The following is a 218,556-nucleotide window of genomic DNA, read 5'->3' on the forward strand; positions in this document are numbered from 1 at the left end:
CCGCGAATGCCACCGCCTTCGCAAGCACCTCCGCGAGCTGAAGGAGGAGATCGACCGCGGCCCCCGCGTGCTAAAGGCCCAACAAACCCGCCTCGCCGCCGAGGAGCAGGAACACAAGGCGTCCTACGACACGATCAAGAAGCTCAAGCTGAAGCAAAAGGAAGACGAGGGCGCACTCAAGCAGGTGGAGCAGCAGCTCGACAAGCTCGGCACGAAGGCGATGACGGTGACGACGATGAAGGAGATGGAGGCCGTCAAGCACGAAACGGAGATGGCGACCGCGAAGAAGGGCGAACTGGAAGACGCGATCCTGAGTGCGATGACGGAGATCGAGGAGCGGACGGCGAACATCCCCGCCGTGGAAGCGAAGTGGAAGCAGGCTCAGGCCGACTTCGCCCAGTACCAGGTGGACGCGAAGGAGCGGCTGGAGCGGATGATCGAGGACCAGAAGCTGTCGGAGGCGGACTTGGCGAAGCGGGAGGCGGAGCTGCCGCCGGACGTGAAGGACCAGTACGCCCGCCTCATCAAGAGTTACGGCCCGGAGGGGCTGGCCGGGGTGAAGAACGGGGCGTGCCAGCAGTGCCGCTCGATGATCGGCGAGACGCGGGTGTTCGACCTGGAGGCCGGAAAGTTCGTCTGCTGCGCCGTCTGTAACCGCGGCCTGTACCTCGCGCGGGAGTGACCCATGCCGCTGTTGAACCACTTCGTCCCGCCGCTGTCGCAGACCCGCCCGTGGGAGGGGTTCCACAGCGCGTGGGCGACGATGCTCGCCCAGCAACTCAACCGCATCCTGCCGGACGGCTACGTCGCCATCCCGCAAGCCTCCCGCGGCCCGCTGGTGGAGATCGACGTGGCCGCGCTCGCCACGGCCGCGGGCGGGGCGTCGGCGTGGTCGCCGGGCGAACCGGCGTGGAGCGGGGCGGTCAACCTGCCGGACCGCGACCTGTTCGAGGTCCGGGTGACGCTGACCGGCGACATTCCGCGGCTGGTCGGGGCGATCGAACTCGTCAGCCCGGCGAACAAGGACCGCCCCGCCGCCCGGCAGGCGTTCGCCGGGAAGTGCGCCGGCTACCTCCGCACCCAGGTCGGCCTCGTCGTGGTGGACGTGGTGACGACCCGCCGCCACGACCTGCACCGCGAGCTGTTGGAACTGCTGGAACTCGACGCCCCGCTGGAAGCCTGGGGCATGCCCGACCCGGCCCTGTACGCCGTCTCGTACCGGACGGTCGTGGCCGAGCAACCGCGGCTGGACCTGTGGCCGCACCGCCTCGACCTCGGGGCGGCGTTGCCGACGCTCCCGTTCTGGCTGTCGCGGGACTTCGCCGTGCCGGTCGATCTGGAGGCGAGTTACGCGGCGACGTGCGACCTGTTGCGGATGAGGTGAACCGATGCCGCTCCTCGACCACTTCCACCCGCCGCTGAGCACGACCCGCCACTGGGAGGCGTTCCACGCGCAGTGGGCCGCGGCCATCGCCTCAGCGTTGAACGAGTCGCTGCCCGAGAACTATTTCGCGGAAGCCCAGGTCCACGCCGGGCCGCAGGTCGAGATCGACGTGGCGACGTTTGAAGCAACCTCGCCCGCCGCCGGGGTGGTGACGCTGCCGCGGACGCAGCCGGCCCTGGCCGCCCCGGACCTCGTGCTGCCCGCCGAGTTCCCGCCGACGTTCGGCGTCCACGTCTTCGAGACTTCCGGCGGCCCGTCGCTTGTCGCGGCCCTCGAACTCGTCTCGCCGGGCAACAAGGACCGGGACGAAACCCGCCGGGCGTTCGCGGCCAAATGCACGAGCTACCTGCAAGCCGGGTGCGGGCTGATCGTCGTTGACGTAGTGACGGACCGCCTGAGCCGCCCGCTGGACGAGTTATTGCGGCAGTTCTACCCGGCCGTCCCGCGGCCGACGACCGGCCCGCTCACGGCCGTCTCGTACCGCCCGCTCCGCGCGGACGGCGGCGACGCCATCGAGCTACGGATTCGCACGCTCGCGGTCGCCGGCGAGCTGCCGGAGCTGCCACTGGCGTTGCGGGCGGACGAATGGGTGAGCGTCGATCTGGAGGCGACGTACCAGCAAGCCCGCGGGCAATCGCGGCTATAATGAGGTGATTCGGAGGAGACACATCATGGAAATTCCCGTACTGGTCGAACCGCGCGACTCGGGTTTCGTGGCGAGTACGCAGACGCCCGTTCCCCTCTCGGCGACCGGCACGACGGAGGACGCCGCCGTGGACGCGCTGCGGTCGCTCATCGCCGAGAAGCTGAAGGCCGGGGGCAAGCTCCGCACGATCAAGTTCATGGACGTGGAAGGGATCATCGCCGCGGGGAACGCGCTGGCCAGCAACCCGTTCCACGCCGAGTGGCTGAAGGGTGTTGAAGAGTACCGCCGGGAACACAACACCGTCCCGGACGCGGACTGATGGCCCTTTTCCTTCTCGACACCACCACCCTCACGCACGTCCAGTACAACCATCCCGTCGTGACGGCCAACATCGCGGCCCACGCCAGCGACACCATCGGGGTATCATCGGTCAACGTCGAGGAAGTGAGGGGGGGTTGGCTTGCCGCCCTTCGGCAAGCCCGCACGCCGCACGCGGAAGCCCAGGCTTCTCGCCACTTGGTGGATTCCGTTGTGTTCCTTGCCAAGTACAGCATGTTCTCCACGACGGACGTTGCGATCATCCGGTATCAGCAGTTGGTGAAGATGAAGTTCAACGTGGGCCGGAACGACCTCCGACTCGCGGCGTTGGCGCTGGAATTCGGCGCGACAGTGGTGACGAACAACGCCCGCGACTTCGGCCGCGTGCCGGGGCTGTCGTGGGTGGACTGGACTAAGTAAACGGACCTATTCCTGGCTGGACGTGTCATCATTTGTTGTTGCGAACCCATCACGAGCTTTAAGCAACCACTGAGCGAGTTCTCGTTCAGTCTGTATTTGCTTCTGAAACATTTCCTGTTGATGTTTCTTCAACAATGGATATTCATCCCAAGCTGGATTCGCTATGAACTTTTCAGTCGGCGGGCTATTCAAAGTAGAAGTCCCGTTGGCGACATCGTTCAAGACACTCCAGAATCGGGAGTAATTCTCTTCCGTAAAGTCCTTGTCTAAGCCTTCAGAAACGACTTTGAGTGCGAACATGAAGGCTTGTTGCTGTTTCATTGCTAGTTCGGCTTGCTTTTTGGTCGCATCGTGAAGCATAAAACGGCTCACAAAGAAGTGAAGTAGCGAACGAAAAGCTCATCCACGAGAAAGAAACACAATGTTCAAAGAAGCACGGTAAACATTTGAAAAGTCTACCGTGCTATGCAGTTGCACAATCTCTCAACTACACCCGCTCGTCTCCCCGCAGGTGTCGCACTTCGCGCACGCGCCGCTGCGCACCAGCGTGAGCTGGCCGCAGTTCGAGCACGGGTCGCCCTCGTACCCCTTCTGCTTCGCGATGCGGATCCGCTCCGCCTTCGTCTCCCCGGCCGGGACGGTCACCGTCACCGCCGGGGCCGCGGCCGGGACCCGCGTGAACGCCGGGGCGACCGTCGGCGTCGCGTGCGTTTCCGCCGGGCCGTTGTTCAACTTCAGGTGCGCCGACCGCGGGGCCAGCGACGGCCGCGGGGCCTCCGCCTGCGCCGGGTCGAACGTCCGCGACGACACCACCTCCTCGCTCTCGAAGTCGTCGTCCCGGTCGTGCAGCGCGTCCCCCCGCAGGTCCTCCGGCTGCACGTGCGCCAGGTCGTTGCGGCCCAGGTACGTGACCGCCAGCTCCCGGAAGATGTAGTCGATGATCGACGTGCTCATCTTGATGTACGGGTTCCCCTGCACCACCCCGTTCGGCTCGAACCGGGTGAACAGGAACGCGTCCACGTACTCCTCCAGCGGGACGCCGTGCTGCAGCCCGAGGCTGACGGCGATGGCGAAGCAGTTCGTCATGCTCCGGAACGCCGCCCCCTCCTTGTGCATGTCGATGAAGATCTCGCCGAGCGTGCCGTCCTCGTACTCGCCGGTGCGGATGTAGACTTTGTGGTTGCCGATGCGGGACTTCTGCGTGTACCCGGCCCGGCGGTCCGGCAGCCGCCGCCGCTTCGCCAGGTAGCGGTGGATGATCCGCTCCGTGATCCGCTCGGCCACCAGTTGCGGCTCGTGTCGGACTTCGACCGGCCGCGGCTCCTCGTCCGGGACGACGGCCGCCAGCATCGCCGCCTCCGGCGAGTCGGCCACGCTGTTCAGCGGCTGGCTGAGCTTCGACCCGTCCCGGTACAGGGCGTTCGCCTTCGTCATGAGCTGCCAGGACAGCCAGTACGCCTTCTTCACGTCCTCGACGGTCGCGTCGTAGGGCATGTTGATCGTCTTCGAGATCGCCCCGCTGATGAACGGCTGGGCGGCCGCCATCATGCGGATGTGGGCCTCCGCGGACAGGTACCGCTTGCCGTTCTTGCCGCACTTGTTGGCGCAGTCGAACACCGGCAGGTGCTCGGCCTTCAGGTGCGGCGCGCCCTCGATGGTCATCGTGCCGCAGACGTAGGTGCTGGCCTCGGCGACCTGCTCCTTCGAGAACCCGAGGTACGCGAGCAGGTCGAAGCCGGGGGCGTTGAGCGTCTCCGCCGCGACCTTGAGCGTGTCGCGGAGGAAGTCCTCGCCGATCGTCCACTTGTTGAAGACGAACGGCAGCTCGAACGCGCCGGCCAGCGACGCCTCGATACGGGCGAGGATTTCGTCCGTGAAGCCCTTCGCCTTGAGGCTGGCGACGTTGACGTGCGGGCAACCGGCGAGCGTCGCGGCCCCGCGGCTGTACCGGACGATGTCCTCGATCTGCCACGGGGCGTACCCGAGCTTCGCGAGGGCCGGCGGCACGGACTGGTTGATGATCTTGAAGTACCCGCCGCCGGCGAGCTTCTTGAACTTCACGAGCGCGAAGTCCGGCTCGATGCCGGTCGTGTCGCAGTCCATCACCAAGCCGATGGTATTGTGGCTGACGAACCCGTTCGCCGTGTACGTGACGTTCGCGGGAACGGAAATGTCGTAGGTCAGTTGCTCGCCGCCGTCCTCGTTCACTTCGACGGCGTCGTAGAAGTAGCCGAGGGCGTGCGTCACGTTCGGGTCTTGGAGCGTCTCGTTGATCTGCGTCAGGCTCCGCCGGGTGATGCTGCCGTGCCGCTTCACGGCCATTGCCACGGCGTTCGCGTTCACGCCGCACGCCTGAACGCGCTCCATCACACCTTCCGGCAGGTGAATGTAGTCGTGGCGACCCGCCTGGGCATCGGGTTTGACGACGATGGCGGCGTGCTTGCGGACGCCGATGAACCCGATCTCGTCGCGGAACGACTCGTTGTAGGACGAGTTCCGCAACCGCAGCACGTACAGCGTGGACTGGCCCCAGCCGGACGTGTCGTGCTTGGTCGAGGTCGGGTAGCCGAGGGCGAGTAGGAGCGACTTCACGGCCTTGAAGAAGTCCGGGGTCGCCGTCGTCCACGACGCGGCCCCGGCGATGACCGTGCCGTCGGCCTCGAACAGCCCGCGCAGGAACGCGGCGTAGCACCGGCGGTCGTTGGTGTACAACAAGGCAAGTGGGATGCGCGGGGCGTACCCCTTCCCGGTGTGCCCGGCGTGCGGGGGCAGCTTCGTGAACCCGCACGCCTCCCACCAGAGGGTGAGCGCGACGGAGTTGACGGTGACTTCGACGTACCCCTGCTTCTCCTCGACCGCGCATTCGAGGTTGAACAAGTCCTTGACGAGCCGTTGCAGCCGGCCCGCCACGTCCGGGTCTTCCTTCGACACGCAGAACCGCAACCCCTTCGCGTGCAGCGAGCCGTCGCCCATGAAGTAGCCGACGAGTTCGGCCAGCGCGGGCGTCATGACCGTCGGCACGCGGGTTTCGTAGTCGCTGGTCCAGTACAACTCGCCGAGCGGCGGCAGTTGCACGACCTTCGGCTCGCCGACCATCTGGTTCAGCGCGAGCGGGACCACGTCGCCGGACTGCACCTCCGCGAACCGCTTCCAGACCCACTCGCCCGTCCCGGCATCGACGACCTTGATCCGGTGCTTGAGGGTGCCTTGAATCTCGTACCCCGCGGCCGTGCGGATTGTTCGGGTCGCCTCGACGCCGTTGACGTAGAACTTCGTGGCCGCCTGCGGGCCGTCCGGCGTCACCACCCGGAACGAAACGTCCTGCCACTTCTTCCCCTCGACGTTGCCGAGGGTCTTCAAGGGGACTAGTCCGCGGTCCGTGGCGATGAGGCTCCCCCCGACCAGGCAACCGGTCGGCGCGATCACCGTGACCTGCGCGTTGCGGTAGCCGTGCTTCTCGCCGAGTTCCAGCGCCCGATCCGACTCGCTCCTTGCGGCGGCGAGCAGGTCCGGCGGGCAAACGCGGGCGTCGATGCCGACGGGGTAGACGGTCAGCCCCTCGTAATCGGAGGGGGCGGCGTTGTACGCGGCCCGCCGGTGGTTGCGGACGACGCGGAGCATGTGGTGCTTGTTCGGCTCGTACCGCGGGAACGGCCCGACCTCGGCGGCAATCTCGGCGCTGGCCGCGTAGCTGCCGGCGTGCATGATCGCGGTGAGGGCGGCGCACTGCGCCCGGCCTTCCGCCGAGTCGTAGGGAATGCCCTGCACCATGAGCAACGCCCCGAGGTTGGCGTACCCCAGGCCGAGGGTGCGGAAGTCGTAGGACTTCTGCGCCACCGGCACGCTCGGGAACTGCGCCATGTAGACGCTGATCTCGAGGATGAGCGTCCAGACGCGGATGCCGTGCTTGTACGCGTCGATGTCGAACTTCCCGGCCTCGGTGCTGTAGAAGGTCATCAGGTTCAGCGACGCGAGGTTGCAGGCCGTGTCGTCGAGGAAGGCGTACTCGCTGCAGTTATGGACGACGACGCCGTTCGCGACGAAGTGGTGCGTCGTCGGCTCCGTCAGGTCGTACACCGGCTCGACGCCGACGTACTCCAACGACTCGATGGGGTCTTCGAGCCGGTCCGCGTAGGTCGTCACCTCGCGGTTGAGCTTCGCGAGCTGCCCGCACTTCGGGCTGCCGGGGACGAACCCGATCTCTCGCTCGAACACGACCCGCGAGCTGCGGCTGACGCGGAGGCTGTGGACCTGCTGGACCGCGTACTCCTTGACGCCCCCCTTGCCGTCCGGCAGTAGGGCCGTGCTGCTCCCGGCGACGCGGCGGTTGCGGTACAACTTCGCCTTGATGCCGAAGGAGAGCAGCAGCAACTGAACCTGCTTCAGTAACTCTTCGGACGTGCTATCGAGCGAAACGTACTGTGACTTCTCGCCATAGTGGGCGACCGTCCCGTCGGCCGTGAACAGCCCGCGGAGGACGCCCGCGAGCGACTTCTTGTCGAGCGTGTAGATCGCGTCGTGGAACTTCTTGTTCGCGCTGCCGCCGTTCAACGCCGCGTACCGCTTCAGTTCTTCGACGACGCACCGGGACGCCGTCGAGAGCCGGATCGTCGCTTGCGGGCTGGTGACGGAACACTCCCGCGCCCCGCGGCCGTCGAACGCGAACTCGGCCTTGTAGGACATGACATCATCGCGGACGCGGGCGGCGACGGCCGCCTCCTCCGGCGAGAGCGTGACGATTGCGGCTTCCTGTTCCCCCATCAGGCAACCGTCCCCGACGAGCAGGCCGAGGAACTCGGTCAGCCGGGAATCGAGTTCGGCCATCCCGGTCGAACCGGCGTTTCGGCCGTCGGCGAACAGCCTGCCGCCGAGTAGGACTACGTCATCTTTGAGCAACTCGTGGGCGGGCACGTCGCCGCGGTTCGCGGTCAGGACGCGGTGGTCGGCGGTGAGCTTCAGTTCGTACCCCGCGCGGGTTCGCAGCCGGTAGACGGGCTTCTCCCCGGTCTTGAATGCGGGCTTGATCTCGTGCAACTCGCCGTCGCTTCCCACGACTGCGAACGGCTGGTCGAGCAACCGGTCGATCCGCGCCCAGCCGTCGGCGGTGGCGACGAGCGTGTCGCCCGTGACGCACGGGTTCGTCGCGTTGATGCGGCCGTCCACCGGGCAGGTGTGCCACTCGTTGAACGTCGTGTCGAACTGCACGCCGGGGTCGGCGCAGCTCCACGCCGCGAACGAAATCTGGTCCCACAGGTCGCGGGCCTTCAACGTCTTCATCGGCTTCGGCCCACGATTCTGCTTCTCGGCGCGTTCCTTCTCCGTCCGCCAGTAGAGGTGCCACGGGCCGTCGCTCTCGACGGCCTTCATGAACTCGTTCGTGATGCGGACCGAGTTGTTGCTGTTCTGCCCGGACACGGTGTAGTACGCCTTTGAGGTCCAATCCGTGTCGTACTCCTCGACCTCGATGTGCGTGTACCCCTGCCGGCAGAGTTGCAGCACGCGGGCGACGTAGTTCTCCGGGATGAGCGCCTCGCGGGCGGCGAGGACGGCCTTGCGGAGCTTCGCGTTGTGCTTCGGCTCGTACTTCTCGGCCGCGACCGGGTGCGTGATGACGCTCTGCATGATCGCGTTCAGGTGCTTGTTCATCAGCCGCGACCCGCCGACCAGGGCCGCCACCTTCTGCTCCTCCGTCACCTTCCAGTTCACGTACTCCTCAATGTCCGGGTGGTCGAGGTCGAGGACGACCATCTTGGCGGCGCGACGCGTGGTCCCACCACTTTTAATTGCCCCCGCGGCCCGGTCGCCGATCTTGAGGAAGCTCATGAGGCCGGACGACTTGCCGCCGCCGGACAGCGGCTCGCCGTCGCCGCGGACGTTCGAGAAGTTCGACCCGGTCCCGGACCCGTACTTGAAGATGCGGGCCTCGCGGACCCACAGGTCCATGATCCCGCCCTCGTTCACGAGGTCGTCGCTGACCGACTGGATGAAACACGCGTGCGGGGCCGGCCGCTCGTAAGCCGACGTGCTACGGGTCACACTCACCGACTTCGGGTCCACGTAGTAGTGACCCTGCGGCGGCCCCTCGATGCCGTAGGCCCAGTGCAGGCCGGTGTTGAACCACTGCGGGCTGTTCGGCGCGCTCATCTGCGCCGCCAGCATGAAGCACGTCTCGTCGAAGAACGCCCGCGCGTCCCCCTCGGACGAGAAGTACCCGCCCTTCCAGCCCCAGTACGCCCAGCACCCGGCGAGGCGGGCGAAGACTTGCCGCGAGTCCTGCTCGCCGACGATCGGCTCGTCCGCCGTCGCCGGGACGCTCCGCTGCAGCCACGCGGGGACGCCGTCCTCAGCCACCCGCACCGTCTTCGCCGGGACGCCGGCCTTGCGGAAGTATTTTTGCGCCAGGATGTCCACCGCGACCTGCGACCACGCCTCCGGGACGGCGATGTCCTTCATCTCGAACACGACCGACCCGTTCGGATTGACGATCCGCGACGTGCGGGGGGCGAACGGGATGGATCCAAACGGGTCCTGGCCTTCAACGGTGAAGCGGCGGTCGATGCGCATGGGGGTTTACGTCCACAGGTTGTCTGAATGGGTCCCGCGATCCTTCCCGCGGGCCGGGGTCGGGTGACACCGGGCTGTCAGTGACGGTTGTACGACTTGTGACGCGGTGTACAAGTGGTCCCTAAACGGCGCGGGATCGGCAAGCGAAATTATGGGTCGGGGGCCGGTCGCACTCCAGCTTTGAAGGTCCGGTGAAGGCGGAACCGCGGGTCGCGTGCCCTGACTAATCGCCAAGCGCGCCAAAATCCGCAATGTCGGTAGATTCCGACCCGCCGGCACGGCCGGGCTATTCCGTGCCGCTTACGAAGGGCAGGGTCAGCCCTTTCTGATCCTGGTACTTTCCCTTCTTGTCGGCATACGACACCTTGCACACCTGCTCGCCGCGGAAGAACAGCATCTGCGCGATCCCCTCCCCGGCGTAAATCTTCGCCGGCAGCGGCGTCGTGTTGCTGATCTCGATGGTCACCCGCCCGCGCCACTCCGGCTCCAAAGGCGTTACGTTCACGATAATCCCGCAATTGTGAACGAAGACCCCGGCCTCCAGCGCGAAGTTACCCGCCTCCGGCACGCTCAGGCAATACACGTCGTGCTCGCCGGGCAACTCGCGGACGGCCGCGACCTTGTGGTTGCGCACCTTCCGCCCGGCGAATGCGTGAACGACCTCCGGGAACCGCCGGAATAGCGACCGGTCGCAGTTCAACAGCCGGGCCGCGCCGCGGATCGGGCCGGTTTGATCCAGGGCCGCACGAACGGCGTCGGCCGTGATCTCGGACCGTAGGTTCAGCTCGCGGACGACCTCGGCCTGTCGCGCCCGGCGGTCGTCGTCTCCGGCCCACGCCTTTCGCATCAACTCGGACTGCCGGGCGCGCTCGGCCGGGTCCGCATACCGCCGCAGCGACGCCTGCCGCATCGCCTCGCGGGTGTCGGCCGACATGTTGTTCCGGGCTTCCAGCAGTCGCGCCCGCGTCTCGGCGTACTGCGGGTCGTTCCAGAACTCGGCCGCCCGCTCGGCCTGGAGCTGCGAGAACCGCTCGACCCAATCCGGGTCGGTCCGCAACCGCTCGAACGCCGCCTTGATCGCGGCGCTGTGTTCTGCCGGGTCGAAGTCTTCGCCGAAATTCTCGGCGTTGTGGTGGCGGATGTGGTCCGCGGCGGGCATCCGCTCGATGTTCCACGGCCGGTTGTTTCGGCGGTCGTGGTCCTTGTGGTGGCGGTGCGTGCCGGGCGCGTCCGGGTACAGGCCGGCCCGCAGGTTCCACTCGTCGGCGAGTCGGTGCGTCGGGTAGAGATGGCCGTTCACCGGCTGATAAATCATCTCGTACCCGCGGTGAACGTCGCGGTACAGCGGCATGAGTGACGTGCCCGGGTGCAGCAGCCCGGCCTCCAACGAGCGTCCGTCGCGGAGGACGAACAGGTGGTCGGGCGTCGCCTCGATGGTCGCGCCGTCGTCGAGGGTGATTTCCAACAACCGGTCCCGGCCGATGAGCCGCGGGGCGACCAGCTCGGTCACGACAATTCGCCCGTGCGAACTCAGGCTGTAGCCCCAGAACAGTTCACCGCCCGCGGCCCGGTTCGCCATCTCTTCGAGCGTCGGCGACGAGCCGTCCACGAGCGCCACGCGGGTGCGGCCGCTGAAACAGCGGGCGTAGGTACTCTTCCCCACGCACACCACCAGGATGTCCCGTGGGATTTCGAGGTACTCGATCGTCTCCGCCAACGCGAAGCTGTTCGGCGGGATGATGCAGTAGTCGCCGACCACGTCCACGAACGACTTCGGGTCGAAGTTCTTCGGATCGACCGTGCTGCCCCAGACGTTCGTGAACACCTTGAAGTGTCTGTCCACCCGCACGTCGTACCCGTAGCTCGTCACGCCGTAGGAGATCACCCCCGGCCGGTGCTGCTGCGGGGCGAACGGGTCGATCTTCACGTCCCGCTCGATCAGCCAATCCGGCAGAATGCCCATGATCGAACCCCTTGAAACGGGAAGAACCGGTACAGCCCACCCAGTTTCCGTCCGGGCCGGGAGGCAGACCCGTTTGTTATCGGTCCCGTGCCCATTTCTTCACGGGTCGTTCCATTGTTCGCCCCCGGCGGCGGCCGGGGGCGAGTTTCCCGTTCCGCTACGACCCGCCTTGCCGATACAATCTGCAGGACCGCGACGGAGTCGCTTGGCATTCGAGGCGTGGGCGTTCATGCTGCCGACCATTACCGCGACCGTGTTTTTGCCGTTCCTTCAGGTCATGGAGTTGCCGACCGAGGTGGTGCAAGTCGCCCCGCACGTCCGGCCTGAAGCCGACGGCAAACCGACTGAACTGAAAAAGACGAAGGATAAAGCCGCGTTCCTGGTCCACGGGCTGATGCTGCACCCGATCCGGCCGGTGAAGGCGACGCTCCCGGACCCGCACGAGTGGCAGCAGCCGCGGTCGAACCTCGTGAAGAACCTCGCGGACGACTTCGACATCTTCTCGTTCGGGTACGCCCAGACGACGCCGCTGGACGCGGTCGCGTCCACGCCGGGGATGCGGAACGGCGTGGCCCGCCTGAAGGAGGCCGGGTACAAGGAGATCGTGCTGATCGGCCACTCGGCCGGCGGCCTCATCATCCGGCAGTTCGTCGAGCGGTTCCCGGACGCGGGCGTGACGAAGGTGGTGCAGGTGGCCGCCCCGAACTACGGGTCGGACCTGGCGACGATCAACGTCGGGCTGCCGAAGCCGCAGGTGTCGTTCATCAAGTCGCTCGCCCCGACGCCGCGGACGCTCGTGGCCGACGCGAGCGAGAAGATTCCCGAGAAGATCGACTTCTGCGTCGTCGTGTGCAAGCTCTGGGGCGTGCAGACGGACTCGCTGGTCGTGCTCGATAGCCAGTGGTCGAAGGACTTGCAGAAGCAGGGCGTCCCGGCCGTGCTGGTGGCGATCAACCACTTCGACGCGATGAAGGCCCCGCACGCCGTCAGTACGATCGGCGAGCTGGCCCGCGAGAAGCTGGTGCGGTGGAACCCGGAGCAGGTCGAGAGCTGCCGGACGATCCTGTTCGGCAAGGACGCGGACGACGCGGCGGTGAAGAACCCGCGGGCGAAGGACCGACCGCTGCTCCGCACCATCGGGAAGAAGATTCTGGACCGATAATTTCAGGAGTCACGGATGGCGACCTGGCTGTTCAAATCGGAGCCGGACGAGTTCGGCTATCACCACCTCGAGGCGGCGGGCACGGCCACCTGGGACGGCGTGTCGAACCCGGTCGCGCTCAAGCACCTCCGGAGCATTTCCGTCGGCGACAAGGTGTTCTTCTACCACACGGGCAAGGAGAAGGCCGTCGTCGGCGTCGCCGAGGTGACCGTCGGCCCGCGGCCGGACCCGAACGATGCGAAGTCCGTCGTCGTGGACGTGAAGCCGGTCCGCCGGCTGGCGAACCCGGTGACGCTGGCCGCGATCAAGGCCGACGAGGCGTTCGCCGCGTGGGAACTGGTCCGGCAGGCCCGGTTGTCCGTGATGCCGGTCCCGGCGGCGCTGTGGAAGAAGATCGAAGCGATGGCGAAAACGTCTTAACGCCGCATTGTACGAATTTACATTATAACTGTCGCGTCAACCCAGGTGGCGATTCCGCCACGGGGGCCACCCCGTGGCGGTGGCGGCGGTGGCGGCGGCGCTGCCCAACCCGGCCGGCGGCGTTCGAATCGGCCTTCCCACGTTCCCCGGTCCGATGCTATCCTCCTACCCTTTCCATTCCGTGTCAGGGAGGACGCCGGCATGAGCGAAGAGAAAAAACCGTCTCGCATCAAAAGCATGTTCAAGGTGATCTTCGGCAGCTTCGTCGGCCTCTGCACCGGGGCGCTGATGATGTACGCGAACGTCATCTTCGACAAGGTCGTGAAGCCGGCGAAGCCGGTCGCCAACTTCGCCGTGAACGGCACGGACGGGCTGAACGTGACGCTCCAGGTGATGGCCAGCGGGGAGTCCGGGTGGTGGGACTTCGGCGACGGGTCGCCGCTGGAGCCGTTCGTCCCGGAGCAGCCGCAGGTGACGCACGCCTACCCGAAGCCGGGCGTGTACAAGGTCGGGCTGACGGTGCGGAACTTCCTGATGGAGGAGAACGACCGGAGCGTGACCGTGGACGTGTCCGCCCCGGCCGCCAGCCCGAGCGTGCTGCCGCCGGCGGTGAAGGGGTTCAAGGTCGAGGCGCTGACCGGGACGCAGGCCCCGGCCACGTTCAAGATCACCGGCGAGTTGGAGAACGCCGACGAGGTCATCTGGCGGCTCGGCAACAAGACGGAGCACCTGACGGCCCAGAGCGGCCCGATCGAGAAGTTCGTGCAGCTCGACCAGCCGGGCACGCAGCACATCGTCCTGACGGCGTTCTCGAAGGCCCGCAAGGAGCCGCAGGTGATGGTCCAGACGGTGGACATCCAGGCCCAGAAGCAGGCGGTGTACACGGCCACGCTGACCGTCACCGACTCGGTCGAGAAGGTGGACAAGCACACGATGCGGGAGGTCGTGCCGTTGGCGGTGCGGGACAAGACCGGGGCCGCGACGAAGGGGTTCAGCAAGGTCATCCCGGCGTCGCCGAACGCGACGATCCGGTCGGTGGAACTGGACAAGTCGGCGAAGGCCGTCATCCGCCGGGACAAGCTGAAGGTCGAGATCGCCGCGGACAAGATGAGCGCCACCGTCAGCGGCGAGTGGACGACGACCGGCGACGCCCTGTTCCGCGAGGCCGGCGGCGGCGACGTGCCGCTCCCGCTGATCGTGACGGAGGAGCGGGTGACGCGGCTGTCGCCGAAGGTCAGCCAGTCGTCCGGCGTGCTGGACAACAAGCAGCAGATCGTCATCCGCGTGCCCCCGGCCCCGCTCCCCGGCGCGAACGTGAAGCGGACGATGGCGATGGACTTCGGCCTGCTGATGCCGGACGGCAAGCGGACGCCGGTAACAAGCGGCACAATGGACGCGAACGGCAACTGGGCCGGCAAGGCGAAACTCGGCGGCAAGGAGTACACGGTCCAGGCGAAGACCGCGAACGGGCAGACGGTCGTGACGTTCCAGTGATTCGGCGCGATAAGTAAAGGGAACAGCCCGGCGATGCCGGGCTGTTTTCGTTAACGCGAACCGGTCTTCTATAATCAATCCACGTACCCGTTTGTGGAACCCGGAGCGGAAGCGATGGGGTGTTGCGCAACACCCCATCGCTTCCGCTCCGGGTTCCACCAGGATTGCGAGATGCTCCGATGACGACCGGCGGCGACCCGCTGACCCCGCTCTCCCTCCGCCGCGAGGGGGACGGCCTCCGCATCGACTGGGCCGACGGCGTCAGCACGCTCGCGTCGTGGCGGACGCTCCGCAAGAACTGCCCGTGCGCCACCTGCAACGACGAGCGGGAGAAGCCGGCCGACCCGTTCCGCGTGCTGTCGGCGCAGGAGGCGGCCGCCGGCCCGCCGTCGCCGACGGCGATGAAACCGCTCGGCCACTACGCCTACCAGATCACCTGGAACGACGGCCACGACACCGGCATCTACCCGCTCGACCTGCTCCGCCAGCTCGGCGAAACCAAGTAATCACACCCCCGGAGAGACCCCATGAACGGCCCGATGCCCGGCCAGAAGATCAGCCTGCCCGGCGTGAAGCACGTCCTCGCCGTGGCCAGCGGCAAGGGCGGCGTCGGCAAGTCCACCGTCGCCGCCAACCTCGCCCTCGCCCTGCACATGCACGGCCAACGGGTCGGCCTGATGGACGCCGACATCTACGGCCCGAGCGTCCCGCTCATGTTCGGCCTCGGCGTCGTGGACCAAACGAAGGTCCCCTTCCCCATCGAGCAATACGGCCTGAAACTCATGAGCATGGGCTTCCTGCTCGACCCGAACCAGGCCGTCATCTGGCGCGGCCCGAAGGTCGCGCAGGCCGTCGGCACGTTCCTCGCGCAGGTCCCGTGGGGCGACCTCGACTTCCTCGTCATCGACCTGCCGCCCGGCACGGGCGACGCGCAGCTGACGCTCTCGCAGCAGGCCCCGCTGACCGGCGCGATCGTCGTGACGCAGCCGGCGGAAGTCAGCCTCATCGACGCGCGGAAGGGCGTGCGGATGTTCGAGGAGGTCCGCGTCCCGATCCTCGGCATCGTCGAGAACATGAGCTACCTGGAAACGCCGGACGGCGGCCGCCTCGCCCCGTTCGGCAGCGGCGGCGGGGCGAAGCTCGCGAACGAGATCGGCGCCCCGCTGTTGGGCGAAATCCCCATCGACCCGCAGGTGTCCGCGTGCGGCGACACCGGCGAGCCGATCGTGCGGAAGCTCCCGGACCACCCCGTCTCCAAGAGCTACGTGCAACTGGCGAACACGGTCTTGAACGTGATGGCGAAGCTGCCCGCCACGGGCGGGCTGCCGCAGGTCCAACTGTGACGTGATTGGGGATAGGACTGCCCACGGACGTTCGTCCGTGGGCTTTGCCCGACATCTACTTCTTCAACTGTGCCTTCGCCGCTTCCAGCACCTTCTCGATCGTGAACCCGAAGTGCTTCGCGAGGTCCTTCAACGGGGCCGACGCGCCGAACGACCGCATCGCGATCATCGCCCCGCCGTTGCCGACGTACCGCTCCCAGCCGAACGTCGAGGCCATCTCGATCCCGACGCGGGCCGTCACCGCCGGCGGCAGCACGCCGTCGCGGTACTCCTTCGGCTGCTGCTCGAACAGCTCCCACGACGGCAGGCTGACGACGCGGGCCTTCACGCCCTCGGCCGTCAGCTTCTCGTAAGCCTCGACCGCCAGCGGCAGCTCCGTGCCGGTCGCGATCAGGATCAGGTCCGGCTTGCCGCCGGCCGCGTCCGCGAACACGTACCCGCCCTTCGCCACGCCACTCGCCGGGGCGTACTTCGTCCGGTCGTACGTCGGCACCGCCTGCCGGCTGAGCGCCAGGATGACGGGGTGGTGCTTCGACTCCAGCGCCACGCGGTACGCCTCCGACACCTCGTTCGCGTCGCCGGGGCGGAGCACGATCAACCCCGGAATCGCCCGCAGGCTAGCGAGTTGCTCGATCGGCTGGTGCGTCGGGCCGTCTTCTCCGACGCCGATGCTGTCGTGCGTGAACACGTAGATGACCGGCTTCTCGATGATCGACCCGAGGCGGATGGCCGCCCGGCCGTAGTCGCTGAAGATCATGAACCCGGCGGCGAATGACCGCAGCCCGGCGAGGGCCATGCCGTTGACGACCGACCCCATGCCGTGCTCGCGGACGCCGAAGTGGACGTTCCGGCCGCCATAGGACCCGGCCTGGAAGTCGCCGGCCCCGTCGAACGTCAGCCGGCTCTTGTTCGACTTCGCCAGGTCGGCCGACCCGCCGACCATCCACGGCACGGCCTTCGCCACGGCGTTCAGCACCTTCCCGGACGAGTCGCGGGTCGCCATCCCCTTGGGGTCCGCCGGGAAGACGGGCAAGCTCTTCTCCCAACCCTCCGGCAGCTTCTTCGCCTGGATGTGCTCGACCTGGCTCGCGAGGTCGGCGTGCTTCGCCTTGTACTCGGCGAACTTCTTGTCCCACGCCGCGTGGGCGTCCGCCCCGCGCTTGCCGATGTTCTCCTTGAACCGGTCGTACACGCCGTCCGGCACGTAGAAGCTCTTGTCCTCCGGCCAGCCGTAGTTCTTCTTCGCCCCCTTGATCTCGTCCTCGCCGAGCGGCTCGCCGTGGGCGTGCTCGCTGTCCTGCTTGTGCGGCGCGCCGTACCCGATCTTCCCCTTCACGACGATGATCGTCGGCTTCCCCTTCGTCGCGGCCGCCTCGTTGAGCGCCTTCGCCAGGGCCGGCATGTCGTTGGCGTCCGCCACTTGCAGCACGTTCCACCCGTAGGCGGCGAACCGGCCGGACACGTTCTCGGTGAACGCCAGCGTCGTCCGGCCGTCGATCGTGATCTGATTGTCGTCGTAGAGCAGGCAGAGGTTGTCGAGCTTCAAGTGCCCGGCGAGGGACGACGCCTCGCTCGCCACGCCTTCCATGAGGCAGCCGTCGCCGCAGATGACGTAGACGCGGTGGTCGAACAGGTCCTCGAAGCCGGGCTTGCCGTAGTTCGCGGCGATCCACTTCTGCGCGACGGCCATGCCGACGGCGTTGCCGATCCCCTGGCCGAGCGGCCCGGTCGTCGTCTCGACGCCGGCCGTCAGGTGGTACTCCGGGTGGCCGGGGGTCACGCTGTTGAGCTGGCGGAACTGCTTGATCTCGTCCATCGTCACCGGCTTCTTGCCGTCCACGGACTGGACGCCGGCGAGGTGCAGCATCGAGTAGAGCAGCATCGAGGCGTGGCCGTTGGACAGGACGAACCGGTCGCGGTTGAACCACGTCGGGGCGGCCGGGTCGTACCGCATGAACCGGTTCCAGACGGTGTAAGCGACCGGGGCCAAGCCCATCGGCGCGCCGGGGTGGCCGGAGTTCGCCTTCTGGACGGCGTCCATCGACAGGGTTCGGATCGTGTTGACGCAGAGTTGGTCCAGGGCGTCGAAGTCGGTCTTGGCCGGGGTCGCGGTCGCGCTCATCGGGGCCTCGGGTCGATGGGAATTGTGGGCGATTGGTTCGCAGAGAGGATACAAGAACCCCCAGCGTTTCCATCGGTCCGACCGGTGGGGCTATTTCCCAATTGGCCAATAGACTCCGGGCTTGTTGTAAACTTCCCCCACGGAACTGGCCGAAGCGCAGGATCGACGGAATGTGGGAAAAAGCCGGGGAAAATCGGGAAAAATTGCAAAAAAGGCGGGAATTCGTTGGAAACGCGGGGGAGAATGCGTAACCTCTTGCACGGAACCCTATTTTTCAAGGGTTGAACGACCGCTTCCTGTTCCCTCACGGAGTTAACCAACATGGCGAAGAAGAAGGTGCTGACCAAGTCCGCCCTCTACGCGGAACTGGCCGAGAAGACGGGGCTGAAGAAAACGGAAGTCGCGAAGGTCGTGGAAGAGATGGTCGAGATCGCCAAGCACCAACTCGGGCCGAAGGGCGCGGGCGTGTTCACGCTGCCGGGCATCGCCCGGTTCAAGGTCCGCAAGCAGAAGGCGGTCAAGGGCGGCGAAAAGAAGATCAACCCGCTGAACGGGAAGGAATACGTCACGAAGGACCGCCCGGCGTACAACAAGGTCCGGGCCACGCCGATCAAGGTCTTCGCCGAGGCGCTGAAGTAACGCGGCCGCGATGACACGGAAAACCACGACGGCCGCCGTCGTGGTTTTTTCACGCCCGCCCCCACCCGGAGCCGACATGCGAACGCTCGCGACCCTCGCCTTGCTGTTGGCCGCCCCCGTCCTCCGCGCGGGCGGCACGTACCACGAGGCGACCTACCCGGCGTCCGACAAGCCGGGCGAACTGCACCTCGGCGTCACGTACACGGTCTGGATCCCGGACGGGGTGACGACGCTCCGCGGCGTCATCGTCCACCAGCACGGGTGCGGCAGCGGCGCGTGCAAGGGCGGGGCGACCGCCGCCCACGACCTGCACTGGCAGGCGCTGGCGAAGAAGTGGGACTGCGCCCTCTTGGGGCCGAGCTACCACCAGGACGACAAGCAGAACTGCCGGCTCTGGTGCGACCCGCGGAACGGGTCGGACGCGACCTTCCGCCGCTGCTTGAAGGAGTTCGCCGCCAAGTCGAAACACCCGGAATTGGAAACCGTGCCGTGGTGCCTGTGGGGCCACTCCGGCGGCGGGTTCTGGGCGAGCCTGATGCAGACGCTGCACCCGGAACGGATCGTCGCCATCTGGTTCCGGTCCGGGACGGCGTTCGCGGCGTGGGAGAAGGGCGAAATCGCCAAGCCGACGATCCCGGACGCGGCCTACGGCATCCCGGTGATGCTGAATCCGGGGGCGAAGGAAAAAGGCGACGTGCGGTTCAACGGCGCGTGGACCGGCTCGATGGCGATGTTCGCGGCCTACCGCGCGAAGGGCGCGCCGGTCGGCTTTGCTCCCGACCCGCGGACCTCGCACGAGTGCGGCGACTCGCGCTACCTGGCGATCCCGTTCTTCGACGCGTGCCTGGCGACGCGGCTGCCGGAAAAGGGCGCGACGGACCAGAAGTTGAAGCCGGTCGATCTGAAGGCGGGATGGGCGGCCGCCGTCCTCGGCCAACGGGCGGAGCCGGTCGCGAAGTACGCGGGCAAGCCGGAAGAGATGAGCTGGCTGCCGACGGAGGCCGTCGCGAAGGCGTGGGCGGGCTACGTGACGACCGGCGCGACGGAGGACGCAACACCGCCGCCGTCGCCGACGAACGTGAAGGCCGCGGCGACCGACGCCGGCACGTCCGTTACGTGGGACGCCGACGCGGACTTCGAGAGCGGGCTACGCGGGTTCGTAATCCTGCGCGACGGCAAGGAGATCGCGACCGTCCCGGAGAAGCCGGTCGGCCGGTTCGGGCGGCCGCTGTTTCAGACGATGTCGTACCACGACACGCCGGAGAAGCCACTCCCGGAGATGAAGTTCGTGGACAAGGCGGCGAAGCCGGGCGAGAAGCACGAATACCGCGTGATCGCGGTCAACGGCGTCGGGCTGAAGTCGGGGCCGTCGAAACGCTGAGTCGCTCCGAAACCCATTCCTCCGGCGGCGAGGGAAATGATTCCGGACGGGATGGCACTCCGCAACCGGTTCCGGGAGAACCTGTTACGTCACGCGGGAAAATGATTCCGGACTTTTGCGAATGATTCCGGCCGGGGGTGGGGTGGTTTCCGTGGAATCATTTTCTCTGCCGGTGGCGGTCTGTCACCCCTGGCGCGTCGGCAGCTTCTGGGCGCTGTTCGCGGTCGCGTCGTACTTCTTCTGCTCGGCCGGGTCGGTTACCTCTTCCAAGACGCCCTCGAAGTCGGCGATGTCGTACCACGCGCCGTCGGCGAAGTCGATGACGACCCGGCCGCCGTAGTTCACCGTCACGACGCGGCCGACCCGCCCCTCGAAGCGTTTCAACTCCGGCCGCGCGTCCGGCCGCACGTGGACGAACTTGTCCGTCCACTTCTTCTTCAGGGCGTCCACTTCTTCCTTCTCGGGGAACGGCATGGTCAACCTCGGAACGCCTGGCGGGCGTGGGACGGCGGGTCGAAGTCCAGCCGCTTGACGAACTGGCACGCCTCGGCGACGCCGAACTCGCGGTCCATCCCGGCGTCGTGCCAATCGACCGCCAGCGGGCCGTCGTACCCGATCTCGTTCAGGGTGCGGATGACGGCCTCCCAGTCGATCCCGCCGCGGCCCGGCGAGCGGAACTGGAACCCCCGCCGCGGGTCGCCGCTCGGCCAGTACCCGGTCAGAATCCCGGCCCGGCCGTTGAGCGACAGCACCGCGTCCTTGATGTGGACGTGGTAGATGCGGTCCGCGAACCGCCGCAGGAACTCGACCGGGTCCACGCCCTGCCAGTGCAGGTGGCTGGGGTCGAACGTCAGCCCGAACTCCTCGCGGTTGCCGAGAACGTCCAGTACGACCTCGGTGGAGTGCAGGTCGAACGCGATCTGACCGGGGTGGACCTCGAACGCGAACCGCACGCCGGAGTCACGGGCGGCGTCGAGGATCGGGTTCCACTGCTTCGCGAACTGCTTGAGCGCGTCCGCGATCAGCTCCGGCCGCGGGGCGGGGTACCCGGCGACGTAGGACCAGATCGGCGACCCGGTGAACCCGCTGACGACGCTGGCCCCCAGCTTCTCGGCGACCTTGAAGGTCGCCATCATTTCCTCGGCCGCCCGCTGGTGGACGCCGGCCGCCTTACCGTCGCCCCACACGTAGTCCGGCACGAGGCCCTGATGCCGCTTGTCGATCACGTCCGAGACGCACTGCCCGACCTTGTGGTTCGCGATGACCGGCAGTTGCAGGTCGTGCCGGGCGAGCACGTCGAGTTTCGCCGGACCGTACCCGTCGTCGCTCGCGGCCCGTTGGACTTCGAGGTGGTCGCCCCAGCAGCAGAGTTCGACGCCGTGGTAGCCCCACTCGTTGGCCTTCATGGCGAGCGTGTCGAACGGCAGGTCGGCCCACGGCCCGGTGAACAACAGCACTTGTCGCGGCATGGGGTGCGTCCGAGCGAATAAGAAAGCAAGGTGATCTTCGGACAACGACCGGACCCGGACAAGATGCCATCCCCGCCCGCGATCCTCGGCGGCCCGCCCGTTTTCCCGACCGGCCCGCCGCCGTGGCCTCCCGCGTCGCCCGACGTGGCGGAAGCGCTGGCCGGCGCGGCACGCGACGGCAGTTGGGGCCAGTACCACGGGCCGCACGTCGCCGCGCTGGAGGAACACCTCGCGAAGCATTTCGGCGTTCCGCACGTCCTCACCTGCGCGAGCGGCACGCTCGCCGTGGAGGCGGCGCTGCGGGCCGTCGGCGTCACGCCGGGCGATGAAGTCATCCTGTCCGCTTACGAGTACGAATCGAACTTCCTGACCGTCCACGCCCTCGGCGCGAAGCCGGTCCTCGTCGATGTTTCCCCAGCGAATTGGAATCTCGACCCCGATCAACTCGAACGGGCGGTGAGCGAGAAGACGAAGGCGGTTCTCGTCTCGCACCTCCACGGCGGCCTCGTGCCGATGGAGAAAGTCACGGCGTTCGCCGCCGCGTACAAGCTCCCGGTCGTGGAAGACGCGGCCCAGTGCCCCGGCGCGACGGTCGGCCTGCGGATGTGCGGGAGCCTCGGCGATGTCGGCGTGCTGAGCTTCGGCGGCTCGAAGCTGCTGTCCGCGGGCCGCGGCGGGGCGTTGCTGTTCCACGACGGGCGGCGCTACCAGCGGGCGAAGGTGTGGCTGTCCCGCGGCGTCCAGCAGTGGGCGGCGCTCAGCGAACTGCAAGCGGCCGTCCTTCGCCCGCAACTCGCACGGCTGGAAGCCGACACGCGAACCCGGTTCGAGAGCGTTCAGTTCATTCGCCGAGAACTTCTCGCCCACGGCGTCCGCGGGTTGGAACCGTTCGCGAACGATGTCGGCGAACACCGGCCGGCGTTCTACAAGGTCGGGTTCCGGTTCGACCCCGACCCGTTCGGCCTGCCGCGGGAACTGTTCGTGCGGGCGATGCGGGCCGAGGGCGTAGCGTTCGACGCCGGGTTCAAGGCGCTGCACGTCGGCCGGTCGGCCTCGCGGTTCCGCGCCGTCGGCGACCTCGCGGAAGCGACCCGCGCGGGCGAGAGCTGCGTGAAGTTGCACCACCCGGTCCTGCTCCTCGGTAACGAACCGGCCGCGCTTGTTGCCCGCGCGGTCGAAACCGTCTACCGTAACGCGGAGCGGATTCGTGCCGCGTTCCCACCGTCCTGAAAGGACTTCGCATGTCCCGGCTTGCCGTCCTCGTCGCCGCGCTCGTAGCGTTCCCCAGCCCCGTCGCTGCGGCCGACCCGCCGGCGGGGTCGTGGAAGCTCACCCTCCGCGTCAACAACCGGCCCGTGATGATGTTGCTCGCGTTCTCGCAGGCCGAGGGGAAGTGGGTTGGCGACATCGTGGACTCGACCGCCCAGTTCAACGCGGACCCGAAGTTCGACAGCGTCACCGTCGCCGGCGACACGCTCAAGTTTTCCATGAGCGTCGAGAAGCAGCCGTTCGCCAGCTTCGACGGGCTGATCGCGAAGGACGGCAAGAAGATCAGCGGCTCCCTCAGCTTCGCCGGCGGGCCGCTCGAACTGACGGACCTGAAGCCGAGCGCGCTCAAGAAGTTCACCGACCCGTTCGAGGTCATGCGGGAAACGATGGACCAGTCCGAGGACGCCCAGACGGTGTACGACGCGGCCCTCGTGGTCCTCGGCCAGGCCGCGGCGAAGAAGCTCAAGCCGGAGGACGCCCGCGGCATCGTGGACCGCGCCACGAAGTTGGCCGCCGGGTACGGCCCGCGGTGGGAGCGGACGGCGTCCCTGAAGTTCGCGAACGTGCTGGCCGACCAGACGGGATTTGAAGACGTGGCCCTCGCCCAGGCCCGGAAGGCCGAGCGGCTGCTCGCGGACGACGACGACGCGACCGTGCGGCTGGAAGTGCTCGAATCGCTCGTCCGGACGCTGACGAGGGCCAAGAAGCCGGACGACGCGAAGAAGTACGAGGTTCAGGTGCAGCGGCTCGAAGCCCGCGACTACCAGGAGTACACGAAGACCGTCCCGCCGTTCAAGGTCGAGGAGTACAAGGGCCGCAAGGCAAAGAGCGACCGCGTCGCGCTCGTCGAGATCGTCACGACGACGGAGCTGACGCAGACGACGGCGTTCGACTACGCCCGCGACGCGCTGTTGAAGGCGTACAAGCCGACGGAGGTGATCGTGCTGACGTACCAGCTCGGCATCCCGGACGCGCCGAACGTGCTGACGAACCGGGCCGTGCAGGAGCGGTTGCAGTTCTACCAGACGGCCATCGGCCGGAACGTCTTCTCGTTCGTGAACGGCAAGCGGGCCGTGCAGCTTCAGAAGGACACGACGGCGGCCGCGGCGAAGGCGATCTTCGACGCGCTGAAGGAGAAGGTTAACGAGGAGTTGGAGAAGCCGAGCGAGGCGAAGTTGAAGCTGGTCGTGACGCCCGGCGAGAAGGGGTTCACCGGCAAGGCCAGCGTCACCGACCTGGAGAAGGCGGGGGAGCAGACGTTCCTGCGGTTCGCGGTCGTGGAGGAAAAGATTCGCTACACGGCGGGCAACGGCGTGAAGTATCACCACAACGTGGTGCGGGCCACGCCCGGCGGCAAGGGGATCGTCCTCAAGCAGAAGGCGGCCGACCACACGGTCACGGTCAACCCGGACGAACTGCGGGAGACGCTCTCGAAGTCGCTCGACGACCTGGCGAAGGAAGCCGAGCTGCCGCGCGGCGAGCGGCCGCTTGCTCTGAAGAACTTGAAACTGGTCGCGTTCGTCCAGAACGACTCGACGGGCGACGTTCTCGCCGCGGCGCAAGCCGACCTCGCGGCGGCGAAGTAGTTTCAGAAGGCCCGACTTCCGAAGTCCGGCTTCGACTTCGGAAGTCGATCCCGCGCAGGAGCGTTCATACTGTCCGGCAAACGCCACTTCTTCCCCCCGACTTCCGAAGTCGAAGCCGGACTTCGGAAGTCGGGGGGAACTCAACCCGTCTTGACACCACTTCTGCCCCGTCGCTATTGCCCTCCCACTTTGACACCGTACCGGACCGAGGGCAGCACCATGCGCATTTCCCGCCGTCACGCCATCGCGAGTCTCCTGGCCGTCGTCGCGGGGCACGCCCCGGCGACCGCCGCCGACGCGGTGAGGCTCCAGGAGAACACGAAGCCCGGCGACGCCGTGCAGTGCGAGGTCCAATTGACCCTCGCCGGGAAGCTCAAGATCGACCGCGACGGCAAGCCCGACACCCTACCGCTGGAAGCGCGGGCGAAGCACACGTTCCTCGAGCGGATCGAATCTGCCCAGGCCGTCCGGCACTACCGCGAGGCGTCGTCCGAGAGCATCGTCGGCGGCGACCGCAGCAAGCGCGTTCTCCCCGAAGACCGCCGCGGCATCCTCATCCAGCGGACGACCGCCGGGCCGTTCCACTTCAGCCCGACCGGCCCGCTCACCCGCGACGAACTCGAACTCGTCGGCGAGCACTTCGACACGCTCGCCGTCCCCGGCCTGCTGCCCGGCAAGGACGTGAACGTCGGTGACACCTGGGCAATCGCGAATGAGACGGTTCAGGCCGCGTGCCTGTTCGACGGCCTCATCAAGCACGACCTCGTCGGCAAACTCGTCGGCGTCAAGGACGGTGTCGCGACGGTCTCCGTCACGGGCAAGGCCGAGGGGATCGAGCACGGCGCGATCGTGAGGCTGTCCGTGGCCGCGGAATGCTCCTTCGACACTGCAAAACAAGTCATTTCTAGCGTCCGGTGGGAACAGACCGACGACCGCGAGCAGGGGCCGATCAGCCCGGCGATGGAGGCGAAGGCCACCGTCACCGTGACCCGCACGCCAGCGGTCGAGTCGAAGGACGTAACGGACCTGCGGGCGAAGCTGCCGGCCGACGGCAAGGTGCCGGACGTGCTGGCCCAGCTCCGGCACGCCGACGGGACCGGGTACGAGTTGGTCTACCCGCGGGACTGGCACGTCGTCGTCAAGAACGACAAGCACCTCGTCCTGCGGCTGCTCGACCGCGGCGAGTTCGTGGCGCAAGCGACCATCGCCGTGTGGAAGCCGGCCCCGACGAACACGGACCCGAAGGACATCCTCGCGGAGTTCGTCGAGGCGACGAAGAAGCAGCCCGGCTGGGACCCGGAGAAGGTGCTGGAAAACGGCATGCTCCAGGCCGGGGCCGGGCGGCAGCTCTACCGCCTGTCCGCGAGCGGCAAGCAGGACGGGCTGGCCGTCGTGCAGTCGTTCCACCTACTCAGCGGCGAGAAAGGACAACACGTCGCCGTCGCGTGCGTGTCGAACGCGGCGACCGCCGCGAAAGTCGGCACGCGGGACGTGGCCCTCGTGTCCGCCATCGACTTCCCGGCGAAGAAGTGACGCCCGATCTTCCGCGCTCCCCATGCCCGGCGGGGTTTGGTATCGTAAATTCTAAGAAAGACGTTCGGCGACTCCCGCTGCGGTGAGGGCTCCATGCGGATCGGTGTCATTAGCGACACACACGACCGGCACGAGGTGGTCGCCGACGCCGTTCGCCTCCTCGGGGAGCAGAAGGTCGAACTCGTCCTGCACTGCGGGGACATCGAGACGCCCGACACCATTGCCCTGTTCCGCCCGCTCCCCACGCACTTCGTCTTCGGCAACTGGGACAAGGACAAGTCGAAGCTCGTCGGCGCGATCCGCGACATCGGCGGCCAGTCGCACGACTCGTTCGGGGCCATCGAACTCGCCGGCAAGCGGATCGCCTGGGTCCACTCGCACGACCGCCACCAGTTCTACGAACTCGAGCACTGCAACTACTTCGACTACCTCTTCTACGGGCACACGCACGTCCGGGAGCAGCACCGGACCGGGAAGACGCTCGTGGCCAACCCCGGCGCGTTGTTCCGGGCGAACCCGAAGACGTGCATCGTGCTGGACGTGAGCACCGGGGAGGTGAAGCCGATCATCATCCCCACGACGGCGAAGCCCGGCGAGTCGGTCCACGCGATGCCGGGGCTGGCGAACCGCTCGATGCCGCAACTCCCCGGCCTCCCGCCGGACGAACTCCCCCCCAATTAGCCGGCAATTCCCTCTCATTTTCCGATTTTGCCACGGCCGTAGATCGGGTTGACGCCCCCGGACCGTGCCGGCATACACCCCCGCCTTGGCTGAGCGTCGGCCGGGGACGTGCCCCTCCGACCCGGCTTGACTCGACTTCTCAGGAAGTGTTAGGAGTTAGGCCGCCTTGTGTTTCCGCCCGGAGGAATGGAAGAATGAATCGACTTACGCGCACGATCTTGGTCGCCGGCGTTGCCCTCGTGGGGGCGTTCTCCGGCTCGTCGGCCCGAGCGGGCCTCCTTCCGGTGAACGTGAGTGTTAACGCGGAAGGGGACAACTACCGGTGGACGTACAACATCGTGTTGCCCACCGACTCGCAGCTCCAGTCCGGTGACTACTTCACCATCTACGACTTCGGCGGCCTGGTCGCCGGCAGCAACGCCCAGCCGGACGGCTGGATGTACGAGCAGACGAACCTCGGCCCGACGCCGCCGGGCGTGGACCCGGAGGACAACGCGGCGCTGCCGAACCTGACGTGGAAGTACACCGGCCCGACGATCAACACCGGCCAGACCGGCCTGGGGAACTTCTGGGCCGTCTCGACGCAGCAGAGCGCGACGGACTCGTTCTTCACGGCCAGCACGCACCGGACGAGCGACGGCCGGGTGGACCAGAACATCACGGACACGACCGTGCCCGTCCCGACGGCCGGGCCGGAGGAACCGAACCTCGTTCCGGAGCCGGCGACCCTGGTCCTCGCGGGCCTCGGGCTGCCGCTGCTCGGGCTGCGGCGGTGGGTCCGTCGGTCGGCGGGATAGTCAAACTTTAGCGAATCCGGAACTGCGGTTGACAGTATCGGGGGGCGTGCTTATTTTGCCGCCCGCCTAAACGCCCGAGCCTAGCAACTCGGGCAGAAATGACCACTCGCTCACTCAGGAGGTTTCCCCCCAATGCAAGGCCGAACGATGATCTCGCGGTTGATTCTGGCCGCCCTCGCGGCGGTGCTCGCCGGCTCGACGGCGTCCGCCGGGCTGCTCCCGGTGTCCGTCACGGTCCTCCCGGAGGCCGACACGTTCCGGTGGACGTACTCGATCGTCCTCCCGACCGACAGCACCCTCCAGTCCGGGAACTACTTCACGATCTACGACTTCCACGGGTACGTGCCCGGCCAGGAGTTCGGCCCGGACGGGTGGGCGTTCGAGGCCACGAACGCCGGCCCGACGCCCGCCCTGCTGAAGCCGAACGACAACCCGGACGTGGTGAACCTGACGTGGAAGTACACCGGCCCGACGATCCCGAGCGGGCAGATCGGCCTGGGGAACTTCTGGGCGTTCTCGACGATCGGGGAGATCCAAACCGACTCGTTCACGGCGATCACGAACCGGACCTCGGACGGGCTGGTGGACAGCAACATCACGGAGACGGACGTGCCGATGGCCCCGACCGGCGGCCCGACGGACCCGAACCTGGTCCCGGAACCGACGACGCTGGTGCTGGCCGGCCTCGGCCTGCCGCTGATCGGTCTCGCCCGCTTCCGCCGCAAGACCGCGGCGTAAGGGGAACGAACCGTTGAATCGAAACGAGCCGACCGGAATGGTCGGCTCGTGTCATTTCCCGGCGTGGAGAAGTTCGAGAACGAACTGCGACCAGGTTTCAAATTGCTCGCGCTCGGCCCGCAGCTGATCGAGCGGAACGAACCCGCCCTCGGCGAGCGCGTCCTCGTTCGAGCGGACGGCCGGGGCTTCCAGGCCCCAGAGATGGACGACGCCCAGGTGGACGCGGCCGACCGGGGTGCGGTCGTCGTTGATGAAACCGAGGAGTTGCTCGGAATACTGACACCCGATTGTCACCTCTTCCGTCACCTCGCGGCGCATCCCGTTCGCGTACCAATCGCCCGGCCCGGCCGCGTCCTGCTCGGAGATGTGCCCGCCGATGCCGACGGACCGCAGGGCGCGCAGCCGCTTCTCCGTGCCGCTCGCCCCGCGGCGGTACTGGAACAGCCGGTCGCCGTGCCGGAGGACGACGTAGGGGATGAGTTGCTTGAACGCGGGGTCGGTTTCGACCTCGGACCGCGGGCGGAACGAGAACAGTCGGGCGTCGAGGAGCGCGGCCCGATAGTTCGCGTCCGACGGGCGGAGGCCGTGGAAGTACCCGACCGCCTCAAAGTGGGCGGTCGGAATCACCAGCACTCGTTCGTCGGTCGGCATCGCGTCCCTCACACGAACTTGACGATCACGGCCACGATCACGGCGAAGACGACCATACCGACGGCGAGCCGCAGCACCTCCACCGACGGCTTCCGGGCGAGCAACCGGTCGAGTTCGGCCTGATCGCTCGACTCGATCGCGACCTGGAGCGCCGACTCGTACCGCCCCTCCGGGTAGTCCTTCGCCTGCTCCTCGGAGAGACTCCCCTTCACGGGCGACGCGACCACGGCGAAGTGGAAGTTGAGGTCGCCGGCGAACGCGAACGTCGCGGGCCACAGGTCGCAGCGGATGCGGTCCGGCAGTAGTTGCCACACGTTGCGGGCCAACTCCGGGTCGGGGGCCGGACGGACGACGGCGACGTGCGCCCCGTCGAGCAGCGCCTGCGTCGTGCCGAGGAGGAACGGGCCGTCGCCGGCCTTCAGGATGGCGTGAAGGTCGCCCACCTTCCGCGGCGGGAGCGGCTCCTCCGGCCACGCCAATTCCGGCAGCGACCCACGGGCGTCGAAGTTCGGCGGGTAGCGGTCCGCAATGGCGAACGGGTCGCCGAGGTGCGAGTACAGTTCTCGCGAGAAGATCAGGAAGCGGAACGCGAGCGGCGGGTCGGCCGAGCCGTCGGCCCGGTCCGCGGCTTGCACGATCACGATTCGCTTCGCGTCGATCTCGTGGGCGAACACCGCCGCGGGGCACGCAACGTTCACCGGCCGCGGGCCGAACTTCACGGCCGCCCGCAGGGCGAACTCTTCGACGACGAAATCGACGCCGGCCGACTTCGCGACGACCTTCGGCGTCATGGCGATGCGGACGACGACGAGCTGCTGGACGGTGAAATCGAGCGAGGGCATCAGCGGTCTCGGAGGATTTCGCGGGCCGCGTTCATCCCGGCCGCGCCCATGACGCCGCCGCCGGGGTGGGCCGCCGCGCCGCACAGGTACAGGCCGCGGACCGGCGTGCGGTAGTCCGCGTACCCGGCCGCCGGGCGAAGGCTGAACATGTTCGACAGCGACATCGCCCCCTGCATGATGTTGCCGCCGGTGATCCCCCACTCCCGCTCCATGTCCGGCGGCGCGAACACCCGGCGGTCGATGACGCTCCGCTTGAAGTTCGGGGCGTACTCGTTCAGGATGTCGAAGCACCGGTCGGCGAACCGGTCCCGCTCCACGTCCCACGTCGTCCCCTTCAGCGTGTAGGGGGCGTACTGCACGAACATGCTGAGGATGTGCTTTCCCGGCGGCGCGAGGGTCGGGTCGAGGGCCGTCGCCATCGTGCATTCGAGGATCGGGTCCGCCGCCGGGCGGCCGTACTTCGCGTCGTCGTAGGCCCGCTCGATGTAGTCCATGTCCGGGCAGACGTGCATCGTCCCGTGGTGCTGCGGGCCGACGCCGGCGGTCGGCAGGCACGCGAACTGCGGCGGCTCGCTCAGCGCGACGTTGATCTTCACCGTCGCCGAGGAGTAGTCGATCTTCTTCACCTGCTCCGTAAACTCGGTCGGCAGGTCGCGGTCGTCGAGCAGTTTCAGGAACGTGACGTTCGCGTCGGCGCAGGACGCGACGACCGGCGCGAGGAACTCCGTCCCGTCTTGCAGTGCAACGCCGACGGCGCGGCCGTCCTTCACGAGAATCCGGCCGACGGCCGCGTTCGTGCGGACCTCCGCCCCGTGCTTTTTCGCGCTGGCGGCGATGCTGGTGGCGATCGTGCCCATGCCGCCGCGGACGTAGCCCCAGACGCCGCGGACGCCGTCGCACTCGCCCATGACGTGGTGGAACAACACGTAGGCCGTCCCCGGATGCGACGGCGGGGCGAACGCGCCGATCACGGCGTCCGTCGCGATGGTCGCCTTCAACTGCGGCGACTCGAACCACCGGTCGAGGATCGGGGTGGCCGCGCCGGTCAGGATTTCGATCGCGTCGCTCGCCGCCTGCCGGCCGAGGCCGCGGAACTGGTAGCCGAGCTTGCCGAGCCGCCAGAGGTTGCCGAGGCCGGCGAACGGGTCCGGCGGCGTCTGCACCAATAGCGGTTCGAGGAAGTCCGCGACGCGGGTGAGCATCGCTTCGTACTTCGGGTACTGCTCCGCGTCCCGAGCCGAGAACTTTGCGATCTCGCGGCGGGTCAGCTCCTTGTCCGGCCCCATCATCAGGTAGCGGCCGTCCGGGAACGGCGTGAACGACGACGGCGACCGCGGGATCATCTCGAACCCGTACTTCTTCAGCTCCAGGTCGCGGATGATCTCCGGCCGTAGCAGGCTGTTCACGTAAGCCGCGCTCGACACCTTGAAGCCGGGCCAGACCTCTTCCGTGATGCAGCACCCGCCGAGGATGTCGCGGCGCTCGAGGACGAGTACCCGGCGGCCGGCCTTCGCGAGGTACGCGGCCGTGACGAGGCCGTTGTGGCCCGCGCCGATGACGATGGCGTCGTAGGATTGCGGCATGTGGGTTGAGATAGCGTCGCGCACGAAAAAACCCACCCTCGCGGGTGGGTCATAGTAGTAGGCACACTCCGTGTGCCGTCTCCTCGGCGGGTCGGCGAGTTCGTCCGGGCCGCTGCCGCTGGTTGCGGACGGTACGGGAACCTTTCGGCGAGTTCGTCCGAGCCGCTGCAACGCTCAGCAGACGGCACACAGAGTGTGCCTACTACTATTTCTTCGTCTTGATCGTCACCTCGCGGGGCTTCGGGGCGAGCGGCCGTGGCGGCTCGACGGACGGCTCGTTCGGCCGCGGCTTCTCCGGTTCCGGCCGCGGCTTGTTCCGACTCGGCGACGGCGGGTCCGGTCGCGTGTCGGGAACTTGCGGCTTCGGTTTCTCGTCCCGCTTCGGCGGCTCCGGCTCCTTCTCCGGCGGTTTCGGGTCGGGCTTCGGTTCCGGCTTCTGCGGCTCGGCCGGCTGTTCCTCCTCCTCCTCGCGGGGCGGCGGCTTCACGACCGTCTCGCCCTGCATCATGTCCACCGAGACGGTCGTGCCGGCGGTCAGCTCGACCAACTTCCGCTTCGTGACTTCCTCGCCGAACCAGGTGAACGTGGCCTCGAATTGGTAGCGGTACTTCGGGCCGACCGGCAGCTCCGGGGTGACGAACTGCCGCACGCCGGTCATCTGGTGCGTGGGGCGGCCGTTGATCGTGAGGGTCGCGCCGACCGGGACGGTCACGGTGACGAGCGTGGTCCTTCCGGCCGCGAGGGCCGCCCCGCCGAACGCGGCCACCAGCACCGCCGCGAGCGCGGCGGGGGCTAACGTCTTCATGTGTCGGTCCCGGTAATCTGCGGCAACTCTGCCACTGTATTGAGATGATTATCCCCCGCTCCGGAAGGCCGGGCGAGGGAATCCCGGAAACGGCCGCCGGGGGAGAAGTTGCCCATTCCCCCGAACCGCTATCGCCGCCCGAACCGATACCCGATCAGGGCGAGGACGGTGCCGAGCATCGCCCCGACGTGGAAGTCGCGGATCGGATCGACGTTCGGGATGTGCGCCAGCTTGTGGGCGAAGACGGTGACGGCGGCCCCGAGGATGGCCAGCACCGACATCCAGTGGCCGCGGTAGAACACGGACGTGACCAGCAGGATGCCCGCCCAGCCGACGGTCGCGTTGTCGATCCACGCGGTCAGCTCGAACGGCACGCCGTCGAAGACGAGCGGGAGGTTCCCCCCGGTCGCGCCGGCGAGGACGTGGTTCTGGACCGCCCAGGCGGCGCAGCCGGAAAGGAAGATGATCGCGAACGTCAGCCGGACGTGCGGCCCGCAGAGCAGCCAGACGGCCCACTCCATGATGTCGATCCGCTCGCGGGTCGGGGCGGCGGGCTGGCCGTTGATGAGCCGCCGCATGACCTCGACCGTGCCGGACGCGCCGGTCGGCTCGCCGTAGGCCCCCTTCGCCCGGCGGACGGTCTCCGCGTCGCGGATGGCGCTGACGTTGCGGAGCATCTCGTCGGCCGCGTCCTCGGCCAACCGGCGGGCGCGGCGGTTCGCGACCCCCTTCGCCAGCAGCCGGTCGGTTTCGATCTGCACGAACAGCTTCCGCTCCCGCTCCCGCTGCCGCGACTGTTCGATGCGGTTGATGACGTGAAGAATCGGCTCCCGCCACCCGGCGTGGCACTCGCGGTAGCCGGCGCACTCGCCGCGGAGGTGCGTCCGGGCGGTCAGCTTCGCCTCGAAGCCGAACAGCTCCTCGAACAGCTCCTCCCAGTTCCGCCCGGCGTACTTCGCCACGAACAGCCGGACCTGGTCCTCGTCGAGGCCGTCCGCCCGCATGCGGCGGAGGAGCCGCTCGCACGCCGTCACGACGCCGCCGCGCTCTTGCTCGACGCTGCGGTCCAGCCCGTACCGCAGGGCGAACGCCAGCGCCGTCCCGATAAGGCCGAACCCGGTCCAAATCCAGAACAGCTTGAGCATCCAGAGCAGGATGGCGAACAGCACGACGCACCCGCCGAAGACGAGCCAGTCGCCGACGGTGAACCCGGCGACGAGGTGGCGGACGCGCACGAACAGGTAGGTTCGCCGGGCGAGGCCGTTCACCACGAAGTAGACGGCCGCGGCCTGCAACACCATCCCGGCGAGGCCGAACGCCCACCCGAGCCGGCCGAGGAACGTCAGCACGACCGCGGCCAACAGACACGAGGTAAGGAAGCCCGTGAGGACGCGGGTGCGGAGCAGGATCGACGGCGAGTAATTGAACTGATCGACGGCCTGTTCCAGCGTCGCGATCTGCTCCTCGCGGGCCGTCACCGGCGTCGTCGTGTGGATGCCGAGCCAGTGCTCCAGCGTACGGACGAGTTCGCCCATCGTTTGGAACCGCTCGCCGGCCTGCTTCGCCATCATCTTCTGGATGACCGACGACAGTTCCTTCGGGACGCGGGCCGCGATCTCTTCCGGCGGGATCAGCGGCTTGTAGGCGTGGGCCGTCATCAACTCGACGGCCGTGTCCCCCTCGAACGGCTGGCGGCCGGTGACCATCACGTAGAGCGTGCAGCCGAGCGAGTAGATGTCGGCCCGGTGATCGACGTTCGCCGCGTCCCGGCACTGCTCCGGCGACATGTACGCGGGCGTGCCGAGGGCCATCCGCGTGCCGGTCATGTCCGGCGGGATCGTGTACAGCCCGCTGTTGGAACTCGAGTCGGAATCGACCTTGTCCGCGTCCTGCGTCAGGTCCGGCGTCTTCACGAGGCCGAGGTCCGCGACCTTCACGAGGCCGTTCCCGTCCACCAGCAGGTTGTCCGGCTTGATGTCCCGGTGGATCATGCCGCGGTCGTGCGCCAGTTTCAGCCCGCGGGCCGCTTGGAGGATGTACCCGACGGCCTTCTCCGGCTCGACCTTGCCTTCCGCCCGGATGAGGTCCGAGATCGACCGCCCGGCGACGTACTCCATGCTGAAGAACTTCGTCCCCTCGACCTCGCCGATGTCGTACACCTGGACGAGGTTCGGGTGGTTCAGCTGTGCGGCGGCGTAAGCCTCCCGCGTGAACCGGGCGACGAACACCGGGTCGTCCGCCCACCGGCGGCTCATGACCTTCAGTGCGACCGGCCGGTCGAGCGAGAGCTGGCGGGCGAGGTAGACGGTCCCCATGCCGCCGCGGCCGAGGACGCGGTCGATCTGGAAGCCCGGCACGACCGGGCGGACGCTCGGCCCCGGCGTGAGCATCGGCTGGGCGTAATCGTCGGCCGTGTCCTTCGCGTTCGCGACGTGCTTCCCGTAGGTGATCGGCGTTCGGGTCGAGGGGTCTGCGGCGACGGCGACGTGCGAGGACGACACCGCGAACCGGGAGTCCCGCGAGTTCGCGGCATCGACCTTCGTGATCTTCTCGCGGCTGGCCGACGGGAAGAACCGGTTGCACGTCGGGCAGCGGTGGAAGGGTAGCCCGTGGGTGGACAGTTGCCCGGTGTGCTGAGCCTGACAGTGTGGGCAATCAATCGACACTACGGCGTCCCCGGCAGTGGCCGACAATTGATCCGGCAACCCGTCGCCGCCCTTGACGGCAGGGTGCGACGGCGATCAACCCTAGAGCGCCACCGAGGGGTTGCGACGATTTTCCGCGAAGTGCCGACCGTTCCGGTTGTCCCGATGTCTGAATTCCCAACCGCCGCGCGAGCCGAAACGGGCGGCATTCAACCTGGAACGATTGGAGAAGCGGCTCGAGGCGTTCGAGAAGTTAACACCGTTCGCCGGCGGCCTGAACTCTCAGGCCACGCGACGAAGGAACTTCGGCTTTCGCCGATTTCCCGCTTTTGCTACAAGTCCCGTGTCGTCGCACTCCGCCGCGCACGGGCCAGCCCATGTACAAGTTCTTGCTCTGCTTCAAGTACCTCCGGACGCGGTACCTGGCGTTCGTCTGCATCGTCAGCATCATGCTCGGCGTCGCGACGCTCATCGTCGTCAACAGCGTGATGAGCGGGTTCTCGAACAAGCTCAAGGACCGGCTCCGCGGCGTGTTGGCGGACGTGATCGTCGAGACGGACAACTTCGCCGGCTTCCAGATGCACCCGGAGTTGCTGGAGGACCGCATCCGCCGGTCGCCGGCCGGGAAGTACGTGGAGACGGTCGCCCCGACGGTCGAGGTCGTCGGCACGGTGCAGTTCAACTTCCGCGGCATGAACGTCGTGAAGCCGATCAAGCTGATGGGCGTCGATCCGGCGCGGCAAACGAAGGTCGGCGGGTTCGGCCAGTACCTGACGCGGCAAAAGGGGGCGGCCGTGCCGTCGTTCGACCTGACGCCGGAGGCGCAAGAACTGTTCAACAAGAACATCGCGCTCGAAGCGATGATGAACGACCCGCCGGTCCCCGACCCGATGGGGGCGAACGGCGACTTCCTCGGCAAGGGGCCGGACATCAAGGGTGACGGGAACGCGATCCCACTCCCGCCGGTCCCGATGCCGGAGCTGCCGAAGGTCGAGCCGGCGAAGCCGATCGGAATCATCGTCGGCCACTCACTCGCCCACTTCCGGTACAAGAACCCGGAGACGGGGCACGTCGAGGAAGTCCCCGGCCTCCGGCCCGGCGACCACGTCATGATCGCCACGCTCGCGGCCAACGAGATGCGGCCGGTGTGGGGCACCTACGTCGTGGTGGACTACTTCAAGTCCGAGATGAGCGAGTACGACAGCCAGTTCATCTACATGAACCTGCCCGACATCCAGCGGCTGCGGCGGATGGACGAGCGGGTGACGCACCTCCAGGTCAAGCTGAAGGACGACGCCCCGAAAGGCTACATGTTCGTGAAGCCGAACGTGTCGGACGAGATTCAGAAGCTGTTCGGGAAGTACGAGGCCCGCGCGGCGACGTGGGAGGACCACCAGGGGCCGCTGCTCGCCGCCATCGACATCGAGCGGGGCATCCTGAACCTGCTGCTTTTCATGATCGTCGGCGTGGCCGGGTTCAGCATCCTGGCCATCTTCACGATGATCGTGTCCGAGAAGATCCGCGACATCGGCATCCTGAAATCGCTCGGCGCGTCGAACCGCGGCGTCATGGGCATCTTCGTCTGGTACGCGATCCTCCTTGGCGTCGTCGGCTGCGCGGCCGGGACGGTCCTCGGCCTGGGGATCACGGAAAACATCAACGAGATCGAGACGTTCATCAATGAGAAGACCGGGCAGCAGCTGTTCGACCGGTCGGTCTACTACTTCGACAAGATTCCGACGAACGTGGAAAGCGCGACGGTCGTGCTGGTGAACGCCGGGGCGATGTTCGTGGCCGTGTTCTCCAGCCTGCTGCCGGCGTTCCGGGCGGCCCGCCTGCGGCCGATCCAGGCGCTTCGATTCGAGTAACGGACGTGGAACCCGGAGCGGCAGCGACGGGGTGATGACGACCGCACCCCGTCGCTGCCGCTCCGGGTTCCACCGCTTCAGGGGCTTCCGATGCTGACCGCAGAAAACTTAACGAAGACGTACCGCCGCAACGCCGACGTGGTGAACGTCCTCGGCGGCGTCTCGCTGACCGTGCGGGACGGCGAGTTCCTGAGCATCGTCGGGGCGTCCGGGTCCGGCAAGAGCACGCTCCTGCACGTCCTCGGCACGCTCGACGTGCCCGATTCCGGCACGATCAGCCTCGACGGCAAGCGGATCGACCACCTGCCGAACCGGGACCGCGATGCGATCCGCAACCGGACGTTCGGGTACGTGTTCCAGTTCTACCACCTGCTGCCGGAACTCACCGCCCTCGACAACGCGCTGATGCCGGCGTACATCTTGCAGTCGTTGCTCGGGTGGATGCAGTCCCGCAAGCAGTGGCGGAAGCGGGCCGAGGAGCTGTTCGAGCGGGTCGGGCTGTCCCACCGCAAGACGCACAAGCCCCGCGAGTTGTCCGGCGGGGAGATGCAACGGTGCGCCATCGCGCGGGCGCTGCTGCAACGGCCGCGAGTGCTTCTCGCCGACGAGCCGACCGGCAATCTGGACGTGCAGAAGGGGAACGAGATCATCGACCTACTACACGACCTCAGCCGCAACGACCGGGTGACGATCGTGATGGTGACGCACAACCTGGAAATCGCCGGCACGACCGACCGGGTCGTCCGGCTGTGCGGCGGCCGCGTGGTCGAGGAGCGCGGGCCGACGTTTCGCCCCCGGCTGATGACGGCGGCGGTGTGAGGGGCGAATTCCCGCGAACCGTTCCGCCGGTCAGCTATCCTGGACAGTGGAGGTTCTGCCATGTCCCGCACGCTCCCGATGGTGGCCGCACTGCCGAAGCTGGCCGAAATCGTCGAGGGCATGTCCGCCGGCGATGAACTGGTACTTACTGCCGACGGCGTGCCGGTCGCCACATTGACCCGCGCCCCGCGGACGAGTTGGCCCTGCCAGCCGGGGTCGGCGAAGGACCGGTCCTTCTGGATGGCCCCGGACTTCGACGCGCCGTTAGAGGACTTCGCGGAGTACATGGAATGAGGCTGCTCCTGGACACACACACGGTCCTCTGGTTCTGGTGGAACGACCCGCAGCTCAGCAGTAACGCCCTTCAACTCATCTGCGACCCGGCCAACCGAAAGCTCGTGAGCGTCGCGACGCCATGGGAGGTGGCCATTAAGGTGAGCCTCAAGAAGCTCACCATTGGCGGCCCGTACCAGGGCTTTTTCCCCCAGCACATGTTGCGGAACAACTTCGAGTGGCTGGACTCGAAGGACGGTCACTTCGCCACGCTGACGGCGCTCTCCTTCCATCACAAGGATCCGTTCGACCGGCTGCTGATCGCCCAGGCCCAGTCCGAGCAAATCCCCATCGTCAGCGCCGACCCCGCATTCGACGCCTACTCCGTTTCGCGCCTCTGGTAGCCGTGTTGTCCGGTTCCGCCGGGGCGAACGACGCCATACAATCCACATACCCGACCACCGTTCCCGGAGCCTTCGGATGTCCACCCGCGTTTGGATCAACGGGCAGCTCTTCGACAAGTACGACGCGAAGATCAGCGTCTACGATCACGGCCTCCTCTACGGCGACGGCGTGTTCGAGGGCATCCGCGTCTACGCCGGGAAGGTGTTCAAGCACAAGGAACACATCGACCGGCTGTTCGAGTCCGCCAAGGCCATCGCCCTCACCATCCCGCTGACGCCGGAACAAGTGACGAAGGCCGTCGAGGACACGGTCGCGGCGAACAACAAGGTCGAAGGGTACATCCGGCTCATCGTCACCCGCGGCCCCGGCAGCCTCGGGTTGGACCCGCGGAAGTGCGAGCCGAACGTCATCGTCATCGTGGACGACATCAGCCTTTACCCGAAGGAACTCTACGAGAACGGGCTGGAGATCATCACGTCGTCGTACACCCGCAACCACCCGAACGCGGTCAACCCGCGGGTCAAGTCGCTCAACTACCTGAACAACATCCTCGCCAAGATCGAGGCCATCCGGGCGAATTGCCTGGAGGCGATCATGCTCAACCACAAGGGCGAGGTCGCCGAGTGTACCGGCGACAACCTGTTCATCGTCAAGAACGGCGTCCTCAAGACGCCGCCGAACGACGCCGGGATTCTGGAAGGCATCACCCGCAACTTTGTCATCGACCTGGCGAAGCAGGCGAACGTCCCGTTCGCGGAATCGGTGCTGACCCGGCACGACGTGTACGTCGCCGACGAGTTGTTCCTGACCGGCACGGCAGCGGAGGTCATCGCCGTCACGAAGGTGGACGGCCGCACCATCGGCGGCGGGAAGCAGGGGCCGGTGACGAAGCAGCTCCGCGAGCTGTTCACCGCCGCCGTGCGGAAGTGACCCTGCCAAACTGACATGCTCCGCCGCCACCGCCGCCACCGCCGCCACCGCCACGGGGTGGCCCCCGTGGCGGAATCGCCACCTGGGTTGACGCGACACCTATAATGTCTTTTTGTTCACATGACACCCGAACTGCAAGAACACCGTGACCGCCTGCTCGTCGCCCTCGGCGGGATGGGCCGGGCCGCGGTCGCGTTTAGCGGCGGCGTGGACAGCACCGTCGTCGCGAAGGCGGCCGCCCTCGCCCTCGGCGATAACGCCGTCGCCGTCACCGCCGACTCCGCGAGTGTCGCCCGGTCCGAGTTGGAAGAAGCGAAGGAACTCGCCAAGCAAATCGGCATCCGGCACGTCGTCGTCCGCACGGCCGAGTTCGACTCCCCGGCCTACGCCGCCAACGACGGCACGCGGTGCTACCACTGCAAGAGCGAACTTTACTCGCGGATCGAATCGCTGCTGCCGGAGTTGGGCGTGAACGCCATCTGCTCCGGGGCGAACCTCGACGACGCCGGGGACTACCGGCCGGGGTTGACGGCCGCCGCCGAGCATCACGTTCGCCATCCCCTTCAAGAAGCGGGGTTCACGAAGCAGGACGTGCGCGACCTCGCGCGGCACTGGCAGTTGCCGGTGTGGGACAAGCCGGCGTCGCCGTGCCTGTCGAGCCGCCTCGTGCCGGGGCTGGCCGTCACGCCGGAGCGGACCGGGCGGGTCGAACGCGCGGAAGCGTTCCTCCGCACCCTCGGCCTACGGACCTGCCGCGTGCGGTATCACGAGGGCGACCTCGCGCGGATCGAAGTGCCGCCGGACGCCGTCGCGATGCTGGCCGAGGACGGCGTGCGGGACCGGGTCGTGCGGCAGCTGCTCGATTCGGGCTTTCGGTTCGTGACGCTCGACCTGCAAGGGTTCCGGTCGGGTAGTATGAATGAACTCATCTCGTTGGACGTGAAGACGCGGTTCGCCCGCGCGACCTAGGGACCAGCCATGACACCCCTGCCGGCGGCGCAAGCCCTCGACCAATTCTTCCTCGAAGCCCGGTGCAAGCTGCTCGACCTGGCGGCCATCCTGGACCGGATCGACCGCGGGGAGAACGCCGCCGCAGCGGCGACTGACCCCCGCGTCGGGCGGATTCGGGAAGCCTTGACGATTCTGCTGAACAAGCCGGCGGCCCGCGCGGAACAGATCCAACAAGTCTTCTCGCAAAGTTACGACCCGAGCTGGAAACGCCCCGACCCGCGGTGAGGCGTGTGCTAGGAAGACGTTGGCCCGCCGCGACTTGGGGATCGTTCACGGTCGCGGATTGTTGGTATAACGAGCGTGTCCGTAGTCCGTCCGCGACCCCTCGCCCCCACCGAGGTCAACTTCACCATGCCGATTAAAGTGACCTGCAACCAGTGCGGCGGTATCCTCCACGCCCCGGACGACTCGGCCGGCAAGCGGGGCCGCTGCCCGACGTGCGGGACGGTGCTGACCATCGCCGGCGAGTCGGTCGGGCCGGCCCCGAGCCAGTTCGGCGCGCCGCCGCTGCCGCGGCCGGCCACCCCGCAACCGCAGGCGGCCCCGGTGTCGAACCCGTGGGGGAGCCTGCCGAGCGTGCCGGACGACAAGCCGCTCGGCGGCCCGGCCGGGCCGCCGAAATCGACCTACGACATCGCCCGCGACCCGCCCGCGCCGGCCCGCCAACCGGAGCCGGCCCCGTCCCCGCGGGGCAGCCGCGTCCCGCCGGACCCCCGGAGGAACGCCGTCTCCGACCCGTTCGCCAAGCCCGGCAAGCCGCCGGCCGACGACCGCGCCGTCACCAACCGCGGGTGGCTGAAAGTTCGCCGCGGGTTGGGCTGGATTCGCACGGCCGTGTTCTTCGCGCTGCTCGGGGTGCTGGCGTACGCCGCCGTCCCGATCCTCCAGACGTTCGACGTGAAGTTGCCGGACCAGACGCCGGGGTTCTTGAAGATCGACGGCTACTCCCAGGTCGAGGAAATCCGGTTGCTCGGGGCGGTCGGGCCGCTCGCCCTGGCCATGCTGTGCGGGCTGATCGGGCGGTTCGGCGTGTCCGCCGCCCCGACCGCGTCCGGCGCGAAGGGCACGGCCGTCTTCTCGTCGCTGGCGACGCTCGTGGCCGTCGGCGGGTTCGGGGCGTTCGCCGCGATGACCGGGCTGGCGATGAAGGACAGCGGCCTGATCCCGCAACTCACGCCGGGGACCGGCCGCGCGGCGGCGGGGGCGACGGTCTACGACCAGATCGAGGGGTACGTGAAGGGCGTCTTCATGACGCCGGAGGAGACGCCGGGCAAGATTCAGGGCCTCGGCTTCGTGGCGTTCCTCGCCTTCGGCCTGCTGGCGGAGGTCTGGTTCGTGGCGACGCTCGGCCGGATGGGGGCGGCGCTGCAAAGCCCGCGGGCCGCCGGGCGGACGAACCGGTTCGTGATCCTCGTCGGGTTGCTGTTCGCGGTGAAAGTCTTCTTGCTTTTGGCAGCCCGCGTGTTCTTCAAGGACGAGTTGCACGAGCACGTCTGGTCGAAGTGGGCGGCGGTGGAGGAGAAGTGGAAGGTCGTCGGCGTGTACGGCGGCATCGCGTTCGCCGGGCTGGTGTTGGCGTTCTGCTACTGGCGGATGATCGGCGGCGTCCGCCACGCGATCCGCGAGAACGTCGATCCGGCGGGGTGATTTGTAGGGCGGGTCAAGGCTTTGCGCCGACCCGCCGTCGCGTCTCCGGCCGGTTCATCGGTTCTCCAGATGGTTGCGGTCCCGCGGCGGGTCGGCGCAAAGCCTTGACCCGCCCTACAGAACCTACTTCCCCTTGTACGTCACCTCCAGGTACTCCGGCCCCCACACCTTCTCCTTCAGCATCACCCGCGGCTTCAGCGTCGCGTTGCCGCGGGGTAGTTCCAGCGTCACCGACCGCGACCGCTGAACCGCCGGCCCGCCGAACCCCGCCGCCTGCTCCCCGACGGCTAACCCGCCGCCGGTGAAGTCCGACTTCGACCGCAACGTGAACTCGTAGGCCCCGGCCCGCTCGACGAACACCTCCCACTGCCCGACGCTGTCGGGCGTCCACCCGGCCTTCTCGCCCCGCCAGTCCTGCCGCGTCAGCCGCACGAACGGAGCCTTCTCGCTTCCGATATAACTCCTCACCGGGTCGAACCCCTTCTTCGTCACGTCGGCGAACCACGCCTCGTACTCGGCTTTCAGCTTCGCCACCTCGTCCGGCAGCTTCGCCGCGAGGTCGGTCTGCTCGAACGGGTCGGCCGGGATGTCGAACAGTTCGTACTTCGGCTGCCACTTGTCGCCCGGCTGCACGCCCGCGGCCTGGACCAGCTTGTACCGCGGCCCGCGGGCCGAGAACGCCCGGTACTTCTCCGGCGCGTCCCCGCGGTGCCACTGCGAGAAGATCGTCCGGCCCGGCCACTCGGCCTTCTCGTCCCGCAACAGCGGCGACAGGTCGCGGCCGTCCACCGGGCCGACCGGCTTCGCCTCGGCAAGCGCCAGCAGCGTCGGCGTCACGTCGATGTGCGCCGTCGGCACGTCCACGGCGTGGCCCGCCGGGAAGTTCTTCGGCCACCGCACGTAGCACGGCACGCGGAGGCCGCCCTCGTAGACCGTGCCCTTGCGGTTCCGCAACCCGGAATTGAACCGCGTCCCGCCGGGGCCGTTGTCCGTCAGGAAGATGACGACCGTGTTCTCGGCCAGCTTCTTCTCGTCGAGTGCCTTCAAGAGCCGGCCGAAGTTCGCGTCGAGGTTCGCGATCATCCCGTAGGCTGCCGCAATGTCCTGCGTGTTCGTCTTCGGCCCGGTCCACGGCTGGCCGACCTTCGGGAACGCGGCCGCGGACAGGTCGAGCTTGCGGTACGGGGCGGCGTCCGCGTCCGGGACCTGGAACGGGCCGTGCGGCGCGTTGTACGCGACGTAGGCGAAGAACGGCTTCGACGGATCGGCCGTCAGGAACTCGACGGCCGCGTCCGTGAACACGTCCGTGCAGTACCCCTTCGTCTTCACCTCCTTGCCGTTCCTCGTCAGGATCGGGTCGAAGTACGCCGTCTTCGGGTCCAGGTCCGGGTGGTCGGACGGCTGGGCCAGGCCGCCGCCGTGACTCCAGAGCGTCGTCCCGAACCCGCGGTCCTCCGGCCGGAGCGGGTAGTTGTCGCCGAGGTGCCACTTCCCGAAGAGGCCGGTCCGGTAGCCGGCCGTCGCGAGCTGCTCCGGCAGCGTCGGCACGTCCGGCCGCATGAGCGACCGGCCGATGAACGTGTCCACCACGCCGGTCCGGTAGTTGTACTGCCCGGTCAGCAGGGCCGACCGCGTCGGCGAGCAGACCGGCGAGACGGTGAAGTTCTTCAGCCACACCGACTCTTTCGCGAAGGCGTCGAGGGTCGGCGTCTTCAACACGGGGTTACCGTGGACGCCGAGGTCGCCGAACCCCTGGTCGTCGGTGATGACGACGAGGACGTTCGGCCGCTCGGCGTGGGCCGACGACGCGAACACGAGCGTCAACAGTGCGAACAGGCGGCGCATGGCTTTCCCTCCGGGTTGAAGCCGGATTATGCGTGAACCGCGGGCCGAAGTCGAGGGGGCCGTTACTTTATCCCCATGCGCCTGAGCCTCCGCCACCGCCTGTTGATCCCGCCGGCCGTGCTGCTCGTCGGCACGGCCGCCGCGACGTGGTGGGCGGCGACCCACGCGGCCGCCGCCGTCGAGCGGCAGATCGCGGACAAGATTTCCGCCGTCGGGCGGAGCGTCGTCGGCCCGCCGACGTTCCGACTGACCGACCCGATCCTGCGGCAGATGCGCGAACTCACGGGCGTCGAGTTGGTGCTCGTGCAGCCGGCCCGCGAGGCCGTCTCGACGCTCGACCCGCCGCCCCCCGACCTGACCGCGGACGTGGTTCGCGCGAACGGTCGGGAATTCCGCCTCTCGAAGATTCCGATCCGCCCGCCGCACCCGAACGAGGGCGGCACGCTGTACGCGCTCTACCCCGAAGCCCAGCGCCGCGCGGCCGTCCGCGAGGCGGTTCAACCCGCCCTCTGGCTCGGCGTCGTCGGCGGGCTGGTGACGTTCGCGCTACTGTTCGTCACGTCCCGGCGGCTGGTCGCGCGGATTCGCGCGGTCGAATCCCGGACCCGCGACATCGCCGACGGCCGGCTCGAACCGATCCCGCTGCCGGCCGCCGACGACGAGGTCCGCGACCTCGTCGTGTCCGTCAACGAGATGTCCCGCAAGCTCGCGGAGTACCAGACGGCGCTGCGGCAGACGGAACGGCTCCGCGTCCTCGGCCAGTTCTCCGGCGGGCTGGCGCACCAACTCCGCAACGCCGCCGGCGGGGCGCGGCTGGCCGTGCAGCTCTACCTCAACGAGTCGCCGCCGGGGGACGTGGAGCCGCTGAACGTCGCCCTCCGGCAACTCGCCCGCATGGAGACGAACCTCCGGCAGTTCCTCGACCTCGGCCGGCCGGACGACCACACCCTCGAACCGCTCGACCTCGTCGCCGTCCTCGACCAGGCGGTCGAATCGCTGACGCCCCAGGCCCGGCACACCGGCACGAAGCTCGTGTGGGCGAAACCGGCCCACGCCGTCCCGATGACCGGGAACGCGGTCCAACTCGGCCACGTTTTCACGAACCTGCTCAGCAACGCCGTCGAAGCCGCCGGGCCGGGCGGGGCAGTCGAGCTGAAGGTCGATATCTCGCCGGCCGGTGTCCGAATCACCTTCAGCGACACCGGCCCCGGCCCGCCGCCGGCCATCGCCGCACGGCTGTTCGACACGTTCGTGACCGGTAAGGAACACGGCGTCGGCCTCGGGTTGGCGGTTGCGAAGCAAGCCGTGGACTTACACCGGGGCCGAATTTTTTGGGAGCGGATAGAAGACCGCACACATTTTGTTGTGGAGTTGAAACAAATCGCGGAAGCCGGGTGAACGACGCAAGGTGAGGGTCTATCATAGGGTATCATCTGGTGGCGAGTTCGTTCGACGTTTAATTCTCCTGTCCGTCATTGAAGTCATTTTCGCCCGTATCGCTCACGGTCGAAGTTTTTACCCAAGCTGTAACGCCGAACCAGTTTCCCAGGTTCTTTTTCCGTTTTTTCCGTGCATCCGAGGTTTGCTGACCTAGCGTTGAGCATTGTTGCTACGCGTCCCCAGACCCGCGTGGAAGATAGCCATGATCGGCCTTACCCTTCTCGCCACGACCGCGTTCACCTTGGCCGCCCTCGCGATCTTGTGCGCCGTCGCCACCCGCGACTCCGCCCTGATGCCGGCGACCGTGAACCCGTTCGTCCCGACCCGCTTGAGCGACCCGGCGGCCGACACCCTCCCGACCGACTGCCACGCGGCCGCGACCCTCGCCGGCGACTGGCAGAGCCAGGAGTTCAAGACGCTCTGCGAAGTCGAAGACATGCTCGACTGGCTGGAGAACCACGACGTTCGCCAGACGGAGCTGCAAACCCTCGACGGCACGTTCGTCGTCCGCTGGCGGTGAGCCGGTAAATCCAACACGATTCGCGCGACGGCCGGGTTCTCCCGGCCGTTTTTCGTTGCCACGTCTCCGGCCGCTCCTTACATTCGTGAACTATCCCCATCGGTTCACCCCGGAGCCACCCCGCCATGACCGCCGACCCCGCGGCCGCGCCCGCCGGCCTCAAGTTCAAGCTCGCCCTGATGATGTTCCTGCAGTTCTTCATCTGGGGCGCGTGGTTCGAGCTGGGCTTCGACTACATCCCGAAGCTCGGGTTTAACGGCGACTGGCAGCTCCCGCTCATCTTCGGCGCGTTCAACGTCGGGGCCGTGGTCGCGTTGTTCTTCAGCACGCAGTTCGCCGACCGGAAGTTCGCGGCCGAGAAGTTCGTCGCGTTCAGCCACCTGATCGGCGGGCTGGCCATCGGCGGGCTGTATTTCGTTCGCCCGGACCCGGCCGACAAGGCGGCCGTGGACGCCGCGTTCTGGCCGTTCTTCGGGCTGATGCTGTTGCACTCCGTCTTCTACGTGCCGACGATCTCGATTACGAACTCGATCGCGTTCGCGAACCTCCGCAACCCGTCACAGGAGTTCGGCCCGGTCCGCGTGTGGGGGACCATCGGCTGGATCGCGGCGAGTTGGCCGTTCATCTTCCTGCTGGCCGACTGGACGAAAGTGCAAGCCGTGGGCGAGGCCGGGGTCGGGAACTGGCTCGGCCAGGTGTTCGGCAACTCGCTGGACGGCGCGGCGGCGATGAACATGAAGGCGTACATCTTCGCCCTGGCCGGCGGGGCGTCGCTGTTGCTCGCGGTGTTCAGCCTGTCGCTGCCGCACACCCCGCCGAAGCCGGCGACCGGCGAGGACTCGCTCGCCTGGCTGAAGGCCATGAAGCTGCTCAAGCACCCGTTCGTGCTGGTCCTGTTCCTGGTCACGTTCATCGACGCGGCCGTCCACCAGAGCTTCTTCTTCTGGACGTTCACGTTCCTCGGGCCGGTGAAGGACGGCGGCGTGGTGGACATCCCCGCGAACTGGGTCGGTGCGGTGATGAAGATCGGTCAAATCGCGGAAATCCTGACGATGCTCGTCCTCGGCTACGTGCTGAAAGGCCTCGGCTGGCGGACGACCATGACCATCGGCGTCCTCGGCCACGCGGCCCGGTTCGCGGTCTTCGCCTTCTACCCGGAGAAGGAGGCGGCGATCCTCATCAACATCGTCCACGGCATCTGTTACGCCTTCTTCTTCGCGACCGTCTACATCTTCGTGGACGAGTACTTCCCGAAGGACGTGCGGAGTAGCGCCCAGGGGTTGTTCAACGTCTTGATCCTCGGCGTCGGACCGTTCGTCGCGAACTTCGTCTGCGGCCGGCTGAAGGAGAGCAACACGATCGACGGGAAGATCCAATACCCGGCCGTGTTCCAGGTGTCGATGATCGCGGCGCTGGTCGGGGCGGTAATGTTGGTGCTGTTCTTCCACCCGCCGAAGAAGGAGGAGGCGGTGAGCGAACTGGCGGCGACGGAGTGACCGGTTTTCACCCCGAAGGGGTGGGAGCGTTCAGCCCAGGGCAAGGGCCGCAGGCCCGCCGCCCTGGGTAGGAGAGCCACGGAGGTGCAGGCTGAAGGCCTGCGAGCGGCAACCTCCCGCGCGCCGGCCGGCTCCCGCGGCCAGGGCGTTGCCCTGGGCTGGGCGCTCCCAGGCTTTCAGCCTGAAAACCTTGTTGCGGCACGCCGGCCAACCTCCGCGACGGGGAGGCGATTACTCCGGCTGGACGCCCTTCGTCTTGATCCCCTTCATGTCCGCCTTGATGAGCGGCAGGTACTCTGTCGAGCCGGGGATTTGCACGAACTGGAGCTGGCCCGTCACCTCGACCCACTGGTGATCGACGACCGCGGCCATCGCCGTGTCCGTGACGATCCGGGCCTTGAGCGGGATCGTGTCGGCGGCACAGCACGTCATCTTCAGCCGGTAGAGCGTCGCCTCCTTGTCGCTCAGCTTCCGAATCTGCCCCTTCACCGTGGCCGTCTTGCCCTCCTCGGACTCCCGCTTGTCGGCGTTGTTCGCGAACGCATTCAGCTCGTCGAAGCTGAACTTCCGCCCGCCCTCCTTCGCCTTGACGTTCTTCAACTCGCCGACCGCGCCCTGGTCGTTGAGCTTGCCCTCGACCCAATCCTTGCTGAACCCCTGATTCGGCTGGCCCCACACGAACAGCACGATCGGGAACAGCAGCACGACGGCCCGCCAGTACACGCCGCCGTGGCTGTGGTCGTGATCGTGCCCGTGGTGGTCGTGCCCGCAATCCTTGCCGTGGTTACAGTCCTCGCCGTGCGCGTGGTCGTGATGATGGTGGTGCTGCCCGGCTTCCTTCCACAGCGTCAGCACGCGGATCAGCGTCATGAACAGCAGCGCGATCCCGGCGACGAGCACGAACGCGTGGAAGTCCGGGCTGAGAATGATCGTCAGGATCGACGGGTTGGCCGGGTCCGTGTTCCGGAGCGCCGGGACCGCCAGCGCGACGGCGACCGTGCCGAACGCCCCGCAGACGCCGACGGTGAAGAGGTTTTCGAGGTTCTCGTCGCCGTGGTCGTGGTGGTGGTGATGCCCGTGGCCGTGGCCGTGGTCGTGCCCGTGCGAATGGGCGTGGTCGTGGGTATGCGCGTGTGCGTCGGCCATGATCGTCCTCCGAATCGCCTGTGAGGTCGCCCGTCAGTCCTTCACCGTTTCCGTGACCGCCTGCGAGCCGATGGCGGTCGGCGTCGGGGCCCCCGCGGGCGCGAACCAGTGGCCGGTCATCGGCTTGTACGCGTAGTGGACCACCATGCACCACGCGAACACCTGAATGATAACACAGGTGACGATGGTGAGGATCAGCCGCAGGCGGAAGACGCGGGTGTACATGAGCAAGAGCTTCAGGTCGAGCATCGGGCCGAGGACGAGGAACCCGAGCTTCGCCGAGACGTGCATCTTCGTGAAGCTGGCCGCCACGAACGCGTCGGCCTCGCTACACAAGCACATCAGCACGGCCACGCCCATCATCAGCGGGATCGCGACGAACGGCTGCTCCTGCGAAATTTTCTCGATCACGTCCCCTTGCAGGTACATCTTCGCCACGGCCGCGAGGATCGCGCCGAGGATTAGGAAGACGGTGATGTCCATGAAGTCGTGCAGGGCCGTGGACGAGATGTTCGACAGCCGTTTCAACAGTGACTTCGACTTCGCCGGCCCGGCGGCCTCCTCGACCATCGGCAAACTCGACGGGGCGGCGGACTTCGTCACCAGCGCGGCCACGCCGGTCCGCTTCGACAGGCCGTAGACGACGAGGCCGGTCGTCGTCGCGATGAGGAAGCCGAGCAGGCCGCGGAGGATGACCATGTCGTACCCGATCTTCACCCCGTCGATCTCGTGCGTTTTGAACGCGTAGTAGGTACTCAACAGCACGACGACGTTCAGGATCGGCCCGGCGAGCATGTACGCGATGCAGCAGGACAGCGGCAGCCCCTTCTTCAAGAGCCGCCGCATGACGACGACGATGCCGCACTCGCACATCGGGAAGATGAGGCCGAGGACGCCGCCGACGGCCGCCGACGCGAGCGGGTTGGCCGGCATGAACTTCGTGATCCACTGCTGCGGGAGCAGCTCTTCGAGAATCCCCGCGACGACCGCCCCGAGGACGATGAACGGCATGGCTTCCCAGAGGATCGAACTGAACGTCAGCAGGAAGTCGCGGATCTGATCGACCACGGCTCACATCCGGGGTTGGGGTCGGCGGCGTGCTAACCGGGTGTACGCGGGGGGCGGCTAGCGGGTTCGGTCATTGTCGGAAGCGAGCGCGGGGAGAACAAGGCGACCCATAGTAGTAGGCACACTCCGTGTGCCGTTTCCTTCCCGCCGCGGAGACACGCAGGAACGCACCGCGGCGTACAGCAGACGGCACACGGAGTGTGCCTACTACTTTAACAATCGCAGTTCACGCCATGCACGGCCCGGCCGCGGAGGCGGGCGATGAACGCCGTCGCGAAGAAGCAGAACACCGTCAGTACGATGATCGTCCCGCCGGTCCGGAACTCGAACACGCGGCCGGCCCCGAGGTTCAGCACCCACGACCGGCTGATGAAGTACCCGGCCCACCCGCAGCCGAGCGTGATGAGCAGGCTCGTCACGAACAGTTGCCGCATGTTCCTCGCGGAGTTCGCCGCCGCCGCCGCCGGGACGACGAGCAATGCGTTGATGAGGAGCACGCCGACCGCCTTGATCGACAGGTTCACGACCAGCGACAGCAGCAGCACGAAGAGGTAGTGGTTCAACCGCACCTCGACCCGCCGGGACCGCGCCAGGCTGGGGCTGAAGCTCGCGAACACGACGGAGTTGAACCGGAACAGCACGAACCCGACGACCAGCACGGCGAGCGCGATCAGGAGGAGTTGATCCTCGGCCTGCGCGAACATCGGGCTGCCGAACAGGAACGCCTCCGGGTCGAACCGCTGGCCCCGCTTGTTGACTTCGGGGATCAGCATCGCCCCGAACCCGATGGCCAGCGCGAAGAACACGCCGATGACGGAGTCGGCGGCGAGGTTCGACCGCTCGCGGAAGAACGCGATGCCGACGCCGACGAGCGCCCCGAACCCGACCATCACGACCGGCACCAGCCACCGGTACGGCGAGTCGTCGATGCGGCGGTTCAGCGGGTCGATGACGAGGACGGACAACAGCCCGAGGGCGACGCCGGCGAACGCGCAGTGGGCCATCGCGTCCGAGAAGAACGACATCCGGTTGCCGATGACGAGCGACCCGACGGACCCGCACACGATCCCGACGAGGGTGATCGCGAGGAGGGCGTTGACCTCGTGCAGCTCGACGCCGAGCGAGGTCGAGAGCTGAACGAGGAAGGATTCAAACTGCTGGATCATCGGGGCCGGCCGCACGAGGAAGTACCTTCATCCTACGGCCGGCCGCGTGGAATGGGTCGGTCACTTTCCGGCCGGCCTCGGCTTCCCGGCTTCCAGGAGTGTCATCGCGAGCGCCTGTTCCATCTCGCCGGCCCGGAACCCGAACGGCCCGCGGCCGCTCTTGTACGTCACCTTCCCCTGCGGGTCGATCACGTACAGCCGGCCGGGCATCCCGCTGTAGGCGTTGCCGACCTTGTCGTCCACGCCGTCCACGACGACCGGGATCGTCGGCTTCAGCTTCGCCCGGAACTGGTCGCACACCTTCGCCCGCTCCGCGTTCGTCGTCGGCTGCGCGATGGCGACGCCGGCCTTCGCGTTCGAGTCCATCACCCACCCGTCCGTCGGGTGCGCCTCGCGGACGTAGACCATGACGAACTCCGCCCGATCGCGGTAGCGGCCGACGACGTTCTCGATCTCCGCGTACAGCCCGCGGAACGGGCCGCAGGTGAAGTTGCCGAGGATCAGGACGAGAGGCTTCTTGCCGATGTGGTCCTTGAGGCGGACCGTCTTCGTCCCGTCCGGCGTCGGCAGCTCGAAGTCCGGGGCCGCGTCGCCGACGGCCGGCCCCTCGTGGATGGAACCGATCTCGCCGGTGTAGAGGCCCTTCAGCAGCACGTCGATCTTCGGCTCGTCGCCGGGGTTGAACGTGCCGACGCTGCCGACGCCGGCGAGTAGCTGGTCCTTCAGGTCGTCGTTATTCACGTGGCCCTTGCCCTTCGAGACTTTCTCGAAGAACTTTTCCATCTCCTCCTTCGTGAGTCGGCCGTCGCCGGTCGCGTTCATTTGGCGGAAGAAGCGGTTGACCACGAACGACTGCTGCACCCACGGGTTTCCGCTGGACCAGTCGAGGTCGGCCTCCGTGATCGTGCCGTCCTTGTTGCGGTCGAGGCGGGCGAAGCCGAGGTCGTCGCCGGGGAAGGCAGAACGCTTGATGCCCTTCTTCGCGTCGGCCTTGCAGAACTCGGCGAGCCACTTGTACGAGTGCCGGGCCGTCGCCGGGCCGAACCAGCCGTCGGTCCCGTTCAGCTGCGACCCGCGGAGGATGGCCACGAGCATCTTGATCGCCTCCGGCCGCTTCTTCGCCGGGTACGCTTCTTCCAGGTCCATCGCCGCGGCCGCGGCCTTCTTCGGGTCCTTCATCTCGTCGAAGTCGAGCTTCGGCAACGTCGGCGGCGGGGCCGCAGAGAGTGCCGCGCAGGAAACGAGAACGCTCGCCGCGAAGAGGAACCGGGTCATGAGTCATCTCCGAGAGAAGTTAGTTCGCTCGCTCGACCGCTTCGAGCCACGCCCGCGCCGCGGCGTCGCTCGGCATCCGCCAGTCGCCGCGGGGCGACACGCTCACGGAGCCGACCTTCGGGCCGTCCGGCAGGCAGGACCGCTTGAACTGGTTCGCGAAGAACCGCCGGAAGAACACGGCCAGCCACCGCCGCACGTCGGCCGGGGAGTAGTACCGGTCGAACTTCGCCTGCTTTGCAAGGTAGTACAGCTTCTCCGGCGTCGCCCCCCACCGCAGGAAGTGGTAGAGGAAGAAGTCGTGCAGCTCGTAGGGGCCGATCGTCCCCTCCGTGGACTGCGCGATCGACCCGTCGGCCGCGGTCGGCAGCAGCTCCGGCGAAATCTCCGTCGCCACCACGTCGAGGAGCGTGGCCCGCACGTCGCCGTCGAACTCGTTCTCGGCCGCCCACCGGACGAGGAACTTCACGAGCGTCTTCGGGATCGACACGTTCGGGTTGTACATGCTCATGTGGTCGGCGTTGTACGTACACCACCCGAGCGCGAGTTCCGACAGGTCGCCGGTCCCGATGACGAACGCCGTGTTCATGAGCAGGCTGGTTCGCACGCGGGCCTGGACGTTCTCGAACACCAGGTCGTTGCGGCCCTCCGGCGGCAGCTGCCGGAGCTTCTCCGTCAGCGTCTCGACCGTCTCCCGGTCGAGCGGGATGCCGAACGGGGCGTGGCCGAGCGCCTTCATCTGGTCGAAGCAGATCGTGCGGATGTCCACTTCCTTCGGGGTCAGCCGCAGCGCTTTCATCAGCGTGTGGGCGTTACCCTTCGTCCGGCTCGTCGTGCCGAAGCCGGGCATCGTCAGCGCCTGCACCTTTTCGCGAGGAATTTCCAGCAGGTCGAACGTCTTGCACAGAACTAGGAGAGCGAGCGTCGAGTCGAGGCCGCCGGACACGCCGATGGCGACCTTCGGCCTGCCGACGTGGTCGAGCCGCTTCGCGAGGCCGGCCACCTGTGTGTGGAAGATTTCCTCGCAGCGGTCGCGCAACGTGAACGGGTCGGACGGCACGAACGGGTGCGGGTCGATGAACCGCTCCAACTTCTCCGCACCCGCCTCCGTAGGAAGGTCGAACGTCACACGGCGGTAGGTCCGCTTCAGGTCCGGGTCGGCGTGCAAGTCGTTGAAGCTGTTGCCGAACATCCGGTCGTGCTCGATCCGTTGCAGGTCGAGGTCCGCGACGGTCAGCGACCCGGCCCGCTGGAACCGCGTGGACTCGGCCAGGATGGTGCCGTTCTCGCCGACCATGGCGTGGCCGCCGAACACGAGGTCAGTCGTGGACTCGCCGACGCCGCAGGACGAGTAGACGTACCCGGCCAGACACTTGCTCGACTGCCCGGCGACGAGCTGCCGCCGGTACGCGGCCTTGCCGATCGTCTCGTTGCTCGCCGACAGGTTCGCCAGCACCGTCGCGCCGTTCACCGCCTGGAGCGAACTCGGGGCGACGGTCATCCACATGTCCTCGCAAATCTCGACGCCGAGGACGAACCGCGGGTCGGCGTCACAGAGGAACAGGATGTCCGTGCCGAACGGGACGGTCTGACCGGCGAGGCGGATGCTGTTCGACACGGCGTTGCGGGCCGGGGCGAAGTACCGGGCGTCGTAGAACTCCTTGTAGTTCGGCAGGTAGCTCTTCGGCACGACGCCGAGCAGCTTCCCGCCGCGGAAGGCGGCGGCGCAGTTGAACACCATGCCGTCGAGGACGACCGGCAGCCCGACGACGACGACGCCGCTGAAGCAGAGGTCGGCGGCGGACAGGAGCGTTTCGAGCGCCGCCTCCGCGGAGTTCAGGAGCGTCGGTTGGTGGAACAGGTCGCCGCAGGTGTACCCGGTCAGCCCGCACTCCGGGAAGACGGCCAGCCGCACGCCGCGGTCCTCGGCCTGGCGGAGCAGGTCGAGCGTCCGCTCGGCGTTGAACCGGCAGTCGGCGACCCGCAGGTCCGGGACCGCCGCCGCGACGCGCAAGAACCCGTGTGCCATCAGTCCACCCCCGCAAGCGCCTTGACCCGTTTCGTGCTGACCGACACTTCCCGATCCCGCATCTCGCGGAACGTCCGCATGTACTCGCCGACGACCGGCGACAGCTCCGTCCGCGTGAACCGGCCCCACGTCCGATCGGCCCGCGCCGCCTGCTCCTCGAAGGTTTCACGATACACGATCCGCCCCTGGTCCACCAACTTTACGAACAGCGGCTCGCCGTCGATCGCCTCGGACGCGTCCGCGACGACCAGCGTGTCGCCGACGCCGTAGGCCCGCAGGTAGCCGGCGAGGCTCTCCTTGCCCGGCGAGTTGCTGAACTTCGTGTTCGGCCGGCCCCCGGTCGCCGTCCGCTTGAACGCGGCGGACACGGTGTCGCGGTGGACGAGCTTCCACCAGTACCCGCCCGCGCCGGGGAACAGCATCGTCGGCTCCTCGCCGGTGCGGGCACGGAACACGTCGTACACCCGCCGCACGGCCTCCGGCGTCACCTCGTCCTCGAACACGATCAGCCGCGGCGGGATGCCGGCCTCCTTCATCTTCTGGAAGTAGAGCACGCACTGGGCCGGGATGTCGCCGCTGTCCACCCGGATGCCGACCCGCTGCGACTCCGGGTGGTTGCGGATCACGCGGAGCGCGTTCTCCAGCCCGACCGTCTCCGCGTCCACGAGGTCGCACAGCAGCGACGCCGTGCCCATCTTCGCGACGAACCGCTCCATCATCTCGTGCTCGGCGTCGGCCAGCGTGCGGTCGAACGACTGCGCGGCGCACATCATCTCGTGGCCGATCGTGCCGATGGACTGGAAGTATTCCGGGTACATGAATTCCGCGGTGTCGTTGGACGTGAGTCGCCCGCCGCCGCCGACGAATCGCGCGAGTAAGAGGATCAGGTTGCACACCTCGACCGGGGCGGACCGCAGCCCGAACTCCGCGTCGCGGGGCGTGGCGAGCTTCATCAGCCGGGCCTTCGTCGCCTGAATGACGGGGGCGAAGTACCGGCACATCGCCGGCTCCAGGTACGAGATGAACCCGCCCGGCCCCTCGAACGCGAGGCACGGCACGCCGGCGCGGAACGTCTGCCCGCCGGGGAAGCCCCAGATATCTACCGGGAGTGTGATCTCGTCGCCAGATTGTTCGCGGAGCAAGAAGTCCCACAGCTCGTCCGGAAACGCCTTGATGTTCGAGTGCCGCGAGTACCATCGGCGGGCCAGCTCGATGTCGGCGCGGCGGAGCGGGCGGCGGAACCACTGGGCGAGCATCGCCTCGTGCCCGGCCATGACGAGCTGCCCGTCCGCCCCCGGTTCGGGGAGCGGCTTGCGGAACGTCAGCGAGTAGCTGCCGCGGGCGAGGGCCACGTCCGGCACGGCCGTCCACATCGTCCGCTTGTATGCGTCCGTCCCGCCGACCCACCCGCCCAGGAGGAAGAGCTTGTCGAAGAACTCGTCCCGCATCTGCTGCCGCTTCGCCGCGAACGGGTCGTCGGGCATGGCATTCCTCCTTGTAGGGCGGGTCAAGGCGTTGCGCCGACCCGCCGACGCGCGGCCGACACCTTTGCGTCTCTTCCAACTGGTTGCGGTCCCCCCGGCGTGGCGGCCCTACGCCTTGACCCGCCCTACAAGACGCGAACGGACCGACGATCCTCACTCGTCGGAGAACTGCATGGAGGCGCACATCGCCTCTAGGACTTGTTCGTTCTTCGCCCGGTCGTATTCGCTGAATTGCACCATGACCAGCACCGGGCCGTCGGCAATGTCGAACGCGCGGGTGCGGCAGGTGATCGCCGTGTCCACGGTCAGGAAGTCGATGTCGTGCCCGATCGCCGGTCGGCCGTTGAACGCCTCGACCACGGGGTCGGCTTCCAACTCCTTGTACTCCTCCTTCAGCGCCGCCAGCGCGTCGTCGGCCAGCTCGGCCGGCGCGGTCGCGTCCGGCCGGAGGCTGACGAGCAGGAACGCCAACTCGTTACTCTGAACGGTCGCGGTCCAGGCGTCGCCGTCCTCGTCCACGTCGAGGGACCAGTTGGAGGGGTAATGGAAGCGGATGCCGGAGCGGTCGAACGTCGCGATCATACGGTTGGTGTAGCCGCGGGCGGGCCGAAAACTACTGGCCGACCACGAACGTCGGGACCATCGCCCCGCCGCCGGTCGTGACGTTCACCAGCGGCTCGGTCGAGAGGCGGGTGAGGCAGCCGAACACGGCGTCGTCCGGGCCGAGGAACGGGCAGGTGTCTACCCACCGCGGGGCGAACGCCAGCGCGCCGCTTTCAATCAGTGGGTAGTCCTCGGTCGGGAGGTCGATCCGCTCTTGCACCACATACGGCTCGCCGAGGGCCGTCGCGACCGCGGCTTCCCAGGACTCGGCCGTCGCCGTCCAGCCGAGCACGACGGCCCGGCCGCCGTAGGCGTCGTTCGGCTTGAGGACGAGCCGGTCCTTGTTCTTCAGGACGAACGGGATGAGGTCGATGGCGTGCCCGGCGATGCTCGTCTTGCGGTCCTCGACGAACCGCGTCCACGGGACGTTGTCCCGGATGGCGGCCCGCTGGAGGGGCGTGAACCAGTCGCCGTTCTCCTCGTCGCTCAGGAACGCGAAGCTCGCCTTCTTCCCGATGACGCGGGACGCGAGCGGGTTCACGACGCACACGGCCCCGGCCCTTGCCGCCTCGACGAGCGGGTGGGTTAAGCCGCACCGGTCGTAGAGTTCCACCATCAGGACGCGGCGGTAGACGAGGGTGATGACTTCGCCGTCGGCGGTCAGCTTCTCGCCGTCGAACGCGAGGTCGAGCGGCGACACGACCCGCGTGGGCAGCCCCTCCTTCCGGAAGTGCTCCTGGAGCAGCAGGAAGTCCGGCCGCGTGGGCACGTCGCTCCAATCGACGATGGCCAGCTCCGGGACGGCCGCCGCGTCGCCGCTCCAGTCCTGGAACGCGGCCCGGAGCGCGGCCAGCGTGCCGCCGCGGGTAGAGGGGATCGAGAGGGGGACTTCCTTCGCGAACTCGGCCATCACCGGCAGCTCGCGGAAGGCGGCCGCGAGCGCGTCGTTGAACCCGGCCCCGGCGGGGGACTGGGCGTTAATCTCGGTGAACCGCAGCCGGCCGTCGGCGGTAAAGAACCCGTCGAACCGGCTGATCGGGCACGGGTGGGTGAGCCGCGACGGGATGTCGAGGACGGCTTCCTCCCACCCCATCAGCCCGAACCGCTTGCGGATCGCCGGGTCGGCCAGGACGACTTCCTGCATCCGCCGGAGGGCGGTCGCGAGGATGCCGGCGCGGGACCGGAGGAGGCGGTCCTGCTCGGCCGACAGGAACCGCGGCCGGAGGACGTTGCACAGCGGCCGCGGCCCGAAGAACAGGCCGCGGCGGGCGAGTTGGTCGGACAGGCAAGCCCAGGAGTCGGCCGCGAGCGGCCCGCGGCCGAGGAGGTCGTGGTAGCGGCCGATGAGTTCGTCGGGTGCGGTCATCCGGGTACGTCGCGCGGGGCACAATCGGAGAGGACTTCGGATCGGGACGGCCCGGTGTTCAACTTACGGCGAGCCGCCCGATCACACAGTTCCCCGGCGACTATTGCCCCCGCTCGAACTGCGCCAGCACCGGCCGGTCGAGCGGGTGGACGGCCTTCGCGTCCAGGCCGCGCTTCTTCGCCTCCTGGTACGTCGATTTCCCCTTCCCAGGCTCCTGCCCCCGCTGGGCGAGCGCGAGGTGGAAGTACCGCAGCGGCGTCTTGTCCTGCTTGAGCGCCTCGGCGGCGTCGCGCTCGGCGAGGGCGTATTTCTCCGCGGCGATGTGGATGCGGGCGCGGGTGTCGAGCAGCTCGGCCGTCAGCCCGGACTCCTTCGCGGCCCGGTCGAGCAGCGTCTTCGCGCGGTCCGCCGCGTCGGCCCGCGGGGCGAGAATCCACGCGAGGTTGTTGAGCGCGACGAGGTTCCGCGGGTCCTGCTTCAGCACCGCCTCGTAGGCCCGCTCGGCGGCCGGCAGGTCGTTCACGAGCGTCAGGTACTCGGCCTCCGCGAGCCGCAGTTGGACGGACGCCGGCTCCTTCGCGACGGCCGCGTCGAGCCACGTCCGGACGTTCGGCTTCTGCGCATCGAGGACGCCGCCGGCGCGGAACGCGGCCACGCCGGCGAGCGCCACGAACCGGATCGGGACCACCTTGTCGTGCTTGTCGATGGCCGCGAACGCCTGCGGCAGCCGCCCGTCGGCCGCGAGGGCGGCGGCGACGGCCGTGAGTTGTTCCGGCCGGGCGTGCAGGATCGACTCGTACTTAGCCACGGCAACATCGACGAGCTTCGCGGCGTTCGGCGTCTTCGCGACGCCGGGCAGCCGGGCGAGCTGGTCGAGCAGTTCCGCGGCCCGCATCGTCTTGTAGTTCTGGTCGCCGACGGTCGGGTCGGCCGTCCGCTCGTACCGCTCGGCCAGTTGGACGGCCCGGTCCGCGTCGCCGCCCTCGCACGCGTACCGGGCGACGGCGGCGAGCGACCGGTAGTCGGTCGGGGCGACGGCGAGCAGCCGGTCCGCGAACGGCTTTGCCGCGTCCCGCTTGTTCGAGTCGGCCAGGATCGTCAGGGCGGCGAGAAGGAACTCGACGTTGTCTGGGTTCTCGTTCAGCAGCTTCTGAACGACCTGCACGGCGTCCGCGGTGCGGCCGGCCGCCTGGTAAAGTTGGCCGAGGGCGAGCGAATCGCGGGGGTTCTTCGCCGCGGTCGCGGTCAGGTCTTCGAGCAGGTCGGTCGCCTTCGTCACCACGGCGGCGCGGTCCGGGCCGTCGAGGAAGCGGTACAGCGACGCGAGGACGGCCGCCGTCGTCCGCTTCTCGTCCGCCGTGTCGCCGGCGTCCTCGGCGAGCAGCTCGAACGCCCGCTTGCGGTCGGCCGGCTCGCCCCGCACGGTGAGCAGCATCGCGAGCTTCCGCCGGCCCCAGGTCGTGTCGGCCTTCGCGTCAGCCTTTTCTTTCAGGAACGCTTCTAGCATCCGCACGGCTTTCTCGCGGTCGAGTTGGGCGAGCAGGATCGACAGCCGGGCGTCGGCGAACGCGCGGGGGGCGACCGAGATGACCGCCCCCTGGCCGACGCGGGACTCGGTGAACGCGACCGCGAGGGCGGCGAACGCCGGCGGCGAGAGCCGCGGCTTCGCGGCCATCACGACGGTGACGCCGGCGTCGCGGCCGCCCGCCTCCGCCTTGCGGAGGGCGTACCGCAGCCAGTCGTCGGCCGTCGCCGTCGGCGTCGCGACGACCCGTTCGCACAGCGCGAGCGCCTCGCGGGTGCGGCCGAGGGACGTGTACAGGTCCGCGAGCCAGCCGGTGCCGCCGGGCAGTCGCTCGACGTGCCGCCGGCACGCGGCGAGCAGCCGGTCCGCGTCCTTCACGGCCAGCGTCGCGCCGCGGACGGCCCGCAGGAACGGCTCGCCGGCCCACCGCGGGTCGGTCGCCAGTTGCACGACGTACCGCTGGAGGTCCGCGTCGGTCCCGCGGGTGGCTAGGTGCGCGAGGTAGGCCTTCGCCGGTTCGTACTCGAGGTAGCCGAGCCGCACGGCCCGACCGAAGAGTTCCCCCGCCCGGTCGGGCTGCTTGTCGCGGTCGAACTGCCGGGCCAGCACGACGCAGGCGTCGGCGCGGGTCGGCTTGTCGCCGAACGTGGCCTTCGCGGCCTCGCCTTTCGCGCCGCCGGCCAGTTCCTGCCAGGCCGCGCAGAGGGCGGCGGCCTCGGCCGGCTTCGCGTCGAGGTTCGCGAGCATCGCGGCGGCTTCCTTCGCCGTCGCGGCGTCGCCGGCGGCCCAGCCGCGGTCGCAAAGCGTCAGCCACACCGCCGCGTCCCGCGGCCGGCGGGCGGCTACCTTCTTGTAGAGGTGAATGACCGCCGCCGCGTCGCCGACGCGGTCGTTCAGGTCGATGAGGCCGTAGAGCAGCCGCGTTTGTTCGTCCTCGGACCAGGCGTCGGTTTGCGTTTCGAGGTTCGTCAGCGGCCGCAGCCGGGCCGGGTCGCGGGCGTACAGTTCCGCACGGGCCAGCCGCAAGTCGGCGGTGTCGCCGAGCAGCCCTTGCGCCTCGTCGAGCACCCGCAGCCCGGCCGCGACGCCGTTCGTGTCCGCGACGACCTCGGCGAACTTCACCCACGCCCGCCCGTCGTTCGGGTGGCGGGTGACGGTCTTCTGCAGTACGTCGAGCGCGACCTTCGGCTTCCCGGCCGTGCGGGCGAAGTCGCCGACGAGCAGCCCGCCGTCGGCCGTCTTCGGGCCGAGCCGGTTCGCTAGGTCGAGGACCGTCTTCTCCAGTTCCCGCCACGCCTCGTCGGAGGCGTTCGCGGCCGCGAGCCGTAGCGCCTTCAACTGCACGAACGCGTCCATCACCCGCGGCGTGGCGGCCGGGTTTGCGGCGGCCTGCTCGTACTCCTTCGCCGCCTCCGCGGACTGCCCGGCGGCGAGGTGCGCCTGCGCGAGCGCGACGCGGGCGGTCAGGTTCCCCGGCTCCTTCATCGTCACGAGCTGGTAGCACTCGATCGCCTTCGCCAGGTCGCCGAGCTGCTCGTGGCAGCCCGCGAGCAAGAGGTTCGCCTGCGTCTCGAGCGCCGGCAACTCGACCGCCTCGGCCCGCAATGCCGTGAACACGGCGACCGCGTCCGACCATTTCTGCCGGTGCATCGCGAGCCGGCCGCGGAGGTAGTCGGCGCGGGCCTTCACGTTCTTCCCGCGGCGGCGTTCGAGCTTCGTGATGATCTCGTCCGTCCGCGACCCGTCGCCGGATTGCAGCAGCAGGTCCGCGAGCGGCACAATGATGTTCATCCCGTCCTTCGCCTTTTCGACCGCGTCTTCGAGGACCTGAATCGCCCCCGGCAGGTTGCCGCGATGCACCTCCAGCCACGCGAGGCTGCGGAGCAGGTTCTCGTCGTCCGGGTGGTGCTTCAACCCGTCGAGGAACGCCCCGCGGGCCGCGATCGCGTCGCGGTGGCGTTGCAGCCGCTCGCCCTTCAACACGGCCGCCTCCGCGTTCTCCGGGGCGAGGGTGAGAGCGGTGCTCAAGTCCGCGAGCGCCGGGTCGTCCTTCGCGGCCGGGATGGCGGCGGCCGCCTCGGCGGACCGGATGAGGAACTTCGCCCGCGCCAGGTACGCCTCCGCGTTCGTCGGCAGGGCGGCGACCATCCGGTCGTACACGGGCTTCGCGTCCGCGGCTTTTTCCAGGTCGAGCCAGAGGAACTCGCCGAGCAGCTGGTAGCCCGCCAGTTCGGTCGGCGCGACTTCGATGGCCTTCTCGAAGCTCTTCCGCGCCTCCGGGAACTGCCGCTGGCCGACCTGCGCCCGCGCGAGGTAGCGCCACACCGTCGCGTCGGTCGGGGCGTCCTTCAGGTACGCCTCCGCGTGCGTCGCCGCGTCCGTGTTCCGCCGGAGTTGCAGGCACGCGACGACCGCCTCCCGCCGCACGGCCTGCCGCGCCGGGTCGCTGCGGAGGATTTTGTCGTACAGGAACACCAGCTCGGACCGGGCCGTGTCGCCGGAGCGTGCCCGCAGCAGCGTCGCGAGCTTCTCCTGCACGTCCACGTCGTTCGGGCGGAATTCGAGGTACTGCCGCAGGTAGCGGACGGCGGCGTCCGGCTTGTTCGCGTCCGCCGCCCGCTCGGCCTGCCGCTTCAGCGCGTCCGGGATGCGGCCGGCCTGGATCGTGTGGACCCCGGCGATGACCCCCGCCACCACCGCGAGGACGAGGACGAGCTGGAAGAGGAAGCGTTTGTTGATCGTCGGCATCGGTGAGCATCCTTGCATCGGGCCGGGAGAGGACGATGGTAGAACGCCCGCCGCCGGCCGGTCAACCCGACTTCCGAAGTCCGGCTTCGACTTCGGAAGTCGAGGGATCGGGGGGGCGGTTGCGGACCCGGCGAAGGCGACCGCGGCGTTCGACTTCCGAAGTCGAAACCGGACTTCGGAAGTCGGGCGCTTCGACCTTGTACATACCTCCGGTCGTGATTTACTCTCCCAACACTCGCGGAGTCCGTCGTGCGTCGCTTCCTCTCGGCCGAAGTGTTGTTCTTCCTCTTCGCGTGGGTCGCGAACGCGGTCGTATTCCGCGCCCGCGGCCTGGCCGACCCCGGCACGCTCTGGCACGTCCGGGTCGGCGAGCTGATCTTCCGCGACGGCATCATGCGGACCGACCCGTTCACGTTCACGTTCGCCGGGCAAACGTGGATTCCCCAACAGTGGGGCGGCGAGTGCCTCATGGCCCTGGCGCACGGCATCGGCGGGTTCGACACGCTCCTGCTGGGTTTCGCCGTGATGACCGCCCTGCTCTTCACGGGCGTCTTCCGATTTTTGCGGGCGAACGGCATGGGGTGGCCGCTGGCGGCGGCCGTCGCCGGGTTCGCGATGGTCGCGGCCGGGTTCCACTTCTACGTCCGGCCGCACCTCGTCACGATTTTGCTCATGGCCGTTGTCGCCGCGGTCCTCGTGGCGTTCGACCGCGGGCGAATCGGCCTGCGGCGGCTCGCGTGGCTGATCCCGTTGCACGTCGTTTGGACCAACATCCACGGCGGGATGCTCGGCGGCGTGTTCACGCTCGGCCTCGCCGCGGCCGGCTGGGTCGCGCTGTTCCTTCTGAAGAAGGAGTCGCCGGTCCAATCGTGGAAGTCGGCCGGTTCGCTGGCGGTCGTCGTCGTTCTCACCGCCGCGACGATGTTCGTGAACCCGATCGGCTCGGAACTCCAGCGGACGTGGTTCCGCATCGTCGGGTCGCCGACGATGTCGCGGTACGTCTCGGAACACAGCCCGCTCGACTGGTCCCGCGAAGGGGATCGCGCGGTCCTCGCGTTCGCAGCCTTCTACTTCACGATGCTGCTCTCCGCGAGCTGGCGGCAATGGCGGTTGACGTGGCTGCTGCCGGCGGTCTGGCTCGCGCTTTCATTGAAGGGAATCCGCCACGGGCCGCTGTTCGTCGTCGTCGGGGCCGTCGTCATCGCCGACATCTGGCCGCACACGGCGTGGTTCCGCTTCCTGAGTAAGACCGGCGATTCCCTGACGCGCGACCCGGCCGTGCCGCTCCCGCGGCTGGCGTGGCGGGACGCGACGATTCCGGGGCTGCTTGTGACCGTCGCGCTGGTCCTGCAAGCCAACCGCGTGGCCGTGCCCGTCGTCGGCCGCGGGTGGGCGAAACTCGACTCGCCGGCGATGCCGATGGACATGGTGGGACCGCTGCAAGCCTACGCCCAGAGCGTGCCGCCTGGGACGCCGATCTACAACGACGTGAACTTCGGCGGGTTCGTCATCTACTTCGCCCCGACGCTCAAGAACTTCGGCGACGACCGGTTTGAACTCTGCGGCGACGACTGGCTGGCGAACTACGTCGAGACGATCACGGAACACCCCGAGCGGTTCGACGACTGGCAGCGGCGGTACGGGTTCACACGCGCACTGATCGCGAGCGGCGGCCCAAACCCACTGGAGGAACACCTCCGGGCGTCCGGCCGGTGGGCCGAGGTGGCCCGCGGAAAAACCGCCGCGCTGTACGCCGTTCGGCCATAATGACCGTGGAGACCCCTCGCATGGCGACCCGGCCCGTCATCGGCATCGTGACGCAGACGCAACCCGCGATCCCCGGCGAGCGGCCGGCGTCCTGGCTCATGAGCCAGCGGTACGTTGAGGTGTTGCGGTCGTTCGGCGCGATCCCGTGGCTCATCCCGCTGTTGGCCCATGACGCCGACACGCTGGACGAAATCTTCGCCCGGCTCGACGGCCTGTTCCTCGCCGGCGGCGCGGACCTCTCGCCCGGTCGGTACGGGGAACCCGCCCGCCCGGAGTGCGGCGTCACCGACCCGGACCGGGACGCCGTCGAGATCGCGCTCACGCAGAGGGCGGTGGCGGAGAAGCTGCCCGTGTTCGGCATCTGCCGCGGGCTGCAAAGCCTCAACGTCGCGTGCGGGGGCACGCTCTACCAGGACATCGCCGCGCAGGTCCCGGCCACGATCAAGCACGACTACACGATTGCCCAGAACTACCTCGACCGGACGTTCTCGCCGCACGACGTGACCGTGAAGGCCGGGACGCGGCTGGCCGACATCCTCGGCTCCGCCGTCGTGCCGGTGAACAGCATCCATCACCAGGCCGTGAAAGACCTCGGCGCGGGCCTCACGGCGACGGCGTTCGCCCCGGACGGCATCGTCGAGGCGATCGAGGGGCCGCCCGGCGCGTTCGTCCTCGGCGTGCAGTGGCATCCGGAAGAGCTGGTCGAGACGCAGCCGGTGATGCGGCGGTTGTTCGAGGCGTTCCTGTCGGCCGCGGCATGTCCGGCACGATGATTACACGTGTCAACCCCGGTTCGTTCGGACGAAAATGTCGGAATTGAAAGCCCTTCCCACTTCCCCTAAACTACGGCCGTGCAGCTCTCCCCTGTGTTCCGCAGTGCACCGCGACTCCACGGGCCGCGGTGTCGCCGTTTTCTATGCGATGTGAGGGAAATTCATGCCCGTCCGCTCGATCCGCACGTACACCGTCCTGCCGAGCATCCCGGACCGCCTGAAGCCGCTGCAAACGCTCGCGACTAACCTCTGGTGGTGCTGGAACGCCGACGCCGTCAGCCTGTTCCGACGGATCAACCCGGACCTGTTCGAAGCCCTCGACCACAGCCCGATCCGGCTGCTCACCACGCTCGAACAGAAGCGGTTCGAGGAACTCGCCGAGGACGACGGGTTCCTGGCCCACCTCGACCGCGTGACGGAGGCGCTCGACCACTACATGAAGGCCCCGACGTGGTTCGGCCAGACGTTCAAGAACGAGGCTGATGCCAAGATCGCGTACTTCTCCGCGGAGTTCGGCATCCACGAGAGCGTGCCCGTCTACTCCGGCGGCCTCGGCGTCCTCGCCGGCGACCACTTGAAGAGCGCTAGCGACCTCGGCCTGCCGCTCGTCGGCGTGACGCTGATGTACCGCGAGGGGTACTTCCGGCAGTACCTGAACGTGGACGGCTGGCAGCAAGAGCGCTACCCGGAGAACGACTTCTTCACCCTGCCGCTGATCCCCGAGGTCGGCGCGGACGGCCAGCCGATCATCGTGTCGGCCCCGCTGCCGGGCCGGGACGTGCATCTCCGCATCTGGAAGGTCCAGGTCGGCCGCGTGCCGCTGTACCTGCTGGACGCGAACATCCCGCAGAACCGGCCGGAAGACCGGGCGATCACCGCACAGCTCTACGGCGGCGACACGCACACCCGGATTCAGCAGGAGATCATCCTCGGCATCGGCGGCATCCGCGCGCTGACGGCCATCGGCCAGAAGCCGACGATCTGCCACATGAACGAGGGGCACGCCGCGTTCGTGAGCCTCGAGCGCATCCGCGTGCTGATGGAGGAGCACAAGCTCAACTTCGCCGTCGCCGCCGAGGCGGTGAAGGCCGGGACGTGCTTCACCACGCACACCCCGGTCCCGGCCGGGAACGACGCCTTCCCGCCGGAGATGATCGACCAGTACTTCGGCGGCTACGTCCAGAAGCTCGGGATCGACCGCAACCAGTTCTTCGCCCTCGGCCGGATCGAGCCGCACAACCAGGGCGAGCCGTTCAGCATGACGGTGCTGGCGATCAAGCTCGCGAACACGTCGAACGGCGTCAGCGCCCTGCACGGCGTTGTCTCCCGCAAGATGTGGAACGGCATCTGGCCGACGCTTCCCGTGGGGGAAGTTCCGATCACGTCGATCACCAACGGCGTCCACACACAGAGCTGGCTCGCCCCGGAACTGGCCCAACTGTTCGACCGGTACATCGGCGTCCATTGGGAGGAGGAGCCGACGAACTTCGCCATCTGGAAGCGGGTCGAGTCGATCCCGGACGCGGAACTCTGGCGGACGCACGAGCGGTGCCGCGAGCGGCTGATCGCGCTCACCCGCGCCCGGCTGAAGGCGCAGCTGAAGCGCCGCGGCGCGCCGCAGGCGGAGATCGACCGGGCCGACGAGGTGCTGGACCCCGAGGCGCTGACCATCGGGTTCGCCCGGCGGTTCGCCACGTACAAGCGGGGCGACCTGATCTTCCGCGACATCGACCGGATGCTGGAGTTGATCAACAACACCCAGCGGCCGATCCAGTTCATCTACTCCGGCAAGGCCCACCCGAAGGACAACGGCGGGAAGGAACTCATCTCCCGCGTCGTCCAGTACGCGAAGCGGGACGAGTTCCGCCGCCGGGTCGTGTTCATCGAGGACTACGAGATGAACGTCGCCCGCCACCTGGTGCAGGGCGTGGACGTGTGGCTGAACAACCCGCGGCGGCCGCTGGAGGCGAGCGGCACGAGCGGGATGAAGGTGTGCGTCAACGGCGGGCTGAACCTGAGCATCCTCGACGGGTGGTGGTGCGAGGGGTACGACGGCGAGAACGGGTGGGCCATCGGGTCCGGCGAGGAGTACGCGGACAACACGCACTACCAGGACGAGGTGGAGAGCCGGGCGCTGTACGAGCTGCTGGAGAAGGAAGTGCTGCCGATGTTCTACACCCGCGGGGCGGACGGGCTGCCGCGGCAGTGGATCAAGCGAATGAAGAAGTCGATCTCCACGCTCGTGCCGGTGTTCAACACGAACCGGATGGTGGAGGAGTACACGGAGAAGGCGTACATCCCGAGCCACCGGCGGTTCGCGACGCTGTCGGCGGACCACCTCCGGAGCGCGAAGGAGTTGGCCGACTGGCGGCGGCAGCTCGGCGACGGGTGGCGGGACATCCGCGTCGAGGCGGTGGAGGCCCCGAACGGCGACCTGCTCCGCGTCGGGTCGAGCTTCCCGGTGAAGGTGAAAGTCCACCTCGGCAACGTCCCGCCGAAGGACGTGGAGGTGCAACTCTGCTACGGCCTCATCGACGCGATGGGCGAGGTGCAGGAGCCGCGGCCGTTCGTGCTGTCGCCGAACGGCAGCCACGAACACGGCCGGGTGACGTTCGCCGGCGTCGTCCCGTGCGCCGCGAGCGGGCAGTTCGGGTTCAGCGTCCGCGTACTGCCGAAGCACCCGAACCTGAACCACTCGTTCGAGCCGGGCCTGGTGACGTGGGGGTAATCGGGCCGGACCGCGTCCGGTTTCGTTTTCACCCCGAAGGGGTGGGAGAACCTAGCCCAGGGCAAGGGGGCAAAGCCCCCGCCGCCCTGGGTGGGGACCGCAACCACCCCGCAGGCTGAAAGCCTGCGAGCGCTTAGCCCTGGGCAACGCCCTGGGCGCGCTCAGGTGGTTGCAGACACGCCCGACCCCGCGCCCAGGGCGTTGCCCTGGGCTATGTACTCGCACCCCTTCGGGGTGAAAACCTCAAATCCGTCGGAATTGTCGGTCCAAGTCCTGACGGCTGAATAGCAGCGAGGTCGGCCGCCCGTGCGGGCAGTGGTGCGAGTCTTCCGCCATCGCCCTCAGCTTTAACAGGTACGCGATCTCGTCCGCCGTCAGCGGGTCGCCCGCCTTCACCGCCGCCTTGCACGCCATCGTCGCGAGCAGGTGGTCGAGCATCACTTCCTTCGGCGGCAGCGTCTCCTTCGTCACCAGGTAGTCGATCACGCCACGCAGAATCTCGTGCGGGGGCCGCCGCGAAAGCAGCGTCGGGTAGCTCGACAGGATGACCGTGTTCCCGCCGAACTCGCCCACGTCCAGGCCCAGTTCCGCGAGCGCGTCCTTCGCTTCCAACACCGCTACCACCTGATTCGCGGGTAGGTCGATCGGCTCCGGGATGAGCAGCCGTTGCACCTCCAGCTTGCCGTCGCGGACGCGCTGCCGGAGTTGCTCGAACAGGATGCGCTCGTGCAGCGCGTGCTGGTCGATGACGAGCATCCCGTCCGGCGTCTCCAGCACGATGTAAGCGTTGTGGAGCTGCAACGCCGTGCCGTTCGCCGTCAACGGGAACCCCTGGAGCGGGGCCACCGGCGGCCGCACGACCGCGGGCGGAGCTTCGGGGCGGGCCGCGACCTCCGGCGGGTTGGTGAGCGCCGACGGCGGCAGGCTGAACAGCGCGTCGAGCGGCGCGGACGCCTTGACCGGCAAGTCCGACGGGGGCAGGGCCTCCCACGGGGCAACTGTGCGTTCCGCCAGTTCGCGTCGCGGCGAGAACAGGTCCGGCGCGGGCGTGGCGGGTGGCGGCGGTTGTTCGGTGACCTCCAACCGGGGCACGAGGTTTTCCTTCAGCAACCGGTTCTTGACCGTCGCCCGGATGAGCGAGAACAGCAGCGAGTTCTCGCGGAACCGGACCTCGGCCTTCGTCGGGTGGGCGTTCACGTCCACCTGGTCCGGCGGCACGGTCAGGAATAGGAACGCGACCGGGTAGCGGCCGGTCATGAGCAGGCCGCGGTAGCCCTCCTGGACCGCGTAGGCGAGGCTGCGGTCGCGGAACCACCGGCCGTTCACGAACAGGAACTGCAGCTTCGCGTTGCCGCGGTCGATGGCCGGGTCGCCGATCCACCCGGCCAGCCGCAGGCCGTCGCGGTCGGCCGGGCCGGAGTCGAGTTCGTACAGCCCGTCGCGGACCTCCTTGCCGAAGAACAACCCGACGCGGTCGGTGAAACTCGCGGACGCCGGGATGTCGTAGACGAGCTTGCCGTTGTGCCGCAGGGTGATGTGCAGGCCGGGGTGCGAGAGCGCCAGCCACTCGACGATGTCGGTCGTGCGGCCGAGTTCCGTCGCCACGCTCTTGAGGAACTTCCGCCGGGCCGGGACGCTATGGAACAGGTGTCGGACCTCGACCCGCGTGCCCGGCGACCCGCCCCACGGCCGCACGTCGCCGAGGACGCCGCCGTCGCACCGGACCTCCGCCCCGTGCGGCTCATCGGGCCGCCGGGACTGGAGAAGGACCTTCGCTACGCCGCCGACGGAGGCGAGCGCCTCGCCGCGGAAGCCTTTCGTGAGCACACGGAACAGGTCGTCGGCCGTGCGGAGCTTGCTCGTCGCGTGGGCGGCGAACGCGAGCGGCAGGTCGGCGGCATGGATGCCGTGGCCGTTGTCCACGACGCGAATGAGTTCCGTGCCGCCCTGCTCCAGCTCGATGTCGATGCGGGTCGCGCCGGCGTCGATGCTGTTCTCGACGAGTTCCTTGACCGCGCTCGCCGGCCGCTCGATCACCTCGCCGGCGGCGATCTTCGTCACCACGTCGGGCGGCAACAGTTGGATGCGAGACATCAGAGGCTCAAAAGGGGTGTCGGCGGCAAACATAGTAGTAGGCACACTCCGTGTGCCGTCTGTTGAGCGCCGCGGGGAGTTCGCCCGAGTCGCTGCGGCCGATAGGAGACGGCACACGGAGTGTGCCTACTACTATTCGTCGCTCTTCCACTTCTGGAGGTTGCGGTACAGCGTCCGCTCGCCGATCTGCAGAATCCGGGACGCCTCCTCGCGGTTGCCGCCGGTCATCTCCAGCACCTTCTCCGTGTAGTACCGCTCGATCTCGTGCAACGGCCGGCCGAGCAGCGCGTCCGGCCCGCCGCCGGCCGGCGGGGCGCTCGCCGCGAAACCCGCCTCGTCCGGCAGGTCGTCCGTGTTCAGCACGCCGTCCGAGTCGAGCAGCAACATGCTCTCCAGCGTGTTTCGCAGCTCCCGGACGTTGCCCGGCCACGGGGCCGCGGCGAACGCCCGCCGCACGCCCTCGGCCACCTTCGGCACGGGGACGTTGTGCTTCGCCGCCAGTTCCTTCAGGAAGTGTTCGAGCAACAGCGGCAGGTCTTCCTTCCGGTCCCGCAGCGGGGGCAGTCGGACGACCGCAACCTTCAGCCGGTGCAGCAGGTCGAGCCGGAACTTGCCGTCCTTCACCATCACGTCCAAATCTTTGTTCGTCGCCGCGACGAGCCGCACGTCCACCTTGATCGAGGCGTTTGCCCCGATCCGCGTGACCTCGCCGTTCTCCAGCGTGCGGAGCAGCTTCGCCTGGAGGTTCAGCGGCATGTCGCCGATCTCGTCCAGGAACAGCGTGCCGCCGTTCGCGTACTCGAACCGGCCCTTGCGTTCGCCCTTCGCGTCCGTGAACGCGCCGGGGACGTGACCGAACATCTCGTCGTCCAACAGGTTCTCGTTCAGGGCGGCGCAGTTCATCGCCACGAACGGCTTGTTCTTCCGTGGGCTGTTCGTGTGCAGCGCCTTCGCAACGAGTTCCTTGCCCGTGCCGTTCTCGCCGAGCACGAGGACGGTCGCGGACGACGGGGCGAACGCCTTCAGCTTCCGCAGCACGTCCTGCATCGCCCGGCCGTTGCCGATCAATCCTTCAAAGCCGAACTTCTCGTCGAGTTGCCGCCGCAGGTCGCGGTTGGCGACGGCCAGCCGGACCCGCTCGGCCGACTTCTCGACGATGGCCCGAATCTCGTCGAGGATGATCTTGTCCTTGATGAGGTAGTGTTCCGCCCCGAGTTTCATCGCCTCCACCGCGGTCTTCACGTCCCCCTGCCCGGTGATGACGTACACCTGCGCGTCCGGCAGCTTCTCGCGGACGAGCTTGACGATGCTCAGGCCGTCCACGTCGGCCATCTTGAGGTCTGTGAGGATAACCTCGAAGTCGCCGCCCTCGACCTTCTGGCTGCCGGCCGCCCCGCTGTTCGCGACGGTGACGGCGTGCCCCTTGCGGGTCAGGCTCTCGGCGATCGTCTGGGCAAAGTTCTTGTCGTCGTCGATGACGAGGACGCGAATCGGGTCGGTGGCCATTACGCGAATCCAGAAGACGAGCGGTTCACCCTTCAAGTCTAGCAGTTCCGCCGCGGCGCGGGGCGTACCGCCAGACGAGCGCCGCCAGCAACAGCGCCCCGCCGGCGACGGTCCACCCCGTCGGCACGTCGCGGTCCGGGGCGATCAGGTACGCCCACAGCGGGTTCAGCACCGGCTCCAACAGCGTAATGATGCACGCCTCGTTCGGGCTGACCGCCCGCAGGCTCCGCGCGAAAAGCACATAGGGGGCCGCCAACTGCACCGCGCCGAAGACGAACAGGAACGCCAACTGCTTCGCCGTCGGGGCGGCGGCCCACGCGCAGAACCCGCTCACGCCGAGCGTGCAGGAGAAGTAGACCGCGATCATCGCGGCCGTGCCGAGCAGATTCATCACCATCAACCACGCGGACGACTCGTGCCGCAACACCCGCAGCGACAGCACGACGCCGGCGTAGGTCAGCCCGCTGCCGAGGCCCATGAGCAACACGCCGACTTGCTCCCCCGCGTCGTCCCCGCCCTTCGGCCAGTTGCCGACGACGATCACCAGCGCCCCGATCAGGCCGATCAGGATGGCGAGAAACGACCGCCGGTCGGCCCGCTCGCCGAGCAGCCAGTACCCGAGGAAGAACACCCACACCGGCGACGTGTTCTGGAGCAGGATCGCGTTCGCCGCCGAGCCGAGGGCCATCGCCGACATGTACAGCGCGTTCATCGTCGCGAACGTCGCCACCATGAACACCATCGCCGGTCGGAACCGACATTCGGCACTCCGGAGGAGTGGGAGAAGGCACAGCCCGGCGAACAAGGCGCGGTAGAACGCGATTTGAATCGAGGTGAGTTTCGGCTCGTCGAGGCCGAGGGCGGTCGGGACTTGCAGCAGCCGCATGAACAGGCTGCCGAGACTCCAGAGGACGGCCGCGAGGACGAGGATCGAGCGGGCCTGCGTCGGCGACGGGGCGGACATCAGAGGCACTGACCGCGGCGGTCCTGGAACGTCTTCAGCAGCGGCTTCGGCTGCCCGGCCTTCGTGAGGAGGCCGAACGCCTCGTCCGTCTCCGGGGCGTCCGCCCACGCGCCCCAGGTGAACGACCGGATGTGGGCGTAGCTCAGGCACAGCGCGGACACCCAGTCGCCCCAGTCCTGTTGGGCCGCCACCGTCTCGGCCGCCCGCCAGCACTTGCTGAGCGTCGCGAGGTTCGAGGTCGCCTCCGCCCCGTCGCGGGCCGGGTGGCGGGCGACGACGTCGATCGGGATGCCGAGCAGGCCGAAGAGGTCGAGCAGCCGCACGGTGTCGAGGCCGTCGCGGAGGAGGCTGGCGCGGTCGTCGTTGCCGGCGTACAGCTCCAGCTCGAACCCGCTGATGGGCAGGCCGCTGCGGAGGAGCGTGTCCGCGAACACGAGCGGCGAGTACGTGTGATCGTCCCCGCCGAGGTAGTCGCCCCACGGCTGCGCGAGGCCGATCACCCACCGGCCGTCCGGATCGACGGTGCGGGCGAGTTCCAGCATCCGGCCGACGAGCCGCAGCCGGTCGTCCTCGACCACGCCGTACCGGTTCCAGTGGTTGAACCCGGAACACAGAATCCAGTTCTTCACCCGGTCGCGGTAACGGTGGACGGCCGACTCGATGAAGTCGCAGAAGAACGCGGCCAGGCTCGGCAGCTCCCCCTCCCAGCCGTCGAGCCAGCCGGGCAGCGGCTCGCCGAAGTCGATCAGCGGCCCGATCGTCGGCTGGAAGTTGTTCGCCTCGGCCCACGCGACCATCGCGTCGAGTTTCTCCCAGTCGAACCGGGTGGAGGCCGTCTCGATCTCCGACCAGTTCGGCACGAGGACGACGCCGGTGAACGCGGCCGCGTACAGCGGCGTCTCCTCGGCGGTCGGCGGGGCGGTGATCCGGCAGCCCCAGCGGGTCTGGATGCGCCGCCCCTGGTGGGAGCGGAGGCCGATGGCGGTGGCCGTGAACTGCCGCATGAGGGCGTCGGCCGCCATGTAGCTGCACGTGATGGCGTCGGTCGCGTCGGCGTCGGCCTCGGCCGTCCGCTGGTTGAGCGCCGCCTTCGCGAAGGCGTGCGTCGCCTCGCGGGACGCCTTCGCGACCGCCGGGGCGACGGTCAGCCCTTGAGCCTCCAGTTCCGCGACGGCGTTCCGCAACTGGTTCAGCTTCCCGCGGGCCAGTTCGACGAGCAGTTGGTACGGCTCCGGCTTCTCCCGGAGCGTGGCCGTGGACGTGACGACGAACCCCTGGTTCAACACCGGCCACGGGACGGTGACGGAGCAGCTCTCGTTCTGCGCCTTGGTGACCACGAGTTGGGTGCGGGAGAACTCCCCCTGCGTCGGGAACGGCGTCCGATCGTACCCACCGGCGAACTGCACCCGCTCGACGGCGGCTCGCCCGCCGGGCGGCAGGGTGCTGGGCAGGAGGAAAGTCATCGAACCCATGGAAACTCGAAAAACTTAGGGAGTTTCGGCTTGAGGGGCATCATACACCGGCCGCCGCCGAAGTGCGAGTGGCGACCGGAACTTCCCGCCGGATTGGCCGCTACCGCGCCGGCACGGCCGGCGCTTCCACGGCCGCGATGGCGATGCCGTACCGGTTGGCGAGCGCGACCGTCTGGTCCTGGTCCAGCAGGATCGTCCGCCCGGCCTCGACCGCCAGGACCGTGGCCCCGGCCGCCCGCATCGTCTCGATGGTCGTCACGCCGACGGTCGGCACGTCGAACCGCATGTCCTGCTTCGGCTTCGCCACCTTCACGACGACGAACTCGTTCTTGCCGCACAGCTCCCCGGCCCGGCGGATCGCGAGGTCGGTCCCCTCGATGGCCTCCACCGCCAGCACCGCCCGCTCGCGGACCATCACGCTCTGGCCCACGTCCAGGTCGCCCATCCGCTTGGCGAGGTCCCAGCCGAACCGGATGTCCCGCTCCTCGGCGGCGGTCGGGCGGCGGGTCGTGAGCGGGCCGTGTTTCACGAGCAACTCCGGGCAGAGGTCCAGGGCGGACACGCACTCCAAGCCGTCCTTCCGTAGCTCGGCGATGAATCCGAGGAGGATGGAATCGTCCTTGTTGTCCGACCGGGTCCGCGAGTACCAGAACTTGAGCATCCGCCAGTCGGGCAGAAGCTGTAAGAGCCGCCACGGGCGGAAGAGGTTGACCTTGTGGAACTTCCCGGCCATCGCCCACCGGGTAACGCCGCCGCGGACGAACGACCGGCTGATCTTGTTCATCGACATCCGGCGGAGCCAGTGGAACTCCGTGCAGAGGTCTTTGAGAACCGGGTCGGCCATGCCGGCGACGCCGACGCAGACGACGGGGATGCCGCACTCGCGGGCCTTCTCGGCGATCACGATGGGGAACCGGCCCGCGCACGCGAGCAGGCCCACGGGCGCGGCCGTCATTCCTTCGTCTCCAGGCCGAGCGCCTGCTTGATCTTCCGCAGGTCCTTCCGCAACTCCGGCAGCTTCTCGAGGCTCATCATGATCCGCATCTGCTCGCGGTCCGGCGTCGCCGGCGCGCCGAGCATCCGCGAGTCGGGGGGCACGTCCTTGTGGACGCCGGCCTTCGCCCCGAGGATGGCGCGGTCGCCGACGTGCAGGTGGTCCGCGATGCCGACCTGCCCGGCCATGACGACGTAGTCACCCGTGGTCGTGGACCCGGCGATCCCGACCTGGCTGACGAGCAGGTTGTGCCGGCCGATCTGGCAGTTGTGGGCAATCATCACGAGGTTGTCGATCTTCGTCCCCTCGCCGATCCGGGTGGGGCCGAACGTGCCGCGGTCGATGGTCGTGCAGGCCCCGATCTCCACGTCGTCCGCGACCTCGACGTACCCGAGTTGCGGAACCTTGACGTGCCGCCCGCCCTGGGTGCGGTAGCCGAACCCGTCGGCCCCGAGGACGGCGTTCGCGTGAACCTGGACGCGGTGGCCGAGGACGGTACCGTCGTACAAGACGACGTGCGGGTGTAGCGTCACGTCGTCCCCGAGGCGGCAGTTCTTGCCGACGGAGACGCCGTTCGCGAGGGTCGCACGATGGCCGATGACGGCCCCGGCCCCGACCACGCAGAACGCGCCGATCTGGGCCTCCGGGCCGACGGTCGCGGTCGGGTCGATCTGGGCCGTCGGGTGGATGCTCGTGGCCCGCTTCTCGTCGTCGCCCCGCAGGTGCTGGACGATGGACACGAACGCCATGAGCGGGTCGCGGACGCGGATGAGCGGGCGTCCGTTCACCGGGACGTGCGGCCGGACGACGGCGGCGGACGCCGGGGAGTGGTGCCAGGCGTCGAGGTGGCGGTCGTCCTCCACGAACGTGATGTCCCCGAGCCGGGCGTCCGTGAGCGGCCGGGCGGCGAAGATTTCGGCCTCGCCGTCGCCGACGACCTCGCCGGACACCCATTCCGCCACTTGACGGACGGTCAATCTCACGGCACACCCCCCACGGAATCCAAACTGCCCGCACCCTCTGGGAAGGACGGGAGAGGAACGTACCCGGTCCCCGGAATCCCGGCAAGCCCAACAAGCGGGCCGGCCGCGGGAGAGTGGGTCGTCAGCGGTTATCGGGAAAACCGGTCGGATTCGCCCACTTCAAATGACTGGTGAAGGTGCGGCCCCGCCGCGGCGTGTCCGGTCGGGGGAAGTGTGTCGGGAATGTGCAGGGTGTCAGGTGGGGTTGTGCCGGTTGGTCGCTAAAGACCGACGCGGGCGGCGAACGCGGCGGGCGATTCGACGGTCGTGCCTTCGACGATCTGACCATCGACGCCGGATGCGAGGGCGTGGCAGAGGCGGTCCCACGACCGGCGGAGGGCGTCGTCGGACGCGCCCCAGGTGACGCACGCGAACCCGGTCGGCGTGCGGCGGACGGTCACCATGCCGCCGGACAGGCCGAGCCGCAACTCGTTCCAGGTCGCGTCCGGGACTTCGTCCGGGAACGCGGGCAGGCCGTCGATCATGCGGAGTACGGGCGTCTCGCCGTGGGCGTTCAGCCGCTCGACCAGGTCGAGCCAGGAGAGGCGGTCCGGCGTGGAGGTGCGGACGGTGCGTTCGATCCCCAACGTGCGACTCCAACAAGACAGACTTCCGAAGTCCGGCTTCGACTTCGGAAGTCGAGAGTGCGGGCGGGCGTTTGCCGACACCCAGTGCCCCTGCTAGGTTCGACTTCCGAAGTCGAAGCCGGACTTCGGAAGTCTGGGCTTACTTGTCCGTCCCCGCGGCCTTCTTGAGGATGTCCTCCAGCCGCTTCTTCTGCTCGGCCGTCAGCACGTCGAGTTGCTCCTTCTTCTTCTGTTCCTTCAACTCCTTGATTTTTGCGGTCAGCTTGTCGATCTCCTCGTCGATCTTCGCGTCGATCGCGTACACCTTCGACTTCTGGTCGTCCGTTAGCCCCAGCTTCGACCAGTTCTGAGGGAGTTGCGACCCCTTCGCCTTCGCGGCCGGCTTGGACTCCTTTTCTTTCTTGGCTTCCTGCCCCGTGATCGCGCCGCCGAGGAACATCAACCCGGCGACGAACAGCAGACAACGGAGCTTCGTCATCGAATAGTCTCACTTTTTGGCCGTCCACCGCGGTGGTGCGAGCGACGACGTGTCGTCCGTCCGCGGATGGTGGACATATGGGAACCGATCCGGGAAGAGTTGGCAATAAAAAAACGCTCACGCGAGAAGGAATCACTTCAACAACGAGTGGACGCCGGCGATTATTGTGTCCTCGACCGACTCGTGCCACTTGCCGGGCATGCCGTAGTAGATCATCGACGAGTCGGCCTCGTACCCGCCCTCGGCGAGCATCCGCTTCGCCGGGATGTAGCCCATCACGTCGTTGCAGTAGGCGGCGACCCACACGGCCTTCTCCTTCGGAAACTCCTTGCGGAGCCGGATCGCGTAGTCGAGGACGACCTCGCCGCCGAGGCCGACCCAGACGATCTCGTTACCGAGCCGCCACGCCTGCACCGGGTAGCGGGGGTAGCTTTCGGGCAGCTTGCCGTGGTCGGCGAGGTGCTTCAGTAGCAACGTGGCGCGGTTCTTGATCGCGACGGTCTTGCTCAACGATTCCGCTTGCAACTTCTCCTTCGTCATCGAGCCGTCGAGTTTAATCTCGATCTCCTTGTAAGCCGCGACGAACTTCCCGGTGACCGGCTTCATGTCGCCGGCCAGTGCCTTCGCCACGCCGGCGGCGAGTTCCTTGCCGTGCTGCACGCACAGTTCTTCCGTGCCGCGGGGCTGTGGGTTTACGTCGCCGCCGCAGCCGATCCAGAACATCGCGACCGCGCCGGGGTTCGCCTTCTCGATTTCGATTTGCGCGAAGCCGGCGTAGTCGCCGCACCACTTGTAGTAGGACTGCGTCGTATTGTGGCAGGCGTAGCCGAAGATGATCGCCCGCGTCGTGCCGTCGGCGGCCGTCACCTTCAAGACGGGCACGGTGTGATCCACCGGGCCATCGCGGTTCTTGCCGTTGATGACGCCCTTGTCCGTCTTCTCGCGGCGGTTCATCGCGAACAGGGCTTCGCCCTGACCGTAGCCGAGCGTCGCCGGCTTCAGGTCCGAGACGGCGGCGAGGATGATGTCCTGCAGGTTCTTCTTCAGCTCGGCGGTGTAGTCCTTGATCTGCTTCACCTGGGCCGGCGTCAGGTCGAACATGATCGTGAGATTGTCGCGGATGACCGGCCCGCAGTGCGTGTGCGACGAGTTCAGGAGCAACTGTGCGCGGTCGAGTTTTGCCTCCTTCGCGACGGCGGCGAACACCTCGTCGCTGACCTCTTTCGACAGCCCGATCAGGTCCGTCGTCACCAGGACGAGCCGGTTGCCGTCGCCGTCCTCCAGGGCGAGGGCCTTCGCGAACAGGTCGTGCGCCTTCCCCTCGGCCGGCTTGGTCCGCGAGCCGTAGCCGGACATCCACATGTATTCCTTCGGCGTGATGTTCGCCGTCGCGACGCCGACCTTGAACGGCGGGTCGGCGGCCGCGAGCGGCGCGGCGAACAGCGCGAATAACATCAGCGTGCGCATGAAAGACTCCGTCACGACTTGGGTTTCAGCAGCTTGTCGATGGCCTTGAGCAGGATGCCTTCCGTGTCCGGCGACGAGAGCGTGACCGTCGGCTCGTACCCGCCTTCGAGGTACGCCGCGGCCGGCGGGATGTACCCGCAGCCGTCGTCGCCGTACCCGGCGACGCACACCGGCACGTCGCCGGCCGCTTTGTTCGCGGCTAACTGGAACTCGATGAACGGCTCGCCGGGCAGGTGCAGCGTTCGGAGCTTCCCGCCGAAGTCGAGCGAGGTGACCTCGATCGGCACGTCGATCCGCTTCAGCCACGCCAGTTGCAGGGCCGCGTTGTTACGGCGGGCCGCCTTCAGCTTCTCGTCCTTCATGTCCCGCGTGCTGACCTCCGCGCCGAAGGTCGGCTCCTTCCGCGGGAGCAGCTTCACCGGCTCGACCTTCCACGTCCAGCCGGTCGCGGGCTGCTTTGTCGTCGCCTTCCAGGCGTCCACCATGCCGGCGTGCATGCGGTCGCGGAGGATGGCGCGGTTCGCCTTCTCGCCGTCGTTGTACTTGCCGGCCGTCACGTTCCCGGAGCAGCCGGTGAAGTAAATCTGGTGTACGTCTTTCTGCTCGTTCTGCCGCTTCTGGCGGGCGAGGCCGCAGAAGTCTGCGCTCACCCGGCCGTCGCCGTAGTAGCTCATCGGGTGCGTCGCGTAGAAGTGCAACGCCGCGAGCGGCGAGTCGCCGTTCCAAAACGACAGCGTCCGCAGGAACGGGTCGATCAGCCCCTCCGGTGCGTCGCGGGCCTCCTTCGACTTCGTGGCGCTCGTGCGGGTGAACTTCACCTTGCCGTCCTCGCCGAGGACGCGGCGGTTGGACGCGACCTGCTTCACCTCCGCCTTGCCGAAGCCGACGTGCGTGAACTCGCGGGCCTTAACCAGCGATGTCTTGAGCGCGTCCGCGGACGCCTTCACCGCCTTTGCGAAGAAGTCGAGGTCCAATAGTGGCGGACCGTTCACGGCGGCGAGGAGTTTCTGCGCCTCCACGTCCGCGAACGGCGTGTTGTGCGGGTGGACGCAGTGGATCGCGACCTGTTCCGGCGTGGTGTGGGCCGCGTCCGCGAGGGCCGCCCGCCACCGGCGGTACGCCTCGTTCCGCAGCCCGGTCCAGTCGAGGGCCGCCAGCACGACCGGCTTCCCGTCGCCGAGCAGCACGACGCCGAGGCACTTGAGCGGGTCGTCCACGCCGCGGGCCGGCTCGATCCACCCGCCGCAGAGCGGGTGGCCGAGCGGTGGCGTCGCGTCGGACTCAAACGTGGCAACGTGGTAGCGCGGCATGACGGGTTCCGGCAGGCGGGATTGTTAATGTGACAGACGGAGTGACGGAAAGCAACTGACTTCCGAAGTCCGGCTTCGACTTCGGAAGTCGATCCCGCGCGGGCGCGTCCGCAGGTCCGGCAACCGCCCCTCCGCCCGTTCGACTTCCGAAGTCGAAGCCGGACTTCGGAAGTCAGGTCCTTCCCGCTCCCTATTCTTTACGGGTATGCTGTTCCGCCTCCTCCTGAAGCTCGGCGTGCTCGCCGTCTGCCTCGTGGTGCTGCCGCTCGGCCCGCCGGTCCGCACGTCGGCCCCGGCAACCCCCGCGCCGGCCCTCGCGAAGTGCGGCGACCTGCCGACGCCGGAGCGGTTCGTCGAGCTGGCGAAGACCGACCCGCTCGCCATGCTCAACGCCTCGATGAGCCGCTACCGGTGCGAGGTGAAGGGGTACGTCTGTACGATGCACAAGCAGGAGCGCGTCAAGGGCACGCTCGGCCCGGTGGAGATCATTCGCATTGCGTTCCGCGACGACCCGTTCGCCGTGCTGATGACGTGGCAGGAAGGCGCGGGCCTCGCCACGGCCACGCTGTACGCGAAGGGGGAGAACAAGGGCAACCTCAAGGCCAAGACGCCGCTCGGCGTGTCGGACAGCGACCCGAACGGGTTCTTCGCCCGGAACTCGTCGCGGTTCTCGATCCAGGACTTCGGCATCTACCGCGGCACGCTCCGCACGTACACCGTCTGGAAGCGGGCCGCCGACGCCGGGCGGCTGAAGACCGAGTACCTCGGCACGAAGCCCGTCCCGGAGCTGAGCGGCCGCGTCTGCCACATGATCCGCCGCACGGTCGATCCGCCCGAGGTGGACAATTTCTCAATGGCCGACACGGACCTCCGCACGCCGGAGAAGTTCCCGAAGGAGGCGATCGGGCAAGTGACGATCATGATCGACGCCGAGACGTGGCTGCACGTCGGCTCGGACATCCGCCACCCGGACGGGTCGTTGATCGCGGCGTACTACTTCCGTGACCTGGAGATGAACCCGACGTTCGACCGCGGCCAGTTCCTGCCGGACGTTCTGAAGAAGTGAACGGCCGAAAATGATTCCACGGAATACACCCCACCCTTCGCTGGAATCATTTCGTAAGTCCGGAATCATTTAGCAGTTACGGCCCAAGACCATTCCGGATAATAACTTGCGCCGATTCGATGCGTCCGGAATCATTTCCCTCCCGCCCGGAATCATCCGGGAACCTGCCGCAAGGTCGCGAACCGCCGGCGTCCGGGTCGTGTCCCTTCTGGCACAACAACCCGGTGTAGCTCAGCAGGTAGCAGCGTACCGCTGAAAACGGTGAGGTCGTCGGTTCAACTCCGACCGCCGGGACTCGTTCGGGGCGTGGGCCAGGTGGAGTGGCCGCGTGTTTCGGGAACACGAGAACGCAGGTTCGACTCCTGTCGCCCCGACTGTTTCATTCCCGCCAACTCCCGCGGAACATCGTCCGCCGCTCCCCGTTCGGGAAGTCGTCCCCGAAGATCAACTCGTGCGGGTCGGCCGCGCCGCGGTCCGGCAGCGGGAGGGCCACGAGGTCGGCCGACTTGCCGACTTCGAGGCTGCCCGTCTCGTCGGCCCAGCCGAGGGCTTCCGCGCCGGTCAGCGTTGCCATCCGCAGCAGTTCCTCGCGCGGAACTTCCGGCCGAATCGCGTGAACGAACCGGGCCTCCGCGAGCAGGTCGAGGTCGGGGTTCGACGCGAGGCTGTCCGTGCCGAGCGCGACGCGGACGCCGCGTGCCTGAAACTCGGGGAACGGGTGCCGCGGGTGGCGGAACGCGGCGTGCGTGCGGGGGCAGTAGATGCAGGAACTATTGCGTTGAATCCGCGCGGTCGGCGCAACGTGGTTCATGTGGATGAAGAGTTTCGGTTGGCGGAAGTCGCAAGACTTCATGATCGAAGTGAAATCGTCGGCGAGACCCTCAGCGTGCCACGCCCCGACTTCCGTGAGGAATTGTCGGAACGGCCCTGCCTTTCGGTGAAGGAGGTCAATTTCATGGCGACTCTCGCCGAGATGAATCGCCGTCGGCCACTTCTGAACTCGACAGAGTTGCCCTGCGGCCGGAAAGAGGCTTCGATTCACGCTGTACGGGGCATGAGGACTCAATCCGGGACGAACCGAACCGAGTTGTGTCCTGGTCATTAACCAGCTTTCGGCCGAGGCCAGTGTCTCGGCTGCACGTGATTCGGACAAGCCGATCATCTCGTAGAAAACGACCCCCCGCACGTCCGCCGCCGCGACCGCGTCCCAACTCGCCCCGCCCGCGGTGATGTCGCCGAGGAGCGTCGTGCCGAACTGCAGGCACTCGGCCAGCCCGGCACGGACGTCGGCCTGCACGTCCGCCGGCGACCGCGACCGGCGGTACGCGATCACGCCGCGGAGCCAGTCGGTGAAGTGATCCGGGTCGGTCGGCGGAATTTTGCCGCGTGCCCCGCTCAGGTCGAGGTGCGTGTGGCAGTTCACCAGGCCGGGGATGATCGCGACGTTGCCGAGGTCCACGTCCGGGGTCCGCGTGCCGCGCGGCTCGACGGCCGTGATGGTGGTTCCTTCGACGGTGATCGTGCCCCGCTCCAGCGGCGGCGACGCGACGGGGACGACCCAGCGGGCGGTGCAGGTGCGCGGTTCGGCCATAGAATCATCGTATGCCGACCACCGCCGACCTCGTCCGCCGCGTCGCGGACGCCCCGACCGTGCCGTGCCCGTGCGGGGCCAGCACCCGCGTGCTGACCGCCGCCGACGGGTCGCCGTGCTCGTTCCACGTCACGACGATCCGCGACTCCGTGCGGCACTACCACCGCGCCACGACCGAGGTGTACTACGTCCTGGAAGGGACCGGCCGAATCGAACTCGACGGCGAGTGGCAGCGGATCGAGCCGGGGACGATGGTGTGGATTCCGAACGGCGTGCGCCACCGGTTGGTAGCGGACGACGTGGTGAAGACAATTGTTTTTGGAGTGCCGGCGTTCAACGCGGACGACGAGTTTTTTGATTGAAGTGGGCGAAAGCCCAGGCACGGCCGTGCCTGGGCTTTCGCCACCAACTTACATCCGCCCGCGCTCGAACTTCTTGCGGTCGTTCTCCTTCAGGTACAGCTTCCGCATCCGCAGGCTCGTCGGCGTGATCTCGACCAGCTCGTCGTCGTCGATGTACTCGAGCGCCATCTCCATCGAGAACCGCAGCGGCGGCTTGATGGACGCCTTCGCGTCGCTCCCGGACGCCCGCATGTTGGTCAGCGGCTTCGGGTCGGTCACGTTCACCGTCAGGTCCTTGTCCCGGCCGTGTTCGCCCACCACCTGGCCCTCGTACACCTCCTCGCCGGGGGCGACGAACAGCGTGCCGGAGAGGCCGTCCACCGAGTACGCCGTCACCTTCGCCGTGTTCTTCGAGATGTACACGCCGTTCGCCCGCCCCGGCAGCGTGCCCCGCGCCACGCGGTACTCGTGGAAGTTGTGGTGCATGATCGCCGTGCCCTGCGTGGCCGTCAGCATCCGCGTCCGCAGGCCGATGAGGCCGCGGGCCGGGATGTGGAACTCCATGTGCGTGCTGTTCCCCTGCCCGCCCTCCATCTTGATGCACTCGCCCTGCCGCTCCAGCACCAGCTTCATGACCGACGACGAGTGCTCGTTCGGGGCCTCGACGACCAGGTACTCGACCGGCTCCATCGTCTTGCCGTCCACCTCTTTCGTGATGACTCTCGGCTTGCCGACGGCGATCTCGCCGCCCTCGCGGCGGATCGTTTCCAGGAGCACGCCGAGGTGCAACAGGCCGCGGCCGCTGACGATGAACTCGCTCTCCCGCTCGCCCGCCTTCACCCGGAGGGCGACGTTGTGCTGGAGCTCCGAATCCAGCCGCGACCGCAGCTCGCGGCTGGTCAGCGGCTTGCCGTCCTGCGACGCGAACGGCGAGTCGTTCACCTTGAACAGCATGTCGAGCGTCGGCTCGTCGATCGACAGCGGCGGCAGCGGCAGCGGCTTGTCGAAGTCGCAGATCGTGTCGCCGATGTCCGCCTCGTCGAGGCCGACGACGGCGCACACGTCCCCGGCCGAGATCGTCTCCACTTCCTTCTTGGCCAGCTTGTCGAACTCCAGCACCTGCACGATGGTGTCGTTGAACGTGCCGCCGTCCTTCTGCTTCACCACCGTGACCTTCTGGTTCTTCTTGATCTTCCCGGCGATCACCCGACCGATGGCGATCTTGCCCAGGAACTCCGAGTATTGCAGGGCCGTCACCTGCATCTGGAGCGGCGCGTCGCCGTCCACCTCGGGGGCGGGGATTTTGTTCAGGATTGCGTCGAACAGCGGCTTCAGGTCCTTCGGCTCGACGGCCATGTCGGTCGTCGCGATCCCGGCCCGGCCGCTGGCGTAGATGACCGGGAAGTCGGCCGTGTCGTCGTCGGCCCCCAGCTCGATGAACAGCTCGAACATCATGTTGTGGATCTCTTGGATCCGCGCGTCCGGCCGGTCGATCTTGTTGATGATGACGATCGGCTTCAGCCCGCAGGCGAACGCCTTCTTCAGGACGAACCGCGTCTGCGGCAGCGGCCCTTCCGCCGCATCGACCAGGACGAACGCGCCGTCGGCCATCTTGAGGATGCGCTCGACCTCGCCGCCGAAGTCGGCGTGCCCCGGCGTGTCGATCAAGTTCACTTTCACGTCGCCGATGCGGATGCCGCAGTTCTTCGCCAGGATGGTGATGCCCCGCTCCCGCTCCTGGTCGTTGGAGTCCATGATGAGGCCGTGCTGCCCGCCGACGAGCTTGTCCAGTTCCTCGTTGCGGAACTGCCCGGACTGGCGGAGCATCTGATCGACGAGCGTGGTCTTGCCGTGGTCGACGTGCGCGATGACGGCGACGTTTCGGATGTCGGTTCGCTTGGCCTTCATGTTCGCCGGAGCCTGCAAAAGTACACCGGCCGCGGCGTTAACGGGGCCGCGGCCGTCGGGTGGTCGTTCGGAGTGTTCCCCCTTAATGTAGGAGTTTCCCGGCCGGTCCGAAAGGGGCGGCGGCGTGTGGAATTGGTGAAGCGGAGGGGCGGATGCGACTTCTTCTGGTGCGGCACGCGGAGGCCGTCCCGTTGGCGGCGGACGGCATCTCGTCGGACTTCCACCGGCCGCTGACGGACCACGGCAAGGTGCAGGCGGCGGCGCTGGCCGAGGCGCTGAAGGCCCGCGGCGTCGGGCCGACGGTGATCGTGACCAGCCCGCTGGTGCGGGCGGTCGAGACGGCGGAGCCGCTGGTCGCGGCCCTGACGCCGGGGAAGGAGTTCGTCATCACCGAGCGGCTGGCGTGCGGCGAGCTGAAGCCGAAGAAGCTGTCGAAGCTGGCGTTCGAGCTGGGCGGGCTGCCCGTGCTGGTCGGGCACATGCCGGACCTGGGCGAGTACGCCGGGTGGCTGCTCGGCGGCGCGGCCGTGGACTTCGACAAGGCGGCGGTGGCGTGCGTCAACTGCCGGCACGAGATCGCGAAGGGGGCCGGCGTGCTGGAGTGGCTCGTCCCGCCGGCGTGGTTCGTGCCGCTAACTCTTATTCCCTCCCCCCTTGGGGGGGAGGGAACAAAGCCAAGACCCGCGGACAACGAAGTAGTGGCGTCACTTCTGCTTCGAAGTCCAGTACCGCCAACTCGGCTCGACCGCGTCCATCTTCAGCTCGACCGCGTCGAACGCGCCTTCCACGCTCGGCATCGGCCGGTTGTCGTCCGGCTTGAACGCCGTCACGAACCCGAAGAACTTGTCCCCCTCCACGCCGTACAGCAGGTACTCGACCAGGCTCGCGGCCACCACGTCCGCGTCCTTCGACGGCGTGCCGCCCCACAGGTCGGCCATCCGGATCGTCGGCGGCTTCGACTTCGTGCCGACGACCAGCTGCTTCGCCTTCGCCCGGTAATCGGTCCACGCCGACCCGCCGGCACTCTTTGCCGTCATCAGCCGGCCGAAGCCGAGTTGCAGCCACTCGGGGAGGGAACCCGTCGTCGGCCCGGTCCCGGCCTTCTTGTTCAAGAGCGCCGCCGCGACGACGGCCGTGACCAGCGCCTGCGCCTCCGGGTCCTTCGGCTTCTCGTTGTTCGGGACGAGCACCGCCGCCGTCGGGGCGTCGCCGCGGACGTTGACCGTGAACCAGTCCTTCGACTCCGGCCGCTGCTGCGTCACCACCCGGACGTAGGACGAGAATTCCCGGTTGTCGCCGAGGACGACGACCGTGAGCTTGCCCGGCCAGAGCGCGTCCTTCGCGTCGAACTTGAGGGCGGTCTTGGCGGCCGCGAACGCCTTCTGGGCCGCGTCCGCGAACGCCTTCGCCTTCGCCTCCGGGAGCGACGACAGCACGAGCAGGTCGGCCGTCTCCGCCGTGGCGAGCTTCTTGAGGCCGGCCTTGTTCAGGTTCGCGGCCGCGGCCGCCTTCTGGGCGTCGAGCTTCTTGCCGTCGTCGGCCGCGAGGGCCGGGCCGCACCCGATCAGCACGGCGAGGAACAAGTAAGAGGGTCGCGGGAGCATCGGCGGATTCCTCGGAAGGGTGGACGCGGCGGGACGGCTTCAGAATACTTTAGAGCATACCGCACCCGTGCGCCGAATGCGACCCGCGAGCCACCCCCCATGTCGTCACCCGGTCCGCCCGTCAGAACGCCCGAGGAGGTGGTCCGGTGGGTGCTGGCGGCGGCCGACCGCCGGACGCAGTTCGAGCGGCTCGGCGAGGCGGCCCGAATCTTCCACACGTCGGCCGCGGTACTGACCGTGTTCAACCGGCTGGCCACCGCGAAGGACGGCCGCCGGCTGGCGCTGACGTTCACCGCCCGGATGCCGACGCCGATGCCGGCCGGGCTGATCCTCCTTTCCGCCCCCCTGTTGCAATCGCGGGACGTGGGCATCCACCTGCGGGTGAACGTCGCCGGCCGGCTGATCGACGCGATGCCGGACCGGATCGAGTCGATCGGCCCGATCGTCCGCGCCCTCACGGCCGGGCTGGGCCGGGTCCGCACGCTGGAGCGGCTGGTCCAACTGCAATCGCGGGTCGAGAAGTCGGAAGTCATCGACACCCTCGTCGCCGACGCGGAGCGGACGACGAAGCTGAAGTGCCCGAAGTGTTCGGCGAAGTTGACCCGGCCGGCGCTCATCAAGCACCTGTGGAAGAAGCACCGGCTCGTGTACGAGCACGGCGGGGCGCGGGAGCCGGGGCCGGTGGTCGAGCGGGCCGTCGAGGAGTTCGCGAGGGACCGGGAGCCGGAGCAGATCGATCGCGTCTACGCCGTGACGGAGCAGCTCTACGCCGAGGCGGAGCCGCGGCAGATTCACCAGGCGATCCTCTCGCGGCTCGGCGGCCAGCACGACGACGCGGAGTTACTCCGCAAGGAAGCGGCGGAGGCCGAGGCCGGGTTGTGCCCGTCGTGCTACTCGATGGTCCCGCCGTCCGTGCCGCCGCTGCTTCCGCCGCTGGCTTTGGCGAGCGGCCGGTTGCTCGGCGAGGGGTACGCCGTCGAGGCGCAGCGGCGGCGGGTGGCGATCACGTACCCGGACGGGTCGGTGGACCGCGTGCCGGACCCGAACGACCGGTCCGGCACGCGGGAGTTCGCCGCGAAGGTCGGGGCCGGGGTCGCGGCGGCGGCGCTCGTGTTCGCGGCGGCGATGCCGCGGGACGCGGTGAAGCCGCTGCTCCCCACGGTGGCGCTGTCGCTCCTGAGCATCGGCGCATACACCGGCCTGCTCTACCGCGAGCGGAAGGTTCCGAAGCCGGACGCGCGGGCGCTCGACGCCGCGTGGGCGGAACTCGCCCCGGGCATCGGCCGGTCGCCGCGGGCGATCCGCTTCTTGACGCGGCTCTGCCGGAGCAGCCTCGGCGTCGGCACGGTCGAGGAGCGGTCGAAGGCCGTGTGGGAACTCGTCGAACACGCGGCCGTCCTCGCCGAGAAGGGGCCGCCGCAGACACAGCTCCTCGCGGCCGTGCGGCTGTTGCAGGCCCACGACTCGGCCCGCATCGGCAAGGAGTGGGTGAACCAGCTCCTCGCCGCGTGGGAGCCGTTCCTTCGCGGCGAGGTGACGCCGGTGTACGCGGAGGCGGTCGCCGAGATGCTGCTCGACTCGCCGCTCTTCTCGGACCGCGACGCCGCCCGGCTGCGGGTACAACTGCCGGTCGCGGCGTTCGACGCGGGCCTCTCCCCCGCCGGGCTGAACGCGCTCGCCGAGCGCTGCCCGAACTTCGGCCGCGTGCTGGCCGGCAACTCCGACTGGTTCGACCTGCTCTACGAGTTGTGGCGGATGAAATCGACGCGGCCGTGGGAGACTGTTGCGGGCGCGGCGCAGAGCGTCCTCGACCTGACGAAGAAGGGGGGCGGGATCAAGGCGTTGCTCGCCTACCCGGACACGCTGCTCGTCGGCGAGTTCGACCCGCCGTTCGACAAGGAACTGGGCGACATCCTCATCGGCCGCCGCGGGGTGACGCTCGGCGACTTCACGACGGCGGACGCGGACGCCGAGGTGACGACGGAGACGACGCGGAAGGGGACGAACGTGCTCGTCTTTGGCCAACACCGCATCGCGACGGAGCGGAAAATACCGGACAAGGTGGTTCGCGTCCTGAAGGGCTGGCTGAAGTTCCGGGCCGAGCGGCTGATGCCGGCCGCGGGCCGGTCGGCGGCGGCCGCGGTCCCGGAGCGAGTGCAGCAGTTGTTGGCCCCGCTCGCCGTGGAGTGCCCGATGTGCCGGACGCGGGCGTTCGTGACGGTCGGGCAGATCGGGACGGTGGTTCAGTAGGTCGGCCGAGCCGAGGCCGACCACCTCCCCGCCTCCGCGACATTAACGCATTTCAACGGCGAGCGTCGCGGCGTGAGCGCGACGTGGCAATACATTACCCAGCCACCATCGCGGAATCGACGGCTGCCGACACGCTTTACCCCGTCGCGCGCACACCGCGACGCTCGCCGTTGCGTTGTCCCGAAGGTCCCCGCGGCGGGCAGGTGGTCGGCCTCGGCTCGGCCGACCTACTTTTTCTTCCCCATCCACCCCTTGAACAACTTCAGCGCCAGCGCCCGTTGCGAGTCGGTCAGCGGGTCGTCGAGCGGCACCGCGTTCCGCTCTCCGGCCGGGCGGGTCGTTTGCTGTTCGTGCCAGTCCCGGAGCTTCCTCGACAGGTCGCCGGTCATCGGAACCTCGAACCCCGCGTCCGGCCGCACGCCCCAGTCGTCGAGCGGGCCAAGGTTCTCGTGCCGGTGGCGGTTCTTGCCGGACGGCAGGTCGATCCGCCCGGACGTGACGCGATACCGCAGCCCGACCACGCTCGTGCCCACCGACGTGTAAAACAGCCCGCGGCCCGGCGTCCGCTGGCCGATCACCAGGCCCCGCTTGTGGTCCTTCACCGCCGCGGCCAGCGCCTCCCCGCCGCCGAACGTCTCGCCGTTCACGAGTACCGCCAGCGGCAGCCGCCGCCACAGGTCATCGACGCTGTGGGCCGGCAGCCGCGGCAACTGCTCGGCGGACCGCTTCGGGTCCGCCCACGTCACCTTCGCGATGGGTTGGTCGTCGCGGAAGAACACGCCCGCCGTCCGCCCGCCGGACTGCAGCGACCCCCCCGGCGTCCACCGCAGATCGACGAGCAGCCCGGCCGGGTTGTCCTTCGCGATCTCGTTCAGTGCGCGGACCAGTGCCTGCGGCGTCTCGTCGTCGAAGACGCTCAGCCGCAGGTACGCTACGCGGTCGGCCTTATTCGGGAAGTAGTCCCACGTCCCGTTCGGCCGCCGCTTGTAGCCGAAGACGGATTCGCGCGGCAACTCCTCGACGAGGGCCTTCGGAATCTCCAGAGCGACGGTCAGTTCCCTCCCCTCGCGGCGGACGCCGAGTCGGAGTTTCTGGCCGAGGGCCTTACCCACGTCCGGCTGGTTCTGCCCGGTCAACGGCACGAGCAGCGGGGGAAGCAGGTACGAGGTCGTGCGGGGCGTGACGGCGACGCCGTCGATGCTGACGATCTCGTCCCCGGCCCGGAGGTCGGCCTGCGCCGCCGCGAGGCCGGGCGTGAGCCGCTTCACCTTCCACGGCAGCGGGACCGGCGGCGGGACCGTCCACCCGGACGTGGGGCCCGTTTCCACCCGGTACTCCATCCAGTCGATCGGCTTGATGTCGTCCAGCTCGATCCCGCCGAGCAGTTCCTGGTCACTCATCGAGAACGGGCCGTTGTGCGCCAGCGACAGGACGCACGACGGGTCGAGGGCTTTCGCCAGGCCGTTGGTGCTGTGGATGTACGCGCGGATGCCGTCCAGTTCCGGGTCCGCCCCGGCGAGTTGGCGGGCGAGTTTGAACGCCGCGTAAGTGTCGAGTACGTCATCGCTCAAGTTTTGGAGTTGCGCCGGCGGCGTGCGGTTGACGGCGCGGAACAGGCCGTCAATGGCGGCCTCGACGAGGGCGCGGCGGCCGACCTTCTTTAGGGACCGCTCGATGACCCCCGGCAGGATCGCGGCCATGCGGTCGGCGTACTGCCCGGCGGCCGCGTCCGTGACGGGGGCAACCTTCGGGGCTTGCTTCGGCGGCGCGGTCGGGGCGGCGAGGGCGAGCAGCAACAGTGTGGCGGACATGGGAATCCTTCGTCGCCGTGGGGCGGACCCGGCCCGTATTCTAACCGCTCGACCGTAATGCGAGCCACAGACAACCGGACACGACTTGTGGAACCCGGAGCGGAAGCGATGGGGTGTCGGTCGCACACCCCATCGCTTCCGCTCCGGGTTCCAAAGAATGCAACCTCGGAGCCGACCCCGATGACCAACACCCGCGTGTGGCTGACCCGCCACGCCGAGTCCGCCGACCCGACCGTGTTCCACGGCGCGGAGTCCGACATCCTGCTGAGTGAACACGGCGAGCGGCAGGCGGAGGCCGCGGCCGCGTGGTTCCGCGAATTCCGGCCGACGGTCGTGGTCTCGTCCGCGATGCGGCGGGCCGTCGCGACGGCGAAGCCCGTCGCGGAGTTGGCCGGCGTGCCACACGTCATTGTGCCGGCGTTCCACGAGCGGCGGATCGGCGCGATGTGCGGGGCGGCGTTCTCCCTGACCGAGGGGCCGTGGGCGGAGACGCTGGCCGAGTGGACGCGGGGGAACACGCGGTTCACGACCGCCGGCGCGGAGTCGTTCGACGACCTCGCCGAGCGGCTGGTGACGGCCTGGGACCGCACGATCCGGGAACACGCGGGTGGGCGGATCGTGCTGGTCACGCACGGCGTCGTGTGCAAGGTGCTGTTGTTGTCGGTCCTGGAAGGCTGGTGGGCGACGCGGTGGAACGAACTGGGGCGGGTCGAGAACCTCGCGACCTCGGAGTTGGTCCACGACGGCCGGGCGTGGCGGGCCGAGCGGACGTTGATCGTGCCGGACCCGGTTCGCGCCCTTCGCCAGGTTCCCGCCGCCGGGCCGAAGTCGGAGGCGTGATTCGCTCAAGTCGGCCGCGGACTTGCCCCCCGATGTGCAATTCGTGAAAGGGATGAAGAGGTCTCGCCCGCGCAACCGATACGGTTTACCAGCGACCTGCTTCGGACCTCGGGGAACCACTTCATGACGAGCCAAGAAGTCTTGAATCCGACGACCGAGATGGACGCATTACGGCAGCAGCTGCTCCAGGCCCAGCGGCTGAGCAGCGTCGGCGAGCTGACCTCCAGCGTGGCCCACGAGTTCAACAACATCCTGACGACGATCCTGAACTACGCGAAGATGGGCCTCCGCGGCCAGGACCCGGCCGCCCAGACGCAGGCGTTCGAGCGCATCCTCCGCGGCGGCCAGCGGGCGGCCACCATCGTCAACAGCATGTTGGGGTTCGCCCGGAACAACGCCACCCAACGCGACACGACCGACCTGGTGAAGCTGGTGGAAGACGTGCTCGTGCTGACCGAGAAGGACCTGAGCAAGCACCGGATTCAGATCGAGAAGCGGTTCCACGGGCGGCCGACGGCGATGGCGGTGGCGGGGCAAATTGAGCAGATTCTGGTGAACCTCGTCATCAACGCAAGGCAGGCGATGCCGAACGGCGGGCGGCTGCGGATCGAGGTCCGCGACCTGCCGGACGGCGAGACGGCCGAGATCAAACTGGCGGACACCGGCGTCGGCATCCCGCCGGAGAACCTGCGGCAAATCTTCGAGCCGTTCTTCACGACGAAGCAGCCGGACGAGTACGGCCGCGGCGGGACCGGGCTGGGCCTGAGCGTTTGCCGGCAGATCATCGAACAGCACCACGGCCGCATCCGCGTCGAGAGTGTGGTCGGCAAGGGGTCGGCGTTCACGATCAAGCTGCCGAAGCGAGCGGAAGAGTTGTAGGGGCGATCTATCCTGGGACCGCGGGCGTCCCGCCCGCCCACCTGCACGGTCGCGGAAACCTGTCTTCCGCGGCTGGGGCCGTGGCGGGCGGGACGCCCGCGGTCCCAGGGAGGGGCGAAAACCCAAGCCTCACTTCCGGCACGCGCTGCATTCCTGGATGCGGCGCAGAATCACCTGCTCGAATGCGTAGTCGCGGCCGGCGGGAATCCACTGGCGGTCGGCCGACGATTCCGTGCCGATCACCTCGTTCCGCCGGTCCACCGTCGCCGTCTCCTGGAACACCGCCGCCCCGCCGACCGCCCGGCTCGGCCGCTCCTGGTCGAGCAGCTCCCGCCACACCTCGACGTACACCTTGTACCCGCCGCGGTCCCCGGCGGACACCGTCACCTTCGCCGTGTTCCGCACCGTCTGCAGCGTCGCGATCAGCCGCTCCCGCTTGTCCGGGGAGCCGTGCTTCCACGGCTGCTCGAACCCCGGCGTGACCCGCGGCAGCGTCTCCACGTACCCGGCGTACCGGGACGGGGCCTTCAGCTCGAAGTAGTCGTCGAGCACGTCGATCACCCGCTCCCACACCTCGGCGTAGCTCTCCGCGTCCGGCGTGCCGGGGGCCACGATCGTCGGGTTCTCCTGCACCGGCCGGACGTTCAGCGGGTTGTCCAGCGGCGGCACGGACGCGCACCCGGCGGACACGACGGCCAACACCCCCAGGCGTGCGATGCGTAACATGCGACCCCCCGCCGCGAGAACTTCCGCGAACCGGGGGGCTATGACAGGTTCGTAACAACCTGTCAACCTCGGACAAGTGCCTTCCGCCGGATGGGGAAGCCGAATAGACTGGGGGAGAAGTGTCCCCCGGAGTTCCCCCATGCTCGCGTCGCGATTCGCGTTGGCCGGCCTGCTCGTCGCCGTCACCCTGACCGCCAGCCCCGCGCAACTCAAGATCGCGGTCGCGGCCCCCACGGCCAAGAAAAAAGAAGCCCCGCCGGACGACAAGAAGGCGCTCGAGAGCATGAGCCTCTCGGCCGACAAGCCGGACGACATCCTCAAGTACTTCAAGCAGCGGACGCTCAGCGACGCCGACCTGCAGAGCCTGAACGCCGTCATCGCCCGGCTCGGCGACGAGGACTTCGAGAAGCGGCTCGTCGCCAGCGCCGAGTTGGAGAAATTCGGCCCCGGCGCGATCGGGATTCTCCGGAACACGTCGCAGGCGAACCCGGACTTCGAGATCGCGTACCGGGCCGGGGAGGTGCTGAAGAAGATCGAGAAGACGCCGCACGCCGTCGTCGCGTCCGCCGCCGCCCGCGCTCTCGCGTCCTCGAAGCCGGCCGACGCCGCGGCCGTGCTGATCGGCTTCATCCCGATGAGCGACACGAAGCTCGTCGAGCAGGACATCCGACTCGCGCTGGAACAACTCGCCGTCCGCGACGGGAAGCTGAACCCGGCGCTCGTGGCCGCGCTCGCGGACAAGACGCCGCTCCGCCGCAGCGCCGCGGTCACGGCCCTGCTCAAGGGCACGGCCGAGGACAAGGCCCTGTCCGCGGACGCGGCGAAGGCCGTGAAGGCGATGCTGTCCACCGAATCCGACGTTGGAACGCGGTTCGACGGGACGTTCCTTCTGACGACGAAGCTGCGGGACGCGGACGCCGTGCCGCGGATGATCGACCTGCTGCCGGACGTGACCCGCGGCCGCCTCTGGCAGATCGAGGACTACCTCCTGCAACTCGCCGGGAAGGACGCGCCGAAGCCGAAGATGGGGCCGGCGAAGGCCGACCTGGAGAAGGCCCGCGACGAGTGGAAGAAGTGGTGGGACGCCGCGAAGGGAACCCGCGACCTCGCGAAGTTCGAGTACAAGCCGACGACGACCGGCAGCATCCTGCTCCTCAGCGCCGACCAACAGGGGTACGGCAACGGGATTGTCAGCGAGCTGGACGCCGACCTGCAATGGAAGTGGCGGTTCGGCGGCGTCTACTGCCCGGCCGACATCGCCGACCTGCCGAACGGCAACATCCTCGTCCTGGAGCAGAACTACCAGCGGATCATGGAGCGGGACACGCGGGGCAACCAGGTGTTCAACTTCCAGTCGAACAACTACGGCCAGCCGTTCGGGTTCTACCGGGGCGAGGACGGGACCACGCTCGTCACGTTCCAGCGGACGCTCGTGGAGTACGACAAGGAGTGGAAGGAGACGGGCAAGAAGTACACGTCCACGAACTACGACCTCGTCGGCGTCGGGCGGCACGGCAAGGGGCCGGTGTTCGTCCTCGGCCGCGACCAGAACCGGCAGGCCGGCCGCGTCATCAAGCTGGACGAGAACTGGAAGGAAGCCCCGAACCCGGTCACGACCACGTCCCTGGGGTACTACCAGGCGCGGATGGAGGTGCTGCCGGACGAGCGGGTGCTGGTCGTCGAGCAGAACCGCGTCGCGGAATACGACTTCAAGGCCGGGAAGAAGGAGCCGGCGTGGACGGTGAGCGGGAACAACCCGTCGTCCGCCGAGCGGCTGCCGAACGGGAACACGCTGATCGTCGAGCAGGGGAACCGGACGCTCCGCGAGGTGACGCCGAAGGGCGAGACCGTGTGGACGCACACGCCGGCCGACACCCGCATCCCGGTCCGGGCGATCCGGAAGTGAGTCACGGTGCGGCCCGCCGCGGAACCCAATCGGCCGTCACGCGGTAGATACGGACCCGCTGCCGCGGGTGAAACCGGCTGTTGATCGGCGTCCGCCCGCCGTACAGGTTCGGGATCGTCTGGGCGTGAAGAAAATCGTCCCAGACGATCTCCAACTCCTGGACCAGCACGTCCTCCTTCAACTCGACGTTCGCGTCGCCGTGGTGCGGCCGGTAGAAGCCGAACTCGTCCGGATAGACCGGTAACACCAGCCAGTCCCCCGCCCGCAACCGCGACGCGCCGGGTTCGACGAGCTGCATCCCCGCGCGGTCGGCGTAGTATTGGAATCCCCAGTGCCCGACGAAGTACGCCTGCCCCGCCCAGCCGCGGTCCCGCGCGAACGCGGCCGCCTGTTGTGGAATCGCGCGCTCCGGCTGCGCGTCCCAGCAGTCCACGGCCGTCGCCACGCCGCCGAGCGCTAGCCCCGCCGCCAGCGGCCAGGCGATGGCCCGTTCCTTCAGCCGTACCCAAATGCGCAGCGTGACGAGCGCCAGGACGAAGGTTACGCCGATCACCCGCCGCCCGGCCGGGAACGGCGTGAGCGTGAAGTACGCCGACAGTTCGAGCATAAGCCAGCCGAGGAGGAACCACGACGCCAGGCTTCGCCGAACGGCGAACCCCTTCCGCACGACGCCGACGACGGCGAACGCGATTCCGGTCGCGAGGGCTAGCCCGCCGAGGATGGGGAACAGCACCGCGGCGACCGTCAGCGGGTTGCCGCCGGGCTTCGAGTTCGGCGCGATCACGTTCCACCGGCCCGGCGCGAACAGCACCCAAAGTAAAAGGACGCCGACAACCGCCGCGAAGATCGCCGCCACCCGCGGGGAGTGCCGCCGGGCGAGGGCGAGCAGCCCGATCCAACTCGCCGTCAGCCCCAGGTGGGACAGCAGCGGCAAGACGAGCGCGACCTTCTCGGTCAGCCCCGCCCCGGCGGCCTTCCGCGTGGCGTGGAAGACGAAGTGCGACTGCCCGTACTTCCACCACATCGCTACTTCCCACGTCGCGAACAGGCCGACGCCGACCGCGACCGCGGCGGCCGCCGGCAACCAGGCCCGCCGCTGCCACCCGACCATGAGCAGCACGACCGGCAGCCCGAGGACGGAGTATTTCGTCTGTACGGCCAAGCCCAGGCACACCCCGGCGAGGACGAACGCCCGCCACCCGCGGCCGCAGGCGACCAGCGCGACGGCGGCCAGCTGGAGCGCGAGCGCCGGCACGTCGAGCATGAAGTTGAAGAACGGCAGCACCCCCGGCCCGACGACGAGCACGGCGAGCGCGGCCGGGTGGTCCCGGGACACGAACCGCCGGACGAGCGACCGGGCCGCGTAGGCCAGGACCGCGGCGAACGGGAACAGCCACAACTTGAGGAGGAACAGGTGTTCGCCGAACAGGGCGATGCCGGCGGCCAGCCAACACGGGACGACCGGTGGCAGCAGGATCGTCATCGCGGGTTCCGGCCTCTCCCACCAGAACAGGGCGAACCCGTAGGGGTCGAGCGGGTGCTGGCTGACGTGGCGGGCGAACAGGAGGTAGGCAGTGTCGTCGATGACGACCGGCTTGCCGGCGTTCGCGAGCGTGAGGACGAGGGCCAGGGCCAGCGGGTGCGACAGCCGCTCGCAGAACGTCGGGGCGGGCATGGGGGGAACCTTGACTTCCGAAGTCCGGTTTCGACTTCCGAAGTCGAAGCGGCAACAACCCCCGGTTCTCGCGAAAGCTTCCCGCGCGGGATCGACTTCCGAAGTCGAAGCCGGACTTCGGAAGTCGGGTCGCTCGCCTCCGTCGGGATGGTAAAATAGGACCGTCATCCACCAACGTCCCATTCGTAGGAGCCGACGTGCCCGGAAGCGGCGAGAACGCAGTCGATCACCGCGCGGCCGACCCGGCCCTGCGGGTCCACTTCCTGGGGCCGTTGCCCTACGACTCGTTCCTCGCGCTCCAGCGGCGGCTCGCCTATGAAATCGGCGGCGATCCGAGTCTCGCCTCGCTAATCGTTTGCGAACACCCGCCGGGGATCACCGTCGGCCGCGAGGGGAGTCGGCTGCACGTCCGCCCGACGCCGGACGAACTCGCGGCCCGCGAGTGGCGGCTGCGGTGGGTCGCCCGCGGCGGCGGCGTAATGCTCCACCTGCCGGGCCAGGTTTGCGCCTACCCGATCCTGCCGCTGCAAACTTTGAAAAAATCGCCCGCGGAGTACCTCGCCGAGCTGCACCAGTGCGTCGCCGACGTGGTTCGCAAGCACGGCCTGGAACCGCGGATCGAAGCGGCCCGCCCCGGCGTGTGGGTTGGCGACCGGCGGGTTGCGCACGTCGGCGTCGCCGTCCGCGGCGGCGTCACCGCGTTCGGCGCGGTCCTCAACGTCTGCCCGGACCTCGAACTGTTCGACGGCATCGCCTGCGACGGCGACCCGCGGCCGATGACCTCTCTCGAACGCGAGTGCCCGACCCGGGTTCGCCTGTCGAGCGTCCGGCTCGACCTCGCGGAGGCGGTCGCCGCCCGGTTCGGCTACCCTCGACAATCCGTCTTCCACACGCACAACATACTTCATGCGAACGCTCACCCTCGTTGACCGCCCGCCCGCCCGCCGCCTGCCGGAGTGGCTGAAGCGGCCGCTGCCGGTCGGGAACGAGAACTTCTACACCGAGTCGCTGCTCCGCGACCTGAAGCTCGAAACCGTCTGCGAGAACGCCCGCTGCCCGAACCGGCCGGAGTGCTACTCCCGCCGCACGGCCACGTTCATGATCTTGGGGAACGTCTGCACCCGGCCGTGCGGGTTCTGCTCCGTGCCCCGCGGCGAGACGCAGCCGCTGGAGGACGACGAGCCGGCCCGCGTCGCGGAGGCGGCCGAGCGGCTGGGGCTGCGGCACGTCGTCATCACGTCCGTGACGCGGGACGACCTGCCGGACGGCGGGGCGGAACACTTCTACCAGTGTGTCGTTGCCGTGCGGGAACGGACCGGGGCGGCGGTCGAGGTGCTGACCCCCGACTTCCTCGGTGACACGACGGCCATCGACCGCGTGCTGGATTCGCGGCCGGACGTATTCAACCACAACCTCGAAACCGTCCCCCGCCTATACAAGCGGGTCCGCGGGCGGGCCGAGTACCGCCGCAGCCTCGACCTGCTCGAACACGTGAAGAAGCAAGCCCCGGAGATCGTGACGAAGGCGGGCCTGATGCTCGGCCTCGGCGAGACGACGGAGGAACTGTTCGACGTGCTCGCCGACCTGCGGGCCGTCCGGTGCGACGTGCTGACGCTCGGCCAGTACCTCGCGCCGACGCTGAAGCACATCCCGGTCGCGCGGTTCGTGCCGCCGGCGGAGTTCGACGCGCTCGCGGCCCGCGCCCGGCTCCTGGGCTTCCAACAAGTGGTGGCCGGGCCGTTCGTGCGGTCGAGCTACCACGCCGACGAGATGGTGCCGCATTGACCGGGGTTCCGATCGTGCTGCCGGACGTGGGCACGACCGCCTGCCGCCTCGGCCTGTGGCTCGTGCGGCCGGGCGAAGCCGTGAGCGAGGGCGACCGCGTGGCCGAGGTGCTGATCCCCGGCGCGGTCATCGACGTGGCGGCCCCGGCGGACGGCGTGTTCCGCGACAAGTTCGCCCGGCCCGGCGACGCGCTCTCGGCCGGGCAAGCGCTCGGGATCATCGAACCGACGGAGCCGTGATGCCGGACGCGACGTTGCTTTCCCTCGACGGCATCGACGGCACGGGCAAGTCCACCCAGGTGCGGATGCTCGTCGATTGGCTGACGCACCAGCACATCCCGGTGACCGCGTGCGTGGACCCCGGCGGCACGGAACTGGGGGCGAAGCTCCGCGAGATTCTGCTCCACGGCCGAACGACGGCGATGGCCGCGCGGACCGAGGCGCTGCTGTTCATGGCGAGCCGCGCGGAGTTGGTAGCGAGCGTGATCCGCCCCGCCCTGGCCCGCGGCGACGTGGTCGTCTCGGACCGTTACGTGCTGGCGAACGTCGTGTACCAGGGGCACGCCGGCGGCCTCGACCCGGCCGAACTCTGGCGGATCGGCCAGTTCTCGACCGGCGGCCTCCTTCCCGATTTGACGCTCGTTCTCGACCTGCCGCCGGACGCAGCGCGGCAGCGGCGCGGCCGGCCGTCGGACCGGATGGAGAGCCGCGGCGCGGAGTACGACGAGAAGGTCCGCAACGGATTCCTGACGGAAGCACGGGCGAAGCCGGACGCGATCCACGTCATCGACGCATCGCCGGACGCGGACGCCGTTCACGCCGAGGTTCGCAAGCAAGTTGATCGGGTGCTGCTCGCGAAGGGCTACCTGCTGCCCGGAGGGTGACCGATGGCGTGGGACCGCATCCACGGGCACGACGCCGTTCGCGACCAGTTCCGCGCCGCGTACCAGCGCGGCCGCCTGGCCCATGCGTTCCTGTTCACCGGGCCGGCCGGCGTCGGCAAGAAACTGTTCGCCACCGAACTCGCGAAGGCCCTGCTGTGCGAGACGCCGCCCGCAGCGCTGACGGCGTGCGACCGGTGCAGTTCCTGCGCGCTCGTGACGGCCGGGACGCACCCGGACGTGAACGTGTCTCGAAAGTTGGACGACAGACTGGAATACACCGTCGAGGTCATCGCAGAAGTTTGCAAGTTCCTTCAAATGACTCCAACGCGCGGTTCGCGGAAGGTTTGCATCCTGGAAGACGGGGACGACGTCAATGAACAGTCCGCGAACAAGTTCCTGAAGAACCTGGAAGAGCCGGTTCTTGGAACGACTATCATCATTCTCTCCACGTCGGCCGAGTCGCAACTGTCCACCATCCGCTCGCGGTGTCAGGTCGTGCCGTTCGCGCCGCTGTCGTCGCAATCGCTCGCGAAGGTGCTGGCCGACTACGGCGTAACCGACAGGACGAAGGCCGAACGGTTGATCCGCCTCGCCGGCGGCAGCGCCGGGCAAGCCCTGGCGCTCAACGATGATGCCGTGTGGGAGCTGAGGGCCGCGTTCGTGGACGCCCTCGGTACGGCCCGCATCGCGTCCGGGCCGCTGGTCGAGAAGTGGTCGCAGTTCGTTGAGAACGCGGGCAAGGAGTCGGCCGCGCAGCGGACGCGGGCGTCCGTCGTCCTGCGGCTGTTGACCGACCTACTTGCGACGGCGCTACACCTCGCGACCGGCTGCGCGGTCGCCGATGTCGATTCGCCGGAGGCGGAGAAGCTACGGCGGTACGCCGACCGGGTCGGCGTGGACGGGTTGGCGGACGTGCTGGAGAAGTGCGTGGAGGCCGATTACTACGTGGACCGCCGCGTGCAGTTGGCACTGGTGACGGAGTTAGTCGTGGAGAGGGTGTGCCGGGCGGCCGCGTGAAAGTGCCCACGGATGTTCATCCGTGGGCTTTCGCCCACGTCAATCGTCCTGGATCAGTTCGCCGCCGTTGATCGTGATGTACGCCTTGAGCTTCGCCGCCGGCATCTTCGCGTCCATGACGCGGACGCTGCCGTCGCACAGCGCGACGCCGAACCGGTCCTTCGCGAAGTGCCCGCCGAGCTTCGGGAGCGGGCCGTCCGGGTCGAACGGCAAGTCGTCCGGTTTCGTCCAGACGCACGACTCGGCCGCCTCGACGCAAAGGATGGTACTCACCGTGCCGTCCACGATGCCGACGATACTCGGCCCCTTCGACTCGCCCTCCGCCATGAGCGCCCGCTGGGCCGCCCCCTTCCGGTTGATGAACGCCCGGTAGAAGGTGTGACCCGCCTCCTTCGTCTTTACTCCGGGCAAGGCGAATGTCTTCGGCATTTTTTCGATCAACATCTTGTTGTGCTCGCTGTCCCACGGCTCGTCGAGCTTAAATTTACGATAGAGATCCCCCTGTTCGATGTACTGTAGGAGGTGGACCCGCCAGCTCAGGAGCGGCTTGCCGGCCTTGTCATGGACGTTCGACGGCATGAACCCGTTCGCGTCGTGAAACACATGGAACGCTAGCCCGATCTGCTTCAAGTTGTTTTGGCTCGTCAGGACGGCCGCGGCCTCCGTCGTCGCGGCGGGCAGGGCCGCCAGCAGTTTCTGCGTTTCCGGGCCGAGGTCGAGCGCCCCGGCCAGCGTGACCGTGTTCCCCTTGCGCGTCACGGCCGCCTTCTCGATCATGCCGGCGAACGCGGCCGCGAACTTCCCGAACACGGACCCGTCCCCTTCCCGCTTGAACGCCCGCTTCGCGTCGTCCTTCAACTCGAACACGGCCAGTTCCTTCAGCCCTTTCGCCGCCTCCTCGCCGTCGGCGGACCACTTCATCCCGGCGAATTCGACGCCGAACCGGAACTCGGCGGCGTTCTTGTTTATCGTCGCGTAGCCGACAGCCTTGTCGGCCTTCAACAGCGGCAGGATGGGCGGCGGCGGGGCGTCCAGCTCCGCGAGTTGGCGGAGTTGGGACATGTTCAGTGCCACGGCCACCGGGTGCTTTGCGGCCAGGGCGATCCCCTCGGCCAGCGGCGTGACGTCGTCCTTCGGCTTGAGCCGATCCAACGGGCTGGGCGGCAACTGCGTCGCCCTCTCCACGTCCGCGACGCCGATGACCAACGTGCGGTCACCCGCGAATGCCAGGGACATACGGGCTTTGTTGTAATAGAGGGACGCATCTGCCTTCCCACTCGGTGGCGGTACTTTTTCGCCGGTCTGCCGGTTCGTCACAATCGACTTGATTTCATCGGCCGTATAGAACGTCCCCGCCTTGATAACGGCTGCCTTGTCGATCGGTCGCTTCGTCGTCAGCACGAAGATCGGCTCGGGTTCCGGGACGCGGCCGTTGCCGAGGAACTTCGTCGGGAACGGCATCACGAGTATCGCCCGCGTCAGGTCTTGCAGCTTCAGCCCCGTCGCGGCGGTGAACTCGTCCGCCGCCCGCGACTTCACCAACCCGTCAAGCAACCCCTTGAACGCCGGGTTCTCGCCGAGGGCCGCGACGTTCGCGGAGGCGAACACCATCGCGTCCGGCGGGACGAGGGCCAGCTCCTTCGGCAGCGCCGGGTCGGCCGCGCTGGCGGGGAACGTGACGAGCAACGCCAACAGCAAGCCGAGTGCGGTCCGCGACATGATTCGCTCCGAGGGTGGTGGCCCGGTGTCCGCCGGTCAGTGTAATGTCTCGGCCAGCACGTCACCAGCCGCCGGGGGAGAATCATGCCGACCGTCGCCGAAGTTTGCGGCCACCTGGAGCGGTTCGCCCCGCCGCGGACGGCCGCGGAGTGGGACAACGTTGGCCTCCTCCTCGGCGACGCCGATGGCCCGGCAGATCGCGTGATGACGTGCCTGACCGTCACGCCGGACGTGGTCGGGGAGGCGGTCCCGGACGGCGTGCAACTGATCGTGTCGCACCACCCGGTCCTGTTCCGCGCGGCGAAGAAGCTGTCGAGCCATACGCCGGACGGCCGGCTGCTGCTACCGCTGATGCGGGCCGGCATCGCGGTCTACTCGCCGCACACGGCGTTCGACAACTGCGCCGGCGGCATCAACGACGGCCTCTGCCGGCGGCTCGGGCTGACGAACGTGACCGCCCTGCGGCCGACGACCGAGAAGAAGTTCAAACTCGTGGTGTTCGTGCCGGACGCGGACCTGGCGAAAGTGTCCGACGCCGTGTTCGCGGCGGGGGCCGGGCGCATCGGTCAGTACGAGCAGTGCAGCTACCGGCTGAACGGGACCGGCACGTTCTTCGGCACGGACGCGACGAACCCGACCGTCGGGCAGAAGGGGCGGCGCGAGGAGGTGGCCGAGTGGCGGCTCGAAGTCGTCGTGTCGGAGGCGAACCTCGGCGCGGTCTTGTCCGCGATGCGGGCGGCACACAGCTACGAGGAACCGGCGTTCGACGTGTACCCGCTGCACGCGGCGAAGGCCGCGTCGCCGCACGGCGAGGGGCGGGTCGGCGACATCGCGCCGACGACCTTGGGGGAACTGGCGAGGGTCGTGAAGGAAAGTCTGAACGCGGCCGTCGTGCAGGTCTGCGGGGACCACGGGAAGGCGGTGAAGCGCGTCGCGGTGGCGTGCGGTGCGGCGGGCGAGTTTCTCTCAGACGCGATCCGCGCGAAAGCCGATGTCTTCTTGACCGGCGAGGTCCGGTTCCACGACGCGCTCGCGGCGGAAGCGGCGGGCGTCGGCCTCCTCCTCCCCGGCCACTACGCGACCGAGCGGCCCGCCGTCGAAGACCTGGCGGGGCAGCTCGCCGCGGCCTTCCCGGCCGCGGCCGTGTGGCCCAGCCGCCGCGAGCGGGATCCGCTCGGAATCGTGGCCTGATCGCCCTTTACACGCCCCCCCGCACACGGTATCACGCACCCCACGGCCAGGGAGGGCCGCTCGCAATGTCTCGCATCAAACTCGCGGTCGCGTTGTTTCTTTTCATTGGAACAGTCGCGTGGATGGTCACGCGGACGGGCAAGACGGCCGGGGCCGCGGAAGCGGAGCCGGCGGTCCAAGTCTACGGCGAGAACACGGAAGACGTGGCCCAGCACCGGTGGCAGCACAACGCCCCGCGGCACTGGCGGACGTTGATGGTGAAGCGCTAGGAGTATACCTCCACGTTCACGCAGGTCGGCAGCCGCTCGCCTTTCACGCCCGCGAGCAGGTTCTTCGCGCACATCGTCGCCATTGCGTTCCGCGTGTCCACCGTCGCGCTCGCGACGTGCGGCGCGATCACGCAGTTCGGCAACGCATACAACTCGTGGTCCGACGGCAGCGGTTCCGGGTCGGTCACGTCCAGCCCGGCGGCGAAGATCGTGCCCGCCCGCAGCGCCCTCGCGAGCGCCGCCTGATCGACGTGCGGCCCGCGGGCCGTGTTCACGAACACGGCCGAACGCTTCATCTTCGCGAACTCCTTGTCGCCGAACATGCCCTTCGTCGTCGGATTCAGGTCCGCGTGGACGGACACGAAGTCCGACTCCGCCAGCAGCGTGTCGAGATCGACGTGCCGGGCCTTCAACTCCCGCTCCGACTCCGGTTTCGCGTTTCTCGCCGTGTACAGCACGTTCATGCCCCAGCCGTGGTGCAGCCGCTTCGCCGTCGCGTACCCGATGCGGCCCATGCCGACGACGCCGAGCGTCCGGCCGACGAGGTCGCACCCCAGCCAGCCGAGCGGTTCCCACGTCAGCCACCGGCCGGCCTTCGCGTCGGCGGCGCTCTCGCCGAGCCGGCGGGCGGCCGCGAGGAGCAGCGTCACCGCGATGTCGGCCGTCGCCTCCGTCAGCACGCCGGGCGTGTTCCCCACGGGAATCCTGCGGGCCGTCGCGGCGGCGAGGTCGATGTTGTTCACGCCGACGGCGAAATTCGACACGACCTTCAGCCGCGGGGCCGCTTCGAGCAACGGCGCGTCGATCTTGTCCGTGAGCAGCGACACGAGGCCGTCGCAGTCCTTCACCTTCTGCCGCAGCACGTCCGGCGGCGGCGGTAGGCGGTCCGGCCACACGTCGGCGTCGCACGCGGCGGTGATGAGGCTCAACCCGGCCTCCGGGATGCGGCGGGCGACGAACACGCGCGGTCGGGCCATGTCCAACTCCTGATGCGAGGGGCGTCATTCTAGGTAGGGACGGAAACTCGCGCAGACAGGCGGGCGAGGGCTGGGTATTTTCCCCGCCGATCCTCGGAACCCCCAGCCGCACGGAGGCGGACCCATGACCCTGACCCGGTGGAAACTGCTCGCGGGCGTCCTCGGCATCTCGATCGTCGGCGTCGTCGCGATGGCCAACCCGCAGTGCCCGAACACGAAGAAGGACCAGGCCCGCGAGGCCGCGCCGCCCGTTCGCACGGCCGCCGCGGAGCCGAAGCCGGCGACGGTCGTGTCGCTGCCGGTGTTTGAAACACACGCGACGCCACTGCCCACCGTCTCACTGCCTGCCGTTGCGCCAGCGAACGTGGTGGCGGCCACCCCCATCCTCCCGCCAACGGTGGGAGCGATCGAACTGCCGCAAATCGCAAGCTCACCACCGGCCCCGAAACTGCCCGCGATCACGGCGTCGCCCGCCCCACTGCCCAGCATCGACTTGTCCCCGGCGGTGGTCGCCGCGCCGAAACTCGAGTTGCCCGCGACCACGTCGCCAGCAGTGCTCGACCGCGTCGTCGAGTTGCCGCTACCCGGCGTGAAGGTCGAGAAGCCGACCGCGCCGGTCGTCGAGTTGAAGCTCGACCTGCCGGCCGTGAAGCCGGCCGAGGTCGCGGAACCGCCGCTGCCCCGCGTGGTCCCGACGGCCGACCCGCTCGTCGCGAAGGCGACCGAGGCCCCGAAGAAGGCCGAACCGGCGAAAGTCGAGGAGCCGGCCGTCCGCGTGCTCATCCACCTCGGGACCGGGCAGCCGAAGTTCGACGTGATGGCCGGCGACGACGTGCTGCTGAAGGCCGTGTGCGACAACGTGGACATCCGGTCGCCGTCCGCGAACGGGGCCGGCGTGACGCCGCTGAAGGCCGGCGGCAAGGTGCGGTTCTCCGCCCCCGGCTGCGAGGGCACGTGCGACAACCTGACCGTGCTGCCGAGCACCGGGGAGGTGGAGCTGGCCGGGAACGTGAAGGTCCACTGCCGGATGGGGAAGGGCGAGACGGAAATTAACGCCGCCACCATGAAGTTCAAACTCGGGTCGGCCCCGGCGTACTCGGTTTCCGAACCGACCGGCGGGGCCGTGAAGGCCGCGTCCGCCCGCGTGCCGTGACGGTAAGACGGCCGTACTAGAGTCGCCGCCGGCCGATCCTCACGGGTCGGCCGGCGGCGTTTTCACCGCGCGGGAAAAATTCGTGTGCTAGGCTCCCGTGTGCGGGTTACGTAACGATTCGCGCGCACCGCGGCCCCAGCCAAACTGCCATGTTCGCCACGTCCATCCTTGGATTCGATTGGTCCCCGTACCGGCAATACCTGCCCTACGTCGTCGGGTGCGGCGTCGCCACGGCCGTGTTCGCGCTTTACATGGGGCGGCGGATGCTGGCCGGGAGGGCCGACCAGGACCACTACCCGGACCGGCCGCTCGGCGTCTCCACCGTGGAAGACGAGAAGGCGTTCGGCGACCGCCGCACGGCCGTCCGGCGGGAGGGGCAGCCGGTCGAGGTTCACATCTCCTCGCCCGCGTTCCACGGCGAAACCCGCAGCGGGTGGGTGATGGACCGCTCGACCGGCGGGCTGCGGATCACGACGTCCGCCGCCGTCGCGCCGGGGACGGCGATGCAAATCCTGGCGGACAACGCCCCGGACACGACGCCGTGGGTGACGGTCATCGTCCGGAGTTGCAAGCCGAACGGGAAGAATTACGAACTCGGGTGCGAATTCGAGACGACGCCGCCGTGGAACGTGCTGCTGCTCTTCGGGTGATTCGCGGTGGGCCTCGAAGACTCGGCCCACCCTACAAGCTCACTTCTTCTCGTTGTCCTGCACGCCGAGGGTGACGCCGATCTGTCCGAACGGGGCGATCACGTTCCGCGGCCAGTTCTTCGCGTAGGCGTTCGCCAGGCCCTTGTCGTTCGTGCGGATGCCGTTGTGCCGGGCGAGGTGGTAGCGGCCCCAGGCGTGGCCGAGCTTCAGCTTCTTCACGTCGATCTCGGCCGGCAGTTCCGCGTCCTCGTCCTTCGGCTGCTGGCCGCGGTCGGCGGCGAGCTTGTGCCGGAGAATCTCGGCCTTCACGAACGGCTTCATGTGTTCGTCGAAGATCGGCTTCACAAACTCCTCGGCCTTGTCCGCCGCGCCGGCGCGGGCGCTCATCTGCGCCAGCCGCAACAGGATACCGGGCGAGAGCACGACGTTCGGGTCGCGCTTGCGGACCTCGTCCTTCACGGCGGCCTCGGCCGAGTCGAGGAACTCGCCGGGCTTGTCGGACCACTCCGCGGCCAGGGCCAATGCCCGAATCTTCGCCTCCGTCTTCCCGGCCCGGTTCGCGATGCTGCGGGCCTCGCTCGGGTTGTTCTTTAACACGTTGACGGCCGTGTACGCCCACCGGGTCGCGTCGGGTATGTCCGCCGCGCTCGGCGCGGGCACGAGCGTGGGGACGCCCTTGGTGTCGAGCAGAATCCAGAGCGCCTGCACGGACGCGATGGGCGGGTCAGCCTTCGGCGGTTGGGCGGCAGTGAAGGCCGCCCTCATCTTGTTCGCGACCTCGTCCGCCCGGTCCTTTTGGCCCGCGCGGAAGCATTCGAGGGCGATCTGGCCCTCGGCCTCCCACTGCTCGTCGGCGTCGAACAGGGCCGGGAGGGTGGACCGCACGACTTCGAGCTGGTTGACCTTCAGCAGTTCCCGCGTCAGCCGCCGGAGGACGGCGGCCCGGACATGGAAGTCGGCCCGCGTCTCCTTCAGGCCGTTCAGCACGCGGCGGAGTTGGCCCTGCACGCCCTCGAGTTCCGCCGGGTTCGGCTTCACCTTCGCCCCGGCCGCGGCCGTCTGTTGCGGCGGCAGCCAGCTCAGCTTCCGCTTGTCCGTCACGTCCTGCCCCTCGCCGCCGAGGTGGAGCAGCGCGAGCGCGAGTTCGCCGTACAGGTGCTCGCGGTCCGGCGTCCGCGGGGCCGACCCGAGGTTCGCGAGCGCCCCCGAGAAATACTCGACGGCCTTGCTCCGCTGCTCCGGGTCGTTCTTCCGGGCCTCGTACTCGCCCAGCGCGATCCGCAGCGCGGCCTGGTACAGCGGCAGCGCCTTCATGTCGTCGGATTCGAGGACCTTGTCGTACTCGGCGACGACCTGCTCCTCGTGCCGGTCCGTCCGGGATTTCATCCAGTAGAACCCCGCGCCGACCAGCAACAGGAACGGGATGCCGATGATCGCGGCCCACTTCACGTAGATCGAGGTCGGCAGCGGTTCGTAGTCGATCTTGACCGCCCCGGTCTCGAGGAGCGTGCTGCCGGACACCATCGAGTTGTCGCGGGCGCTCATCACGTCGTCGAGCTTGTCCCGCTTCACCCCTTCCGGCTCGTTCCGCTCCCGCCACCCGCCCTTCTTGCCCTTCTCCTGGACGGGAACCTTCTGCCGGTGCTTGCAGTCCGGGCAGAGGACGTTCTTGCCCTGCATCGCCCACGCGACCGGCCACTTGTGCTCGCAGATGCTGCACGTCATCGCAATCGTCTTCTGCTCTTCCGGGACTTCGTCCGGGTCGTCGTTCAGCGCGGCGGCGGCCAGTTCCTCGGCGTCCACCGGCGGGCGGGCGGGGGCCGGCTTCGGCGGCGCGGCCGGCTTCGGCGGGTGCGTGCCGTTCGCGGACGGGGCGACGGTGAACACCTTCCGGCAGTCCTGGTTGGCGCACGTCACCTTCTTGCCGACGAGGTCGTCCTTCAGCCGGTAGCCCTTCTCGCAGAACGGGCACTTGGCGTCGATCGGCATGTCGAGTTACCTGCCAGATGGGAGGGCGGAACGCGAGTACCACCATTATCGCCCCGCCGTCCGGGGCTGACAATCAGGCTTTTTGCTTCAGCATCGCCAGCCGCGCGCCGCCGGCCGTGCCGATGAACCCGGCGTCCGACCCGAGCTTCGCGAACGCGACCTTCACCTTCTTGACCGGGTGCGGCAGCCCGAACCGGACGACGTACTCGTGAATCTTCGCCCGGAACGACTCGGCCACGGCCATGCCGCCGCCGAACACGATCATCTCCGGGTCCACCGCCGCGATGGCCGCGCAGGCCCCGAGCGCCAGGTAGTACGCCGTGTCGTCCACGACCTTCTTCGCCAACTCGTCGCCCTGGTCGGCGAGGTCGAAGATGACCTTCGCCGTCAACTCGTCGTCGTTGCAGGTGTAGTACGCCTTCAGCTTCGACGGCCCGCGGTACGCGGCCAGTTCGTCCCGCGTCCGGGCGACCACGGACGTGGCGCTACCGTACGCTTCGAGGCAGCCCCGCGCCCCGCACCCGCACCGGCGGCCGTGGGCCGGGGACTCGATCCGCATGTGGCCGAGTTCCCCGCCGTGGCTGTGCTCGCCTTCGAGGATGTAGTCACCGAGGATGATGCCGCCGCCGACGCCGGTTCCCAGGGTGAACAGCACCATGCTGGCGGCGTCGGCCCCCGCCCCAACCCAGAACTCGCCGTAGGCCGCGGCGTTGGCGTCGTTCTGGTAAATCGTCGGCAGCTTGAACACGTTCTGAATCCGGTCCCGCACCGGCACGTTCTTCCACGGCTTCAGGTTCGGCGGGTCGAGGATGAGGCCGGCCTTGATGTCCATGAGGCCGGGGGTCGCGACGCCGATGGCGGTGATGTCGGCCATCGTCAGCTTCGCCGCCGCGACCGCGCGGCGGATCGTCTCGCACATCGTCTCCAGGCCCGCCTCCTGGCCGCGCTCCGGTTCGGTCCGCATGACCTCCGGCTTGCTGAGCGGCTGGCCGTCGTCGCCGACGACGGCCGCCTTCATGGTCGTGCCGCCGACATCGAGGCCGACGAACAGGGGAGCTTTCGACATGACCGTGCCCGATGGGTGCGAAGGTTGGACCTGTGATCGAAGTTGTAACGGGTCCGCGGGGCGGAGGAAGGGGGCACGGCCCGATTTTGCCCGGAAGCTGCCAGAACGGCAGCACATCGCCAGCATCGCCAACTTCAGACACACACGTCTTGGCGATGTGCCCTTGACGGAGCGGGTAGAATTAAAGATTGGTCCCGACGGTGCAACCGAGCTTGAACCGCCGCTCGCGGGCGGTCATCGTGGGTCGCGTGGACGCTGAGACCAGTCGGTTATAGCCGCTGGCTTGCCGGCGGGGTTTCGCGACGCCCCAACCCCGCCGGCAAGCCGGCGGCTATATGAAGACGACCCGACTCGCGAGAACCGCCCGTGGACTTCACCCAGGACGACCTCTTCGACGCCATCGACCGGGCCGTCCGCGAGGCGCTCGACCAGGCCCGCGTCACCGAACTGCCGGTCGATGCCGTCGCGCTCGCGCAGGACCAGTTCGGCCTCCGCGTCGAGTACGTCGAAGAGGAAGACGAACCTCGCGAGTACGGCGCGCCCCCAAAGAGACGATTCGGCCGCGACACCATCGTGCTGAAATCCGAACAGTCCGAAGAAGCGCATCAGGTTCTCGCGGCCCGCGGCGTGGCGATGCGGCTGCTGCCCCGCGTGTTCGACATCCTCGGGTTCGTCCCCGGCGCGGAGAACAGGGCGGCCGAGAAGCAACTCATCGGCCTGATCGTGCCGCGGCTGTTGCTGCCGACCCGGTGGTTCGCCCGCGAGGCCCGGCAGGCCGGGTTCGACCTGTTCGCGCTGAAGGAGAAGTTCCCGACCCACGGCCACGACCTGATGGCCTGGCGCTTTCTCGACATCGACGACGAGGCGAGCGTCGTCACCGTGGTCGATGACGGAAATGTTGTCGCCCGGCGGGGCAACCGGTTCGCGGTGACGAAGAAGTTGACCGACGCCGAGCAGGCGTGCCTGGAGGCCGTTATCGGCACCGACGAGCCGGCCCGCGTCCGACGGGACGACTGGACGGCGTGGGGCTGGCCCACGAAAGGCATCCCGTTCCGAAGGATCATTTTGCGTGCGGTCCCGGATGGGATATAATCAAAGCCACTGAACCCGGCGGCCCGGCACCGATGCCCGGCCGCCGGGGTTTTTCCGTGACGCGACTAACGGCCGGGGGTCGGACGCCCCCGGCCTTCGTGCCGAAATGACGGCCGGAGTGCAGCCATGACCGACGACCGCATCCCGATGACCCGCGAAGGGTACGACAAGCTCCGCGCCGAGTTGGACCGGCTCCGCGGCCCGATGATGATCGAGATCACGCAACGGGTGGCCACGGCCCGCGAGATGGGCGACCTGTCCGAGAACGCGGAGTACCACGCCGCCCGCGAGGACCAGGGGCAGCTCCAGGCCCGGATCAACGAGCTGGCCGACCGGCTCGCCCGCGCCACCATCGTGGACCCGTCCTCGCTCCCGAAGGACACGGTCGTGTTCGGCAGCAAGGTGAAGGTGAAGGACCTGGAGTTCAACGAGGACGAGACCTACGAACTCGTCGGCCCCGGCCAGGAGAACCCGGACACCGGCCGCATCCTCACGACCAGCCCGATCGGCCAGGGGCTGCTCGGCAAGAAGAAGGGCGAGGTCGCCGAGATCGAGGTCCCCAGCGGCACGGTCCGGTTCAAGGTGATGGAGATTTCGGCCGCGAGGATCGACTGAAACGGTTCGAGCACGTCCCGACCCGCCCGCGGGGAAACCCGCGGGCGGGGCTATTTTTCTTGGCACATTCGCTCCAACAATTCCGATCAATTTGTTAGCCAGATCGTGAAAATCCGTGCCGCGGGCGAGATTGTTGTGGATAAATAACGTGGATCGGGTATTGACGACTGGGTAAAGAGAGCGAACGCTGGAGTATCGACCCACGCGTCCGCCCACGGGGTTGGGCATGAGCGAACAACACTTACAAAGCGTTCACCTGACGGACAACCCGCGGCGGGACCTGTTCCGGCAGGCCCGCCTCCAGCTCGAAGGGGCGTGCGGGCTGCCGACGCTGCTCGGCGCGCCGCCGACGCCGTCGGCCGAGGTCGCGCTGGACGCCGTGACGCGGACCATCGCGCCGATGACGCCGGGCGGCCCGTGCCACTTCCACATCAAGGACGGCGACCAGCTCCACCCGCTGACCGTCGGCGTGAACACCGTCGGCCGGCTGCCGGACAACAACGTCATCATCAAGGACGAGCACGTGAGCCGGCGACACTGCGCGGTCGTGATTCACACGAACGGCCAGGCCGAGGTCCACGACATCGCGTCGAAGAACGGCACGCTGTTGAACGGGAAGAAGATTTCCGGCCCCACCCGGCTGCGACCCGGCGACCAGATCACGCTCTGCACGAAGAAGCTGCTGTTCGTGATGGAGCCGCTCGACGGCCCGGCGAAGGCGAGTTGATCACTTCTTCAGGATGTAGAGTTTCATTCCCGCTTTGAAGTTGCTCATGTTCGGCCCGAGGGCGGTCGCGTTCGTGTCGTAGATCACCGTCCAAAGCGATTCCTGGCCGAACAATTCCTTCGCGATTTGCTTGAGCGTCTCGCCCTGCTTCACCGTCCGCTCGACGACGATCCTGTTCCAGGCGTCGAAGTCCCAGATCATGAGCCGGCCGTGGTCGTTCTTGAAGACCTCCCTCGACCCCTCATAAATCCACTTTCCGGACGAAGCTTCGAGAACATGGCTCTTTTCCGCGACGATCTCGCCGACGTAATTCTCGTGGGTCGGATCACTGCTGTTAAACCCCCACGGGTTGTACGTGTTGCCCTGGACAATTTTCACCACCGACGAGCTGGCCGAAACCACGACTTGCACGTGACCGACGGGATCGTAGAGGAGAATGAGGTCCCCCTTCGTCGCCTGGCGAAGGCTGGTCGCGTCCGACTTGGCCGTACCGGCGACCATGACCGCCGTGCCGTAGTTGGACAGGTCGCGCGCCCCGGTCGAGGTCAGGACCTTGTTCACGAACTCGGTCACGTTCTTGTGGGTGAGCGGGGAAAGGCCCGCGGGGTAGGCCCCGTTCGCGAACATCACCGGCAGCCCGTTGGCGGACGCGTACTCGGTGACGAGGCGGATCGAGAGGTCCTCACAAGTGCAGCGGGCGACGCCGCTCTTCCGCACCCCCTCGGCGGCCGCGTAGTCGCGGTACTCGCCGATTTCCTTCGCCGACCAGAGCTTCTTGATTTCCCACGCGGGCATGGCCGCACTCCCCTACGTCAAGTGACGAGAGGGGTACGGCGACGGCGGCGGTGCGGATTCGTGCGGGCGTCATTTCTTCCGGTTCGCCATCACCCGCGCGACCTCGGCGCAGTCCTTGTCCCCGCGGCCGCTGAAGCACAGCACGACCACGTCGTCCTTCGGCCGCTTCGCCGCGATTCGCATCGTCTCGACGACGGCGTGTGCGGTTTCCAATGCGGGAAGGATTCCCTCCAGCCGGCTGCACAGGTGGAACGCGTCGAGCGCCTCGTCGTCGGAGACGCTGCAGTACCGCACCCGCTTCGCGTCCTTCCAGTACGAGTGCTCCGGCCCGACGCCGGGGTAGTCCAACCCGGCCGAGACGCTGTGAACGTCCGCCGTCTGGCCGTCGTCGTCTTGCAGCACGTAGGTGAACGTGCCGTGCAGCACGCCGGGCTGCCCGTAGCTGAGCGTGGCGGCGTGCGTGCCGAGGCCCTTCGCGTGGCCGCCGGCCTCGACGCCGACGATCTCGACCGACTCCTCGTCCACGAACGGGTGGAACGCCCCGGCCGCGTTCGACCCGCCGCCGACGCACGCCACCACCACGTCCGGCAGCCGGCCGATCTGCTCCAGCGACTGCTCGCGAATCTCCTGCCCGATCATGCTTTGGAAGTCGCGGACGATCATCGGGAACGGGTGCGGCCCGATCACGCTGCCGATGATGTAGTGCGTCCCCTCGACGGTACTCATCCACTCCCGCATCGCCTCGTTCACCGCGTCGCGGAGCGTCCGGCTGCCGGTCGTGACGGGGAATACTTCCGTACCCATCGCCTTCATGCGGAAGACGTTCAACTCCTGGCGGCGGATGTCCTCCTCGCCCATGTACACCCGGCACGGCAGGCCGAACAGCGCCGCGGCCGTGGCGCTCGCGACGCCGTGCATCCCGGCCCCGGTCTCGGCGATGATCCGCGTCTTGCCCATCCGCTTCGTCAGCAGCGCCTGGCCGATGGCGTTGTTGATCTTGTGCGCGCCGGTGTGGTTCATGTCCTCGCGCTTGAGGAAGATGCGCGCCCCGCCCGCCTCCTTCGTCAGCCGCTCGGCGAAGTAGAGGCGGCTCGGCCGGCCGACGTAGTCCGCGAGGATGCGGCGGAACTCGGTCTGGAACGCCGGGTCGTGCCGGGCCGACTCGTAAGCGTCGGCGAGCTGTTCCAGGGCGAACATGAGCGTTTCCGGCACGAACCGGCCGCCGAACTTCCCGAACCGCCCACGCGCGTCCGGCACGGCCGAGACGGGGGTTTCCAAAGCTGGCATGAGAGGTCTCCGAGTTTTGAGCCTAGAATTCTATGCTAGTCATGACGCGAGATTGACCTACCTCATTCTGCCAGGCATCTACCATGCCCGAACTGCCGGAGGTCGAAACCGTCGTCCGCGACCTGCGGCCGCTGCTCGTCGGCAAGGCGATCCGCGGCGTCGCGGTCGGCGCGCGGAAGCTCCGGCAGGCGTGGCTACCGGCCTGGGACGCGAAAGTTCAAAACCAGAAGGTCACCGCCATCCGCCGCCGCGGGAAGTGGATTCTCATTGACCTGAAGTCCGGCGCGACCCTGCTCGTCCACCTCGGCATGACGGGCCAGCTCCGCGTCCACCCGATGAAGGAGGAAGTCGAGGACCACACGCACGTCCGCTTCCCGCTCGGCGACGGCAAACAGGAACTGCGATTCCGCGACATCCGCCGGTTCGGGTCGGTCGCCCTGTTCGAGTCGCAGCCGGAACTCGACGCCTTCCTGGACGCCCGCCTCGGCCCAGAGCCGTTCGGCCTCGACCCGGCCCTGTTCCGCGAATTAATCACGGCCACCACGCGGACGCTGAAGGCCGTGCTACTCGACCAGACGGTCATCGCCGGGGTCGGCAACATCTACGCGGACGAGGCGTGTTTCCTCACCGGCGTCCACCCCGGCCGCCGGGCGAACACGCTCACGGCCGAGCAGGTCGAGAAGCTCCGCGTCGCCGTCGAGCGGGTGCTGACGAGCGCCATCGCCGGCCGCGGCTCGACGATCCGCAACTACGTCGGCGGGTCGGGGTTGAAGGGGACGTACCAGGCGCGGTTCAATGTGTACGGCCGGACCGGGGAGCCGTGCCCGACGTGCGCCGCCGCCGTCCGCGTCGTGACCATCGCCGGGCGGTCGTCGCACTTCTGCGCGGCGTGCCAGCCGGAAGCGAAGAAGAAATCGAAGCCCCGATAGCGGAACCCTTTTGTCATGTCGTACCGCGGGTTCAAGCGGCTGCTCGGCGAAACCGGCCTCGAACGGAAGTGCCGCTACCTGCTCGGCGCGGGCGTCATCCTGCTTATGTCGATTAGCTTCGTCGTGTACGCCCGGCAGACGGAGGAGCTGGCCTACGACCAGTTGCAGAACACCGGGCAAACGCTCGTCCCGGCCGCCGTCGCCCGCGTCCACGCGAAGGCCGACCAGCGGCAGGCCCAGGAGCAGTACCAGAAGTGGGCGGAGGAGGACGTGCCGGCCCCGTTCAAGAGCTACAAGTACAACCTCTACTCGGCGCTGCCGAACGGGAACGCCGACTACCAGCCGCGGGCCGACGAGCTGCCCGTGCTGCAAGCCTTCCAGCAAGACCCGACCCGGACGAACTACGCGGTCACGGTCCCGGCCGTGCGGGAGTACGTCTACTACGCCCCGGTCCGGGCCAGCCGGTCGTGCGTGCCGTGCCACCAGAGCGAGAAGGACGTGCCGAACCCGGTGAAGGACCTGAAGGACGGCGACCTCATGGGCATGGTGTCCGTCCGGATGTCCACGGAACTGATCGAGACGGGGTTCCACCAGAACCGGGCGCTCTTGATCGCGTTCGCGTTCGGCACGACCGTCCTCATCCTCGCCGGCAGCTACCTCATCATTCGGTACGTGATCGTGAAGCCGGTGAAGCACCTGAAGGACGTGAGCGAGGCCATCGCGGCCGGCGAGCTGAACGTGCGGAGCGAAATCCAAACCGGGGACGAGTTCGAGGACCTGTCGGTCGCGTTCAACCGGATGCTGCGAAACCTGACGAGCATGCAGGACCGCAACCGCGGCCTCATTACCGACCTGGACCGGAAGGTGGACGAGCTGGCCCGCGTGAACATGGCGCTGTACGAGTCGAACCGGCTCAAGGGCGACTTCCTCTCGACGATGAGCCATGAGCTGCGGACGCCGCTGAACAGCATCATCGGGTTCAGCGAGGTGCTGCTGAACGCGGAGAACCTGAGCGAGAAGCAACACCGGTACGCCGGGAACATCATGACGAGCGGCCAGCAGTTGCTCGCGCTCATCAACGACGTGCTCGACCTGGCGAAGGCCGAGTCCGGCAAGATGCGGTTCCACCCGGAGCCGGTGAACGTCGCGGAGCTGTGCGAGCAAACCCTGGCGCTGCACCGGCAGGCGGCGGAGAAGAAGAACGTCGAGCTGCGGCTCAGCCTGCCGCCGGAGTTGCCGCCGGTGAAGCAGGACGCCGGGAAGCTGCGGCAGGTGCTGGCGAACCTGATCTCGAACGCCATCAAGTTCACGCCGGAGGGCGGCCGCGTGACGCTGAGCGCGAACGTCGTCGAGCCGGACCTGTTCTTCACCGTCGAGGACACCGGCGTCGGCATCGCCGTCGAGGAGCAGGAGAGCATCTTCGACAAGTTCCGCCAGAGCGCCAACCCGCTGACCCGCGAGCAAGGCGGCACGGGGCTGGGCCTCTCAATCGTGAAGGAGTTGACGAAGCTGCTCGGCGGCGAGGTGACGCTGAAGAGCGAGTTGGGCCGCGGCAGCACGTTCATCGTGCGGGTGGCGGCGCAGTTGAAGGAGGAACCGCTCCTCGCGTTCGACCTGCCGGGGGAGAAGTTGTAAAAAATGTAGGGCGGGTCAAGGCTTTGCGCCGACCCGCCGCATGGGTGCAACCACCACCGAGAGCCGTCGAACGGACTGGAACCGCCCCGGCGGGTCGGCGCAAAGCCTTGACCCGCCCTACAAATCTTGTCGCCGGTAGACGTACCCCACGTCGATCTGCTCGAACCCCAGTGACGTGCACAACCCGACCGCGGCCGGGTCGTCGGATCGGACCTGCAACTCCACGATGCCGAAGAACTGGTCCTGCAGGAACTTCAAGATGTGGAACACCAGCATCTTGCCGATGCCCTGCTTCCGCAGGTCCGGCCGCACTTGCACGTCGATGATCCCGGCCGACGGCGCGTTCCACCGCCACCCGAACCCCTCCAGCTCCCACGCGATCGCGCGGGCCGCCGGCATCCCGGTCAGCTTGTCGATGACGCGGAACTCGGCCGGTTCCAGCGTGTTCCACAGGCACTCCTGCCACCACGACGCGATGGCCGCCGCCTTCAAGAGTTGCACGTCGTACCGCCGGCGGATCAGCGGGATGCGGGTGTCCACCAGCGAGATCGGCTGGTCGAGCGCCCGCTGGAACACGATCACCGACTCGGCCGGCTCGTAGCCGAACTTCGCGAGAAAAGGCTTCGCGTCCGCGTCGCTGTCCAGCACGCCGGGCGAGTTACTGCCGCCGTAAAGCCCGAACAGGTGCGGGTTCAACGGCCACTGCGACCCGAACACGACCCGCCCCGCCCCGCGCTCGCGGAGGTACGCCTCGGCCCGGCTCAGCAGCTCCCGGCCGACGCCTTGCTTGCGATGAGTGGGGCGAACGAGGGTGCAACAGACGATGCCGTAGGAGGTGTCGAGTTGCGTCTGCTCGTCGTTCGGGGCGAAGGCGGCGAGCGCGAACCCGACGATCTTCTTATCCCCGTCATCGGCCACGTCCTCGGCCACGACGAGGGACGCGGCCTCGAAGTACGGCTTGCTGAACACCCACCGCTCGAGCAGCGCGGGGTTGCGGATCGGGATGGCCCCGCGGTTGACCGCCGCCTCGTTCCAAACGTCTGCCAGCCCCGGCGGGTCGGTGTTGCGGTACGGTCGGTAGACGATCACGGGCGGCCTCGGGGAAGCGCGGGGTGCTACTACTATATCTGAACTGAACCCGTGACGGCAGCCATAGACCCGGAGGGAATCGTGATCCGCGCGTACAAGCCCCGCAGGTTCCGCGGGGCGCCCGTTCTGCTCGCCCTCGCCCCCTTCCTGCTCGCCGCCGACTGGCCGCAAATCCTGGGGCCGAACCGCGACGGGCGGTCGGCGGACACGAAGCTGAACTGGGACTGGGCGGCGAAGCCGCCGGCCGTCGCGTGGGCGAAGGACGTGGGCCGCGGGTGGGCCGGCGTGGTCGTCGCGAGCGGCACGGCGTTCCTTTTCCACCGGGTGGACGACGACGAGACGCTCGCGGCGCTCGACCCGGCGACCGGCAACGAGAAGTGGGCGTTCAAGTACCGGACGAAGTACAAGGACGATTTCAACTTCGACGACGGCCCGCGGGCGACGCCGACGGTCGCGGACGGCGTCGTTTACTTTCTCGGCGCGAACGGCGACCTACACGCGGTCGATGCGGCGAAGGGCGGCAAGAAGTGGCATCGGAACATCCTGGCCGACTATGCGCCGGCGAAGGGGTACTTCGGAGTCGCCTGTTCGCCACTGGTGGCGGGCGGCAAGGTGGTCGTGAACGTCGGTGGAAAGGGGGCGGGCGTCGTCGCGTTCGACGCGGCCACCGGGAACGAGGTCTGGAAGGCGAGCGACGACGGGGCGAGCTACTCGTCGCCGGTCGTCGCCGAGTTCGGTGGGAAGCAGGTCGTGGTCGCGTTCACCCGCCGCGGGCTGCTCGGCTTGGAGTTGGACACCGGCAAGCAACTGTTCGAGCTGCACTGGCGGGCGAGCATCGACGCCTCGGTGAACGCCGCGACGCCGCTGATACTCGACGGGCACATCTTCCTCACGTCGTCCTACAACACCGGCGCGATCCTGCTCAAGTGCGACGGGGCGAAGGTCGAGGAGGTGTGGTCGAACGACAAGTCGCTGTCGTGCCAGTACGCGACGCCGGTGCGGATCGGCGACCACCTGTTCGGCACGGACGGCCGGGCCGACTTCAACACCGGCCGCCTGCGGTGCGTGGCGTGGAAGACCGGCGCGGTGACGTGGGGCGTGGACAAGTTCGGCTGCGCCGGCGTCATCGCGGCGGACGGCAAGTTGCTCGCGGTGACGGAGGCGGGCGAGGCCGTGGCGTTCGAGGCGAACGCCGAGAAGTTCGTCGAGTTGGGGCGGAAGAAGATTCTGGACGGCAAGGTGCGGGCGATCCCGTCGCTGGCCGACGGGCGGCTGTTCGCACGCGACGAGACGAAGTTGGTGTGCGTGGCGGTGAAATGAAGAACCCACCCGTCGAAGCGACGGGTGGGTTCGGATTCTGCTTGAGTGTTACTTCTTCTCCGGCTTCGGCTCGTCCTTCTTCTCAAAGGCGTCCGCCGTGGACGGGCGGATCATCTCGAAGTACTTCCGCACCGTCTGCCGGTGGCCGAGCGGGATCGGCTCACTCTCCAGCACCGCCTGCGACTCCTTCTTGCCCTTCTGGAACTTCTCCTGGTACTCCTTGCTCGCCCGCTGGCGGGCCTCCGGCGTCGTTGTCGTCTCCGTGTCCGACTCGCCCTCGTCGCCCGGCGTTCCCGTCACCTGCACCTCGTTCCGCTTGCTGTTGAGCTTCGTCCGCTCGCCTTCGTTGCCGCTGATGCCGCGGCCCCAGTCGCTGCTCGGGTTCATGCTCTTCTGCGGGTTCTTCGTGCGGGCCCCGCCGTTCATGCCGAGGTTCCCCTTCGCCTCGTTCGCGTCGGCGTCCTCGGCGTCGAGCAGGTTCGCCGCCCGCCGCTTGCGGATCGCGGAGTTCACCTTCTTCGCCAGGTTCTTCGCCGCGTTGCCGACGTTCGCCTTGCCGCCGCCCTTGACGGCGTCCGCGAACTCGCCGATCGCCTCGCCCAGCGACCCCTGCCCGGCGTCCCCGGCCTTCTTCTGCTGCTCGCGGAGCTTCTGCTCCAGGTCCTTCGCCTCCTTCGGCGTGAGCGACACCTCCTGAATCTTGTCCAGCTCCTTCGCCGCCTTGTCGAGGTCGCCCTTCTGGAGGGCCTTGCCTGCCCCCTCGAACGCCTGAGTCGCGGCCAGCGTGGTGCCGAGCGCCCCAAGCTGCCCGTCCAGGGCGGCGATGTTCAGGATGTCGGCCATCGCCCGGTTGTTCGCCATCATCTCGGACAGCTTCGCCAGCGCCTCGTTCTCGCTCGTCGGCTCCTGGGCCATCTGCTCGGCCAGCTTGTCGTTCTTCTTGATGAGTTCGTTGAGCGCCTGCTTCTCCTCCGGCGTGGCGTCGTCCGTGTCGTGGATCATCTCGGTCAGTTCCTTCTTACGCTCCTCCCACGCCGCCTTCCGCGCGTCGGCCATCTCCTGGACGTGGCCGGGCGTCGTGGCCGGCCCCGCTTCCGCCTCCCGCGGCGACAGCGGCCACAGCAACAGCGTCAAGGCCGCGGCCGTGCCGATGACGGCGTAGGGCCACGTCCGCGGGGCGGTCAGCGGCACGACGGCCTTCGGCTCGACGGTTTGCAGGTGGGTCATCGCGTCCGTGTACTGGAGTTCCTTCAGGTCGTCCGCGGCCCCCTGGCTGGCGAACGCGAGGGCAGTGACGGTCCGGTCCTTGAGGCCGTAGTGCCCGTCGATGGCGGCGGCCGCCCCGTGGTCGTCGCGGCGGAACGTCAGGCCGATGAGCAGGCCGACGACCGGGCCGACCGCGAGGACGGCGGCGGACACCGCCCACGGCAGGTCGAGGTCGAACGCCAGCCGGGCGACGCCGCCGGCCAGCCCGCCGACCGCGGCGACCAGTAGGCCGGCCACGATGCAGTGGATGGTGAAGACCGATTGCTGTCGGGCCTTCACGGGTTTGATCGCGCCGAGCAGTGCTTCTTTCATACGCCGTCCCTCCCCGTCGGGTGGAAACTTGGAAGCTAGTTTAGCTTCAAATCAGGTTGAGAACAATCGGAATAGTAGTAGGCACACTCCGTGTGCCGTTTGCTGTCCGTCGCAGTCACTCCGTCCAGGTCGCCGCGGCACCATAGTAGTAGGCACACTCCGTGTGCCGTCTGCTGTCGGTCGCAGCGACTCGGGCGAACTCGCCGACAGGCCGAGGAGACGGCACACGGAGTGTGCCTACTACTTTCTGCCCATCACCATCTTCATCGGCGGCTTCTGCCGCCCCAGCACCAGGTCGAAGTCGATCCGCCGCAGGGCCACGTCCGCCAGGAACACGAACATCGCCGCGATCAACAAGTACGGCCACAGCGGCAGCGGCCGGGTCGCCGACCGCTCGTCCGGGGCGAACACCGCCTCCGGGTCCGGCTTGAACGTGCCGCCGCTCACCTGGGCGAGGTCCTGGAGCAGCTTCTCGTCCGTCGGCCGGATGCGGAGTTCGTCGTCGTAGTTCACCACCAGCCCGCGGGACTGCTGCGTGGCCTGCTGGCCCTTCGCGTCCTGGTTCATCTGGACGTGGTACGTCCCGGTCTTGTCGATCGGGAACTCGCCGACGTAACGGCCGGGGGCCGTCTGCGTCATCGTCAACTTTTTCTCGCCGCCTTGTGGTTCGAGGACCGTCAGCGATGTGGTCGCCTCGTTCAGGTAGTTGCCGTCCACCTTCACGGCGTCGAGGGTGACGGTCGCCTTGCCGTCCTTTTGCGCCATCTGGACGAACACGCCCTTCGCGTCGGACTTCCGCATGCTGTGCCGGACGACCTGCGCCCAGAACTTGCCGAACAGCGGCTGCGACACCCACTCGGCGGCCCACCGGCCCTTCGCGTCCGACGTGAACGCGACCGAGAACCCGAGGCCGTACCGCCACCACGCCAAGAGCGGGTCGCCCTTGTCCGTGATGAGGATGATCTCGCTCGTCGGCTTCGGCCGCGTCGTCACGTACCCGAACAGCGGGGCGGCGTTCTCGATGTTCAAGTCGGACAGCACGGCCGACGACCGCAGGATCGTCGGCGTGAACGGGATTTCGTTGATCGCCGACTTGCTCGCGGTCACGGTCTCCTTCGCGAAAATCTGCGGGATGTTGGCCGGGTCCTCCGAGTGGTAGTACCGGCCGTTGCCGATCTTCGCGATGCTTTCGAGCAGCTTGAAGTCGCAGTCGTCGCCGACGGCGACGGTGCTGCAGGTAATCTTCGCCTGGACCATGTTCTGGGCGATCCCCTCGAAGTCGGCCGGCTCGGAGATGCCGTCGGTCAGGACGATGGCGTGCTTGAGCTTCGCCTGGATGCCCTGCAGGGCCTCGTAGGCGGCCTCCATCGGCGGCCCCATGACCGTGCCGCCGCCGGCCTCGATGGTGCTGATCCTGTCGATGATCTGGGCCTTGTTCGACGCCGGCTGGATGTCCGCGATCCAGAACAGGTCGCCGTCGAACGCGCACACGCCGACCTTGTCCCGCGGGCCGAGCAGCTCGACGGCCGCCTTCGCCGCGTCCTTCGCCATCTCCATCTTCTGCCCGCCCATCGACCCGGACTTGTCGATGACCAGCACCATCGCGATGCTCGGCTTCTCCTTCTCCTTCTCGAAGTCGGACCGCACGGGGAGGATTTCCTCGACGGTGGACTTGTAATACCCGCCGAGGCCGAACGACTGGTCGCCGCCGATCATGAGCAGGCCGCCGCCGAGTTCCTGCACGTAGGTGCGGATGAGGTTCATCTGCCGGGTGCTCATGGCCGTGGCCGGGACGTTCGACAGGGCGATGAGTTCGTAGTTCTGCAGGTCCGACAGCGAGTCCGGGATGCCCTGCGTCGGCCGCACGTCCACCTTGATGCCCTCTTGCTCGAGGGCGTATGCCAGGTCCTTCGCCTGCTTCGTGTCGGTGTCCACGAGCAGGATGCGGGGCTTACCGTTCGTGTACACGAGCGCCTTCGCCGTGTTGTTGTCCAGCAACTTGTCGTTGAACCCCTTGACCCGGACCGTGTACTCGGTGTTCCGCTCGCCGACGATCTGCAGCGGCGAGATGGCGAACTTGTTCTCGCCCTTCTTGATCTTCCGCTTTTCGGACGCGACCTTGTACGCCCCGCGGTAGACCTCGACCTCGCCCTCGTCGTCGTGGTTCGAGTCGATGGTGATCTCCATCTTGAACGGCTCCCCCTCCCGGACCTGGGCGGGGACGTTCACGTTGGAAACTTGAACTTCCGGCTCGGTGCGGGTGGCGAGCGGGACGGTGCTGACCGGCACGCCGCCGCGGAGGGCGGCCCGGATCGCGTCCCCGGCCGTCTGGTTGCCGTCCGACAAGACGACGATCTTCGGCACGTGGCTCGGCGGAATCCCGGCCGTCGAGACCTCCAGCGCGGCCGCGATGTTCGTCCCCTTCTGGTTCACAGCCGCGCCGAGCGCGCGGTCGGTGACGAGGGCCCCCGGCTCCGCCCCGAACCGGACGAACGCGTACTTGTTCGACCCGGCCGCGGCCGTCGCCTTACCGATGAAGTCGTCCACCGCGGCCTTATTCTCCTCGCCGACGCTCATGCTCTCGTCGATGGCGAAGACGACGTACTGCTCCTTCCCCGGCTGCAGGAACGTGAGACCGCACAGCGCGAGGACGAGCAGCCCGACGACGAGACCGCGGGACGCGAGCGAAAGGATTCGCTGCCACCGGGCGAAGTCGGTGAGGCCGCGGAAGTAATACCAGACGAGCACCGGCAGGGCCAATATGCCGAGCAAGTACCAGGGTTGTGTGAGTTCCAACGGCATCGGCAATCCTCAGCTGATCCAGCGTCGTTGGTAGAGGTACCACTCCAGGGCCGCGAGCAGGAACGCGGCGATCGTCAGATACCACCAGACCGGCCGCCCGCCGAACCCGCCGACCAGCCCGGCGGCTTCCGCGGTCCCGCTCGTCTCCGGCCCGTCCTGCGGCCGCAGGTCGCTCTCGGCCCGGCTCATCAGGTTCACCGCGAACTCCTCGACCGGCGCGCCCGCCGTCGTCGGCACGACGGCCCACACGCCGACCTGGTCGAACGGCCCGACGGTCGTTTTCGTCGGCCCGACCGGGAGTTTCTTGGCGGTCCCGTCCGGGGCCTTCAACTGGAACTCGCCGGCCGGCAGCGTCACGTCGGCCGTGCCGCCGGTGGCGACCGCCTCGCGGAGTTCCCCCGCCGCCCCCGCGAACACGCCGAGCGTGTTCATCACGAGAATCGGGAACGCCGTGCGGAACGGCAGCTCGCTCTTGTCCAGGTCGGCCGTCAGCACCAGCACCGGGCCTTCCGGCCGCTGGATCAGCGACACGAGCGGCTCGTTGTTGAGCGAACTCGCCAGCACCTGCGGCTTCCCGGCGGGCGGCAGGAACGTCATGTTCCGCGCGTCCGGCAGGATGACGTTGTCGAGCCGGACGTGCGCCATGTACGGCGAGTCCTTCTCCTGCTTCGTGACGATGGCCGCGGGCAGCTTCTCGCCGAGCTTGTAGAGGTCCGTGTCGTTCTGCGGGTCCACCACCAGCACGCTGCCCGGCGGGAGCTTCGTCGGCGTCTCGCGGTGGAAGACTTTGATCGCCTTCGCGTCGAAGTCCTTCGGCAACTCCTTCCGCGTCTGCGTCAGTTGCACGAGCGAGTTCGCTTCCAGCACCTTGTGCAAGAAGAGGTTCCCGCTCGCGGTGTGGAACTGCACGTTCATCTTCTCCCGCTTCGGCAGCAGCGCGACGGCCGTGTTGTCGGCGGGCAGCTTGTCCGCGAACGGCTCGCTCTGCTTCTCGCCCTTCACGGTCAGTTTCGCGGTGAGGACGCCGCCCTCGGCGGTCGTGTACTGGCTCGTCTTCGTCCACACCTCGCCGGGCTTGAGGTTCAGCGGGACCACGTCGCTCACGCGGTCGCCGAGCGTGATTTCCAACCGGAAGTCGCCGCTCGGCTCGTCGGACTGGTTTGTGATTTCGACGAGCGTTTCGTACCCGATCGGGTCGATCGTGCTGCGGCGGACCTGGAAACGGGTGATGCCGACGTTCGGCGTCTTCTCCCCGATCCGAATCACGCTGAGCTTGATCCGCTCGGCTTCCGGCTTCTTCTCCTCCTCGGCCAGCGCCTTCGCCAGCTCGTCACCGCTGCCGTCGGTAATGATGACGACGCGGCTCTCGGCCTCCGCCTGCTCCTTGTTCACGAGCCGGCGGGCGGTGGCGATGGCGTCCGCGAGCTTGCCGGGGCCGTCGGTCGGCGGCACCGCGTCGAGCGCGTCGCGGAGCGTCCGCTGGTGGCCGGTGAGGCCGCACACGACCTTCGGCTGCGTCCCGGCCGTGACGATCGCCATCTCGTCGCGGAACCGCAGCCCCTTGATGACGGCGTGCGCCTCCTGGACCGCCTTGCCGAGCCGTGTCGGGTCCACGTCCGTGGCCTTCATGCTGGCCGAGTTGTCGAGGACGAGGAGGACTCGCCGCTTGTTCGTCGCCTCCCACGAGAAGAACGGCTCCGTCAACGCCGCGACCAACAGCGCGAGCAGCGCGAGCTGCACCATCAGCGAGACGAGATGCCGCAACCGCTGCCACAGTGAGCGGGGCTTCTTCTCGTCGAAGATTTGCCGCCAGAAGATGACCGTGCTGACCGGCACGCGCTTCAGTCGAATCTTCAGGATGTAGAAGATCACGACCGGCACCGCCAGCAGCAGCCACAGGAACGCCGTCGGGTTCGTTAAGCTCATGATGAATCGGCCACAGATGAACACGGATGAAAACAGATCAAACCAAATCCAAATATTGATTTTTGGTTGTATCTGTGATTTCTGTGTTCATCTGTGGCCCCTTTCCCCTTCTACCTCACGGAACCGGCTTGGCGCATCATCTTGAGGATCAGTTCGTCGAACGCGATCTCGGTCGAGGTCCGCGTGCAGCCGAGGCTGTACCGGTTGCAGTACGACTGCACCTTGTCCTGGAAGTCGTTGAACAGTTGGCGGTACTGCTTCAGGTTCTTCTCCGTCACCGTCACCTTCCGCGCGTTGCCGCTCTCCACGTCCCACATCTCCACGTCGCCGAGTAGGTCGGGCGGCTCCCGCTCGTACTTGTCGAAGACTTGCACGACGTGCGGCTCGTACTTGCGGTGGCGGAGCAGGTCGAGGCCGCGGTCGAACCCGTTCGGGTCGTACAGGTCGCTGACGACGACCACGAGGCCCCGCCGCTGGTCGCGGTGGATGAACCCGGTCGCGACCCGCTCGAGGTTCGTCTCCTCGCCCTGGGCGTCGAGATTTTCGAGGAACTTCAGTAGCGAGAGGATGCGCCCTTTGCCCCGCGTAAGCGGGAAGTCGGCGACGATGTCGTTGGCGAACGCGGTCACGGAAATGCGGTCCAAGTCCGCGAGTGCGATGTACGCGAGGGCGGCGGCCACCTGCCGGGCGAAGTCGAACTTCGGCGGGTCGCCGAACGCCATGCTGCGGGAGCAATCGACGAGGAAGTAGACGTGCAGGTCTTCCTCCTCCTGGAATCGCTTCAGCAGCAGTTCGTTGTGGCGGGCGAAGAGGTTCCAGTCGAGGTAGCGGAAGTCGTCGCCGGGGGTGTACTCGCGGTGGTCGGCGAACTCGATCCCGGTCCCGAGCTGCATTGTCCGCCGCTGGGCCATGAGAGACCCGCGGAACACCCGCTTCGAGATGAGCGAGAGGTATTCGAGCTTCTTCAAGAAGTCGGAATCGAAGAGAGCCATGATTTAGCCACAGATGAACACGGATGAAAACAGATCAGAAGAAAACAGGGCTAAAGACAGTTCGTGTCGGGCTGGCCTCGGCACTTCTTGCGGTCGTTGTCGAAAATGCGACGACGAACCGTGGGCTTCGTGCCGAAGTTCAACAGTAGACCGAGTTCGATGTCGGTGGCCCGGAGGTAGTTGAGCAGTTGCGCCTCGTGGGCCGCGTCCAACGCGCTGGCGGCCTTCAACTCCAAGATCAAAACACCCTCGACCAAAATGTCCGCCTCATACATCGCGATGGCTCGCCCACGGAAGTAGACCGGCAACTTCGCTTTCGACTCGGCGTCCAGCCCGGCCTCCCGCAGCGCGAGGACCATCGCCTGATGGTAAACCTCTTCCAAGAACCCGTAACCCATCTCGTTGTAAACGTCGTAGAAGACGCCGATCACGCGGCCGGTGAGTTCCGCGTGCGGGTACTCTTCAAACTCTGTTTTCTTCTGATCTGTTTTTTCCGTGTTCATCTGTGGCCAATTCCTCTTCAAACCGCGGCTGGTTCCTTCACGTTGTTGAGGATGTTCTGCACGACATCGTCCGCCGGGATGCCGTCGGCCTGGCCCTCGAAGTTCAGGATCAACCGGTGGCGCAGGGCCATCGGCGCGACCTTCCGCACGTCCTCGCGGGCGACGTGGTAGCGGCCGTCGAGGATCGCGTTCAGCTTCGCCGCCAGGATGATCGCCTGCGCCCCGCGGGGGCTGCTGCCGTACCGGACGTACTTCTTCGTGCTCGGGGCCGCCAATTCATGGTCCGGGTGCGTCGCCATCACGACGGAAATCGCGTACCGCCGGACCTCGTTGGCGATCGGGATTTGCCGGACGAGCTTCGCCAGCGCCCGGATGCGCTCGGCGTCGAAGATCGCTTCCACCGTCGGCTTCGTGGACTCGGTCGTGCGGTCGAGGATCGTTTCCATGTCGGTGAAGGACGGGAACTTCACCAACAACTTGAAGAAGAACCGGTCGAGCTGAGCTTCCGGCAGCGGGTACGTGCCCTCCATCTCGAGCGGGTTCTGCGTCGCCAGCACGAAGAACGGGTCCGGTAACTGGTACGTCTGCCCGCCGACGGTGACGTGCTTCTCCTGCATCGCCTCGAGCAACGCCGACTGCGTCTTCGGCGTGGCGCGGTTGATTTCGTCCGCCAACACGATGTTCCCGAAGATCGGGCCGCGCTGGAACTCGAACTTCCGGCCGCCGTCGTGCGTGTCGAGGACGACGTTCGTGCCGACCAAGTCGGCGGGCATCAGGTCCGGGGTGAACTGCACCCGGCTGAACTTCAGGTGCAGTGAGTCGGCGATCGTGCGGACGAGCATCGTCTTGCCGAGGCCGGGGACGCCCTCGAGCAGGACGTGCCCGCCGGCGATCAGCGCGGCCAGCGTGCCCTCGACGATGTCGGCCTGCCCGACGATCAGCTTGCCGATCTCCTCCCGGAGCCGTTGGAAGTCCCGGCGGAACCCGTCGAGTTCGTCTTTGATGGCTTCCACGCTCATCGGCTCGCCCTCCGCGTCTGATGTTCGATTCGAGAAGTTACAGGAATTTCTGTTGCACGCCGCGCCGACCTCAGTTAACTTGTCTGAGGTTACCGAGTCCCGCGGCCGTTGTCAAATGTCTCTTCGGAAAATCTTTCGAGATTGAAACGAATGAAACCCCAGGACGTTAACAGGAAGACGCCGCGAATTCGCCAACGTTTCGCGGCACGCCGAGTTTCTCCGAGGAACGCGGCGAACGCGGGGCGAATTTTTTTCCGCGAATTTTTCCCCGACGCGCCGGGGTGCGGGCACTAATACTTGGGGCGGTGCGCGACGACCGCCGCCGAACGTCGTCGTTGCGGGTTTGAACTGGCCCGGTTCGTCGTCGAACCGGGTGGCCATATCGTTGATCCTTGAGAACGCGGGGCCGACCGGCCTCCCTTCCTGCTTCGGGAGTGTCATCTCATGCGGCACGGACGATCCTGGCTCGTGGCGTCACTCGTGATCCTCGCCGGTTGGACCGTCTGGTCCGTGGCGCAACCCCCGACGAACAAACCCGCCCCGGCCGTGGAGCCGGACGAGGAATCGGAAGAAGACATCAAGGCCCGGAACGTCGCGGCCGCGTTCAAGAAGGCGGTGGAGAACAACCCCCGCCGCGGCACGGCCCTCGACCGGTTGTACGGCTACCACGTCGAGCGCGGGTCGCTCGACAAGTTCGTCGAGGAGTACGCCGAGCGCGCGAAGAAGGACCCGAAGGACGGCGTGGCGTGGATGATCGTCGGCCTCGTCGAGTCGCAGCGGAGCCGGGACGGGGCGGCCGTCGTCGCGTTCCAGAAGGCCGAGGACACGCTGCCGGACAACCCGATGGCGTCGTACTACCTCGGCCAGTGCCTCGTGCTGATCGGCCGACCGGACGCTGCGTCGGATGCGTTCGAGCGCGCCATTTCGCGGAAGCCGAACCGCAACGACATGCTCGACGCCTACCAGGCGCTCGGCCGCGTCTTCCAGCGGGCGCAGAAGACGGAGAAGGCGCTCGAGGTGTGGAATCGGCTGGAAAAGCAATTCCCGGACGACATCCGCGTTCAAGAACAGATCGCGACCACGCTCGTCGAGGAAGGGCAGTACGAGCAGGCGTTGCCGCGGCTCGAAAAGCTCGTGAAGGGGACCGACGACAAGTACCGTCAGGCGACGCTGCGGATGGAGGTCGCGGACCTCAAGGTGAAGTTGAAGAAATCGACGGACGCCCTTCTGGACTTCGAGAAACTGCTGAATGAGCTGAACCCGGAGAGCTGGCTCTACCGCGACGTGCGGCGGCGGATCGAGGACGTGTTCCTCCGCAACGACGACCTCGCGGGGCTGGCGAAGTACTACGAGAAGTGGCTGGAAAAGAACACGACCGACGTGGAGGCCATCGCCCGGCTCGCGAAGAACCTGTCCGCCCAGGGCAAGGGGCCGGAGGCCCGCAAGTGGCTGGAGAAGGGGATCGAGGTCGCGCCGTCGAACCGCAGCCTCCGGCAGTCGCTCATCGAGCTGCTCGCGTTCGAGTCGAACTTCGCCGACGCCGCGAAGCAGTACGAAGCGATGGAGAAGGCCGACCCCGGCAACCCCGACATCCTCCGGGACTGGGGCAAGCTCCTGATGCGGGACACGTCCAAGCCGGAGGCCGAGCGAAAGGCCGCGGCCGCGGCGATCTGGAAGCGGATTGGTGAGAAGAAGCAGAACGACCCGGTCGTCGTGTCGCAGGTCGCGGACCTGCTCCGGACGGCGGGGATCACGGACGAGGCGATCGCGCTTTACAAGAAGGCCATCGAACTCGCCCCGAACGCGGCCCAGTACCGCGAGTACCTCGGCGAGTACTACCACAGCCTGAAGCGGTCCGAGGACGCGCTGGCGACGTGGCGGCCGATCGCCGAGGGGCCGAACCGCAACGCGAAGAACCTCGCCCGGCTCGGCGAGGTGTTCGCCGGGTTCGGCTACCGCAAGGAGGCGATCAAGGTCTTCGCCGAGGCGACGCAGCTCGAGAAGGACGATTACAACCTCATCATGCAGTTCGCCGACGTGCTGGCCCAGGAAGGCGAACACGACGAGGCGGTCAAGCAACTCGACCTCGCGGCCAAGTTCACGAGCAACGCGGAGGAAGTCGAACAAGTCCTCGCCGCGCGGATCAAGGTCTACCAGGCGACCGAGAAGCTGCCGGAGCAGATCGACGCGCTGAGCAAGGAACTGGCCGCGAACCCGGCGGCGACCGGCTACCAGTGGCTCGTCCTCGCCCGGTACTTTGAGGCGAACCGGCAGCTCGACAAGGCGGTCGAGACGATTACGAAGGCCGCCGAGAAGGACGCGAAGTCGTTGGCCGTGCTGGTGGCCGCGGCCCGCATCCACGAGGCCGGCGGGAACATGCTCGCCGCCGCGGACGCGAACCGCAAGCTCGCCAACCTCGACCGCCGCTACCGCACCGAGTACCTGCAACAGGTCGCCGCGCTCGAACAGCGGCTCGGCCGCCGGGCCGAGGCGATGCAGGCCGCGAAGGACGTGCTCGCGTCGTCGCCGGGCAACCCGGAGGTGTACAAGTGGTATTCCGAGATGTGCTTCCAACTCGGCGACGCCGACGAGGGGTTGGAGGCGCTCCGCCGCTCGGTCCGCGCGAACCCGGCCGACCCGCAGGGGCTGGTCACGCTCGCCATCGCGCTCGTCGAGCGGGTTCGCCCCGGCGAGGCGATTGAACTGCTGTGGCGGGCGTTCGAGAAAACGAATGACCTGGAAGGCAAGCTAGGCATCGTGGACCGGCTGGCGAACCTGTACCTCGAACAGAACCAGTTCGACAAGCTGATGGAACGGCTCGAACGGGAGCGGCGGGAGCAGGAGAAGAACCGCGAGCTGACGATGTGCATCGCCCAGGCGTACCAGACGGCGGGCGACCTCGGCGCGGCCCGCGTCCAACTCGAACGGCTGCTCACGGAGAACACCCGCGACACGAACCTCCTCGGCCAGCTCTCGCAACTCAGCGAGCAAGAAGGCGACGCGCAGGCCGCGCTCAAGTACCAGCGGCAGTTCGCCGCCGCCGCGCCACAGAACTTCGACGCCCAGGTCCGGCTCGCCCAACTTCTGCTCAAGGCCGGGGAAGGCGACGAGGCGGCGGACGTGTGGGTGAAGTCGGTCGCGGAGATGAACGAGCCGCACCGCAACCTCCAGGCCATCGACACGCTCGTCACGTCCAAGAAAGAAGACACCGCCCTCGCTATCCTCAGCCGGATGCTCGCCCAGAAGCCGGGGAACTGGGAATTGCTCTACCGCGAGGCCGCGATCCTCGCCGGCCGCGGCAAGAAGGACGACGCGGCGGCCCGGTTCAAGGCCATCCTCGCGCTCAAGCTCCCGGACGACGAACTCGGCGAGGTGCTGCTCAACGAGGTGAAGCTGGCCGGGAAGAAGAAGGACGACAAGAAGGGGACGAAGCCGACCGGCCCGCTGACCGTCAGCATGCCGGGCCGCCCGAACCGGGCGCTCGACGTGACCCGGCCGCCGCTCCAGCGGCGGATGGAGAACGTCTGGACGATCCGCACCGCCTGCGGGATCGACAACCGGGAGTACTACGGCGGCCAACAGCAGCCGCAGTTCTACGCCCCGAAAGACTTCGGCGAGGCCCGCATGGCCGCCCTCGGGTGGCTGTACGAGCTATCCCGCGACCAGGCGGACGGGCAGGACAAGTTCGTTTCCGCGATGAAGAAGGCGAAGGACAAGCCGAACGCCGCCGCCCGCGACCTGTGGGACTGGCACTACTTGCAGTCCGTCCGGTACGACAACAAGGACACGTTCGACCGCGCCACGAAGTTGGCGAAGGCGTCCGACGACCCCGCCGCGCGGTTCGTCTTCCTCACGTCCGTCGGGATGCGGGTCGAGGGCCAGCCGTACCGCCGGTACAACCGCGGCGGGCAGCCGGCCGAGGACAAGACGCCGCCGCTGCCGGACGACCAGCTGAAGTACCTGATGGAGACCTACAAGAAGCTGAAGCAGATCAAGCCGGAATGGGTCACGTCCGACGTGACCGGCGCGGTCGTCCTAGAACTGAAGCGGGCGAAGAAGACGGACGAGGAGAAGGCGCTCTACCAGGAGCTGATCGACGGCGCGAAGACGATCGACCGTGTCGTCGCCGCCCTCGGCACGGCCGTCCAACGCGACGACCTCGAAACGGCCCTCATGCTTTACAAGAAGCTCGAAACGCTCCAGGGGCCGATCAAGTCGTCGAACATGCTCGCGTCCCTACCCACGCGACAGAATTATTACTCGCTCATCGGGCTGATGGGCAAGCGGACGGAGGCGAAGAAGTACGCCGACGGGCTGGCCGTCCTCGACTACTACCTCGGGATGGCCCGCAAGCAGAACATCGCCGCCCCGAAGGCGTCCGCGTCGTCCCGGCGGCGGTCGTCCGCCGGCGCGTACGGCATCAACATCTACTCCGGCGGCGTCTACGGCGGCCAGAACCGGCAGCTCACGTTCCCGTCGCCGAACGAGTACTACGACCAAGGGATGATCGAGGTCCTGTACAACGCCTTCGAGCTGTACAAAAAGGCCGACCTCACGTCCGACCTGTTCGCCCACTTCAAGAAGCAAATCGCCGCCACGGAAGGAACGGAGCGGCTGTACGTCCACCTCGCCCTCGGCTACCTGCACTGGTGGAACGAGGAGAAGGACGAGGCCCTGGCACAACTCTCCGACGCCACGCAGGTCGGGCCGAACGACCACAACCTGACGATGGAGATCGCCGGCCTCCGCGAGCAGAACAACGAGATCGCGGAAGCCCTCGCGCTCGTGGACAGCGTCAACCCGACCGACCACCAGGTCATGCAGCGGCGGGAGGAAACGGCCCTCCGGCTCGCGGAGCGGACCGGGAACATCGAGCGCGCCCGGCAGGCCGCGGAGCGGCTGTTCGGCCTGCGGCTCGACGCCGACAAGCAACTCGAACTCGCTGGGAAGATGCACCGGCTGGGGATGCACGAACTCGCCGAGACGGTCCTCGCCCGCGCCCAGCGGCAGGCCGGGAACAAGACGGCGACGCTCCTCCGGCTGATGAACCAGTACCAGACGCAGGGCCAGACCGACCAGGCCGTGCAGATCGCGAAGCAAATTTTGCGGAAGGCCCCGGCCGCCGCCCCGAGCCGCTACCGCGGGTCCGACGAGAACGACGGCACGCGGAACCAGGCCATCGGCATCCTCGCCCGGTCCGGCCAGCTGAAGGAACTCGTCGAGCGGGCCGAGGCGCAGCTCAAGTCGTCGCCGAAGTCGATCCAGATTCACCAGACGCTGCTCGGCTACTACCAGGCGTCCGGGGACAAGGACAAGCAGAAGGCCACGCTGTTGAAGCTCGTCGAGCTGAAGCCGGACGACGCGCCGCTGAAGATGCAGGTCGCCCAGCAGATGCAGCAACAGGGCGACAAGGAAACGGCGATGAAGTTCTACAAGGAGGCGATCAAGAAGGACCCGACCCTCTTCCAGAACCGGTACTGGGAGATTCAGCAACTGTTCAGCCAAAACGACAAGTTCGAGGAGCTCGTCACCCTCTTCGACGAGATCGACCTGAAGAAGTTCAGCAACTACTGGACGGTTATCGAGATGGTCTCCCCACTGCTCCAGCAGGACAAGACGAAGGAATTGGGGCTGAGGCTGTTCAAGAAGACCTGGGAGGCGTTCCCGCAGGAGCGGGCGTACATCCTCGGCAACTTGTACGACGACGCCATTTGGAAGATGCCGGAGCTGTACGGATTCGTCAAGCAGGCCGTCATCCCGAAGGAAGACAGCGTGATGGACGAGTGGAGCGCCATCTCGCAGATTTCGAGCTACGGCCAGAACGGGCAGGTCACGACCGTCGTGAGCCGGCTGCTGTCCGTCGCCCGCAAGCAGGGGCGGATGCCGGAACTGCGGAAGGAGATCGAGGCCGCGCTGAAGAAGAAGCCGGACTGGAACGCGGGCAAGGCGTTGCTCGCGGTCATCGACATCCAGTCCGGGAACAAGGCGAAGGGCATCGCCGCGTGGAACGCCCTGTTCAACGACCCGAAGCTCGACATCCCGCCGACCGCCCGGTTCACCCTCGCCCAGGAACTCGAGTACTACGCCGGCATCGAGGCCGACGTGGTGAAGAGCCTGGAGGGCGGGTACGAGGAGATGATCAAGGAGCAGAACACCGAGTACAGCTACTCGCCGGCCCGGCGGCTGATGTGGTGGTACGAGCAGGTCGGCCGGACGGACGACGCGAAGAAGCTGCTCGACAAGGCCGCGAAGGCCGACAAGCCGAATCCCGGCTACTACGGCGGCGGGTACTGGGAGTACCGGCAAATCCAGGACGGGCTGGCGCTCGCCCAGGACTACGCCCGGATCGGCGCGACCGTCGAGGCCGTCCGCCATTACCAGTTGCTCATGTCGGACAAGGACCGGCTCGTGATCGCCAACAGCTACTACGGCGGCGGCGACCAGTTCACGCAACAGATCGAGGCTGGGCTGAAGGAGACGCTGAAGAAGCTCAAGCCGGACGTGCTGCCGGTGGTGGTGAGCACGCTGCTCACGCCGACCGGCACGCCCGAGACGAACAAGGCCGCGATCGACCTGATGCTCGCCATCGACGCCCGCAGCCTGGACAAGACGACGCTCACGAGCGTGTTCGTAACGGCGGCGCAGTCGCTGGCGAAGGACCCGGCCGCCCGCAAGGCGGCCTTGGCGAAGGCGGCCGAGGCGGGGCAGAAGCACCCGAAGGACTTCTCCGTCGCGGTGGCGGCGGCGGTCGTCGCGTTCACGGACGACAACCCTGACACGGCGAAGGCGGCCGTCGAGCGGCTGGCGAAGCTCGTCGATGAGCTTCCGCTGGAACCGCTGCCGAAGGGGGCGAAGGCGAACAGCCGGCAGCGGGCCGAGGCGATGCTCCAAGTCCCTCTTTGGCTCGCCGCCCGCGAGTGCCTGAAGCGCGACGCCCTCCGCGCGGCGGGCGAGAAGATCGCCGCCCGCGCCGTCGCCGCGGCCACCCGGCAAGCGGACGCGAAGCACGCCGTCGCCATGTTGCGCGAGTGGGGCCAGATCGAACTCGATCGCAAGGACGCGGCGAAGGCCGAGGCGAAGTGGGGCGAGATGCTCGACCTCGTGCTGCCGAAACCTGCCCCGGCGAAGGCCGCGCAAGCCCCCGCGCCGGGCGCGACTCCGGCCCCCGCTCCCGCTGCCGTCCCGGCGACGCGTGCCCCGCCGCCGATGAAGGAGCCGCAGGCCCGCTTCGACGACGGCCGGCCGACGTACTTCGCCCAGGTCGTGCTGTCCCGGCCCGCCGCCCCGGCGAGTAAGTCCACGACGCCGCTGACGCCGAAGAACGGCGTCCCAGTCCTCACGACCGATCAGTTCCAGCAAGCCTACGACGTGGCGGCGTTGGCCGCGGACAAGAAGCTGACGGCCCTCTCGCTACGGGCGATGCGTGACGCCGTGAAGGGCGGCCCGCCGGTCGAGGGGAAGGACGAGCAGAACCGCCGCGGCGGCGGCAGTTACCAGCAAATCTCCGTCGGCGGGGTCTCGTACCTCGTCGAGCGGGGCGTGCAAGGCCCCATTTCCGTAGACACCGCGCTCATCAACATGGTCGCGAAGTGGAAGAAGCTCGGCGTGCCGGCGGCCGAGATGTACGACGTGCTGGCGACCGCCGTGTTCCCGGACAGCCGCCCGGCCGAAATGTTCCTCACGGCGGACGTGCGCCGCGGCGGGCAGGTCTACACGCTCAACGGTAACTCGTGGACGCCGATCACGAACCCGCCGCCGGAAGTCTACGGCGGCACGTCGGACCGCGGCCTGGCCGGGACGCTGGCGCAGCTGGCCATCGACGCCGGGAGGCTCGACGACCTGAAGAAGAAGCTCGAATCGCGGGCCAAGCAGCCGCTCGGCGAGATGGCCGCGACCGTCATGCTGTTCACCCTCGCGATCAAGGCGAACGACGACCCGGCGGCGACGGAGATATTGAAGAAGCTCGGCGAGCGGGCGACGAAGGACACGTCGCAACTGACGCTCGACACGGTTTCGAAGCTCGGCCAGATGGCGCTGGAGCGGCCGTCGCTCGCGGCCACAGCCGAGCCGATCCTGCAAAAGGTCGCGATGAACTACGCGCTGGCGAAGAACACGTCCGCCGCCGCGGACATCGGCGAGAAGATCATCGGCTACCACGTCCGGGCCGGGAACAAGAAGCAGGCCGTCGCGCTGCTCAAGACGATGGAGACAATGGCGAAGACGTTCGTGACGCCGGACGCCAGCTACCACGAGCGGGTGGCGAACTGGTACCTGCGGTCGGACGCCGTCGAGGAGGCGTTGAAGAATTTCGCCCAGCACGCGGACATGATGTCGAGCGCCGGGGCCGACCCCGGCCGCCGGGCGCGGCGGCAGGAGCCGACGCTCGGGAACTTCATCACGCTGGTGAAACTCCTGTTGGAGATGCCCGCGGACAAGCGGTACGCGGCCCTCAAGACCTGGACGTACCCCGCGGCCGGGCGGAAGGCGATCCGGTACTACGTCGGCGCGATGCCGAAGCAACTCCCGCCCGCCGCGTTCCTGAAGCTGCCGGGCGTCCAGGCGAACGAACTCGTCAGCACGATGTTGCTGTTCGCGGACGCCGCGAAGGAGTGCGGTAAGATCGACGAGTTGCTCGCGGAGGCCGACAAGCTGGCGAAGGACAAGGTCGAGAACGCCGACCTGTTCCGCGTGCTGGCGTACCTTCGCGTCGGCAAGGGGAAGCAGATCGAGGCGGACGTGAAGGGCTACAAAGACGCCGCCATTAAGCGGATGAACGACAAGCGGGAGGCCGACCCGCTGCGGTCGCGGTACGACTACGACGACCGGCAGGCCGTGCCGTTCCACGCCAGCGAATTCCTGTTCGCGCAGCTCTGCCTGACCGACCCGGCCTTCACGTCCGTCGCCGGCGACCTGTACAAGCCGATGCACGACCGGGCCTACGGCACGAACAACCAGGACGCGATGGGCCGCGTCCGCGAGGCGTGGGCGAAGTTCTCGCTGAAGGTCCACAACACGCCGACGGCGCTCGACGACCCGATGCCGGCCCGGTGGGTCAGCCTCTCGCCGGGGAACACGTGGTTCGCGCAGAACGGGGCCGTCACGAACGCCTGGACCGACGAGAACGCCTACCTGACGTTCGACACGCCGCTGGCCGGCACGTTCGAGTTCGGCGCGGACGTGTACCTCGGCGGGTGGAAGGAGAGCCACGGCGGGTACGCCGGCGTCGTGTACGAGCCGTGCGGGGACAACGTTACGACGCAACTGTTCCCCGTCATGCGGGCCGACGACCGCGTCTACAAGCAGAAGATGAAGGGGATGAAGACCGAGGCGTTCAACCGGATGACCATCCGCGTGACGCCGAAGTTGGTTACCGTCCTCTGGAACGGCGAGGTCTTCTACGAGGACGCCGACCCGGAGGCGATCAGCCCGTGGCTCATGCTGTACGGGTCGAACGGCCGCAAGCCGCTGTTCCGCAACCCGACGCTCACCGGCACGCCGGAGGTGCTGGGCGAGGTGAAGCTGACGAGTGGCGACGACCTCCGCGGCTGGTTCCCGCACTACGCCGGGGAGCGGCTACCGCAGACGCTCGTGAAGCGGGAGCAGGAGCGGGGCGGGAAGCAACTCGACCAGTACGGCCGCGAGCAGGAGGTTGCGCCGCCGCAGCAGGAGCCGAACTACGACTGGCGGGCGAAGGACGGCGAGCTGCTCGGCCGCAAGCTCGACGAGCCGGCGGCGAAGGCGCGGCAGTCGAAACTCGGGTACTTCCGCCCGATGCGGCCCGGCGACTCGATCCGGTACGAGTTCTACCACGAGGGCGGCAAGTCGCACGTCCACCCGAGCCTCGGCCGGTTCGCGTTCCTGCTGGACGCGGACGGCGTGAAGCTGCACTGGCTGACCGAGAGCACCGAGGACTGGACGACGCTCCCGCCGGACAACGCGATCCCGGCTGGGGACAAGAAGCTCGCGCTCAAGGAGAAGGATTGGAACGCCGTCACGGTCGCGACCACGGCCGACACCGTCACCATCACCCTGAACGGCGAGCAGGTTTATTCCGGGCCGACGGCCGCGGCCGGGAAGCCGACCTTCGGGTTCTTCCACTACCGGGACCGGACGGCCGCGCGGGTGCGCAACGTCGTCCTCACCGGCGACTGGCCGAAGAAGCTGGCGTCGCTGGACGACGTGACGTTCGACACGAAGCCGCCGTCCGTCGAGGTCGCGAAGACCCGGCGGCACGAGGTCGGCGAGCGGTACTTCGCCGGCGACCCGGCCGAGGTGCTGAAGCGGGCGAAGGCGCTCCCGCCGGAGGAGCGGTTCAAGCTGCTCGCCGCGTGGGTGATCCCGACGGCCAACCAGCCGCGGTTCCAGGTCAACGGCGTCTCCGTCCCGCGGGACGTGCTCGGCGTCGTGGACCAGAAGGACCAGCCGGCCGGCCGCCGCGTCATGCTCGGCAACCGGTTCGAGGCCCCGAGCCTGCTGCTCGTCGCCACGGCGAAGGAACTCGACAAGCTCGACGAACTGGAGAAGCTCGTGACGACCGCCACGTCGCCCTACGTGGACGAGACGTTCAAGTTGAACCAGACGGCGATGCTCCGGCTGATCGCCATCGCGAAGGGGGCCGACGCCGAGCGGCACGTCAAGGAGGCGACGGCCGACGCGCTCAAAATGAAGCCGGACGAGAAGGTCGAGAACCGGTGGGCGGACTTGATCGTCGCGTTCGCGGCGGCGGAGACGCCGGGGCTGGCGAAGGCCGCGTTCGAGCTGGCCGACGCGATGAACAAGAACATCCAGAAGTCGATCCTGGAGAACAAGCCGTTCGAGCCGCGGGACGTGTGGATGCGGTACTACCGGCAGGTCCGGGCGATCGCCGCCGTCGCGATGGCCCCGGACGGCAGCCGCCGGTTCGGGTCGGACGAGCACCTGGCGCACTGGGCGGCCGTGTCGAACTTCGACTCGTGGAGCCGCAGCCAGGGGTTCGGGGCGGCGCACTGGACGATCAAGGACAAGTCGATCCTCCACCACCCCGGCCACGGGGAGGACTACCTGTTCCTGAAGACGCCGCTCGCCGGGAACTTCGAGGTGACGTGCGAGCTGCGGAACCAGGGGTGGACGGAGGCCCACGTCCGGTACGGCGGCTACCAGTTCGACCTGAACCACGACTACAAGTCGTACCGGATGCACACCGCCATCCGGCACGACGGCCAGCCGACGACGATCCTCCCGCCGATGAAGCCGGCGGAGAAGAACGTCTATGCGTTCAAGATGGTCGTGAAGGACGGCGTGATGACGTGCTTCGTCGGCGACCGGAAGCTGCACGAGGAGCGGATCGGGGCGAACACCGACCCGTGGCTCGTGCTCCACGGCTTCCACCAGGTCACCGGCGACGTGATGAACCTGAAGATCACCGGCAGCCCGACGGTGCCGGAGAAGATCGACCTCATGGCCGGCGAGGGGTTGCCGCTGTGGCGGCCGTACCTCGGTCAAATCTGGGGCAAGCGGGGCGAGGAAGTGTTCCACGTCGGCCAACAGCCGGACCCGCGGCCGGACGGCAAGCCGGAGGTGCGGACGTTCCCGGAGAACGCCATCTACTACCAGCGGCCGCTCGTGGAGGACGGCAGCGTCGAGTACGAGTTCTACCACGACCCCGGCAAGGCGATGGTTTACCCGATGCTCGACCGGCTGGTCGTGATGCTCGAACCCGACGGGGCGAAGCTGCACTGGCTGACCGACAGTTGGCACGACAAGAGCGGCGTGAAGTTCGACAACCTGACGCCGACCGGTGGGGCGAAGGTCCCGCTGAAGGACAAGCAGTGGAACAAGGGCAAGCTGTCGGTCGTCGGCGACAGGGTGAAGCTAGAGGTGAACGGGACGCCGGTGTTCGAGCGGGACATCGAGCCGACGAACCAGCGGACGTTCGGGTTTTTCCACTACGCGGACCGGACCGAGGCCCGCGTGCGGAACGTGTACCTGACCGGGGAGTGGGCGAAGAAGCTGCCCACCAACGACCAACTCTTTGAACTGAAGAAGTAAGTCCCCGAAAGCCCCGGCACGGCCGTGCCGGGGCTTTCGCCGTTCGGGAGCCTCCGCATGTCCCGCGTTTCCGTTCTCCTGTTATTCGCCCTCGTCGTCGCCCTGCCGGGCGCGGACCCGGCGTCGCCGCCGAAGGCGGACGCCTTCCCCGAGTCGTCGCAGTACGAGGAGAAGCCGGCGACGCTCACGCACGAGGAGGAAGTCCTCGCCGTGCGGTTCTCGCCGGACGGCTCGCTCATCGCCACGGCCTGCGCGAACAAGACGATCGCGCTGTACGAGGCCGCCACCGGGAAGAAACTCGCCACCCTCGCCGAGCACGACGACGCCGTGAGCGCCCTCGCGTTCAACCGCGACGGCACGAAGCTCGCCTCCGCGTCCTACGACAAGTCGGTCCGCGTCTGGGACGTGGGCACGAAGAAGCGGACGAACATCTTCCGCGGGCACGACAACGCCGTGCTGTCCGTCGCGTTCCTGCACGACGGCGTGACCGTCCTGTCAGGCAGCGCCGACAAGACGCTCCGGGTCTGGAACCTGACCACCGGCATGGAGGCGAGCAACTACGAGGAGCACAAGGGGGCCGTCTGGTCCATCGCCGTATCGCCGGACGGCCAGACGTTCGCGACCGGCAGCTCCGACCGCAGGGTCAACCTGTGGAACCTGAAGTTCGAGGTGATCGGCTCGCTCCGCGGGCACACCGGGTTCGTCCGGGCGGTCGCATTCTCGCCGGACGGCAAGCTCCTCGCCTCTGGGTCCGAGGACAACACCGCGAGAATCTGGGACGTGGCGAAGAAGGAAGTCGTTCACACGCTCTCCGGCCACGCGGACATCGTCACGGGCATCGCGTTCTCCCCCCGCGGGCAGGTCGTCGCGAGCGTCAGCGCGGACAAGTCGCTGCGGCTCTGGGAGACGAAGACCGGCGGGCAACTGACGGCGATGGAGGAGGGCCACGGTGAGGCGATCTACGGCGTCGCGTTCGCCCCGAGCGGCCGCATGATCGCGACGGCCAGCGGCGACCGCACCCTCGGGACGTGGACCGCCGCCCTACCGCGGGTTTTCCCGGTCAGCCAGGTCCCGAGCAAGACCGGCGGGACCGGCATCACCGCCCTCTCGCCGGACGGCCGGCGGCTGGCGATGGTCGGCGAAAAGTTTACGATCCACGTCACCGACGCGAAGACGGGCGACCACGTCTGCACCCTGAAGGGCCACCGCGGGACGATCCTGCAACTCGCGTTCTCGCCGGACGGCTCCCGGCTCATCAGCGTGGCCCGCGACCGGCTCGGGTTCCTCTGGGACGCGACCACCGGCAAGCAACTCGCCCCGCTCGACGGCCACCGCGGGGCGGTCCGGGCGGCGGCGTTCGCCCCGGACGGCAAGTCGTTCGTCACCGGCGGCACGGACAAGCGCATCCTCGTGTACGACAACCCGCCGCCGGGGGCCGACTTCAAGGACTTCCGCGAACGCGCCGCGCTCGTCGGCCACGCCGCGACCGTCCTCACGCTCGCCTTTTCGCCGGACGGCAAGTACCTCGCCAGCGGCACGGACGTCCCGAAGAAGAACGCCCCGGCGGAACTGAAGCTCTGGGACCTGGCGGCCGGCGCGGAACTCGGCGGCTGGGCCGATCACACGGCCGAGGTGACGGCCATCGCGTTCCACCCGACGCGGCCGCTGTTCGCGTCCGCCGGGGCCGACCCCGGCGTGCGGGTGTGGGACATCGCCGCGAAGAAGCCGGTCCACTTCCACCGCACGCAGGCGACCGTCGCCTCGATCGCGTTCACCCTCGACGGCGCGGAGCTGCTCCTCGGCACGGTCGGCAAGTCGCTCATCGCGCTCGACACGGCCGGGTGGAGCGAGCAGGCCCGGTTCGTCGGCCACACGACGGCCATCACCGGCATCTTCACGCCGAAGGTCGCGGACAAGGTCGTGTACACCGTCACCGCCGACGCGACGGTCCGCACGTTCAACCTGACGCGGTCGGCGAACGTCGGCACGCGGTTCACCGGCCACGAGAGCTGGGTGTCCTGCCTGATGGTCACGCCGGACGGCAAGAAGCTCGTGTCCGCCGGGTGGGACGGCCTCGTGCGGGTGTGGGACCCGGCGAAGGGCAAGGAGCCGGACGCGATGGAGGACCTGATGGGCAAGGTCCTGTGCATGGCGATGACGCGGGACGGCAAGAAGGTCGTCACCGGCGGCGGGAACGGCGAACTCGTAGTCTGGGCCGTGGACACGCAGGAGCAACTGCTCAAGATCGAGGAGTTCGATGAGGAGGACGACATCACCGCCGTCGCGCTCACGCCGGACGACAAGTTCGTCGTCGCGGGATTGAACGACGGCTCGGTCCGCGTGTACGACATTTCGTCCGGCAAGGAGGTCAAGAAGTTGGCGCTGAAGGACCCGGTGACGGCGCTCGCCCTGACGCCGGACGGGAAGCGGGCGTGGGTCGCGGCCGGGCAGGAGAACGCCGTCGTGCAGTACGACCTCGACACCAAGAAGGAGACGATGCGGCTGAAGGGCCACACCGCCCTCGTCGGCGTGATCCTCTACTCGCCGGACGGCACGAGGTTGCTGACCGGGGCCGCCGAGCGGACGATGCGGCTGTGGGATCCGAAGACCGGGGCGGAGCTGAAGAAGATCGACGCCCACAACGGCGGCGTGAAGGCCGCGTGCTTCACCCGCGACGGGAGGACGATCGTGTCCGTCGGCCTCGACCACGTCAACCGGCTGTGGAACGCCGAGACGGGGCAGGTCATCACGGCCTACGAGGCGCACACGAAAGCGGTCGTCTCGGTCGCCGTCTCTCTAGACGGGAAGACGATTTTCACCGGCGGGGCGGACACATACATCGTCCGCTGGCAGCCGGACGCCGGGCCGAAATAATTTTGAAAAGATTCCCCTTGCAAGTTCAGACAGATTGTCTTACCCTGGGAGCAGTGAATCGCCCGCCGAGGTTATGTCTCCATGCCCCTCCAAGAAAAACCCGACGTGACGGACGCCGAACTGGGCGTCCTGCAGGTTCTGTGGGACGACGGCCCGTCCACGATCCGCCAGCTCACGGACAAGCTCTATCCGGCCGGCGGCACGAGCCACTACGCGACCGTGCAGAAGCTGCTGGAGCGGCTCGAGCAGAAGGGCTGCGTGGCCCGCAACCGGTCGTCGATGACGCACGTGTTCGCGGCCGGCGTCGCCCGCGAGGTGTTCGTCGGCGACCAGGTGCGGGCCGTGGCCGAGCGGCTGTGCGGCGGGGCCATCGCCCCGGTGCTGACGCACCTGCTGCGGACCGAGACGCTCAGCGAAGACGACCGCAAGGAACTCCGTAAGCTGCTCAACGCCCCGCGACCGAAACTGAACTGAATGCCCGGAGGCCGCCATGCCCGCCGTGCCGTTCGATGCCGTCGCCAGCAACCTGATCGTGGCCGCGCTGTTGGCGGTCGTCGCGATCGTGGTCGGCCGTTGGGCGAACCGGCCGTCCCTCGCCCACGTCCTGTGGCTGCTCGTCCTCGTCAAGCTCGTCACCCCGCCGCTGTTCAACGTGCCGGTCCGCGTCCTGCCGCCGGAAGAGGTCGAGCCGGTCGCCGTTGAAACGATCCCCGAACCGCCGAAGGTCGAGGCGAAGGCAGGGCCGATCCCCGAAATCATCATCCAGCCGCAAGAACTGAAGCCGGACTACGTGGCGAAGGTGGAAACCCAGACCGCGGCCGCCGTCCCGCCGCCGGTCGTCCGGCCGTTCCCGTGGCGGTCGGCGTTGCTCGCGACGTGGGCCGCGGGCGGCTTGCTGTGGCTGGCCGCGACGGTGCTGCACGTCCGCCGGTTCGCAAAGTTCCTGCGGTTCGCGACCCCGGCCCCGGACCACTTCACGAAGGAAGTGTCGGCCGTCGCCTCGAAACTCGGCCTCGCCGTCCCCGCCGTGAAGATGCTGCCCGGCGAGGTCGCGCCGTTCGTCTGGTCCGTCGGCACGACGACGCTCTACTTCCCGCTGAACCTGCTCGACCGGCTGACGCCGGAACAGCGGGCGACGGTCGTGGCGCACGAACTCGCCCACGTCTGGCGGCGGGACCACCTCGTCCGGTGGATCGAGATCACGGCCGTCGCGCTGTACTGGTGGTGTCCGCTCGCGTGGTTCGCCCGGCGGGAGTTGCGGCGGCTGGAAGAGGATTGTTGCGATTCCGTCGTCGTGGCCGCGTACCCGGACGCCGGGCCGATCTATGCGTCCGCGATCCTCGACACGATCGACTTCCTGGCCACGGCGAAGGCGACGCCGCGGTTCGCCAGCGCGATGGGCGACGTGAAGTCGCTCCGCGTCCGGCTGACCCGCATCCTCGATGGCGCGACGGCTTCCGGCCTCGGCCGCGGTTCCCGGCTCGTGCTGATCGCGTTCGCCGTCGTGCTGCTCGCCGCTGGCCCGCGGCTCGCCCGGCTGACGGCGATGGCCCTGCCGACCATCGGGCAAGAATTGCCCACGATCATCGACACGCCGTTCGCGGTCGAGACGCCGCTGGAGCCGGTGCAGTACCTGCCGACGCCGATCCGGTTGAAGCTGGCCGACGCGACGGACACGATCCACGCCGCGGCCCTCTCGCCGAACGGCCGCTTCCTCGCGATGGCGACCGGCAACCAAGTCCTCGTCTGGGATTTGGAAACCAAGCGGGTCGTTCACACGCTGGTCGGCCACGCGGACGTGGTGAACGCCGTCGCGTTCTCGCCGGACGGCCGACTCGTCGCGAGCGGCAGCAACGACCACACCGTCAAGGTGTGGGACCTGACCGCCGGCACGCACCGCACGCTGACCGGGCACACGAACTGGGTGCTCGCCGTCGTCTTCTCGCCGGACGGCAGGACCGTCGCCTCGGCGGGGTACGACAAGCGGATTCATCGGTTCGACTTGGCGACGGGCGCGGGCCTACCGCCGCTCGACGGCCACACGGCCGCGGTGCGGGCAATCTCGTTTTCCCCGGACGGCAAGCGACTCGCCTCCGCGAGCGCGGACCAGACGGTGAAGCTGTGGAACTTCGAACAGGGCCGCGAGGAGCGCACGCTCTCCGGCCACGCCGGGGCGGTGCGGGCCGTCTGCTTCAGCCCGGACGGGGCGCGGGTCGCCAGCGGCGGCGAGGACCGCACAGTCCGCGTCTGGAACCCGACGACCGGCACGGCGGTGGCCGTGGCCGCGCCCGAGCCGGTCACGTCGCTGCGGTTCTCGGCCGGCGGGTCGGTCCTGTTCGCGGGAACGTTCGCCGGGCACGTGCTGAACATCAACCCGCAGGCCGGGAAGCTCCGCGGCCCCATCGGGCCGAGCCAGCCGACGCACGCGGACGCGGTCACGGCCGTCCTGCCGTCGCCGACCGGCCACGTCCTGTTCACGGTTTCGCACGACGGCATGGTGCTGGTGTGGCCGTCGGCCGGGCTGCCGGGGTCGCCGCGGCGGACGTTCCGCGGCCACGCCCAGGCCGTCACCGCCCTCGCCCTGTCGGCGGACGGCAAACTGCTCGCCACCGGCAGCGCCGACGGCAGCATCCGCGTCTGGGCCGTCGGTACGGCGACCGAGGCCGCGAAGCTCGACGGGCACACCGGCGGCGTCAGCTCGCTATTGTTCCTCAGCGAGAACCGCCTCCTGTCCGTCGGCCTCGACGAGCGGGTCCGGGTGTGGGACATCGCCAAGAAGCAGCAGGTCCGCACGCTGATCGTGCCCGCGTCCGATGTGAAGATCGCGCTGTCGCCGACGAGCAAGACCCTCGCCGTGACCGGGCCGAAAGTGGCGGGCGTCATGCTCTGGGACATCGAGTCCGGCCAACTGCTCCGGCGGATCGCCCCGCGGCTGGACAACCTGACGGCCGTGGCGTTCACCCCGGACGGCAAGAAGCTCGCCCTCGGCACCAGCACCGGCGACCTGATCCTCTGCCAACTGCCGACCGGCAAGGAGGAGCAGCGGGTGGCCGCGACCGACCGCGGGGCCGTCGATCAGATCGTCTTCACGAAGGACGGCGCGCGGGCGGCGGTGGTGGTGAACCGCGACGCCGAGGGCGAGTCGGCCGGGCGGAACGACGTGACGTTCTGGGACGTGTGGACGCGGGCGATGCACGACGGCCCGGCCTTCGCCCACAACGGCCGTGTCCACGCCGTCGCGTTCGACCCGACGGAGACGAAGGTGCTGACCGCCGGGCACGACGGGCAAATCTACGAATGGGACCTCGCGACCGGCCGCCGGACGCAGGCCTTGCACGGCCACCGGGAGGCCGTCGTCAACCTCGTCACGGCCGCCGACGGCAAGGCGCTCGTCTCGGCCGGGGACCACGTCGCGAAGCTGTGGGACTGGCCGCCGGAGAAACTGCCATGAAAAAGCTGCTCGCGGTATTGCTCCTCGCGGCCGGGCTGCCCGCCGCCGCCGGGGACCGGGAGGCCGCGCCTTCACTCGCCAAGCTAATCGACCGGTACGTGGACGAGAAGCTCGCCGCGGAGAAGGTTCCGGCCGCGCCGCGGTCGGACGACGCGACGTTCTTCCGCCGGATCAACCTCGCGCTCGCCGGGCGGATCGCGACGCCGGCCGCGGTCCGGGCGTTCGTCGCGGACAAGGCCGCGGACAAGCGGGCGAAGGCCGTCGAAAGGCTCATGACCTCGGCCGCGTTCGCAACGCACATGACAACGACCTGGCGGGGCTGGCTGCTGCCGGAGGCCGTGACGACGCCGGAAGTCGCCACCGCCGTCCCCGGCTTCGAGGCGTGGCTGCGAAACCGTATCCTCGCGAACCAGCCGCTCGACAAGACGGTGCAAGAACTCGTCGGGTTCCCGCTCGACGCCCGGCAGGCGTCCGCCCGCCCGCAGACGATGGCCGGGCAGGACGACACGACGACGCCGATCGCCTTCTACAACGCGAAGGAGGGAAAGGCCGAGAACCTCGCGGCCGCCACCGCCCGGCTGTTCCTCGGCGTGCAGCTCGAGTGCGCCCAGTGCCACAACCACCCGTTCGCGAAGTGGAGCCGGGAGCAGTTCTGGGGCCTCGCCGCGTTCTACGGCGGCGTCACCCGGCAGGACGGCGGCCTCCGCGAACTGCCGAACCGCCGCGAGATGTCGATCCCGAACACCGACCGTACCGTCCCGGCCACGTTCCTCGACGACAAGGAACCCGCGTGGCAGTTCAAGAAGAGTCCCCGCGTCACGCTGGCCGAGTGGATCGTGGCGAAGGACAACCCGTTCTTCGCGAAGGCGGCGGTGAACCGGCTGTGGGGCCTCATGTTCGGCGTCGGCATCGTGGACCCGGTGGACGACTTCAACGAGAAGAACCTGCCGAGCCACCCGGAACTGCTCGACTCGCTCGCCGCCGCGTTCGTCGAGTCCGGGTTCGACACGAAGTTCGTCCTGGAGGCGATCTGCCTGAGCGAGGCGTACCAGCGGGCCAGCACGGTCACGGACCCAAAGCAGAAGGACCCCCGGCTGTTCGCCTGCTTCCCGGTGCAGGGGCTGACGCCGGAGCAACTGTTCGACAGCCTGTCGGTCGTCGTCGGCACGCCACTGGAAGGGCCGGGAGGCAACTACCTCGCGGCGAACGGCAGCCCGAAGCGGCAGTTCCTGGAGACGTTCAACCGGATGGGCAAGCCGACGGAAACGCAGACGACGATCCTGCAAGCCCTGACGCTCATGAACGGCGGCCTCGTCGGCGACGCGACGACGGCGAAGGCGGGCCGCACGCTGTCCGCGATCCTGGAACTGCCCGGCCTCTCGACCGCGGACCGGGTCGAGGCGATCTACCTGACGGTGCTAAACCGCTCGCCGACGAAGGCGGAGTTCGCCCGCGCCGAGAAGTACGTCGCGGACGGCAAGGAAGACCGCTACGCCGACGTGCTGTGGGTGCTGATGAACGGCATCGAGTTCCGCACGAGCCACTGACCCCTGACTTCCGAAGTCCGGCTTCGACTTCGGAAGTCGATCGCGAGCGAAGACGTATTCCCGCAGGTACTCGTTGCCCTTGAACTTCCGAAGTCGAAGCCGGACTTCGGAAGTCGGGTTCAGAAATACCGTCCCGGAGGCTCCCTCATGTCCCGCTTTGACGCCTACTTCTCGCGCCGCGACGCGGTCAAGCTCGCGACCACGGTGTCCGTCTCCGGGTGGCTCGGCCATCTGGCGCGGGCCGCCGGGACCAGCCCGGACCGCAAGCGGTCGTGCATCCTCCTCTGGATGTCCGGCGGCCCGGCCACCATCGACCTCTGGGACCTGAAGCCGGGCCACGCGAACGGCGGCCCGTACAAGGAGATCGAAACCGCCGCCCCCGGCCTGAAGTTCGGCGAGCACCTTCCGAAGCTGGCCGCGCACGCGAAGAGCATGGCCGTCCTGCGGGGGATGAGCACGAAGGAAGGCGACCACGGCCGGGCGACGTACCTGCTCCGCACGGGCACGCTGCCGCAGGGGGCGATCGACTTCCCGGCCCTCGGGGCGCTGGTGGCGAAGGAACTCCAGCGCGAGGGCGTGGACCTGCCCCCGTTCGTCAGCATCGCGCCGCAGCGGTTCCTGTCGCAGAACGCCTTCGGCCCCGGCTTCCTCGGCCCGCAGTTCTCGCCGCTGATCGTCGCAGACGGGCAGGCCGCGCGGGTCGGGGCCGGCGACGGGCAGGACAACTCGGACAACCAGTTGCGGGTGCAGAACCTCGGCCGGTACGCCGGGGTGAACGGCCAGCGGGCGGACGACCGGCTCGCGCTCATGAAGGACCTCGAAGGCGGGTTCCTCGACGCCCGGCCGGGGGCCACGGCGGACAGCCACAAGACCGCCTACGACGCGGCCGTGCGGCTGATGAAGCCGGAGACGGCGAAGGCGTTCGACCTGACCGGCGAGAAGAAGGAACTCCGCGACAAGTACGGCCGCAACCTGTTCGGCCAGGGCTGCCTGCTCGCCCGGCGGTTGGTCGAGCGGGGCGTCCCGTTCGTGGAAGTCACCCTCGACGGCTGGGACACGCACGCCCAGAACTTCGACGCGGTGAAGAACCTGTGCGGCGTCCTCGACCCGGCGTGGGCCACGCTGATGGCCGACCTCAAGGACCGCGGCCTGCTCGACACGACCACCGTGGTCTGGATGGGGGAGTTTGGCCGCACGCCGAAGATCAACCCGCAACGCGGCCGCGATCACTTCCCGGATGCGTGGTCGGCGGTCGTCGCCGGCGGCGGGATCAAGGGCGGGCAGGCGGTCGGCAAGACGAACGCGGCCGGCACGAAGGTCGAGGAGCGGCCGACGACCGTACCGGACCTGCTGGCGACCGTGTGCAAGGCCCTCGGCATCGACCCGGCGAAGCAGAACATGTCGAACGTCGGCCGCCCGATTCGGATCGTCGATCAGGCCGCCCAACCCGTCGCCGAGGTGCTGGCATGAGGCGCTTCCTTTCCGCCGCCGTCGTCGGGCTGACGGCGGCGACCGCCCCCGCCGCGGACGTGTCGTCCGCGAACGTGGCGTACTTCGCCCCGAACGCCCCCGGCATCGTCCGGTTCGAGGTGATGCTCGACGGCAAGCCGGTCGAGCCGCGGTGGGCCGACGCGACGGACAAGCTGTTCGCGTGGCTCGACCGGGACGGCAACGGCACGCTCGACGAGAAGGAGCGGGCGCTGCTGAACGCGCAGACCGGCCGCCGCCGGCCGGACGCGCCGGCCGCCGTCGTTGTGGACGCGGAAATCGCCGGGCGGCTGCGGTTCGACAAGAAGGACCAGGCCGTCGAGCCGGCGGCGTTCAAGGACGCGCTGAAGGCCGCCGGGTTCGGGCCGCTGACCGTGCAGTTCCTGGCGTCCCGCGCCGAGTCGGCCGCGCTGACGAACGCCCTATTCCGCCACCTCGACGCCGACGGCGACGCGAAGCTGTCCGTCGACGAACTGGCCGCCGCCCGCGAGCGGACGGAAGTGTTGGACGTGAACGAGGACGAGTGGCTGTCCACGCCGGAGTTGCTCGCCCGCGCCGTCGTCGCGAACCGGCAGCAGGTCCTCGCGGCCCCCGCCCGCCGCCCGCAGGCGGACGTGTCGGAAACCGTCCCGAACGACATGCTGCTCCTGAACGGCCAGGCCCTTCCCGCGGTGAAGCAACTGCTCGCCCGCGGCAAGGCGAAGGCGAACTCGCTTTCGCGGGCCGACCTCGGCATGACCGAGAAGGCGTTCGCCCCCTTCGACCGCGACGGCAACGGCCAACTCGACACGGACGAACTCCTCGCGTGGCTGAAGCAGCCGCCGATGTTCACCGTGGCCGTTTCACTTTCCACCGACCCGGCGAAGGCAGTCGCAACGTCGGCCGGCGTGACGTTGGTGAACGGCACGCGGTTCGACGTGTCCGCCCCCGGCGGCACGGCGGGCCAGGAGTGGGCTGCGACCGCGTCGCAACTCAAGGCCGCCTTCAAGGGCGCGGCGAAGGACGGCGTCGTCGAGAAGGCCAACCTCAAGGACCAACCCGTCCTCTCGGGCACGTTCGCGTTCCTGGACCGCAACGCCGACGACAAGTTGGACGAGAAAGAACTGACGGCCGCGACCGACCTGCTGACGCAGCTGGCCGCGTGCCGGGCGACGGTGACCGTGACCGACCAGGGCCGCGGGCTGATGGAACTGATTGACGCGAACCGCGACGGGCAACTCTCGCTCCGGGAGCAGGCCGCGATCCCCGGCGTGGTGAAGCCGATCCTCGCGAAGGACGGCACGCTCGGCAGAGCCGACGTGCCGCGGCTGCTGGCCGTGCAATCGGGCTACGCCGGGTTCCGGATGCTGACGACGGCGGCGACCGACGGCGTGGTGCAGTTCGTCGGCGGCATGGTCGCCCCGCAACCGCCGGCCGCGAAGCGGAGCGGCCCGGCGTGGTTCCTGAAAACGGACCGCAACGGCGACGGCGACGTGTCGCCGAAGGAGTTCCTGGGGCCGCTGGGGATGTTCCAGAAATTCGACGCCGACGGGGACGGGTTGATCTCAGCGGACGAGGCGAGGGCCGCGAAGTAGCGACATGTCTCGTTTGTGGTCCGTGGCTTCAAAATGAGCAGAATGCCTGCTTTCACAAGCGGGCATTCTTTTTTTAGCATCCCTTGTTGCGGTCTTTCCAACCCCACATCAACAACCAAGCCACATCGTGAAGAATTGCGGTCAGTTCCCATATCGGCAACTCGGCGACGAACACCTGACCGCGTTCAGAAGGCATGGGGTGGTCTGGACGCAGAAACGAGAATGGAAGGATTGCCATGTCGTGATGACGGAAAAGCAGCATGCCGACATTGTCGGCGGTGACACCCCATTTCATGAACTTACTGGCCCGCCATTCTGCGTCGTCGAAAGCGTCAGCGTTTGCCTTGAGTCGACGGTAATTGTCGGTTGCCGATAACTCAGGATACGGAAGCGGACGCTGGTTGATCTGAGGGTTGAGGAGCAGTTTTCGGAGCGATTCGGCCACCACACCCGCGAAGACAGGGACGTAAACTTGGTTGTCTTCGCACGTCAGCCAGCAACCGGCTGCGTACACATCGACCACCCGCCGCGAGCCATCGGTTTCCCGGTTGACATCACGAACGACCATAGCGAAGCGTGAGAGGTTGCCGAACGTCTGGCCCACGACGGGTTACCTCCGAAGGCTCCGAACGGAAGTTCAGACCGCCCCTAGCGCCAGCGAGCAGTTGTGGCCGCCGAAGCCGAAGCTGTTCGACAGCACCTTCGTCACCCGCACCTCCCGCGGGGCGTTCGGCACGTAGTCCAGGTCGCACTCCGGGTCCGGCGTCGCGTGGTTGATCGTCGGGTGGATCACGCCCGCCTTCATCATCAGCGCGCACGCCACCGCCTCGACGCCGCCGCTCGCGCCGAGCAGGTGGCCGATCATGCTCTTCGTGCTCGACACCATCAACTTCTTCGCGTGGTCGCCGAAGACTTGCTTCATCGCTTTCGTCTCGGCCACGTCGCCGAGGCCGGTGCTCGTGCCGTGGGCGTTCAGGTACTGGACCTCGTTCAGGTTCCACCCGGCCTCGCGGCAGGCCGCCCGCATCGCCTCGGCCGCGCCGATCCCGTCCTCGTGCGGGGCCGTGATGTGGTAGGCGTCGGCCGTGTTTCCGCAGCCAAGCAGCTCGCAATAGACCTTCGCGCCGCGGGCTTTCGCGTGCTCGTACTCCTCAAGGACCAGGATGCCCGCCCCCTCGCTCAGCACGAACCCGTCGCGGTCCTTCTCGAACGGGCGGCTGGCGTGGGCCGGGTCGTCGTTGCGGTGGGACAGCGCCCGCGCGGCGATGAACCCGCCGAGGCCGGTCGGCGTGATGGCCGCCTCCGCCCCGCCGGACACGATCACGTCCGCGAACCCGTACTGGATTTGCCGCATCGAGTCGCCCATCGCGTGGGCGGCGGACGAGCAGGCCGTGCTGACCGTCGTGTTCGGCCCGCGGAGGCCGTACCGGATGCTGATGTTGCCGCTCGCCGCGTTCGGGATCATCTTCGGGATGACGAACGGCGACATCCGGTCCGGCCCCTTGCTCAAGAGCGTCCCGTGGCCGTCCTCGAACTCGGCGAGGCCGCCGACGCCGCTGCCGATGATGCACCCCGCGCGGAACGGGTCGTACTTGGCGAAGTCGATGCCGCTATCGACGACCGCCTCGTGCGCGGCGTACAGCGCGAACTGGGCGAACCGGTCGAGCCGCCGGACGGACTTGGTGTCGATCACCGGTTCCGGCTTGAAGTTCTTGACTTCCCCGCCGAACCGGACCTTGAACTTGGACACGTCGAACAGGGTGAGGGGCGCGATGCCGCTCTTGCCGGCGAGCAGGCCCCGCCAGTAGTCCGGCACGGAGTTCGCGAGCGGGTTGACGGTTCCCAGTCCGGTGACGACGACGCGGCGGCGGGTCATCGCGGCCTCACAAAAAAAGAAAAACGGCCGCGCCGGGTCGGAAGGGGGTCCGGTCCCGCGGCGGCCGTCGGCTTACTTCGCGCCGCCGTCCTTGTTCTTGACGGCGATCTTGATGTGCTCGACCGCCTCCCCGACCGTCTTGATCTTCTCGGCCTGGTCGTCGGGGATTTGGATGTCGAACTCCTCCTCCAGTTCCATCACCAGCTCGACGATGTCCAGCGAGTCGGCCCCGATGTCCTCGATGAAGCTGGTCTTGTCCGTCACCTGGTCCTTGTTCACGGCCAGGTGCTCGCAGACGATGTCGATGACCTTTTGGCGAATTTGCTCGTCGGACACGCTTCGTTCCTCCAGGGCGGCGGGAGTCTCGTTCCACCGGCAGCGCGGGTGGGGTCCGCCACGATTTCGTCGGTGTTTTGGGGCCGCTGAACGTCCAGTATTCGGCGGTCTGGTGTGGGCTGGCGGGCAGTCCGTGGGGGAGAATTTACGGAGGCTGGGCCGAAAAGAAAAGGGCACTCCCCCGGCGATCAGGCCGTCACGTTTACGATTTCGGCCTTCCGGTTCACCCGCTTGAGCAACCCGGCCAGCACGCGGCCGGGGCCGATCTCGTAGAACTTGTCCGCCCCGTCCGCCAAGAGGCCGCGGAGCGTCTCTTCCCACCGCACGGGGGACAACACTTGTCGGACGAGCAACTCGCGAATTCTCGCCGGGTCGGTCTGCGGCTTCGCGTCCACGTTCGACCAAACCGGGACCCGCGGCGGCTTGACCTCCACGCCGGCGAGGACGGCCGCGAGCTTGTCGTCGGCCGGTTTCATCAACGTCGTGTGGAACGCCCCGGCGACGGCCAGGCGGATCGCCCGCAGGTTCCGCGACTCGGCGATGCGGCAGACTTCGTCGATGGCGGCCGCCGAGCCGGAGACGACGGTATTACCGGGGCAGAGCAGGTTGGCGACCTCGATCGTTCCGGCCGACTTCGCCTCGGCGACGAGCGTTTCGACCTCGGCCACTTCCAACCCGATGATGCTGGCCATGCCGCTGGGCGTCGCCTCGGCCGCGGCCTGCATCGCCTCGCCGCGGGCCTTCACGACCTTCAGCCCGTCCGCGAACGACAGCGCCCCGGCGAACACGAGGGCCGTGTACTCGCCCAGGCTCAGCCCGGCCGTGGCGAAGACGCCCGCCGCCGCGTCCGGGGCGGTCGCCTTCAGTTGCTCGAGCGCGGCGAGGCTGGCGACGAAGATGGCGGGCTGGCTCACGTCCGTGGCGTTCAGCCGCTCGGCCGGGCCGTGGACGCAGACGTGCAGCAGGTCGTACCCGAGGAAGGCGCTGGCTTGGTCGAACAGCGCTTTCGCGACGGGGGACGACTCGCACAAGGCCCCGGCCATGCCGACGTGCTGGGCCCCCTGGCCGGGGAAGAGGAACGCGGTGCGGGACATGGTTCGTCTCAGTCGTTGGTCGTCGGAAGGGTTTCCAGCTCGGCGACGATCTTCTCGTTCAGCTTCACCCGCACGTCCTGGGCGGCCACCCCAATCGCGTTGGCGATGGCCCGGTCCTTTGACGACCCGTGGCAGATGATGCACACGCCGTCGATGCCGAGCAGCGGCGCGCCGCCGAACGCGCTGTAGTGGTACTTCTGCACCATCCCGTGCAGGGCCTTCTTCGCCGCGTCCGCTTCCTGGTTCAACGCGCCGATCACTTCCTGGCCGACCATGCCCATGACGAACTCGAACAGCCCTTGCGACAGCTTGATGATGACGTTGCCGACGAACCCGTCGGTGACGACGACATCGACCTTCCCGGCGTGCAGGTCGCGGCCCTCAATGTTGCCGAGGAACCGGTCCTTCAAGTTGCTACCGCGGAAGAGGCTGTAGGTTTCCTGGACGAGGTCGTGGCCCTTGCCCTCCTCCTCGCCGACGTTCATGAGGCCGATGGTCGGGCGGTCGATGCCCAGCATGTGCTTGGCGAAAACGCTGCCCATCGCGCCGTATTCCAGCAGGTGGCGGGGCTTCGGGAAGACGTTCGCGCCCACGTCCATGATGACGCAGCGGCCCTTCGCCGTCGGCATGACGGTGGCGATGCCGGGCCGGTGGACGCACTTGAGGAACTTGCGGAGGAACAGCCCGCCGGCCACGACCGCCCCGGTGTTCCCGGCGGAGACGAGGCCGTCCACCTTCTTGGCGGCGAGAAGGCCCCAGCACTTCGCGATCGAGTTGTCCGGCTTCGCCCGCATCGCCTCGGCCGGCTTCTCGTTCATGCCGACGGTTTGCGAGGCGTGGACGACTTCCAGCCGGTCCGCGGGGTGGTCGCCGACCGCCGCGAGTTGTTCGCGGACGGCCGGTTCGTCGCCGACGAGGACGAGGGTGAGGTCCGGCGAGGCGTGGAGGGCCTGGACCGCCCCGGCGACGTTGGGCGCGGGGCCGTGGTCGCCCCCCATCGCGTCGAGAGCGATCCGCATGGCTTAGCTTCCCTCGGCGTCGGCCGTCTTGACGACCACGGCGTCGCGGCCCTGGTAGAACCCGCAGTTCGCGCAGACGCGGTGCGGCAGGACGGGTTCGTTGCACCGCGGGCAGTACTGCACGCCCATGCTCTTCTTGTGGTGGTGGCTGCGCCGCATCCCCTGCTTGGACTTCGACGTGCGCCGTTTCGGAACCGCCATGAGACTGTCTCGGTTATTCGGGTCGGAAAACTACAAGGCTGTCATCTTAGAGCCGTGCGAACGAGCGTCAACTGACAGTGACGGTTATAGCTCGCCGCCGGTCATATAGCGGTGTGCTTGCCCACCGTGCGGGTTCGAGTCTTCGAGAACCCGCACCACCTTCCTCCCACAGGAACTGTCCGCAGTGGGAGAAACGTCCCCGTGGGAGAAACGCCGAGTCGCCCGCGATAACGTCGTCGCGATGGGAGAAACGTTCCCGATCGAGGAACGCCCTCGCGGGTCTCGCAAAGCCTCGCCCCGCACGGTGGGCAAGCCCACCGCCATATGACGGATATCTTCCCCGTTCTCGTTGCTGAACGTGAGGCGCGCGGTTAAATGACCGCACACCCTGGGAGAACCCGCGTGGACCAACTCTGGGCCCCCTGGCGGCTGAGTTACGCCGCCACCCCGCGGCCGAAAGTCGAGAACGATTGCTTCGTCTGCCGCGGCCTGGCGGAAGCCGACGACCGCGCCAACCTCATCGTCCTTCGCACGGAACTGTCCGTTGGGGTGTTGAACCGGTTCCCGTACAACAACGGCCACCTGCTCGTCTGCCCCCGAAGTCACAAGGGCGGCCTCGAAGACCTGTCCGACGCCGAATCGCTCGACTTGCAGAAGTTGCTCATCCGCCTTACGGCCGCCCTGAAAACGGCGATCAACCCGGACGGGTTCAACGTCGGGCTGAACCTCGGCCGCGTCGCCGGAGCGGGGCTGCCGGGGCACCTGCACTGGCACGTCGTCCCCCGGTGGCACGGCGACACCAACTTCATGCCTGTACTGACGGACACGAAAGTGATCGTGCAGTCCCTCGACTCGCTGTATGATGTGTTGAAGCAGACCCTGTGATCCCGTCCGCGGTTTCATGATGTCCGATCCCGTCCGTTCCGTCGGCGACTGGCAGGCGTTCGAGGAAGCGTGGCTGGCCCCCTACGCGATGCGGGCGGCGGCCAGCCGCGGCCGCCGGCACGCCGAGCCGCCGCACCCGTTCCGGTCGCTGTTCCAGCGGGACCGCGAGCGGATCGTTCACAGTTCCGCGTTCCGCCGCATGACGGGGAAGACGCAGGTGCTGGTCGCGTCCGTGAACGACCACCACCGCACCCGGCTGACGCACACGCTCGAAGTCACGCAGGTGGCCCGCACCGCCGCACGGCGGTTGCGGCTGAACGAGGACTTGACCGAAGCGATTGCCCTCGCGCATGACATCGGCCACCCGCCGTTCGGCCACGCCGGGGAGGAGGCGCTCAACGCCTGCCTGAAGGACCACGGCGGGTTCAACCACAACCTCTACGGCCTGCGGCGGGTCGATGAGCTGGAGGAACGCTACCCGGAGTTCCCCGGCCTGAACCTGTCGTTTGAAGTCCGCGAGTCGTTCGTCCAACACGGCAAGAAACTCGACGGCCCGGAGGCGGCCGAGTTCCAGGACGCCGGCGCGCCGCTGCTGGAGGCGCAGCTCGTGGACGTGGTGGACAGCATCGCCTACGACACGCACGACGTGGACGACGCCCTCGGCCTCGGGTTCGTGACGTTCGAGGACCTCCGCGAGGTCGAGTTCTGGCAACTGACGGTCGAAGCGGTTAAGCGGGTCCATCCGACGTTGACGGGCAACCCGCTCCGCACGGCCGTCGTCCGCGAGCTGCTGGCGTCGCAGGTGAACGACCTGCTCGAAGAAACGGCCCGCCGACTGAACCAAGAGAACGTCCGCGGCGTCGAAGACGTAAGGTCGGCCGGGTATCCGCTCGTCGGGCTGAGCTTGAAGATGGAACTTCTCAAGCGCGGGCTGGAGGTGTTCCTCCGCGACCGCGTGTACCGCCACCACCGCGTACTGCGGATGACGGCGAACGGGAAGCGGATTTTACGCATGTTGTTCGAGGAGTACGTGAACGGCCCGGAATTGCTTCCTGACCGCCAGCGCCGCCGCTGGGCCGGCGCGACGTTCCCGTCCGGCCCGGAACTGCCCGGCCGGACGACGGTGGCGTCCCTCGAACGGGTCGTTGCCGATTACCTGGCCGGGATGACCGACCGGTTCGCCCAGCAGGAGTACCGCCGGCTGTTCCAGCCGACAACGGACCTATAAGTCAGATTTATCGCCACGGCACACTCTCCGAGGTTCCTCATGCTCTTGTGGCTCTTGCGGATTTGCTACATCGCACTCTTGCTCGGGGCGGCGGCGTTCACGTTCGTGACCATGTACGATCCGAACGTCGGCGGCGGCGTCCTCCCCGCGGTCCTCGGCACGGTCGCCGTCCTCGCCCTCGGCGGCGTCATCATCTGGACCGACCTCCGCGAGAAGGAGAAGGACCTGAAGGTCATCTCCGCGACGTTCTTCGGCCTGCTGTTCGGCCTGCTCGTCGGCCAACTGATCGCGTTCCCGGTCGAGCCGGTCATCCGCGCCGTCTGCGCCGGGTTCACCGAGGCGACGCAGCAGCAGCTCGTGAACGTGTCGCGGCTGCTGATTACGATGATTTGTTGCTACGCGACGATTTCGCTGCTCTTGCAGACGCGGGACGAGTTTCGGTTCATTATCCCTTACGTCGAATTTTCCAAGCAGGTCAAGGGCGGGCGGGCGCTGGTCCTGGATACCAGCGTCATCATCGACGGCCGGATCGCGGACGTGTGCGATACTCGAATGATCGACACGAAGCTGGTCGTCCCGCGGTTCGTCCTGAACGAGTTGCAGGCCATCGCGGACAGCAGCGACAAGATGAAGCGGAACCGCGGCCGCCGCGGGTTGGACATCCTGAAGCGGCTCCAAAGCAACCCGAAGATCGAACTCGTCGTGCAGGACAGCGTCGGCGAGGTGAAGACCGGCGAGAAGGTGAAGGTCGATGAGCGGCTCGTGCTGTTCACGAAGGCGATCGGCGGCCGGGTCGTCACCAACGACTTCAACCTGAACAAGATCGCCCAACTGCAGGGCGTCGATGTCATCAACCTGAACGAGGTCGCGAACGCGCTGAAGACGGTCGCGCTGCCGGGCGAGTACCTGCAACTGAAGGTGGCGAAGGCCGGCGACCAGCCGGGCCAGGGCGTCGGGTATCTGGACGACGGCACGATGGTCGTCATCGAACAGGGCCGCAACCAGATCGGCAACGAGGTGTCCATCATCGTCACCAGCGTACTGCAAACGCCGGCCGGGCGGATGATCTTCGGCCGGATGGAGGCGCGGCCGTCGGGCAGCTTCGTCCCGGTCGGGTCGAGCGGCAGCTACCAGCCGGTGCAGACGACCGGGAACACGAGCGCGACGCACCGGCCGGTGACGCTCGACACGCCGGGGCCGACGCCGCCGGTGAAGCCGAACACGGAACCGCCGAAATCGTAACGGCCGGACGCCGAATCGCGGGAGGAACCCACGGGATCGCCGTGGGTTCTTTCGTTTCATGACCGAGGGTTTCCATGACACTGCGGACGTGGCTGTTGGCGAGTTGCGGGCTGGCCCTGGTGGGCATCGGGTACGGCGTCACCGCCGACCCGCCGAAGGCGACGCCGGCGAAGGCGGGCGACGACACCGCGCTCGTCGAGCGCGTCGTCGCAGCCCGGAAGGAGTACCAGAACTCGCTCGTCGCTCTCTACGAGTACTACGCGAAGACCGGCGACAAGGAGCGGGCGCGGTGGGTGGAGGAGGAGCTGAAGGCGTACCACCTGAGCGGTAAGCCGTCGTACCGGCTGGACATCTCGGACGTGCCGCCGCCGACGCTGGAGGCGAAGAACAACCGGCCGGAGGCGAACACCCTGTTCCGCACGGCGAAGGAGTACAAGGGCAAGGGGCTGGGCACCGAGTACACGCTCAACCAGCGGCGGGCGGAGATCGTGTTCCAGGAAATCCTGACCAAGTACCCGGACAGCGACAAGATCGCGGACGTGGCCTACGAACTGGGCGACCTGTACGAGGGCCGCTCGTACAAGCAGTACCACCGGGCCGCGGCGTACTACGAGCGGGCATACCAGTGGCGGAAGGGCACGTCCACGGACGCCCGCCTCCGGGCCGCGCGGCTATACGACAAGCAGTTGAACGAGCGGTCGAAGGCGATCGAGCTGTACCGCGAGGTGATGCAGAACGACGCCGACAAGGAGCGGATGAAGGAGGCCGAGAAGCGGCTCGCGGAGCTGACCAGCACGCGGAAATAGAAAGTCGGTAATCCTGGGACCGCGGGCGTCTCGCCCGCTTCGCTCCCCGCCCGTGAAGGCTGATTCCGGCGCGTGGAAGGTGGGCGGGCGGGACGCCCGCGGTCCCAGGTTGCCGTAGAATGCCCGCATGTCGTCGCGCTCCCTCCGCCGGTTCGCCGCCCTCTCGATCCTTGCCGCGGTCACCACCATAGGGATGAAATCGGCCGCGTACCTGCTCACCGGGTCCGTCGGCCTCCTCTCGGACGCGCTGGAATCCGGCGTCAACCTCCTCGCCGCGGTCACGGCCTATTTCTCGCTCTGGTACTCGGCCCGGCCCGCGGACGAGACGCACACGTTCGGCCACGAGAAGATCGAGTACTTCGCCAGCGGCCTCGAAGGCGTGCTCATCCTCGTCGCCGGCCTCGGCACGGCCGGCTACGCCGTCGAGCGGCTGATCCGGCCGCAGCCGTTGCAGGCCCTCGAACTCGGCACGGGGATCGCGCTGGCCGCGACGCTCGTGAACCTCGTCGTCGCGCGAACCCTCCTCCGCGTCGGCCGGGCAAACAACTCCGTCGTCCTCGAAGCCGACGGCCACCACCTGATGACGGACGTGTTCACGTCCGCCGGGATCGTCGGCGGGCTGGCCCTCGTCACCCTCACCGGCGTGACCGTCCTCGACCCGTTGCTCGCCATCTTCGTCGGGCTGAACATCCTCCGCACCGGCGTCCGGCTTATGCGGCGGTCGTTCAACGGCCTCATGGACCACTCGCTCCCAAACGACGAACAGAAGAAGCTCCGCGACGCGATCCGCGCCTTGCTGCCGGAGGGGACCGACTTCCACGCCCTGCGGACGCGGCAGGCCGGGGCGACGACGTTCGCCGAGTTCCACCTGCTCGTGTCCGGCGGCATGTCGGTGCGGGACGCGCACAAGCTGGCCCACGCGGTCGAGGACCAACTCCGCGGCGCGATGCCCGGTCTGGCCGTCACGATTCACATCGAACCGATTGAAGACGAGTCGTCGTGGGAGCAGGTCGAACTCGCGCGGCTGGGCGAACTGAGTTCGCCGACGGAGGCGAAGCCGTGACGGAACTCTTCACCGACCCGGCGCTGCGGACGGTCGCCCTCGGCACGGCCGCGGTCGGCGGGCTGGCCGGGTTCATCGGCACGTTCGCCGTCGTCCGCCGACAGAGTCTGCAAGGCGACGCCGTCTCGCACGCGGCCCTGCCCGGCTTGGCGCTCGCGTTCCTGGTCGGGGCGCGGTCGCCGGTCGTCCTCGTCCTCGGCGCGGCGGCCGCGGGGTGGGTGGCGATGGCCCTGGTCGGCGGCCTCAGCCGCGGCCGCCGCGTGACGTTCGACGCCGCCCTCGGCGGCACGCTCGCCGTCTTCTTCGGCGTCGGCCTCGCGGTGCTGACGTACATCAAGAAGCACGTGCGCGGCTCGGCCGAGCACGGCCTCGAACGCTACCTGTTCGGCCAGGCGGCGACGCTCCGCGAAACCGACGTGTGGGCCGTCCTCGGCGTCGCCGGGCTGACCGTCGGCGTCGTGCTGCTGTTGTGGAAGCCGTTCAAGTTGTTGAGCTTCGACCCGGACTACGCGGCCGTGCAGGGGTGGCCGGTCCGCCTGCTCGACCTGCTGCTCACGTCGTTGTTGGTGCTGACGGTCGTGGTCGGGTTGCAGGCCGTCGGCGTCGTGCTGATGAGTTCGCTGCTCGTCGCGCCGGCGGTGGCCGCGAAGCAGTTCCTGCACCGGCTCGGCCCGCTGACGGCGCTGGCGGCGGCGTTCGGCGCGGCCGCCGGGTTCGCCGGGACGGTCGGCAGCCACGTCCTGTCGCAAGACGGCCGTACGCTCCCGACCGGGCCGATGATCGTGCTGTGCGCCACCGCGATCGTCGCCGTCTCGCTCGCCTGGGCGATGACGCGATCTCGCGTCCTACCACGACCGGGGGCGGCATGACCCTGTTCCCGCACCTCTCGACGGAGCTGAACGAGACGGTCTACACGATGGCCGCCGTCGCCGCGGCGTGCGCCGTGCCCGGCGTGTTCCTCGTGCTGCGGAAGATGGTCCTCGTCGGCGACGCGATCAGCCACGTCCTCTTGCTCGGCATCGTGCTGGCGTACTTCGTCGTGAAGGACGCGGCGTCGCCGGTGCTGTTCTTCGGCGCGGCGGCCGTCGGCGTGTTGACCGTCGCGGTCGTCGAGGCCCTACACCGGACGCGGCTGCTGAAGGAGGACGCGGCCATCGGCCTCGTGTTCCCGGCGATGTTCAGCCTCGGCACGCTGCTCGCGTCGATGTACCTTCGCAACACGCACCTGGACGTGGACCGCGTGCTGCTCGGCTCCGCGGAGCTGGCGTTCCGCGACAGATTCACGCTCGGCGGCCGCGACCTCGGCCCCCGCGGGCTGGTCGTGTCCCTGCTGACGCTCACGGCGTTCGCGCTGCTCGTCGGCCTCTTCTACAAGGAACTGAAGCTCTGCACGTTCGACGCGGGGCTGGCGGCCGTGCTGGGGTTCTCGCCGGTGGTCGTGCATTACGCTCTGATGACCGGCGTGTCGCTGACGACGGTGGCGGCGTTCGACGCGGTCGGCCCGGTGCTGGTGCTGGCGTTCTTCGCCGTACCGCCCGCGGCCGCGCGGCTGCTGACCGACCGCCTCTCGCGGATGCTGTTTTTGAGCGTGCTGATCGCCGTCCTCGCGGCCGTCGCCGGGACGCTGCTCGCGATTGAACTGGACATCACCATCGCCGGGACCGTCGCCGGGGTGCTGGGCGTCGTGTTCGCCGGCGTGTACCTGTTCGCCCCGCGCCGCGGCGTGATCGCGGAGACGCTCCGCCGCGTGCGGCTGTACCGCGAGTTCCGCGAGACGCTGCTAACGGTCCACCTGCTTCAACACGAAGGGACGGCCGCGGAGCGGGACGAGTCGCTGGTGGAAGGGCTGCACGAGCACCTGCGGTGGACCGAACGGGACACGGCGGCGGTCGTCGGCCGGGCCGTGGCGAAGGGACTGATCGTGCGCGTCGGCGACTGCTGGAAGCTAACGGACGCGGGCCGTGAACGGGCGAACGCGGTCTTGTAGGGCTGGTCAAGGCTTTGCGCCGACCCGCCGTCGGTCCCAGCCACCCTGGCGGGTCGGCGCAAAGCCTTGACCCGCCCTACAAATCACGAAAACTCCGCCCGCACGCTCACCAACTCCCCGGCCGAGAATTCGAGCGGGATCGCCCCTTCGAGTAGCGTCACGTCACTCGTCGGCTGGCCCATCAGGTCGGTCAGTTTCGCCGCCGCCGGGTCGCGGGCGAATCGCAGTTCTGCCGACCCCGCGAACCCCGCCGTCTCGATGAGCCGCGCCAGGACCGCCCGGTTCCCGCCCGCCGTCGGCCGCAACGCCGTCAACAACAGGCTCGGCAAATCGACCGCGGCCAGCCAGCCAGTCGCGCCGACGTGCGGCGGCCCCTTCGCCGTCGATACCACCGGCGTCGGCGCGGCCCACCCCACGGCCGTCTGCATCGGGTGTTCGCGGTCCGCGGCAATGAGCAGGTCGAACGCCGTCGCCGTCTCGCCCTCCGGGATCAGCACCACGTCGAGCATCCGGTGTCCGTGCCGCTGGAGGAACGGCAGGCCGCCGGTGAACACGAACGTCCGCTCGCCGCCGAGCCGGAACTCGACGTAGTCCGGCGACACCGGCCGGGCGTGCGTACTCTGCGAGTTCGAGCCGTTGACGCCGCGGAACGTGGCCGTCCGATCGTCGCGGTAGCCGAACCGTGCCCCGTAGTAGGCGTGCCACGGGTAGCCGGTCGGCCGGTGCGTCGGCGTGATCTCGACCCGCAGTTCTAGCGCCGGGCGGCCGACCCACGCCCGAATCCGCTGGCGGAACTCGGCCAATGGTTCGCCCTGCTCGTTCTCGATCCGGCCCTCGCTCGTCACCTCACCGAGCGCGGCCCCGGCGTGCGTCACCTTCACGGCCGTAGCGACCATCTTGCTGCCGGGGTTGAAGACGAGCATCTGGCCGACCCGGTTGATCCGCGTTCGCAGGTCGCGAAACGCCCGAAGGCCGCCGGTCTCGGGGTCCAGTTCGGCCTCCAAAAACTCGTTGCGAACCGTCGTCAGTTCCGCCGTCTTGACCTTCGGCTTCGGCGGGGCCGCGCTCGCGCTCCCCTGTGGAACCCACGCGAACCCGAGGGCCGGAACCTCGACCACGACCCGCGCCGTGCCGTTAGCGAACTCGCTCGCCTTCACCGGACCGTCGGGCGCGATCGGGCCGGGCTGGTTCGGGAACTCGGCGACGACGCGGCGGGGGAAGCCGCACGAGTTGAAGATCATGAACCCCGGCCGGTTCTCGACGGCCCGCACCTGCACGCGGTCCGCCAACCGCCGCGCGGCCGTCGCTTCCAGCGGTTCGAGCTTCCGCGACAGCTCGTCGGGCGCGTCGGCCGTTCCCGCGTCCGGGCCGCGCTTCTCAACCTCCGATTCCAAGTCGGTCAACTGGCGAAGCTGCTCTCCCTCCTCCGGCGACTCCGGCGTGAGGCTGCGGTGTAGGGCGGCAAGCGCGAACGTCGAGTCGAGCCGCCGCCGCAGGCGGTAGTGCCGCGCGAACCCGCTGACCGGCTCCGGCCGGTGGCGTTTTGTCACGCGGTCGTCGAGGTAGTCCGCGAAGAACTCGTCGGCACTCGCGACCCCGGTGTAATCCCCGGCGTGCGTGTTCGAGAAGTATTGGCCCATCGTCCCGGCATCGCCGAAGACGTTCGCCAGCTCGCCGAGGGCGAGAAAGTCGTCGTACCCCACGGCGGGCTGTTTCTTGTGCAACAGCGTCAGCGTCGGCGTCGAGTCGTGGGTGATTGCCTGGTGCAGTTGGTACGCGAAGTTGAAGAACGTCTGCGCGTCGCCGGCCGGCAGCGGCTCGCGGGTGAACACGTCGATCGACTTCCCGTCCGGCCCCGGCCAACTGACGACGGCCGAGTACCGGCTCGGGATCGTCGCCCCGTCGAAGCTGACGGCGATGCCGTGCTGATACCCGCTCTGTTGCAGCCATGACGGCAGTTGCGGGTGGAAGGAAGACGTGCGGCGGGCGAACACCGTCGGCTCGCTGCCGAGCAGTTGCCTCATCGCCTCGCGGCCGGCCCGGAGATTCCACAGCTGCGACTCGACCGGCAGGAGCGCGTCGTCCCGCTCGCGGTACGCCCCGACGCACACCTCGGCCGCGGCCGGCAGGTCGGTCGGCGTCTTCGCCTTCAACTCGGCAAAGCGCTCCGGCTGCTCCGCGGCCATCCGTTCGAGCAACTCCGCGCTCGCGATCAACGATATCGGGCTGTTGTTCAACAGCGCTGCCGGCCACGGCTCGCCGAGATTCACCGGGTCCGGCATGACCCATTCGAGGAGGTAGACGCTGCCGCTGTACGCCCCCTCGCGGGCCGCGCGAAGTTTCACAGCCGCATCCGTCAGGTGCTTCCGCGCCTCGCCCGGTTCCGCGACGGCCGCCGACACGTCCGCCCAGAACCCGGCCGCGTCGAGCAGCTTCTCGTGGCTCATCGCGTCGAACAGCGTGTCGATCATCAGGTAGCCGTACCCCAGCCCGGCGAACAGCCGCACGAGGGCCGGGTCGAAGTCGAGCCACTCGCCGCCGCCCTCGACGACGGCTTCCTTCAGGTTCGCGAACGTTTCGTTGCGGTCGGCCGTGGCGACGAACGCGACGGCGTTCGCTTCCCGCACCCGGTTCCGCCAGTCGTCGGCCTGGTAGACCGTCGGCCCCTCCGGGACGACGTACACGAACCCCTGGCCCGGCGAATCGTGGTCGTAAACGGACGCCGGCTGCGGCGGACCGGCGATTCGCTTCAACACGGCCGGGTGCCAGAGGGCGGCGTACCCGTTCAGCCACGCGGCCGTCTCGCCGGGGTTGAGCGTGACCGGGTACGACGTGGGCGGGCGGTACGGGGACAGCAAGAAGGCGTGGCGATCACTCATGGTCGTCGGCAGGCTCGTGCGTCGTGGTCGGCCGGGCGGATTCGGTTATAGTACATCGTGTTCCCCCCGGAGGTATCCCGTGGCCCGAAAGCGCACCGCCACCGCCGCGCGACCGACGGCCCGCGACGTGGACGCGGCGCTCGGCCGGGACGACTTCGCGAAGGCGGTCGCCGTCGCCGGGCAGATGGCCGAGGCGTCGCCGACGCCGGAGGGCCGCGCGTATTACTTCAAGATTCTTGGCTTGGCCGCCGAGGGCTTCACCCGGATGGGGAAGGCGAAGGCGGCCGTGGAAACGCTGCGGACGGCCGAGCGGTTCGCGGAACTGCACCCGGAACACGCCGTCGATGCCGCGATCATCCACGCGAAGGCCGGCGAGTTCGTGACGGCCCTCCGCCTCGCGACCGAGCCGCGGGTGCTACGGCACGTCGCCGACTTCTGCGTGCGGAAGAACCGGGCCGACGGCGGGCCGCCGGAGGTCACGGCCGGGCTGCCGCTGATTCAACGCGCCTTCCGCGAGTACGAGTCCGGGCAGGACGAACAAGCGAAAGAATCGCTCCAACAGATCGGCCTCACGTCGCCGTTCCTCGAATGGAAAGTGCTGCTCCGCGGGCTGATGAGCTACGCCGCGAACGACGACGCGCGGGCCGTCGAGAACTGGCAGCGGCTGAACCCGGAGAACCTGCCCGCCGCGCTCGCCGCCCCGCTGCGGGCGGCCATCGACCCCGCCTTCGTGGCGGCCCAGCCCGCCGCCACGGCCGCCGCCGTCCGCGAGCGGTCCGATCACCTCGTCGCCGGCGGGCTGCTCGCGGGCCTTCGCCAGATTCAGAAGCACGTCGGCCGCGACCAGCCGCTCCAGCCGGTGTGGAAGCACGTCGAGAAGGTCGTCCCTGCGTTGCGGGAGTTTCCGCAACTGCTGCCGCGGCTCGGCGTGGTGCTCTACGAGGCGATCATCCGGCAGGGCGAGCCGACTGACTTGAAGAAGTATCGCACGCTCTTCCCGGCCCCGGCGGACGACCCACAGTTCCACCGGCTGGAGGCGCTGGCGTGCGAGGCGATCCGCTCGCCAGCCGCCGCGGTCGAGCACTGGGAGAAGTACGAGCGGTGGCTGGCCGCGCGGCCGGTCGGCTGGCCGGAGCCGCTCGCGAACCGGGCGCGGGCGAAGATTCTCCACCGCGTCGGCCAGATGCTCGAGGACGATCAACACGACCGCGCCGAGCAGACCGACTTCGAGCGGGCAATGTTCGAGCTGCTCGGCAAGGCCCCAAAGAAACGGGTGGCGAATCGCGACCCGCACGACTTCTACCGCCGCAGCCTCGCCCTCGCCCCGGACTGGCCGGAACCGGCCTACGACCTGTTCGACTCGCTCACGGAATCGAACGCCCCGACGAAGGCGATGGCCGTCGCCGAGGAGTTGCTGAAGAAGCGGCCGGCCGACCTGCCGATGCTGCAACGGCTCGCGGACCTCCAGCGGTCGGTCGGGAAGCATGCCGAGGCGCTCGCCACGTACAAGGCCGCGCTCGCCGCGAACCCGCTGGACCCGACGCTCGCGGCGGCCGTGGAACTCGCCGCCGTCGCCGCGATCCGGCAGCGGCTGCTCGCGGAAGAGTACGACGCCTGTGACAAGTTGTTCGCGGAGATGGCCGCGTTCCCGTCGTCTCGGTTCGGGTTGTACGTCGCGTCGCTGTACGTCGTCTACCTGCGGAAACTCGGCCGCACCGCGGACGCGGCCGCCGCGGAGGCGAAGTTGCTCGAACACAAGATGCAGCTGGCCGTTGCGTTCGTGCTGTCCGTGGATGGCCTGCTCGCGAAGCTGAAGCCCGCGCAACGGAAGGCGGCCGACGCCCGGCTGAAGGCCGCGCTCGAGACGCCGACGCCGCCCCCGGTCCAGGTGGCCGTACTGTACACGGCCTGGGCTCTGTACCAGACCGAGGGGCTGAAGTACCGCGGCCAACCGGCGCACGAGAAGAAAGTTCTCGCGCTCGCCGAGCGGTCGCTGCTGTCGGCCGAGGCGACCGCTCGCGACTTCGCGATGCTGCTTTCACTCGTCGAGCAACGGGAACACTTCAAGGTGCTTCAGAAACTGGCCGCGAGCCTGTCGGCCCGGTTCCCGCGCGGCCCGGCGTTTCCGTTCTTCGAGGCTAAGGCGGTCATCAACACCGGCAAGAGCTACGCCTCCGGCCACCGCGTCCGCCACCTGCTCGACACGGCGAAGGCGCTCGCCGAGGCGTCGCCCGAGGCCGAGGACAAGAAACTGCTCGACCTCATCGACCCGGCGCGGCGGGAGGTGATCGCCGCCCTCGACCCGTTCCGCCACCCGCTGTTCGGCGGCCGGGACGACTTCGACGATTTCTAAAGGTGCGAACCGATGGCCGATCCGTATGCCATTCTCGGCGTCCCCGCCGACGCGGACGACGCGGCGATCCGGGCGCGATACCTCGACCTCACGCGGGCGTTCCCGCCGGAGGCGTACCCGGAGAAGTCGGCGGCGATCCGCGCCGCCTACGATGCCCTGAAGGACCTGGACGCCCGCGCCACCCACCGGCTGTTCACGGCGATGCGGGCCGAGACGATCGACGCGATCATTGAGGACGTGGCATGTCGGACCCCGCGCCGCCGGATCACGCTGAGCGAACTCTTGACGGCGGCCGACCACTGACGCCACAGGCCATCGACCGCGTCCTTGCCGACTTCCGCAACTGGCTGCAAGACCTCACGACCCTACCCCCGGCCGCACCGGTCGCCGAGCCGTTCTCCGTTCACGCCCTCGTCGTGCAGTTCACGGCCCTGCGGCACGAAGTCAACATGCAGACGAAGGCCGCGCGGTCCGCGGTCGAGCAAACCTCAGCCGCGATCCAACTCCTGCAACCCGCCGAGGAACCCGAAGCGGACGACGATCAGGAACAGTTCCGGCCGTTCGTTAAAATGCTGCTAGACGTTCACGACGCCCTGAGCGTCGCCCACCGCCAGATGGAGCGGGCGAAAGTCTCGGCCGACGAGTTCGCGAACGTCCCCACCCCGCCACCGCCGGCGGCTGGATTCTTCGCCCGGCTGTTAGGCTCGCCTACCGACCTTGCGGCCTGGCGGAACCACGTCGAACAATTGACGGCCCACAACCAGAAGCTCCGCCAGCAGTTCGCCGCCGTCGCGGACGGCTACGCGATGAGCCTGCGGCGGGTCGAGCGCTCGTTCCCGGACCTCGGCCTCGAACCGCTCGCGGAGGCGGGGGAACCGTTCGACCCGGAGACGATGGAGGTCGTGAACGCGGAGGCGGCCGCCGCGCCGGCCGGAACCGTCCTTGAAGTCGTCCGGCAGGGGTACGTCTGGAACGACGCCCTGTTTCGCCATGCCCAGGTGAAGGTGGCGAAGTAAAATGGTGGTTCCCGTTGTTCTCCCTTGAGGCCCCCATGACGGACCCCATCATCGGCATCGACCTCGGCACGACGAACAGCGAGGTCGCCGTCGTCGTGGACGGGAAGCCGGTCGTCATCCCGGACGACGCCGGCGACCCGATCCTGCCGTCGGTCGTCGGCCTCGCGGACGACGGCAAGTTGCTCGTCGGCAAGCCGGCCCGCAACCAGTGGGTGCTCGCCCCGGATCGCACGATCAAGTCGATCAAGCGGAAGATGGGCCAGGACGTGAAGGTCCGCCTCGGCGACCAGGAGTATTCGCCGCAGGAAATCTCCGCGATGATCCTCCGCACGCTCAAGGAGCGGGCGGAGCGACACCTCGGCGTGAAGGTGAAGAAGGCGGTCGTCACCGTCCCGGCGTACTTCAACGACAGCCAGCGGCAGGCCACCCGCGAGGCCGGGGCGCTTGCCGGGTTGGAGGTCGTCCGCATCCTCAACGAGCCGACGGCCGCGGCCCTCGTGTACAACCCGGAGGAGACGGCCCGCGAGCGGTTCCTCGTCTACGACCTCGGCGGCGGCACGTTCGACGTGTCCGTCGTGCAGCTCGAAGTGGGCGTGTTCGAGGTGCTCGCCAGCCACGGCGACACGCACCTCGGCGGCGACGACTTCGACGAGCTGCTGCTCGACCACGTCGCCGACGAGTTCGAGGAGCTTTACGGCGTCGATCTGCGGGACGACAACGTCAGCCACGCCCGGCTGCTGCGGGCCGTCGAGGACGCGAAGAAGAAGCTGTCCGACCACGCCGTCGTCCGCATCGAGGAGGAGTTCATCGCTGAGAAGGACGGCGTGCCGTTGCACCTGAGCGTCGAGATCGAGCGCGGCGAGTACGAGGAGCTGATTCAGGAACTGATCGCCCGCACGATGGGGTGCGTACAGAAGGCGCTCGACGACGCGCGGTTGACGGCGTCGCAGATCGACCGCGTCGTCCTCGTCGGCGGCAGCACGCGGACGCCGATGATCGGCCAGTTGCTGGAGGCCCGGCTCGGCCAGCCGCCGCACCGGGAGATTCACCCGGACCTGTGCGTCGCGATGGGGGCCGCGGTGCAGGCGGCCATCGTCGGCAAGCAGAAGGTGGACGCGGTGCTGGTGGACATCACCCCGCACTCGCTCGGCATCAAGTGCCTCGAACACCCGGTGGACTACTCGTCCGTCCCGAACGAGTTCCGGTTCGCCCCGATCATCACCCGCAACACGCCGCTGCCGGTGGTGCGGAGCGAGGTCTTCTGCACGGTCGCGGACAACCAGCCGCGGGTCGAGATCGATGTGTACCAGGGCGAAAGTTCCGACGTGCGGCGGAACCACCGCGTCGGCAAGTTCTTCATCGAGGGGCTGGCCCGTGTCCCGGCCGGGAACCAACTCGTCGTCGAGTTGAACCTGAACCTGGACGGCGTGCTGAAGGTGTCGGCCCGCGAGAAGACGACGGGGTTGGTGAAGCAGATCACGATCGAGAACGCGATCGCCCGGTTCGCGGTCGAGGAGCGGCAGGCGGCGCAGCAGCGGCTCGAACGTTTGTGGGGGCCGCCGGCCTACGACGACGAGTTGCCGGCCGAGGAGCCGCGGTCGCGGATCGCGCACGACTTCCCGACGCTCCACCCCGGCCCGCAGGAGGGCCAGCGGGAGAGCGTGCAAGCGCGGGCGCTGCTGGAGAAGGCCGAGCGGATCATCGCGCGGGCGGCGGAGCCGGACCAGGAGGAGTTGCGCGTGTTGGTCGATCACGTGCAGACGGCGCTCGTGGACCGCCGCTGGGGCGACCTGACGGCCGCGTGCAACCAGCTCAGCGACGTGCTGTTCTACTTGGAAGATGCGTAATCTTGAGGAGCCGCGACCGCAAGGGAGCGAGTCGCCGACTCGCTCCCTTGCGGTCGCGGCTCCCATTTCTCGTATCAGGTTCGTAACGCTGACCCCACATTTCCGCGCGCGTCCTCCCCGCCCGTGTCGTCTCGGTTAGTGTGAACCAGATGCACGACCACGACGCGGACCTCGTCCGGCGGGCGGGCGACGGCGACCGGAGCGGGTTCGAGGAACTCGTCCGCCGCACGTCCCGCCTCGTCTTCTCCCGCATCTACCTCGACACCGGCGACCCCCACCGGGCCGAGGACCTGCTCCAGGAAACGTACCTCCTCGCGTACCGCTCGCTGCACCGGCTGCGGAACCCCGACGGGTTCCGGCCGTGGCTGCTCGCGATCGCGCACAACGTCGTCACCGACGCCGCCCGGCACGACCTGCGGCAGAAGCGGGCCGCCCCGCCGCGGACGGACGTGGAACTGCGGATGCTCGCGGCCGTCGAGAAGCCGCCCGGCGAGGCGATGGAAGGCGACGAGCGGCGGGAGCAGGTGCTGGCCGTGCTGCGGTCGCTTCCGGACGAGTACCGGCTGCCGCTGACCATGCGGTACATCACCGGCTCCGACTACGAGACGATCGGCACGCAGCTCGGCCTGACGAACGGCTCGCTGCGGGGCCTGCTGCACCGGGGCTTGAAGCTGCTCCGCGAACGGATGCCGAAGGACCTGATGGAATGAATCGCGAACACGAGACAAACATGACCGACCACATTTGGACCCAAGAGCAGATCGCGACGTTCCTGGCCGACGGGCTGGAGGCGGCGGAGAAGGACCGGTTCCTCACGCACGTCCGCGACTGCGGCGAGTGCGCGACAGCCCTGGAGGCGGCGCGGGCGTTCGACGCGGGCTTGGCGAACCTGTTCGCCGCCGTGCGGCCGGGGCCGACGCTGGAGGACCGCACCGTGCGGGCGCTGCGGACGCCGAAGACGCTGCCGACCCGCCGCAGGGCGTGGGGCCGCCGGGTGCTGGTCGGCCTCGCGGCGACGCTGATGATCGGCGCGGTCGGCGCGACGGGCAGCTTCGTGATCGCGAACGGCGGCCTGCCGATGCCGGGCGGGATTGCGAAGTCGCCCGTGCCGTGGAGCTTCCTCGGGGGCGACGACGATTCTTCCCAGCGAACGCGGCGAGAAGCGACCGCTGAAAACGATGCGCACGGGGAAGTTGACGGACTCGCAGCGGCTCTTGCACGCCGCAATGTGGCTGATCTGAACGCCCAGTTTCAAATCAACACGCCGTCTGACGCTGACGAGACGGTGCAGGTCGTCAAGGAGAAGTATTCCAACAACTGGAGTGCGTCGCGCGGCGAACAGGCCGGAAAAGACCCGTTCCCGGCCGAGTATTTCACGTCCGAGGGAGTAGACCGCCGCTTGGCGGCCGAGACTGAGGCACGCGGGAAAAAGCGAGAAGATGGTGCGCTCGCGTACCGGGAAACGAACAACGAACTGCTCGATGCGATCGCGGCCGGCGAGGCCGAGCGCAAGGGAAAGGGCGATGTCAAAGCGTTGGACGACGCCACGCGGTACGCCGCCCCCGTGCTGCCGGTCGTCCCGAGCGGCGCGACGCCCGCCCGTGGCATGATGGCGCCGGGCGGCGGACCGGTGGCCGGCGGCGGGTTGGGCGGCGTGCCGCAGAACGGGCAGTTGAATCTTCACATGTACGCCCCCGGCGTGACTGGCGGACCGGCCGGACCGACCGCAGCGTTCGGCGCGATTCCCGCACCGGCCGCCAGCCCGTCAACAGACGGCGGGGCCACGAGTTTCGGTCTCGGCTACCGCCAACCGGACGGGAAGCAACTCGGTTCCGCCACGACTTACTTCGACCCGAAGTCCGTTCGCGAATCCGCGACCTGGGGGAAGGACGCGAAGCTCGGCAAGGACCTCGCCGACGTGCAGGCCGCGCTCGATAAATCCGCCGGCGTCCGCGACGGCGAGGAAGCCCCAAAGCCGAAGCCGGTCGAAGGCGTTCCCGCTCCCGCGCCTGGGACTTCCGCGCCCGCCCCGACCGCCACGGTCGAGCAGCCGGTCGCCCGCAAGATCATCATCCGGTCCGGCGACATCGAGTTCGAGGTCGAGTCGTTCGACTCGTCCGTCGCCACCGTCACGCTGCTCGTCACCAAGATCAAGGGCGGGTACGTCGGCACCGTCAACAGCGAGAAGCTCGCGAACGGCAAGGTGAAAGGCTCCGTCGTCGTCCGCGTCCCGCCGGAGGCGCTCGACGGCCTCGTCCTCGAACTCCGCAAGGAACTCGGCAAGGCCGGCGAACTCAAGGGGCAGCGGATCGGCAGCCAGGACATCACGAAGATGTACACCGACCTGGAGAGCCGCCTGAAGGCCGCCCGCGCGATGGAGACCCGGCTGCTCGCGATCATCAAGGACGGCAAGGGGGAGATCAAGCAGCTCCTCGAAGCGGAGAAGGAACTCGGCGTCTGGCGGACGAAGATCGAGGAGTACGAGGGCGAACTGCGGTACTACGGCAACCTCGCCTCGCTCAGCACGCTGACGATCACGCTGGCCGAGAAGGACATCCGCGTCGCCGCCGGGATCACCGAGAGCGAGCGGGTGCAGGCCGGGGTCGAGGTCGAGGACGTGGACAAGACGTTCCGCGACGCGATGGCCGCCGTGCTGGAGGCGAAGGGCCGGGTCACGCGGTCCGAGCTGAAGCAACTGTCGGCCGGGCAGTTCAACGCCGTGCTGAACTTCGAGGTTTCGCCGGACGCCTCCGGGCCGCTGCGGGACCGGCTGAAGCAGCTCGGCCGCGTCGCCCGGCTGGAGATCGACCGGGTGCAGACGGCCGACGGCGGGCCGCCGGTCAAGAACGCGAAGGTCACCCGCGGCGACACCGTGTTCCTGGTGCAATTCTACAACCTCGCGAACGTCGCCCCTCGGGAGACGGCCGTGCTGTCGATCGCCGTGAACGACGTGGCCGCCAGCTTCCGCACGCTGCGGGACGCCGTCGAGAAGGCGAAGGGCCGCGTCGTCGCCGCGTCCGTCAACGAGGGGGACAAACAGAACGTCACCGCGCAGTTCGACTTCGAGGTGAAGCGGACGGAAGAGGCGACGCTGCTCGCGGCCCTGTCCGCGGCCGGGGACACCGTGTCGAAGACCGTCAGCCGCGCCCCGGAGAGCGATTCCGTGACGGACACGAAGGTGCTGTTCCGCACGAGCCTGTTCGACGCAGCGAAACTGCAACCCCGCGAGGTGACGACGTTGCACCTGGCCGTCGCGGACATCCCGATCGGGTACACGGTCGTGCAGGACGCGGTCGAGAAGGCGAAGGGCCGCATCCTCACGGCTCAGCTGCACGACGCCGACCGGCCGAACGTGACGACGCAACTCGACTTCGAGGTGAAGCGCGGCGACGAGGCGGCGGTGCAGGCCGCGATCACCGGGGCGGGCGACATCCTGTCCCGCAACACCGTGCGGTCGCCGGACGGCACGAACATGACGGACGCGAAGGTGCTGCTCCGCGTCACGTTCCTGAACGCCGCCCGGATGCAGGCCCGCGAGACCTCGACCGTCTCGTTTGCCGTGACGGACATCCCGGCCGGGTTTCGCGAGGTCAAGGCGGCCGTCGAGAAGGCGAAGGGCCGCATCGTCAACTCGCAGTTGAACGAAGGGGACAAGCAAAACGTGACGGCCCAGCTCGACTTCGAGGTGAAGAAAAACGAGGAAGCGGCGATCTTCGCGATGCTCAACAGCGCGGGCGACGTGTTGAGCCGCCAGACGACCAGTGTGGCCGAGGCGATGACGGTCACGAACGCGAAAACACTGATCCGCGTCACGTTCGCGAACGCAGCCCGGCTGAAGCCGCGGGAGACGACGACGCTGGCCGTCGAGGTGGCGGACGTGGACGCGGCAGCCGCGGTGTTCGCCGCCCAGGTCGCGGAGCTGAAGGGTCGCGTGGTCGATTCGCAGATCGCCCGCGAGCGGAGCGGCCGGACGACCGGGCGACTGGTGTACGACGTGCCGCTGGTCGCGGCCGGCGGGCTGGCCGAGCGGGTGAAGGCAGCCGGCACGGTGCGGGTGCATCAGTCGTCCCGCGATCCGTCGGCGACGGACGGCAAGTTCGCGACCGCCCGAATCGACGTGACGCTGTCGAACGCGGACCTGATCGTCGCCCCGGACCAGGGCGTCTGGCCGCAGGTGCGGAAGGGGCTGTCGTACAGCGCGTCGGCGTTGCTCAGCAGCCTGACGTGGGTGATCTTCGGCCTTTGCGTGGTGCTGCCGTGGATGTTGGTCGGGCTGGTCGGGTATCGCGTGGTGCGCCGGATGACGCGGCCAACGCAACCGGCTACCGTGCCGACGACCTCATCTCAGTAGGCCAGACAGACCCGGCAAACCCTATATAGCCGCCGGCTTGCCGGCGGGGTTATGCGAACCCAAAACCCCGCCGGCAAGCCGGCGGCTATATCAAGTTGCGGGTCGCGGCATCCGGTCGGGTGGTGTCGATCTTGTCGCTCCTGTCACTTCGGTAAACCTTTCCTCGTCGAACTTCTCTCTCGACCGGCTTCTCCAACCGCTATAGATTGCACAGATTCCCACCTCGGAGGTCACCCCCGTGATCCGTCGCTCCCTCGCGTTCCTCACATTGCTCCTCGGCGTCCTCGCCGTCGCGGCCGACGACCCGCAATCGGTCGAACAGATTGAGAAGCAGCTCGCCGAACTCCAGGCCAAGCTCGCGGAGTTGAAGAAGCAGCAACCCGCCGGCAAGAAGGCGCTCGCCCTCGCCGACGCGGAGAAGTGGCGGTCGCTCCGTGGCGTCGCCCTCTCGAACGACGGAAAGTGGTTCGCCCACCGCGTCAGCCCGGCCGAGGGGGACGGCGAGGTCGTCGTGCGGAACCTCGCGGACAACAAGGAGACGAAGTTCCCGGCCGGGACCGGGTTCGGGTCGCTGACGATTTCGTTCGACTCGAAGTGGCTGGCGTTTACCGCCACGCCAAGCGTGCCGAAGGGGCTGCCCGCCCTCGTGCAGGCGACGATGCCGCGGCCGAAGCCGAAGGTCGTGCTCGTGAACCTCGGCAGCGGCGAGAAGACGGAACTGGAAGGGTTCTCGTCCGTGCAGTTTTCCGGCGAGGCGGCCACGCACGTCGCGCTGCGGAAGGCGTCGGAAGGTCCGACCGGCACGCCGACGTTGCCGCCCGGCGTCACGCTGCCGCCGGGGATGACGCCGCCGACCGGGGCGGCCCCGTCCTCGGCCGGGTCGGACCTCGTTCTCCGTGAATTGGCGACCGGGACGGATTTGCTAATCGGCAACGTCGCCGAGTTCTCCTTCGACAAGAAGGGGACGTATCTCGTCATGGTCATCGACGCGGCCGGGCAGATTGGTAACGGCGTCCACCTCCGCGACATGAAGGCCGGCACGGTCAGCGTCCTCGACACGGCGAAGGCGAGCTACAAGTCGCTCAACTGGCACGAGGACTTCACCGCGTTCACCGTCGTGAAGGCGGTCGAAAACAAGGAGTACGACGGCAAGTGGAACACGATCCTCGCGGTCAGCGACGTGGGGCCGAAGCCGACGAAGACGGCCTACGACCCGAAGGACGACAAGAACTTCCCGGCGAACATGGGCATCAGCGCGAACCGCGGCGTGAGCTGGACGCACGGCCTCGACGGGTTCTCGTTCGGCATCTCCGAACAAAAGAAGAAGGACGCGGCCAAGAAGGAGGCGGCCCCAGCCCCGACGAACGCGCCGAAGGAACCGACCACCACCCCGGCGACCGAGGGGACGCGGCGTCGCCCCGGAGGACCGCCGAGCACGGCCGGCGGCGGGGACGCGAAGCCGGACCTCGTCGTCTGGCACTGGAAGGACGAGAAGCTCCAGCCGATGCAACAACTCCAGGCGACGATGGAGAAGGCGTACACGTACCTGTCCGTCTACTACCCGAAGGACAAGAAGTTCGTCCGCCTCGCCGACGATACCTGCCGCAACGTGACGCTCGCGCCGAAGCACAAGTACGCCATCGGCACCGACGTGAAACCCTACGAGTACCTCGCGAACCTCGACGGGCGGCGGTACTCGGACGTTTACGTCATCGACGCGAAAACGGGCGAGAAGAAGAAGGCGCTCACGAAGGTGCGGTACAACTTTGGCCCGTCGCCGACCGGTACGCAGTTCCTTTACTACGAGGACGGCCATTTCTTCGTCTACGACATCGCGGCCGGGAAAGGGACGAACATCTCTGCGAACGTCAGCGGCACGACCTTCGTGGACGCAGAGGACGACCACAACATCGAGAAGCCCCCGACGCGGCCGTTCGGCTGGTCGAAGGACGGGCGGCACGTCCTGCTGTCGGACAACTGGGACTTGTGGAAGGTCAACGCGGACGGCAGCGGCGGCGTGAACCTGACCGTCAACGGCAAGAAGGACGGAATCCGCTACCAGGGGTTCAACCAGTTCGAGCCGGACCGCAAGGAGCCGGGGTTCGACTTCTCCAAGCCGGCGTTCACGACGCTCTACGGCGAGTGGACGAAGAAGGAGGGGATCGGCCGGATCGACCCGGCCAAGCCGGGCGTGAGCGTGCTCGTGTCCGGCGATTGCAGCATCGGGCCGATGACGAAGGCCCGCAACGCCGACGTGTTCGCGTTCACGAAGGAGACGAACCAGGAGCCGACGAACTACTTCATCACGGACGCGACGTTCAAGGACCAGAAGAAGGTCAGCGAGACGAACCCGCAACAGTCCGGCTACCTCTGGTCGAGCGGCGTGAAGCTGATCGAGTACAAGGCGCTGGACAAGAAGCTGCAAGGGGCGCTGTTCCTGCCGGCGAACTACGAGCCGGGGAAGAAGTACCCGACGGTCGTATACATCTACGAGAAGCTGTCCGACGGGCTGCACCGGTACACGCCGCCGGGCACGGGTGGGTTCAACAAGGCGATCTACACCAGTAACGGGTACGCGGTGCTGATGCCGGACATCACGTACAAGGTCAACGACCCCGGCACGTCGTCCATCGCGTGCATCAACGCGGCCCTGGACGCCGCGGTCGCGACCGGGATCGTGGACGGCGACAAGCTCGGCCTCCAGGGGCACTCGTGGGGCGGCTACCAGACGGCGTTCGCGGTCACGCAGACGAGCCGGTTCAAGGCCGCCTGCGCCGGCGCGCCGCTGACCGACCTCGTGAGCATGTACAGCAGCGTCTACTGGAACACCGGCAGCGCGAACCAGCCGATCTTCGAGAGCAGCCAGGGCCGGTTCACGGCCGGGTACTGGGACCAGCAGGAGGCGTACATCCGCAACTCGCCGGTCTACTTCGCGAAGAACGTGACGACGCCGCTGTTGATGTTGCACAACGACAAGGACGGGGCGGTCGATTTCACGCAAGGGGTCGAGTACTACAACACGTTGCGGCGGCTGCAGAAGCCGGTGGTGATGTTGCAGTACAAGGGGGAGAACCACGGCCTGGCGAAGCCGGAGAACCGCAAGGACTACGCGGCCCGGATGAAGGAGTTCTTCGACCACTACCTGCAGGGGAAGGCCGCCCCGGACTGGTGGAAGGACGGCGTGCCGCACCTGAAGATGGACGACCACCTGAAGGGGCGGAAGCCGTAGATTGGTGTGTGTAAACGCGAAAAGCCCAGGCACGGCCGTGCCTGGGCTTTTCGCGTTTACACACACCAATCAGACCCCCGCGGCCCGCCGCAGGGCCTCGGCCTTGTCGGTCTTCTCCCACGGGAAGCCGTCGCGGCCGAAGTGGCCGTGCGCCGCCGTCGGGCGGTAGATCGGCCGCCGCAGGTCGAGCGTCTCGATGATCCCCTTCGGCGTCAGCTTGAAGTGCTCGCGGATCAGGCCGACGAGCTTCTCCTCCGTCACGCCGGGGGCCGTCGTCTTGTTCGTGTTCACCCAGATGTTCAACGGGTCCGGGTAGCCGATGGCGTAGCTCAGCTGAACCTCGCACTCGCGGGCCAGCTTCGCCGCCACGATGTTCTTCGCGATGTACCGGCAGACGTAGGCGGCGCTGCGGTCCACCTTCGTCGGGTCCTTGCCGCTGAACGCCCCGCCACCGTGCCGCCCGCGGCCGCCGTAGGTGTCCACGATGATCTTCCGCCCCGTCAACCCGCAGTCGCCGTGCGGCCCGCCGGTCAGGAAGCACCCGGTCGGGTTGATGTGGCAGGCGATGTCGTTCGCCCCCAACTTCGGCGACGACCCCGGCAGCACCATCACCAACTCGCCCTTGATGAGGTCCGGCCGGTCGGCCTTCAGCACGGGCAGGATCAGCTCCTTGATGATCTGCTGCCGGGCGTCGTCCGAGAAATAGTCCTTCCGGCTCATGACGCTCGAATCGTGCTGCGTGGAAAGCACGACGGTGTGAATCCGGCCCGGCGTGCCGTCCGGGTTGTACTCGACCGTCACCTGGCTCTTGGCGTCCGGCCGCAGCCACGCGATCGGCTTCTTCGCCTTCCGCATCTCGGCGTGCGCCGCCACCAGCTTGTGCGACAGCGAGATCGGCAGCGGCATCAGGCTCGGCGTCTCGTCGCACGCGAACCCGAACATCATCCCCTGGTCGCCGGCCCCGCCGACGTCCACGCCCTGGCTGATGTGCGGCGACTGGGCGTGGATCAGGCAGTTCACCTGGACCGCGTCCGCGGTGAACCCGATCTCTTCCCGCTCCTGGTCGTCCTTCGCCACGTACCCGATGTCCGTCACGACCTCGCGGACGAGCGCGTCAACGGCCTTGCGGGTCAGCGGGGCCTTCGTCGTGATCTCCCCGGCCACGGTGCAGTGGTCGGTCGTGACGAGCGTTTCGCACGCCACCCGGCTCATCGGGTCGTGCGTCAAACAGAAATCGAGGACGGCGTCGCTGACCTGGTCGGCCACCTTGTCCGGGTGGCCCTTCGAGACGGATTCGCTGGTGAAAAGGTATCGTTCGGCGGACACGGCAAAACCTCGGGTGGGGCACTTAACCGATGTTTTCGGTAAACATCACCCGACTGTTTTAACCAACCCCGAAAAAAAAAACAGCGGGACCGGGCGTCCGCCCCGGTCCCGCCGTTTCGGAACAGGTTTCCTTACTTCTTCGCCACCGCCGTCGGCTTCTCGCGGTTGGCCGCCGCGAGCAGCTTCCCGAACGACTTCGTCACGTCGTCCCCCGCGTGGACGACGACCTTCATCTCCTCGGTTACGGTCGAGCCGTCCATCGAGATTTCCGCCCGCATCTCGTAAGCGAACGACCGCCCGGCCGGGAGTTTCGGCGTGGCGAACGTGCGGGTCGCGCCGCCACCGGGGACGAGTTGCCCGTCCACGTAAAGCTTGGCATCGGCCGGCAGGTCGATCTTCAGGTTCGCCGGGGATTCGGTCGGGGACGCGCTCGTCGGCACGGCCGGGGTGGTGACCGTTGGCGTTGCGCCACAGCAGTCCTCGACGGCCGGAATCACGATCGGCGTCGCGTAACTACCGAAGCAACTCCCACCGCAGCACGATGAGCCGAAGCAGCTTCCGCCGCAGCACGAGGAGCCGGTGCAGCCGTGGCAGGACGCGCGGTAGAACGACCGGCCCCAACAGCCGTTGCAACCGGTGCAGCCGGTCGAGCCGCGGCAGCCGAAGCAGCTACCGACGGCGTAGCTCGGCGACCCGTAGCAACCGACGGTGTAGGCTACGGGGGCCGCCTGATACACGATCGCCGACCCGCTGCACGAACACCCGCCGCACCCGCCCGACCGCCAGTTGAACGCCGACGCATCGCCGGACGTGGCCACCGCGGTCATCAGAACCAAGCTGTACATCTCGCGACCTCCCTGGTGTGATCCTTGCGAGACTAGGATATCTGGTCAATCTGGGAGGTCAAAGAAGAATGGCGTGTTCACGCACATTCCCTCGACTTCTCGGTCGATACGTCAGGAAAACGCGAACCGGTGGGAAGAGTCGTACGGCCGCGGCTCACTGCCACCCGCGGCGGCGGAACAGCGTGCCGGCGACGAACAGCCAGACCGTCGCGAGGCCGATGGCCGCGAGCAGGTGCAGCCAGTGGTTGCTCTGCACCGACCCGGACAGGGCCGCGTGCAGCACCCGCGGGACGTGGTACTCGAGCGCGAAGTTGGACAGGATCGGGATGCCGTTCGTCGAGCAGATGATGAGCAGCATCGACACGGACAGCAGGTAGCACATCGCGCCCATGAACGCGGCCCGCTGCGTCTTCGCGAGCGTGGCGACGGTCATGCCGATGCCGAGGAACCCGCCGGCGACGGTGAACAGCCCCATCCAGAAGAATAGCGTCGAGAGTACGGCGGGTTTGTAAATGCCCGCGATGACGGCCGCGAGTGCGCCGCCCATGACCGGGTAGAAGAGGAACTTCGCCATCAGGATTTCGGCCGGCGACGCGGGCGAGAGCGCTTGCGCGAGCAGCACGCCGCGCTCCCGCTCCTCGCAGTTGAGCGTCGGCAACAGGTAGACGCACGAGAAGTAGAGCGCGAACACGACGAGTGCCGTCGCGATGGTGGACCGCAATTCGAGCACCTGCCCGCCGAGGCCCTGGCGGGTGATCTCGACCGCCGGCACGATCTCCGCATGGCCGGCCGGTTTCGCGCGTTCTACATCGTCTTGCAGCCGGACGAACGCCTCGCGGACGGCCCACAGGTCGTCGTCCTCCGGCGACGCCGTGCGGATCGCCGGCTTCGCCACGCCGAGGGCCTTCAGCTTCCGCTCGGCGATGACCTGGAGGCCGATCCGCAACTCGCGCCACAGCCACGCCTCGTAGGGGGCCATCGCGGCCGCGTCGCCGGGCGGGTGAAAGATTTCGACCTTCAGCCGCCGGTGGCCGTTGACCGTCGGCGCGGTCAGCCGGATGCTAGCCGTGCCGGGGGAGAAATCCACGCCTTGCTTGATCTTGTCCCGTGATAGGTTCCGGATGCGGACGTGCGGGGCCAACTCCGGGGGGAGGTTCCGCTCGAGGTAGTCGAGCAGCGGCGACATCAGATCGTCGTCTTCCTTCGTGTAGTAGAGGAAGCAGTGGTGGACGCCGCCGACCATGCCGGTCCCGGCCGCCTCGGTCGCGGAGCTGCCGCCGGCCCCCAGCCCGGCCGGGTTGAACACCGAGAGCATGATCGCGGCGACGACGAGGAGCAATCCCAACGCGATGCCGCCGCGGTTGGCGACGTGCCGCCGGAGTTCCTTGACGAACAACGCCCGCAGGATGTAGAGCCGCATCACTCGAACGCCTGCCCGGTGAGTTTGAGGAACGTGGCGTGGAAGTCGAACTCGCGGGTCTGGAGGCTCGCCGTCGCCCCGTCGCGGACCAGCTCCGCGAGCTTCTGCCGCTCGTGCCCGTGGTCCATGTTGAACGTCATCCGCTCGCCGGACTTCAAGATCGCGTCCGTCTTCCGCTCGGTGTGCTGCTGCTTCAGGTTCAGCGGCGAGTCGAGGGCGACGAGCTTCCCCTTGCAGACGATGCCGACGCGGTCGCAGATTTTTTCCACCTCGTCCATGTCGTGTGTCGTCAACACGACGGTCGCCCCGGCCTCGACCCGCTCCCGCAGGATGCGGTGGACGATTTCCGCGGAGTGGATGTCCAGGTTCGCCGTCGGCTCGTCGAGGTACAGCACCCGCGGCTCGTGGAGCAGCGCCCGCGCGAGGAGCAGCTTCCGCCGCATCCCGAGAGAGTACCCGCGGACGGGGGTGTCGCCGGCGTCTTCGAGTTCGACCATCCGCAGGCAGTCGCGGACCCGCAGCCGCGGGACGTTGTAGAGCTGGGCGAAGAACTCCAAGTTCCGGTTCCCGGTGAACTCCTCGAAGTGGTTCTCGCGGTCCGGGACGTACCCGAACAGCGGCTTGATCTTCGCCCACTCGCGGACCACGTCGTGGCCGAGGACGCGGACCGCCCCGCCGGTCGGCCGCCGCTGACCGATCAGCACGCGGATGGTCGTGCTCTTGCCGGCCCCGTTCGGGCCGAGCAGGCCGAAGAGTTCGCCCCTGCGGATTTCGAGGTCGAGGCCGTCCACGGCCGTGAAGCTGCCGTACTGGACCCGCAGGTTCTGGATGTGGATCGCCGCGTCAGGCATGGGGGGAGTTTAGAGCAGGAACGACGAGTTGTCTGCCGGCGAGACACCTGACTTCCGAAGTCCGGCTTCGACTTCGGAAGTCGATCCCGTGGGGCCAACCTCGCACGCATCGGGTGTCGTTGCCGTTCCGACTTCCGAAGTCGAAGCCGGACTTCGGAAGTCAGGTCACCGCGCGCCCACTTCCTGCTTCGTGAATGCGATGGTGCAAACCTTGCCCTTGTCCTCGGCGATCTTCGTCGCCACTTGCCGCGTCGTCTTGTGCAGGATGCTGAAGTGGTCGCCCCACGGCAGCGCGAACGCCTGGAACGGCACGCCGAACCGTAGCGCCTTCGCCATCATCTTGTCCGCGTCCGGGCAGTACCCCTGACGATACCCGTCCCGGCAGCCCTCGAAGTAGAACGTCGGCGTCTTGATCGCGCGGACGAAGTTCGTCGGCGAGCGGAAGAACGCCTCGTCCGGGTCGCGGAGGTCGAACGGCGTGTTCCCGTACCCGTTGCCGTCGGCCAGGACGACCGACAGGTCCGGCGCGCCGCCGAACGAGAAGATTGCCCGGAACTTGTCCGTCGCGGTCGCGGCCAGCAGCGCGATCGTCCCGCCGGTGCTGTGCCCGGCGAGGTAGATGCGGTCCGGATCGACGAACGGCAGTCCCGCCAGGTAGTCGCGGGCGGCGAGCACGTCCTCGACCTCGCCGTAGAAGAGTTCGAACCGGCCGGGGTTGTCGTTCTCGCCCCGCCAGGACGGGACCATGAGGACGAGACCCTTCTCGCGGAACGCGGACGCCGTCTGGTCGTTGGCCTTGTCCGGCGTCGCCCAGAACGAGCCGCCGTTGATGCCGCCGAACCCGCCGTGCGCCCAGACCACGGCCGGGTGCTTCTTCCCGTCGCCGGGGTCGTTCGTGACGTAGGCCGCCAGCCGCCCGGTCGGGGCCGGGAAGCGGACGGTCTGGAGGACGCGGGTCGGGGCCGGATCGACCGGCCCGTCCGGGACGTAGTTCGCGTTGCCGGTGATTTGCGTCTGGTACGTCTTGCGGGCCGTGAGCAGATCGACGACCGGCGCGTTCGGGTCGTCGGCCAGCTCCTGCGGCGTGTCCTTCGACAGTTCCCCGCAGCCGGCGGCAAAAACCAACAGCAACGTCGGCAGCAAGAAGCGGCGCATCGAGTACCCCCGGAGGTCACTCGAACTCTACTTCGCCCCCCCGCTTGACGTTGAAATATTTCGCGTTCGGGTGGTGGAACACAATCGCCGTCGTCGATTGTTCCGGCTCCAGCAGAAATTGTTCGGTCAGCGTGACCCCCACCCGCGTCGGGTCGATCAGCTTGAACAGGCCGGTCTGGTCCTCCAGCCGCGGGCAGGCCGGGTAGCCGAATGCGTACCGGCGGCCGCGGTAGTGGCCCTTGAACAGCTTCTGGATCGTCGGCGAATCCTTTGCACCGATGCCCCACTCGGCCCGCATCCGGCGGTGGAAGAACTCGGCGAAGGCTTCGGCCGACTCGACACCGAGGCCGTGCAGGAACAGGTAGTCCTGGTACTTGTTCGCGGCCCGTAGGTCGTTGCACTTCTTCGTGACCTCGTGGCCGACCGTCACCGCCATGAGGCCGACGTAATCGACCGGCTTGCCGTCCTTCGTCGGCTCGACGTAGTCGCTGAGGCAGAGGTAGTCGCCGAAGTCCTGCCGCGGGAACGTGAACTCTTGCAGGAGCGTCGTGCCGTCGGCGTCGTAGACGCGGAGCGTTTGGCCTTCCGACGCGGCACGGAAGAACCCGTATGTGGCGGCCGGGCGGAGGACGTTCTCGGACAGGCAGAACGCCTTCAGCCGCTCGAGGGCTGGGCGGGCCGTCGTTTCAATCTGCTGCGCGTACACCTTCGGATCGACGCCACCCTTGACGAACCCCCATTGCGTGCTGAACAGCGTCAGCTCGTTCAGGTACGGGAACACGGCCGACATCGGCACGTCGGTGACGGTCCGCGTGCCGAGGAACGGCGGCTTCGGCACGTCCGGTGACGGCGGCAGGTTCGGGGCACGGCTGTACAGCGGCGGTGGGGGCGTCGGGGCGTGGTGCGTCGCCGCGTCGATGGTGTCGAGCGTCGGCTTGCCGCCGACCTTCGCGGACGACTGGATTACGCCCTTGAGTGCGACGCTGCCGACGCTGGCGAGCTTCTTGCGGGCAACGATCTCGTCCATGATGCGGAGGCCGTCGAACGCGTCCTCGCCGTAGAACAGCTGGCCGCGGTAGACGTTCCGCAGGTCGTGCTCGACGTACCGCCGGTTGAGCGCCGCCCCGCCGAGGATGACCGGCGGATTCAGCCCGCGGTCGTTCAGCGTGACGAGGTCTTCCTTCATGATGACGGTCGATTTCACGAGCAGCCCGCTCATGCCGATGGCGTCGGCCGCGGCCTTCTGGAACTCGGAGATCATCGCGTCCACCGGCTGCTTGATGCCGATGTTGTAGACCTTGTACCCGTTGTTCGTGAGGATGATGTCTACCAGGTTCTTGCCGATGTCGTGAACGTCCCCCTTCACGGTCGCGAGGACGATCTTCCCCTTCTCCTGGCCTTCGACCTTCTCCATGAACTGCTCGAGGTACGCGACGGCCGCCTTCATCACCTCGGCCGATTGCAGCACGAACGGGAGTTGCATCTGGCCGCTGCCGAACAGGTCGCCGACGACCTTCATGCCGTCGAGCAAGATCTTGTTGATGATGTCGATGGGCGAGTACCGCTCGCGGGCGGCGTCCAGGTCCGCGACGAGCGACTCGCGGCGGCCCTGGATGATCGCCTGCTTCAGCCGCTCCTCGACGCTGTCGCCGAGCGACTGGGCTTCCTTCTTGACGCCCTTCTTGTCCGCGTAGTGCTCGATGAGCATTTGTAGCGGGTCCTCGACGCAGTTCCCGGCCGCGTCGAATACGCGCTCGTCGAACAAGAGGCGGCGGCAGAGTTCCTTCCCCTTCTCGTCGATGCTCGCCAGCGGCATGATCTTGGCCGCGTGAAGGATGGCGGAGTCGAGGCCGTACTCCATCGCGTAGTGCAGGTAGACGGAGTTCAGCACCTGCCGGGTGTACGGGTTCAGGCCGAACGAGCAGTTCGACAGGCCGAGGTGCGTGAGCGCCCCCGGCAGGTTCTGCTTGATGAGCCGGATCGACTCGAACGTGGCGATGGCGCTCTTCCGCGTCTGCTCTTGGCCGGTGGACAGCGGGAAGACGAGCGTGTCGAACATCAGGTCGGTCGGCGGGATGCCGTACTCGTGGACGACGATGTCGTAGATGCGCTTCGCGACCTCGAACTTCCACTCGGCCGTGTCCGCCTGCCCCTTCTCGTCGATGGTCAGCGCGACGAGGCCGGCCCCGTACTTCTTCGCGAGGATCGTCTTCGGGTCGAGCGTCTTGCGGCCGTCTTCCAGGTTGATGCTGTTGATGACGCACTTGCCGGAGCAGAGCTTGAGCGCCGCCTCGATGACCGGGACTTCCGTGCTGTCGAGCATGAGCGGCTTCGTCAGCACGGCGTTGTACCGCTTGATGACCTCCTTCATGTCCCGCACGCCGTCGCGACCGACGTAGTCCACGCACACGTCCAGCAGGTGGACGCCCTCTCGCTCCTGCTCCTGGGCCATCTCGACGAGGCCGTGCCAGTCGTCCTTTTCGAGGAGCTGCTTGAACTTCTTCGACCCGTTCGTGTTCGTCCGCTCGCCGACGAGCAGCGGCCGCTGATCGACGATGAGTTCTTGCGACGACTGGAGGCTCGACACCATCGGCAGGTACGTGACCGTCCGCGGGGCGGGCTTCTTGCCGCCGAGCCGCTTGACGACGGCGGCCATGTGTTCGGCCGTTGTGCCACAGCAGCCGCCGACGATGCTGACGCCGAGCTCGTTGACGAACCGTTCGTGCCAGTCGGCGATAACCTCTGGGCTGTCGGGAAAGTACATATCCCCGTTGCGGTTCTCGGGAATTCCGGCGTTCGGCAAGACGCTAATCTTCTTCTTCCAGTGCTTGCTCAGGTGCTTGATGCCGTCGAGCATCAGGTTCGGGCCGACGCCGCAGTTCATCCCCAAGACGTCGATCTCGTCAATCGGTTCGAGCGTCACCAAGCCCGTGGGGATGTCCGTGCCGGGCAGCATCTTCTGGCGGGCGTCCATGATGGTGAGTTGCACCATCAGCGGCAGTCGCACGCCCTGGCGATTCATCTCTTCGATGGCCGTGATCGCCACGCACTTCGCTTGCAGGATGTCGAAGCACGTTTCCACGAGAATCGCATCGACGCGCTCCTCGATCATGACGCGCAACTGCGGCCGGTAGGCTTCGGCCATCGCGTCGAAGTGGATGTAAATGCTGGGGTCGGTCAGCGACGGCATCTTCGTGCCCGGCCCGACGCTGCCGACGACGAACCGCGGCCGGTCCTTTGTCGAGAACTCCGTCGCCGCCTCGCGCGCGAGGCGGATGTTCGCGCGGTTGATCTCGTCCATCTTTGGCACGAGGTCGAACTCGCCGAGGCCGATCGCGTTCGCGTTGAACGTGTTGGTCTCCACGGCGTCGCACCCGGCCGCGAAGTACCCGCGGTGAATCTCCTTGATCCACTCCGGGTGCGTGTAGACGAGCGCGTCCGACAGGTTCATCAGCGACTTACCGTTCGGCGCGTACCCCCAGTCCTTGTCCGTCGGCTTGTAATTTTGGAGGCTCGTCCCCATGCCGCCGTCGAGGATCAGGACGCGGTCGTCGGTGACGCGGAGGAACGGCGAGTCGGCAGGCATGGCGAAACCCTACGGATCGAGTAGACAATTCGGCTGAAAACCGGAGAAGTCTACTTTAGTGATTCGGAAAATGCGGAATGGTTCGGGGAGCAAAAACAAAAAGCCGCGGCCGCCCATCCTCGGGCGGCCGCGGCTTCGTCAACGACCTGTTTGGGGTAGCAAATCCGTGCCCAGGTCCCACGTGGCCGCGAAGCGGGCCGGCAATAACTCGGAGTGGGGAAGCGTTTCTACCACTGCGAGTGCGTCAAACGCCATCCCTGGCGTGTCGCCGAACGTCCGTGTCCGGCCAGACGTGCCGACCCGTTCGGGCCGTGGTCGCGACGGCGCGCCGTGGCCCCCGCGAATCCTTCGCGGGTCGAGGGCGGGCCGTTGTGTCCGATGATGTAACGAGTGAACAGAGAACCGAGGGCGATCACGACCGAGCAACAGCCGTTGGTGGGGAACCACCGCAAGAAAGACGGGCAGAAGTAGACGAGTGATTCGAGGTCACTTTGTCTCGCATCTGGGCTAACCCTCATAACCGGAAGAATCAGTCGATGGGCCGTAGATTACCGTCCCGTGGGGAGAAGTCAACACCATCCCGCCCCCCCCGCCGGTGACACCGGGGTGGCACTCGTGAGAGGGCGATTTTGCCTTGAATTTTCGGCCCATTTAGACGTTTGCGCCCGGTAGACGGGGGGGCGTCAAGGCCGCGCAAGGGACGCCCCGGCGATGTTTTTTTGAGAATTCTTCAGGACGGAATCGCTTAGAAAATGAGGAGTTGCACCGCGGCGGGCGCGTGCGAAGCGGGGAAGTGGGAAAAGTTTTTCCGGGAACTCGACAATCGAGAAATGAAAACGCCTCCACCTGTGCCGTGTGGGTCGTGTTTGAGGAACCCGCCAGAGAAATCGTGGGAGCCTCGCACCCGTCTTTCGGATCCCACTACAGTCTGACGCCGAAGCGGCAGGATGGGCTTGCGAGCCACGTGTGCATTTTCAAAAGGCCCCCGTAGCAGGTTCTTGTAGGGTCCCCAACAATTGCCGACTCATCACGAACACTGCAGAGGCTCTGGAATAGTAGGCCCGGTTTCCGCCGCAATCAAGCCGCGATTTCACCCACGGCCGGTCGCGCCGGCTGTGACGCCGGCGCATCGCGGAAACGCCCCCGCCCTTCCCGGACCGGCCGAACTCGCGCCGCGGGCCGGACCGATACGACTGCGGCGTCGTTATTCCTCGCCACGGACGGCGAACGAGGTAGATCATGGATTGGCCCTTCAGTCGGCGGGGGTTGTTTCAAGGGGCGGCCGTCGCCGCCGGCGTGGCCCTCGCCGCCCGTGCCGATGCGAAGCCGCTCGACCGGCTGCGGCAGAAAAAAAATCCCGGCTGGGTGATCGGACACTTAACCGGCGCGCAGGCCGTCGCCGAGACGCTGCTCGCGGAAGGGGCCGGCTGCGTGTTCGGCATCCCCGGCGCGCAGGAGAACGAACTCTGGGATGAACTGAAGGCCCGCAACGTCGGGTACCAGCTCGTCACGCACGAATACTCCGCCCCGTGCATGGCCGACGGCTACGCCCGCGCCACCGGTTGTACCGGTGTGTTGTGCGTCGTCCCCGGCCCCGGCGTGACGAACGCCCTCACCGGCCTCGGCGAGGCGCTGCTCGATTCGATCCCGCTCGTCGCGATCGTCGGCGACGTGGGCAACGGCGAGAAGGCCCGGCCGTTTCAGGTCCACTCGCTGAACCAGACCGAGTTGCTGAAGCCGGTCTGCAAGTGCGTCTACACCGTCTGCGACGTGCGGCAGATTCCGGACGCGATCCGCAAGGCGTTCCAGGCGGCGGTCGCCGGCGAGCCGGGGCCGGTCGCGGTCGTGATACCGTACAACCTGCTCATCGAGGTCGCGGACTTCAAGAGCGGCCCGCTCGCGCCGGCCGGCGTGCCGTTCGACGACGCCGCGTTCGCCAAGGCCGTCGCGCTCCTGGGCGACAAGAAGCTCCGCGTCGGCATCTACGCCGGCCTCGGCTGCATGGACCATAGCGCGGCGCTCACCGCGGTAGCTGAACTGCTGCAATCGCCGGTCGCGACGAGCGTGTCCGGGAAGGGGGCGATCTCCGAGTGCCACCCGCTCGCCGTCGGCTGGGGCTACGGGCCGCACGCCTCCGAGGTCGCGGAGGCCGCGTTCGCCCGAGAGAAGTTGCACCCGCTGAAGTCCGGCGTAGATCTGCTGCTGGCCGTCGGCGTGAAGTTCAGCGAAGTCTCGACCGGCTACTACGGCAACCCGCGGCCGAAGCACGTCATCCACGTCGATGTGAACGCGAACAACCTCGGCAAGGTCATGCCGGCCGACGTGTGCGTCCACGCCGACGCGGAACTGTTCCTCGGCAAGCTGCTCGCGTGCGGCGATTCGCTGAAGCGGCCGACGGACGGCCACCTCCTCGCGAAGATTCGTAGCGCGAAGGCCGACCACGAGGCGAAGCTGAAGTGCGTCCCGGCCGGGAAGTGCGGCGTCGATCCGCTCGCACTGGTCGCGGCCCTCCGCCGACACCTGCCCGAGGACGCGCTCCTGTTCTCGGACGTGACGGCGAGCGAGCACTTGGCGGCCGAGTCGTTCCGCGTGACGCACCCGCGGACGTACTTCAACCCCGTCGATAACCAGTCGATGGGCTGGTCGATCCCGGCCGCGATCGGGGCGCAGCACGCGGCCGTCGGTCGGGTCGTCGCGACGCTCACCGGCGACGGCTGCTTCCTCATGTCCGCGATGGAACTCTCGACCGCCGCCCGCGACGGCTACCCGGTGAAGTTCTTCGTCCTCGACGACCACGCCTACCACTATATGCAGCTGCTCCAGAAGCCCGCGTACCGCCGCACGACGGCGACGGAACTGGCGGCCATCGACTACCGGGCGTTCGGCCAGGCCGTCGGCGTGGCGTACCAGGAGATCGTCACGCACGACCACCTCGACGGCGGCGTGCGGGCCGCGATCTGCCACAACGGGCCGGTACTCGTCCGCGTTCAGACGGACTACGGGGACCGGAAGATTCGCTGGATTGAGGCGGTCCGCGACCGCTACACGAAGGAATTGACGGCCCAACAGAAGGCGCGATTCGCGGCCCGGATCGGCGGCCGCACGTTAAATCTGCGCCCCGAGAAGAACGATTAGCGGTCCGACCTCACTCGGCTTGCGCTCCGCGTGGAATTCGTCCTCGCCAAAAACATCGGACACTACCCCTGCACCACCGGCAGGACCACGTCGCACGGGGCGTCGAACCGCACGTCGTCCACCTCGTCCGGCATGAAGTCGGACTTCAGCCACGTATTCCACCCAAGCCGGATGCCGAGGCCGCCGGCCGGCACGTCCTGGATCAGGCAGTCGGGAACCTCGAAGTTGTGCAGCACCAGCTGAATCTCGAAGTCGAGTTCCGCCCCGACGTACAGCCGCGTCAGCTGCGACAGCAGGTACACGCCCTTACGCTCCGGCACGGCCGTCGGGTCCGGGAGGAAGCCGACGAACTCGCGGTAGCGGAGCGGCCCGAGCCGGAGGCGGAACTTACTCCCGCTGTCCCAGATTTTCTCCCCGGCGATGGCGTTGACGCCGAGCCGCCCGGCGCTGGTCGAATCGTCGAGCCGCGTCTGCGCCGCCTTCGGCAGGTCGAGCCACTGGCCGGTGAGCGGTTGCACCTCGACCGGCAGGTCGAAGTAGTCCGCGAGGATCGCCCGGAGTTCGTGCGCCCCGGCGCGGCCGCGGGCGAACGCGCCGGCGTAGGCCAACAGCGCCCGGTCCTCGATCCGGGCCAGCGGCTCGCACCCCAGCCCGCCGACGCGGCACTCCTCCGCCGCCGCCGGGCCGAGCAGCCGCAACCGGTCGCGGAGGGCCGGCGTGCCGAGGCCGATGACGCCGAACAGCACCTGCGTCACCCGGTCGGACGTGGAACTCGCCAGCGTCGGCGGCCGCCGCCACTCCGCCCGCAGGTAGCCGACCGGCATCCGGTACTTCTGCCACGCCCGGAACAGGAGCGCGAGCATCCGGTTGTTGAAGATGTCCAGCCAGTCGCGGAACGCCCCGCGGGTGGACGTGTTCCGGGTGACCGGCAGCGTGTCCAGCTCGCAGAGCGTCTGCGTGTAGTTCAGCGGGAGCGCGCCGTTCGGCCCGAACAGGCCGAAGAAGTTGCACACGACCGTGGCGACGTTCGCCCGCTTGTACCGGCGGCGGACCCGCTCCGCGCTCGTCGTCCGGAACTCCTGGGGGTCCGGCGGGCCGTCGAGCGGCGGGATGATTTGCGCGAGCAACGCCGGCGGGAACGCGAGGGTAACGTTCGTTCGGAACCGGAGGGCGGTTTCGACCTCCTTCCACCCGACGGCCGTGTGCCGGACGGCCACGTCGTTGGCGACGAGTTCGAGCAGCCGGATCGCCTGGAACGGCTCGAACTCGCACCCCCGCTCCGGGTCGTAGAGCAACTGGCTCGGGATCGGGCGGCGTTCGGACATGGCTGGCGGTCGTGGAGGATGGAAGTCGATTTCGTAGGGCGGGTCAAGGCTCTGCGCCGACCCGCCGTCGCGCCGGCAGCCCCGGCGGGTCGGCGCAGAGCCTTGACCCGCCCTACAAGACGGTCAGAGCAGGACGCGGCCGCCGGCGCGGGCCGACCAGCCGCGGATCGGACCCCGCTGCCGGGTGCGGTACGTCAGCCGGGTGAACGAGTTCATCGACACGGCCATCGCGAAGAACCGCTCCAACACGGCCGCGAACAGGTACGCGCCGACGCCGACGTACTTCTCCTCGTCGAGTTCGAGCCGCACCTCCAGCCCGCGGGCGTACCCGCCGACCGTCTCGCTCTCGCCGGGCACGAACGCCACGTCGCGGGCGGCGTCCACGCCCAGGACGCCGTCCCGCACCTGCCGGGCGACCTCCCGCAGCTCCGGGTGCTGGTCGTCGGAGAAGTCGTACAGCGCCAGGTACTCCGTCAGCGCCTCGCGGCCGCGGTCCGGGTCGGTGTCCACCAGCGACAGGTGGTTGAGCGTCAGGTGCGACACGAGCCGCCAGTAGTTCATCTTCCGGATCGCGTCGTCCCGGCCGACGGCGTCCACCTTCTTCTGCATCGGCCGCAGCGTCGGCGTCGGGGCGCGGAGGACCTTGATCCCGGCCGGGACGACCAGCCCGACCGGGCGGAGCGCCCAGGCGTCCAGGTTCTCCCGGAGCTTGTGCGGCAGGTCGCGGTTGCAGCACGTCACGGCCGCCAGCGCGATCGCCTCGGCCGGGGCCTTCGGGTTGAAGTCGCAGTCCACGAACGTCAGGTCGATCTCCGTCCCGCGGTCGCCGAACTTCCCGCTCGGCCGGCGGCGGCCGAGCCAGTACCGCCGGTCCCGCTCCCGGTTCTGGTGGCGGAACGAGTAGAACGGCTCGTAGGTCACCTCCTCCCCGGACGGCAGCCGGTGGTAGACCGCGTCCACGGAGTAGACCTCCAGCCCGTCGAGTTGCTCCGAGTCGGGCACCAGTGGATATTCGTACCGCTGGTGCGTGACGCGGATCCCCTCGGTGCTGCCCTTGCGGAACAGGTTCACCATCGGCCCGCAGCCGAGTTGGAACGTCGCCGCCTTCACCGCCTGCTCCAGTTCGGGGTTCACCGGCTGGTTCAGGAAGATGTGAACTTCCAGCGTGTTCTTGCCCAGGACGCCGTCGGCGCTGGCGCGGTCCCAGCCCTTCAGGTCGAAGAACCAGAACTTGTCCCGGTAGGCCATGAACTCGGTCAGGAGGCGGTAGCCGGGGAACGACTGCGGCGGGTACGGCAGCACGCCCTCGTCCAGGTCCGGGCCGGCCGTGCGGCTGTGCTCGCGGGTGACGCGGAAGCCGACCGGCTGGATCGCCACGTCCGGCGCGACCTCGCTCGCCTTCAGCTCGCCGGGTTCGCGGAACGCCACGGCCGTGACGTTATTCATCAACAACTCGTACAGCGTGGCCGTCAGCGGGCCGTCGGCGTCGAGGAAGAACCGCAGCCCGGCGAGGCTGTTTGTGGTCGGGTCGTGGGAGCCGAGGGCGAGCGCGGCGAACGGGACGCCGACGGGCAGTTCGAGCCGCAGCTTCAGCCGCGACTTACTCCCGCCGGGCGGGACCTTGAGCTTCGGCAGCAGCTCGCGGATGTCGTTGTACGGCGGCCCCTTCAAGGACGCCTCCGCCACCCGCACCGGCCAGAGGCGGATCGGGTAGACGGTCCGGTACTCGCACTCGACGCCGTTCACCGGCGTCGTGCGGAACGGCGTGTGCCGGGGGATCGTCAGCCCGTGCGACAGGTCCGCGCCGGCGTTCGGCTGGAACTGGGCGATCAGCATCGACGGGATCGGCGCGAGGTAGTGCGGGTAGAGCAGGCCGAGCAGCGCGTCCGTCAGTTCCGGGAAGTCGTCGTCGATCTTCTGCCGGACGCGGGCGGCGAGCACCGCGAACCCTTGCAGCATCCGCTCGACGTGCGGGTCGGTGCTGCGGCCGGTCGCGTCCAGCCGGAGGAACCCGGCCTCCTTCGGGTACTCGCGGCTGAACTCGCGGGCCTGCTCCTGCAGGAACCGCAACTCCTGGTCGTAGAACGGCCACAGTTCCCGGCTCACGCGGTCACCCCCGGACTGGAAACGTCGTGGTGGCCGGTGGCCAGTTCCATCGTGGTGTCGAACACCACCCCCTCGATCGGCGTCGGGTCCACGTTCAGGGTCGCCACGATTCGGAAGTACGCCGCCCCGATCCGGTAGCCCTTCGGCTGCTCGGCCTTCACCTCGTCCAGGGTGCGGGGGATGACGTTCACGTTCGTCAGCCGCGGCTCGTAGGTCTGGATGACGTGGGCGATGTGCTCGGCCAGGGCGGCGCGTTCCGTGCCCGACGTGCCGTCGCGGTGGGTCATGTCCCGCAGCCCGTAGTTCGCGATCGAGCCGGCGACGAGCGGCAGCCCCTCGAAGTATTCCTCCGGCGGCCGCTTCGTGTTCAGCAGGGCCTCCAGGTCGCGGAGGACGGCCGCCTCGGTCTGCGCGAGCGAGTACCGGCACCTGTTCACCGGCAGCGCCGGGTCGGTCAGCCGGTCGAAGAACGAGGGCGGGTAGTCGTCCATACGGGCCAGAGGGGTCTGGGGCTTGTGTGGAGATTGGGGTTGAATACGGGGTACTCTGTACTGTGTACCACGTACTCGGTTCACGGTGGGCGGTCGGGGAACGTGAGACTCCCCAAGTCCCATCATCCACGACGGGCGGAAAAAAGGAAGCCCCAACCGTCCGGTCGGGGCCTCTTTCGGGTACTGCGGCGGCCGCAACCTTAGACCTTCGAGTTCGTCTTCAGGTTGTACCCGGTCTTGCCGGCGGGCTTCGTGACGCCCTTCTCGTCCTGGGCGAAGTATTCCAGCGTCACCTGGGAGTAGTTGAACGAGATCGACTCGACCGGCAGGCCGTCGCTCGCGTTCGCCCCGCCCGTCTGGTACGACGAGATGAGCAGTTCCTTGAACTTGATCTGGAGGAACTTCTGCTGCTCGGCCTTCTGGCCGGACTTCCGGGCCGTCAGCGTGGCCTCCGGGATGTGCTGGCCGGTCGCACAGTGCAGCAGGAGGTCCGGGGACGCCTTGCACATCTGCATGGTGAAGTGGAAGTCCTGCATGCTCACCTTGCCGGACCCGCCCCCGCTCCCGTGGGCGAACGACCCGGTCTGCGTCGCCCCCCAGCTCCAGCTGAGGACCTGGATTTGGTCCTCGTAGCCCTTCTCCATCGACTCGCCCTTGATGTTCCCGGCCTTCAAGTCGAGGTGAATGTCCATCGCCATTGTCGAATCCCCCTCCGGGCCGGCTGCTGGCCGGCCGAACTCCGGGTCGGCGGCCGGGGGTACGTGCCCCGGCCGCCTGTCCCGTTACGAAATCGAAACCCCGTCCCCCGGCCCGACGACGCGTCGGGTCAGGACTTCTTCTGCGGCAGCTCGGCGACCAGCCGCATCGAGGTCGCCAGCCCCTCGAGCTGGAAGTGCGGCCGCAGGTGCGCGACCGCCTGGTACCAGCCCGGCTTGCCCTTGACTTCCGTGACCGTGATCGACGCGGCCGTGAGCGGGCACTGCGCCTTCATCGTGTCGCCGACGTTCTCCGGGTTCACTACCACGTAGTTCTGAATCCAGTTGTTCAGCCACAACTCCATCTCGTCCCGCGACGCGAACGACCCGACCTTGTCGCGGGCCATCGCCTTCAGGTAGTGGGCGAACCGGGAGACGCACAGCATGTAGTTCAGCTTCGTGGACAGCTCGGCGTTGGAGTTCGCCGCCGCGTCGAAGTACTTCTTCGGCTTCTGCGTCGTCTGCGTGCCGATGAACACCGCCTTGTCCGTGTCCTTGTAGTGCAGCAGCGGGAGGAACCCGAGGCCGCTCAGCTCGGCCTCCCGGCGGTCCGGGATGAGCACCTCGCTCGGGCACTTGGCCGTCTTCCCGCCGCCCTCGTTGAACACGTGCAGGGGAAGCCCCTCGACCTGGCCGCCGCCCTCGACCCCGCGGGTCCGCATGAACCACCCGTCCTTGGAGAACGCGGCCGTGCAGCGGGCGGCGAACGCCCAGGCCGAGTTCATCCAGAGGTACTTGTTGTGGTCCGTCCCGTCGACCCCTTCCTCGTAGTTGAACTCCTCGACCTTCTTGTCCGTCAGCCCGTTCCCGTAGGGGTACCGGCCGAGGACGCGGGGCATGGTCAGGGTGACGTACCGCGAGTCCTCGGACTCTCGGAAGCTCCGCCACGCCGCGTAGTCGATCCCCTGGAAGATTTTGTCCAGGTCCCGCGGGTTGTTCAGGTCGGTGAACGACTCGAGGTTGAACATGTCCGCGCCGGCGGCGGCCACGAACGGGGCGTGCGCCGCCCCGGCGACGCCGGCGATCTTTTGCAGCATCGCCACGTCCTCGGCGGACTTGCCGTCGAAGTCGTAGTCCCCGACGAGCATCCCGAACGGGCTGCCGCCGAGCGTGCCGTACTCCGCCTCGTAAATCTTCTTGAACATCTGGCTTTGGTCGAACTCGACGGCCCGCTCCAGGTCCTTCGCCAGCGTCTTCTTGCTCACGTTCATGACGCGAATCTTCAACGTCGCGCCCGTCTCGCTCTGGTCCGTCAGGTACTTGATCCCCCGCCAGGTCGCTTCCAGCCGCTGGAACTCGGGGTTGTGCATGATCTCGTTCAACTGGGCGGACAGCTTGCGGTCGATCTCGGCCTTCCACGCCTGGATCGTCCGCTCCACGTCGCCGGACACGACCGACCCCGGCTGGGCCTCGAGCGCCTGGCGGATGACGGCCTCGATGAACTGCTTGTTCTGCTGCTTCTGGCTGTCGTTCTTCGGCTTGGTGACCCGCAGGACCTCGTCGAGGAGTCCCCCCTCGGCGGTCGTGGCGGTCGCCTGTTGGCTGGCGGCTTTTTGTTCGGCCATGGCTTACTTCCCCTCCCCGGCGTTCGTGTCGATGCCCAGTTGCTTGGCGAGTTCTTGCACCTTCTCGGTGTTCGCCAGAACGTCCTGGAGGACGGATTCCAATTGCGTGTTCGTGCTGATGCGGGACAGCACCTCGTCAAGCCGCTTCCGCATGTCGAGCAGTTCCTTCAGCGGGGCGACCTGTTCGGCCACCTCGGCCGGCTCGAAGTCCTGCATCGACTTGAACTGCAACGACAGCCGCAGCTTGCTGTTGTCGTCGGCCAGCTTGTTGTCCACGCTCAGGTTGAGCATCGGGGCGGCGTCGGCCATCACGCTATCGACGTTGTCGCGGTCGATCTCGACGAACTTCCGGTCCTTCAGCGCCCCCAGTTCCTTCTCGTCCCGGTGGCCGGACAGCCCGGCCATGATGCCGACGACGAACGGCAGCTCCTTCTTGACCATCGCCCCGTTGGTTTCAACGTCGTAGGTGATCTGCACCCGCGGGCTTCGGACCCGGTCGAGCTTGTGTTGGAAACTTTCCGGCATGATTTTCCCTCGTTGAGCGGGAGGCCCAACCCGTCCAGGTGCCCGATTCGTCAGGCAGTACGGGGCGGGTTGGCGAGCGGTTTTCCGGGGGCGATAGAAATGTCATCCGGGACGATCCGCTCCGGCCGATACGCCCCTATCTAACGGGGTTTGCGGCGCATGTGCAAGGAAAAACCCGCGGAACGGCCGCGTGTGAAGAAATGAAAAAATCCCGGCGGGTTACCGCCGGGATTCGCGCGTTTTCAACGGCCATCATGCGTCCACGGCGAACCCGCCGACCGACCCGCCGGCCCGTAGCGAGTCGAACGGCAGCCCGTTGACGTTCGTGCCCTGGGCCAAGTCGAACTGGAAGTCCTCGTCCGTCTGGATCGTGCCCGCGTCGAACGGGTTGGTGAACGTGAACCGGACGACCTCGAACCCGGTCCCCCGCGGGGTGCTGACGAGGATCGACCGGCGGCCGCCGGACCCGTCCGTGCTCCCGCCGAACGCCACCCCGCTGACGCCGCTGTTCTTCGCGTTCTGGGACGGGATCAGCCCGCCGCCGGCGGTCGTCTGCGGGAACGCGAAGAAGTTGACCGCCACCTTCGTGAGCAGTTGGCCCGGCTGGTCGCTGCCGAGGAACACCCGGACGTGCGGCCCGCCGCCCGGCCCCGGCGCGGTCGCGATGTCCGCGATCTGGTCCCCGTCGAACCGGCCGGCGCTGACGAACACGCCGCCCCGGAAGTTCGGGTCGTAGGCGAAGTAGTCGGCGATCGTCCGGAAGGCGTTCGGCCCGCCGTCGGTCGCCGCCTTCGTCACGTCGAACACCCGGACCCGCGGCCCGCCGCGGAACCCGGCCCCGGCGATGATTTCCGGCGAGCCGTCCCCGTTCACGTCCCCGATGGCGACGTTCACCCCGCCGCGGAACGTGCTCTCGTACGGGAAGAAGTTCAGCGGCCCGAACTTGTTCGCGAAGAACGTCGCGTTGTCGAACGGCGACCCGGTCGTCGGGTCGATCCGGAACACGGCGATCCGCGGCCCGCCGCCGATCCCGGCCCCGACCGCGACCTCGTCCCGGCCGTCGTTGTCGAAGTCCCCGGCGGCCACGTTCAGCCCGCCCCGGAACGTCTCCTCGAACGCGAAGAACTGAGCGATCAGGTCGGACGCCGCCAGCTTGCTCAGGTCCAGGTTGGCGAGCAGCCGCGACCCCTTGATGATCGTGATGAGCGGCGCGTCCCCGGCCCCGGCGGACAGGATCAGGTCCGGCGTGTTGTCCCCGTCGATCTCCGCGAACGTGATCCCCGGCGGCGTCACCGGCCCGCCGGCCGTGCCCGTGTTCGGCGTGACCACGAACGGGTTCGTGATGACCCCGGCCCCGGTCAGCGAGGTCGGGATGTCCGTGCCGAGCTGCTGGAACTGCACCCGCGCGGCGAACTCGGACCGGTCCACCCCGACCCGCGGCGCGGTCTGGACGACGAACCCTTCCGCCTGGAACCCGCCGAGCGTCTCGATGGACGTGAACTCGAGCGTCGTGTTGAACGGGGCCCCGAACGTGTACTTCCCGTCCCCGTCGCCGGCGTTGCCGATGATGACGAACGCCGCGACCGGTGCCCCGGCGAAGAACGGGTTGAGCGTGTCGAACGGGGAGAACGTCCTGCCGTCGGCGACGACCGGGCTGTTCCCGTTCACCCGGATCGCCGCGCCCTGGGCCGGGCGGACGGTGAAGATGTCCTTCGCCACGTTGTCCAGGTCGCCGAACGGGTTCTGTTTGCTCGCCGCCACCGTCCGCCGGCTCGGGTCGAACTGGCCGATGGTGACGAGCTTCGCGTTCGCTTCGGTCACGAACCGGGTTCGCGTCGTGGTCGTGAGGCCGTCGTTGTTGTCCACGCCAGGGTTGATCTGCACCTGGCCGCCCGGCACGTCGAACAGCGGCGTCGGCGTCACGAATGCCGGGTCGGTGACCTTCGTGTACGCCTTCGCGTCCTCGGCGCTGAAGTCCTTGCCGCTCGTCAGCGTGACAGACCCGCCGCCCAGCACGCGGATCGGCGGCGTCTGGTTCGCCTGGTCCTCGAACCGGATGATGAGGTCGCCGCTGTCGCGGACCGAGACCGACCCGGCCGTGAGGTTGACGAACAACTCGCCTTGCAGGTCCTGGATGGCCTGGTTGAACTTCGTGTCCTGGCTGGCCGTGGAGATGTTCTTGGCGATCGCCCCGGCCCCGACGGTCGTGAGCGTGTTGCCCGGCGCGTCGAGGGTGAACGCCCCGGACCCGTTCAGGTACAGCTTGGACGTGGTGATGGCCGCGGCCTTCGCCTCGGTCGCCGTCCCGCCCTGGAGCGTCAGAACGATGACGCCGGCCGGGTTCGTCGTGGTGACGTTCCCGTTGAACGCGAGCGAGGTCGTGTTGAGGTTGATCGCGCCGCCGGCCGCCGCGTTCGCGCCGCTCGCCGCCGTCACCGGGGCGTTGAACGTCGTCGTCCCCGTGCCCGTCGTCTGGACGAGCCGCGTCGGCGACAGCGCCCCATTGAACGTCGCGTTCTTGGCGTTCGCGACCGTGAGGGTGCTGATCGGCGTCGCGCCGCCGATGGCCTTCGCGGCCGTGATGTCCACGTTCGGCCCGCCGATGACGAGGTCGAGGCCGGCCGTCGTGGGGTCGAGCGTGTCGTTGAACGCGATCGTGCCGCCGGTGGCGAGGAACTTCCCGCCGGTCGGGGCCGAGAACCGGACCGGGTCGCCGAACGTCTGCGAAACCGAGGTTTGCACGATCGGCCCGTTGACGGCCGTGATCCCGCCGGCGTTCGTCGTGAGGTTCGCGAGCGGCGTACCGGCCCCGACGGACAGGTTGAAGACGGTGTTGCCGGCCGTGTTCGCCGTCAGGCTGCCGGGGCCGTCCACACTGCCGGTGAACACGATCGTGTCGCCGGCGGCGGCGGACGCCGCGACGGTCGCGGAGCCGGTGACGAGCACCTTGGCCCCGTTCGTCTGGGCGAACGTCGCACCGCTGACCGTCGTGTCGCCGAGCGTCACCGTGGTCGTGGCGTTCAGCTCGACCGCGCCGGCCGCGGTGACGTTCGCCCCGTTCTGCACGGCGATGTCGGTCGCGAAGTAGCGGACCTCGCCGTTCGCCGTGACCGGGCCGGTCTGGGTGATCGTTTGGAACCGGGCGGCCGCGTCGCCGACGATCAGGGCCGAGTTGTTGTCCGGCAGCGCCCCGACGGCGAGTGTGTCGGCCGCGGTCCCCCGCTGAACGTTCAGCACCGTCGTCGGGCCGCGGAACTTCGTCGTCGCGAACGTCCCATTCCCGCTGCGGATTTGTGAGAACCCGTCGCCGGCCGTCGGGTCTTCGAGGAGCGCGGTACTCGTCGCGGCCGGCAGCAGGAACTGCAACGACCCGACGGACGTGACGTTGAGTTCCACGGCATCGACGTTCTGATACGTCAGCGTGTCGGTGGCCGTGCCGGTCAACGCGATCGTGCCGGTCTGACTGCCGGTGAACGTGTTCACGATGCCGGTGAACGCCCCGTTCGCGACGATGAACCGCTCGCCGACGGCCGGGCCGTTCGCATTGAACGCGATCCCGCCGGTCGGGACCGGCGACCCGTTGACGTAATCCACGGTCGCCGACTCGACGCCCTCGACCGGTTGGGCCGTGTTCGCCGTACCGTTCAGCAGGATCGCCTGCGTCCCGATGGCATCCGTGGACAGCAGCGTCGCGCCGAGGAAGAGTTGCACGTTGTCGGCGTTGCGGACGAACCGGTAATCGCCGGCGGCCGTGGCGTCGTAGGTGCGGACCGTCTCGTCGTCGCTCGTGATCGTGAACGTGTGCGTGGCCGGCGCTCCGATCGCCGCCTGCGTGACGGTCGCGTCGGCCTGCATGGCGAGCGTGAACACGATCGTCTCGTCGCCTTCCTTGTTCAGGTCTTCCACCAGGTCGAACGCGATGTTCTGCGTCGTCGTCGTGAAGTTCCCGGCCGGGAACGTCAGGTCGGTCGGGTTGGTGAAGTTGTAATCGACGCCGAGGGTGGCCGTCCCGCCGGGGGTGACGCGGACGGTGATCGGCTGGTCGAGGCCGTCCACCCCCGCGCCGACCGCGTTGATCGTCAGTTGCACCGTCGCCGTCACGCCCGTCACGTTGTCTTCCGGCCGGCTGTTCGCCGCCTGAGTGAAGCTGAAGACGGCCATGTCGTTGTCCGTAATCGTGGCCGTGTCCTGCGCCTTCGCGATGGTCACCGCGCCGGCGAGGCTCGCGTCCGTCGTCACGTTCGCGATCTTCGAGTCGAACTGCTCCGACCCTTCGACCCGGCGGTCGTCGATGATCGGCACGGCGATGGTGACCATTTGGGTCTTCGCCGCGAACGTGAGCTTCGACGCGGTGACGGTGAAGTCCGCCCCCGCAGTGGCCGGCCGGACGCCGACCCCGGCGAGCGTCGAGAAATCGACCGACACGTCCTTCGACACCGGGTTCGACAGCGTCACCGTGTAGATCAGGTTCGTCCCCTCGGCGCTCGTGGACGCCGTCAGGCTGATCGTGGCCGTGTCGTCGGTGACGATGACCCCCTTCGCCGTGTCCGTCGCGTCGATCTTCGCTGCGGATACGCCCGGCCCCAGGGTGACGACGTTGGACAGGCTCACGGTGAAGAACTCGTCCCCCTCGACGAGGTTGTCGTCCAGCACGACGACCTGGAACGTCTTCGTCTCGCCGGCCGTGCCTGCGAACGCGAGCGTGCCGGCCGCGGCCGTGTAATCGCCCTCGACGACGAGGGCGGTGCCGTCGGCCGTCTGGAAATTGACCGTGAACCCGCCCTGGACCGGGTTGGACAGCGTGACGGTGAACGTGATCGGCCCGCCGGCCTCGGACTGCGCCACGTCCTGGATCGTGAGCGTCGTGGAGTCGTCGTTAGTAATCGTGCCGGTGGCCGTGTCGGTCGCGTCGATGGCCGCGGCCGGGATCAGCGCGTTGTTCGGGACGACGTTGAACAGGCTGACCGCGAACGTCTCGTCCGCCTCGACCTTGTTGTCCGGGTTGACGGTGACGGTGAACGTCTTCGACTCGCCGTTCGTCCCGGCGAACGTCAGCGTGCCGAGGGCCGCGAGGTAGTCGGCGTCGGCCACCGTCGCCGTGCCGTCGGCCGACTTGAACTGCACCGTGAACCCGCCCTGCACGTCGCCGTTGAGCGTCACGGTGAACGTGATCCCCCCGCCGTCCTCGGCCTGCGCCACGTCGGCGACGGTCAGCGACGCGGTGTCGTCGTTCGTGATCGTCCCCGTCCCGGTGTTGTCCGTCGCGGAGATGGTCACCGGCCGGCCGCCGTCCACCAGCCCGCCGAGCGTGATGGTGAACGTCTCGTCCGCCTCGACGACGGTGTCGGCCGTCGTCATCACCATCACGGTCTTGCTCGTCGTCCCGGCCGGGAACAGCACGACCTGCCCGGCGAGGGCCGTGTAGTCCGACGCGGCCGCGGCCGTGCCGTCGGCCGTCGTGACCGTCACGGACGTGTCCACGTCCACCGGGTTGGACAGAGTGATGGTGAACGTGACCGGCCCGCCCTCGACGGCGGACGCGGTCTTCGTGATCTTGAACTCGGCCGCGTCGTCGTTGACGATCGTGCCGGTCCCGGCGTTGTCCGTCGCGGAGATCGTGACCTTCCGCCCCCCGTCGTTCAGCCCGCCGAGGGTGATCGTGAACGTCTCGTCCGCCTCGACCGAGTTGTCGGCGGTGGTGAGGACGTTCACGAGCTGGCTCGTCACGCCCGGCCCGAACGTGACGGTTTGCGCCATCAGCGGCGTGTAGTCGTTGTTCGCGACCATCGCGGTGCCGTCGGCCGTCGTCACCGTGACGGACGTGGTCACGTCCACCGGGTTCGTCAGCGTCACCATGAACTGGACCGGGCCGCCTTCCGTCGCGGACGCCAGCTTCGTGATCTTGAACTCGGCCGCGTCGTCGTTCGTGATCGTGCCGAGGCCCGTGTCCGTGGCGACAATGTCCGCCGGGTCCGCGCCCGCGGCAGGGACGACGTTAAACAGGCTCACGGTGAACGCCTCGTCCAACTCGACGGTAGTGTCCGCGTTGATCGTCACCATGAAGGTCTGCGACTCGCCGTTCATCCCGACGAACGTGAGTGTCCCGGTCGTCGCGACGAAGTCGCTGCCCGCCGTCGCCGTCCCGCTCGTCGTCTTGTAATCGACGGTGAACCCGTCTTGAAGGTCCCCGGTGAGCGTGACGGTGAACGTCATCGTCCCGGCGTCCTCGTCCTGCGTCACGTCCGCGACCGTCAGCGTCGCGGTGTCGTCGTTTAGGATCGTCCCGGTCGCGGAGCCGTTCGTCGCGGAGATCGTGACCGCGCCGGTCAGCCCGCCGTCGTTCAGCCCGCCGAGGGTCGCCTTGAAGGTTTCGTCCGCTTCGACGATCAAGTCCGCCGTGGTCGGGACCATCACCATCTGGCTGGTCGTCCCGGCCGGGAACAGCACGACGACGGCGACCAGCCCGGTGTAATCGACCCCGTCAACCGCCGTCAGGTCGGCGGTCGTGACGGTCACCGACGTGTCCGCCTCGACCGGGCTGGAGAGCGTGATCGTGAACACGATCGCATTCCCCTCGACGGCGCTCGCGGCGGCGATGGAGAATTCGGCCGCGTCGCCGTTCAGGATCGTCCCGGTCGCCACCCCGTCCGCGATGGTCACGTTCCGGCCGCCGGCGTTCAGCCCGCTCAGCGTCGCCGTGAACGTCTCGTCTTGTTCCACCTTGCCGTCCGCGACGGTGGCGACGGTCGCCGTGCCGGTCAGCGCCCCGGCAAGAATCGTGATCGTCTGCGGGGTGGTGACGAAGTCGGTGTTCTCCGCCGCCTTGTCCCCCATCTCCTTGCTCGGCGTGAGCGTGATCGTCAGGTCCGTGTCCACCGGGTTCGTCAGCGTCGCCGTGAAGGTCACGCCGTTGCCTTCCAGCGCCGCCGCGTCCGCGATGCTGACCGTGGCCGCGTCGTCGTTCAGAATCGTCCCCGTCGCGGTCCCGGTCCCGATGGTCACGTTCCGGCCGCCGGCGTTCACCCCCCCCAGCGTGGCCGTGAACGTCTCGTCCAGCTCGACGACATTGTCGGCGACGGTCGCGACCGTCGCCGTGCCGCTCAACGTCCCGGCGGTGATCGTGATGAGTTGCGGGGCCGTGTCGAAGTCGGTCGTCCCGGTCGCGGTGTCCCCGCCCTGCTTGCTCGGCGTCAGTGTCACCGTCACGTCCACGTCGACGGCCTTCGTCAACGTCGCCGTGAAGACGATGCCCGTGCCCTCCGTCGCCATCGCCGGGGCAATGCTCACGGTGGCCGCGTCGTCGTTCTGGATCGTCCCCGCGGCCGTGCCCGTTCCGATGGTGACGTTCCGGCCGTTAGCGTTCAGCCCGCTCAGCGTCGCCGTGAACGTCTCGTCCAGCTCGACGACGTCGTCGGAAACGGTGGCGACGGTCGCCGTGCCGGACGTGGTCCCGGCCGTGATCGTGATGACCTGCGGGGCGGTCGCGAAGTCGGTCGTCTCCGTCGCCGTGTCGCCGGCCTGCTTGCTCGGCGTCAGCGTCACCGTGATGTCCACGTCGGTGGCCGCGCTCAGCGTCGCGGTAAAGACGATCCCGGTCCCCTCCAGGGCCATCGCCGGGGCGATGCTCACCGTGGCCGCGTCGCCGTTCAGGATCGTCCCGGCCGCCACCCCGTCCGCGACGGTGACGGCCCGCCCGCCCGCGTTCAGGTCACTCAGTGTCGCGGTGAACGTCTCGTCCGCCTCGACCTTCCCGTCCGCCACGGTGGCCACCGTCGCCGTCCCGGTCAACGATCCCGCCAGGATCGTGATCGTCTGCGGGGCCGTCGCGAAGTCCGTGTTCTCGGTCGCGCTGTCGCCCGGCTCCTTGCTCGGCGTGAGCTTGATCGTCACGTCCGTGTCCACCGGGTTCGTCAGCGTGGCCGTGAACACGACGCCCAGCCCTTCCCCGGCCGACGCGTCCGCGATGCTCACGGTGGCGGAGTCGTCGTTCTGAATCGTGCCGGTCCCGGTCAGCGTCGCCCCGCCGCCGGCGAACACGACGTTCCGGCCGATCGCCGCGAGGTTCGACAGGATCAGCCGCACCTGCTCGTCGAGTTCGACGATAACGTCGGCGGTCGTCGTGACGTTGATCGCGAAGGCGGCGGTGGAGTCGGCGGCGAACAGTTGGACGTTCGCCGCGGCGAGCGCCGTGTAGTCCGTGCCGGCCGTGGCCGGGTTGGTCACGCCGTCGGCCGTCTCGCGGTCGGCGGTGACCGCGACATCGACCGGGTTGTCGATCGTGACCGAAAACGCGAGCGTGCCGCCCTCGGCGACGGACGGCCCGTTGATGCTGACCGTCGCCAAGTCGTCGTTCTGGATCGTCCCCGCCGCCGTGCCGGTGGCGATCGTCACGTCCCGGCCGCCGGCGTTAAGGCCGCTGAGAGTGGCCGTGAACGTCTCGTCCAACTCGACGGTGTTGTCCGCCACGGTCGCCACCGTGGCCGTCCCGGACGTGGTACCTGCCGTGATCGTGATGACTTGCGCGGCGGTCGCGAAATCGGTGGTTTCGGTCGCGGTGTCCCCGCCCTGCTTGCTCGGCGTCAGCGTCACCGTCACGTCCGTGTCCGCGGCCTTCGTGAGCGTCGCCGTAAACACGATCCCGGTCCCTTCCGTTGCCATCGCCGGGGCGATGCTGAGGGTGGCGGAATCGTCGTTCTGGATCGTGCCCATGCCCTGGGCGTCGCCGATCGTGGCGTTGGCGGACGGGTTCGACAGATCGACGAAGAACGTCTCGTCGAGTTCGACCGTCTCGTCCCCGTTCACGAGGACGGTGATCGTCTTGGACTTGTCCCCGGCCGGGATGGTCAGTTGCGTCGTGGCGACGGCCTGGAAGTCGGTCCCGGCCTTCGCCGACCCCTCGCTGGTGGCGTAGTCCACCGTCACGTCCGCCGCCTCGGCCACGTCGAGCGACACGGTGAACGTGAACATCGTCGTGCCGGCGTTCCCCTCGGCCGCCATGACATCGTTAATGGTGATGACGGCCGGGTTCACCCGGTCTTCGAGCTGCACGAGGTTGGGGCGGAGGCGGGGGGCGGACTTGCGGGCGGCTCGGGTCGTCTTGCGGGGGAACAGGGTCGTGAGCCAGGTGGGGACCATGGGTCGCTACTCCGCGCGATGGTGTTGAGCTGGGGTGAGGTTCGAGGCTGAGGCCGGTCGCCGGGCGTTATTGAGGAAATCCAGGGCGTCGTCCATGAATGTAGCGAAACACCGGGCCGAACAAGCCCATTTAGGTGCTACAGTCGGAATATCTTCGCCGCACACCCGGTAAAGAACGCCCAATGCAATCAAACCGACCTTCTTAGTACGACGAACCGTCCGGACCGTTCGTTTTTACCCGACCCGCAGAATTCCCTTGTTGTGGGAACCCGCGGGATGAGGTAAAACGAACGGTGTCGGGCAATCCTGCATTTGTGGTCCTACGTAGATATTTGGTGGAACAGAACGCCGCACCTTGAGAGTTGGTATGCCTCGTTTTGCGAAGTACGAAGAGGGCGACGAACCGGTCGAAGGGTATCGGTTGGTGGATTTCCTCGGCGCGGGGCAGTTCGGCGAGGTGTGGAAGGCCCAGGAGATTGCCACCAAGAAGCTGGTCGCCATCAAGCTCATCGACCTGTCGCACAGTTCCAGCGCCTTGAAGGAACTCAAGGCCCTCAACCTCGTCATCAACCTCAACCACCCGAACCTCGTCCCGATCTTCACGGCCCGCCTCAAGGACAAGAACGGCAAGGAGATGCCGCTCAACAAGGCCGAGGAGATCAAGCAGAAGGGCCAACTCCGGGAACTCGTCATCGCGATGGGTCTGGGCGAGCGGAGCCTGTCCGCGCGGTTGAAGCAGCTGAACCCGGACGGCACTTCCCCGGACGACTTCCAGGGCATCCCGCTGGAGGAACTGCTCGGGTACATGCAGGGGGCGGCGAAGGGGATCGACTACCTCAACAAGGCCGACCACGGGCTGGCCATCGGCGACGGGCCGATCATCCACTGCGACATCAAGCCGGACAACATGATGATCGTGTCCGGCGAGGTGCAGATCGCCGACTGCGGCGTCGCCGTCATTATCACCCCGGACGCCCGCCAGACGAAGGCCGCCGGCTCCCCCGCGTACAGCGCCCCGGAACTGACCGGGAACAAGCCGGTCCCCGGCACGGACCAGTACGCCCTGGCCATCAGCTATTACGAACTCCGCACCGGCAAGCTGCCGTTCGACGAGCAGATGGGGCAACTGTCCATCATGCTCGCGCACGCCGAGGGGCGGCTCGATTTCAGCAGCCCGGTCATTTCCGAAGACGAACACAAGGTCCTGCGGTGGGCGACGGCCGTGCAGCCGCGGAACCGCTACCCGTCCTGCACGGAGATGGTCCGGCAGCTCGTCCGCGCGACCGAGGGGCTGCCGCCGCTGGAGCCGGGCAAGGTCGTGGCGAAGGCGGCGAGCGTGGCGGTCGCGACGCCGCGGCCGCGGGCCGTCGATCCGGGCGAGGTTCGCGCGACGCCGCAGTTGCCGGTCCAAGACCCGACGCCGCCGAAAGGGTCCGCCGGGTTGGACCCGTTCAAGAGCACCGACGACGTGACGTTCGAGCTGCCGCAACCCGCGGAGGAACTCCGCGGCACGGTGATCCCGGACTCGGGCCGGTTTCTGCCGCCGAGCGACCCCAACATCGCGTTCCCGGCGACCGCCACGCCGAGCGGGACGAGCGGGCAGGAGACGCGGAAGTCCAACTACGAGTCGTTCTCCGAAATCCTCATCCCGACGACGCCGGAGGAGAACTTCGGGGCGGAGGAAACGATTACCCCGCCGCCCGCGCCCCCGCCGCCGGTCGCGGCGTCCGCCGAATCGCTCGGCAGCCTGGGCACGATCAACATCAGCCGGCCGCAGATCAACCTGGAACAAGACGACCCGATGGGGCAGAAACTCGGGGCGGTCGGCCTCGACCCCGAGATCGCGAAGATCATCAAGGAGGGCCGTGCGTCCACGCCGGTCAAGCAGCCGGCGGCCCGCACGCCGCCCGTGCCGTCCGGGAACCGCCCGCCGTCGAACCCGGTCATCGTCCCGCCGACGACGCCGGGCCGCAAGTCCACGCAGTACCCCCGCGAGACGCCGGAGGAGGAACAGTCGCTCCCGCCGTGGCAGAAGGAAGAGGAGCGGTCCCTGCCCCCGTGGGCGAAGGAGGCCGAGCGGGAACGGCAGAAGGCGCTCTCGCAGTCCAGCCTCCCGGAAATGCCGGCCGCGTCCTGGAAGCCCCCCGCCCCGGCCCCCGCCGGCGGCGGGGTGATGAAGTACGTAGCCGGCGGGGTGATCGGCGTCGGCCTCGCCGCCGGCGGCGTCTTCTTCGCGCTCTCCGGCCCGTCGTCGTCCTCGAACACGGTGGTGACGGTCCCGCCGTCGCCGCCGCCCCCGCCAAACGTGACCCCGGAAGCCGTTGACCCGGCGAAGGTGCAGGCCGTCAACGCCTTTATCGCGAACAAGGACTTCGACGCGGCCGAGAAGGCGGCGAAGGAGCTGACCGCCGGCGTTTACCAGAAGCTCCAGGACGAGTGGCGGGACCAGATCGCGAAGGGCCGCCAGACAATCGTGCCGGTCAAGACGCTCGACGAGAAGATTCGCGACATCGACGACCTTATCAAGAAGGGCGACGCGAAGTCGCTGACCGAGGCCGAGGCGCTCGCGCGGGCGCTGCCCGACGAGGCGAAGGCGCGGCGGGAGGCGTTCCTCAAAACCGTCGCCGACGCCCGCCAGATGGCGGCCGACGACGGGCTGACGGCGAACCTGAAGGCGCTCGAAGACCGGCCGGCCGGCGAAATCCGGCCCGCCGCCCAGTTGGTCATCAACCGGTACACCCTGCCGGCCCAGCAGAAGGCCATCGGCAAGAGGCTGATCGCCATCGGCGAGAAGAAGAAGGAGCACCGCGGCCCGATCACCGAGGTCCTGACCGACGAGGACCGGTTCTCCATCTTCGTGCCCGACGCGACGGACCGCCGGCTCGTGTTCGCGTGGCGGGCCGACGACCTGCAAGCCCGCGCCGCCGCGGTCGTGGGAAACTTCGACGCCCTGGCCGCGGCCGACGACGCGACCCGCGGGGTCAAGGTGACCGACGCCCGGAAGGCGGTCGCGGACCTGTCGAAGGCCATCGCGGATGCCGGCAAGCCGTTCGGCACGGCCTGGGACGCGGCCGCGGTCCCCGCGGCCGTCGGCAAGCTCAAGGCCGTCGGCGAGGCGTGGGCCGCCGCCCTCTCGAAGTCACCGGACGCGGTCAAGGCGCTCGGGGCATTCCTGACCGGCGACGCCCCGCCCCCGGCGGCCGTCCCGATGGCGCGGGAATACTTCCGGCTCGCCGCCGACCGGGACGACGCGGTCGCGAACGTCCGCAAGGTCCGCGACGCTTCCAAGAAGTGGCCGGGCGTCTCGGCCGCGGACCGCAAGGTCATCGACGGCCTCTACCAGGCCGCGCTCGCCGGGTACGCCGTCAAGCAACTGGCGTCCAACGAGCCGAACCTGGCCGCGCTGAAGGCGGACCTCGGGGACGAGCCGGCGTTCGGGTGGACGAAGGCGGTCGCCGCTGAGGCGGCGCTCGGCGAGAAGAAGCCGGCCGACGCGCTCGCGCTGCTGAAGGAAGCCGACGACCCGAAGGTGACGGACGACACGGCGGCGGACCGGAAGGCGTACATCGGCTACCTGCGGGGCCTCGCGGCCGGCAACGCCACGGCGGCCGACGCCCTGGCCGCGGCGTTCGAGAACCCGGCGAGCTTCCTGGCCACCCCGCGCCGCAAGCAGGCCGCGGCCGAGGTTCTCGCCGCGGTCGCCCTGAGTGGGCTGGACAAGAAGCCCGCGAAGCCGGAGGCCCCGTTCGCGAAGGGGTGGAACCCGTACCCGAAGAGCGAGAACGCGTACCGCTGGCTGGGCAAGGCTTACGACTTGGCCGGCGCGGCCAACCCGAACTGGGGGCTGCACCTCGCCCTCCTGGCCGACACGGCCGCGGGCAAGGACGTGGTCCGGAAGTGGCTGACCGAGGTGCCGGTGGACGAGCAGAAGATCGCCGAGGACGACCTGCCGGTCGCGCTGGCGTACTTCCGGCTGAAGGGGGAGGACGCGCGGCTGTCCGACGACCTGCGGGTCGCCGCCTACGCCGCCGGCACGCGGCTGGCCTTCCGCTACCTCGATTCCACGCTCGGCGACTGCCCGACGCAGAACGACGTGGCCGACCGCGACGACCTGATCCTGCCGAAAATTCAAAACCAATTCTGGGGGCCGGGGCTGCAACTGGCCGGCGGCCGGGCCGCCGACCGCGCGGCCCTCCGGCTCGGCCCGATCCGGGCGAAGGTGCTGGCGACCACGCCGAACGAGGATTTGCTGAAGCAGCACGGCCAGGAACTGGGTACCGCGATCGACGCCCTGCCAGAGGACCACCCGGACCGCGGTACGGCGCTGGGGCTGAAGGCACACCTCGCCAGCGGCCAGTTCCTGTCGGGGGCGGCGTTCTTGAGGGACGCCGGGGGGCAGGCGAAAGAGGACGCATGGAAGGCGATGTTGGACGACGCCCGGGCGTCGGTCCGGGCCGACCCGGCGAACCTGTACGGCAACCGCGTCCTCGCCTACGCCGGCATGTCCGAGTACAAGAACGCATTCACCCAGGTCCCGTTCGTCGCGCCGGACGGCCGGCTGAAGGCGTCGCCGTTCCTGGCGGGGGACCCGAACGTGCCGAAAATGGCCGAGGCGTTCCGGGCCGGGTGCGACGCCCTCGGGAAGCGGAAGAACTTCGGCTTCTGGTTCGTCCGCGGCGTGTTCCACTTCATCGCCGCCAACGACTTCGCCCGCGCCGGCGACCCGGACACGACGAAGAAGTACCTGGCGGTCGCGAAGGCGTCCGTCGAGAACGCGATGGCCCAACGGCCGAAGAAGCGGTTCGACGACCCGAAGACGCTCGCGTGCGTCCTCGAGGACATCGCGTGGCTGACCGGGGAGGACGCGGCCGAGAACTACCGGAAGGCGTACGCCCTGCTCGGCGACGCCAGCCCGCCGACGAGCGACCGGGTGAAGTTCGACGGGCTGGTCGATCGCGCCCGGTGCACGATCCGCGCCGCCCGCTACGGCCACCCGCAGGCGCCGGAGCGGATGGCGGAGGCCCTCCGGACGCTCACGGCGGTCGAGGAGGACGCCAGCCCCGACGCCCGGACGCACGTGCCCTCCTCGAAATACTGGCGGGCGATGGCCTACCGCACGGCGGGCAAGTACGGGGAGGCGGACGCCGCGTTCGCCGAGGCGGCCACCGCCGCGGCCGCGACGGCCCCGCAGTGGCTCCCGCTGATCTACGTCATGCGGGCCGAGAACGCGCTCGACGGGGCCGACAAGGCGGCCGCCGCCAAGACCGTCCGCGACCAGGTCGCCCTGCTCCGGGAGTTGGCCCGAACGTCCGCCGTTTACGAACTGCAGTTCGGCTACGTACCCGACTACCTCCTCGGCCGACTCGACCTGTTGGACAACGACACCCGGTCCGCGTCCGAGCACTTCTCGGCGGTCTACACACTTCTGACCCGGAACGCGGACGCCCCGACGTTCCGGACCGAGGTGTCCGCGGGGCTGAAGGCCGTCGCCTTCGAGCTGACCGAGTGCAAGGACCGGCTGACGGCCCGCGATGTCGCGGACCGGAAGGCGCTACTCGCCAAGCTGGTGCAGCGGTTCGGGTGGGTGCTCACGCCCGCCGAGGCCGCCCTCGTCAACCGCGCCAAGTAACCCACGTCCCCCCGCCCGTCCCGTTTCCACATCGGCGTCCGTCTAACCTGCCAGCCCGAAACTCCCGGTCTAACAGGGAGTGGCGAAGGTGTGCGGGTTGTGCCGTCCCCACGGCTTGTAGCGATTCTTCTAAATCACTGAACTTTGAGGGATGCCCGCCCGATTTAGCAGGTAAGAACCGGCGCAGTGTGATTTCTGGAGGAGCCGATGAAACGCCTACGCTGCAAATGGGTCGCGGGCTGCATCGCGGTATCGGTGGCATCGACGGGCGTGGCGACCGGGCTGGAACCGCTCCGGCTGCCGAAGGTGCTGACCGGCTCCCGCGCGCCGGCCCCGGCCGAGCCGGCCGCCCCGAACGGCCCGATCCAGCTCGTGCAGCGGGACGAGGTGGACCTGCCGGCCCCGACGCAGCCGCAGGCCCCGGTCGCGCCTGCCCCGGCCCCCGCCCCGGCCCCCGCCCCGGTGACGCCGTCGGCCGGCGGGTCGTCCAGCACGGTCAACGTCAACTCCGCCCCCGAACCCGGCCAGTCGTCGGTCGTGCAGGCCGGCGGGCAGACGCCGGCGCAGGCGCTCAACGCCCCGGACCTCGGCGGGCTGCTGGCCAAGTCCGACCAGGCCACCGGCGTCGAGGTGCAGCGGCGGAACTCGATCATCAGCGACCCCCGCCTCCGCGGCCTCCGCAACGGGCAGTACTACGCCCTCGGCGACGGCGTCCCGTACTTCCCCGGCCGGCTCGACCTCGACACCCCGGTGTCGAAGTTCTACCCGGCGATGGTGAAGGACGTGCAGGTCATCCGCGGGCCGTACACGTCGCTGCTCGGCCCGGCCCTCGGGTTCATCAACATCAACACCCTCGACTCCCCGCGGGCGCGGGAGGGCCGGGGGACGGAGTACCACGGCGTCTCGTCGTTCGGCTACCAGACGAACGGCGAGCAGTACAACGCGCTGCAGGTGGTGACGGCCGCGGGCGCGAACTGGGGGTTCCGCGGCAGCTACAACGTCCTCCAGGGGAACGACTACCGGGACGGCGGCGGGAACAGCATCCCGAGCAGCTACAACGCGAACAACTTCAACGTCGCCCTCGGGTACGACATCTCCGACGCCCTGTCGTTCGAGTTCAAGGCGCTGCGGTCGTTTCAGAACAACATCGAGTTCCCCGGCCTGTTCTTCGACATCGACGCGTCCGACACCGAGGCGTACAACCTCCGGCTGATCGGGCGGAACGTCGGCCCGTTCGACGTGTTCACCACCGACATGTGGTACAACGCCACGACCACGTCCGGGAACACGACGCAGGGGGCGAAGCAGGCGTTCGTGAACCGGCTGATCAAGTTCGCGTTCGAGGAGCCGTTCATCCAGACCGCCGCCGGCGGCATCGACCGGTCCCGGCTGCAAGGGTTCGAGTTCATGGACCGGTCCACCACTCGGTTCGCCGAACGGTCCCTCGGCTACCGGTTGACCGGGCAGTGGGGGAACGGCAAGGACGAGGCCACGATCTACACCGGGACGGACCTGAACGTCTTCGGCCAGGGGCTGACCGAGAACATCGTCTTCCAGCAACTCGCCGGGCCGAACATCATTCAGACGGTCCCGGCCACGCCGGCCGGGGTGCTGCCGACGATCAACCAGCAGCAGTCGATCCCGAAGTCGAACAGCCTGAACCCCGGCATCTTCCTGGAAGCCATGATCCCGGTCGGCGAGACGTGGAAGTTCAAGACCGGCGGCCGGCTCGACTACGTGCGGACGAGCAGCAACGCGCGGGCGATCACCGGGAACGTGGACATCTTCGGCCAGCCGCAGAGCCTCGGCGTGGCGGCGGCGCAGAACCGGCTGACCATCGACCCGAGCATCTACTCCGTGGACCCGTCCCCGATCAGCCGGTTCCCCGGCGACGTGGACCCGGCGTCCCGGCAGCTCGACCGCGACTTCGCGCTCTACTCCGGGTTCGCGACCGTCGAGTACAAGGTGACCGACGCGTCCACCCTGTTCCTCGGGTACGGCCACGCGGAGCGGGCCCCGACGCTGACGGAACTGTACTCGGCCGGCCCGTTCATCGGCGTGCTGCAACAGGGGACGAGCCGCCTCATCGGCGACCCGAACCTGGCGAAGGAACAACTGAACCAGTTCGACGTGGGCCTGCGGTACGACACCGACTACCTGAAGTTCGGGATCAGCGGGTTCTACGCGTTCATCAACAACTACATCACCTACGACGCCAACCGGGTGTCGCAGCTCGGCCTGTCGCAGGTCGTGTTCACGAACACGAACCTCGCCACGCTGGCCGGGACGGAACTGTACCTGCAAGCGCGGGCGACGCGGTGGCTGTCCCCGTTCGCGACCCTGAGCTACGTGCAGGGGATCGACCAGACGCACGTGGACAACCGCCGCGACACGGTGTTCACGGCCGTGGACGCGAACGGCACGCCGTTCACCAGCCGGCTGAACAGCAGCCGGCGGAAGGACCCGACGACTGGGGCGTTCGCGACGGACACGGAGCCGCTGCCGCAAATCCCGCCGATGGAGACGCGGCTCGGGTTCCGGCTGCACGGGGTCGAGGACAACCCGACGTGGCAGATCGAGTTCTCGACGCGGATCGTGAACGGCCAGAACGCCATCGCCGCGAGCCTCGGGGAGCAGCGGACGGCCGGGTTCACGACGTTCGACATCCGCGGGTACTGGCAGGTGAACAAGAACTTCCTGGTGACGGCGGGGGTTGAAAACATCGGCGACAAGCTCTACCGCGAGCACCTCGACCCGATCGCCGCGAACCTGCTCCAGGCGGGGACTGGGGTGTCCGTGCCGGTGGTGTTCCGGCCGGGGACGAACTTCTTCTTCAACACGCAGTTGACGTACTAGCCAATCCGGGGGGGTAGTACGCGGTACTCAGTACACGTTAAGAAACGAACCGGGCCGACGGAATCCGTCGGCCCGGTGCATTCGTAGGGCGGGTCAAGGCTTTGCGCCGACCCGCCGCACCTCCAGCCGGTTCGGCAACTCTTCGATGTGGTTGCGGCCCCCCGGCGGGTCGGCGCAAAGCCTTGACCCGCCCTACAAGACCGGACCCGATCCGCGCGGCCAAGAACTGAATCAGACCTTAAAGAACTGCAAGTACACGACTCCGCCGGAGATGGCGAGCAGCAATACGGCGGCGACGTACAGCAGCCCGGCCCACTGCTTGTACGACCGGTCCTCGACGAGCGCCTCGGCGGACCAGCTGACGGCGCTCTGCGACTCCGTCAGACGTTGGAACACGCCGGCGACGAACGCCTGGTGCCGCTCGTCCCGGCCGGTCGCGGCAAGGTAGCACCCGGCCACGAGCGGCAGCGCCGCCGGCGTGTCGCCCGGCACGGCCGTCGGCTCGACCGGCAGCCCGCGGGCGAGCAGCCGGCCCAATCGCGGGCCGCGCATGTAGAGGTCGTGCAGGAACTGGAACAGCCGCTGGTTAAACGTCGGCACGAACAGGTTCGTCCCCCGCTGCTCCGGCGGCCACTCCAGCCGCAGGTACTTCACCACCCACACGGCCAGCACGTTCAGCCGAATCCAGTTCGCGGCCTGCTCCATAACGCCCGGCACTTCTTCCGGCGGCCGGTCCGGGACGAGCGGCAATCGTTGGCCGATCCGGCTCCGCAGGGCCTCCTTCGGGAACCCGCGGCGGAACTCGTCGAACCCGCTCGCTTGTTCCAGGTCGCACACCATGACGAAGTGCGCGTACCGCTGGCGGAACGTCGTGCGGGCGACGGCGAGGTCGGTGGCGAGGACGCTGAGGGCGGACCGGCAGAGTTCGTCCGTCTCGAGCGCCCCCCACGGGACGAGGACCATGACGCCGTTGAGCGGGCACCACGGCCGGCGGTCGCGGGCGATCAATCGGCACAGGTAGCCGAGCCGCCGCGGGCCGACGCTGAGGATTTCGTTCGACAGCGTCAGCCGCTTCACCCCGCCGCCGGCCTTCGTCGCCTGGATCATGTCGCCGAGTTCCCGCAGCCGGGCGTCCTCCTCGGCCGTCAGCGGCCGGTCGCTCTGGAGTTGCAGCAGCCGGTAGAACTCTTCCTGAATCTTCTCGTCCACGCCCTGCAGCGCCTGGCCCGGCGTGATCGTCGCGCCGGGGGCCGTGCCGTCGCCGGCCTCGAAACTTCCGGCCGCTTCGGGCGACGAGAGCGCGGTGCAGAACGTGCCCCACGTCGAGGCGTCCGAGCAGCAGACGAAGATCGCGTCCCGGCCGGCGAAGACGCGGATCGGCGAGGTCACCGCGAGCGGCGCGCGGACTTCGATCTTCTGGCCGGACGCGAGGAACAGGGCGTCGTCCCCGCCGGTCGGCTTGCCGATGACGAGGTACAGCGGGGCGTCGCCGAGCTGGATGCCGGTCTGCGCGAGCCGGCGGACGGCGTCGTCCCACGCCGCCTCGATGTCCGGGAACTCGGCCGCGTCGCCGCGGTTGAGCAGCCGCCACCAGAAGTACCCGAGCCAGCTGAGGACGTAGATCAGCCCGAAGACGAGCGGCAGGTACCACTGCTGGATGAACGTCGTGCCCTTCGTCTTCAGCAGGTCCTGGACGAACCGCTGCTTGTTGAGGTACCACAGCCCCCAGACGATGACGGCGACGAGGATGACGTGGACGAGGAACTTGACCCACTTCGGCCACGTGCGGAAGTCGGCCGCCTCCGCGAACATCGGCAGGACGAGGCCGACGAGGCCGCGGATCCACGTCACGAGGCTGGACAAGAAGTGAACGATTGTTTCCATCGTTGCCCGGAAGTGAGGGGTACTCGGTACTCGGTACTCGGTACTCGGTACCGTGTACCCGGCCCGCGGCCGGCGCGGGAAAGCAACGCTAGTCGGTTCGCGACAGGTACTGCGCCAGGATCGCCGCGCCGACGAACAGCCCGGCGGCCAGGACGAGCATCAGCACCCGGCCGGCACTGCGGAACCGGTCGCGGCCCCGAAGGGCCGGCACGTTCGTCTTCAGCCCGAGGTCGGCGGGCAGCCGGAACTCCTGTTGGTGCGCCGTGATGACCCGGCGGCGGACCCGCTCGACCCACTCCGGCGGGTTCACGATCCGCGGGTCGCCGCGGAACCCGAGCATGACGCACCACAAGTACGCCTCGACCGCCTCCGCGCCGGGCCGCTTCTCCGCCTGGTCCGCCTGCACCCAGAACCGCCACGCCCGCTCCTGCGCGCCGCCGTACAGTTCGGCCTCCAGTGACTTCTCCCGCCACCGCCGGGACCACTCGGCGTTCGCCGCCGACACGTCGCTGATGAAGATTTCGTCTAACCAACACGCCAGCGCGTACCGGACGCCGAAGAAGTCCCGGCTGTCCACCGGCACCGGCCGCGGCAGGTTGTCGCCGTAGTCCGGGTGGCCGCGGACCGCGCCGTCGGCCCACAGCATTTGCTTGAGTTTCGCGTTCTCGGCGTCGAGCAGGATGCTCTCGCCCTGGATGACCCGCTGCTTGAGCGACAGCCCGTAGGCGAACACTTCGAGGACGTGGCTGGTGAGGTCGTTGGCCATGCGCGGGGTCCGGCGTCAGCCTTTGGGGGGGATGATGTACAGGGTGAACCGCATGATCGGCGGCTGCTTGCCGGGCTGCCCGCGGAGCTGCACGTCCCGCTTCCCTTCCAGGTCGCCGCTCAACAGCCGCTCGTTCAGCCGGACCGCGACCTTGCGGGTCGTCTTCACGAACGGCCACTCGTCCGGGCTGCGCTCGATCGAGAAGTACGTGTCCTTCCGGGTGATCGGCAGCACCTTCGGCGGGTTCGGCTCGAACCGGAACACCATCCCCCGGTGGCCGAGCGAGTACACCTCCTCGACCCGGTTGCTGGACGCGATCTTCATGTTCATCTGCCCGCTCGTGAGCAGGGCGATGACCTCGGAACTCGACAGGTTGGACTCGACGCCGATGTACATCTGCCACCCGTCGGCCAGCCACGGCTCCTCCATGTCCACCTGCATCCGCAGGCCGTTCCCGGTGAACGGCCGCTGCTGGAACTTCCGGTCCGCGCCGATCATGTTCAGCAGGTGGTCGAGCAGCCGCTTCAGCTCGAAGAACCCGCGGCCGAGGTCGTCGTGGTCGTAGTCCACCAGTTCCGGGCAGGTCCGCTCGCTGCCGAAGATGGCGAGTTGGCCGACGAGCCGGCAGAGTTCGGTGAACGCGTGGATCGGATGAATGCCGTCGGTCCGGGCGAGCAGCCGGGTGACGGACGCGGCCTCGTTCAGGATGCGGACCTGCTCGAACATCATCCGGGCTTCGGGGTCCGTTTCCTGGAACGTGATGCTCCGGTCCCGGACCAGCCCGCCGAGGTCGCGGACCAGCGTGCCGATCTTGTAGTAGACCGGCTGGAGAATGTCGTTCCGCAGTTCCGGCCACGCCTCGCACGCCAGCACCGGCGGGATGAACGCCCGGTCGAGGATCGGGGCCGTGTCGCCTTGCAGGGACCGCGTCAGCCGGGCGATGGGGAGCGTCTCGTACCCGGCCGGGTCCTGGCCGGAGAGCAAGAGCGTGAGGTTCAGCCGGCGGTACTGGAGCGGCCGCTCGTTCTTGCCGTCGTTCTCGTCCGGGACGCGGGCGACCGTCTCGACGAGGAACCGCTTGTCCTCCTCGTTCGGCCCGCCGACGTTCACCCGGCCGACCTCGAGCGTCGGCACGGCGAGCATGACCTCGACGAGGTTCTGCTGCTCGAACGCGGCGTGCAGGTCGAGTTCGCGGAGGTTGCAGTCCTGGGGTACGCGGACGATGGTTCCGTCCCGCATCCGGGCCTGGAGGGCCGGGACGACGAACCGGTAGTTCTTGAGCGCGTTGCGGTCGATGTCGATGCGGCGGAGGCCCCAGTTGTACGGCGCGTCCCACCGGCTCGATTGGCGGGCGTAGTCGCTCCAGTACCGGTCGGCCGCCTGGAAGTGGTGCGGGCGAAGGAACATCCCTTCATGCCAGTACACTGGTAGCGTGCGCATGATTCGTCCCGTGGCCGCCCGGTGTCCCGACGGGGTGCTGCTTCCGTAGGTATACCCGACGCCGAACGGCGGGTGAAGGGGCGACGGGGCGACTTCCCGAACCGGCCGTCGGGCGGATTCCGGTTCGTATCATGGTAGCAATTGAGCCTACCGGGTCCGCCGGGCCGTACTCCCGCGAGGAGTCTACGGCCGGTCTCGGCCCGTGGATTGCGACGTTTTGCCCGCCCCATCACCGAGTTCGGACATGACCGAAGCCGACTGGTTCAAGTTCCACCGCCCGGACGAGATGCTGGACCACGCGGAGCCGCGGTTCACCCCCCGGCGGTGGCGGCTGCTGGCGGCGGCGTTCCTCCGCCGGCGGTGGGACCTCGTGCCGGAGGGGAAGCTGCGGGAGGCGGTCGAACACGTCGAACTTAACGCGGATGCCGTCTCTGCCGAGGACGCGGCCCGGTGGGCGCAGGCGATAGAAGACGCCCGCCCGGAGTTGGCGGACCGGGCCGTCGCCGAGACACAAGCGCTGGTCCGGGCGGCGACGATGGAAGACATCGACGAGCCGGTGCTGACGCGGCCGAACCAGATCGCCCCGGCGTTCCCGCTGTTCGTGGCGGCGAGCCGGTACGCCGAGCAGGCCGTCGCGTCGGCCGGACAGCCGGTGGAACTGGCGGTACAGGCGGTGCAGGCGCTGTTCGCCGAACCGGGCCGGGCGGCGGCGATGCGGGCGGCGAACCGGATCGAGGACGCGCTCCTGGCGCGGGCGGCGTCGGCGCGGGCCGTCTCGACGGCGCTGCGATTGAAGCAGCAGGCGGACGAACTGGCAGACGCGGCCGCGGCCGCGAAGAACAAGCGGCTGGAGCAGGCGAAGGCGGAGGAGATCGTCCGCCGGACGCAGGAGCAGGACGACAACCGCATCCAGGACGAGGACGCGGCCGACCGCGCCGTGCGGAAGGCGCTCGGCCGGTTCCTGCACGAGCTGGTCGGCAACCCGTTCGGCGACTACCAGTTCGACGACAAATGGCGGACGGAAACGGTCGTCGGCTTGGCCCGCGGCATCGAGGCCGACCGGGCGTTCGACCGGATGCCGATCCTGGCCGACGCGCTCTTGGACGCGGACTGCGACTCGGAGGCGGTGTTGCGTCACCTTCGGGGTACGGAGAAGCACACGACGGAGAAGGCCGTCCACGCCCGCGGGTGCTGGGTGCTCGACCGCATCCTGCGGCCGGACGACCCGCTGTTCGGCGGCAAGCCGGAGGCGAAACCGAAGCGGAAGAAGAAGGCGTGATTTGTAGGGTGGGCCGAGTCTTCGAGGCCCGGCCGTTTTTGGCTTTGTTCCCTCCCCCCTTGGGGGGGAGGGTTAGGGAGGGGGGTAAGCCTTTTCCTCCCGGCGAGGATTGCGTCGGAGGGAGGAAGCTCGGGGGGCGCCCCCCCCCCCCCCCCCCCCCCCCCCG

The 218,556-nt window shown here is 68.1% G+C and carries 151 protein-coding genes, 2 tRNA genes and 1 pseudogene (1 of these 154 only partly in view); 81 read left to right on the forward strand and 73 right to left on the reverse strand.

The window, feature by feature from the left end; genetic code table 11:
• The 5 genes in view from AC5JJ2_RS14790 to AC5JJ2_RS14810 are tightly spaced (at most 25 nt apart) and all read left to right on the forward strand, a layout consistent with a single transcriptional unit that may run on beyond the window.
• Positions 1-682 carry the 3' portion of a zinc ribbon domain-containing protein gene (locus tag AC5JJ2_RS14790; protein ID WP_495858775.1) on the forward strand. Its footprint begins 26 nt before the window's first position, so 682 of the gene's 708 nt are visible here — the last part of the coding sequence; its start codon lies off the left edge, out of view; the stop codon is at positions 680-682.
• 3 nt (positions 683-685) lie between these two features.
• Positions 686-1,384 carry a DUF4058 family protein gene (locus AC5JJ2_RS14795; protein ID WP_495858776.1) on the forward strand — a complete coding sequence of 233 codons (699 nt, stop codon included), beginning with the start codon at positions 686-688 and terminating at the stop codon, positions 1,382-1,384.
• Between the two features lie 4 nt (positions 1,385-1,388).
• Positions 1,389-2,090, forward strand: coding sequence for a DUF4058 family protein (locus AC5JJ2_RS14800; protein ID WP_495858777.1), 702 nt, complete (start codon positions 1,389-1,391; stop codon positions 2,088-2,090).
• A gap of 25 nt (positions 2,091-2,115) precedes the next feature.
• Positions 2,116-2,409 (forward strand): hypothetical protein, encoded by a 294-nt coding sequence (locus AC5JJ2_RS14805; RefSeq protein ID WP_495858778.1) that lies wholly within the window; start codon positions 2,116-2,118, stop codon positions 2,407-2,409.
• A complete protein-coding gene (locus tag AC5JJ2_RS14810) occupies positions 2,409-2,828 on the forward strand; it encodes a type II toxin-antitoxin system VapC family toxin (protein WP_495858779.1) in 420 nt (139 codons plus the stop codon). Before AC5JJ2_RS14805 ends, AC5JJ2_RS14810 begins: the two co-directional genes overlap by 1 nt.
• A gap of 6 nt (positions 2,829-2,834) precedes the next feature.
• Here AC5JJ2_RS14810 and AC5JJ2_RS14815 read toward each other — a convergent pair whose 3' ends face one another.
• From AC5JJ2_RS14815 to AC5JJ2_RS14825, 3 genes are all read right to left on the reverse strand, one after another.
• Positions 2,835-3,188: a hypothetical protein gene (locus AC5JJ2_RS14815; RefSeq protein WP_495858780.1), complete on the reverse strand. Its 354-nt coding sequence runs from the start codon at positions 3,186-3,188 to the stop codon at positions 2,835-2,837.
• A gap of 123 nt (positions 3,189-3,311) precedes the next feature.
• Complete coding sequence (locus AC5JJ2_RS14820; protein ID WP_495858781.1) at positions 3,312-9,392, reverse strand: ribonucleotide reductase barrel domain-containing protein; 6,081 nt, start codon at positions 9,390-9,392, stop codon at positions 3,312-3,314.
• Positions 9,393-9,678: 286 nt separating this feature from the next.
• Positions 9,679-11,355 (reverse strand): dCTP deaminase domain-containing protein, encoded by a 1,677-nt coding sequence (locus AC5JJ2_RS14825; RefSeq protein ID WP_495858782.1) that lies wholly within the window; start codon positions 11,353-11,355, stop codon positions 9,679-9,681.
• Between the two features lie 229 nt (positions 11,356-11,584).
• On the opposite strand from AC5JJ2_RS14825, the gene AC5JJ2_RS14830 reads away from it, so the two are divergent.
• The 5 genes from AC5JJ2_RS14830 (at position 11,585) to AC5JJ2_RS14850 (ending at position 15,774) form a co-directional block, all read left to right on the forward strand.
• Positions 11,585-12,517 carry an esterase/lipase family protein gene (locus AC5JJ2_RS14830; protein WP_495858783.1) on the forward strand — a complete coding sequence of 311 codons (933 nt, stop codon included), beginning with the start codon at positions 11,585-11,587 and terminating at the stop codon, positions 12,515-12,517.
• Between the two features lie 15 nt (positions 12,518-12,532).
• Positions 12,533-12,937: an EVE domain-containing protein gene (locus tag AC5JJ2_RS14835; protein WP_495858784.1), complete on the forward strand. Its 405-nt coding sequence runs from the start codon at positions 12,533-12,535 to the stop codon at positions 12,935-12,937.
• A gap of 201 nt (positions 12,938-13,138) precedes the next feature.
• Positions 13,139-14,431, forward strand: a complete 1,293-nt coding sequence (locus tag AC5JJ2_RS14840; protein WP_495858785.1) for a PKD domain-containing protein — start codon at positions 13,139-13,141, stop codon at positions 14,429-14,431.
• A gap of 179 nt (positions 14,432-14,610) precedes the next feature.
• On the forward strand, positions 14,611-14,937 hold the full coding sequence (locus AC5JJ2_RS14845) for a DUF971 domain-containing protein (RefSeq protein WP_495858786.1): 327 nt from the start codon (positions 14,611-14,613) through the stop codon (positions 14,935-14,937).
• Positions 14,938-14,958: 21 nt separating this feature from the next.
• Complete coding sequence (locus tag AC5JJ2_RS14850; RefSeq protein ID WP_495858787.1) at positions 14,959-15,774, forward strand: Mrp/NBP35 family ATP-binding protein; 816 nt, start codon at positions 14,959-14,961, stop codon at positions 15,772-15,774.
• 55 nt (positions 15,775-15,829) lie between these two features.
• Here the strand turns inward: AC5JJ2_RS14850 and tkt are convergent, their stop codons facing one another.
• The gene (tkt, locus tag AC5JJ2_RS14855) at positions 15,830-17,896 is read right to left on the reverse strand and encodes a transketolase (RefSeq protein ID WP_495858788.1); all 2,067 of its coding nucleotides are present in this window, start codon (positions 17,894-17,896) and stop codon (positions 15,830-15,832) included.
• Between the two features lie 321 nt (positions 17,897-18,217).
• On the opposite strand from tkt, the gene AC5JJ2_RS14860 reads away from it, so the two are divergent.
• Positions 18,218-18,535: an HU family DNA-binding protein gene (locus tag AC5JJ2_RS14860; protein WP_495858789.1), complete on the forward strand. Its 318-nt coding sequence runs from the start codon at positions 18,218-18,220 to the stop codon at positions 18,533-18,535.
• Between the two features lie 76 nt (positions 18,536-18,611).
• A complete protein-coding gene (locus AC5JJ2_RS14865) occupies positions 18,612-19,916 on the forward strand; it encodes an alpha/beta hydrolase (RefSeq protein WP_495858790.1) in 1,305 nt (434 codons plus the stop codon).
• A gap of 183 nt (positions 19,917-20,099) precedes the next feature.
• Here AC5JJ2_RS14865 and AC5JJ2_RS14870 read toward each other — a convergent pair whose 3' ends face one another.
• Both AC5JJ2_RS14870 and AC5JJ2_RS14875 read right to left on the reverse strand, forming a co-directional pair.
• Complete coding sequence (locus AC5JJ2_RS14870; RefSeq protein WP_495858791.1) at positions 20,100-20,390, reverse strand: hypothetical protein; 291 nt, start codon at positions 20,388-20,390, stop codon at positions 20,100-20,102.
• A 2-nt stretch (positions 20,391-20,392) separates the two neighbouring features.
• A complete protein-coding gene (locus AC5JJ2_RS14875) occupies positions 20,393-21,385 on the reverse strand; it encodes a sugar phosphate isomerase/epimerase family protein (protein WP_495858792.1) in 993 nt (330 codons plus the stop codon).
• A 63-nt stretch (positions 21,386-21,448) separates the two neighbouring features.
• Here AC5JJ2_RS14875 and AC5JJ2_RS14880 point away from each other — a divergent pair, with 63 nt between their 5' ends.
• The 6 genes from AC5JJ2_RS14880 to AC5JJ2_RS14905 all read left to right on the forward strand — a co-directional run bounded on the left by AC5JJ2_RS14880 (position 21,449) and on the right by AC5JJ2_RS14905 (position 27,989).
• Positions 21,449-22,615 carry a DegT/DnrJ/EryC1/StrS family aminotransferase gene (locus AC5JJ2_RS14880; protein WP_495858793.1) on the forward strand — a complete coding sequence of 389 codons (1,167 nt, stop codon included), beginning with the start codon at positions 21,449-21,451 and terminating at the stop codon, positions 22,613-22,615.
• 11 nt (positions 22,616-22,626) lie between these two features.
• Positions 22,627-24,240: a hypothetical protein gene (locus AC5JJ2_RS14885; RefSeq protein WP_495858794.1), complete on the forward strand. Its 1,614-nt coding sequence runs from the start codon at positions 22,627-22,629 to the stop codon at positions 24,238-24,240.
• A 219-nt stretch (positions 24,241-24,459) separates the two neighbouring features.
• Entirely contained in the window at positions 24,460-25,773 is a 1,314-nt protein-coding gene (locus AC5JJ2_RS14890) for a hypothetical protein (RefSeq protein ID WP_495858795.1), read from the forward strand.
• Positions 25,774-25,866: 93 nt separating this feature from the next.
• The gene (locus AC5JJ2_RS14895) at positions 25,867-26,454 is read left to right on the forward strand and encodes a YfcE family phosphodiesterase (RefSeq protein ID WP_495858796.1); all 588 of its coding nucleotides are present in this window, start codon (positions 25,867-25,869) and stop codon (positions 26,452-26,454) included.
• A 194-nt stretch (positions 26,455-26,648) separates the two neighbouring features.
• Entirely contained in the window at positions 26,649-27,251 is a 603-nt protein-coding gene (locus AC5JJ2_RS14900; RefSeq protein ID WP_495858797.1) for a PEP-CTERM sorting domain-containing protein, read from the forward strand.
• Positions 27,252-27,398: 147 nt separating this feature from the next.
• Positions 27,399-27,989, forward strand: coding sequence for a PEP-CTERM sorting domain-containing protein (locus AC5JJ2_RS14905; RefSeq protein ID WP_495858798.1), 591 nt, complete (start codon positions 27,399-27,401; stop codon positions 27,987-27,989).
• Between the two features lie 51 nt (positions 27,990-28,040).
• Here the strand turns inward: AC5JJ2_RS14905 and AC5JJ2_RS14910 are convergent, their stop codons facing one another.
• The 5 genes from AC5JJ2_RS14910 to AC5JJ2_RS14930 form a co-directional block, all read right to left on the reverse strand.
• Positions 28,041-28,640: a phosphoesterase gene (locus AC5JJ2_RS14910; protein WP_495858799.1), complete on the reverse strand. Its 600-nt coding sequence runs from the start codon at positions 28,638-28,640 to the stop codon at positions 28,041-28,043.
• Positions 28,641-28,648: 8 nt separating this feature from the next.
• Complete coding sequence (locus AC5JJ2_RS14915) at positions 28,649-29,482, reverse strand: hypothetical protein (RefSeq protein ID WP_495858800.1); 834 nt, start codon at positions 29,480-29,482, stop codon at positions 28,649-28,651.
• The gene (locus AC5JJ2_RS14920) at positions 29,482-31,065 is read right to left on the reverse strand and encodes a phytoene desaturase family protein (RefSeq protein ID WP_495858801.1); all 1,584 of its coding nucleotides are present in this window, start codon (positions 31,063-31,065) and stop codon (positions 29,482-29,484) included. Before AC5JJ2_RS14920 ends, AC5JJ2_RS14915 begins: the two co-directional genes overlap by 1 nt.
• A gap of 205 nt (positions 31,066-31,270) precedes the next feature.
• A complete protein-coding gene (locus AC5JJ2_RS14925; protein WP_495858802.1) occupies positions 31,271-31,870 on the reverse strand; it encodes a TIGR03000 domain-containing protein in 600 nt (199 codons plus the stop codon).
• A gap of 128 nt (positions 31,871-31,998) precedes the next feature.
• The gene (locus AC5JJ2_RS14930) at positions 31,999-34,536 is read right to left on the reverse strand and encodes a serine/threonine-protein kinase (RefSeq protein WP_495858803.1); all 2,538 of its coding nucleotides are present in this window, start codon (positions 34,534-34,536) and stop codon (positions 31,999-32,001) included.
• Positions 34,537-34,892: 356 nt separating this feature from the next.
• Between AC5JJ2_RS14930 and AC5JJ2_RS14935 the strand changes: the two genes are divergently transcribed.
• The 8 genes from AC5JJ2_RS14935 to AC5JJ2_RS14970 all read left to right on the forward strand — a co-directional run bounded on the left by AC5JJ2_RS14935 (position 34,893) and on the right by AC5JJ2_RS14970 (position 41,468).
• Complete coding sequence (locus AC5JJ2_RS14935; RefSeq protein ID WP_495858804.1) at positions 34,893-36,383, forward strand: ABC transporter permease; 1,491 nt, start codon at positions 34,893-34,895, stop codon at positions 36,381-36,383.
• Between the two features lie 90 nt (positions 36,384-36,473).
• Complete coding sequence (locus AC5JJ2_RS14940) at positions 36,474-37,202, forward strand: ABC transporter ATP-binding protein (protein WP_495858805.1); 729 nt, start codon at positions 36,474-36,476, stop codon at positions 37,200-37,202.
• A gap of 60 nt (positions 37,203-37,262) precedes the next feature.
• Entirely contained in the window at positions 37,263-37,496 is a 234-nt protein-coding gene (locus tag AC5JJ2_RS14945; protein WP_495858806.1) for a DUF2281 domain-containing protein, read from the forward strand.
• The gene (locus tag AC5JJ2_RS14950; RefSeq protein WP_495858807.1) at positions 37,493-37,879 is read left to right on the forward strand and encodes a type II toxin-antitoxin system VapC family toxin; all 387 of its coding nucleotides are present in this window, start codon (positions 37,493-37,495) and stop codon (positions 37,877-37,879) included. The genes AC5JJ2_RS14945 and AC5JJ2_RS14950 overlap by 4 nt, the downstream gene beginning before the upstream one ends.
• A 76-nt stretch (positions 37,880-37,955) precedes the next feature.
• Complete coding sequence (gene ilvE / locus AC5JJ2_RS14955) at positions 37,956-38,810, forward strand: branched-chain-amino-acid transaminase (RefSeq protein WP_495858808.1); 855 nt, start codon at positions 37,956-37,958, stop codon at positions 38,808-38,810.
• 120 nt (positions 38,811-38,930) lie between these two features.
• A complete protein-coding gene (gene larE / locus AC5JJ2_RS14960; RefSeq protein ID WP_495858809.1) occupies positions 38,931-39,779 on the forward strand; it encodes an ATP-dependent sacrificial sulfur transferase LarE in 849 nt (282 codons plus the stop codon).
• 9 nt (positions 39,780-39,788) lie between these two features.
• Complete coding sequence (locus AC5JJ2_RS14965; RefSeq protein WP_495858810.1) at positions 39,789-40,046, forward strand: hypothetical protein; 258 nt, start codon at positions 39,789-39,791, stop codon at positions 40,044-40,046.
• A 126-nt stretch (positions 40,047-40,172) separates the two neighbouring features.
• On the forward strand, positions 40,173-41,468 hold the full coding sequence (locus AC5JJ2_RS14970) for a hypothetical protein (protein WP_495858811.1): 1,296 nt from the start codon (positions 40,173-40,175) through the stop codon (positions 41,466-41,468).
• Between the two features lie 123 nt (positions 41,469-41,591).
• Here the strand turns inward: AC5JJ2_RS14970 and AC5JJ2_RS14975 are convergent, their stop codons facing one another.
• The gene (locus AC5JJ2_RS14975; RefSeq protein WP_495858812.1) at positions 41,592-43,313 is read right to left on the reverse strand and encodes an arylsulfatase; all 1,722 of its coding nucleotides are present in this window, start codon (positions 43,311-43,313) and stop codon (positions 41,592-41,594) included.
• Positions 43,314-43,388: 75 nt separating this feature from the next.
• On the opposite strand from AC5JJ2_RS14975, the gene AC5JJ2_RS14980 reads away from it, so the two are divergent.
• The 3 genes from AC5JJ2_RS14980 to AC5JJ2_RS14990 all read left to right on the forward strand — a co-directional run bounded on the left by AC5JJ2_RS14980 (position 43,389) and on the right by AC5JJ2_RS14990 (position 46,769).
• Positions 43,389-44,711, forward strand: a complete 1,323-nt coding sequence (locus AC5JJ2_RS14980) for a sensor histidine kinase (RefSeq protein WP_495858813.1) — start codon at positions 43,389-43,391, stop codon at positions 44,709-44,711.
• A 244-nt stretch (positions 44,712-44,955) separates the two neighbouring features.
• The gene (locus AC5JJ2_RS14985; RefSeq protein WP_495858814.1) at positions 44,956-45,273 is read left to right on the forward strand and encodes a hypothetical protein; all 318 of its coding nucleotides are present in this window, start codon (positions 44,956-44,958) and stop codon (positions 45,271-45,273) included.
• A gap of 125 nt (positions 45,274-45,398) precedes the next feature.
• A complete protein-coding gene (locus AC5JJ2_RS14990) occupies positions 45,399-46,769 on the forward strand; it encodes an MFS transporter (protein ID WP_495858815.1) in 1,371 nt (456 codons plus the stop codon).
• 231 nt (positions 46,770-47,000) lie between these two features.
• Here AC5JJ2_RS14990 and AC5JJ2_RS14995 read toward each other — a convergent pair whose 3' ends face one another.
• The 9 genes from AC5JJ2_RS14995 to AC5JJ2_RS15035 form a co-directional block, all read right to left on the reverse strand.
• Positions 47,001-47,915, reverse strand: coding sequence for a TIGR03943 family putative permease subunit (locus AC5JJ2_RS14995; protein WP_495858816.1), 915 nt, complete (start codon positions 47,913-47,915; stop codon positions 47,001-47,003).
• Between the two features lie 33 nt (positions 47,916-47,948).
• Positions 47,949-48,983 carry a permease gene (locus AC5JJ2_RS15000; protein WP_495858817.1) on the reverse strand — a complete coding sequence of 345 codons (1,035 nt, stop codon included), beginning with the start codon at positions 48,981-48,983 and terminating at the stop codon, positions 47,949-47,951.
• A gap of 212 nt (positions 48,984-49,195) precedes the next feature.
• Positions 49,196-50,164, reverse strand: a complete 969-nt coding sequence (locus tag AC5JJ2_RS15005) for a metal ABC transporter permease (RefSeq protein WP_495858818.1) — start codon at positions 50,162-50,164, stop codon at positions 49,196-49,198.
• Between the two features lie 45 nt (positions 50,165-50,209).
• Positions 50,210-51,424 (reverse strand): deiodinase family protein, encoded by a 1,215-nt coding sequence (locus AC5JJ2_RS15010; protein ID WP_495858819.1) that lies wholly within the window; start codon positions 51,422-51,424, stop codon positions 50,210-50,212.
• 19 nt (positions 51,425-51,443) lie between these two features.
• Positions 51,444-53,450, reverse strand: coding sequence for an NAD(+) synthase (locus AC5JJ2_RS15015; protein WP_495858820.1), 2,007 nt, complete (start codon positions 53,448-53,450; stop codon positions 51,444-51,446).
• Positions 53,450-54,934: a hypothetical protein gene (locus tag AC5JJ2_RS15020; protein ID WP_495858821.1), complete on the reverse strand. Its 1,485-nt coding sequence runs from the start codon at positions 54,932-54,934 to the stop codon at positions 53,450-53,452. Before AC5JJ2_RS15020 ends, AC5JJ2_RS15015 begins: the two co-directional genes overlap by 1 nt.
• Before the next feature lie 153 nt (positions 54,935-55,087).
• Positions 55,088-55,516 (reverse strand): hypothetical protein, encoded by a 429-nt coding sequence (locus tag AC5JJ2_RS15025; protein ID WP_495858822.1) that lies wholly within the window; start codon positions 55,514-55,516, stop codon positions 55,088-55,090.
• A 31-nt stretch (positions 55,517-55,547) separates the two neighbouring features.
• Positions 55,548-56,903 (reverse strand): circularly permuted type 2 ATP-grasp protein, encoded by a 1,356-nt coding sequence (locus AC5JJ2_RS15030; protein ID WP_495858823.1) that lies wholly within the window; start codon positions 56,901-56,903, stop codon positions 55,548-55,550.
• Positions 56,904-57,003: 100 nt separating this feature from the next.
• Positions 57,004-61,176: a tetratricopeptide repeat protein gene (locus AC5JJ2_RS15035; protein ID WP_495858824.1), complete on the reverse strand. Its 4,173-nt coding sequence runs from the start codon at positions 61,174-61,176 to the stop codon at positions 57,004-57,006.
• Positions 61,177-61,425: 249 nt separating this feature from the next.
• Here AC5JJ2_RS15035 and AC5JJ2_RS15040 point away from each other — a divergent pair, with 249 nt between their 5' ends.
• The 3 genes from AC5JJ2_RS15040 to glgP all read left to right on the forward strand — a co-directional run bounded on the left by AC5JJ2_RS15040 (position 61,426) and on the right by glgP (position 66,444).
• Positions 61,426-62,943 (forward strand): hypothetical protein, encoded by a 1,518-nt coding sequence (locus tag AC5JJ2_RS15040; protein ID WP_495858825.1) that lies wholly within the window; start codon positions 61,426-61,428, stop codon positions 62,941-62,943.
• 20 nt (positions 62,944-62,963) lie between these two features.
• The gene (locus AC5JJ2_RS15045) at positions 62,964-63,716 is read left to right on the forward strand and encodes a gamma-glutamyl-gamma-aminobutyrate hydrolase family protein (RefSeq protein WP_495858826.1); all 753 of its coding nucleotides are present in this window, start codon (positions 62,964-62,966) and stop codon (positions 63,714-63,716) included.
• 163 nt (positions 63,717-63,879) lie between these two features.
• Positions 63,880-66,444 (forward strand): alpha-glucan family phosphorylase, encoded by a 2,565-nt coding sequence (gene glgP, locus AC5JJ2_RS15050; RefSeq protein ID WP_495858827.1) that lies wholly within the window; start codon positions 63,880-63,882, stop codon positions 66,442-66,444.
• Positions 66,445-66,687: 243 nt separating this feature from the next.
• On the opposite strand, the gene mutL is transcribed toward glgP, so the two are convergent.
• The 10 genes from mutL to AC5JJ2_RS15100 form a co-directional block, all read right to left on the reverse strand.
• Positions 66,688-68,538: a DNA mismatch repair endonuclease MutL gene (gene mutL, locus AC5JJ2_RS15055; RefSeq protein ID WP_495858828.1), complete on the reverse strand. Its 1,851-nt coding sequence runs from the start codon at positions 68,536-68,538 to the stop codon at positions 66,688-66,690.
• Positions 68,539-68,670: 132 nt separating this feature from the next.
• Positions 68,671-70,044: a sigma-54-dependent transcriptional regulator gene (locus AC5JJ2_RS15060; protein ID WP_495858829.1), complete on the reverse strand. Its 1,374-nt coding sequence runs from the start codon at positions 70,042-70,044 to the stop codon at positions 68,671-68,673.
• 25 nt (positions 70,045-70,069) lie between these two features.
• Complete coding sequence (locus tag AC5JJ2_RS15065; protein WP_495858830.1) at positions 70,070-71,008, reverse strand: DMT family transporter; 939 nt, start codon at positions 71,006-71,008, stop codon at positions 70,070-70,072.
• Positions 71,008-72,480 carry an endo-1,4-beta-xylanase gene (locus tag AC5JJ2_RS15070; RefSeq protein WP_495858831.1) on the reverse strand — a complete coding sequence of 491 codons (1,473 nt, stop codon included), beginning with the start codon at positions 72,478-72,480 and terminating at the stop codon, positions 71,008-71,010. Before AC5JJ2_RS15070 ends, AC5JJ2_RS15065 begins: the two co-directional genes overlap by 1 nt.
• Before the next feature lie 100 nt (positions 72,481-72,580).
• Positions 72,581-73,435 carry an LpxI family protein gene (locus AC5JJ2_RS15075; RefSeq protein WP_495858832.1) on the reverse strand — a complete coding sequence of 285 codons (855 nt, stop codon included), beginning with the start codon at positions 73,433-73,435 and terminating at the stop codon, positions 72,581-72,583.
• Positions 73,432-74,457, reverse strand: a complete 1,026-nt coding sequence (gene lpxD / locus AC5JJ2_RS15080) for a UDP-3-O-(3-hydroxymyristoyl)glucosamine N-acyltransferase (protein ID WP_495858833.1) — start codon at positions 74,455-74,457, stop codon at positions 73,432-73,434. Before lpxD ends, AC5JJ2_RS15075 begins: the two co-directional genes overlap by 4 nt.
• A 260-nt stretch (positions 74,458-74,717) precedes the next feature.
• Positions 74,718-75,083: a hypothetical protein gene (locus AC5JJ2_RS15085; RefSeq protein ID WP_495858834.1), complete on the reverse strand. Its 366-nt coding sequence runs from the start codon at positions 75,081-75,083 to the stop codon at positions 74,718-74,720.
• Positions 75,084-75,222: 139 nt separating this feature from the next.
• Positions 75,223-75,561, reverse strand: a complete 339-nt coding sequence (locus tag AC5JJ2_RS15090; protein WP_495858835.1) for a hypothetical protein — start codon at positions 75,559-75,561, stop codon at positions 75,223-75,225.
• Between the two features lie 132 nt (positions 75,562-75,693).
• Entirely contained in the window at positions 75,694-77,028 is a 1,335-nt protein-coding gene (locus AC5JJ2_RS15095) for a neutral/alkaline non-lysosomal ceramidase N-terminal domain-containing protein (RefSeq protein WP_495858836.1), read from the reverse strand.
• 11 nt (positions 77,029-77,039) lie between these two features.
• Positions 77,040-78,338, reverse strand: coding sequence for a hypothetical protein (locus AC5JJ2_RS15100; protein WP_495858837.1), 1,299 nt, complete (start codon positions 78,336-78,338; stop codon positions 77,040-77,042).
• Between the two features lie 205 nt (positions 78,339-78,543).
• Between AC5JJ2_RS15100 and AC5JJ2_RS15105 the strand changes: the two genes are divergently transcribed.
• The 3 genes from AC5JJ2_RS15105 (at position 78,544) to AC5JJ2_RS15115 (ending at position 79,778) form a co-directional block, all read left to right on the forward strand.
• Positions 78,544-79,404 (forward strand): DUF1571 domain-containing protein, encoded by an 861-nt coding sequence (locus AC5JJ2_RS15105; protein ID WP_495858838.1) that lies wholly within the window; start codon positions 78,544-78,546, stop codon positions 79,402-79,404.
• A 220-nt stretch (positions 79,405-79,624) separates the two neighbouring features.
• Positions 79,625-79,698, forward strand: a tRNA-Phe gene (locus AC5JJ2_RS15110).
• 6 nt (positions 79,699-79,704) lie between these two features.
• Positions 79,705-79,778: transfer RNA gene (locus AC5JJ2_RS15115), tRNA-Pro, on the forward strand.
• A 5-nt stretch (positions 79,779-79,783) separates the two neighbouring features.
• Here AC5JJ2_RS15115 and AC5JJ2_RS15120 read toward each other — a convergent pair.
• Positions 79,784-80,995, reverse strand: a complete 1,212-nt coding sequence (locus AC5JJ2_RS15120) for an amidohydrolase family protein (RefSeq protein WP_495858839.1) — start codon at positions 80,993-80,995, stop codon at positions 79,784-79,786.
• Between the two features lie 11 nt (positions 80,996-81,006).
• Here AC5JJ2_RS15120 and AC5JJ2_RS15125 point away from each other — a divergent pair, with 11 nt between their 5' ends.
• Positions 81,007-81,357, forward strand: a complete 351-nt coding sequence (locus AC5JJ2_RS15125; protein WP_495858840.1) for a cupin domain-containing protein — start codon at positions 81,007-81,009, stop codon at positions 81,355-81,357.
• 48 nt (positions 81,358-81,405) lie between these two features.
• On the opposite strand, the gene typA is transcribed toward AC5JJ2_RS15125, so the two are convergent.
• Complete coding sequence (gene typA / locus AC5JJ2_RS15130; protein ID WP_495858841.1) at positions 81,406-83,244, reverse strand: translational GTPase TypA; 1,839 nt, start codon at positions 83,242-83,244, stop codon at positions 81,406-81,408.
• 152 nt (positions 83,245-83,396) lie between these two features.
• Between typA and AC5JJ2_RS15135 the strand changes: the two are divergent.
• A pseudogene (locus tag AC5JJ2_RS15135) lies at positions 83,397-83,585 on the forward strand (histidine phosphatase family protein); the annotation flags it as partial.
• 363 nt (positions 83,586-83,948) lie between these two features.
• Here the strand turns inward: AC5JJ2_RS15135 and AC5JJ2_RS15140 are convergent.
• Positions 83,949-84,848, reverse strand: a complete 900-nt coding sequence (locus tag AC5JJ2_RS15140) for a hypothetical protein (RefSeq protein ID WP_495858925.1) — start codon at positions 84,846-84,848, stop codon at positions 83,949-83,951.
• 99 nt (positions 84,849-84,947) lie between these two features.
• Between AC5JJ2_RS15140 and AC5JJ2_RS15145 the strand changes: the two genes are divergently transcribed.
• Positions 84,948-87,098: a hypothetical protein gene (locus AC5JJ2_RS15145; protein ID WP_495858926.1), complete on the forward strand. Its 2,151-nt coding sequence runs from the start codon at positions 84,948-84,950 to the stop codon at positions 87,096-87,098.
• Between the two features lie 227 nt (positions 87,099-87,325).
• On the opposite strand, the gene AC5JJ2_RS15150 is transcribed toward AC5JJ2_RS15145, so the two are convergent.
• On the reverse strand, positions 87,326-88,909 hold the full coding sequence (locus AC5JJ2_RS15150) for a S41 family peptidase (RefSeq protein WP_495858842.1): 1,584 nt from the start codon (positions 88,907-88,909) through the stop codon (positions 87,326-87,328).
• A 180-nt stretch (positions 88,910-89,089) separates the two neighbouring features.
• Between AC5JJ2_RS15150 and AC5JJ2_RS15155 the strand changes: the two genes are divergently transcribed.
• Positions 89,090-89,749 (forward strand): histidine phosphatase family protein, encoded by a 660-nt coding sequence (locus tag AC5JJ2_RS15155; RefSeq protein ID WP_495858843.1) that lies wholly within the window; start codon positions 89,090-89,092, stop codon positions 89,747-89,749.
• 123 nt (positions 89,750-89,872) lie between these two features.
• Positions 89,873-90,628 (forward strand): sensor histidine kinase, encoded by a 756-nt coding sequence (locus AC5JJ2_RS15160; protein WP_495858844.1) that lies wholly within the window; start codon positions 89,873-89,875, stop codon positions 90,626-90,628.
• Positions 90,629-90,757: 129 nt separating this feature from the next.
• On the opposite strand, the gene AC5JJ2_RS15165 is transcribed toward AC5JJ2_RS15160, so the two are convergent.
• The gene (locus tag AC5JJ2_RS15165) at positions 90,758-91,354 is read right to left on the reverse strand and encodes a hypothetical protein (protein ID WP_495858845.1); all 597 of its coding nucleotides are present in this window, start codon (positions 91,352-91,354) and stop codon (positions 90,758-90,760) included.
• A gap of 139 nt (positions 91,355-91,493) precedes the next feature.
• Between AC5JJ2_RS15165 and AC5JJ2_RS15170 the strand changes: the two genes are divergently transcribed.
• Positions 91,494-93,260, forward strand: a complete 1,767-nt coding sequence (locus AC5JJ2_RS15170) for an NHL repeat-containing protein (protein ID WP_495858846.1) — start codon at positions 91,494-91,496, stop codon at positions 93,258-93,260.
• Between the two features lies 1 nt (position 93,261).
• Here AC5JJ2_RS15170 and AC5JJ2_RS15175 read toward each other — a convergent pair whose 3' ends face one another.
• Complete coding sequence (locus AC5JJ2_RS15175) at positions 93,262-94,935, reverse strand: glycosyltransferase family protein (RefSeq protein WP_495858847.1); 1,674 nt, start codon at positions 94,933-94,935, stop codon at positions 93,262-93,264.
• Between the two features lie 197 nt (positions 94,936-95,132).
• Between AC5JJ2_RS15175 and lipB the strand changes: the two genes are divergently transcribed.
• Genes lipB through AC5JJ2_RS15200 form a run of 5 tightly spaced genes read left to right on the forward strand, consistent with a single transcriptional unit; the run spans position 95,133 to position 98,620 of the window.
• Positions 95,133-95,864, forward strand: a complete 732-nt coding sequence (gene lipB / locus AC5JJ2_RS15180) for a lipoyl(octanoyl) transferase LipB (protein WP_495858848.1) — start codon at positions 95,133-95,135, stop codon at positions 95,862-95,864.
• The gene (gene lipA / locus AC5JJ2_RS15185; protein ID WP_495858849.1) at positions 95,842-96,720 is read left to right on the forward strand and encodes a lipoyl synthase; all 879 of its coding nucleotides are present in this window, start codon (positions 95,842-95,844) and stop codon (positions 96,718-96,720) included. The genes lipB and lipA overlap by 23 nt, the downstream gene beginning before the upstream one ends.
• Positions 96,717-96,959, forward strand: coding sequence for a lipoyl domain-containing protein (locus tag AC5JJ2_RS15190; protein ID WP_495858850.1), 243 nt, complete (start codon positions 96,717-96,719; stop codon positions 96,957-96,959). The genes lipA and AC5JJ2_RS15190 overlap by 4 nt, the downstream gene beginning before the upstream one ends.
• Entirely contained in the window at positions 96,959-97,603 is a 645-nt protein-coding gene (gene tmk, locus AC5JJ2_RS15195; RefSeq protein WP_495858851.1) for a dTMP kinase, read from the forward strand. The genes AC5JJ2_RS15190 and tmk overlap by 1 nt, the downstream gene beginning before the upstream one ends.
• A gap of 3 nt (positions 97,604-97,606) precedes the next feature.
• On the forward strand, positions 97,607-98,620 hold the full coding sequence (locus tag AC5JJ2_RS15200; protein ID WP_495858852.1) for a DNA polymerase III subunit: 1,014 nt from the start codon (positions 97,607-97,609) through the stop codon (positions 98,618-98,620).
• Between the two features lie 39 nt (positions 98,621-98,659).
• Here the strand turns inward: AC5JJ2_RS15200 and AC5JJ2_RS15205 are convergent, their stop codons facing one another.
• The gene (locus tag AC5JJ2_RS15205; RefSeq protein ID WP_495858853.1) at positions 98,660-100,339 is read right to left on the reverse strand and encodes a DUF1559 family PulG-like putative transporter; all 1,680 of its coding nucleotides are present in this window, start codon (positions 100,337-100,339) and stop codon (positions 98,660-98,662) included.
• A gap of 84 nt (positions 100,340-100,423) precedes the next feature.
• Between AC5JJ2_RS15205 and AC5JJ2_RS15210 the strand changes: the two genes are divergently transcribed.
• Complete coding sequence (locus tag AC5JJ2_RS15210; protein WP_495858854.1) at positions 100,424-101,530, forward strand: Nif3-like dinuclear metal center hexameric protein; 1,107 nt, start codon at positions 100,424-100,426, stop codon at positions 101,528-101,530.
• 65 nt (positions 101,531-101,595) lie between these two features.
• Entirely contained in the window at positions 101,596-101,799 is a 204-nt protein-coding gene (locus AC5JJ2_RS15215; protein ID WP_495858855.1) for a hypothetical protein, read from the forward strand.
• Here AC5JJ2_RS15215 and AC5JJ2_RS15220 read toward each other — a convergent pair.
• Complete coding sequence (locus AC5JJ2_RS15220) at positions 101,796-102,776, reverse strand: 2-hydroxyacid dehydrogenase (protein ID WP_495858856.1); 981 nt, start codon at positions 102,774-102,776, stop codon at positions 101,796-101,798. The two genes, AC5JJ2_RS15215 and AC5JJ2_RS15220, sit on opposite strands and share 4 nt — an antisense overlap.
• A gap of 124 nt (positions 102,777-102,900) precedes the next feature.
• Between AC5JJ2_RS15220 and AC5JJ2_RS15225 the strand changes: the two genes are divergently transcribed.
• Positions 102,901-103,929 carry a hypothetical protein gene (locus tag AC5JJ2_RS15225; RefSeq protein WP_495858857.1) on the forward strand — a complete coding sequence of 343 codons (1,029 nt, stop codon included), beginning with the start codon at positions 102,901-102,903 and terminating at the stop codon, positions 103,927-103,929.
• 149 nt (positions 103,930-104,078) lie between these two features.
• The gene (locus AC5JJ2_RS15230) at positions 104,079-104,579 is read left to right on the forward strand and encodes a PilZ domain-containing protein (RefSeq protein WP_495858858.1); all 501 of its coding nucleotides are present in this window, start codon (positions 104,079-104,081) and stop codon (positions 104,577-104,579) included.
• A 39-nt stretch (positions 104,580-104,618) separates the two neighbouring features.
• Here the strand turns inward: AC5JJ2_RS15230 and AC5JJ2_RS15235 are convergent, their stop codons facing one another.
• Complete coding sequence (locus AC5JJ2_RS15235) at positions 104,619-106,568, reverse strand: Rcat domain-containing protein (RefSeq protein ID WP_495858859.1); 1,950 nt, start codon at positions 106,566-106,568, stop codon at positions 104,619-104,621.
• A gap of 73 nt (positions 106,569-106,641) precedes the next feature.
• On the reverse strand, positions 106,642-107,634 hold the full coding sequence (locus tag AC5JJ2_RS15240; protein ID WP_495858860.1) for an ROK family protein: 993 nt from the start codon (positions 107,632-107,634) through the stop codon (positions 106,642-106,644).
• Positions 107,635-108,000: 366 nt separating this feature from the next.
• Between AC5JJ2_RS15240 and AC5JJ2_RS15245 the strand changes: the two genes are divergently transcribed.
• The 3 genes from AC5JJ2_RS15245 to AC5JJ2_RS15255 all read left to right on the forward strand — a co-directional run bounded on the left by AC5JJ2_RS15245 (position 108,001) and on the right by AC5JJ2_RS15255 (position 110,068).
• Entirely contained in the window at positions 108,001-108,726 is a 726-nt protein-coding gene (locus AC5JJ2_RS15245; protein WP_495858861.1) for a hypothetical protein, read from the forward strand.
• 126 nt (positions 108,727-108,852) lie between these two features.
• On the forward strand, positions 108,853-109,341 hold the full coding sequence (gene greA / locus AC5JJ2_RS15250; RefSeq protein WP_495858862.1) for a transcription elongation factor GreA: 489 nt from the start codon (positions 108,853-108,855) through the stop codon (positions 109,339-109,341).
• Positions 109,342-109,567: 226 nt separating this feature from the next.
• On the forward strand, positions 109,568-110,068 hold the full coding sequence (locus tag AC5JJ2_RS15255) for an FHA domain-containing protein (protein WP_495858863.1): 501 nt from the start codon (positions 109,568-109,570) through the stop codon (positions 110,066-110,068).
• On the opposite strand, the gene AC5JJ2_RS15260 is transcribed toward AC5JJ2_RS15255, so the two are convergent.
• Together AC5JJ2_RS15260 and trpB are read right to left on the reverse strand one after the other, a co-directional pair.
• Positions 110,069-110,863: a hypothetical protein gene (locus tag AC5JJ2_RS15260; protein WP_495858864.1), complete on the reverse strand. Its 795-nt coding sequence runs from the start codon at positions 110,861-110,863 to the stop codon at positions 110,069-110,071.
• A 69-nt stretch (positions 110,864-110,932) separates the two neighbouring features.
• The gene (trpB, locus tag AC5JJ2_RS15265) at positions 110,933-112,150 is read right to left on the reverse strand and encodes a tryptophan synthase subunit beta (RefSeq protein WP_495858865.1); all 1,218 of its coding nucleotides are present in this window, start codon (positions 112,148-112,150) and stop codon (positions 110,933-110,935) included.
• Positions 112,151-112,233: 83 nt separating this feature from the next.
• On the opposite strand from trpB, the gene mutM reads away from it, so the two are divergent.
• Together mutM and AC5JJ2_RS15275 are read left to right on the forward strand one after the other, a co-directional pair.
• On the forward strand, positions 112,234-113,079 hold the full coding sequence (gene mutM / locus AC5JJ2_RS15270; protein ID WP_495858866.1) for a bifunctional DNA-formamidopyrimidine glycosylase/DNA-(apurinic or apyrimidinic site) lyase: 846 nt from the start codon (positions 112,234-112,236) through the stop codon (positions 113,077-113,079).
• Between the two features lie 15 nt (positions 113,080-113,094).
• The gene (locus AC5JJ2_RS15275; protein WP_495858867.1) at positions 113,095-114,714 is read left to right on the forward strand and encodes an ATP-binding protein; all 1,620 of its coding nucleotides are present in this window, start codon (positions 113,095-113,097) and stop codon (positions 114,712-114,714) included.
• Between the two features lie 117 nt (positions 114,715-114,831).
• Here AC5JJ2_RS15275 and AC5JJ2_RS15280 read toward each other — a convergent pair whose 3' ends face one another.
• Complete coding sequence (locus tag AC5JJ2_RS15280; protein WP_495858868.1) at positions 114,832-115,803, reverse strand: GNAT family N-acetyltransferase; 972 nt, start codon at positions 115,801-115,803, stop codon at positions 114,832-114,834.
• Between the two features lie 81 nt (positions 115,804-115,884).
• Here AC5JJ2_RS15280 and AC5JJ2_RS15285 point away from each other — a divergent pair, with 81 nt between their 5' ends.
• Positions 115,885-117,123, forward strand: coding sequence for an outer membrane protein assembly factor BamB family protein (locus AC5JJ2_RS15285; RefSeq protein ID WP_495858869.1), 1,239 nt, complete (start codon positions 115,885-115,887; stop codon positions 117,121-117,123).
• A 48-nt stretch (positions 117,124-117,171) separates the two neighbouring features.
• On the opposite strand, the gene AC5JJ2_RS15290 is transcribed toward AC5JJ2_RS15285, so the two are convergent.
• From AC5JJ2_RS15290 to AC5JJ2_RS15315, 6 genes are all read right to left on the reverse strand, one after another.
• The gene (locus tag AC5JJ2_RS15290; protein ID WP_495858870.1) at positions 117,172-118,701 is read right to left on the reverse strand and encodes a DUF8809 domain-containing protein; all 1,530 of its coding nucleotides are present in this window, start codon (positions 118,699-118,701) and stop codon (positions 117,172-117,174) included.
• Positions 118,702-118,941: 240 nt separating this feature from the next.
• A complete protein-coding gene (locus AC5JJ2_RS15295; RefSeq protein ID WP_495858871.1) occupies positions 118,942-121,503 on the reverse strand; it encodes a VWA domain-containing protein in 2,562 nt (853 codons plus the stop codon).
• A 9-nt stretch (positions 121,504-121,512) separates the two neighbouring features.
• On the reverse strand, positions 121,513-123,429 hold the full coding sequence (locus tag AC5JJ2_RS15300; protein WP_495858872.1) for a VWA domain-containing protein: 1,917 nt from the start codon (positions 123,427-123,429) through the stop codon (positions 121,513-121,515).
• 110 nt (positions 123,430-123,539) lie between these two features.
• Positions 123,540-124,421, reverse strand: coding sequence for a DUF58 domain-containing protein (locus AC5JJ2_RS15305; RefSeq protein ID WP_495858873.1), 882 nt, complete (start codon positions 124,419-124,421; stop codon positions 123,540-123,542).
• Between the two features lie 50 nt (positions 124,422-124,471).
• On the reverse strand, positions 124,472-124,924 hold the full coding sequence (locus AC5JJ2_RS15310; RefSeq protein WP_495858874.1) for a GxxExxY protein: 453 nt from the start codon (positions 124,922-124,924) through the stop codon (positions 124,472-124,474).
• A 17-nt stretch (positions 124,925-124,941) separates the two neighbouring features.
• Positions 124,942-125,943 (reverse strand): AAA family ATPase, encoded by a 1,002-nt coding sequence (locus AC5JJ2_RS15315; RefSeq protein ID WP_495858875.1) that lies wholly within the window; start codon positions 125,941-125,943, stop codon positions 124,942-124,944.
• A gap of 444 nt (positions 125,944-126,387) precedes the next feature.
• Here AC5JJ2_RS15315 and AC5JJ2_RS15320 point away from each other — a divergent pair, with 444 nt between their 5' ends.
• The 7 genes from AC5JJ2_RS15320 (at position 126,388) to AC5JJ2_RS15350 (ending at position 148,904) form a co-directional block, all read left to right on the forward strand.
• A complete protein-coding gene (locus AC5JJ2_RS15320; RefSeq protein ID WP_495858876.1) occupies positions 126,388-137,970 on the forward strand; it encodes a DUF1583 domain-containing protein in 11,583 nt (3,860 codons plus the stop codon).
• A 57-nt stretch (positions 137,971-138,027) separates the two neighbouring features.
• Entirely contained in the window at positions 138,028-140,844 is a 2,817-nt protein-coding gene (locus tag AC5JJ2_RS15325; protein WP_495858877.1) for a WD40 repeat domain-containing protein, read from the forward strand.
• Positions 140,845-140,925: 81 nt separating this feature from the next.
• Entirely contained in the window at positions 140,926-141,318 is a 393-nt protein-coding gene (locus AC5JJ2_RS15330; RefSeq protein ID WP_495858878.1) for a BlaI/MecI/CopY family transcriptional regulator, read from the forward strand.
• Positions 141,319-141,334: 16 nt separating this feature from the next.
• Positions 141,335-144,295: a M56 family metallopeptidase gene (locus tag AC5JJ2_RS15335; RefSeq protein ID WP_495858879.1), complete on the forward strand. Its 2,961-nt coding sequence runs from the start codon at positions 141,335-141,337 to the stop codon at positions 144,293-144,295.
• Positions 144,292-145,842 (forward strand): DUF1553 domain-containing protein, encoded by a 1,551-nt coding sequence (locus tag AC5JJ2_RS15340; protein WP_495858880.1) that lies wholly within the window; start codon positions 144,292-144,294, stop codon positions 145,840-145,842. The genes AC5JJ2_RS15335 and AC5JJ2_RS15340 overlap by 4 nt, the downstream gene beginning before the upstream one ends.
• A gap of 147 nt (positions 145,843-145,989) precedes the next feature.
• Complete coding sequence (locus tag AC5JJ2_RS15345) at positions 145,990-147,312, forward strand: DUF1501 domain-containing protein (RefSeq protein ID WP_495858881.1); 1,323 nt, start codon at positions 145,990-145,992, stop codon at positions 147,310-147,312.
• Positions 147,309-148,904 carry an EF-hand domain-containing protein gene (locus tag AC5JJ2_RS15350; RefSeq protein WP_495858882.1) on the forward strand — a complete coding sequence of 532 codons (1,596 nt, stop codon included), beginning with the start codon at positions 147,309-147,311 and terminating at the stop codon, positions 148,902-148,904. Before AC5JJ2_RS15345 ends, AC5JJ2_RS15350 begins: the two co-directional genes overlap by 4 nt.
• Positions 148,905-148,977: 73 nt before the next feature.
• Here the strand turns inward: AC5JJ2_RS15350 and AC5JJ2_RS15355 are convergent, their stop codons facing one another.
• The 6 genes from AC5JJ2_RS15355 to rpmF form a co-directional block, all read right to left on the reverse strand.
• Complete coding sequence (locus AC5JJ2_RS15355; RefSeq protein WP_495858883.1) at positions 148,978-149,508, reverse strand: hypothetical protein; 531 nt, start codon at positions 149,506-149,508, stop codon at positions 148,978-148,980.
• A 33-nt stretch (positions 149,509-149,541) separates the two neighbouring features.
• Positions 149,542-150,780, reverse strand: a complete 1,239-nt coding sequence (gene fabF / locus AC5JJ2_RS15360; protein ID WP_495858884.1) for a beta-ketoacyl-ACP synthase II — start codon at positions 150,778-150,780, stop codon at positions 149,542-149,544.
• A gap of 72 nt (positions 150,781-150,852) precedes the next feature.
• Complete coding sequence (locus AC5JJ2_RS15365) at positions 150,853-151,116, reverse strand: acyl carrier protein (protein ID WP_495858885.1); 264 nt, start codon at positions 151,114-151,116, stop codon at positions 150,853-150,855.
• Between the two features lie 188 nt (positions 151,117-151,304).
• Positions 151,305-152,210, reverse strand: a complete 906-nt coding sequence (fabD, locus tag AC5JJ2_RS15370) for an ACP S-malonyltransferase (protein ID WP_495858886.1) — start codon at positions 152,208-152,210, stop codon at positions 151,305-151,307.
• Positions 152,211-152,218: 8 nt separating this feature from the next.
• Positions 152,219-153,229, reverse strand: coding sequence for a phosphate acyltransferase PlsX (plsX, locus tag AC5JJ2_RS15375; protein ID WP_495858887.1), 1,011 nt, complete (start codon positions 153,227-153,229; stop codon positions 152,219-152,221).
• A 3-nt stretch (positions 153,230-153,232) separates the two neighbouring features.
• On the reverse strand, positions 153,233-153,430 hold the full coding sequence (rpmF, locus tag AC5JJ2_RS15380; protein ID WP_495858888.1) for a 50S ribosomal protein L32: 198 nt from the start codon (positions 153,428-153,430) through the stop codon (positions 153,233-153,235).
• A gap of 402 nt (positions 153,431-153,832) precedes the next feature.
• Here rpmF and AC5JJ2_RS15385 point away from each other — a divergent pair, with 402 nt between their 5' ends.
• The 7 genes from AC5JJ2_RS15385 to AC5JJ2_RS15415 all read left to right on the forward strand — a co-directional run bounded on the left by AC5JJ2_RS15385 (position 153,833) and on the right by AC5JJ2_RS15415 (position 160,641).
• A complete protein-coding gene (locus tag AC5JJ2_RS15385) occupies positions 153,833-154,315 on the forward strand; it encodes an HIT family protein (RefSeq protein ID WP_495858889.1) in 483 nt (160 codons plus the stop codon).
• A gap of 19 nt (positions 154,316-154,334) precedes the next feature.
• Positions 154,335-155,543 carry a deoxyguanosinetriphosphate triphosphohydrolase gene (locus AC5JJ2_RS15390; protein ID WP_495858890.1) on the forward strand — a complete coding sequence of 403 codons (1,209 nt, stop codon included), beginning with the start codon at positions 154,335-154,337 and terminating at the stop codon, positions 155,541-155,543.
• A gap of 39 nt (positions 155,544-155,582) precedes the next feature.
• Positions 155,583-156,785 (forward strand): PIN/TRAM domain-containing protein, encoded by a 1,203-nt coding sequence (locus AC5JJ2_RS15395; RefSeq protein WP_495858891.1) that lies wholly within the window; start codon positions 155,583-155,585, stop codon positions 156,783-156,785.
• 74 nt (positions 156,786-156,859) lie between these two features.
• Positions 156,860-157,591 (forward strand): tetratricopeptide repeat protein, encoded by a 732-nt coding sequence (locus AC5JJ2_RS15400; protein ID WP_495858892.1) that lies wholly within the window; start codon positions 156,860-156,862, stop codon positions 157,589-157,591.
• 127 nt (positions 157,592-157,718) lie between these two features.
• Positions 157,719-158,654 (forward strand): cation diffusion facilitator family transporter, encoded by a 936-nt coding sequence (locus AC5JJ2_RS15405; protein ID WP_495858893.1) that lies wholly within the window; start codon positions 157,719-157,721, stop codon positions 158,652-158,654.
• Positions 158,651-159,523 (forward strand): metal ABC transporter permease, encoded by an 873-nt coding sequence (locus AC5JJ2_RS15410; RefSeq protein ID WP_495858894.1) that lies wholly within the window; start codon positions 158,651-158,653, stop codon positions 159,521-159,523. Before AC5JJ2_RS15405 ends, AC5JJ2_RS15410 begins: the two co-directional genes overlap by 4 nt.
• Positions 159,520-160,641, forward strand: a complete 1,122-nt coding sequence (locus AC5JJ2_RS15415; RefSeq protein ID WP_495858895.1) for a metal ABC transporter permease — start codon at positions 159,520-159,522, stop codon at positions 160,639-160,641. Before AC5JJ2_RS15410 ends, AC5JJ2_RS15415 begins: the two co-directional genes overlap by 4 nt.
• 83 nt (positions 160,642-160,724) lie before the next feature.
• Here the strand turns inward: AC5JJ2_RS15415 and AC5JJ2_RS15420 are convergent, their stop codons facing one another.
• Entirely contained in the window at positions 160,725-163,520 is a 2,796-nt protein-coding gene (locus AC5JJ2_RS15420; protein WP_495858896.1) for a hypothetical protein, read from the reverse strand.
• Positions 163,521-163,599: 79 nt separating this feature from the next.
• Here AC5JJ2_RS15420 and AC5JJ2_RS15425 point away from each other — a divergent pair, with 79 nt between their 5' ends.
• The 7 genes from AC5JJ2_RS15425 to AC5JJ2_RS15455 all read left to right on the forward strand — a co-directional run bounded on the left by AC5JJ2_RS15425 (position 163,600) and on the right by AC5JJ2_RS15455 (position 176,316).
• Positions 163,600-165,873, forward strand: coding sequence for a hypothetical protein (locus AC5JJ2_RS15425; RefSeq protein WP_495858897.1), 2,274 nt, complete (start codon positions 163,600-163,602; stop codon positions 165,871-165,873).
• Between the two features lie 12 nt (positions 165,874-165,885).
• Positions 165,886-166,176 (forward strand): J domain-containing protein, encoded by a 291-nt coding sequence (locus AC5JJ2_RS15430; RefSeq protein ID WP_495858898.1) that lies wholly within the window; start codon positions 165,886-165,888, stop codon positions 166,174-166,176.
• Positions 166,116-166,889, forward strand: coding sequence for a nucleotide exchange factor GrpE (grpE, locus tag AC5JJ2_RS15435; protein WP_495858899.1), 774 nt, complete (start codon positions 166,116-166,118; stop codon positions 166,887-166,889). The genes AC5JJ2_RS15430 and grpE overlap by 61 nt, the downstream gene beginning before the upstream one ends.
• A gap of 35 nt (positions 166,890-166,924) precedes the next feature.
• On the forward strand, positions 166,925-168,736 hold the full coding sequence (locus AC5JJ2_RS15440) for an Hsp70 family protein (protein ID WP_495858900.1): 1,812 nt from the start codon (positions 166,925-166,927) through the stop codon (positions 168,734-168,736).
• Positions 168,737-168,885: 149 nt separating this feature from the next.
• The gene (locus tag AC5JJ2_RS15445; RefSeq protein WP_495858901.1) at positions 168,886-169,446 is read left to right on the forward strand and encodes an RNA polymerase sigma factor; all 561 of its coding nucleotides are present in this window, start codon (positions 168,886-168,888) and stop codon (positions 169,444-169,446) included.
• Between the two features lie 20 nt (positions 169,447-169,466).
• Positions 169,467-173,087, forward strand: a complete 3,621-nt coding sequence (locus AC5JJ2_RS15450; protein ID WP_495858902.1) for a DUF4349 domain-containing protein — start codon at positions 169,467-169,469, stop codon at positions 173,085-173,087.
• A 238-nt stretch (positions 173,088-173,325) separates the two neighbouring features.
• Positions 173,326-176,316 carry a S9 family peptidase gene (locus AC5JJ2_RS15455; RefSeq protein WP_495858903.1) on the forward strand — a complete coding sequence of 997 codons (2,991 nt, stop codon included), beginning with the start codon at positions 173,326-173,328 and terminating at the stop codon, positions 176,314-176,316.
• A gap of 69 nt (positions 176,317-176,385) precedes the next feature.
• On the opposite strand, the gene metK is transcribed toward AC5JJ2_RS15455, so the two are convergent.
• From metK to metH, 6 genes are all read right to left on the reverse strand, one after another.
• Positions 176,386-177,642 carry a methionine adenosyltransferase gene (metK, locus tag AC5JJ2_RS15460; protein ID WP_495858904.1) on the reverse strand — a complete coding sequence of 419 codons (1,257 nt, stop codon included), beginning with the start codon at positions 177,640-177,642 and terminating at the stop codon, positions 176,386-176,388.
• A gap of 131 nt (positions 177,643-177,773) precedes the next feature.
• Positions 177,774-178,487: a TIGR03000 domain-containing protein gene (locus tag AC5JJ2_RS15465; RefSeq protein WP_495858905.1), complete on the reverse strand. Its 714-nt coding sequence runs from the start codon at positions 178,485-178,487 to the stop codon at positions 177,774-177,776.
• 154 nt (positions 178,488-178,641) lie between these two features.
• Positions 178,642-179,907: an ABC transporter permease gene (locus AC5JJ2_RS15470; protein ID WP_495858906.1), complete on the reverse strand. Its 1,266-nt coding sequence runs from the start codon at positions 179,905-179,907 to the stop codon at positions 178,642-178,644.
• A complete protein-coding gene (locus tag AC5JJ2_RS15475) occupies positions 179,907-180,758 on the reverse strand; it encodes an ABC transporter ATP-binding protein (RefSeq protein ID WP_495858907.1) in 852 nt (283 codons plus the stop codon). The genes AC5JJ2_RS15470 and AC5JJ2_RS15475 overlap by 1 nt, the downstream gene beginning before the upstream one ends.
• 165 nt (positions 180,759-180,923) lie before the next feature.
• Positions 180,924-181,913, reverse strand: a complete 990-nt coding sequence (locus tag AC5JJ2_RS15480) for an alpha/beta hydrolase family protein (RefSeq protein WP_495858908.1) — start codon at positions 181,911-181,913, stop codon at positions 180,924-180,926.
• A gap of 16 nt (positions 181,914-181,929) precedes the next feature.
• The gene (metH, locus tag AC5JJ2_RS15485; RefSeq protein ID WP_495858909.1) at positions 181,930-185,499 is read right to left on the reverse strand and encodes a methionine synthase; all 3,570 of its coding nucleotides are present in this window, start codon (positions 185,497-185,499) and stop codon (positions 181,930-181,932) included.
• Positions 185,500-186,738: 1,239 nt separating this feature from the next.
• Here metH and AC5JJ2_RS15490 point away from each other — a divergent pair.
• Entirely contained in the window at positions 186,739-188,634 is a 1,896-nt protein-coding gene (locus AC5JJ2_RS15490) for a thiamine pyrophosphate-binding protein (RefSeq protein ID WP_495858910.1), read from the forward strand.
• Positions 188,635-188,696: 62 nt separating this feature from the next.
• Here AC5JJ2_RS15490 and tssG read toward each other — a convergent pair whose 3' ends face one another.
• The 7 genes from tssG to AC5JJ2_RS15525 all read right to left on the reverse strand — a co-directional run bounded on the left by tssG (position 188,697) and on the right by AC5JJ2_RS15525 (position 204,536).
• Positions 188,697-189,959, reverse strand: coding sequence for a type VI secretion system baseplate subunit TssG (gene tssG / locus AC5JJ2_RS15495; RefSeq protein ID WP_495858911.1), 1,263 nt, complete (start codon positions 189,957-189,959; stop codon positions 188,697-188,699).
• Positions 189,960-190,082: 123 nt separating this feature from the next.
• Positions 190,083-192,065, reverse strand: coding sequence for a type VI secretion system baseplate subunit TssF (tssF, locus tag AC5JJ2_RS15500; RefSeq protein ID WP_495858912.1), 1,983 nt, complete (start codon positions 192,063-192,065; stop codon positions 190,083-190,085).
• A complete protein-coding gene (tssE, locus tag AC5JJ2_RS15505; protein WP_495858913.1) occupies positions 192,062-192,556 on the reverse strand; it encodes a type VI secretion system baseplate subunit TssE in 495 nt (164 codons plus the stop codon). Before tssE ends, tssF begins: the two co-directional genes overlap by 4 nt.
• A gap of 200 nt (positions 192,557-192,756) precedes the next feature.
• On the reverse strand, positions 192,757-193,248 hold the full coding sequence (locus AC5JJ2_RS15510; protein ID WP_495858914.1) for an Hcp family type VI secretion system effector: 492 nt from the start codon (positions 193,246-193,248) through the stop codon (positions 192,757-192,759).
• A gap of 134 nt (positions 193,249-193,382) precedes the next feature.
• Positions 193,383-194,876 carry a type VI secretion system contractile sheath large subunit gene (tssC, locus tag AC5JJ2_RS15515; protein ID WP_495858915.1) on the reverse strand — a complete coding sequence of 498 codons (1,494 nt, stop codon included), beginning with the start codon at positions 194,874-194,876 and terminating at the stop codon, positions 193,383-193,385.
• A gap of 3 nt (positions 194,877-194,879) precedes the next feature.
• Positions 194,880-195,401, reverse strand: coding sequence for a type VI secretion system contractile sheath small subunit (tssB, locus tag AC5JJ2_RS15520; RefSeq protein WP_495858916.1), 522 nt, complete (start codon positions 195,399-195,401; stop codon positions 194,880-194,882).
• Between the two features lie 252 nt (positions 195,402-195,653).
• On the reverse strand, positions 195,654-204,536 hold the full coding sequence (locus tag AC5JJ2_RS15525; RefSeq protein WP_495858917.1) for a Calx-beta domain-containing protein: 8,883 nt from the start codon (positions 204,534-204,536) through the stop codon (positions 195,654-195,656).
• A 367-nt stretch (positions 204,537-204,903) separates the two neighbouring features.
• On the opposite strand from AC5JJ2_RS15525, the gene AC5JJ2_RS15530 reads away from it, so the two are divergent.
• Positions 204,904-210,165: a serine/threonine-protein kinase gene (locus AC5JJ2_RS15530; RefSeq protein ID WP_495858918.1), complete on the forward strand. Its 5,262-nt coding sequence runs from the start codon at positions 204,904-204,906 to the stop codon at positions 210,163-210,165.
• A 207-nt stretch (positions 210,166-210,372) separates the two neighbouring features.
• Positions 210,373-213,021, forward strand: a complete 2,649-nt coding sequence (locus tag AC5JJ2_RS15535; RefSeq protein ID WP_495858919.1) for a TonB-dependent receptor — start codon at positions 210,373-210,375, stop codon at positions 213,019-213,021.
• A 231-nt stretch (positions 213,022-213,252) separates the two neighbouring features.
• On the opposite strand, the gene AC5JJ2_RS15540 is transcribed toward AC5JJ2_RS15535, so the two are convergent.
• From AC5JJ2_RS15540 to tssK, 3 genes are all read right to left on the reverse strand, one after another.
• Complete coding sequence (locus AC5JJ2_RS15540) at positions 213,253-214,905, reverse strand: type VI secretion protein IcmF/TssM N-terminal domain-containing protein (RefSeq protein ID WP_495858920.1); 1,653 nt, start codon at positions 214,903-214,905, stop codon at positions 213,253-213,255.
• A gap of 88 nt (positions 214,906-214,993) precedes the next feature.
• Entirely contained in the window at positions 214,994-215,671 is a 678-nt protein-coding gene (locus AC5JJ2_RS15545; RefSeq protein WP_495858921.1) for a DotU family type IV/VI secretion system protein, read from the reverse strand.
• Positions 215,672-215,686: 15 nt separating this feature from the next.
• Complete coding sequence (gene tssK, locus AC5JJ2_RS15550; protein WP_495858922.1) at positions 215,687-217,111, reverse strand: type VI secretion system baseplate subunit TssK; 1,425 nt, start codon at positions 217,109-217,111, stop codon at positions 215,687-215,689.
• A gap of 244 nt (positions 217,112-217,355) precedes the next feature.
• Here tssK and AC5JJ2_RS15555 point away from each other — a divergent pair, with 244 nt between their 5' ends.
• Positions 217,356-218,390 carry a hypothetical protein gene (locus AC5JJ2_RS15555; protein WP_495858923.1) on the forward strand — a complete coding sequence of 345 codons (1,035 nt, stop codon included), beginning with the start codon at positions 217,356-217,358 and terminating at the stop codon, positions 218,388-218,390.
• The last annotated feature ends 166 nt before the right edge of the window (positions 218,391-218,556 follow it).

Source organism: Limnoglobus sp., assembly GCF_059499385.1.

Bases quoted from the DNA above. Each gene is read 5' to 3' on its own strand.
- AC5JJ2_RS15540 (WP_495858920.1), bottom strand. From the start codon at position 214,905: ATGGAAACAATCGTTCACTTCTTGTCCAGCCTCGTGACGTGGATCCGC.
- AC5JJ2_RS15530 (WP_495858918.1), top strand. From the start codon at position 204,904: ATGCCTCGTTTTGCGAAGTACGAAGAGGGCGACGAACCGGTCGAAGGG.
- AC5JJ2_RS15310 (WP_495858874.1), bottom strand. From the start codon at position 124,924: ATGAACACGGAAAAAACAGATCAGAAGAAAACAGAGTTTGAAGAGTAC.
- AC5JJ2_RS15440 (WP_495858900.1), top strand. From the start codon at position 166,925: ATGACGGACCCCATCATCGGCATCGACCTCGGCACGACGAACAGCGAG.
- trpB (WP_495858865.1), bottom strand. From the start codon at position 112,150: ATGCCAGCTTTGGAAACCCCCGTCTCGGCCGTGCCGGACGCGCGTGGG.
- AC5JJ2_RS15170 (WP_495858846.1), top strand. From the start codon at position 91,494: ATGCTCGCGTCGCGATTCGCGTTGGCCGGCCTGCTCGTCGCCGTCACC.
- AC5JJ2_RS15175 (WP_495858847.1), bottom strand. From the start codon at position 94,935: ATGCCCGCCCCGACGTTCTGCGAGCGGCTGTCGCACCCGCTGGCCCTG.
- AC5JJ2_RS15450 (WP_495858902.1), top strand. From the start codon at position 169,467: ATGACCGACCACATTTGGACCCAAGAGCAGATCGCGACGTTCCTGGCC.
- AC5JJ2_RS14845 (WP_495858786.1), top strand. From the start codon at position 14,611: ATGACGACCGGCGGCGACCCGCTGACCCCGCTCTCCCTCCGCCGCGAG.
- AC5JJ2_RS15350 (WP_495858882.1), top strand. From the start codon at position 147,309: ATGAGGCGCTTCCTTTCCGCCGCCGTCGTCGGGCTGACGGCGGCGACC.
- AC5JJ2_RS14795 (WP_495858776.1), top strand. From the start codon at position 686: ATGCCGCTGTTGAACCACTTCGTCCCGCCGCTGTCGCAGACCCGCCCG.
- AC5JJ2_RS15010 (WP_495858819.1), bottom strand. From the start codon at position 51,424: ATGACCCGGTTCCTCTTCGCGGCGAGCGTTCTCGTTTCCTGCGCGGCA.
- AC5JJ2_RS15240 (WP_495858860.1), bottom strand. From the start codon at position 107,634: ATGTCGAAAGCTCCCCTGTTCGTCGGCCTCGATGTCGGCGGCACGACC.
- AC5JJ2_RS14965 (WP_495858810.1), top strand. From the start codon at position 39,789: ATGACACCCCTGCCGGCGGCGCAAGCCCTCGACCAATTCTTCCTCGAA.
- AC5JJ2_RS14910 (WP_495858799.1), bottom strand. From the start codon at position 28,640: ATGCCGACCGACGAACGAGTGCTGGTGATTCCGACCGCCCACTTTGAG.
- ilvE (WP_495858808.1), top strand. From the start codon at position 37,956: ATGTCCACCCGCGTTTGGATCAACGGGCAGCTCTTCGACAAGTACGAC.
- tssK (WP_495858922.1), bottom strand. From the start codon at position 217,111: ATGCGCACGCTACCAGTGTACTGGCATGAAGGGATGTTCCTTCGCCCG.
- AC5JJ2_RS15105 (WP_495858838.1), top strand. From the start codon at position 78,544: ATGCTGTTCCGCCTCCTCCTGAAGCTCGGCGTGCTCGCCGTCTGCCTC.
- AC5JJ2_RS15030 (WP_495858823.1), bottom strand. From the start codon at position 56,903: ATGACCGCACCCGACGAACTCATCGGCCGCTACCACGACCTCCTCGGC.
- mutL (WP_495858828.1), bottom strand. From the start codon at position 68,538: ATGTCTCGCATCCAACTGTTGCCGCCCGACGTGGTGACGAAGATCGCC.
- AC5JJ2_RS15470 (WP_495858906.1), bottom strand. From the start codon at position 179,907: ATGCGGCTCTACATCCTGCGGGCGTTGTTCGTCAAGGAACTCCGGCGG.
- AC5JJ2_RS15465 (WP_495858905.1), bottom strand. From the start codon at position 178,487: ATGTACAGCTTGGTTCTGATGACCGCGGTGGCCACGTCCGGCGATGCG.
- AC5JJ2_RS15210 (WP_495858854.1), top strand. From the start codon at position 100,424: ATGCCGACCGTCGCCGAAGTTTGCGGCCACCTGGAGCGGTTCGCCCCG.
- glgP (WP_495858827.1), top strand. From the start codon at position 63,880: ATGCCCGTCCGCTCGATCCGCACGTACACCGTCCTGCCGAGCATCCCG.
- AC5JJ2_RS15395 (WP_495858891.1), top strand. From the start codon at position 155,583: ATGCTCTTGTGGCTCTTGCGGATTTGCTACATCGCACTCTTGCTCGGG.
- AC5JJ2_RS14880 (WP_495858793.1), top strand. From the start codon at position 21,449: ATGCCATCCCCGCCCGCGATCCTCGGCGGCCCGCCCGTTTTCCCGACC.
- AC5JJ2_RS15140 (WP_495858925.1), bottom strand. From the start codon at position 84,848: ATGCTCCCGCGACCCTCTTACTTGTTCCTCGCCGTGCTGATCGGGTGC.
- AC5JJ2_RS15415 (WP_495858895.1), top strand. From the start codon at position 159,520: ATGACCCTGTTCCCGCACCTCTCGACGGAGCTGAACGAGACGGTCTAC.
- AC5JJ2_RS15090 (WP_495858835.1), bottom strand. From the start codon at position 75,561: ATGACGAAGCTCCGTTGTCTGCTGTTCGTCGCCGGGTTGATGTTCCTC.
- plsX (WP_495858887.1), bottom strand. From the start codon at position 153,229: ATGCGGATCGCTCTCGACGCGATGGGGGGCGACCACGGCCCCGCGCCC.
- AC5JJ2_RS15405 (WP_495858893.1), top strand. From the start codon at position 157,719: ATGTCGTCGCGCTCCCTCCGCCGGTTCGCCGCCCTCTCGATCCTTGCC.
- AC5JJ2_RS14825 (WP_495858782.1), bottom strand. From the start codon at position 11,355: ATGGGCATTCTGCCGGATTGGCTGATCGAGCGGGACGTGAAGATCGAC.
- AC5JJ2_RS15045 (WP_495858826.1), top strand. From the start codon at position 62,964: ATGGCGACCCGGCCCGTCATCGGCATCGTGACGCAGACGCAACCCGCG.
- AC5JJ2_RS15020 (WP_495858821.1), bottom strand. From the start codon at position 54,934: ATGCCCGACGACCCGTTCGCGGCGAAGCGGCAGCAGATGCGGGACGAG.
- AC5JJ2_RS14815 (WP_495858780.1), bottom strand. From the start codon at position 3,188: ATGCTTCACGATGCGACCAAAAAGCAAGCCGAACTAGCAATGAAACAG.
- AC5JJ2_RS15325 (WP_495858877.1), top strand. From the start codon at position 138,028: ATGTCCCGCGTTTCCGTTCTCCTGTTATTCGCCCTCGTCGTCGCCCTG.
- AC5JJ2_RS14830 (WP_495858783.1), top strand. From the start codon at position 11,585: ATGCTGCCGACCATTACCGCGACCGTGTTTTTGCCGTTCCTTCAGGTC.
- mutM (WP_495858866.1), top strand. From the start codon at position 112,234: ATGCCCGAACTGCCGGAGGTCGAAACCGTCGTCCGCGACCTGCGGCCG.
- AC5JJ2_RS15230 (WP_495858858.1), top strand. From the start codon at position 104,079: ATGTTCGCCACGTCCATCCTTGGATTCGATTGGTCCCCGTACCGGCAA.
- tssG (WP_495858911.1), bottom strand. From the start codon at position 189,959: ATGTCCGAACGCCGCCCGATCCCGAGCCAGTTGCTCTACGACCCGGAG.
- tssB (WP_495858916.1), bottom strand. From the start codon at position 195,401: ATGCCGGAAAGTTTCCAACACAAGCTCGACCGGGTCCGAAGCCCGCGG.
- AC5JJ2_RS14835 (WP_495858784.1), top strand. From the start codon at position 12,533: ATGGCGACCTGGCTGTTCAAATCGGAGCCGGACGAGTTCGGCTATCAC.
- AC5JJ2_RS15215 (WP_495858855.1), top strand. From the start codon at position 101,596: ATGTCTCGCATCAAACTCGCGGTCGCGTTGTTTCTTTTCATTGGAACA.
- AC5JJ2_RS15035 (WP_495858824.1), bottom strand. From the start codon at position 61,176: ATGCCGACGATCAACAAACGCTTCCTCTTCCAGCTCGTCCTCGTCCTC.
- AC5JJ2_RS15015 (WP_495858820.1), bottom strand. From the start codon at position 53,450: ATGGCACACGGGTTCTTGCGCGTCGCGGCGGCGGTCCCGGACCTGCGG.
- AC5JJ2_RS14905 (WP_495858798.1), top strand. From the start codon at position 27,399: ATGATCTCGCGGTTGATTCTGGCCGCCCTCGCGGCGGTGCTCGCCGGC.
- AC5JJ2_RS14900 (WP_495858797.1), top strand. From the start codon at position 26,649: ATGAATCGACTTACGCGCACGATCTTGGTCGCCGGCGTTGCCCTCGTG.
- AC5JJ2_RS15335 (WP_495858879.1), top strand. From the start codon at position 141,335: ATGCCCGCCGTGCCGTTCGATGCCGTCGCCAGCAACCTGATCGTGGCC.
- AC5JJ2_RS15300 (WP_495858872.1), bottom strand. From the start codon at position 123,429: ATGAGCTTAACGAACCCGACGGCGTTCCTGTGGCTGCTGCTGGCGGTG.
- tssE (WP_495858913.1), bottom strand. From the start codon at position 192,556: ATGGACGACTACCCGCCCTCGTTCTTCGACCGGCTGACCGACCCGGCG.
- AC5JJ2_RS14805 (WP_495858778.1), top strand. From the start codon at position 2,116: ATGGAAATTCCCGTACTGGTCGAACCGCGCGACTCGGGTTTCGTGGCG.
- AC5JJ2_RS14945 (WP_495858806.1), top strand. From the start codon at position 37,263: ATGTCCCGCACGCTCCCGATGGTGGCCGCACTGCCGAAGCTGGCCGAA.
- AC5JJ2_RS15420 (WP_495858896.1), bottom strand. From the start codon at position 163,520: ATGAGTGATCGCCACGCCTTCTTGCTGTCCCCGTACCGCCCGCCCACG.
- AC5JJ2_RS14990 (WP_495858815.1), top strand. From the start codon at position 45,399: ATGACCGCCGACCCCGCGGCCGCGCCCGCCGGCCTCAAGTTCAAGCTC.
- AC5JJ2_RS14920 (WP_495858801.1), bottom strand. From the start codon at position 31,065: ATGCCGCAATCCTACGACGCCATCGTCATCGGCGCGGGCCACAACGGC.
- AC5JJ2_RS14985 (WP_495858814.1), top strand. From the start codon at position 44,956: ATGATCGGCCTTACCCTTCTCGCCACGACCGCGTTCACCTTGGCCGCC.
- larE (WP_495858809.1), top strand. From the start codon at position 38,931: ATGACACCCGAACTGCAAGAACACCGTGACCGCCTGCTCGTCGCCCTC.
- AC5JJ2_RS15345 (WP_495858881.1), top strand. From the start codon at position 145,990: ATGTCCCGCTTTGACGCCTACTTCTCGCGCCGCGACGCGGTCAAGCTC.
- AC5JJ2_RS15220 (WP_495858856.1), bottom strand. From the start codon at position 102,776: ATGGCCCGACCGCGCGTGTTCGTCGCCCGCCGCATCCCGGAGGCCGGG.
- AC5JJ2_RS15235 (WP_495858859.1), bottom strand. From the start codon at position 106,568: ATGCCGATCGACGCCAAGTGCCCGTTCTGCGAGAAGGGCTACCGGCTG.
- AC5JJ2_RS14860 (WP_495858789.1), top strand. From the start codon at position 18,218: ATGGCGAAGAAGAAGGTGCTGACCAAGTCCGCCCTCTACGCGGAACTG.
- AC5JJ2_RS15025 (WP_495858822.1), bottom strand. From the start codon at position 55,516: ATGATCGCGACGTTCGACCGCTCCGGCATCCGCTTCCATTACCCCTCC.
- rpmF (WP_495858888.1), bottom strand. From the start codon at position 153,430: ATGGCGGTTCCGAAACGGCGCACGTCGAAGTCCAAGCAGGGGATGCGG.
- AC5JJ2_RS15075 (WP_495858832.1), bottom strand. From the start codon at position 73,435: ATGACGGCCGCGCCCGTGGGCCTGCTCGCGTGCGCGGGCCGGTTCCCC.
- AC5JJ2_RS15275 (WP_495858867.1), top strand. From the start codon at position 113,095: ATGTCGTACCGCGGGTTCAAGCGGCTGCTCGGCGAAACCGGCCTCGAA.
- AC5JJ2_RS15510 (WP_495858914.1), bottom strand. From the start codon at position 193,248: ATGGACATTCACCTCGACTTGAAGGCCGGGAACATCAAGGGCGAGTCG.
- AC5JJ2_RS14890 (WP_495858795.1), top strand. From the start codon at position 24,460: ATGCGCATTTCCCGCCGTCACGCCATCGCGAGTCTCCTGGCCGTCGTC.
- AC5JJ2_RS14870 (WP_495858791.1), bottom strand. From the start codon at position 20,390: ATGCCGTTCCCCGAGAAGGAAGAAGTGGACGCCCTGAAGAAGAAGTGG.
- AC5JJ2_RS14995 (WP_495858816.1), bottom strand. From the start codon at position 47,915: ATGGCCGACGCACACGCGCATACCCACGACCACGCCCATTCGCACGGG.
- AC5JJ2_RS14810 (WP_495858779.1), top strand. From the start codon at position 2,409: ATGGCCCTTTTCCTTCTCGACACCACCACCCTCACGCACGTCCAGTAC.
- tmk (WP_495858851.1), top strand. From the start codon at position 96,959: ATGCCGGACGCGACGTTGCTTTCCCTCGACGGCATCGACGGCACGGGC.
- AC5JJ2_RS15145 (WP_495858926.1), top strand. From the start codon at position 84,948: ATGTCGTCACCCGGTCCGCCCGTCAGAACGCCCGAGGAGGTGGTCCGG.
- AC5JJ2_RS15165 (WP_495858845.1), bottom strand. From the start codon at position 91,354: ATGTTACGCATCGCACGCCTGGGGGTGTTGGCCGTCGTGTCCGCCGGG.
- AC5JJ2_RS15125 (WP_495858840.1), top strand. From the start codon at position 81,007: ATGCCGACCACCGCCGACCTCGTCCGCCGCGTCGCGGACGCCCCGACC.
- greA (WP_495858862.1), top strand. From the start codon at position 108,853: ATGACCGACGACCGCATCCCGATGACCCGCGAAGGGTACGACAAGCTC.
- AC5JJ2_RS15430 (WP_495858898.1), top strand. From the start codon at position 165,886: ATGGCCGATCCGTATGCCATTCTCGGCGTCCCCGCCGACGCGGACGAC.
- AC5JJ2_RS14865 (WP_495858790.1), top strand. From the start codon at position 18,612: ATGCGAACGCTCGCGACCCTCGCCTTGCTGTTGGCCGCCCCCGTCCTC.
- AC5JJ2_RS15305 (WP_495858873.1), bottom strand. From the start codon at position 124,421: ATGGCTCTCTTCGATTCCGACTTCTTGAAGAAGCTCGAATACCTCTCG.
- AC5JJ2_RS15445 (WP_495858901.1), top strand. From the start codon at position 168,886: ATGCACGACCACGACGCGGACCTCGTCCGGCGGGCGGGCGACGGCGAC.
- AC5JJ2_RS14820 (WP_495858781.1), bottom strand. From the start codon at position 9,392: ATGCGCATCGACCGCCGCTTCACCGTTGAAGGCCAGGACCCGTTTGGA.
- AC5JJ2_RS14850 (WP_495858787.1), top strand. From the start codon at position 14,959: ATGAACGGCCCGATGCCCGGCCAGAAGATCAGCCTGCCCGGCGTGAAG.
- AC5JJ2_RS15160 (WP_495858844.1), top strand. From the start codon at position 89,873: ATGACGAGCCAAGAAGTCTTGAATCCGACGACCGAGATGGACGCATTA.
- lipA (WP_495858849.1), top strand. From the start codon at position 95,842: ATGCGAACGCTCACCCTCGTTGACCGCCCGCCCGCCCGCCGCCTGCCG.
- AC5JJ2_RS15095 (WP_495858836.1), bottom strand. From the start codon at position 77,028: ATGCGCACGCTGATGTTATTCGCGCTGTTCGCCGCGCCGCTCGCGGCC.
- AC5JJ2_RS15155 (WP_495858843.1), top strand. From the start codon at position 89,090: ATGACCAACACCCGCGTGTGGCTGACCCGCCACGCCGAGTCCGCCGAC.
- grpE (WP_495858899.1), top strand. From the start codon at position 166,116: ATGTCGGACCCCGCGCCGCCGGATCACGCTGAGCGAACTCTTGACGGC.
- AC5JJ2_RS15065 (WP_495858830.1), bottom strand. From the start codon at position 71,008: ATGTCCGCCCCGTCGCCGACGCAGGCCCGCTCGATCCTCGTCCTCGCG.
- AC5JJ2_RS14895 (WP_495858796.1), top strand. From the start codon at position 25,867: ATGCGGATCGGTGTCATTAGCGACACACACGACCGGCACGAGGTGGTC.
- AC5JJ2_RS14800 (WP_495858777.1), top strand. From the start codon at position 1,389: ATGCCGCTCCTCGACCACTTCCACCCGCCGCTGAGCACGACCCGCCAC.
- AC5JJ2_RS14915 (WP_495858800.1), bottom strand. From the start codon at position 29,482: ATGCCCTCGCTCGATTTCACCGTCCAGCAGCTCGTCGTCGTCCGCATC.
- typA (WP_495858841.1), bottom strand. From the start codon at position 83,244: ATGAAGGCCAAGCGAACCGACATCCGAAACGTCGCCGTCATCGCGCAC.
- AC5JJ2_RS15315 (WP_495858875.1), bottom strand. From the start codon at position 125,943: ATGAGCGTGGAAGCCATCAAAGACGAACTCGACGGGTTCCGCCGGGAC.
- AC5JJ2_RS14925 (WP_495858802.1), bottom strand. From the start codon at position 31,870: ATGAAGACGTTAGCCCCCGCCGCGCTCGCGGCGGTGCTGGTGGCCGCG.
- AC5JJ2_RS14980 (WP_495858813.1), top strand. From the start codon at position 43,389: ATGCGCCTGAGCCTCCGCCACCGCCTGTTGATCCCGCCGGCCGTGCTG.
- fabD (WP_495858886.1), bottom strand. From the start codon at position 152,210: ATGTCCCGCACCGCGTTCCTCTTCCCCGGCCAGGGGGCCCAGCACGTC.
- AC5JJ2_RS15400 (WP_495858892.1), top strand. From the start codon at position 156,860: ATGACACTGCGGACGTGGCTGTTGGCGAGTTGCGGGCTGGCCCTGGTG.
- AC5JJ2_RS15390 (WP_495858890.1), top strand. From the start codon at position 154,335: ATGTCCGATCCCGTCCGTTCCGTCGGCGACTGGCAGGCGTTCGAGGAA.
- AC5JJ2_RS15555 (WP_495858923.1), top strand. From the start codon at position 217,356: ATGACCGAAGCCGACTGGTTCAAGTTCCACCGCCCGGACGAGATGCTG.
- AC5JJ2_RS14935 (WP_495858804.1), top strand. From the start codon at position 34,893: ATGTACAAGTTCTTGCTCTGCTTCAAGTACCTCCGGACGCGGTACCTG.
- AC5JJ2_RS14975 (WP_495858812.1), bottom strand. From the start codon at position 43,313: ATGCGCCGCCTGTTCGCACTGTTGACGCTCGTGTTCGCGTCGTCGGCC.
- AC5JJ2_RS15320 (WP_495858876.1), top strand. From the start codon at position 126,388: ATGCGGCACGGACGATCCTGGCTCGTGGCGTCACTCGTGATCCTCGCC.
- AC5JJ2_RS15330 (WP_495858878.1), top strand. From the start codon at position 140,926: ATGCCCCTCCAAGAAAAACCCGACGTGACGGACGCCGAACTGGGCGTC.
- AC5JJ2_RS15475 (WP_495858907.1), bottom strand. From the start codon at position 180,758: ATGCCTGACGCGGCGATCCACATCCAGAACCTGCGGGTCCAGTACGGC.
- AC5JJ2_RS14875 (WP_495858792.1), bottom strand. From the start codon at position 21,385: ATGCCGCGACAAGTGCTGTTGTTCACCGGGCCGTGGGCCGACCTGCCG.
- AC5JJ2_RS14885 (WP_495858794.1), top strand. From the start codon at position 22,627: ATGTCCCGGCTTGCCGTCCTCGTCGCCGCGCTCGTAGCGTTCCCCAGC.
- metH (WP_495858909.1), bottom strand. From the start codon at position 185,499: ATGCCTGCCGACTCGCCGTTCCTCCGCGTCACCGACGACCGCGTCCTG.
- AC5JJ2_RS15545 (WP_495858921.1), bottom strand. From the start codon at position 215,671: ATGGCCAACGACCTCACCAGCCACGTCCTCGAAGTGTTCGCCTACGGG.
- AC5JJ2_RS15200 (WP_495858852.1), top strand. From the start codon at position 97,607: ATGGCGTGGGACCGCATCCACGGGCACGACGCCGTTCGCGACCAGTTC.
- AC5JJ2_RS15260 (WP_495858864.1), bottom strand. From the start codon at position 110,863: ATGCCCGCGTGGGAAATCAAGAAGCTCTGGTCGGCGAAGGAAATCGGC.
- AC5JJ2_RS15490 (WP_495858910.1), top strand. From the start codon at position 186,739: ATGGATTGGCCCTTCAGTCGGCGGGGGTTGTTTCAAGGGGCGGCCGTC.
- AC5JJ2_RS15525 (WP_495858917.1), bottom strand. From the start codon at position 204,536: ATGGTCCCCACCTGGCTCACGACCCTGTTCCCCCGCAAGACGACCCGA.
- AC5JJ2_RS15480 (WP_495858908.1), bottom strand. From the start codon at position 181,913: ATGCGCCGCTTCTTGCTGCCGACGTTGCTGTTGGTTTTTGCCGCCGGC.
- AC5JJ2_RS15150 (WP_495858842.1), bottom strand. From the start codon at position 88,909: ATGTCCGCCACACTGTTGCTGCTCGCCCTCGCCGCCCCGACCGCGCCG.
- AC5JJ2_RS15290 (WP_495858870.1), bottom strand. From the start codon at position 118,701: ATGAAAGAAGCACTGCTCGGCGCGATCAAACCCGTGAAGGCCCGACAG.
- AC5JJ2_RS14940 (WP_495858805.1), top strand. From the start codon at position 36,474: ATGCTGACCGCAGAAAACTTAACGAAGACGTACCGCCGCAACGCCGAC.
- AC5JJ2_RS14970 (WP_495858811.1), top strand. From the start codon at position 40,173: ATGCCGATTAAAGTGACCTGCAACCAGTGCGGCGGTATCCTCCACGCC.
- tssC (WP_495858915.1), bottom strand. From the start codon at position 194,876: ATGGCCGAACAAAAAGCCGCCAGCCAACAGGCGACCGCCACGACCGCC.
- AC5JJ2_RS15120 (WP_495858839.1), bottom strand. From the start codon at position 80,995: ATGGCCGAACCGCGCACCTGCACCGCCCGCTGGGTCGTCCCCGTCGCG.
- AC5JJ2_RS15255 (WP_495858863.1), top strand. From the start codon at position 109,568: ATGAGCGAACAACACTTACAAAGCGTTCACCTGACGGACAACCCGCGG.
- AC5JJ2_RS15205 (WP_495858853.1), bottom strand. From the start codon at position 100,339: ATGTCGCGGACCGCACTCGGCTTGCTGTTGGCGTTGCTCGTCACGTTC.
- AC5JJ2_RS15060 (WP_495858829.1), bottom strand. From the start codon at position 70,044: ATGGCCACCGACCCGATTCGCGTCCTCGTCATCGACGACGACAAGAAC.
- fabF (WP_495858884.1), bottom strand. From the start codon at position 150,780: ATGACCCGCCGCCGCGTCGTCGTCACCGGACTGGGAACCGTCAACCCG.
- AC5JJ2_RS15340 (WP_495858880.1), top strand. From the start codon at position 144,292: ATGAAAAAGCTGCTCGCGGTATTGCTCCTCGCGGCCGGGCTGCCCGCC.
- AC5JJ2_RS14840 (WP_495858785.1), top strand. From the start codon at position 13,139: ATGAGCGAAGAGAAAAAACCGTCTCGCATCAAAAGCATGTTCAAGGTG.
- AC5JJ2_RS15070 (WP_495858831.1), bottom strand. From the start codon at position 72,480: ATGGGTTCGATGACTTTCCTCCTGCCCAGCACCCTGCCGCCCGGCGGG.
- AC5JJ2_RS15225 (WP_495858857.1), top strand. From the start codon at position 102,901: ATGACCCTGACCCGGTGGAAACTGCTCGCGGGCGTCCTCGGCATCTCG.
- AC5JJ2_RS14950 (WP_495858807.1), top strand. From the start codon at position 37,493: ATGAGGCTGCTCCTGGACACACACACGGTCCTCTGGTTCTGGTGGAAC.
- AC5JJ2_RS15295 (WP_495858871.1), bottom strand. From the start codon at position 121,503: ATGCCGTTGGAACTCACACAACCCTGGTACTTGCTCGGCATATTGGCC.
- tkt (WP_495858788.1), bottom strand. From the start codon at position 17,896: ATGAGCGCGACCGCGACCCCGGCCAAGACCGACTTCGACGCCCTGGAC.
- AC5JJ2_RS15535 (WP_495858919.1), top strand. From the start codon at position 210,373: ATGAAACGCCTACGCTGCAAATGGGTCGCGGGCTGCATCGCGGTATCG.
- AC5JJ2_RS15100 (WP_495858837.1), bottom strand. From the start codon at position 78,338: ATGCCGCGCTACCACGTTGCCACGTTTGAGTCCGACGCGACGCCACCG.